The sequence below is a fragment of the Lysobacter sp. TAF61 genome (genome assembly GCF_052113485.1).
GTDB lineage: Bacteria > Pseudomonadota > Gammaproteobacteria > Xanthomonadales > Xanthomonadaceae > Lysobacter_J.
This window is the reverse complement of record NZ_JBFRDH010000001.1, coordinates 343,495-574,180: the sequence shown is the minus strand read 5'-3', so window position 1 is coordinate 574,180 and position 230,686 is coordinate 343,495. Positions and strand designations below refer to the sequence as shown.

Below are 230,686 nucleotides of genomic sequence, written 5' to 3'. Positions count from 1 at the left end.
CGAACTGGTTGACCTGCGCGTGGGCGCCGAGGAGTTGCGCGCAGCGATCAAGGGCCTGGCTCCGGCGTTGCGCCAGGCCATTGACGAAGCCGCCGCGCGCATCGCCCTGTTCCACGAGGCCGGCATGAGCGAGGCCTACGCGGTCGACACCGCGCCCGGCGTGCGTTGCGAGCGCGTGCTGCGACCGATCCGTCGCGTCGGCCTGTATGTACCGGCGGGGTCCGCGCCGCTGCCTTCGACCGCCCTGATGCTCGGCGTTCCCGCGCGCCTGGCCGGCTGCCCCGAAGTCGTGCTGTGCACGCCTCCGCGGCGCGACGGCAGCGCCGATCCGGCGGTGTTGTACGCGGCGCAGCGCTGCGGCATCGATCGCATCTTCAAGATCGGTGGCGCGCAGGCGATCGCGGCAATGGCCTGCGGCACCGACGCGGTGCCGCGATGCGACAAGCTGTTCGGTCCGGGCAACGCCTATGTCACCGAGGCCAAGCGGCAAGTCGCGATGGCCGCGGACGGTCCGGCCATCGACATGCCGGCCGGTCCCTCCGAAGTACTGGTGATCGCCGATGGCGGCGCCAACCCGGCCTTCGTTGCCGCCGACCTGCTCTCGCAGGCCGAGCACGGCCCGGATTCGCAGGTGGTCCTGCTGAGTGACAGCGACGCGATGCTCGATGCGGTCGCCATCCAGCTGCAGCTCCAGCTGGAGTCGCTGCCGCGCGCGGCGATTGCGCGCGAGGCGCTCGATGCGTCCTGTGCGATCCGGGTCGACTCGATCGACCAGGCCATGCAGGTCAGCAACGACTACGCGCCCGAGCACCTGATCCTGGCGCTGCGCGAGGCACGCCGGTGGCTGCCGCGGGTGCAGGCGGCAGGCTCCGTGTTTCTCGGCGACTGGGCCCCCGAAGCGCTGGGCGACTATTGCAGTGGCACCAATCACGTCCTGCCGACCAGCGGCGCGGCGCGTTTCAGCGGCGGTCTCAACGTCGCCAGTTTCCAGATCGCGATCACGGTGCAGGAAGTGCAACCCGATGGCATAGCGGCCATTGGCCCGTGCGCGGTGGAGCTGGCACGCGCCGAGGGGCTCGATGCGCACCTGCGGGCGGTCGCACTGCGGCTGCAGGCGGTGGCGGCATGAGTGCGGCGGCGCAGCAGGACGTGGCATCGGCCACTGACCCCCAGGCGCTGGTGCGCGAAGACCTGCGCGATTTCGCCGGCTATCGCTCCGCGCGCAGCGAGAGTCTGCAGGGTCGGATCTGGCTCAACGCCAACGAATCGCCGTGGCGCAACGATGCCGACGGTGACGGCACGCTGCGGCGTTACCCGGATCCGCAGCCGCAGGCGTTGCGAAATGCACTGGCGGACTTGTACGGCTGCGCGCCGGAGCAACTGCTTGCCGGCCGCGGCAGCGACGAAGGCATCGACCTGCTGGTGCGGGCGGTATGCCGGCCCGGTGGCGACGCCATACTCATCAGCACGCCGACCTTCGGCATGTATGCGGTCAGTGCCCGGTTGCACGGCACGCGCGTGGTCGATGTGCCGCTGCGCGAGGATGCGCAGGGCTGGCAGTGCGACTTCGCCGCTGTGGCCACGGCGGTTCGACGCGATGGCGTGAAGCTGGTGTTCCTGTGCTCACCCGGAAACCCCACTGGCGCGCTCATGCCCCTCTCCGCAATCGCCGCCCTGGCGCGTCAACTCGACGGCCAGGCGCTGGTCGTCGTCGACGAGGCCTATCAGGAGTACGCCAACGGCCCATCGGCGATCACCCTGCTGCCCGCCCATCGAAATGTCGTGGTGCTGCGCACGCTGTCGAAGGCGCACGCGCTGGCGGCGGCGCGCATCGGCAGCGTGATCGCCGACCCGGAACTGATCGAGGTGCTGCGCCGCTGCCAGGCGCCATACCCGCTGCCGGTGGCGTGCGTGGAGCAGGCGCTGCAGGCATTGGCGCCGGCGGCACGCGCGGCGACGGGCGAACACATCGCCACCGTCCTCGGCGAGCGCGAGAGCCTGCGGTCGGCACTGGCCGCAGCGCCGGGCGTGCGCCGCGCCTATGCCTCCAGCGCCAACTTCGTCCTGGTGCGCTTCGACGACGCCCAGGCGGCGTTCGACCGGTTGCTGTCCGCCGGCGTGGTGGTTCGCGACATGCGCGCGGCACCCGGCCTGGGCGACGCACTGCGCATCAGCATCGGCACGCCGGAGCAGAATCGCCAGGTGATCGCCTTGCTGGCGGGGGGCGCCGCATGAGTGGCGCGCCCATCCTCTTCGTCGACCGCGACGGCACCCTGATCGAAGAGCCGGACGACTTCCAGATCGACCGGTTCGAGAAGCTGCGCTTCGTCGCCGGTGTGATCCCGGCCATGCTGCGGCTGCGCGACGCGGGCTACCAGTTCGTGATGGTGACCAACCAGGACGGCCTCGGCAGCGAGGCCTTCCCGCGCGCCGATTTCGACGGCCCGCACGGTCTGATGATGCAGGTGTTCGAAAGCCAGGGAATCCGTTTCCGCGACGTGCTCATCGACACCAGCCTGCCGGCCGACAACGCGCCCACGCGCAAGCCGGGCGTCGGCCTGGCGCTGCCGTACCTGCGCGATCGCGGCATCGACTGGTCGCGCTCGGCGATGGTCGGCGACCGCGACACCGACAACGCCTTTGCGCGCAACCTGGGCATCCGCGCCTTCCAGCTGCGCACCGTGCAGTTCGGTGGCGAGTGGGACTGGGGTTCCATCGCCCACGCCCTGGCGGACGCCCCGCGCACCGCGCGCGTCACCCGCGCCACCCGCGAAACCCGGATCGAAGTCGCACTCGACCTCGACCGTAGCGCCGAGCCGGCCGTGACCACCGGCCTGGGCTTCTTCGACCACATGCTCGAGCAGATCGGCAAGCACGGCGGCTTCGCCCTGGAGCTGCGCTGCGAGGGCGATCTCCACATCGACGAGCACCACACCGTCGAGGACAGCGCGCTGGCACTTGGCCAGGCACTGCGCGAGGCGCTCGGCGACAAACGCGGCATCGGCCGTTACGGTTTCACGCTGCCGATGGACGAGAGCCTCGCCAGCGCCGCGCTGGATTTTTCCGGGCGGCCGTACTTCGTCTTCGACGGAGCATTCGCTCGGGAACACGTGGGTGGCCTGCCGACCGAGCTGGTGCCGCATTTCTTCCGCTCGCTGTGCGAAGGCGCCGGGCTCAATCTCAACCTGCGCGTGCAGGGCGACAACGACCACCACAAGGTCGAGGCCTGCTTCAAGGCCGTCGCGCGCGCACTGCGCCAGGCGATCCGGCGTGAAGGCCACGAGCTGCCAAGCACCAAGGGCAGCCTGTAGCACGCGCCGACGCCATGAACGTAACCGGAGAAGAACTGCAGTGACCGAAGTGGTGCTCATCGACTGGGGTGGGGGGAACATCGGCTCGGTGCGTTACGCGCTTGAGAGGTTGGGTGCGCGCGCGGTACTCAGTGCCGACGCCGACACCATCGCCAATGCGCGACGCGTGATCCTCCCCGGGGTCGGCGCGGCGCCGCCGGCGATGGCGCGGCTGCGCGAGCTCGGGCTGGTCGAGCCGATCCGTCGGCTGCGGCAACCGCTGCTCGGGATCTGCCTGGGCATGCAGCTGCTGTACGAGTCCTCCGACGAGGGCGACGTCGAATGCCTGGGGCTGCTGCCCGGCCGCATCAGCCGCATGACATCCGGACCGGGAGTACGCGTGCCACATATGGGATGGAACCAGTTGCAGCCAATCAACGGTGCAGTGAGCGGCCTTCTGGACGGCATCGACGCCGGCGCGCACGCTTACTTCGTCCACAGCTACGCTGCGCCGTTGGGCGAGGACACGCTTGCCAGCAGCGACCACGGCGGTGGCTTCACCGCGGTCGTCGGCCGCGGCCGCTGCTTGGGTGCGCAGTTCCACCCGGAGCGCTCTGCGGCGGTCGGCCAGCGATTGCTGGCGAACTTCCTGGCGATGGAGGCGGCATGAGCGCCGATCCATTGCAGTCATCGGTGCCCGGCATGGACTTCGACCTGTATCCGGCAATCGACGTGCGCGAGGGCCACATGGTGCGGCTGCACCAGGGCGACTACGGGCGCGAGACCCGCTACGAGGAGCGTCCGCTGGACGTGGCGATGCGGCACGCGCGCCTGGGCGCGCACTGGCTGCACCTGGTCGACCTCGACGCCGCCCGCCATGGCGGCTACACGCTGCTGCCGCTGTTGCGCGTGCTGGCACGCACGAGCTGGCTGCGCGTGCAGACCGGCGGTGGCGTGCGCAGCGAAGAGGACGTGGCGACAATCCTGGCAGCGGGCGCCGACCGGGTCGTGATCGGCTCGCTCGCGGTGCGCGAGCCCGAGCGCGTGCTTGCCTGGGTCGAGCGCTTCGGTGCGGAGCACATCACCGTCGCCCTTGATGCGCGCCAGGACGGCAATGGCGACTGGCAGTTGCCGGTCGCCGGCTGGACCGAGAACAGCACGGCGCGGCTGGAGGACCTGGTCAGGCGCTTCGCCGATGGCGGTGTCCGCCACCTGCTGTGCACCGATATTTCCCGCGACGGCACGCTCGGCGGTCCCAACCTGGATCTCTACCGGCTGATCGTTGCGCTTGCGCCGGAACTGTACGTGCAGGCGTCGGGCGGCATCCGCGACATCGCCGACATCCTCGCCGCGCGCGCCGCCGGCTGCAGCGGCGCGGTACTGGGCAAGGCGCTGATCGAGCGGCGCTTCGCCCTGGATGACGCACTCGACCGGGTGCGCCGATGCTGAGCCGTCGCATCGTGCCGTGCCTGGACGTCCGCGACGGGCGTGTGGTCAAGGGCGTGCGTTTCCGCGATCACGTCGACATGGGCGACATCGTCGAACTGGCGTTGCGCTATCGCGACGAAGGCGCCGACGAGCTGGTGTTCTACGACATCACCGCCAGCCCCGAGGGACGCAGCGTCGACCGCGCCTGGGTCGAACGGGTCGCCCGCCAGATCGACATTCCGTTCTGCGTCGCCGGCGGCATCCGTTCGGTCGACGATGCGCGCACCGCACTGCACGCCGGCGCCGACAAGGTCTCGATCAACACGCCAGCGCTGGAGCGGCCGGCGCTGATCGGCGAGATTGCCGATGCATTCGGCCAGCAGTGCGTCGTGGTCGGCATCGACAGCCTGCGCGACGAAGATGGCCAGTGGCGCGTGCGCCAGTACAGCGGCGATCCATCCCGGACCAGGGCATTGCCGCAACGCACGCTCGACTGGGTCGACGAGGCGCAGCAGCGCGGCGCCGGCGAGATCGTCCTCAACTGCATGGGCAGCGACGGTGTTCGCGAGGGCTATGACATCGAGCAGTTGCAGGCCGTGCGCGCGCGTTGCCAGGTGCCGCTGGTGGCCTCGGGCGGGGCGGGCGCGATCGACCATTTCGCCGAGGTTTTCCACGAAGCCGATGTCGATGCCGCGCTGGCCGCCAGCGTGTTCCATTCCGGTGCGGTTGCCATTCCACTGCTCAAACGGCATCTGCGTGAGCAGGGCATCGAGGTGCGCAATGACTACCGCTGAAGCCGCCACGTCGCTCAATGCGCCGTTCGACGAATTGGCCTGGGAGAAGCAGGACGGCCTGCTGCCGGCAGTGGTGCAGGACGCCGATACCCTGGCCGTGCTGATGCTGGGCTACATGAACCGCGAAGCGCTGCAGGCCACGCTCGACAGCGGCCATGTCACCTTCTTCAGCCGCAGCCGCCAGCGGCTGTGGACCAAGGGCGAGAGCTCCGGACATTTCCTCGAGCTGGTCACGGTGGAGACCGACTGCGATGCCGATACCCTGCTGGTGCAGGCGCGGCCGCGGGGGCCCACTTGCCACCTGGGACGCGCCAGCTGCTTCGCCCAGGCTCCGGCGCGCGCCTCGTTCCTTGGCGAGCTCGACGAGCTGATTGCCGCCCGCGACCGCGACCGTCCGGCTGGCAGCTACACCACGGCGTTGTTCGAGGGTGGCATGCGCCGGATCGCGCAGAAGGTGGGCGAGGAGGGTGTGGAGACCGCACTGGCCGCGGTGGCGCAGCCGGACGAGGAACTGCTGGGCGAAGCCGCCGATCTGCTCTACCACCTGATGGTGCTGTTGCGGGCGCGCGGGCTGGGCCTGTCGCAGGTGGAGGCGCTGTTGCGGCAGCGTCATCGCGGCTGATCGTTCACGGCCGCGAGCGCGGTGCTTCCGGTCGTCACGGGCAGGTCCGATAATCGTCTCGCCAATCACGGTTCCGCCACCGTGACCGTCCGGGAAAGCCACATGCTGCGATTGTCCGTCTGCTCCATTTTCCTCTGCCTGCTGGCTGCCACCTGCGCCGATGCGCACGCGCAGACCGCGCAACTGACCGGCACCGTCTATGACGACGGCAACGGCAACCAGCATCGCGATGCCTCCGAGCGCGGGATTGCGGGCATCAAGGTCTCCAACGGCAGCGACCTGGCCGTTACCGATGCCAAGGGGCGCTATGCGCTGCCGGCGCGCGAGAACGCCACCGTGTTCGTGATCAAGCCACCCGGCTACGCCACCGCAACCGGCGCCAATGGCCTGCCACTGTTCTGGCACCACGTCTTTCCGGCCGGCTCGCCGACCCTGCGTTATGGCGGCATCGCGGCAACGTCGTCGGACGGCTCCGCGGACATGGACTTTCCGCTGCGCCGGCAGTCCAAGGCCGGTGGCGAGCTGAAGATGCTGGTGTTCGGCGATCCGCAGCCCAAGAGCCAGGCCGATGTCGGCTACTACGAGCGCGACATCGTCGCCCCGCTGGTGGGCAAGCACGACGTGCGCCTGGGCCTGAGCCTGGGCGACATCGTCAATGACGACATCAGTCTCTACCCGGCGATGAACCGCGTCACCTCGAAGCTGGGCGTGCCCTGGCTGCACGTGCCCGGCAACCACGACCTCGATGTCGACGCCACGCGCGACGAAGACGCGCTGCTGTCGTTCCGCAACGTCTTCGGACCCGACAGCTACGCCTGGGAGGAGCCGCAGGCCAGCTTCATCGTCCTCGACGACGTGGTTTATCTGCCGGGCCAGCAACCGGCCTATATCGGCGGCCTGCGCGAGGACCAGTTCGCCTTCGTGCAGTCGTACCTGGCGACCCTGCCCAAGGACCGGCGCGTGGTCATCGCGGTGCACATCCCGTTCTTCGAGCCGTATCCCGGCGTGGAGAGTTTCCGCCGCGCCGATCGCGACCGCCTGTTCGCGATGCTCAAGGACCACACCCAGGTCCTGTTGCTGAGCGCGCACACGCACAACCAGCGCCACTACCGTCACGACGCCGCGACCGGCTGGCATGGCGCGCAGCCACTGCACGAGTACAACGCTGGCGCGGCCTGTGGCGCGTTCTGGTCGGGCGTCAAGGATGCGCAGGGTATTCCCGACACCACCATGAGCGACGGCACCCCGAATGGCTATGCCTGGCTGACCTTCAAGCCCGACGGCGCGTATTCGTTGCGCTACCAGGTCGCGCGCGCACCGGCCGACTATGCGATGGCGCTGTACGCGCCCAAGGTGCTGAGGCTCGGCGCCTGGGCCGCCAACGGCGTGTACGCGAATGTCTTCATGGGCGATGCCGACAGCCGCGTCGAATACCGCATCGATGACGGCGCGTGGAAGCCGATGCGGCGCGTATCGCAGCCCGACCCCAACCTGCTCGCCGAGAACCTGGCCGACGACAAGGCCGACCAGCTGCGCGGTTACGACCGTTCGCCAGAAGCCGTTCCCTCCACGCACCTGTGGCGCGGCGTGCTGCCGACCGATGTCGGCGCCGGCGAACACCGGGTCCAGGTGCGCGTGTTCGACCGCTGGCGCGGAGCGTTGACGTCGGAAACGCGTTACCGCCTCGACCAGGCCCGGGAATGACCGCAGTGGCCGCGCAACTGCCGACCGACCTGCAGATCGAGTTGTTCCGCGATGCGGCGGCATGGGAGAAATGGCTCGTCGCCCACGCCGAAGGGCGGATGCAGGCGGGCGGCTTGCGCGAAGTCGAAGCGGCGCGTGCCGACGGGCGATGGCAGGCGGCCTATCACGCCGCCAGCGGCATGGAGGTGCCGCCGGAACTGGCGGCGGCGCTGGCGGGCAACGCCCGGGCGCGGCGGTTCTTCGAGCAGCTCGACGGCACCAACCGCTACGCGTTCTGCTGGCGCGTGCATACGGCCAAGAAGCCGGAAACGCGGATCGCGCGGGCGGAGAAGTTCGTCGAGATGCTGGCCCGGGACGACGGTAGTACTTCCGGGATGACGGCTGTACTTCAGGCCAGCTCGATCTGATCGAAGCGTTCCACACGGGCATGGCCGTGCGCGGCTTCGCCCAGTCGCGGCTGCGGGTAATCCTCGCGACGGTCGACCAGGACGGTCTGCAGCCCCGCTTCGCGCGCGGCATCGAGCTCTTCGACCACGTCCGACAGGAACACGATGTCTGCGGCGGCGATGCCGACGGCATCGACGATGTTGCGGTAGCTCTGCGCGTCGCGCTTGCCACCCATCTCGGTGTCGAACCAGCCCGAGAACAGTGTCGTCAGGTCACCGGCATCGCTGTGGCCGAAGAACAGCCGCTGCGCCGGCACGCTGCCGGAGGAATACACATACAGCGGCAACCCGTCGGCGTGCCAGCTGCGCAGTGCCGGTGCGGCGTCGGGATAGATGTGCGCGGTGAAGTCGGCGCTGTTGTAGCCGTCAGCCCAGATCATCCCCTGAAGGGCCTTGAGCGCGGTGTGCTTGCGGTCCTCGTCGATCCAGCCCTGCAGCACCTCGACGATCATGGCGTCGTCGCACATGCCGCCATTCTCGGTGGCCACGGCATCGAGCCATTTGCGCACCGCCGGCTCCTTGCCGCGCGCGGCGACGAAGCGGGGCAGGGCGCGGCGCGCATACGGGAACAGCACGTCCTTGACGAAGGAGATGCTGCTGGTGGTGCCCTCGATGTCGGTAAGGATGGCGCGAGTGGTCCTGGTCGCCATCAGCCCGCCTGTCCCTTCTCATAGCGCGGGAAGCGCTGGGCAATGTCGGTGCCCGTGAAATGGCCGACCCAGCCATCGGGCTCGGTGAAGAAGCGGATCGCGATGAAGCTCGGCTCCGGGCCCATGTCGAACCAGTGGCGCGTGCTGTCGGGGACGGCGATCAGGTCGCCCTGTTCGCACTTGATCTCATAGACCTGCTCGTCGACGTGCAGGGTGAACAAGCCGGAACCGGCGACGAAGAAGCGCACCTCGTCTTCCTTGTGGAAGTGCTCGTCGAGGAACTTGGCGCGCATGGTCTCGCGCTGCGGGTTGTCCGGGGCGATGCTGACCACGTCGACGGACTTGAAACCGCGTTCGCTGACGAGGCGATCGATGTCGGCGCGGTACGCCTCCATGATCTTTTCCGGCGCATCGCCCGGTGCGACCGGTGCCGACGCCTGCCATTGTTCGAAGGCAACCCCGATCCGCTGCAGTTCGCGCGCAATGTCGCCCTGGTCGGTGGTCGACAGGGTCGGGTTGGCGGTGTCGGTTTCGGAAAAAATGCGCAGGCGGCTCATCGCTGCAATCTCCTGATTTCAAGCTCGCAGCCGAGCAGGAATTCGAATGCTTCCAGGTGGCGACGGGCCTCGGGCATGTCCTTGCCCCAGGCATACAGGCCGTGGCCGTCGATCAGGTAGCCCCACATCGACTTGCGGTCGAGCAGGCAATCGACCTGCGCGGCCAGCGTGTGCATGTCCTGGCTGTTGGGCAGGACCGGCAACTCGACGCTGATCTCGTGGGTGGTGTTGCCGCTGAAAGCCTTCAGTAGCTCGTAGCCTTCCAGGTGCACATGGCCCTGGCCCGAATACAGACGCGACGCCACCGTCTGCACCTTGGAGTGGGTGTGCAGGACGCAGCCGATCTCGGCAAAGCGCTTGTACAGCTGGGTGTGCAGCAGGGTCTCGGCAGAGGACTTGTTATCGGTCGCGACCGGGTTGCCATCGAGGTCGACGACCATGATGTCGGCTTCGGTCAGGCGGCCCTTGTCGCGTCCGGAGACGGTGATGGCGATGTGCTGGTCGTCCATGCGGCGCGAGAAATTGCTGCTGGTCGCCGGCGTCCAGCCCAGCTGCGACAGCTCGCGCACGTTGACGATGATCTCCCCGGCGCAATGCGCCAGGCGCTGGGGGTCGTAGGGCAGTGGGGTGCTCATGGTGAAATTGTAGCGAAACCCGGGGCAATTCCGTGTTGCGGTCGCTGGCGTCACGCCGGTCCGCGGTTACGGGCGCATACTCGCGCCCGGAGGTGCCCCATGAACGCATGCGACCCGTCACGACGTGGATTCCTTGCCCGCCTGGCCGCTCTGACCCTGTCCGCGCTGGCCGTGGGCACGGCGGCAGGTCAGGCGCCGCCCAAGCCTGCGGCCAAGCCGGCCGCGCTGCCCAAGCTGCCGTTGACCAGTCCGCAGGCCCAGGCCCTGGGCTATTCCGAGAATGCCGCCAGCGTGAAGCATCCGTTATTCAAGCCCGGCAGCGACTGCGCGAACTGCAACTTCTACAAGGGCGCGGCCGGGCAGGCCTACGGCCCGTGCCTGATGTTCCCGCAGAACACGGTGTCGGCGAAGGGCTGGTGTTCGGCCTGGGCGAAGAAGACCGGCTGAGTCAGATTTAAGACTTTTCTTATGGAGCTGTGATACGCGTGCGGGTCCACTTGCCGTTTCAGGCGTCGGTGGGTCCCGCATGCAAACTGCAATAAGCAAATTCGGGTTCGCGGGCATGTTGCTCACGCTTCTCGGCATCCTCCTGCTGGGTGGCTGCGATGTCCGCAGCGTCGACATCGGGCAGACACCCGGGGAGGGTGGCGAGGCTTCAGCGGCGCCCCCGGGCATCTCGCAGATGGGTGGGGAGTGGGTGGTGATCACCGCCGGCACCGGCAAGAGCGGCGAGAAGGTTGCCAGCTCCTGGTACCTGCTGCGCTTCCGCGAAGACGGCACGGTCAAGCTGCTGTGGGTGACGCCGGGTCACTACGCCCGCGAGCGGGTGAGCTACTCCCAGGAAGACGACGTGGTCACCTTGCACGGCGCAGTGGACGCCCCACAGGTCAACGGCGTGCCCTTCCGGCTCGGCGACGACGGGACCCTGCGTGCCAGCATCCCCGGCACAGGCGGCGGCGGGCAGCTTTCGTTCACCCATCGCGGGATTGCCTGGCCCTACGTCCACTGGGTGCTGATCTTCGCCGGCCTGGCTGCGGCGTTCATGATGTGGCGGCAATGGAAATGGTTCACGCCGATCGTCTGCGGCCTGGGCATCGTGGTGATGAGCTTCTACTGGATCAACGAATCCGGCGTCACCTCGGTGTTCCGCTGGGTCAAGCTCTACACCCTGGTGGTGTCGATCTGGTTCTTCTGGTTCGTGCGCTACACGCCATTGCACAAGTACAAGTGGATGCGCTTCCTGGTGGCCGCGATCCTGGCGGTGAATATCCTGGAGGCGGTCGAGGTGGACTTCACCTCGGGCTACCTGCCCAACCTCCTCAACGGTGCGGCCGGCATCCTCAACATCCTGGCGATCACCCGCTGGAACGCCATCGGCCCCAACCGCACCGCCGTGCGTGACCTGGTGTGGCCCGGCCAGGCGGTGCTGTGGATCATCGCCTACGACATCTGGAACGTGACGTTCTCGTACCTCAACTTCAACGAGTACACCTCCAACAGCATGGCGCTGAACCTGGTGCCGACGCTGATCGCGCTGTGGATCCCGGGCGTCTGGGTGGCGGCCCGCGGTACGACGCTGGGTTTCTTCTACCTGTACCTCTTCACTTTCAGCGTGTTCGTGATGGAGAAGGGGTTCGTGCCGATTCCGATCAACGAAACGTCCGCCTTGGTCGTCGCCAGCGCCAGTTTCGCCATCAACCTGGTGTTGTGCATGCTGGTGTGGAACTGGAAGCTGTTCCAGCGCGGTCCGGCATGGCTGAATTTCGGTCAATACCGCCATGCCGAGCACATTGGCGGCGAGCTCGACTCGATCCATGTCGGCCTGGATACGATTCCGGCAATGGCGGACTATCCGCCGGTGAAGCACGAGGCGGACAAGGCCAAAGCGCAGGTGTCTTCTGCCAGCTAGCAACAAGGACGCAGGGGGTCTGGCCGCGTCAGCGCGGCCAGACTTCGCGGTCGGACCTGACCAGCCCGCAGCGAGCCTGCAACGGAGCGCGCGCAATCAGCGCCGCGGTGCGCTGCCACCCATCATTGAGCCGGCCAATCCGATCAGGTCGGAGAAGTCCGTATCGCCATCGCCGTCGCGATCGAGCACCGCGCCAAGCAGGCCGCCGCCCATACCACCCTGTTGGGTGATCGTCTGATGCTCCTGGCCCAGCGCTTGCTCCAGCGACTGAGGTGAGGCAGGCAGTTGCGCCGCAAGCGTATTGCCGCCGTTGGAGAACATCTGCTTGGCCAGGTAGGCCATCACGATCGGTGCGAGGACCTTCAGCAGCGTTCCGGCCTGGCTGCTGCCGAGCCCGGTTGCGGCTCCCAGTCCCTGCGCCGCGCCCTCCTGGCGCGCACCGAAGATGTGGCCGAGGATCTGCCCGCCCTGGCTGGCGCCGCCACCGCCCATCACCGCGCCGAGCACGCTGCCAATGTCGAGGCTGGCGTGATCGCGTTCGAGTGCGCCGTACAGCGCCTGTGCGCCCTGGGGCTGTCCGGCATTGCGTCCGAGCGCGCCGAGCAGCAGCGGCAATGCCGCCGACACCGCGCCGGTAGCCTGCGACGGCGAGAGTCCGAGTTGTTGTCCGATCTGCGCCAGCGGCTGTCCCTGCAACTGGTTGAGAAGATCGTCGGTCAACGAAGTGGTCATTTCTGTCAGTCCCTTGGGTGGGACTGCGATGCTAGCGCCGCGCCGTTCAGTGGCCGTGACGGTAATCCGTCATCCCCGCGTTCGCGGGGATGACGATGCGACTTCAGCCCGCTTCCATCGGCTCATTGCTGCGCTGCGCCGCGGCCGCCGTTTCCAGACCCAGCGCTTTCGCCACGCCAGCGCCGTACGCCGGGTCGGCCTTGGTGCAGTTGCCGATGTGGCGCAGCTTGATGAACTCCGGCGCGTCGCCCATTGCGCGGGCCGTGTTGTCGAACAACACCTGTTGCTGTTCGCGGTTCATCAACCGGAACAGGTCGCCAGGCTGCTTGAAATAATCGGCATCGTCCTCGCGGAAGTTCCAGAAGTCTGCGTTGCCATTGATCTTCAGCGGCGGTTCGCGGTATTCGGGCTGCTCCTGCCACTGCTGGTAACTGTTGGGCTCGTAGTGCAGGGTGCCGCCGTAGTTGCCATCCACGCGCATCGCGCCATCGCGGTGGTTGCTGTGCACCGGGCAGCGGGCGGCGTTGACCGGGATCTGGTGATGGTTGACGCCGAGCCGGTAGCGCTGCGCATCGGAATAGGCGAACAGGCGCGCCTGCAGCATCTTGTCCGGCGAGACACTGATGCCGGGCACCAGATTGTTGGGCGCGAACGCGCTCTGCTCGACGTCGGCGAAGAAGTTCTCCGGATTGCGGTTGAGCTCCATCACGCCCACTTCGATCAGCGGGTAATCCTTCTTCGGCCAGACCTTGGTCAGGTCGAACGGGTGGTACGGCACGTTCTCCGCGTCGGCCTCCGGCATCACCTGGATGAACATCCGCCATTTCGGGAATTCGCTGCGTTCGATCGCGTCGAACAGGTCGCGCTGATGGCTTTCGCGGTCGTGGCCGACGAGGTCGGCCGCTTCGGCGTCCGTCAGGTTCTTGATGCCCTGCTGGGTCTTGAGATGAAACTTGACCCAGAAGCGCTCGTTGGCGGCATTGATGAAGCTGTAGGTGTGCGAACCGAACCCGTGCATGTGGCGGTAGCTGGCCGGGATTCCGCGGTCGCTCATGACGATGGTGACCTGGTGCAGCGCCTCTGGCAGGCTGGTCCAGAAGTCCCAGTTGTTGCGGGCGCTGCGCAGGTTGGTCTTCGGGTCGCGCTTGACGGCCTTGTTGAGGTCCGGGAACTTGCGCGGGTCGCGCAGGAAGAACACCGGCGTGTTGTTGCCCACCAGGTCCCAGTTGCCTTCCTCGGTGTAGAACTTCAGGGCGAAGCCGCGGATGTCGCGCTCGGCGTCGGCGGCGCCACGCTCGCCGGCCACCGTGGTGAAGCGGGCAAACATCTCGGTCTGCTTGCCGACGGCGCTGAAGATCTTCGCGCGCGTGTATTTGCTGATGTCGTTGGTGACGGTGAAGGTGCCGAAGGCGCCGGAGCCCTTGGCGTGCATGCGCCGCTCGGGAATGATCTCGCGATTGAGGTTGGCGAGCTTCTCGATCAGCCAGACATCCTGCATCAGCACCGGGCCGCGCGGACCTGCGGTCATGCTGTTCTGGTTGTCGACAACCGGTGCGCCGAAGGCGGTGGTCAGCGGGGTCTTGTCGAGCTTGTCGGGCTTGTCGGTGGGGTTGTTGCTCATGGCGCGTTCCTTCGTTGGCGATGTGGCTACGAGGCTATGCAGGAATGACGATCAATGAAAATCGTTTCTGGCGAATGACTCGATAGGGGGAGGCTATCGGCGCGCGCGACGTGTCTACGCGAGCGGGCTTTGCGGCGCCGCTACGAGAGTAATAACCGTTCAGACGTTCACGCGGCGTCTACATTCCGCCGCGGTTGCAGCTTGACTCGTTACGTCAAGGATTTGAGCCGGTAGAGCGCTTCCAGTGCCTGCTTTGGTGTCAGCTCATCAGGATCCAGCGAGACGAGCGCATCGAGTGCGGCCGAGGAAGGCGAGAACAGGCCGAACTGCTGTGGCGCATCGAGGGCGACGGCTGTCAGCGACGGCGTCGGCGTATCGCGGCTTTGTTGTTCGAGCTCGGCCAGCCGTCCGCGTGCCTGCTGCACGACGGCCTTTGGCAGGCCGGCAAGCGCAGCCACCTGCAGGCCAAAGCTGCGGTCGGCAGGACCGTCCTTGACGGCATGCATGAACACCAGCTGGTCGCCGTGCTCCACCGCGTCGAGATGGACGTTGGCGATGCCGCTGCCTGGTTCGGCCAGCGTGGTCAGTTCGAAGTAGTGGGTGGCAAACAGCGTGTAGGCGCGGTTGTTGTGCGCCAGATGGCGCGCGCAGGCCTCTGCCAGCGCGAGGCCGTCGTAGGTCGACGTGCCGCGCCCGATCTCGTCCATCAGCACCAGCGACTGCGCGGTGGCGTGGTGGAGGATGTAGCTGGTCTCGCTCATCTCGACCATGAAGGTCGACTGGCCGCGGGCGAGGTCGTCGCCGGCGCCTATGCGGGTGAGGATGCGATCGATCGGGCCGATGGTCGCGCGCGACGCCGGCACGAAGCTGCCGGTGTGGGCGAGCAGCACGATCAGCGCGTTCTGCCGCATGTAGGTCGATTTACCGCCCATGTTCGGGCCGGTGATGACCAGCATCCGGCGGTCCTCGCCCAGGATCAGGTCGTTGGGCTCGAACGGGTCGCTGCGTACCGCCTCGACCACCGGGTGGCGGCCGCGCTCGATGTGCAGGCCGGGCTCGTCGCCAAGCGTCGGTGCGACCCAGTCCAGCGTCTGCGCGCGTTCGGCGAAACTGCACAGCACGTCGAGTTCGGCCAGCGCGGCAGCGCAGCGTCGCAGCGGTTCGAGGCGGGCATTGAGTACGTCGAGCAGCTGTTCGTAGAGCAGGCGCTCGCGGCTGAGCGAACGTTCGCGTGCCGACAGCACTTTGTCCTCGAACTGCTTGAGTTCCTCGGTGATGTAGCGCTCGGCGCCGGTCAGCGTCTGCCGGCGCGTGTAGTGGGTCGGCGCCTTGTCGGACTGGCCCTTGCTGATCTCGATGTAATAACCGTGGACGCGGTTGTAGCCGACCTTCAGCGTGGCGATGCCGCTGCTGGCGCGTTCGCGCGCCTCCAGGTCGATCAGGAACTGGTCGGCGTGCGTGGACAGCGTGCGCAGTTCATCAAGCTGCGCGTCGTAGCCGTCGGCAAACACGCCACCATCGCGGGCAAGCACCGGCGGCTGCGTCACGATCGCCGACTGCAGCAGGTGCGCGTGTTCGTCGTGCTCGCCAAGCTCGGCCGCCAGTGCGGCCAGGTGCGGCGAATCCAGCGGCGCCAGCTCGGCGCGCACCTCGGGCAGCATCCCCAGGCCATCGCGCAGGGTCGACAGGTCGCGCGGACGGGCACTGCGCAGGGCGATGCGCGAGAGGATGCGTTCGAGGTCGCCAAGGGCACGGAACCGCTCGCGCAGGGAATCGCCGGCGCGTGCATCGACCAGCGTCGCAACCGCCTGCTGCCGCAGCCGCAGCGGCGTGCGTTCGCGCAACGGCCGGTGCAGCCAGCGGCGCAGCAGGCGGCCGCCCATCGGCGTGATGGTGGAGTCGAGTACGCCCAGCAGCGTGTGGCGATGGTCGCCGTCGACGCGGCTGTCGATTTCGAGATGGCGGCGGGTCGCGGCGTTCATCGCGATCGCGCCATCACCGGACTCGACCGCGATCGAAGTCAGGTGCGGCAGGCGCTGCTTCTGGGTTTCCTCGACATAGCCGAGCAGGGCCGCTGCGGCGGCGATCGACAACGGCTTGTCCTCCAGGCCGAAGCCGGACAGGTCGTGAAGGTTGAAGAAGCGCAGCAGTTGGCGGCGGCCGCTGTCGGCGTCGAACAACCACGGCGCGCGCCGGCGCAGGCCGGTGCGCTCGGCGACGAAGGGCGCCCAGCCGTCTTCGTCGGCGATCAGCGTTTCGGCAGGTTCCAGGCGCGCCAGTTCGGCCTCGAGGGCGTCTTCGCTGGCGACTTCGTTGACCATGAAGCGGCCGCCGGCAAGGTCGGCCCAGGCCAGCCCGTAGCCGCTCTTGGCGCGGGCAATGGTCAGCAGCAGCGTGTCGCGGCGCTCGTTGAGCAGCGCCTCGTCGGTGACCGTGCCGGGGGTGACGATGCGCACCACCTTGCGCTCGACGATGCCCTTGGCCAGCGCCGGGTCGCCGATCTGCTCGCAGATCGCCACCGATTCGCCCAGCGCCACCAGCCGCGCCAGGTAGCCCTCGGCAGCGTGGTGCGGAACGCCGGCCATCGGGATCGGCTGGCCGCCGGACTGGCCGCGCTGGGTCAGGGTGATGTCGAGCAGGCGCGCGGCCTTGCGCGCGTCATCGAAGAACAGCTCGTAGAAGTCGCCCATGCGGAAGAACAGCAGCACGTCCGGATGCTCCGCCTTGGCGGCGAAAAACTGCTTCATCAGGGGGGTGTGCTCGGGCGGCCGTTCGGCTGAACTCATGGATCGCGGGTCTTTCGTGCTTGGGGAAGGGCCGGCGACGGGGCCGGCGGACAGGGCGCTAGGCTAACAGCCGGTGGGGATTTGCGGGCCCCGTTGCCTGCGGGGGGATTCCGTGCTCGGTCCGGCGCACCCTGCTGCACTGCCACATGGGGCCTGTCGGCGACATGTTACGGTTTCGTTCGCCGTTCGCTGCCGTTTTCCCATCGGGACCGTGTTGCGTTGGATGGGGTGTCGCCGGTCGCGCGGGACGTGCCGAAAAGGGGGCGCGTGCATTGGCTGTTGGTTCGGACGCCGTACATCCAATCACTCGAGGGGAGGGGACGCGATGGATTCGTGCAAGCCGGTTTTTTCCGTGGGCGCAACAAAAGCAGGCACCCGAAAGCTGCTGGCGCTGGCGATCGCGACAACGCTCGCGGTGCCAGTCTGGTCGGTCCAGGCGCAACAGGCCGCCGCCGCTCCCGTCGTGCAGGGCGGCGAACTGAAAAAGGATGAAGAGCCCACCAACCTGGCGGGACTGACCGTCACCGCGCAGAAGCGCGAAGAGGCGCTGCAGGACGTTCCGATCGCGATCACCGCGTTGCCCGAGCAGCTGCTGCAGGACACCGGCGTTCGCGACGTCAAGGACGTGCAGATCCTCGTCCCCGGGCTGACCGTGACCAGCACCCAGAGCGAGGCGCAGACCACCGCGCGCATCCGCGGCATCGGCACGGTTGGCGACAACGCCGGCCTGGAATCCTCGGTCGGCGTGGTCATCGATGGCGTGTACCGCCCGCGCAACGGCGTCGGCTTCGGCGACCTGGGCGAGATCGAACGCATCGAAGTGCTCAAGGGCCCACAGGGCACGGTGTTCGGCAAGAACACCTCGGCCGGCGTGATCAACGTGATCACCAAGCGCCCGCATTACCTCACCCAGGTCGAGGGTGAACTGACGGTGGGCAACTACAACGCGATCGGTGTTGCCGGTTCGCTCAATGCCCCGATCAGCGACAACGCCGCATTTCGTGTCTACGCGGCCAAGCGCAAGCGCGACGGCTTCACCGACGTGCGTACCGGCGCCGGCCCGCGTGCCGAGACCGAGGACGGGGACCAGAACTTCCACACCCTGCGCGGCCAGTTGCTGCTGGAACCGACCGACAACCTCGACATCAATTTCATCGCCGACTTCACCAGTCGCGAGGAGAACTGCTGCGTCGGCGTGACCACCGTGCGCGGCGCCACCGGCGACATCGTCAACGCCCTGTCGCCGGACGAGGGCGTGGCGCCGGTGGCCGATCCGTTCGCGCGGGTGGCCTGGAGCAACCGCAGCACCAAGCAGGACATCAAGGACAAGGGCGTCGCGGCCGAGGTCAACTGGATCACGCCGTGGTTCGACGGCGCGACGCTGACCTCGATCACCGCCTGGCGCAAGTGGGACTCCATCAATGGCCTGGACTTCGATTTCAGCAGCGCCGACATCCTCTACCGCAACGGCGAGGAGGATGAGTCGCTGACCGGCTTCGAGACCTTCACCCAGGAGTTCCGCCTGACCGGCTCCAGCGACAGCATCGACTGGATGGTCGGGCTGTTCTATTCGGACGAGGACCTGGACCGCAACGAGACCTACCGCATCGGCAACGCCTACGAGCCGTACCTGTCGGTGGCGCTGCTGTCGATGATCAACCCGGCGCTGGGACGCAGCCCGACCGCGCCGCTGTTCCTTTCGCAGGCGAGCGGTCGTCCGGCCGGCACCGTGTTCGCCGGCTTCGGCGCCGATGACGTCTACAAGCAGAACGCGAAGAGCCTGGCGTTTTTCACCAACAACACCTGGCACGCCACCGACGCGCTCGACCTGACCCTGGGCCTGCGCTACACCAGCGAGAACAAGGAACTCGATTCGGCCTATAGCAATCCCAACGGCAGCCCGGGCTGCTCGGCGATGCTCGGCCCGGGTGGGCAGCAACGCGTGGCTGCGGCGCTGCTGGCGCGCGGCGTGCCGGCCGCGGCGTTGCCGGCGGTGATCCCGCAGGTGATCGGCTTCTCCTGCCTGCCGTGGGCGAACCCGCTGCACAACGGCCGTGTGACCCACCAGGAGCGCGACGAGAAGGAATGGTCCGGCACGCTCAAGGCCGCCTACCGCTGGGACGAACACGTGATGGGCTATGCCTCGGCCGCGCGCGGCTACAAGGCAGGCGGCTTCAACCTCGACCGCGTGCAGTCCAACACCGGCCTGTCCAGTGGCGGCTCGGGCATTGTTCCGGTCAACGACACCTCGTTCCCGGGTGAGTTCGTCGACAGCTACGAGCTCGGCGCCAAGACCACCTGGGCCGAAGGCAACCTGCTGGCCAACGCAACGCTGTTCCACCAGACCTACGAGGACTTCCAGCTCAACAGTTTCCTCGGCACCAGTTTCGTCGTGCGCTCGATCCCCGAAGTCGTGTCCAAGGGCATCGACACCGAGCTGCTGTGGCAGGCCACGCGCGGTCTGATGGTGCAGGGCGGCGTGACCTACGCCGACACCCGCTACGGCGACAGCATTCCCGGCGGCGACTTCGTCGCACCGACCGGCGCGCTGTACAAGCTGCCAGGCAGTCGCGTGAGTTTTGCCCCGTACTGGTCGACCTCGGCCTCGGTGACCTACGACTATCCGTTTGCCGGCGACCTGGTGGCGCGCTTCAACCTCGGCGCCAAGTACATGTCCGACTACAACACCGGTTCGGACCTGGACGTCGAAAAGGTCCAGGACGGCTTCACCGTCGTCAATGCACGGGTCGCCCTGGGCAAGCAGAACCGCAACTGGATGGTCGAGCTGTGGGCGCTGAACCTCACCGACGAGGAGTACGCCCAGGTCGGCTTCGACGCCCCGCTGCAGAACGTGTCGCCGGCGCCGAACAATCCGTTCAACTCGTTCAATGCCTTCCTCGGCGCGCCGCGGACGTACGGCATGACCTTGCGGATCCTGTACTGATTGGAGTGATCCCTCTCCCGCACGACGGGAGAGGGGCTTCGACTCCGGCTATCATGCGCGGCATGAAGAACGACGTCTCCGATGCCGCCCTGCATCGCCTCGCCGAGCAGGTGGGCGAAGCGGCCCGCAACCACCGCCAGACCCTGGTCACCGCCGAAAGCTGCACCGGTGGCTGGATCGCCAAGATGCTCACCGACATTCCCGGTTCCTCGACCTGGTTCGAGGCGGGCATGGCGGCCTACAGCTACGAGGCCAAGCAGGCCTTGCTTGGCGTGCGGCCGCAGACGCTCGAGCAGCATGGCGCGGTCAGCCGCGACACCGTGATCGAAATGGTTTCCGGAGCGCTGGTGCATTCCGGCGCGACGCTGGCCGTGGCCGTGACCGGCATCGCCGGACCCGGCGGCGGCACCGAGGACAAGCCGGTCGGCACGGTGTGGATCGCCTGGAAGCGACGCGGTGGCTATCCGACCGCGGTGACCTTCCACTTCGATGGCGACCGCGACGCCGTGCGCCGCCAGAGCGTGGCGGCGGCCCTGCACGGTTTGGCCGAGCTGATGGCCTGACAGGCCGTCCCGCGCCGGGGGCTTGACGGCGGGAAAAGTCCGTTAGTAGTATTGCTACTAATGGACATCACCGACACCCAGCGCACCATCCTCGCCCTGATCGCGCAGCGGATCGAAGCCGAGGGCGTGCCGCCCTCGCAGACCGAGATCGCCCGCGCCATGGGTTTCAGCAGCGTGCGCGCGGCCCAGTACCACCTCGAGGCGCTGGAACAGGCCGGCGCGATCCAGCGCATGCCGGGGCGGGCACGTGGCATCCGCCTGGTGGCGCCGGTTGAGGACATGGCCGAGACGGTCGCGGTGGAGGCGGTCGATCCCGCTGGCGCGGTCTCCGACGACGCCCTGCGCCTGCCGGTGCTGGGGCAGGTCGCCGCCGGCCGGCCGATCGGCGCCGATATCGGTTCCGACCAGGTCGTCCTGCTCGACCGCGTCTTCTTCTCGCCGACCCCGGACTACCTGCTCAAGGTCAAGGGCGACTCGATGCGCGACGAAGGCATCTTCAACGGCGACCTGATCGGCGTGCACCGCACCCACGACGCCCGCTCCGGGCAGATCGTGGTCGCCCGCATCGACGACGAGATCACCGTCAAGCTGCTCAAGATCGGCAAGGACCGCATCCGCCTGCTGCCGCGCAATCCCGACTACGCCCCCATCGAGGTCGAGCCGGACCAGGATTTCGCCATCGAGGGCCTGTACTGCGGGCTGGTGAGGCCGAATCGATGAATTCGTTGATGGCTCTCGACGGGATGTTCCAACGCCACCGTGCGGCGTTCGCCCACGGCCGGTTCCGGCCTGCGCCAATGCGCAGCGGCGGCCGGATCCAACAGATTTGAAATCCAGGCGCGGGAGTCTCAGTCCGTGCGACCTGCCAAGCCTAGATTGTCGCCAACACGTTCGCCCTCAGCACGCCAACACGACCTCAAGCAACACGACCTCAAGGAATCCACGATGGACGAGAACAAGAAGCGCGCCCTTTCGGCCGCCCTGGGCCAGATCGAGAAGCAGTTCGGCAAGGGCTCGGTGATGCGCATGGGCGACCGCGTGGCGGAGCCGGCCGAGGTCATCGGCACCGGTTCGCTGTTGCTCGACATCGCCCTCGGCATCGGTGGCCTGCCCAAGGGCCGCGTCGTCGAGATCTACGGTCCGGAGTCCTCGGGCAAGACCACGCTGACCCTGCAGACCATTGCCGAGTGCCAGAAGCTGGGCGGCACGGCGGCCTTCGTGGATGCCGAGCACGCGCTCGACCCGACCTACGCCTCCAAGCTCGGCGTCAACGTGGACGACCTGCTGGTCAGCCAGCCCGACACCGGTGAGCAGGCGCTGGAAATCGCCGACATGCTGGTGCGCTCGGGTGCGGTCGACATGGTCGTGATCGACTCGGTTGCAGCGCTGACCCCGCGTGCCGAAATCGAAGGCGAGATGGGCGACCAGCTGCCGGGCCTGCAGGCCCGCCTGATGAGCCAGGCGCTGCGCAAGTTGACCGGCAACATCAAGCGTTCCAACTGCATGGTGATCTTCATCAACCAGCTGCGCATGAAGATCGGCGTGATGATGCCGGGCCAGAGCCCGGAAACCACCACCGGCGGCAACGCACTCAAGTTCTATGCCTCGGTGCGCCTGGACATCCGCCGCATCGGCGCGATCAAGAAGGGTGACGAGATCATCGGCAACCAGACCCGCATCAAGGTGGTCAAGAACAAGCTGGCGCCTCCGTTCAAGCAGGTCCTCACCGAGATCCTGTACGGCGAGGGCATCTCGCGCGAAGGCGAGCTGATCGACATGGGCGTGGACGCCAAGCTGGTCGAGAAGTCCGGCGCCTGGTACAGCGCGTACGACGAGCGCATCGGCCAGGGCAAGGAGAACGCCCGCCAGTACCTCAAGGACAACCCGGAGATCGCCAAGCGCCTGGAGGCGGCACTGCGCGAGAAGTTCGTGCCGGCGGACGCGCGCCGTGACGAAGGCGACGACACCGCCACCGCCGAAGAATGAGCTAGCGCCCGGTAGCGTCGATGCAAGGCGACTGGCCACACGATGATGCGCCGGCCGGCGTTGCCGGAGGCGAGGACCGCGACGGGTCCGGCGAAGCTTCCGGGCCCGCCCGCCGCCGCGGCCGGCCGCAGCAGACTCCGCTGCAACGCGCGCTGGGCCTGCTGGCCCGGCGCGAACACTCGCGAAAGGAACTGAGCCGCAAGCTGACCGCTCGCGGACTCGATGCGGCCGATGTCGAGAAGGCGGTAGGCCGTCTGGCTGGCGAGGGCTGGCAGGACGACAAGCGTTTTGCCGAGAGCCTGGTGCGCAGCCGCGCCGGCAGCGGTTATGGCCCGGTCCGGATCCGGGCCGAACTGGCCACCCATGGTCTCGACCGCGAGGCGATTGCCCGCGCCATGGAGACCTACGAGGGCGACTGGGCCGAGAACGCCCGCGACCTTGCCCAACGCCGCTTCGGGTCGACCCTGGCGGAGGAGCTGAACCTGCAGCGCAAGGCCGCCGATCTGTTGCTGCGCCGGGGCTTCGACGGCGCCAGCATCCGCGCCGCGATCCGCTTCGACCCCGACGACTGACCGCGGGCCGCATCGCCGTTGCGGCCCCGAACCAGGCAAGGCCGCAGAGCGGATCCGGCACCGTGGACGGGCCCTGGCGCCTTTGCGCAGAGCCGCCGCCGTCCTGATAACCTAACCGGCTTTCGGGTCCTGGGTTGCCTGCTCCTGTCGACGTCCCCATCGTGAGGGGCATGGGCCGGTCCGCCCAGTCCGGTCCCGTCACCGACATTCGCGCGCAGGCATGAACAACCCCCGTCACATCAGCACCAGCGAAATCCGCAGCGATTTCCTCGAATTCTTCCGTGGCAAGGGCCACACGATCGTGCCGTCGGCGCCCCTGGTGCCCGCCAACGATCCGACGTTGCTGTTCACGAACTCGGGCATGGTCCAGTTCAAGAACGTCTTCCTCGGCAGCGAGAAGCCCGGCTACGTGCGCGCGGCCGACGTGCAGCGCTGCCTGCGTGCCGGCGGCAAGCACAACGACCTCGACCAGGTCGGCTACACCGCGCGCCATCACACCTTCTTCGAGATGCTGGGCAACTGGTCCTTCGGCGACTACTTCAAGGAAGACGCGATCGCGTGGGCCTGGGAGCTGCTGACCAGGGTCTGGAAGCTGCCGGCCGAGCGCCTGCTGGTCACGGTCTATCACTCCGATGACGAGGCGTATTCCATCTGGAACCAGAAGATGGGCATCCCGGCCGAGCGCATCATCCGCATCGGCGACAACAAGGGTGCGCCGTACGCGTCGGACAATTTCTGGCAGATGGCCGACACCGGCCCCTGCGGTCCGTGCACCGAGATCTTCTTCGACCACGGCGACCACATCGCCGGTGGCCCGCCGGGTTCGCCCGACGAGGACGGCGACCGTTTCATCGAGATCTGGAACCTGGTGTTCATGCAGTTCGACCGCCAGCCCGACGGCACCCTGGTGCCGCTGCCGGCGCCGTGCGTCGACACCGGCATGGGCCTTGAGCGCCTGGCCGCCGTGCTGCAGGGCGTGCATGGCAACTACGAGATCGACCTGTTCCGCCACCTGATTGCCAAGGCCGCCGAATTCACCTCGACCGCGGACCTGGGCAACAAGTCGCTGCGCGTGATCGCCGATCACATCCGCGCCTGCTCGTTCCTGATCGTCGACGGCGTGCTGCCGAGCAACGAAGGCCGCGGTTACGTGCTGCGCCGGATCATCCGTCGCGCCCTGCGCCACGGCTGGATGCTCGGCCAGAAGGGTCCGTTCTTCAGCCGCATGGTCGCGCCGCTGGTCGAGGTGATGGGCGATGCCTATCCGGAGCTGGTCGCCAAGCGCGAGTTCGTCGAACGTGCATTGCTGGCCGAAGAAGAGCGCTTCGCCGAGACGCTCGATTCGGGCATGCGCATCTTCGATGAAGTGGCCGCACGCTCCACGGGCGTGATCCCCGGCGCGGATGCGTTCCGTCTCTATGACACCTACGGTTTTCCGGTCGACCTGACTGCCGACATCGCGCGCGAGCGCGGGCTGACGGTGGACATGGACGGCTTCGACCTGTCGATGGAAGAACAGCGCCGCAAGGCGCGCGAGGCCGGCAAGTTCGGCAACGCCACCACGATGCCGGCCGAGCTGGCCGCACAGCTCACGCCGACCCGCTTCCTGGGCTACGACGAACTCGACGCAGAGGGCCTGGAAGTGCTGGCCCTGCTCAAGGATGGACGCCCGGTCGAACAGATCGGTGCGGGCGACGACGCCGTGGTGATCCTCGACCGCACACCTTTCTACGCCGAAAGCGGCGGCCAGGTGGGCGACACCGGCGAGCTCGACGCCGGCGCCGCGCGCTTCGTCGCGCGCGATACGCAGAAGTTCGCCGGCCAGTTCCACGGCCACGTCGGCAACCTTGCCAGCGGCTCGATCAAGCGCGGTGATCGCGTCCGCGCCAGTGTCGATGGCTCGCGTCGCGCCGCCACCGTGCTCAACCATTCGGCCACGCACCTGCTGCATTCGGCATTGCGCAGCGTGCTCGGCGATCACGTCACCCAGAAGGGTTCGCTGGTCGCGCCCGACCGCCTGCGTTTCGACTTCGCCCACTTCGCGCCGGTCAGTGCCAGCGAGCTGGCCGAGATCGAGCGTCGCGTGAATGCAGAAGTGCGTCGCAACCACGCCGCCGAAGTCCGTCACATGGGCATGCAGGAAGCGCTGGATTTCGGCGCGATGGCGCTGTTCGGCGAGAAGTACGGCGACGAAGTGCGCGTACTGCGCATGGGCGATACCTCGACCGAACTGTGCGGCGGCACGCATGTATCGCGCACCGGCGACATCGGCCTGTTCAAGATCGTCTCCGAAGGCGGCGTCTCCGCCGGTGTGCGCCGCATCGAGGCGCTGACCGGGCAGGGCGCACTGGACTTCGTCGCCGAGGAAGAGCGTCGCCTCGACGAAGCCGCCCGCCTGCTTGGCGGCAACGCGGCTGACGTCGCCGACAAGCTTCGTGGCCTGCTCGACCGGCAGAAGAAGCTCGAGCGCGAACTCGAATCGATCAAGGCCAAGGCCGCCTCTGGCGCCACCTCGGACCTGGGCGCGTCAGCGACGCTGGTCGGTTCGGTCAAGGTCGTGGCCACCCGTCTGGACGGCTTCGACGCCAAGGCGCTGCGCGACGCGGTCGATCGCCTCAAGCAGCAGCTGGGCGACAGCGTGATCGTCCTGGCCGGCGCCAGCGACGGCAAGGCGGCCCTGGTCGCCGGCGTCAATGGCGCGGCCGCAGGCAAGGTCAAGGCCGGGGAACTCCTGGCCCATGTGGCCAGTCAGATCAACGGCAAGGGCGGTGGTCGCGCCGACATGGCCCAGGGCGGAGGCGATGACGGTCCGGCACTGGTCCAGGCGCTGGCAGGTGTCGCTGGCTGGGTCGAAGGCAAGCTTAACTGAACGAGAAACATGACCTTCTGCGGTTGCGGTCACGTTTGACCGGCCGCTAATATGGTTCACGTTTGTGTACAAAACTGGAGGCGCTCCCGGGAGCGCCCATTTGCCGGCGGTGGACCTGCCGGCCATAGGAGATGTTAGATGCTGATCCTGACGCGTCGCGTCGGTGAGACCCTGATGATCGGCGACTCGGTGACCGTCACCGTGCTCGGCGTCAAGGGCAACCAGGTGCGGATCGGAATTACCGCACCGAAAGATGTCGCTGTGCACCGCGAAGAGATCTACCAGCGTATCCAGCGCGGCGAAGAGCCCGCTGATGACGCAGGCAAGAACACCGACGCCTGACACAAATTGTTTGCCGTGCGCGGGGCGAGCCGTTATGCTTTGCGCCCGCGCCGACTTGAGTTTTGTCGCGGAGACTTGCCCGAGTGGCCGAAGGGGCTCCCCTGCTAAGGGAGTATGGGGTCAAAAGCTCCATCGAGGGTTCGAATCCCTCAGTCTCCGCCAGTTCTACCGGCGAGGCCCGGGTTCCGCAGTAGTGCATGCACTCCTGAAAACGCCTCGACATGGTTGGCACCATGCGATGCCCGGAACCGCGGAATTCGCCAATCACGAAACACCTTCGGGAGTTTCGTGGACCTGAAGACCCTCGCAATACGCGAGGCCATCGACAGGGAAATGTTCGAAAAATGTTTGACGAATCGAAATCGACCCGTCATAATTTTTCAACTCAGCGCCCGTAGCTCAGCTGGATAGAGCACCAGGCTACGAACTTGGTGGTCGGGAGTTCGAATCTCTCCGGGCGCGCCACACAAGAAAGCGAAGGGCCGATGGGAAACCATCGGCCCTTTTGCTTTGTAGCAACGTGCGGCCGATGGGAAACCATCGGCCCTTTTGCTTTGTAGCAGCGTGCGGCCGATGGGAAACCATCGGCCCTTTTGCTTTTACCTCACGCGTACTGCCGCGCCGGCACTGCGGCGCCGAGGTGGTAGTAGTCGCGGTACCAGTCGACGAAATTCGCCACGCCTTCCTCGACCGTGACCTGTGGCGAATAGCCCATGTCGTCGGCCAGATCGCTGCAGTCGGCTTCCGTTGCCGGCACGTCGCCGGCCTGGAGCGGCAGCATCTGCAAGGTCGCCTTGCGGCCCAGGCATTGCTCGAGCACTTGGATATAACGCAGCAGCTCCACGCTCTGGCGGCTGCCAATGTTGTAGAGGCGATACGGCGCGACGCCGCTGCTGGCCGGGTCGGGCGTATCGCCGCGCCAGCTGTCGTCACGCGTGGGCACGCGATCGAGCGCGCGCACCACGCCGGCAACGATATCGTCGATGTAGGTGAAGCTGCGCTTGTGCCGGCCGTGGTTGAACACCGGTACCGGTTCGCCGGCGAGGATCGCCTTGGTGAAGAGGAACAGCGCCATGTCCGGCCGGCCCCACGGACCGTAGACCGTGAAGAAGCGCAGGCCCGTGCTCGGGATCCCGTACAGATGCGCATAGCTGTGCGCCATCTGCTCGTTGGCCTTCTTGGTCGCCGCGTACAGCGTCAGCGGATGCTCGGTGGGCTGATGCTCGGAGAAGGGCATCGCCGTGTTGGCGCCGTACACCGAGCTGGTCGAAGCGAACACCAGATGCTCGCTGCCATGGCGGCGGCAGCCCTCGAGCACGTGCAGGAAGCCGCTGACGTTGCTGCTGACGTACACGTGCGGGTTTTCCGCCGCGTAGCGCACGCCGGCCTGTGCGGCCAGGTGCACCACCCGCTGCGGGCGATGGCGCTCGAACGCGGCTTCCACCGCGTCGCGGTCGGCCAGGTCGGCGTGCAGGTGGGTGTAGCGCGGATGGCTGAGGAAACGCGCCAGCCGCGCCTTCTTCAGGCCGACGTCGTAATAGCTGTTGAGATTGTCGAAACCCACCACTTCATCACCACGACGCAACAGTTCCAACGCGACATGCGAGCCGATGAATCCGGCCGTGCCGGTGACGAGGACCTTCATCGCAGTGAATCTCCGCAAAGTGGAATGAAATGGTTGAAAGGATTGCCGCGCGCGGGCATCACAGCCTGCCGTCGACCGCGTCGCGGGGCAGCACGTACTTGACGTCGTAGATCACCGACACCGGCTTGCCCAGGGCCTTCACGCCCTGCGCGCCGAGTGCGGCGAACTGGTGGTGGGCCACGGCCACGATCACCGCGTCGTACTGGCCCGCTGCGGGTTCGGCGATCGGGGTGATGCCGTACTCGGCGCTGGCTTCGCCGGCATCCACCCACGGGTCATGGACATCGACGTCGGCGTTGTAGCCGTGCAGCGCATGCAGGATGTCGACCACGCGCGTGTTGCGCAGGTCCGGGCAGTTTTCCTTGAAGGCCAGGCCGAGGATCAGGATCCGCGCTTGCACCGGGTTGATGCCCTTGCGCACCATCAGGCGCACGACTTCGCTGGCGATGTAGGAGCCCATGCCGTCGTTGGTGCGGCGGCCTGCCAGGATCACGTCCGGGTGGTGGCCGATCTCCTGCGCCTTGTGGGTGAGGTAGTAGGGATCCACGCCGATGCAGTGGCCGCCGACCAGGCCCGGCCGGAACGGCAGGAAGTTCCACTTGGTGCCGGCCGCCTGCAGGACTTCCAGGGTGTCGATGCCAAGCTTGTTGAACAGGATCGCCAGGTCGTTGATCAGGGCGATGTTGAGATCGCGCTGGGTGTTCTCGATGACCTTGGCCGCCTCGGCGACCTTGAGCGAACTGGCCTTGTGCGTACCGGCCTCGATGATCGAACCGTAGAGGCGATCGACGAAGTCGGCGGCCTCCGGTGTCGAGCCGGAGGTGATCTTGAGGATCGACGTGAGGCGGTGGTCCTTGTCGCCGGGGTTGATCCGCTCCGGGCTGTAGCCAACGAAGAAGTCGCGGTTGAACACCAGGCCCGACGAGCGTTCCAGGATCGGCACGCACACTTCCTCGGTGCATCCGGGGTAGACGGTGGATTCGTACACGACCACGTCGCCGCGCTTGAGCACCTTGCCCAGGCTTTCGCTGGCACGGGCGAGCGGGCCAAGGTTGGGACGCTTGGCGGCATCGATCGGCGTGGGCACGGTGACGATGTAGACGTTGCACGCGCGCAGGTCAGCCAGGTCGCTGCTGCAACGCAGGCGGCGCGCCGCGGCCAGTTCGGCCTGGTCGACCTCCAGGGTGTTGTCGCGCCCCTGCCGCAGCTCGTCGACGCGGGCGGCATTGATGTCGAAGCCGACAGTGTCGAAGTACTTCGCGAACGCGACCGCCAGCGGCAGGCCGACGTAACCCAGCCCGACCACGCCGACCCTGACGGTCTGCAGCGACGGCGGCGCGAAACTCGCGGTGGCGCCGTGCGCGACGGTGCTGCCGTCCGCGCCGCGTCCTTCGCGAGTGCCGGCGTGGACGTGCCGGCCTTCGAAATCGGTGGTGTCCATGGCGCTCAGCCGCGCTGGCGGCGACGCGCGCCGCGCGTGGGCGTGGACGGATGGCAGCTCTGGCGTGCGCGCATGTTGGCCCCGGTAGGAGGCGACGCCACGGTGGCGACATCCGGCCTCGCTGCAGAGAACGCGTCGGGGCGCCAGAACAGGACGCCATCGATCGCGGCGGTGCCGGTCGGTGCCGGTCGGTGTCGGTTCGCGGCTGTCGTGGCCTCGTCGCGACCCCTGCTGCGTTGAGGGTAGTCGTGATCCACGAGGCAGCTGGCGCCAGGCCGGGGCAGGGGGAATCGATGACACTCATTGCGCCAGTGCGCCCGCTGGGGGTACCGGTGGCCATCGGCGGGGCCATGCCCGAGGCGCCGGACCTGCGTCCTTCGCGCGCGCGTTCCTGCGTGGTGGCGCTGGCCGAGCTGGAAACGTGGCAGTCCTGGCACGACGAGGCATGGGCGCTGCTGGACCCGGCCGAACGGTCGCGGGTGCTGCACCGTCGCCACGCTTCCGACCGCGAAGCGCTGACCATTGCCTACGCCTTGCATCGCGTGGTGCTGGCCGGCGTGCTCGGCATCGCACCGGCGCAGGTGCCGCTGGCGCGCGACGAACGCGGCTGCCCGTGCCTGCCAGGCCTGTCGCTGCACACCAGCCTCAGCCATGCCGAGGGCGTTGCCGCTTTTGCGGTCTGCGCCATGGGGCCGGTCGGCATCGACATCGAACCTTCGCAGCGCGCCAGCGAATTGCCGCAGGTGTCCACCAGCGTCTGCCATGAGGTCGAAGCCCGCCAGCTTGCCGGCATGCGCGAGCCGGCCTATGGCCGCGAACTGCTCGCGTTGTGGGTGCGCAAGGAAGCGCTGCTCAAAGCCGAAGGCATCGGCCTGGAGCGGGAAATGACCAGTTTCGTCGCCGCCGACGGTGCGGTCGTGCCGTTGACGCATCCGGCTGCCGACCGTTCCGGTGGACCGGTGCGCCTGTCGATGCTCGAGATCGGTGCGCGCTGGACCGCGGCCGTGGCCGCTCCGGTGGATGCGGTGATCGAGGGCGTCTGGTTGCGTCCGCTGGGTGGCCGGGTGGTCGCCGAGCCGGCGTTGTACGTGTCGTGAGTTCGTCGTTGGGGGGATAGGCAACGACGGCCGGGTCGATGGCGAGCGCCATCGTGACGAGACCCGCCCACCCCTCGACGCAATGCAACGGTTCCCGCGCCATCACTGAGCAAGGGAGCCCCCACGCAGCGTGTGCGTCAACTGCATGCAGCCCGCATCGAACGGGTATTGCATGCCCCCCGCGGGAGTGCGGTTCCATGGTATTCGCAAAGTCTAGTCGCAAGAATCGAGCGCTCACGCTCATCTGGGTGCTGGAACTGTTGCTGGTGATGGCGGCGGTCGCGGGCGCAGCATGGCTGCGTTTCATGAACGACCCGGAAGGTCACCAGATCTTTTCCGAGAACCTCGCCATCAGGGCATTCATGGTGGCCCTGTTCGTGACCACCTCGATGGCCGCGCTGGGCCTGTACGAAGTGCACGTGCGCCTGAACCGGTTCGAGTTCGCGCTGCGGTTGCTGGTGTCGTTCGCGATCGGCGGCATTGGCCTGATGGTGCTGTACTACCTGGTGCCGGCGGCCTACATCGGACGCGGCGTGATCGTGATTGCGCTGATCCTGGCCATGGCCGGAATGGCGCTGCTGCGCCTTGGCATCCTGCAGGTGTTCGCCGGCGACCTGTTCCGGCGGCGGGTGCTGGTGCTCGGCGCCGGCCACAACGCCGACCTCATCAACAGCCGCATGCGCCGCAACAGCGACCGTCGCGCCTTCACCCTGGTCGGATTCGTGCCGATCGCGGGACAGGAGATGGCGGTGCCGGCGGGCCTGCATGTGTCGGCCGACGGCGGACTGGCCGAGCTGACGCACCGGTTGCAGATCAGCGAAGTCGTAGTGGCGCCGGACGAGCGTCGCGGCGGCCTGCCGATGGAGGACATGCTGGCCTGCGTGCAGCGCGGCGTGGCCATGACCGACCTGTCGACGTTCTTCGAGCGCGAGGCCGGCATCGTCACCACCAACCTGGTCGACCCGTCGTGGCTGGTGTTCTCCGGCGGCTTCGATCATTCGACGTCGCGGTGCATGAACAAACGCTTCTTCGACGTGCTGGCTGCCGCCATGCTGTTGATCGTGACGTGGCCGTTCATGGCGCTGGTGGCGCTGTGCATCCGCCTGGAGTCGAGCGGTCCGATCCTGTACCAGCAGACCCGGATCGGCGAGGGCGGGCGACCGTTCGAGCTGATCAAGTTCCGCAGCATGCGCGTCGATGCCGAAGTTGACGGCGTCGCCCGCTGGGCGCAGACCGGCGACGATCGCACCACGCGGGTGGGGCGTTTCATCCGCCTGACCCGGCTCGACGAACTGCCGCAGTTGTTCAACATCCTGCGCGGCGAGATGAGCATCGTCGGGCCCCGGCCGGAGCGGCCGCAGTTCGTCGACATGCTCAGCCGCGAGATCCGCTACTACGCCGTGCGCCACTGCGTGAAGCCGGGCCTGACCGGGTGGGCGCAGTTGCGCTACCCGTACGGCGCATCGGTGCGCGATGCCGAAGAGAAGCTCAAGTTCGACCTGTTCTACGTCAAGAACCATGGCCTCGCCTTCGACCTGATCATCCTGCTGCAGACGGTCGAAGTGGTGCTGTTCCAGCGCGGAGCGCGCTGAGGTCGAGCGAAGGCAGGAGGCGGCCGCCGGCTCGCAGGCGGCTGCCGGCGGGGAACCCTACTGGGCCTCGTCGGGTTGCTCTTCTTCCTGCACCGGGCGTGGCGTGGCTGCCTGGAGCCGGTTGGGTGGGGCGCTGCTCCAGTCGACGAGATGGCCGTCCTCGAAGCGCACCCAGGACGAGCCGTAGTTCCAGATGTCGTCCTGGACCAGCACCGGCGCTCCCTCGAGCGCGAAGACCGCGCCTTCTTCCATGCCCAGTTCCAGCCTGGGTTGCTGCGGGTCGTAGGCCGGTTCGGATTCCTGCGCGTGCAGGCCGTTTTCGACCTTCTGTTCGAACCGGGTCTCCGACCAGTGCAGCGCGACCATCACCACGATCAGCACCAGGATGGTCACGATCGCCAGCGTCGGCGTGGTCCGGTTGGGCGAAAGGCGACCGCTTGCGATGCGGCTGGCAGGGGTGGTGACGCGCGCCGCGGAAGCGGCTGTTTCGTGGTTGCTGCGGCCAGGCGCCTGTGTCTGCGATGAATGCGTCTGCGATGAATGCGTCTGTGCCGGGTGCGCCTGGGCCGCGTGTGCAGGGTGCACCGTGTGCAGGCCACTGGCCTTGGGCGCGGCGCCCGGCAGGCGGCCGTGGATGCGGTGGAAGCGGATCGCCTTGGAGTAGAGCGCCGTCAGCTCGGTCAGGGCGTCGTGGTCTTCGCTCGTTGCACTGCCTTCGCCGTGGCGGTCAGGGTGCAGTTCGGCCACGCGCACCCGGTAGGCACGCTTGAGGTCCTCGAGGCTGCAGCCTGGCTCCAGCCCGAGCTGGAAGTACAGAAGCGAGAAGTCCTGACTCATGGCCCCCCCTGATTCGGCGCATCGTAGCGCGTACCGGAGCCGTGCGCACAAGCTGGGGCATGGAAGGCCGCTTTGCCGCCTGTACTGCGTTGGAACAGACAAGCGGCAGTGTGCATGCGTCCTGCCTCGCGACATTCGCGGCAAATATTCCGGTCCATTCCCTTGCAATGACTTCAGTGCTGACCGCCATTGCGGCGCGAGCACGTTATCCCTCAGTGGATATCGGGGGATAGAACATGCGTAACACGGGTGCGGGCACGCTGGACGAAGCGCGGGATACGTGTGGCAGCACCGCGCAAGCCGACCTGTCGCTGCTGTTGCCGGCATTGATCGAAGTCCCGGCCGATCGCCCCCGCGGACGCGACCCCACTGACACGCGTGTGCACGCGCAGCAGCTCCTGCCGGCGACTCTACGCACCGCGCTGCAGCTGCTGGCCGACGACCACGGGCAATCGCTGGCGGTCGCCATGCTGGCCGGCTGGGCGGTCGCGCTGTACCGGTTGTCGAACCAGACCGGGCTGGCGGTCGCGGCCGCATTCTCGGTCGATGCCGCGGCACTGCCGGTTCGCTTCGAACTCGACCCGGCTGCATCGACCGCGGACCTGCTGGCCGCCACCGCAGAGCAGCTGTCGCTCGCAGCCAAGGCGCGCGACCAGGGTGAGACCACGGCCGGCTGGCAGATTGGCTTCGCCAGCGGCGACGGCGCGATGGCAGGTGTCGAGCTGGGCCTTCGCATGCGCGACAACGGCGGCATCCTGGAGATCGCGCTGGAAGGCGATGCCGCGCTGTACGACGAAGCCACGCTGCAGCGTTACCTTGGCTACACACGCAACCTGCTGATCGCCGCGACCGCAACACCGGAAGTTGCAACCGGTCGCCTGGCCATGATCGATGCCGACGAGCGCGCCGACCTGCTCGACGGTTGCAACGACACGTACGTCGATTACCCGCTTGACTGCAGCCTGCATGCGCTGATCGAAGCGCAGGTCGCGCGCAGCCCCGATGCCCCTGCGGTGATCGCGAAGGACCGTACGCTGACCTTTGCCCAGCTCAACCGCGAAGCCAATCGCCTGGCGTGCCACCTGCGCGCGCAGGGCGTGGGCCCGGACGACCGCGTCGGCATCTGCATCGAACGCGGCTGGGCGATGGTGGTCGGCTTGCTCGCCATCCTCAAGGCCGGTGGCGCCTATGTGCCGCTGGATCCGGCTTACCCGCACGATCGTCTCGTCCACATGCTTGGCGACAGCGCGCCGAAGGTGCTGCTGACGCAGGCGACGCTGCTGCCGCTGCTGCAGACGCTGGAAGTGCGCTGCCCGGTGCTGGACCTCACCGTCGAACAGCCGGCCTGGGCCGGTGAAGCCGATACCGATGTCGCGGCGCAGGCGCTCGGACTGACCGCGCGGCACCTGGCGTACATGATCTACACCTCCGGTTCGACTGGCCTGCCGAAGGGAGCGATGAACGAGCATCGCGGCATCGTCAATCGCCTGCTGTGGATGCAGGACGCCTACGGGCTCGGTGCGCACGACACGGTCCTGCAGAAGACGCCCTTCAGCTTCGACGTGTCGGTGTGGGAATTCTTCTGGCCGCTGCTGACCGGCGCGCGCCTGGTGATGGCGCGCCCTGACGGCCACAAGGATCCGGCCTATCTGGCATCGGTGATCTGCGAGCATGGCGTGACCACGCTGCACTTCGTACCGTCGATGCTGCATGCGTTCCTCGAGGACGATGCCGCACCCTCCTGCGCGGGCGTGCTCAAGCGCGTCATGTGCAGCGGCGAGGCGTTGCCGGTCGCTCTGGCGGAGCGCTTCCACCAGCGCCTGCCGGGCGTCGAACTGCACAACCTCTATGGCCCGACCGAAGCTGCAGTCGATGTCACCGCATGGACCAGCGCACCGGGCAAGGCGACGTTGAGCGTGCCGATCGGCAAGCCGATCGCCAACACCCGCATGTACGTGCTCGACCCGTGCCTGCAACCGGTGCCGCAGGGCGTGACCGGCGAGCTCTACATTGGCGGCGTGCAGGTCGGTCGCGGTTACCTCAATCGCGACGAGCTCACGGCCGAGCGCTTCGTGGTCGACCCGTTCGCAGGCGATCGGCAGGCGCGCATGTACCGCACCGGCGACCTTGGCCGGTGGCTGCCGGACGGCAACATCGAGTACCAGGGCCGCAACGATTTCCAGGTCAAGATTCGTGGTTTCCGCATCGAGCTGGGCGAGATCGAGGCGCGGCTGATGGAGCATCCGCAGGTCAGTGCCGGCGTCGTGCTGGCGCGCCCCGATGGCGATGGCGACCTGCGCCTGGTGGCCTACTACGTGACCCAGCCGGTCGATGCGGCGATCGGCGTGGAAGCGCTGCGCGCACACCTGGGCCTGCAGCTGCCCGAACACATGATCCCGGCGCATTTCGTCCGCCTGCCGGCGCTGCCGGTGACACCCAACGGCAAGCTCGATCGGCGCGCGCTGCCCGAGCCGGGTTCGGAACGGCCGGAACTGGCCGTGGCATTCGAACCGGCGCAGGGTGCGATCGAGCAGATGATCTGCGCGGCGTACGCGTCGGTGCTGGGCATCGAGCAGGTCGGCCGCAACGACAACTTCTTCGACCTGGGCGGCAACTCGCTGCTGGCGATGCGGCTGCTCGAGCGCGTCCGCCGCGAGCGCGAGGCGACGGCAGGCGAGGGCGCATCGAACACGCCGCTGTCGGCGCTGGATTTCTTCCGTCACCCGACACCGTCGGCACTGGCATCGCTCCTGCAGGGCGGGGCGCAGACGACCATCCCGGCGTCGCGCTTCGGCCGCGCGCCGCGCGAGGGCGCCGCCCGCAACGAAGCCATTGCCATCGTCGCCATGGCCGGCCGCTTCCCCGGTGCCGGCGACGTCGAGGCGTTCTGGCGGAATCTGTGCGAAGGCCGCGACAGCATCACCTACTTCAAGCCCGACGAGCTCGATCCGGCCGTCACCGCCAGCGAGCGCAGCGATCCGGGCTACGTCGCCGCGCGTGGCGTCATTGAAGGCCTGGAGAACTTCGACGCCGCCTTCTTCGGCATCAGTCCGCGCGAAGCCGAGCTGATGGATCCGCAGCAGCGCATCTTCCTGGAGCTGAGCTGGGAATGCCTGGAACGCGCCGGCTACGCGCCCGATGCCACGCCCGGACCGGTCGGCGTGTTCGCCGGCATGAACAACGGCACCTACTTCCAGCGCCATCTCGCGCATCGTCCCGACCTGATCGCCAAGCTCGGCGACTTCCAGGTCATGGTCAACAACGAGAAGGACTACATCGCCACCCACGTCGCCCACAAGCTCAACCTGACCGGGCCGGCGGTGAGCACGCATACCGCGTGTTCGACCTCGCTGGTGGCGATCTGCCAGGCCGTGGACAGTCTGCGCGCCGGGCATTGCGACATGGCCCTGGCGGGCGCGGCGTCGGCGACGTGTCCGCCGCGCAGCGGCTACCGCCACATCGAAGGCGCGATGCTCTCGCGCGATGGCCACACCCGCACCTTCGACCGCGAGGCCACCGGCACGGTGTTCAGCGATGGCGCGACGGTGGTGCTGCTCAAGCGCCTGGACGACGCGCTCGCCGATGGCGACCCGGTCTATGCCGTGATCCGCGGCGCCGCCGTCAACAACGACGGTGGCCACAAGGCCAGCTTCACCGCGCCCAGCAGCGAAGGGCAGGCTGCGGTGATCGCGATGGCGCACGCCGACGCGGGCGTCGACCCGCGCAGCATCGGCTATGTCGAGGCGCACGGTACCGGCACGCCGCTGGGCGATCCGATCGAGGTCGAGGGGCTGACGCGCGCGTTCCGTCGCAGCACCGCCGACACTGGCTTCTGCCGGATCGGCTCGGTCAAGAGCAACGTCGGCCACCTGGTCATCGCTGCTGGCGGTGCGGGCGTGATCAAGACGGCGCTGTCGCTGTGGGAGCAGCGCATCCCGGCGTCGCTGCACTACCAGCAGGCCAATGCATCGATCGATTTCGCCACGACTCCTTTCATCGTCAACGACCGCCTCAGCGACTGGCCCGCGGGCAATGCGCCGCGGCGCGCCGGCGTGAGCTCGTTCGGCGTGGGCGGAACCAACGCCCATGTCGTGATCGAAGAAGCGCCCGCGCGCGACGAATCCGAGCGGGGGCAGGGCCCACAGTTGCTGGTGCTGTCGGCGCGGACCCCGGCGGCGCTGGCGCGTTCGGCCGAGCGCCTGGCAGACCATCTGGCGGCGCAACCGCAGGCCAACCTGGCCGACGTCGCCTGGACCCTGGCGGTGGGCCGCAAGGCCTTCGCACACCGTGTGTGCGTGGTGGCTGACGACGTCGCCGCCGCCGTGGATGCACTGCGCACGAACGAGCTGACCGCCGCGGCGACACGCAGCCGGCCGGCGCGTTCGAGCGAGGTCGTCTTCATGTTCCCGGGGCAGGGCTCGCAGTACGCCGGCATGGGCCGTGGCCTGTACGCCAGCGAGCCGGCGTTCCGCGCCGCCTTCGACGAGTGTGCCGACCTGCTGCGCGCCGAACTCGGCTTCGATCTGCGCGAACGCGTCTTCGCCGGCAGTGCCGAGGACCTGCAGCCGACGGCCACGATGCAACCAGCCACCTTCGCCATCGAGTACGCGCTGGCGCGGATGTGGATGAGCCACGGCGTGATGCCGGCGGCGATGATCGGCCACAGCGTCGGCGAGTTCGTCGCCGCCGCGCTGGCCGGGGTGTTCACGCTTGCCGATGCACTGCGCCTGGTCGCCCGCCGCGGCGCGCTGATGCAGGCGCAGCCGACCGGCACCATGATGTCGGTTCGCCTGGCGCTGGACGCACTGCTGCCGCGACTGCCGGATGATCTTTCGCTGGCGGCCGAGAACGCGCCCGGTGCCTGTGTCGTGTCCGGTCCGGACGACGCGATCGCGCGGTTCCAGGGGCAACTGGAGTCCGACGGCGTGGCGTGCCGGGTGCTGCATACCTCGCACGCCTTCCACTCCTCGATGATGGACGACGTGGTCGCGCCGTTCCGCGCGGAAGTGGCGGCGGTGGTGCGCAGTGCACCGGCCGTGCCGCTGATGTCGACGGCAAGCGCGCAGTGGCTCGATGACGAGACGGCCATGTCCGCCGAGTACTGGGCACAGCACCTGCGCGAGCCGGTCCGTTTCGCCGCCGCGCTCGAGCGACTGGTCGATGAGCGCCCGCGCGTGCTGCTGGAAGTCGGCCCGCGGACCACGCTGGCCACCCTGGCGCGGCAACACCCGGGCGTGCAGCGCCAACCGGCCGTCGCAGTCTCCACGCTCACCGATTCGCCGGACGCCGAGGAGGCGTGCATCCGCAACGCCGCCGGGCAGCTCTGGTGCCGCGGCGCCGCCATCGACCCGGCCACGTTCGACCGCCGCCAGCAGCGCCGCCGCGTGCTGCTGCCGACCTATCCCTTCGAGCGGCAACGTTTCTGGGTGGAAGCGCCATCGGCGATCGCCAATGTCGTTCCGCACCCTGCACTGAACATCACCACGGATCTGGAGATTCCCATGCCGCACCTCGTCGCGTCCCCCACCACCCAGGACGTCGGCTCGCCTGCCCAGAGCGCCGTAGCCGCCGATCGTCGGCCGGCGCTGATCGGCCGGCTGCGCGATGTCTTCGAGGACGTGGTCGGTTTCGATCTGTCCGATGCCGACAGTGAAGCCAACTTCATGGAGCTCGGCCTGGACAGCCTGATGCTGACCCAGGTGGCGACGCAGTTGCAGCGGACCTTCGCGGTCAGCGTCACCTTCCGCCAGCTGATGGGCGAGTTCTCGAGCCTGGAGCGGTTGTCGAAGATGCTCGACGAGCGTCTGCCGCCGGAGGCGCCGCCGGCGCCTGTCGCCGCGCCGGCGCCGGTTGCGAGCGCAGCGGTGGCGCAGGCCGCCGTGGCAGTGGCAGCGCCGCAGGTCATGGCGATGCCGGCGCAGGCATTGCTTGGCGCAGCCCAGGGCGACTTTGCCCGTACCCTGATCGCGCAGCAGATGCAGCTGATGCAGCAACAGCTGGCGTTGCTGACGGGGGTGCCGGTCGCCGTTGCCGCGCCTGCAACGGTTGCGGTGGCCCCGGCTGCCGCCGCAGTCGCTGCCGCTCCAGTCGCCGCTGCTCCAATGTCCGCCGCCCCGGCCGCACCGTCTGCCGCCACCGACGCGACTGCCGACCCCGAAGCGGCCGCGCTCGCCCACACCAAGTACGACGTGCAGAAGGCGTTTGGCGCGATCGCCCGCATCCACAACGCGCGCCAGGATTTCAACGATCACCAGCGCAAGCGCCTGGCCGAGTTCATCGCGCGCTACCTGGCGCGCAGCCCGAAGTCGAAGGCATACACCCAGCAGCACCGTGCCCACATGGCCGATCCGCGCGTGGTCAACGGGTTCCGGCCGGCGCTGAAGGAGATCATCTACCAGATCGTGATCGGGCGTTCCAAGGGTTCGCACCTGTTCGACATCGACGGCAACGAGTACATCGACGCCACCAACGGCTTCGGCATGAGCATGTTCGGCTGGCAGCCGGACTTCGTGCTCGATGCGATCCGCCAGCAGCTGGACCTGGGCTACGAGATCGGCCCGCAGCATCCGCTGTCGGGCGAGGTGGCCAGGCTGATCTGCGATTTCACCGGCCACGACCGCGCCGCGCTGTGCAACACCGGTTCGGAAGCCGTGCTCGGCGCGATCCGCATCGCCCGCACCATCACCGGCCGCAGCACCATCGTCACCTTCAACGGCTCGTATCACGGCATCAACGACGAAGTGATCGTGCGCGGCACCAAGAAGCTGCGCGCGGTGCCGGCCGCGCCCGGCATCCTGGCCAACACCGCCGAGAACGTGCTGGTGCTCGACTACGGCACGCCCGAATCGCTGGAGATCATCCGCAGCCGTGCCCACGAACTGGCCGCGGTGCTGGTGGAGCCGGTGCAGAGCCGTCGTCCGGATTTCCAGCCGGTGGAGTTCCTGCGCGAGGTCCGCAAGATCACCGAAGACGCCGGTGCCGCGTTGATCTTCGACGAAGTCATCACCGGATTCCGCAGCCATCCGGCTGGCGCGCAGGCGCTGTTCGGCATCAAGGCGGACCTTGCGACCTACGGCAAGGTCATCGGTGGCGGCTACCCGCTCGGCGTGGTCGCCGGCAGGCGCGAGTTCATGGACGCCCTCGACGGCGGCCACTGGCAGTACGGCGACGATTCGGTGCCCACCGTCGGCGTCACGTACTTCGCCGGCACGTTCGTCCGCCACCCGCTGGCGCTGGCTGCGGCCAAGGCAGTGCTGGAGCACATGAAGGAAGTCGGGCCGGCATTGCAGGAGCAGCTCACTGCGCGCACGACCGCGTATGTCGATGAGCTCAATGCATTCCTGGAGGAGGTCGGCGCGCCGATCAGCATCAAGCGCTTCGCCTCGCTGTGGCGCACGCAGTTCCTCGAAGACCACCCGATGCAGGAACTGCTGTTTGCGATGCTGCGCAGCCGCGGGGTCCACATCGTCGACAACTTCCCTTGCTTCCTGACCACCGCGCACAGCGAAGCCGATGTCCAGGCGATGCTGAAGGCCTACAAGGAGTCGGTGCTGGAACTGGTGGAAGCGCAGCTGCTGCCGGGCCGCCTCGGGCCGCCGCCGGTGGTGATGGATCCGAACCGTCCGCCGGTGCCAGGCGCGCGGCTCGGTCGCGAACCGGACGGACGCCCGGCCTGGTTCGTGCCCAACGAAAGCGAACCGGGCAAGTACCGCAAAGTGGGAGCATGAGCATGGCGGCCATCGTGCAGACTCCGCCCAGCGATACGGTCGACTACGATCCGTTCGCTGACGGCGTACTCGATCGCGTCGTACCCACCACCGAACCGCAACGCGAAGTCTGGCTTGCCGCCCAGCTCGGCGACGACGCCACGCTCGCGTTCAACGAGTCGGTGTCGCTGCATCTGCGCGGCCGCCTCGATCGTGCCGCGCTGCACGCCGCCCTGGGCGATCTGCTGCAACGCCACGACGCACTGCGCTCCAACTTCGGCCCCGATGGCGAAACGCTGTGCGTGCGCGAAGTGGCGCAACTGCCGCTGCCCGTCATCGACCTGTCGGCGCTGGCGCCGCCAGCCCGCGATGCGGCGCGCCTGGAGCGGCAGCGCCTCGCGGTGGAAACCGGATTCGAGCTGGCCCACGGCGAGCTGTTCCGCGCCGAACTGCTGTGCCTGGGAGAAGACGACCACGTCCTGCTGCTGACCGCGCACCACATCGTCTGCGACGGCTGGTCGTGGTGGCTGATCGTGCAGGACCTGGGCCAGCTGTACGGCAGCCGTTGTGGCGCCCCGGTCGCGCCGATCGCGCCGGCGGTAGCGTTCTCCGAATACGCGCTGGCGCAGGCGATCCACCCCGACAGCGCGACCGCTGCCGGCGACGAGGCCTACTGGCTGTCGCGCTTTGCCAGCGGCGCACCCGTGCTCGACCTGCCCACCGATCGGCCGCGTCCGGTCCGGCGCAGCTTCGCCTCGCGCCGCGAGGACCACCTGCTGGACCCGGAACTGGTCGCCGCGGTGCGCCGCATGGGCGCACGCCGTGGCGTCAGCCTGTTCGCGACCCTGCTGGCCGGCTTCGCCTGCGTGCTCTCACGCCTGGCCGGGCAGGACGAGGTCGTGGTCGGCATCCCGGCGGCCGGGCAATCGGTCGACGGCAACGACCAGCTGGTCGGCCACTGCGTCAACCTGCTGCCGCTTCGCTTCGGCATCGAGGCCAAGGATGCCTTCGGCAAGGTCCTCGATGACGCCCAGTCGACCCTGCTCGACGCCATCGACCACCAGCGCTACACGTTCGGCACGCTGCTGAGCAAACTGCGGATCGAGCGCGACCCGGGGCGCCTGCCGCTGTGCAGCGTGATGTTCAACATCGACCAGGCGCTGGAACGCGAGACCGCCGGCTTCCCGGGCCTGACCCTGGAATTCAGCAACAACGCGCGCAGTTTCGAGAACTTCGAAATCTTCATCAATGCCGTGCAGACCCAGGGCGGAATGCGCCTGGAGTGCCAGTACAACAGCGACCTGTTCGACGCCGACACCGTCGGCCGCTGGCTGGCCGCCTACGAATCGCTGCTGCGCGACGCCGTGGCCCGGCCCGATGCCGATGCCAGCGCGCTGTCGGTGGTCAACGCCGCCGCCTACGCCGAGCTCAATGCGCTGCAACCGGAGCCCAGTGCATTCGACCGGCAGTGCCGGATGCATGAGTACTTCGAGCGGCAGTGCGATCTCACCCCCGGCCGCACCGCACTGATCTTCAACGGGCGCGCGGTCTGCTACGCCGAACTGGAGGACCGCTCCAACCGCATCGCCCAGCTGCTGCGCAGTCGCGGCGTGCGGCGTGGCTCGCTGGTCGGGCTGGTGCTCGATCGCGGTGTCGACATGCTGGCCGGCCTGCTCGGCACGCTCAAGGCCGGCGCCGGTTACGTGCCGCTGGATCCGCACTTCCCGGCCGAACGCCTGACCTACATGGCCGGCGATGCCGGCCTGGCGGCGCTGCTCACGCAGCAGGCCCATGCCGGCAATTTCGACCTGCGCGGCAGGCCTGTACTTGCGCTCGATGCGCTCGAAGACGAACTGGAAAGCCTGCCGGGTGAGCGCCTGGGTCGTGACGCGATGGCGGCCGAGCCGGAATCGATCGCGTACGTGATCTACACCTCCGGCTCGACCGGGCGGCCCAAGGGCGTGCAGGTGCCGCACCGTGCGGTCAGCAACTTCCTGGCCAGCATGCAGCGCGAGCCCGGCATCGTCGACAGCGACCGGCTGGTCGCGGTGACGACGCTGTCGTTCGACATCGCCGTGCTCGAACTGCTGCTGCCGTTGAGCGTCGGCGCGCAGGTGGTGCTGGCCGACCGCGACACCGCCACCGACGGCGTTGCACTGGCGCAACTGGTGCGCAGCAGCGGGGCGACGATCATGCAGGCCACGCCGGCCTCCTGGCGCCTGCTGCTGGACGCGGACTGGAAAGGCGACACGAACTTCAAGATCCTCTGCGGCGGCGAAGCCCTGCCGGCCGACCTGGCCGCGCAGCTGCTGCAGCGCTGCGGTTCGCTGTGGAATGTCTACGGCCCGACCGAGACGACGGTGTGGTCGACCTGCGCCCACGTCGTCGCATCGGCGCAGGGCAAGCCGGCCGACATCCACATCGGCCGCCCGATCGCCAACACCCAGGTCTGGATCCTCGACCCGCAGGGCGGCCTGTGCCCGCTCGGTGTGCCCGGTGAAATCTGGATCGGTGGCGATGGCGTCACCCTGGGTTATCTCAATCGCGCCGAACTGACCTCCGAGCGCTTCATCGACGATCCCTTCGCCAAGACCCCTGGCGCGAAGCTGTATCGCACCGGTGACCGCGGTCGCTGGCGCCAGGACGGCGTGCTCGAACACATGGGCCGCCTGGATTTCCAGGTCAAGGTCCGTGGCTACCGCATCGAACTGGGTGAGATCGAAGCACTGCTGGCGACCCATGCGGGTGTGGCGCGCGTGGTCGTTGCCGCGCGCGAGGACCGCCCCGGCGACGTGCGCCTGGTTGCCTATGTCGTCGCCGCCGAAGGGCACGCTGCCGAAGGGCACGCTGCCGAAGGGCACGCGGTCGACGAGGCACAACTGCTGTCGCACCTGCGCGGCTCGTTGCCCGATTACATGATCCCGCAGCACCTGATGCTGCTCGATGCGATTCCGCTGTTGCCCAACGGCAAGATCGACCGCAAGTCATTGCCGGTGCCCGACATGAGCGCGCGCGCCGCCGGGGAGCGCATCGCACCGCGCAACCCGCTCGAACGCACCATCGCCGAGGCCATGGCCAAGGTGCTGGGCGTGGCCGAGCTCGGCGTCGACGACGATTTCTTCTCGCTCGGCGGCCACTCGCTGCTGGCGGCGCAGCTGACTTCGCGACTCAACAAGGAACTGGGCATCGCGCTGTCGCTGCGGGCGCTGTTCGACGGCCCGACGGTGGCGAAGCTGGCGCGCCTGGTCGACGCCTACCAGCGCGAGCACGGCGGCGAAGGCGCGATCGTGCGCGAGCCAATCGTGCACCTGGCCGACCAGTCGCACGGCCCGATGTCGGTGATGCAGGAACGCCTGTACCTGCTGGAGCAGTTCAACCCGGGCCAGATCACCTACAACACGCCGTCGGCGCACCGCCTGCGTGGTCCGCTCGATACCGAGGCGTTCCAGCGCGCCGTGCAGGCGATGCTGCAGCGGCAGTCGGCGCTGCGCACGTCCATCGAGCTGGTCGATGGCGAACCGATGCAGGTCGTGCACGATCATGTCGCGCTGGACATCCGCGAGGTCGAGGACCTGAGCCACTTCGGCGACGACGTCCGCGACGGCGAAGTCTCGAAGCGCCTCGATACGCTGATCAAGCAGCCGTTCCGGCTCGACCAGGCGCCGTTGATCGCCTCGCGCCTGTTCCGGTTGGGCGCGGAGGAACACGTGTGGTTCTTCATGCCGCACCATCTGATCTGGGACGGCTGGTCGTTCGACCTGATGTACACCGAAATGTCCGAGCTGTACCAGGCGCAGGTCGAGAACCGCGCACCGGTGCTGCCCGAACTCAGCGTGACCTACCTCGACTACTCGGTCTGGCACCGGCAGTGGCTGCAGGGCAGCGAGTACGCGAAGCAGCTGGCGTTCTGGCGCGACCGCCTCGGCGGCGCGGGGCAGGGCGTGGAGGCATTGCCGACCGACCTGCCGCGGCGACCGGGCATGTCCGGTCGCGGCGTCACGCGACGCGTCAATGTCTCGCGCGCCACCACCGAGACCCTGCACGCCGCCGCGCTGAAGCTCGATGCGACGCTGTTCATGGTGCTGCTGACCGCGTACTTCACCCTGGTCAGCCGCACATCAGGACTGCGCGAGCTGATCGTCGGCACACCGGTGCGCGGCCGCAACAGCGCCGAAGTGGAACCGCTGATGGGCTACTTCACCAGCCTGCTGCCGCTGCGGGTGGAGCTGGATGCATCGATGACGTTCGCCCAGGCGCTGGCCCGGGTGAAGGACATGGTGCTCGACAGCTTCGGCCATCCGGACGTGCGCCTGGAGGACCTGGTGCGCGAGTTGAGCATGCGCAGCCGCGAAGGTGGCGCGGTGCTGTACCACGCGCTGTTCTCGTTCCAGGACATCCGCAAGCGCGTGACCCACTGGGGGCCGCTGGAGCACGGGCGCTTCCCGGTGTTCCAGACCGGCGCCACCCAGGACCTGGGCATGTGGCTGGTGGAGCAGGACGAAGGCCTGTCGGGCGGATTCATGCACAACGCCGACATCTTCCACGCCGAAACCGCCGACCTGCTCTATAGCCGCTACCTGCAACTTCTCGAGCGCATCGGCCGCGATCCGGCGATGACCCTGGAAGCGCTGACCACGTTCGACGACGGCCAGCCGCTGCTGTTCGGCCGGCCAGCCGCGGAGGCCGCGGTCGATGCGCCTGCCGCGCAGGAACCACCGGCCGGGGCGGTCGCATTGACTGCTGCGGCCAACGATGAAGACCTCGATCCGCTGGCCGCGCGCCTGCTCGAGATCTGGCGCGACCTGCTGCGCAACCCGCGCATCGTCGCCGACGACGACTTCTTCACCCTCGGCGGCCATTCGCTGCAGGCAGTGCAGATGTTCCACCGCTTCAACCACGAGACCGGCATCAACCTGCCGCTTGCGACGCTGTTGAGCGCGCGCACGGTGCGCGCGCTGGCACTGGCCTACCGCCATGCCGGCGCCCATGCCGAAGGCGAGGAGAACGCATCCGCGCGCCCGGACCCGTGGGCGCCGCTGGTGCCGATCCGTACGCACGGCGATGGCCTGCCGTTCTTCCTGGTGCATGCCGTCGGCGGCAACGTCCTCAACTATCGCGCCCTGGCGGAGGCGTTGCCGGAAGGGTTCCCGATCCATGGCCTGCAGGCGCTCGGGCTCGACGGCCGGACGGCGCCGCTGGAGAACATCCAGGCCATGGCCGAGCGCTATGTGCGCGAGATCCGTCAGCTGCAACCGCACGGTCCGTATCATCTGGCCGGCGGCTCGATGGGCGGCATGATCGCCTATGAGATGGCGCAGCAACTGGTCGCCGCCGGAGAACGGGTCGGGCTGCTCGCACTCATCGATACCTCCGCCGAGTTCGGCAGCCGCTACCGCGAGAGTGTGCGCAATGGACTGGTCGCGCGCGTGCGCCGCTTGCGCCAGCGCATGCAGGGGCAATCGTTCGGTGAACGCATCGCCACGATCAGCGATGCGGTCAATCGTCGCATCCAGGCCCGGCAGTTGCGCCAGCACGCCGAGCAGGCACGCCTCAGCGGTGCTCCGCTTCCGCACGACATCCGCTACGCCGAGCTCGAGGCGGTGCACACCCGCGCCTACGTCAACTATGCGGTGCAGGCCTATCCGGCTGCCGTGGTGCTGTTCCGCGCCAACGAACAGCCCGCGCACCTGCGCGACAAACCGGCGCTGGGCTGGGAGTCGCTGGTCGACTCGATCCGCATCATCGCCATTCCCGGCTCGCACCGCGGCCTGGTCGAAGCGCCGGCGCTGGCGCGGGCGCTGGGCGCCACCATCGTCCGTGCCCAGGCTGGCGCCACGGAAGATCTCGCTGCACTGGCGCTGTCCGGCCTGGACGATCCCGGCAACGACGAGTCGGTGACCGACACCGCCGCCATAGACGCAGCCGACCCGCGCTGCGCCTACCTTCGTGGCCTGTGGAAGGAACTGCTGGGCACGGAGGTCAGCCATGCGGACAACTTCTTCGACCTGGGTGGAAACTCGATGCTCGCGGTGCAGATGTCCAGCCGCGTCGCCAAGGAGACCGGCGTGCGAATCCAGCTGATGCGACTGGCGACGCAGAGCCTGGCGCAGATCGCCGCCGAGCTGCCGGCTTCGGCCGGCAGCCAGGAGGAAAGCGGCGTCGCCTCGCGAATGGCGCGCCAGGTCAAGCGTCTGTTGCGCACGGGGATCGTCGAGTGACCGGCATGAACGCAATCGCCATCGACGAAGCCGCAGCGGTGAGCAGCGGCCCCGTGTTGTTCGGCGGCGCCGACCGCCGCCTGTTCGGGTTGCTGCATGCACATGCCGCGCAGGATGCCGGGCGCGGCTCGATGCTGTTGTGCGCGCCGTTGCTGCAGGAAGGCATCCGCACGCATCGCGCGCTGTGGTCGGTGGCCGAATCGGTGGCCGCTACGGGCGCAACCGCGCTGTGCTTCGACTGGTATGGCAGCGGCGATTCCGCCGGCGCCGATCCCGAGCTCGGTCTGGCCGGACTGTTCGACGACCTCGACGCCGCGCGGCGGCTGTTGTCCGGGCGCAGTGGTGGCGATCGCATCACCTGGCTGGCGTTGCGCAGTGCCGCGTTGCCGCTGCTGTCCTATCTGCCGACGCTGGTGCAGCCGGTGGACGTGGTGTTGTGGGATCCGCAGCTGGTCGGCGCCGATGTGGTCGACTCCTGGCGTCGCCAGCATCACGCCCAGCTGTACGACAGCGGCCGCTACGCCCATGCGCGGCATGAACCCGATCCCGACGACCTGCTGGGTTTCCGCGTCGATGCGCAGACGCTGGCGACGTGGTCATCCTTCGACGTCACGGCCACGCCCTTGCCACGCGGCAGCCGCGTGCGCCTGGCGCAGTGGCAGGCTTGCGATGCAACCGCACGCTTCATCCGGACCCAGCAGGAAAATGCAGTCGAGGTCGACGTGATCGAACTGGAACCGTCCGAGCAACCTGCCTGGGAAGAGCCCCGGCAGTTTGGCAGCCAGGCCTACCCGCGCCGCAGTGTCGCGCAGCTGGGACAGCGCCTGGCCGCAGGGGTGGCGCGATGAACCTGCAAGTAAAGATCACAGGTGACAACGTCGAACCGCTCGACACCGGCGAGCGCGTGGTGCAGTTCGGCAATGGCCTGGTCGGTGTGATCAGCCACGTGGGCAAGGCGGTTAAACCGCGCGTGGGCGTGCTGCTGCTCAATGCCGGCATCACCCGCCATGTCGGCCCGTTCCGCGGCCATGTCGAACTTGCCCGCAGGCTCGCGGCGCAGGGCATTCCGGTATTGCGCTTCGACCAGTCCGGGCTCGGCGACAGCGCCTTGCCGGGGCAGGCGACCAGCGACCGCCGCCGTCGCGAGGTCGATGCGGCGATGCGCGTGCTCGCCGAGAACACCGGCGTCTACCGCTTCGTGCTGTGCGGCCTGTGCTCGGGTGCCGATGACGCCTTCCACGTGGCGGCGGCCGATCCACGCGTCGCCGGCACCATCCTGATCGACGGTCTGGCCTATCCGACCGTGGGCTTCTGGCTGCGCCACGTGCTGCCGCGCCTGCTGCATCCGGGCAAGGTGTTGCGCTACCTGCGCTCGCGCGGCAGCGGTGCGCCATCGCTGGCGGATTACCGGGATTTTCCGTCGCGTCCGGATGCGGTGCGGATGCTGTCTACGATGGTCGCGCGCGATGCGCGCCTGCTGTTCGTCTTCACTGGCGGCGCCTACCCGTACTTCAACCATCGCGCGCAGCTTGCCGCCTGCCTTGGCAGTGCCGCGGCGTCCACCCAGGTCAGCCTGGAGTTCTGGCGCGAGTACGACCACACCTTCTACCTGCGCAAGCATCGCCGCGTGCTGATCGAACGCATCGCTGGCTGGATGCAGTCGCAGTTCGGGCCGGCGGGACAGTGACGGCAATGGCCAGCGAATCTCCCGGCATCGGCAAGCATTACCTGCGTTATTCCTCGGCCAACATCCTGGTGCTGCTGGCCGGGCTGGTGTCGTTCCCGATCATGACCCGGCTGCTGGACAACACCCAGTACGGCATCCTCGGTTACTACGACACCTGGGTATTGATGGCGGTGGCGATCGCCAAGCTCGGTGCCCAGCATTCGATCCTGCGCTTCTACCCGCACGGCGGTGACAGCACCGCGGTGCGCGCGTTCGCGACCAACCTGTTCTACCTGCCATTGCTGGTGTCGCTGGTGCTGTGGGTGCTCACCGGAACCGGAATCGTCGTCACCGACTGGTTCGTCGGCGCGACCCAGTCGCCGGTGTTCTGGATGGCGATGCTGATGATCCCGGCCATGGTCTACAGCAGCCTGGTGGAGACCGTGCTGCGCGCCACCGAGCGCTCGCGGACGGTGATGTTCACCCGCATCGCCTGGCGCTATCTGCAGCTGCTGCTGATGGTCGGAGCGGTCGTGGCGATCCAGCACACCGCGCTGGTCGCCTATGCCGGCAAGCTGGTGTCTGCGCTGCTGGGCATCGCCTTCTACGTGTTCTGGGCCCACCGCAATCTGGGATTCTCGCGGCAGGCCCTGGATCCAGGCTCGCTGAAGCAATCGATGGCGTTCGGCATGCCGCTGGTGGCGACCGAGATGCTGTCGGTGGCGCTGGTTTCGGTAGACCGGCTGATGCTCAAGGGGCTGTCGGGCGACTTCGCGGTGGTCGGCATCTACAGCATCGGTGCAGGCCTGGCGATGCAGGTCCACATGTTCATGAACCTCACCGTGTTCGAGTCGTTCACGCCGATGGCGAACCGGCTGTTCGTCACCGAGAACGCGGCGGCGGTGCGCGCCCTGAAGCTCAAGATGCTGCTGCCGATGACCTACGCCGCGGTCGGCATCTCCATTGCGCTGCTGTGCCTGGGCACCGACGTCATCATCGCCCTGAGCGGCGCCGGCAAGGCCGCCTCCGGGCCGGTGTTTGCAGTCATTGGCGCGACCAATGCCGTGCTGCCGGTGATGCTGGTATGCGGTTACGGTCTCATGCTCGAGAAGCGCACCCGCACGGTGTTCGCCCTGGGATGCACGACCGTGCTGCTCAACACCGCCCTCAACTTCGTCCTGATCCCCAGGTACGGGTTCATGGGCGCGTCGTACGCGACGGTGGCCAGCTCCTTTGTCGCCGGCATCGGCCACTGCATGCTGGTGTCGCCGACACTGCGCCAGCTGCCGGACCGGCGCACGCTGGCGGTGGCGGGCGTCGCCGCGGTGGTCGCCGCGATCTGCGCATGGGGTTCGTTGCACCTGGGGCTGCGGCCTGGATGGCAACGCCTGATCGGCGCCGGCCTGCTGATCGGTGGCCCTTACCTGGCGACGCTGCTGCTGCTCGATCCGCGCCTGCGCGCGATGCTGCCGATGGGGCGCAAGGCGCCGCAGGGCACTGGCGAATCGCTGGCGGGGTAACCGGGCCGCGGCTTACCCGTAACGTGCGCGCTGCTTGCGCAGGGCAACGAAGATTCCGGCGGTCAGCAGCGAGGCAATCACGATCGAGCCGATGGTCTTGGCCGAAGCCTGTGGCGGCGCGACCGTGTCGGGGCCGATCGGTTCCGGCGCGGGGCCGGTGGACGGTTGCGGCGTCGCTGCGCCGCCGCCTGCCGCTGCCGGGGCCGCGGTCTTGCCGCCCTGGACCTCGATGGCGCCGATATCGGCGGCCGCGCCCGACGGGCGTGTGTGGTGCAGGTAGTCGACACCTGCATCGGTCGACTGTGACGCGCCGTCGATCAGCGGGCTTCCCGCCAGCGGCACCGCATCGAAGCCGGCCATGTCCATGCCGGTCAGGCGCGGATTGCGCCCGCACAGGTTGCCCTTGAAGCACTGGTCGTCCTTGACGTTCCAGAAGGCATTCCCGGAGAAGTTCACGATCGCCTTGCTCTCGTCGGCGTAGTGGCCGCAGGTCAGTTCGCCGCTCTTGTCTTCGCCGTTGGCGAGGAAGTCGGGCTGGCCGACCAGGGCGTTGTCGAGAATGTCCACGCGCGAGGACTCATCGCCGCCGGACGTGAGGATCAGGCAATCGCCTTCGCCGGTGATGGTGTTGTGGCGGACGATGGCCTTCTGGTTGCGGCCGATGCCGATCGAAAGCGCATTGCCCATGGCCCGGCACATGTCGCTCCAGGTCATGTCGAACTTGTCGTGGAAGTAGCCGCACTGCCCGATGATCACCGAGTTCTCGATCAGCGCGTTGCCGGCGGTCTTGATCTGGTTGCCGGCGTTGGCCGCCGCATACGTGCGCCGCACCACCACGGTCGCGGTCTTGGACCCGTCGGTGTAGAGCAGGTCGAGGCCGTCGGAGGTGTTGTGGTGGATGCGCGAGTCCTCGACCAGCCAGTGGCCGTCGGTCCGCGCCGTGCCCAGCCCGTCGCCGTAGCCGCCGTTCTCCTGCGCCCAGCACGCATAGGGTTCGCCGGTCTTCCAGCGCTCGGCGCAGCCGTTCCAGGCGATCTCGACGTTGCGCAGGATGATGTCGCCGGAGTTGGAGCTCTCATCCTCGCCGACATCGCCGTCCCAGCCGGCCCAGCCGTTGGCGATGATGCGTACCCGTTCGACCGTCCAGTCGGTCAGCGCGCCGGCCATGATGCCGCGACCGGACAGGCCGTGGATGTTGAGGTCATGCAGCCAGACGTTGCGCGAGTGCTTGGCGTACAGGCCCACCGACGCCCAGTCGCCGTAGGGCGACTTGTCGCGTTCGCAGCGGACGTTGTCGTCGGTGTGGAATTCCACACAGTCGCTGCGATCGGTGATCTCCAGGCAGCCGACCTCGACGTTGTCGGTCTTCTGCAGGTTCAGGACGATGTCCAGTCGCTGCGTGCCCCACAGCTTGGGCGGGGCCTTGCAGCCGGTGTCGTAGCCCTGGCCGAGGATGCGCGTCTTCGCATCGGGGCTGCGACCACTGGGCGGCGCGGCCGGATAGCAGTCGTACGGGGCTTCTTCATAGCAGCGTGAACTGTCGTCGCCGGCACTGGGGGCGCCCCAGCCGATCATGTAGTCGCCGGACCCGATGATCAGCGTGTCGCCGCCTTCGATGCGTGGGCGGTCGTTGGTCGGCAATGCGTAGAAGGGATGCTTCCAGGCGCAATCGAGCTTGCTGCCGCTGCCGGGGTAGGGCGCGTCGGCGCGGCCGTTGCATTGCTTGTCGTCGCCGCCGTCGGTGCGGACGTAGTAGGTCGTGGCCGCCGCGGCCTGGCCCCACCCGGCGAGCAGCGACAGCAGGATCAGAAGCCAGCGGAGCCGGAGCGGAAGAGGGCGCGGTTGAGCGGGCATGATGGTTCCCGGAGCGGGGGCAGGGATGCGCGAGAGGCGAACAGCCGGTACACCCCTGACAACGGACTTCGCGGCCGGCGCCGGCCTGTGGTCGCGCCGTTTGCGCGTTCATGCAAGACTCTGGCGCCATGCACCTGATCCTGCTCTCGCCGATCACCTGGGGCCTGCTGCTGGCGGCGGTGCTGCTGTTGGGCTGGTCACGGATGGGCACCGCGCTGCGTGCGATCGGCGTTGTCCTGGTCATGGCGGTGCTGGTGCTGTGCATGCCGCTGGGCGGCAATGCCCTGCTGGGCCATGTCGAATCGCAACTGCCCGACGATGCGCGCTGCCAGGCGCCAGGTACACCTATTGTCGTGCTCGCCGGCGGCCTCGACGATGAGCCGCGTGCCGACGACGACTATGCCGCCCTCACCCTGGCCAGCTGGCGGCGTCTGTTTGGCGCGGTTTCGCTGTGGCGATCAAGCCCGGGTACCCCGCTGGTGATCGCCGGTGGCGGCCCGTTCCGGATCAAGGAGTCCGCGGTGCTCGCCAGTCTGGCGCGCGACTGGGGCGTGCCATCGACCGTGCTGCGCACCGAATCGGATTCGACGACCACCTGGGAAAGTGCGATGGCCCTGCGCGGCACCTTACCCGCGCGCATCCGCCTGGTCAGCTCGGCCGAGCACCTGCCGCGGGCACTGCTGTCGTTCCGCGCCGCCGGCTTCCAGCCGTGCGTGGAAGCCAGCGATTCGTCTTACATGCCGGCCGGTGGCATCGGCTACTTCCTGCCGCAGACATCCGGCGTCGAGAAGTCGCAGACGGCCCTGTACGAGATGGCCGGCATGGTGAGCTATCGCATGCGCGAGCGGACCGCGGCGCCGGTGACTGCCTCGCGATAGTCGAGGCAGGGCCCGGCACATGCCGGGCTCCCTGCATGTTGGCTGGCAGTGCGCCAGCCCGTGATCAGAACGACAGGCGCACGCCGCCGAGGTACTCGGTGACACCTTCGGACAGGGTCACCGAGGTGGTCGCAGCCCAGCGGTCGGTGAAGTGGTACTCCAGGCCGAGGTCAGCGTAGACGTTGCCATCGAGCTCGAACGAGCCCAGCGACTCCCGGACGTCGCCCAGGTCCTGGTAGCCCAGGTAGGCATGGCCGACCAGCTTCGGCGCGATGCGACCGCGCAGGCCGCTGCTGACACGGAAGCCGGCGACATCGTCGCTGACGCGGTTCGGAGCGTTCTTGATCTGGAACTGCCCGACGCTGAGGTTGGCATCCTTCTCGACATAGGCGGCCTGGGTGACCCAGTCGAGGTTCTCGCTCAGCCCGGTGGCGAAGCCGCCGCCGAGGGACCACTCGTTGACGTCATTGTGGCCGCCGAAGTGGTTGATCTTCTGCTCGCGGTAGCTGCCGGTGACGAAGAAGCCTGCACCCACTTCGAACGAACCCGCCAGGCCGATGCCCTTGTAGTTCGCTTGGGGTGCGTCGTTGTAGATGTAGTCGAGTTCGACGTTGGAGTAGCCGAGGCCGTTGGCTTCGGTGGCGTTGGCGGAAACCGACGCGCAAGCAAGTGCAATGAACAGCAAGGTCTTCTTCATCAAGGACATCCAGAGTGTGGGAAACCAACGGGTCCAGGCGGACCCGGCAGCCCTGTGGGGGCGGTGGATTCAACCACTCTGGTGCTGACTGCCACATCAGAACTGTCTGATTCTCGAAGTGGAGCAGCCTCAATCCGCTGCCGCGTGCCGGATCTGCTGCAGCAGCCACGCCAGGCCGGGGTCGGCATCGAATCGCCTGTGCCAGGAGAGGAAGGCCGTTGTCGAGGCAAAAGGCAGTGGCGGTTCGTGCACGCTCAATTCGAACAACTCGGCGAATGTAGTGCCCATGCGCCGGGGCAGGTTGCAGATGAAGCCGGTCCTGGCCGCGATGATCGGCATCGCGAGGAAGTGCTGGACCACCGCGCCGATGGACCTTTGCAAGCCCCGCTGCGCGAGCATCTGGTCGACGACGGTGCCACGCCGGTCCGCTGTCCGGATGACGACGTGCGGCCTGTCGAGGAAGAGTTCGAGCGGGAAGCGGCGTTTGCCGAGCTTCTCCCGTTTCCAGATCAGCGTGGCCACGTTCACCTCGGCCACGGCCTCGCTGCACACGCCTGAACTCCGGATGGCCTGGGCGTCGATGACGGCGTCGATCTCGCCCGATTCCAGCAGCGGCTGGCCCTGTTCCGCATCCGGGACGGGAACCAGCCGGATCAGGATGCCCGGCGCCTCGCGCCTGATCGCCTCGAGCAACTGTGGTGCGATCGAGAACTCGACCAGATCGCCGCAGCCGATCGCGAACTCACGCCGCGCCAGCGCAGGCGCGAACGGCTCCGATTCCTGCAGCGCAACGCCCAGCTTCGCCAGCGCGTCCGTGACCGGGCCGATCAGGGTTTGCGCGCGTGAGGTCGGCACCAGCCCGTTCCTGCTCTGCACGAACAGTTCGTCGCCAAGCGCATCGCGAAGGCGTCTGAGCGCATGGCTGACTGCCGGCTGCGTCAATGCGAGGCGATCGCTCGCGCGGGTCACGCTTCGTGTCTCCCACAGGCGCAGGAACACCGCAAGCAGGTTCAGATCGAAGTTGTCGACATTCAGTTTACGCATGCGATGGATTCGGACATTTCATTTTACTTGTGAGCCCTGGCGTTGAGAGATTCAGTCCTGCCCAGCTCAGCATCAGGCGAGGAGACATCGATGACAGGAAGCAGTGCAGTACAGGCCGGCGCGGCCAACGCGGCAAACGCGGTTTCGTTGGGGTGGTTCTGCCCGACGCTCGGAGACACCAGCGCGTTCGGCGATCCTGCCATGACCATCCCGCAGTCGCTCGAGCACTTCGAGCGGGTCACGATAGCGGCGGAGGACGCCGGCTTCGACTACATCCTCGTCCCGGTCACGCCGTTCTGCTGGGACGCGTGGATGGTTGCATCGTTCCTGCTGGCAAGGACAAAACGCATCAAGACATTGGTCGCGATCAAGCCCGGGTACATTCATCCGGTCGCGCAGGCAAAGATGGTCGCCGCGCTGGATCAACTGTCCAACGGACGCGTGCTGCTCAACCTCATCGCCGGCATCAGCGAGAAGGATGCGCGGGCGGAAGGACAGTTCGAATCCAAGGAAGAGCGCTACGCGCAACTGGAGGAAGAAGTCGTCCTCATGAAGCGGCTGTGGACCGAGGAAAGCGTCGCCTTCGACGGTCGCTTCCATCGCGTTGCCGGGCCGCGGATCACGCCCGGCCCCGCGCAGCAACCGCATCCGCCGTTCTTCCTCGGCGGCGGTTCCGAGCAGGCCGCCGAGATCTCGGCCCGGCATTCGAGCGAGCACCTGTTCTGGGGTGATTTCCCCGAGCGCATCGGCGAGGAGATCATGCAGATGAGGGCGCGTGCCGCCAGGTACGGTCGCGAGGACGAGATCCGCTTCTCGATGCGGCTGCAGATCATCTGCCGCGAGACCGAGAAGGACGCCTGGGCAGCCGCGGACAACCTGATTGCGGGCGTCGGTGAAGAAGGCAAGGCGCTGGTCAAGGCGCTGGAGGGTTCCAGCGGCTCGGTGGCCAACCAGCGCCAGCGGGAGCTGTCGAAGACGGTGGGTCGCAAGATGACGCCGCACCTGTGGACCGGCATCACCGAGGTCCGTCCCGGCGCGGGCGTGGCGGTGGTGGGCGATCCCTCGCAGGTGGCAAGGCAACTGCAGGATTTCATCGACGTCGGTTGCAGCGGATTCTGCCTGTCGGGCTACCCGCATCACGAGGAAGCCGAGCGCTTCGGTCGCCTGGTGATGCCGCTGTTGACCGCTCGCGGCTGATCGCCCCAGGAGACCGACATGACCTCCTCCGACTCCAGCTTCGATTCAACCTTCGACTCCAGGGAATTCCGTCGCGCGCTTGGGGCGTTCACCACGGGTGTCACGATCGTGACCACGCGCGGCCCGGCAGGCAACGACTGCGGCCTGACCGCCAACAGCTTCAACTCGGTATCGATGGATCCACCGCTGGTGCTGTGGAGCCTGGACAAGACGTCCACCAGCCTCGATGCATTCTCCGGCGCCGGCCACTTCGCGGTGCATATCCTGGCCGCGGACCAGGAGTCGACCTCCAACCGGTTTGCGCGCAGCGGCGTCGACAAGTTCGAAGGCATGGATCTGGCGCGCGGTCACGGTGATGTGCCCCTGCTCGACGGCTGCTCGGCCAGGTTCGAGTGCCGGGTTGCCTACAGGTACGACGGCGGCGACCACATCATCTTCGTCGGCGAGGTCGTGGCCTTCGACACCTTCCACCGGCCGCCGCTGATATTTCACGGCGGCAATTACGGCTTGCTGCTGAAGAAGTCCGATGAAGCGGCCGGCGCCGGTGCGGGCATTGGCAACGACTGGCTGGGTTTCCTGCTTGGTCGTGCCTTCTACCAGCTGCTGATGCCGATCAAGAAGAGCCTCGGCGAGCACGGCCTGCGCGACCTCGACTACACCATCCTCACGGTGCTCAGCATGGGCGAGGGGAGGACGATCGACGATCTCGGCAAGCTGGTGGCCATGACCGGTTACCAGATGGGCGAGGCCGACATCGCCGAACTCATCGAGCGCGACCTGGTGAGCGTCGTGAGCACGGACGGAGGTGGCGAGGCGGTGGTGTGCTTCACCGACGACGGCCGCCGCTACGCGATGGAGTTGCTTGCATTCGGCAAGTCGGCCGAGGGCGATGCCGTGCGCGACCTCGACCATCGCGAGGCCCAGGTGCTGAAGATGCTGCTCCGGCGCGTGATCGGCTCCACCGCGGGCGGGCTCCCCGACTGCTGGCGCAAGGACCGGTTCTGGCGAGATGACAACATCTGGCGCGAGGAGATCGCTGTGGCTGAAGGAAGCAGCTGACACCCGGACCGGCACACAGGCGACATTTTCCAAGGATGGAACGACATGCGTACTTCGGGCAATCTGGCGCTCATGCGTCGCGCAACGTTGTCGATGGCCGTGGTGATCGCCCTGCTCGATCTCCCCCTCGCCCATGCCATCGATTTCCAGAACGGCGAACTTGAGGGCAGCTTCGACACCACGGTTTCCTATGGTGCTTCGGTGCGCGGCCATGGGCGAGATCCGCAGCTGGCAGGCAAGGCGACGATCAATCCGCTGATCGGGCGGCAGAACGTCACGCTGGGGGCGTCGTCATTTCCTGGCAGCCCCGCGCAGGTGGCCGCGCCTGGCAGTTTTTCTGTGAACCGCGACGACGGCAACGGCAAGTACGACAGGGGCGACCTGATCTCCAGCGCGCTCAAGGTCACCTCCGAACTGAGTCTGGAGTGGCGTGGATGGGGCGCGTTCACGCGCGCCACCTGGCTCCACGATTTCCAGAACGACGACCGCCAGGACCTGACCCGTATCGCGCGCAGCCGCGTCGGCGAGCGCTTCCGCGTCCTCGATGGTTTCGTCTACAGGGACTTCGGCTACGGCGAGGGCAAGACGGCCAGCGTGCGCGTGGGACGCCAGGTCGTGAGCTGGGGCGAGAGCACCTTCATCAGTAACGGCATCAACGTGATCAACCCGGTCGACCTGTCGGCGTTGCGCGTGGCCGGCGCTGAGCTGAAGGAAGCATTCCTGCCGGTGCAGTCGCTGTGGGCGTCGTTCCAGGTGACCGACAATCTCTCGATCGAAGGTGTCGTGCTGGGCGAGTTCGAGGAAATCGAGGTCGATCCGTCCGGGACGTATTTCAGCAGCAACGACTTCGCCTCTCCCGGTGGCACCTACGCGATGCTCGGGACGGGCACGGTGCCGCAGCCGGTCGACAATCCCGAGCTGTATTCCCGGGTCTGCAACGGCACTGCCGATGGCTGGGCGCAGAGCGATCGCGTCGGCGCCTACGCGGACACGTTGCGCGCCCGGTTGCCGGCGGGCACGTCCGACGCGGTGATCCGCCAGCAGGCACTGGCGCTGGTTGGTACCGGTTGCGCGGCCTCTTACCGGCGCGGGCCCAACAACAATGCCAGCGACAACGGCCAGTTCGGCGCCGCCACACGCTGGCTGGTGCCGGAACTGGGCGATACCGAATTCGGCTTCTATTACCTGCGTTACCACAGCCGGTTGCCGCTGATCTCCGGTTACGCCGCCAGCGCGGCGCCCGCCACCACGCCCGGTTCGCGCGGGTTCGGCGCGCCGGTGCGCGGCGCCAGCGTCATCGTCGAATATCCCGAGGGCATCGATCTGTATGGCCTGAGCTGGAACAGCAACCTGCCGCTGGGCGTTGCGTTCCAGGGCGAGGCGAGCTACCGGCCGAACCTGCCGCTGCAGTACGACGACGTCGAGCTGCTGCTGGCCACGCTGTCGCCGCTGACACCGCCCGGCAGCCCGGTTCCGCCTGCGGCGCGGTTCGTCAGCCAGCTCGGGCAGTTCTCCGCGGGGCAGTACGTCCGCGGCTGGGGGAGGTATGAGGCCAGCCAGCTGCAGTCGACATTCACCAAGGTATTCGGCGAAGTGTTCGGCGCCGACCAGATCGCGCTGGTCGGCGAGATCGGCGCAACGCTGATCAACAACCTGCCGGACCGGTCGCGCCTGCGCTTCGAAGGGGAGGGCACCGACACCGGCGGTGGCTGCGCCATTGCCGACGTCGGCACGTTCGGTTCGCCGGATCCGCGAACCGGAAGCACGCCACTGATTCCAGGCACGGGCCTGTCCACGCCCGGTTGCCTGCGCAATGCACAGACCTTGCCCGGCGCCGGACTGCCCACGGATTTCTCGTGGGGATACCGCGTCGCCGCGCGCGCCGACTTCAACTCGGTGCTGGGCGGTCCGGTCAACCTGGGGCCGCGCATCGGCCTCAACCACGACGTCCAGGGCACCACGCCCGGGCCAGGCGGCAACTTCCTGGAGGGGCGCATGTCGCTGACCGTGGGCATGGAAGCCAACTACCTCAACCGCTGGGTCCTCGACATCAGCTACACCGCCTTCGGTGGCGCCGAACCCTACAACCAGACTTCCGATCGCGACTTCGCGTCGGCCAGCGTGAAGTACTCATTCTGATGGGAGACACCGCGATGAGCATCAATCTTCGGAAGTCGAGCGCACTTTGCGCGGCATTTGTCGGGGGCGGCCTGCTGGTGCTGGGCGCGGCCTTTGCCGCGACGCCCATGGGGGCCGAACAAGGCGCGAACGCAGACGGTTCCATACCGCCGTGGACCGGTGGCCTGGCCAAGCCTCAACCCGGCTATCAGCCACGCCGCCACCATCCCGATCCGTTCGCCTCCGAGAAACCGGTCCTGCAGATCACCGCGGCCAACGCCGACAAATACCAGGACCGGTTGTCGCCGGGCTTGCGGGCGATGCTGGCGCGCTACAGGAGTTATCGGGTCGACGTCTACCCGAGCCACCGCACGGCCGCGTTTCCGCAGTGGGTATACGACGCAACGGCGAAGAATGCTGCTGCCTGCAAGCGGGTCGGTGACAGCGCCGGTGTGCAGGGCTGCACCGGCGGCGGCATTCCCTTTCGCGCGCCCAGCACCGGCGCCGAGGCGGTCTGGAATCACAAGCTCAAGTACCGCGGCTTCTCCTCGCAGATCTTCGACAACCAGGCTCCGGTCACGGCCGGCGGCACTTACAACCTGGTGCGCATCCGCGAGGACCTCCTGGTGCCGTACGACAAGCAGGGAAGCACCTCGGACACCATCAACAACGTCGGTTCGTACTTCAAGCAGGAAGTCCTCGGGCCGGCGCGCCTGGCCGGGCAGGTGATCCTGGTGCACGACTCCATCAACGATGCGGTCTCGCCGCGCCAGGCCTGGGTCTACAACCCGGGCCAGCGCCGCGTGCGGCGCGCGCCCAACATCGCCTACGACAACCCGGCGACGGCATCCGACGGCCTGCGCACCAACGACATGTACGACATGTTCAACGGTGCAATGGACCGGTACGACTGGAAGCTGGTCGGCAAGAAGGAAATGTACGTGCCCTACAACGCCTACCGGGCCAAGCTGAGCAAGCTCGACGAACTGGTGCGGCCGGGCCATTTCAATCCCGACAAGCTCCGCTACGAGCTGCACCGGGTCTGGGTCGTGGAAGCCACGCTGAAGCCGGGAATGCGCCATATCAATCCGCGACGCACGTTCTACCTGGACGAGGACAGCTGGCAGATCCTGCAGGTGGACCATTACGACGGTGCGGGAAAGATCTGGCGTTACTCGGAGGCGCTGCCGATCCAGTACTACGAGGTGCCGCTGTTCTGGACCGGTGCGGACGTGCACTACGACCTGAAGTCCGGACGCTACAACGCCGTGTTCCTCGACAACGAAGACCGACCTCGTGACTTCACGCACCAGACCAGCCCGGCTGCCTATTCGCCCCAGAACCTCCGCGCTTCTGGCGTGCGCTGACAACAGGAACCTGCATGTCGCATCCGTGTCCGCGCCTGCGCGCGCCGTTGCTGGTGCTCGTCGGAGCGCTTGCCCTGCCCACCGGCGCGACCGGTCCGTTGTCCGATCCGGCCTTTCTTCCTGCCGACGTCACAAGGCATGGCGAGGGTGCGCTCCTGCTGGATGCCGGCCTCGTCGGCCACGCCTATGTCGCGGTAGGTGAGCGCGGGCTGGTACTGCTGTCTGGCGACGGGCAGGCCTGGCGACAGGCCGTGCGGGTTCCGACCCGCAGCACGCTCGTCGCGATCGCTTCGGTCGGTGACTCGGTGTGGGCTGCGGGCCATGACGGGGTGATCGTGCACTCCAGCAATGCCGGCCGAAGCTGGGTCCGCCAACGTGCGGCGCCCTGGACGGCGGACGACGCCGATCCTGCCCACGGCACGCCGGTGCTGGACCTGTTGTTCGTCGACGCCCGCCACGGATTCGCAATCGGCGCCTATTCGCTGCTGCTGGAAACGCACGATGGCGGCAGGACCTGGGTGACGCAGACGCTGCCGGGCGGTGGCGACGATACGCAGGCCGCACAGCCGGTGGTCTTGGCGGTACCGACGGCACCCGCAACCGCCGACTGGGTCTTCAGCGACGACCAGCTCGAGCTGGGCGACGAGAGTGACCCGCACCTCAACGCAATCGCCCGTACCGGCTCAGGTGGCCTGGTGATCGTGGGCGAACGTGGCAGCGTCTACCGCTCCCGCGATGACGGCGCCACATGGGTGCGCGGCAAGCTGCCGTACAACGGCTCGATGTTCGGCGTGATCGGCTGGTCAGGTGAGCATGTGCTTGCCTTTGGCATGCGCGGGAAAGTGTTCGAATCCCGCGACCTGGGCACAAGCTGGACGGCGGTCGAGTCCGGTGTCGCCACGGCACTGATGGGCGCAGTCGCACTGCCCGAGGGCGGCGCGGTGCTGGTCGGCGCCGATGGTGTGGTGCTGCGGCGCGATCGCGGCGACGCCGGCTTCCGTCGACTGACACACACCGTCAGGACCGGCGAAACGCCGACGCTGGCCGCAGCGCTGCCGGTTGCCGGCAATGCGGTCCTCGTCTTCGGCGACCGCGGCGTCGGCCGTGTGGCAATGACGGTCCCGGCGCCATGACCGGCAAGCGCAGGGGCGACAGCATGCATGACAACCATACCCCGCACGGCCGCTTCAGCCGGCTTGCCGAACAGTGCGTCTTCGGTGCCCGCCCGCTGATCCTGCTGGCTTTCGCCGCCATCACGCTGGCGATGCTGTACTTCGCCAGCCAGCTGAAGGTGGATGCCGGGTTCAAGAAGCAGGTCCCGCTGCAGCACGAGTACATGCGCACGTTCCTCGAATACGAGGGCGAGTTCGGCGCGGCCAACCGTGTCCTGGTCGCGGTGATGGCGAAGGACGGCAGGATGTTCACGCCGGACTTCTTCAGCACGCTCGAAGGCGTGACCGCCGACGTGATGGCCATGGAAGCCACCGATGACGCGCGCGTGCGATCGCTCTACACGCCCAACGTGCGCTTCGTCGAAGTGGTGGAGGACGGCTTTGCCGGCGGCAACGTGGTACCCGATACCTTCGATGGGACGACCGCCACGGCGGAGCAGTTCCAGGTCATCCGCGACAATATCCTCAAGGCGGGCATCCTCGGCCGCCTGGTGGCCAGGGACTGGTCGGGGGCCATGGTCTGGGCGGACCTGGTTGCGGAGGATTCCGGCCCGGGACTGGACTACCAGGCAGTCGCCGGGCAACTGGAGGCGATCCGCAGCAAGTACGAGAAGGCAGGCGTCACGGTCCACATCATCGGTTTCGCCAAGGTCGTGGGCGATATCGCCGACGGTGCGCGCTCGGTGATCAAGTTCTTCGCTGTCACGGTCGGGCTGACCTGGCTGCTGCTGTTCCTGTATTCCACGTCGGTCAAGCTCGCCTCACTCACCGTGGCCTGCGCCCTGGTCGCCACCGTCTGGATGCTGGGTGCGTTGCGCCTGTTCGGCTTTGGCATGGATCCGATGAACATGCTGACGCCGTTCCTGATCTTCGCCATCGCGGTCAGCCACGGCGAGCAGATGATCAACCGCTTCCGTGGCGAGCTGTTCTTCGGCGGCCTGGAAGACGGCACCACCGATGAATTGCGCTGCCGCCGCGGCGTGCCGGCGGAGCAGGCCGCGCGACGTGCATTCCGGGCGCTGCTGGTCCCCGGTGCGGTGGCGCTGGCCGCCGGCTGTATCGGCTTCGCCGCGATCCTGGTGATCCCGATCCGGATCATTCATGAGCTGGCGATCACGGCAACGGTCGGGGTCGCGATCATCGTGTTGACCGACCTGGTGCTGTTGCCGGTGCTGCTCAGCCACACCCGCCTGGGCAACCTGGAGCGCAAGCGCGAGTACCGGCTGCGCCAGCTGACCCGCTTCGATCGGGTCTGGGCACTGCTGGCGCGGCTGAGTCGTCCGCTGCCCGCAGCGGTGGTGATCGTGCTGGGCGTGGCGATCTGGTTCGCGGCCGAAAAGCGCGGCGACGAGGTGAAGATCGGCGATTCCGAGCCGGGTGTGGCCGAGCTGAGACCGCAGGCGCGCTATAACCAGGATGCGCGGCTCATCGCCGACAGGTTCGCGCTGAGCATCGACATCCTCAACGTCATCGCCGAAGCGCGGCCGAATGCCTGCACGCTCAGTTTCAAGGCCATGGACCTGATCGACCGCTTCGCCTGGCACATGGGCACGGTGGACGGCGTGGAGCAGGTGATCGCCCTGCCGATGGCGGCCAAGATCGTCAACGCCGGCTGGCACGACAGTTCGGTGCGCTGGCGCGTGCTGCCGCGCGACCCCGACAGCCTGCGCGTGGCGACACAGGGATTCGAAACCGATTCCGGCCTGCTCAACGCCGACTGTTCGGCCATGCCGGTATCGATATTCCTGAGCGACCACCGCGCCGAGACCATCGACCGCGTCATCGCGGCCGTGCGCGGGTTTCGCGAGCGCAACGGTGCCGCTGCCGGCAGCGACGTGAACCTGCGCGAGAAGCTGGCAGCCGACGCCAGGGCCGCCGAGGCGCGAGGGCAGGCGTTCAGCAGCGACGAGGTCAATCTTCGTCTTGGCACCGGCCATATCGGCGTTGCCGCGGCGGTCAACGATACCGTGCGCGCGGTCGAGCACCGCATCCTGTACCTGCTGTATGCGGCGGTATTCCTGATGTGCCTGGTGTCGTTCCGCAGCGCACGCTCGGCACTGTGCATCGTGTTGCCGCTGGTGCTGGTGACCGAACTGGGCCACGCACTGATGGTGCAGCTGGGCATCGGCATGAAGATCAACACCCTGACGGTGGTGGCGCTGGGCGTGGGCATCGGCGTGGACTACGCGATCTACCTGTTTGCTCGCATGGCGGAGGCGATGCGCGGCGGCAAGACCGTCGGCGAGGCCTACTTCGTGGCGCTCAAGACCACCGGAGTGGCGATCTTCTACACCGCGTTGACGCTGGCGCTCGGAGTGGCGCTGTGGATCTTCTCCGACCTGAAGTTCCAGGCCGACATGGGGGTGATGCTGACCTTCATGTTCGTCGTCAACATGGTCGCGGCGATCGTGTTCCTGCCGGCGCTGTGCCGGTGGCTGCTCAGGCCGCTGGAGCGCGACGACCGGGGGGAACCTGCGCAGCCGGCCCGTTGACGGCTGCGCCATTCAGTCCGACGCGATGTCTCAGTCCAGTGTGGTGTCGGCCTTGCCGAGGAACGCACGCATCAGCAGGCGCTGCACGCGGGTTCCATAAGGCGGATGGAACAACTGCGTCGGAAAGAAGCGGTGACGCTTGAACACGGTCCTGGCGTGGGAGAGCTCGCGGAACCCTTCGACGCCGCGATAGGTGCCCATGCCCGAGTTGCCGATTCCGCCAAAAGGGGCGTCGTGGTTCATCACGTGCCAGCCCCAGTCGTTGATGGTGACGCCGCCAGAGTGGGTCCGCTGCAGCAACCGTTGGCGCGCCTGCGGATCGTGGCTGAAGCAGTACAGGGCCAGGGGGCGTGGACCGGCGTTGATGTGGTCGATGGCTTCATCGAGGTGGTCGTAGGCAACGACCGGTAGGATCGGCCCGAAGATTTCCTCGCTCATCAGCCGCATGTCCGGCCGGACGCCAGTCACGATGTGCATCGGCATCTGCCGGCCCCGGTCGCCGTCGTCGTCGCCGCAGACGGTGATCCGCGCGCCTCGGGCGCGAGCATCCTCGAGCAGCGAGAGAATCCGCGCGTGCTGGCGTTCGCTGGCGACACTGGTGTAGTCGTCATTGCCCGCGGTGCGGCTGCCGAACATCGAGACGAACGCGTCTCTTGCGGCGCCGACGAAGGCCTCGACGCGCTCGCGCGGCACCAGCGCATAGTCCGGCGATACGCAGATCTGGCCGCAGTTGGTCGCCTTGCCATGGGTGATGCGCGCCGCGGCGTCTGCCAGCGGGTAGTCGCGCATGACCACGGCCGGCGATTTGCCGCCCAGTTCCAGGGTCACCGGCGTCAGGTTCGCCGCCGCGGTGCGCATGACCGTCCGCCCCACCGCAGGCGAACCGGTGAAGACGATATGGTCCAAGGGTAGCGACGTGAACTCGTTCGGGTCGAGGAGTTCCTCACCGACCATGGCGACCTGGCTTTCGTCGAATGCCGCGGCCAGCATTTCCTGCAGCACCGCGTTGGTGTGGGGCGTCGCTTCGGGCATCTTGATCATCACGCGGTTGCCAGCAGCCAGCGCCATGGCCAATGGACCCAGCGACAGGTAGAGCGGGAAATTCCACGGTGTGATCACCCCGACGACGCCCTTGGGCTGGTAGTGCACCCGCAGGCTGTTGGTCAGGAACAGCAGTTCGGTCGAACGGCGACAGGGCTTCATCCACCGCCGCAGGCGCGAGAGCGCGTGGTTGATCTCGAGCGTGGTGCCGAGGATGTCCAGCATCTTGGACTCGGCCGGGGAACGCGAGCCGAAATCGCGGCTCATCGCCGTTGCGAGCACGTCCTGGTAGCGCAGCAGCTGGCGCTTCAGCGCCAGCAGGTGGTGACGGCGCTCGGCAATGCCCGGGTAGGGGTGGGCCGCGAATGCCGCTCGCTGGCGATCGAAAAGGCTGGCGAGTCGGCAGGCCGGCGTTGTCGAATGACGGTCATGGCGATCGTACATGAGAGGCCGCCTTTGCCTACTGCGCAGGCAGGTTTTGGTCGAACCGGTCGGTGTTGGCGGAGCTGAGGGTCCAGGGTTGCGCCGACAGGCACCAGAGTTCGACCTGCGGCCGGACCCAGGAAGGATCGTTGAGCGTGCCAGCCTTGATCACGGCCATCCCCGGCATCGAATCGAGCACGGTGTGGATTGGCGAACCGCAGCGCCGGCAGAAATGCCGCCGTACCGGCAGGCCGCTGTCGCCGACGTCGTCGAACGTGGCCAGCGAGTTTCCCTCCAGCCGCAGCGTCGCCATGGGGACCACCACGTTCACCGAGAACGCGCTGCCGGACTGTTTCTGGCAATGGGTGCAGTGGCAGGTCGCCACCACTGCCACCGGACCATCGCTTTCGTAGCGAACGCTTTCGCACAGGCATGCGCCCTTGATCATCTGCATTTTCCGGTTCCTCTCGTTGGAAGGGTTGGAGTTGGGGTTCAGGTACTCGACAGCACGTGCGCGTAGCGGCGGCGCAGGTCCACCTTCTGGACCTTGCCGGTGGCGCCGAGCGGCAGGCTGTCGACGAAGATCACCTCGTCGGGCAGCCACCAACGGGCGACCCGGTCGGCCAGGAACTGGAGAATCGCTGCCTTGTCGATTTCCTGGCCCGGCTGCTTCACCGCGCACAACACCGGTCGTTCGTCCCATTTCGGATGGCGGACGCCGATCACCGCCGCCAGGGCGATGGCGGGGTGGCCCATGGCGGCGTTCTCCAGCTCGATCGAACTGATCCATTCGCCGCCTGACTTGATCACGTCCTTGACCCGGTCGGTGATCTGGACGAAGCCGTCCGCATCGATCGTGGCGATGTCGCCGGTGGCGAACCAGCCATCGCGCAGCAGGGGCGTGTCGGACCTGAAGTACGCGGATGCGACCCAGGGGCCGCGCACCAACAGTTCACCGGCGGCCTTGCCGTCGCGAGGCAACGCGTCGCCCTCGCCGTCGACGATCTTCAGCTCGACCCCGAACACGCAGCGCCCCTGTTTGCTGCGCAGCGCGTACTCCCGGTCCGCGCTCATGCCGGCGTGCTTTGCCAGTGGCACGCCTTGCGTGCCCAGCGGACTGGTCTCGGTCATGCCCCAGCAATGGCGAACTTCGACATCGAACGATTCGGCGAACGTGCGGATGAGCGACTCCGGCATCGCCGAACCGCCGACCGCGGAGCGGCGCATGGTGGTCGGACGCACGCCGTTGCTCTGCATGTACTGGGCCAGGCCGAGCCAGATCGTCGGTACTCCGGCGCTGCAGGTCACCTGTTCACGTTCGATCAGCGCGAACAGGCTCGCGCCGTCCAGGTGCGGGCCGGGCAGCACCAGCTTGCAGCCGTTCATCGGGGCGGCGTAGGGAATGCCCCATGCATTGACGTGGAACATCGGCACGACCGGCATCACGCAGTCCCGCGCCGACAACGACAGCGAGTCGGGCAGGCCCAGGGCGAAGCTGTGCAGCAGGGTCGACCGGTGCGAATACAGGACGCCCTTGGGCAGGTCGGTCGTGCCGGAGGTGAAGCACAGCGCGCTGGCCGTGCGTTCGTCGAACACGGGCCACTCGAACGCATCGTCGTGCGCATCGAGCAGCGCTTCGTAGCACAGCAGGTTGGGCAGGCTCGAATGCGCAGGCATGCTGGCCACCGGCCCCATCAGTACGAACGCGCCGATGGCGGGGCATTGCGCGGCCACTTTCTCCAGCAGCGGCAGGAAACTGCTGTCGAACAGCACGATGCTGTCCTCGGCGAGGTTGAGGATGTACGCCAGCTGTTCCGGGTGCAGTCGCGGATTGCAGGTATGCAGGACCGCGCCGCTGCCGGAGACGGCGAAGTAGGCCTCGAGGTGGCGATGGTTGTTCCAGGCGAGCGTCGCCACCCGGGAGCCATGGCCCATGCCGAGGCCTGCCAATGCCCTGGCGAGGCGGCGGGCGCGCGCGGCCAGATCGCGATAGGTGTAGCGCAGGACCGTGCCGTCGATTTCGCGCGACACCACTTCGACGTCGGCGAACTGGCGCTGCGCATGCTCGAGAAGGCCACTGATCAGCAGCGGACGGTCCATCATCAAACCAAGCATTCGTGTCTTCCTGGGGGAAAGGGGGCGATGTGGGCAGGCGATCGCGATCAGCGACTGGCGTTCGTCGCGGCGGCTGCGTTCGGCGGGAGCTCGATTGCGGCCTCCCATGCGGCGGCGTTGTCGAGCGTCCGGCGATAGCCGCGGACGCCGCTGCGGAACAACACGATCGCCACCACGCCCGAGGCCACGAAGATGGCCAGCATCGAGAACTTGATCGCCTTGGGGTCGTCCAGGACGTAGTCGGTGAGTGCGCCGACCGCGACTGGCCCCAGGCCGGCGCCGATCAGGTTCAATCCACCGGTGTACAGCGCTGTCAGCTGTGCGCGGATGCGGCCGGGCGCGATCTGCGCGATGGCCGCAGGGCCGGCGCCGAAGAGGAAGAACGAAAAGCCGGCGCTCAAGACCAGGAAAATCACTGCGAGGTCCGCGCCTGGCGCCAGCACCATCGCGCTGGCCACCGTGGTCAGGCCAATGGCAGCGGTCAGTGCCACGCGCAGGTAACCGTGGGCGATTCCCTTCCTGCGCCAACGGTCGCCCAGCCATGTGCCGAACAGGGCGCCGGCGGGCCCGGTAATCGCCAGTGCCAGGCCGAATACCTTGCCGATCTGCGGGTAGGTCCAGCCGAACTCGCGCACGAAGAAAGTCGGAGCCCAACCGGCCCACGCGTAGACGCCGGTGTAGAAGAATCCGGCGCCGACGAACAGCGAAACGACGGTCCGTGCGTTGGCGCCGAGGTAGGTCAGGACCGCCGCAACGGGTACTTCGGGCGCAGTGGCTGTCGCCACCGGGTTCGCCCCGCGCTTGCGTTTCCTCGGTTCGGGAATGGTGAGCATGACCGCGGCGACGATGACGCCGGGAAGCCCGACGGCGATGAACGTGGCCCGCCACGGTTCGATGGCTCCGAGCAGTGGCAGCACCGGCTGCGACGCGGTGTAGGCGGCCAGCAGCAGGCCACCGGCGATCAGGCCGATGCCGGAGCCCAGCGGTCCGGCCGCTCCGAACACGCCCATGGCGCGCCCGCGCTCGCTGCCGGAGAACAGGTCCGCCAGCAGCGACACCGCGCCCGGCAGCAGTACCGCCTCGCCGACGGCGACGGCGATGCGTGCCAGCAGCAGGTGCCAGTATTCGCCGGCGAGTCCGCCCGCGGCCGTGGCCACGCTCCAGATCGCGATTCCGATGGCGATGATCCAGCGCCGATCGCCACGATCGATGACGCGCGCAATCGGCAGGCCGGCCACTGCGTAGAAGGCGGCGAACGTGAAGCCGTGCAGCAGGCCGATCAGTGTGTCGTTGACGCCCAGCGATTGCTGGATCGGATCGACCAGCAAGGTGAGGATCTGCCGGTCCATGATCGAGAAGATGTAGGCCACCAGCAGCACCCCGACCGCGTACCACGCACGGCCGCTGCTGATGCTTGTGTCATTGCCGCGGCCGCTTGCCGCCTCGGCGGTGCAGGTCACGCGATGCAGTGGCTCGTGGGGCTAGGCGAAGCCGCCTTGGCGGTGTCTGCGTTCGCAAAGCGGGGAATGCTGGCCAAGGGTTGGTCCTGACAGGAGGTCAGGATCGAATCTCGCAGCCCGTCTGCGCCTGCGTAAAATGAATTGTGCGAATCCTGGCCATGCGCCGAAGTAATGCCGGATGGCGCTGCGGCGCCGGCTATGCCGCCGGTTGCCTGGCCACCGGCTGGGTCGGCGTCGGGATGCTGGTCCCTGACGACGACGATGCATGGGCGCGGTCAGCCGAAGGTGCCAGCAGACGCCCGTAGCGATCGAGCAACTGCGCGCCGATCGCGTCCCAGCCGTAGCGTTGCTCGGCGAGTTGCCGCGCCGCCGCAGCCATGCGCGCGACCTTGTCCGGCGAGTCCATCAGCGTCACCACGGCGGCGGCGAAACTGCCCGCGTCGTCGGCGAACAGCGCGCTCTCGTCGTGGCGCAGGGCGATGCCCTCGCTGCCGATGGTCGTGGTCACGATCGCCTTGCCCAGCGCCATCGCCTCGAGCACCTTCAGCCGCGTGCCGCTGCCGGCGCGCAATGGCACGACATAGACCGCGGCCTCGTGCACGTGCGGACGCAGGTCATCGACGAAGCCGGCCAGCCGGACGTTTGTCGCGACAGGTTCGGGCACCTGGAAGCCATCGGCCTTTCCGACCAGGACGAACTGCGCGTCCGGACGTGCCGCGAGGATCTTGGGGAACACCGATTGCAGGAACCAGTCGACGCCATCGCGATTGGGAAACCAGCCCATCTGGCCGACGAACACCAGACGCCGCGGATCGGGCGCATCGGCTGCAGGCCGGTTGTTGTCGAGGTCGACGCCGTTGGCGATGACTTCGACGTCACAACCTGGCGCCAGCTCGCGCAGCGACTGCGCGTCCGGATCCGAGCAGGCGAGGATCGCATCGGCGCGCAGGCACGCGGCGCGCTCGAAGGCGCGAAGCGGCGCCACCTGCGTCGACAGGAACGCGCGCGCGGCCAGGCCCGGTTCGATCTGCGCACGCTTGGCCAGCAGATGGTGTTCGACATTGTGGGCGTTGAGGGCGACCGGCACGCCAGCCGGCACGCAGTCGGCGTGCGCCATCAATGGCAGCATGTCGAAGTGGACCAGGTCGGCATCGCGTGACAGTTCGGCCAGGCGCCGGCGAAGCGCTGGCGAGTCGTACTTGGCGGCCAGGAATGGCGATCGTGTCAGCGTTCCGCGCAACAGGGCGGCTGCCAGCGCCGGGCGCGAATGTTCGCTGGCGATCGGGAAGGTCTCCAGCCGCGCCAGCACGTCGCGCAGTGGGCCGGCCTCGTCGAGCGTGTCGTCGCGGCGCAGGAAGCTGAGCAGGGTGACCTCGTGCCGGGAAGCCAGTGCCTTGAGCAGGTGCCAGGCGCGCAGCTGGTGACCCTCGCGCGGAGGGTAGGGCAGGCGGCTGGTCAGGGCGAGGATGCGTGCCATGGCGCGTCGGTGAGTGCGGCTCAGTGCTTGCGCCACAGGCGCGACGGACCCGCCAGCGAGGCGGGGAGCGACAGCAGCGCGGCCAGGTTGAGCATCACGAAACCGCTCGCCGCAGGCAGCAGCGGCAAGCGCGCCGCCAGCTTCGGCAGGCCCAGGCCGATCATCGCGCCTGCATAGCCCAGCAACTGCGCGTAGAACGCCCAACGGTAGAACGGTGACGGCGCCAGCGCCGACGAGACCAGTGCCAGCAACAGCGCCCACGGCACCAGCAGGCGCAGGAACTTGTGCGAGAACCAGGCGAAGAACACCGGGTTGGAAAACGGGTTCATCAAGGACGGCATGCGCGCCAGCAACTGCCAGTTGCCGGCCAGGGTGCGCAGCTTGCGGTGGAACTCCTCGTCGGCACTGGTGCTGGCGTGGTCGTGCGCGATCGAGCTGCGCGACATCCAGACCTGGTGCCCGGACCACAGCACCTGCAGCGGCATCCACATGTCATCGAGCACGGTGCCGGCGGGGATCGGCCGGAACAGGTCGCGACGGATGGCGTGGATGGCGCCGGTGACGCCGTGCAGCCAGCCCAGCCGCGCCTCGTCGCAGCGCAGGCGCTTCTCCATGCGCCAGTACAGGCCGACGCCCTCGGTGGCTCCGCCGCGGTGGGCGGCGGCGATCACCAGGTCGCCGGTCACCGCGCCAACCGCCGGATCGGCGAACGGCGCCACCAGCGCACGCAGCGCACGCGGTGCGAAGCGCTGGCGGACGTCGGTGAAGGCCACCAGTTCGGTTTCGACATTGCGCATGGCGGCATTGATCGCCGCGGCCTTGCCGACGTTGCGCGGCAGCGCCAGCACGCGCACGCGCGGGTCGCCGATGGCGGCAGCGTCGGCGGTGCCATCGCGGCTGCCGTCGCTGACCACCAGCACCTGCAGACGCTGCGCCGGGTAGTCCTGGGCGAGGATGTCGTCGATGCGCGCGGCGATCCGCAGCTCTTCGTCGTAGGCCGCCACGATGACCGTCAGGGCCGGGCAGATCCGCGATTCGAAGGGCACCTGTCCATAGCGCTGCGACAGCAGCGCGACCAGCAACGGGTAGCCGGCGTAGGCATAGGCGACCACGCCGATGCTCAGCCAGAAGACGCTTTCGGCAGTGATCGCCCCTGCCGTCATAGCAGTCGCTCGCGCAGGCGCTGGTAGCCCTGGTTGCCGAGCACGCGCTTGGGCAGGGAGAGTGCCGCGTGACGCGCCTGCAGCAGCCGCGGCGCCAGGCCGTGCCAGCGTACGAGCGCGGCGAAGTCCTGCATGCCCATGGCGCGGGTGATGGCCAGGCGTTGCAGGCAGCGGTCGCCGCGGGCGCGAAGGTTGGGTCCGGGCACGGAGCCGAGCAGGTGCCGGTATCCCAGGCCGTGCGCGGCCTGCAGCTCGCGTTCGCCGCCGCGTCCGCCCGGCAGCGCGATGGCATCGACCGGACGCCGGCTCAGTGCCTGCAGGCGGCAGCGGCTGTCGTCCAGTTCCGACATCAGCGCGGTGGTGTCGAGATCCTCGAGGAAGGCGTGGCTGCAACCGTGCGAGCCGATGCCCATTCCGGCCGCCGCCAACTGGCGGACCTCGTCGGCGGACAGCATCCCGGTTGCGCCGATATAGCCGGTGGTGATGAAGAATTCGGCTTTCATGCCGCGCTCGACCAGCAGTGGCAGCGCCACTTCGACGTTGGTTACATCACCGTCGTCGAAACTGATCACCACCGCGCGATCGCCGCGCTGCTGCATCGCCTCGTCGAGCAGCAGGCAGCGGTAGCCCTGCGCCTGGATCCAGTCGAGCTGGCGCGCGAACCGGTCCGGCGCGACGCTGTACACCGGGTCGAAGCGCCCACGCGAATCGGCGTCGACGTGCAGGCCGTGGTACATCAGGATCGGCAGTCTTGCCGGTCCGTTGGCGGCGCTTGTGGTCACGTCGTCACCCTGGTTGCATGCTGCTGTCGCGGAACGGTTCGGCCGGCTGGCGGCAGCCGCGCAGCCAGCCCAGCAGGCCGCTGGTTTCGCTGAAGAACAGCGCCCTGGACAGGCGCCCGGACGGTGCCAGGAAACGCTCGTCGTGGACGTTGAACCGCATCAGCCGGTAAGGATCCGCGCCGGGGCGGTTGATGCCCTCGATGGAGGTGGTTGCGGTCTCGAAGCCGGCTTCGCGCACCAGCCGCACATCGCGTTCGCCGAAGTCGGCGCTGCCGCCATTGGGGTACGCGAAGTGCCGCGGCGGCATGCCCAGTTCGGAGGTGATGCTGGCATGGGCCAGGCCGATCTCCTCGCGCGCGGCGGTTTCGTCGAGCCGGCTGAGGATGGCGTGGCTGCAGGTGTGGCCGCCGATCTCGATGCCGTTGACGTAGAGCTTGCGGACATCGTCCCAGTCGAGCATCTCGCGGTTCTCGTGCGGGATCGGGCGCGGTCGCGCCTGCTCGCACAGATGATCGACCCAGGCCTCCAGTTCGGCCGGCTCGAGTTCCTTCAGGCGCGCCGGCAGCAGGGCGTAGAGGCGATAGCGGTCGTCGGCCTCGGCGAGGTCGAAATGGCCCAGGCCCAGTCCACCGAGATCGACCTGGTCGCGGCTGCGCGACTCGATCGCGTGGGCCAGGCGGTAGGCCCAGATCGGCTCGCCGCCAATGTGGCCGGTGGCGACGTAGACCACGGCAGGCACATGGCCGAGGCTGGCGTCGATCAGGCCGAGGTTGTCGTGGTAGCCGTCGTCGAAGGTGAGGGCATAGCGCACCCGCTGCGACGCCGCCGGCGAGAGATCGCGTAGCCCTTCGCCCAGGCCCACCAGTGCCTGCTGGCCGCGCAGCCAGCGGATGATCTGGCGCAGGTGGGCGCGCGACATGCTCAGCGGGTAGGGATCGTGCTCATCGCGCAGTCGATGCAGCATGAGGATCACCAGCCCGGCGCCGCTGACGTGGCGGTACAGCCAGTCCACGCCGCTGTAGTGGCTGCACACGGCGAGCAGGTAACGCAGCCAGGAGCGAATCGGAACCGTCATCGCGGGATGTCCTCGGCGGGCAGGTGGCGTGCCTTGACCACGAGCGCCACGTAGGTCCAGAAGTAGGCGACCACCGGGTAGTAGGTGAAGCGGTCGCCGAACAGGTTGCTGATGATCATCGAGATCCAGGCGCCTAGCAGGCCCAGCGCGAGTGCGTATTGCCAGGTGCCGGAGCGCGAGCGCGTGAGCCCGCGCCAGGCCGTGTACAGCAACGACAGCAGCACGCCCAGCAGCATCACCGCACCGATCACGCCGCCTTCGCTGAGGGTGCGGATGTAGAGGTTGTGCGTGTCCTTGCCGTACGGATTGATCTCGCGGTGGTGGAAGGTGTGGAAGCCCGTTCCCGTCACCGGGTGGCGCAGGAAGTTGGCCCACGCGACCTTCCAGTATTCGATGCGCATCTCGGTGCTTTCATCGCGCTGGCCTTCCTCGACCGTGGTGCTGTCGAATCGCTCCACCACCGACGATGGCAACAGGCCCGGCAGGATCGCGGCGGCCAGTACCAGTGGCAGGATCAGCTTCCAGCGGCCGCGCCATACCAGGATCACCGCCACCATGCCGACGATCAGGCTGATGTAGGCGGTACGCGAATAGGCATACAGCACGCCCAGGACCATGCAGGCGATGCCGCCGGCCAGCACCAGCTTCCACTTGCGCGGCAGCCGGCAGGCCAGCAGCAGCGCGAACAGCACGACGGCGACGGTCACGCAGAAGGCGGCGAACTCGTTGGCGCCGAGCAGCGAGAAGGTGCCGCTGATGCGCAGGTCGTCGGTGTAGTGATCGTGGAACACGCTCTGGTGCTGCACCCAGACCACCTTGGCGATGTAGGGCAGCGGCACCAGCATCACCAGCACGATCATCCGCAGTCCCTGCCAGTCGCGCACGCTCATCTGCACCAGGTACAGCATGAACACCGCGATGAGGTGGTCCTTGAGCTGGTTGAAGTGGGTCTCGGTGTCGCTGACGTACTGATAGCCGATCGACAGCGAGAACACGGCGTAGGCGGCGTAGGCCATCACCCAGAAGTTGATCGGCTCGCCGTGCGCCAGGCGTCCGCGGATCATGAACGCCGTTGCCAGCGACAGCACGAACATGACGTTGAGGAAGTTCACGCCGCCGCCGATGTTGGGCAGGTAGCCGGTGGTGATGTTCTGCAGCGGCAACAGGACCAGGAACAGGTACAGCGGGTAGTTGCGCGGTGCACGCGTTGTCTCGGCCGCGCGCGCGATGGCGGCCGCGGCGGGTGCGCTGCCACGGCCGGCCGGTCCGCGGACGATGGCGGCCCGGCCACCCGGAATGTTCTGCCGCAGGGCGCGGGCGGCAAGCGGGAAGCGCGGTTGCGCCGCGTCGCCGCTGCCGCTTCCGCTGGCGTCTGTCGGCGTCGCAGCGCCAGCACCGGCGCGGCGGTTGATCGCGTCAGGACGCACGGCAGTCATGCGTCGTCTCCAGCAGGCGGCAGTACAGGTCCAGATAGCGCGCGGCCATGGCCTGCGCCGAGTGGTGCGCGTCGACGTATTCGCGCGCGGCAAGGTCGCGCCGGCCACGCAGCGTCAACGCTTCGACCAGGGCGGCCTGCAACGCGGCGACATCGCCGGCGGGCACCAGCCTGCCGTGGTCGGAGTGCGCGAGCAGGCGCGGGATGTCGCCCACTGCGCTGGCCAGCACGGGTACTTCGCAGGCCATCGCTTCGAGCACGACCAGCGGCATGCCCTCGTTGAGAGAAGGCAGCACCAGGCAGTCGCTCATGGCGTAGATCGCGGCCATGTCGTCGCGCTTGCCGAGGATATGCAGCTGCCGGCCTTCGAACAGGCCCAGCTGCTGCGCCTGTTCCTGCAGGGCCTCGCGCTCGGGGCCGTCGCCGACCAGCACCAGCACCGCATCCCGGGAGGCCGTGGCCACCGGCGCGAACGCCTGCAGCAGCATCGCCAGGTTCTTCTCGCTGGAAAGGCGCGCGACGGCGGCGAAGACATGCGCGCCTGCCGCGATCCCGAGACGGTCGCGCAGCACCGCCGCGCCGGCGCCGTCGGCGTGCGTGGCCTCGATGCCGTTGTCGATCTGGTGGATCCGCGAACGCGGTACGCCTGCGCGCAGGAGCCGTTCGACCTGCTCTGCGGCGACCACCACCAGCGCATCGAAGCGGCGCAGCAGCGCCAGCTCCAGGCGGGTGTATAGCCGCAACGACGAGGAGCCTTCGACCCAGCCGTGCAGCGTTGCCACCAGCCGCGCAGGTTGCCGGCGCGTGGCCAGCCAGGCGTAGAAGGCGCTCTTGTAGTCGTGACTGTGCACCACGGCCGCGCCGGTCATGGCGATCTGTGCCGACAGTGCGTTGACCGTTGCCGTGTCGATGCGGCCACGGCACGGCAGCAGCACCGATTCCTGCCCGCGCGCCAGGGCGAGGGCATGCAGGGCCTGCTCGCGCATGCGGTAGTTGTTGATGCTGAGCAGGCGGCTGTGCACGCCATGGCTGGCCAGGCCGTCGTTCAATGCCAGCACCATGCGGTCGGCGCCGTACAGGCCGGCACTTGAGCGCAGCTGCAGCGTGGACAGCGCGGCCGCGTTCATGCCGACCTCTGCGTGCGCTGGTTCAGCAGGCGCCGGTAGAGCTGGTCGAATGAGTTGATCATCGCGTCGAGCGAGAATTCGCGCTCGACGCGGCTTCGCGCCGCCATGCCCATGCGCTGGCCAAGCTGCGGCGAACGCACCAGGGCCTGCATCGCCGCGGCCAGCGAGATCGGATCCCGCGGCGGTACCAGCAAGCCGCTGGTCTCGTGCTGGACCAGGTGGAGGTTGCCGCCGACGGCCGTGGCGATGACCGGCAGCCCGCAGGCCATGGCCTCGAGGATGGCGTTGGACATGCCTTCGCTCGACGATGCCAGGATCAGCGCGTCCATGGCCGGCAGGATCGCCTCGACGTCCTCGCGGAAACTCAGCAGCACCACGGCATCGGCAACGCCAAGGGCCTGCATCCGCTCCTGGACCGGCGCCAGCAGCGGGCCATCGCCGACGAGCAGCAAGCGCGCCTGCGGATTGCCGCGGTGGAGCTGGGCGAAGGCGTCGATCAGGTCGACATGGCGCTTGACCGCCGTCAACCGTGCCACGCAGCCGAACACCACCGCGTGCTGCTCCAGTCCAAGCGCCCGCCGCGCGTCCTGACGCGCCTGTGCGGTTGCCGGGTGGAAACGGCGGGTGTCGACCCCGTTCGGGATCCAGGTCATCTGCAGCGAGTCGAGCCGCTCGCCCTGGGCCAGGCCCGACAGGATCTGCCGCGCCGGCGCCACCACCGAGTTGAAGCGGACGTTGAGGTGGCGGAACACCTGCTGCAGGCGCTCGCTCTTCTTGAAGCCCATGTCGCGACGATTGGAGATGTACACCGTGCCGGCGTTGCGGGGCATCAGGGCGTTGAGCAGATCGGCCTTCTCGTGCTGCGACTGCACGATGTCGAAATGCTCGGCGCGCAGCAGCGCACGCAGCGCCAACCATGCACGCAGGCCGGTGCGATCGTAGACCGCATGCACCGGCAGCGATTGCAGGCGCACGCCCGCCAGGCGCGTGGAGACCTGGCCGGGCAGGGGCATGTGGTCGGCATGCAGTTGCACCAGGGTGACGCGGTACTGGTCGCGCGGCAGGCGCGTGGCCAGGTTCTGCAGGAAACGCTCGCTGCCGCCCGGCGCCAACACCGGGGTGTCGGTCAGCAGCAGCAGGCGGATTCGCCGGTCCTGACGACCGGCGATCGCCGCTTCAGCGGGTATAGCGAACGCTGAAGATGGCGGCATTCTCGTCATAGCTGGCTTCTGCAAGGTTGCTGTCGCGCTCCTGGTGGCGCAGGTCGAAGGACACGCTCCAGTTGCCGGTCAGCAACTTGGTCAGTCCCAGATAGATGGCGAAGTCGTCGTCGTCGCGATCGAACGAGTCGAAGCTGCGGTAGCCGCGAGACAGCAGGAGGTTGGTGTACAGGGTCGGCTGGAAGCGGTAGGTCATGCCCACGCCGACGCCGTAGCTGCCTTCGCTCTCCATGGTCGGGTCGACGTAGTCGTTGTTCTCGTAGTACGGGCGGACCTCGAAGTCCCAGCGCTCGCCGGTGAAGCGGTAGCCAAGCTCGAATCGACGCTGCTGGTAGACGTCGGGGATGACGTTGAGTTCGTCGGTCTGTTCGCCGATGGGCGGCCCGCCGATGCCTTCCGAGCGCGCGATCAGGTCCAGCGCGGCATCGGAGAACTGGTAATAGAAGCCGGCATTGAGCGTGCTTCGCGGCGTCGGGCGCCAGTTGGTGACCAGGCGCAACAGCGGCGAGCTGTCCTTGCTGTTGAAGCTGGTCAGTTCCACCCACGAATAGCCCAGGACGACCTCGAAGTCGATGTTGGCCAGGGTGCGGTTGTAGGTGCCGAAGATGTCGTCGCGCCGGTAGTTGGCGTTTAGGCTGGTGTCGTCGTAGTCGACCTGGCTGGCCTCGGCGGTAAGGCGCAGGCGCGTGGTCGGCCCCGGGCGCTGCACCAGGCTGGCAGACGCCGCGTAGCGGTCGCCATTGAACTCGGTGGTCTGCTCGGCGTAGTAGTTGTTGTAGCGCACGGCCAGCTCGCCGCCGGTGACCGATCCGGGCCGGATGTTGAAGTTGGCGCCGGTGACGAAGACGTTGACCTGCTGCTGGTTGTCCGGCGAGTTCGACACCAGAATGTCGATCGGCTCGTAGCTGGCGTAGTCCTCGGCGATGAACTTCAGCCGGTCCTGCCAGGTGGTCCAGGCGAACTGTCCGGCCAGCGAGGTGCGCAGGTCGTTGTCGTATTGGCCACTGGTGTAATACAGGTACTCCAGCGCACCGCGCGCGGTCAGCGTCGTATTGCGGCCGACTTCGTCGACATTGAAGTCGAGGGTGGTGCCAAGCGTGGTTTCGGAGTCGGGGTCGGTTTCGACCAGGGCGACGTTGTCGCTGTACTCCGCGTATCCCCCCAGGGAATAGTCGACCTTTATCGCCTGCGCGCAGGGCGCGGCTGCGAGCAGGGCGACGAACAGCGTCGTCCGGCGCAGCCGGTGTGCCGTCCGTGGAAATCCTTCGCTGGCCATTCGCGCTCCTTCATACGCCTTCATTGAAGACGACACCTGCGAACTTGCTCGGGTCGAAGTTGCCGGCTGCCAGCGAGATCGCGGCCGCGGTGTCGCGGCCATAACCGGCCACCAGGATCACCACGTCGGCGATGTCGGCCAGGATGCGGGCGTCGGGCGTGCCGCGCACGGGCGGGCCGTCCAGGAACACGTAGCAGTTGGGGTGGCGGCTGCGGATCGAGTCCAGCAACAGGCGCATGCGCGAGGACGAGAAGTGCTCGGCGCCCACTTCGCGCGGTGTCCCGGCCGGGATCAGGCGCAGGCCGGTGACGCCGGTGTCGTAGACGACGTCGTTGAACTCGGCATCCGGGTTCTCGAGGTAGTCGACCAGGCCGCCCTGCGGAATCTCGATCTTCATCGTGCGGTGCTGCGATGGATGGCGCAGGTCGCAGTCGACGAGCATCGCGCTCTTGGTTTCGTCGAAGGCCATCGCCGTGGCGAGGTTGCGGGCCACGAAGCTGCCGCCGCTGCCGGCGCTGACCGGCGCGACCAGGGCCACGAAGCTGCCGTCGACCGCGGCGAGCAGGCGCGTGCGCAGCTCGCGGAAGGCATCGACCTCGGGGCGCGCGACCGCGCCGCGGTGGATGATGGCGCGCTCTTCCAGCTGCGTCGGCGTCAGTGCGGTGACACCGGCCACCGGCGAGATCGAACGCTGGAGATCGCGCTCGTGCTGGACATCGTCGAGTTCAATGATGGGCTGCGGCGCTGCATTCATGGGGATTGCACCATCTTCAGGATCAGGACCAGGCCATAGAGCATCGGCACCAGCAGGAAGATCATTGCGGCGATGATGAAACGGCGGTTTCCTTGCCGGCGCGCCGGAGCGGTCTGGTAGCGCGGCACCGCGCCCAGCACCGGCAGCGCGGCCAGGCTTTCGACCTGGTGCGGCGAGCGCACGCGCGGATCGAGGCGGACGAAACCGAGCAGCAGGATCAGCGGCGCCAGCGTGGCGGCGCCCAGGCCGGCACTGGCGACGTGGGTCAGGCGCAGGCCGACGCCACGCAGCGGGTAACTGGCCGGCTCCTGGATGCGGAAGCTCAGGCCGCGCTGCTCGGCATCGAGTCCCATCGAAACGCGCGCGTTCTCGCGGCGCCTGAGCAGGTCCTGGTAGAGATCGCGGTTGACTTCGTAGTCACGCGACAGCTCGGCGAGCGTGCTTTCCGAGGCGGCGATGTGGCGGCTGCGTGCCAGTTCCTGGTCGAGCAGCGACTGGCTCGTGGCGATGCGCGAACTGACGGCGGCGCTCTGCCGGCGGTTCTCGGAGAGCTTGCTCTTGAGCTCGCCGTAGAGCGGGTTGAACGAGGCCGGTCCGTCCAGCGTCTTGGGCGCGCCGCTCTTCTGCGCGGCCTGGCGAGCGTCCTCGCGATGCACCTCGTCCTCGAGATCGCGCAGCTGGTGTTCGACCCGGACCACGTCGGGGTGCTGTTCGGTGAAGCTCATCAGCAGCCGGTCCTTCTCGTTCTGCAGTTCCGCCATGCGCGCCATCAGCTGGCCGGAGCGGGTCTGCACGACGCTGATCTCGTTCTCGCCGTTGAGTTGCGCGTTCAGGGCCTCGCCCTGCGAGCTGAGGTCCATCAGCTCCATGCGCGAGCTGTCGACCATGCGGCGCAGTTCGCCGATGCGCGAGTTGACGTCGCCGTCGATGCCCTGGCGCGCGTCGGGATTGGACTTGCGGTACTCCTCGAGCTTGGATTCGGCGTCGGTGAGCTTCTTGTGGTACTGGCGAACCTGCGAATCGATGAACTCGTAGGCCTCGCGGCTCTCGCGTTCCTTGGTCGCCAGGCTCTCCTTGATGATCAGCTCGGCAAAGCGCTTGGTGACGTCGTGGGCGCGGCCGGCATCGGTGTCGGTGTAGGACACGCGAATCAGGTTCTCGCGAGGGTTGGAGATGATCGTACGGTTGGTGATCTGCTCGATCAGCTGCTCGCGCACCAGCGGCGACGGGTGGCTCTTGAGCCAGCCGCCGGTATCGAGGACCTCGTCCATCACCTTGCGGCTGAAGGCGACCTCGCGGGTGATGCCGGCACGGCTGGAGACGCCGGTCGGAACCGCGCGGCCTTCCATCAGCGGTTTGATGATGTTGCTTTCCTCGACCAGGATCGTGGTCTGCGAGTTGTACTTCTTCGGCAGCAGCAGGCCTGCCGCGAGGGCGGCCAGTGCGATGCCGGTGAAGATGCTCGCCAGCAGCACCGGATGGCGCCGGCATTCCTCGATCGCCACCGGGCCCAGCGTGGCCACCATCGACGGCCGCGACTCCGGTACGGAAAGTTCCATGGATCCGTTCATAGCGTGCGTTCCGGAACGGTGATGACGTCGCCGGGGGCGACCTTGAAGTTGGTGGTCAGGTCGCCGTCCTCGAGGATGTGGTCGAGGCGGACGGCGTAGCTGCGCGTGCCTTCGCCGCTCTTGCGGTAGAGGTCGGACTTGGCCGGCGCGGCGAACTCGGTGACGCCACCGGCGGCCAGAACGGCATCGAGGACGGTCATGCCCTGGCGATACGGAATCGAGATCGGCTGGCGCACGGCGCCGGTGACGCGAACGCGCGACAGGTACTCGTGGCTGCGCAGGTCGGTCAGGATCACCGCCACCTGCGGGTCGCGGACGAAAACGGCCAGGCGGGTCTGGATGTCCTTGGCGACTTGATCCGGGGTGCGGCCGCCGGCGGCGACATCGCCGATCAACGGTACCGAGATCTTGCCGTCCGGACGCACCGGCACGGTGATGCCCAGCTCCGGGTTGCGCCAGACCGACACCTGGACGATGTCGTCGATGCCGATCTGATAGGAGTCGACCGAGTTCTCGCTGCTGGGCGGTGGCGCGGTAGCGCTTCCACCGGAGGAAGCGCACGCCGACAGCAACAGCACCAAGGCAACGGTCTGGAAGTTTTGGAACAAGCGCATGGCTGTGAGCCCCCCTTGCATTCGTGTCATTCCAACGGCGGGAAGGGCGCGATCCGGCCATCAGCAACCTTGCCCGATCGGGTGGAAGGCGGGTCGCAGTGCAGGGACTGCAGGAACAATCGGGCTGCCGGTAATGCCGGTGTTCTGCGTTCCTTGGATCAGGACGAGAAAAAACCGACGTCTGGGGAGCACCTGCCGGCATCGCGGCGCAGGGTGCTGGTTTCCTGCGCACAGGCCACCGAAGCTGGGCATCCACCATGCGAATCCTTGTCTGCGGCGGCGCCGGCTATATCGGCAGCCATACCTGCGTGGCCCTGGCCGGACGCGGCCACCAGGTCGTGATCGCCGACAGCGGGGTGAACAGCTCCTCGCGTGTGATGCAGCGATTGCAGCGGCTGGTCGGTGCGCCGCTGTCGATGCACCGCGTCGACGTGCGCGACCGGCGCGCGATGGCGGCGCTGTTTGCCACCTACCGCTTCGACGCCGTGCTGCATTTCGCCGCGTTGAAGGCAGTGGGCGACTCGTGCCGGCGCCCGCTGGATTATTTCGACAACAACATCGGCGGCACCATCGCGCTGCTGCAGGTGATGCAGGAAGCGGGCGTGCGCCGGCTGGTGTTCAGTTCCTCCGCCACCGTCTATGGCGATCCCAGCCAGGTGCCGGTGCGCGAGGACGCCGCCCTGCAGGCGACCAACCCCTACGGCCGCACCAAGCTGGTCGCCGAGCAACTGATCGAGGACCTGTGCGGCTCGGACCCGCACTTCCGCGCCGCCAACCTGCGTTACTTCAATCCGGTCGGTGCGCATCCGTCGGGGCTGATTGGCGAAGACCCGTGCGGCGAACCCAACAACCTGATGCCCTACATCTGCCAGGTCGCCGTCGGCCAGCGTGACCGGCTGCAGGTCTTCGGCAGCGACTACCCGACCGTCGACGGCACCGGCGTGCGCGACTACATCCACGTCGTCGACCTGGCGCGCGCGCATGTCGATGCGCTCGAGTACATGGTCGGCGCCGATCGCGGCTTCACCGTCAACCTGGGAACCGGTCGCGGTATCAGCGTGCTCGAGCTGGTCCATGCCTTCGAACGCGCCAGCGGACGGCGCATCCCCTACGATGTTGTCGCGCGGCGTCCTGGCGACTCGGCCGAAGTCTTCGCTGATCCCTCGCTTGCCCATGCGTTGCTGGGATGGCGCGCCGAACATGACGTCGACGCCATGTGCCGCGATGCCTGGCACTGGCAGGCGCAGAACCCGCAGGGCTACCGTTCGCCGCTGCGGCGCGCGACCACGCCTCGCGTGCAGCGCCCGCGTGCCGTCGTCGCCCGACTGGCCGGGGCCTGATCGGCCAGCGTTGCCCGTCGGACTCCCCTGTCGCAGCACCTGTCGCGGCACCTGCCCGCGGCAGCTCAGCGTGACCCGACTGCCGTGCCTGGCACGACGGGCGGACTTCCCTCCGCCAGCGCCTGCTGCAGACCGTCGCGCAACTGTTCGGATTCGCCGAGCGAATTCCAGACCGGTTCGCGTCCGAAGCGCACGAAGTAGGTCGACAGGAAGCGCCGGTTATCGGCCGGCAGCGTGGCGAACAGGTCCGGTTCGAAATTGCCGCCACTGGCAGGAGCGGGGTACCCCATCGCCCACAACACGGTGGGATAGACATTGAAATGGCTGGCCTTGTCGCGGTTGCCATTGGCGGCGGCGCGCAGCGGTGCCTCGACGCCGGCTTTTCGGGTAATGGCGACCAGCGGCACGCGGCCCTCGCCGGCGGAGGCCGGGCCGATCGTGCAGTGCGTCTGCGCACCGGAGCTGCCGTCTTCGTGGAAGTTCTGCCCGTGGTCGGAGGTGTAGAGCACCAGGGTGTCGTCCAGCGGCGCGTCGGCCAGCATCTCGCGGAAGAACTCGCGGGTATTCCAGGCCACGCAGTTGCGGTAGCTGTTGACCTGGCGCCAGCGCGCCTCGCTGTTGGCGCCGTCCGCCCGGGGCTGGCTGGCGATCTTGGGATCGACTTCGTTGCTGAAGTAGGTGCGTTCCATCGTCGGCGAGTACAGCGTCCGGTCGGCGGGGTACTTGCCCTCGTACGGGAAGTGGCAGCCGACCTTGTTGACGTAGATGAAGCTCGGCTGCGATCGCTTCAGCATCTCGTTGAGCCTGCGTCCGGCCTGGATGTCCTTCTGGTCCAGCGGCACCGAGGCGTCGAGTTGCACGAACTCGTCGATCTCGGCGCGCTCGCGTTCGTCCATGAAGTTGTGCAGCCGGCCGCCCTGGCGCTGGGCGTCGATGTAGATGGTCCGGTAACCGGCCTGGCTGGCATAGCGCCAGAACGAGGGGTTGACGTCGAGATCGCGCAGATAGCTGTCGCGGGTGACGCCGTAGCGGACGCTGGCGTTGGAGGTCGAGGAACAGTTGGCGGCCGAGGCGGCGATGCCGAAGTTGAACAGTGCCGGTCCGAGCGGGCGCAGTCCGGTCTCCACGCCGTCGTCGACGTTGATGTCGATGTAGTCGCCGCGCACGCTCTCGTCCATCACCAGCACGACATGGCGGAATGGCCGTTTGCCCGGGTGCGCCAATGCGACTTCCTCGCGCGCGGGCGTTGCCGGTTCCAGCACTTTCTCGGCAGCGAGTACGAACGCGAACGCCGCCGGGTTGTATTGCCCCGGGAAACCGTTGGAGCCTTCGCCGCCGCGCAGGTACACGATCGCGGCGATGGCCAGGATCGGGGCGAGCTGCATCAGGCCGGGATTGCGCAGGGGCCAGGCCAGCGGCGCCGGCAGCCACGTGGGTGAGGGCAGGACCGGCGGCAGGTTGAGGGCCACCACGCCCAGCAGCGACCACAGCACGGCCAGGACCAGCTCGGTGTCGTGGAAACCGACCAGGTTGTCGGCGAAGCCGACCAGGCCCAGCAACTGCTCGAAATCCGACAGGCCCAGGTGGCGGGAAACGATCAGCGCGTGGCTCAGGCTCATCGTGCTGGCGAGGAAGAAGGCGATGCTCCAGCCCACCCGGGTCACGGTGCGCGCGTGGAACGCCAGGGCCAGCATCGACACCAGGCAGATCAGCCAGATCGCGGCGAAGACCAGCAACCCCGGCTTGAGGCCGATGTGGCCCACCCGTTCGATCAGCATTCGATTGCTGCCGAGCAGGTAGACCACGATCAGCACCAGCTTGAGTGCGATCCATGCCCAGGTCCGGTCAGGACCGGCTGCCACCTGCTTGACCATTGCCGACCCTCGCTTGGCTGTCCGCCGGACGCTGCCTGCGCAGGCGACCGGTCCGGCCCGGGCCCAGGTCAGTGCCCTGTGTGCGTCGGGTCTCGACTGATGAAACGCAGGCCGACGCCGGGTTCGGTCGCGATCCATTGCGGCGCTGCAGCATCGTCGCCGAGCTTGTGCCGCAACTTGCCGACGAGAATGCGCAGGTAGTGGGTGTCGTGCTGGTGGGTCGGCCCCCACAGTTCGCGCAGCAGTTGCGGCTGGGTGACGACACGGCCGGCATGCTGCAGCAGCAGGGCCAGCAGTGCGTATTCCTTGCGCGTCAGCGCCACCGGCTGGCCCTGCAGGTGCACTTCGCGTCGCGACAGATCGATGTGCAGGCGGCCGTCGTCGTACAGCGGCTGGGCGCCGGCGGGCGCGGCGTGCGAACGCAGCAGGGCGCGCACGCGCGCCATCAGTTCCTGCACGCCAAAGGGTTTGGTGACGTAGTCGTTGGCGCCGGCATCGAGCGCGGCGACCTTCTCGTCTTCGCCGGCGCGCACCGTCAGCAGGATGACCGGCACGGTCGACCACTGGCGCAGCTCACGCAGCACCTCATGGCCATCGCGATCGGGCAGGCCCAGGTCCAGGATCACCAGGTCGGCGCCGTGCGTCGCCAGCGCCTCCAGGCCGCCCTGTCCGGTCTCCGCGCTTTCGACGGCATGGCCTTGCGCGCGCAGGCTGATGTCGAGGAACTTGCGGATCTGCGGCTCGTCATCGATGACGAGGATGCGGGCGGGCGGGGCGCTGGTATCGGGCTTGGATTCGCTCATGGGCGGTCAATGCGGTTCCATCCTTGGAAGCGTAATCCGGATTGTCGTGCCGCGCCCGTCGGAGCCGGGCAAGGCCTCCACGCTGCCGCCGTGCGCGCCGATCATGCCCTGGCAGATCGCCAGCCCCAGGCCCGTGCCCTGGCGGCCGCGGTCGCCGCGCTCGACGCTGTAGAACATGTCGAAGATGCGCTTGCGCTCGTCCTCCGGGATGCCCGGCCCGCGGTCGCGCACGTCGATGCGCAGCTGGCCGTCTTCCACCGACTGCGCGCGGACCGTGATCGCCGCGCCCGGCGGCGAGAACTTCGCTGCGTTCTCGAGCACGTTGAACAGCGCCTGCTCGACCAGCGCCGGGTGCACCCAGATCGGGCGCAGGCCGGGCTCTATCGATACCTCGAAGTGTGCGCCGGGCTCGTAACGCTGCAACCGGCTGACCGCCGAGCCGATCAGTTCGTCCACGCCGATCCAGTCGCGATTGAGCGTCAGGCCGCCGTGGCCGAGGCGGGTCATGTCGAGCAGGTTCTGGATATAGCGGTCCAGGCGCTCGCCTTCGATGCGGATCGTCTCGAGCAGGCTGTGCCGGTCCTGCGCGCTCATCGCATCGGCATAGTGGTCCAGGCTGCTGGCCGAGCCGATGATGGATGCCAGCGGCGAACGCAGGTCGTGCGAGACCGACGACAGCAGCGCCGAGCGCAGGCGTTCGGTCTCGTTGCTGATGCGCGAGTTCTCCAGGTCGGCGACCAGCCGGGTGCGCACCACGGCCTGGGCGATGTCCTCGGCCATGGCCTCGGCGAGGCGGCGTTGTTCGATGCCGAGGCGATGCAGCTGCGCGGGAAAGCGCAGGCCGACGACGCCGGTCTCGCGTTCGCCCAGCTCCAGCGGCAGGAACCACCAGTCCGAGCCGGCGAGGGTGTCGGTGTAGCGGCCCGAGGCCTGGCGCTGCTTCACCGCCCAGTCGGCGGCGGCACGGTCCTTTTCTCCCAGCAGTTCCGCATGCAGGCGCTGATCGCCGGCCTCCAGCACCACCTCGGCGTCGAGCGCGCGCCGCAGGGCGTCGCGGCCGGCGCGCAACACCTGGCCGAGGTCGGCCGCAGTCGCGAGCTGCCGGCCCAGTGTCTGCAGTTCGGTGGTCTGTGCATTGGTCGCGCGCAGCGCCACGACCTGCATCCGCAGTTTCGACGCAAGCCGGCCGGCGACCAGCGCCGCGATCAGGAACAGCACGACGGTGATCACGCCCTGGCTTGCGCTGATGCGCAGCGTGTAGCGCGGATCGATGAAGAAGAAGTTGTACGCCAGGAAACACAGCACCGCGGCGATGACGGCCGCGGCCATGCGCGTGCGCGAGGCCACCAGCACGACGGCGACGATGAAGATGAGCGAGAGGTCGTCCAGCCCGATCCAGCGTTCGGCCACCCAGGCCAGTGCGGTGGCGAGCGCGGCGGAAGTCACGGCCAGGGCGGTATCGCTGCGCGTCAGGTAACCGCCGGGCCGGCGCCAGGAGCGGCGTGCCCGCGCCCGTGCTTCGGGTGTGCTGACGATGGTCAGCTCGTAATGCGCGCCGCGCTGGATAAGCTGTTGCGTCAGGGTACGGTTGAACATCCGTGCGACCGGGCGTTCTCGGGTGCGGCCGAGCACGATCGTGCTGGCGCCCGAGCGCGCGGCCTGGTCGAGCAGGGCGTCGACGATGCTGTTGCCGTGCAGCACCAGGGCGTCGCCGCCGAGGCGGCGGGCGAGGGCGAAGGCGCGGTCGAGTTCGAGCTGCTGCGCTTCGTTCGCGGCATCGGCGCCCTGCACGGTCACCACGGTCCACGGTGCGTCGCGCCGCTCGGCGATGCGGCGGGCCACGCGAACGAGGTATTCGGACTGGCCGCGGCCGTCGATGGCGACCATCACGCCACGGCGCAGGGTGACGCCGGCCAGGCCGCGCGCGGTCTGGGCTTCGCGCAGGTCGCTGTCGACGCGGTCGGCGGCGGTCTGCATCGCCAGTTCGCGCAGGGCGGTGAGGTTGCTCGGTGAGAAGAATGCCTGCAGGGCGTGCGCGGCCTGTTCGGGGACGTAGACCTTGCCTTGTTGCAGGCGTTCAATGAGTTCGCGCGGTGGCAGGTCGACCAGGACGATGTCGCGCAGGCGGTCGAACACGGCGTCGGGCACGGTTTCGCTGACGCGTACGCCGGTGATGCGGTGGACGACGTCGTTGAGGCTTTCCAGGTGCTGGATATTGATCGTGGTGAAGACGTCTATGCCGGCGTCGAGCAGTTCGATCACGTCCTGCCAGCGCCGTTCGTGGCGGCTGCCGGGGACGTTGCGGTGGGCGAGTTCGTCGACCAGGGCGAGTCTGGGTTTGCGGGCGAGGAGGGCGTCGAGGTCGAGTTCCTCAAGGGTCCGGGCGGTGCCTTGGGCAGTGGGGTAGTCGATGCGTTTGCGTGGCAGTACTTCGAGGCCTTCGACCAGTGCGGCGGTTTCGGCGCGGCCGTGGGTTTCGACCAGGCCGACGACGACGTCGAGGCCGCGGCGCTGCAGTTCGCGGCCGCGGCTGAGCATGGTGTAGGTCTTGCCGACGCCGGGTGCGGCGCCGAGGAAGATGGTCAGGCGACCGGCGCCCTGGCGTTGCAGTTCGCCGATGAGTGCGTCTGCCTGGGCGCTTCTGGTGTCGGTCATGGGGGCATTGTGCCTTTGTCGCCGGTGGGTGGTGTGTGGTTCCGCTGAATTCGCTGGGCCCCTTGCTGCCGCTGGTTTCGGGGTGGCGCTGCGGACAACGCTTCATCGTTTCATTGGGGTGAGGGCAGCTTCTAGCGCAGGGCGTCCAGCGCAAGGTTCAGTTGCAGCACATTGATCCGCGGCTGACCCAGCATTCCGAACTGCGGCTCCTCGGTGTTCGCTGCGACCATCGCGGCCACGTCCGCCTCGCTCATGCCTCGCGCTCTGGCCACTCGTGCGATCTGCACCTGTGCGCCGATCGGCGACAGGTGTGGGTCGAGTCCGCCGCCGGACTGGGTGACCAGCTCGCCCGGTACCTGCGCCGGCGCTATAGCTTCGCGCTTGGCGACCTGTTGGGTCAGTTCGTCGATGCGCTTGCGCAGGTCCGGGTTGCTGCGGGCCATGTTGCTGCCGGCGGCGGCCATCGGGTCGTAGTTGGCCGCAGACGGGCGGGGCTGGAAGTAGCGGGCGTCGGCGAAGGGTTGGGCCACCAGGTTCGAGCCTCGCGCCTTGCCATCGATGGTGACGATGCTGCCGGTGGCCTGGTGTGGGAACAGCAGGCCGCCCAGTGCGGTGCCGGCCAGCGAGTACAGCAGGCCGAAGCCGAGCAGGATCACGACGGTGAAGACGAGCGCCGCGCGCAGCGAGCCGCGGTCTTCCAGCACGGTGGCCTGCGTGGTTGGGGAAACGTTGATTGCGGTTGTCACGGTTGCCATGTCAGAACCCCACTGCCACGAGGGCGAGATCGATGAGCTTGATGCCGGCGAACGGCAGCAGCACGCCGCCCAGGCCGTACACCAGCATGTTCCGGCGCAGCAGCGAGACCGCGCTGGCCGGCTTGAAACGCACGCCGGCCAGGGCCAGCGGAATCAGCGCCGGGATGATGATCGCGTTGAAGATCAGCGCCGCCAGCACTGCGTGGGTCGGGCTCGACAGGTGCATCACGTTGAGCGCGGCCATCTGCGGGATCGCGGCTGCGAACAGTGCCGGCAGGATCGCGAAGTACTTCGACACGTCGTTGGCAAGCGAGAACGTGGTCAACGCGCCGCGGGTGATCAACTGCTGCTTGCCGACCTCCACCACGGCCAGCAGCTTGGCCGGATCCGAGTCCAGGTCGACCATGTTGCCGGCCTCCTTGGCCGCCTGCGTGCCCGAGTTCATCGCCAGGCCGACGTCGGCCTGGGCCAGCGCCGGTGCGTCGTTGGTGCCGTCGCCAACCATCGCCACCAGGCGTCCGCCGGCCTGTTCGGCGCGGATGCGGGCGAGCTTGTCTTCCGGCCGTGCTTCGGCGATGTAGTCGTCGACGCCGGCTTCGGCCGCGATCGCCGCGGCAGTGAGCGGGTTGTCGCCGGTGATCATCACCGTGCGCACGCCCATCGCACGCAGCTTCGCGAAGCGTTCCTTGACGCCGTGCTTGACCACGTCCGACAACTCGATCACGCCGAGGATGTGGCGGCCCTCGGCCACCACCAGCGGCGTGGCGCCGCCGCGGGCCACCTGCTCGATGCGCGCCGCCAGCTCCGGCACGACCTGGCCGCCGAGCGCCTGCACGTGCTTGCCGATGGAATCGCCGGCGCCCTTGCGGATCACGCGGTCGTTGCCGCCTTCGACCGCCAGGTCGACGCCGGACATGCGCGTGTGTGCAGTGAACTGCACGTAGTTGGCGCGCTCAGGTTCGGCCACGGTGCTCTTGAGTTCGCGTGCCAGGCGCACGATCGACTTGCCTTCAGGCGTGGGGTCGGCCAGCGACGACAGCAGCGCGGCATCGCGCAACTGGCCCAGGTCGACGCCGGCGAGCGGATGGAACACGGTGGCCTGGCGATCGCCGTGGGTGATCGTGCCGGTCTTGTCGAGCAGCAGCACGTCGACATCGCCGGCCACTTCCACCGCCTTGCCCGACTTCGCCAGCACGTTGGCCGACAACGCGCGGTTCATGCCGGCGATGCCGATCGCCGGCAACAGGCCGCCGATGGTGGTCGGGATCAGGCACACCAGCAGTGCGATCAGCAGCAGCGGGTCGAGCTTCGCACCGACGAAGCCGGCCAGCGCGGGCAGGGTGGCGACGACGATCAGGAACGTCAGCGTCATCGCTGCCAGCAGCATCGTCAGCGCGATCTCGTTGGGCGTCTTCTGGCGGTTGGCGCCTTCGACCAGCGCGATCATGCGGTCGAGGAAGCTCTGGCCCGGTTCGGCGCTGACCTCGACGATGATCTCGTCCGACAGCACCTTGGTGCCGCCGATGACGCCGGAACGGTCGGTGCCGGCCTCGCGCAGCACCGGCGCCGATTCGCCGGTGACGGCCGCCTCGTTGATGGTCGCCACGCCGACCACGATCTCGCCGTCGGCCGGAACGAACTCGCCGGCGGAGACGATCACGCGGTCGCCCGGCCGCAGCGATGCGGCGGAGACGCGGTTCTCGGCGCCGTGCTTGCCCGTGCCCGTGGCAGGGTCCAGGCGGCGCGCCACCAGGTCGCGGCGTGCGGCCCGCAGCGACGCGGCCTGGCCGCGACCGCGCGCTTCGGCCACCGCTTCGGCGAAGTTGGCGAACAGCACGGTGACGAACAGGATCAGCGTCACCGCGATGCCGAAGGCGAGGTTGCCGGGCACCGCCACGGTGATCAGCGCCGACAGGATCGTGCCAAGCAGCACGATCGCCATTACCGGGCTCTTGAGGGCCTGCCGCGGCGACAGCTTGCGGAAGGAATCGATCAGCGAGGTGCGCAGGGCGGCGCCGTCGAAGCCTGCCGCTTTGCGACGGGCCGTGCCGAGATGGGATTGCATGGTGTCATTCACGTTCATAACCTCACGGGCCCGCCGGGGCAGCGCTGTAAAGGGTCAGGTGCTCGGCGATGGGACCCATCACCAGGGCGGGCATGAATTGCAGGACGGTCAGGATCACGATGACCGCGACCAGGGTCAGGGCGAAGGTCGGCGTCTCCACGTGCAGCGTGCCGCTGCTTTCCGGTGCGACGCGCTTCCTCGCGAGCAGGCCGGCGACGGCGAGCGGGATGATCAGCGCCGGGTAGCGGCCCAGGGCCAGCACGACCGCGCAGCTCAGGTTCCACCAGTACGTGGCGTCGCCGAGTCCTTCGAAACCCGAGCCGTTGTTGGCGAACGCCGAGGTGTACTCGTAGAACACCTGGCTGATGCCGTGGAAGCCCGGATTGGAATTGCCGGTGATCGACGGGAACACCAGGGTCACCGCGGTGAAGCCGAGCACCACCAGCGGCTGCAGCAGGATCAGCAGCGCCAGCAGTCGCACTTCCGGCGCCTCGATCTTGCGACCGAACAACTCCGGCGTGCGCCCGGTCATCAGGCCGGCGAGGAACACGCTCAGCATCAGGTACACCAGGAACTGCTGCAGGCCGCAGCCGATTCCGCCCCAGATCGCGTTGATCAGCATGTCGACCAGGGTCACGCCGCCGGTCAGCGGCGCCAGCGAGTCGTGCATCGCGTTGACCGAACCGTTGCTGGTCTGCGTGGTCACTGCCGCCCACAGCGCCGAGGTGTCGGCGCCGAAGCGCATTTCCTTGCCTTCCATCAGGGCGATGTCGGAAGCGGTGGTGGAATGTGCCTCCGACCACATCGCAAGGCCCGTGGAGGCAGCCGACATCAGCAGCATGCTGCCGAACACCATCGCGGTGAAGCGGCGACGTCCGACCAGCGCGCCAACCATGAAGGTCACCGCGACCGGGATCAGGATGATCGCCAGCATCTCGAGCAGGTTCGACAACGGCGTCGGGTTCTCCAGCGGCACCGCGCTGTTGGGGCCATACCAGCCGCCGCCATTGGTGCCCAGCTGCTTGATCGCGACCATCGGCGCGACCGGCCCGACCGGGATCTTCTGCTGCTTCATCTCGACGCTCGCATCGACCGGCGTGATGTCCGGGCCAGCCTGCAGCGTGGAAGGCACGCCCTGCCACGTCAGCAGCATCGCCCAAACCAGGCACAGCGGCAGCATGAAGCGCAGCGTCGCGCGGGTGACGTCGACCCAGTAGTTGCCAAGGTCGCGGTCAGCGCCTTCCTGATCGCCCGAAGCGCCGGCGATTACGTCCTTTCCAGGCAAGCGCGCAAGCGCCTGGCGACCACCGAACAGTCCGCGCAGCGTCGCCACCACGATCGCCAGGCCCATCATCGGCGTGGCCACCTGCAGGCTGACAATGCCGACCATCTGCGACAGGTAACTCAGCTGCGCCTGGCCGGAGTAGTGCTGCTGGTTGGTGTTGGTCAGGAACGACACCATCGTGTGCAGCGCGGTGTCCCAGCGCATGTTGGGGATGTCGTCGGGGTTGAGCGGCAGCCAGGCCTGGGTCATGAACTGCACCCAGACCACCAGGCCGACGACCAGGTTGCTGATCGCAAAGGCCTTGGCGTAGCCATGCCAACTCATGCCGCGCTCGGGGTTGGTGCCCAGCGCCTTGTAGATCACGCGTTCGACGGGACCGGCCACGCGGTCGACCCAGCAGCGGTCGCCGCGCATGACGCGGGCGAGGTAGTGTCCGAGCGGCCAGCCGAGGCCGATCGCCAGCACCAGTACAAGAAGTGTCTCGTTCATCGTTGTGCTCTCGGGCAATACCTTAGAAATCTTCGGGTCGAAGAACCACGTACAGCAGGTAGGCCGAGGCGACGATCACCGCGACACCGCATACAAGGGCAAGCCAGCCGGGCATGTCGTATCTCCTTAGAAGGACGCCTGCAGGGCCGCTTCGATGCGGTTGCCTGCGAGGTCTTTGCCGAAAATGTCTTCGGCGTTGGAATCGGTCGCGTGCGCGGTGACGCGCAGCTCCAGCGGGGCTTTCACCGCCCACACCGCGCTGAGCTGACCGTGCAGGTAGCTGTCGGCCGCGGTGCTGTAGCCGTCGAGGTAGTAGTAGCCGAGCGCGCCCTCGAGGCGGAATGTGTCGTTGACCGGGAACCTGGCGCCGAGCTGCGTGTAAAGGCCGTCCTCTTCGCCGCCGAGTGCTTCGGTCGAGTAACCCAGCGACAGCCAGTAGTTGTTGTCGTAGGTCAGCGTGCCGTTGAGTTCGGTCCAGTTGAGGTCGACGGTGGTTGCCGGGTACTGGTAGCGCAGCAGGTTGACGTCGACGGCCCACTTGCCTGACAGGGCGCCGCCCCAGCCGACGGTGAAGTCGAGCTCGCTGCTGGCGTGGGTGTCGGGGGCGAACTCGACGTTGGAGCCCCACACCGAACCGTAGAAGCCCGAATCGCTGGCCAGCTTGAACCCGGCCTGGACGGCCGGGTCGCCCTGGGTCTGGGTGGTGCCGCGCCAGACGTAGTCGCTGGTCAGTGCGGCGTTGCCGGACAGCGTCGCGGCGTGGGCCTGGCTGCCAAGGGCAAGCAGGCCGATACCCGCGCAGGCGGCGAACAGCAACGGCACGGAAGCTTCGCGCGCGCGGATGAAATGGGAGGACATTGCAGATACCCAATGAACGAACGAGGCCCGTTTGGCCACGGCGTCATTGTTGGTATCGGGGGCGTAAAGCCTCTATTCCGCGTCCGGGGACGGGCGTAAATTCGCCGTAAACAATCGCGATCAGCCCAGCAGTTTCTCCACCACCACCCGCGGCTGCTTCATCCACGCGTAGTGGTCCGCGGGCGCACCCAGCGTGGTGGCATCGAGCACGTCGACCTGTGCAGGCGAGTGCCGCAGCTTCGACAGCAGGAAGCGCAAGGACGACTCCGGTCCGAGCCAGTCGCTGTCCATCACCACGCCATGGACGTCGACTTCCACCGCGCCCATCAACGCATCCAGGTCGAAGTCGAGCCAGCGCGCGGCATAACGGCCGCTCAGGCCGGTCAGGCTCCAGTCGCGTATCAGCCCGCGGGCTTCCTGGCCGCCGAAACCGATGCGACGACCGGGCAGGGCGCCATTGCGATCGGCCAGCCACGCCAGGAAGCGGTAGACGAACGGCAGGAACCACTTCGTCCGCAGCGGGAACGCGCGCCAGTACGGCGCGCCGCTGGCGACCAGCCATAACTTCTGAGCGGTCGCCGGCGACAGGCCAAGCCGGCAGCAGGCCAGCTGCCCACCGAGGCTGTGGCCGCCGATGATGCGCGGGACGTCCGGCGCATGCTGTGCAACCAGCGCTTCGCTGGTCGGAATATCGCCGCACAGCAGTTCGCGATACCCCCAGTCGCTGTCGCGGCCGGCGCGCAGGTTGCTGGAACCGCCGCCGCGCCATTCGTGCAGGAACACGGCCACGCCGCGCGCCGCCAGCGCCTCGGCGAAGGGCAGGTAGTGCTTCGATGCCACGCCCAATGCCGGCAGCCACAGCAGGCTCGCCTGCGGGTTGGCGGGAATTCGCGCCAGCAACGTCCAGCGATGGCCGTCCTCGGCCCGGGCGTCGATTTCGATCGGTTGCGCGGCGATGGATTCATTCATGGCGGGCGGCACCGAAATGGTCGAGCACGAGGATGTCGCTGTTGCCGGGGCGATAGCCACGCAGCAGGGCCCGGTGGACGTACTCGGCCGCCGCGGCGCAGCTTTCGCCCAGGTCGTGCCCGAGGCACAGGTTGGCGGCGACCGCCGAGGCCAGCGTGCAGCCGGTGCCGTGCGCTTCCAGTTGCAGGCGCGGATGGGCCATTGAGCGCACCGCGCCATCACCGCCGGAATACAGGTCGATCACGTCGCCATTGCCGGGCAGATGGCCGCCCTTGAGCAGCACCGCGCGGGCGCCCAGGCGGTGCAGTTGCTCGATGGCCGCGTGCATTGCCGCGACGTCGTCGATTGGTTGGCCGAGCAGCAGTTCCGCCTCGGGCAGATTCGGCGTGATCAGCGAGGCCAACGGGATCAGCCGGGTTCGCAGCGCGTCCAGCGCGCTGGTCTCCAGCAGTCGCGCGCCGGAGGTCGACACCATCACCGGGTCCAGGACGACCTGCGCGGGCCGGTAGTGTTCGAGTGCATCGGCCACCGCGTCGATCACCCTGGCATTGGCGAGCATGCCGAGCTTGACCGCGCCGATGGCGAAATCGTCGAAGCAGGCATCGATCTGCGCGCGCAGGAAGCCGGTGTCGGGGACCTCGACCGCGGTGACGCCACGCGTGTGCTGCGCGGTCAGCGCGGCGATCGCGCTGAGCCCGTGCACGCGATGGGCAGCGAAGGTCTTCAGGTCGGCCTGGATGCCGGCGCCGCCGCCGGAATCGGAGCCGGCGATGGTCAGGGCGCAGAGGGGGCGGGAAGCGGAGTTCATGCCGACAGTGTGCCTGTCCGCATGTGTTCGACGCGATCCCCCTCTCCTGGCCGCTTCGCGGCCTGTCCCTCTCCCGCAAGGGGAGAGGGGGCCTTCCGCTATGCCGTCAGAGCACTTCCGACGCGTAGTCCGCCAGTCGTGACCGCTCGCCGCGACGCAGGGTGATGTGCGCGCTGTGGTCCCAGTTCTTGAAGCGATCCACCGCGTAGGTCAGGCCGGAGGTGGTCTCGGTGAGGTAGGGCGTGTCGATCTGCTCGACGTTGCCCAGGCAGACGATCTTGGTGCCGGGGCCGGCACGGGTGATCAGCGTCTTCATCTGCTTGGGCGTGAGGTTCTGCGCCTCGTCGAGGATCAGCCAGCGGCTGAGGAACGTGCGGCCGCGCATGAAGTTCATCGAGCGGATCTTGATGCGACTGGCGAGCAGGTCGTTGGTCGCCGCGCGGCCCCAGCTGCCGCCGTCCTGGTTGTGGGTCAGCACTTCCAGGTTGTCGGTCAGCGCGCCCATCCACGGCGTCATCTTTTCCTCTTCGGTGCCGGGCAGGAAGCCGATGTCCTCGCCGACGCTGACGGTGGCGCGGGTCATGATGATCTCGCGGTAGCGCTGCTGGTCCATCGTCTGCGCCAGGCCCGCCGCCAGTGCCAGCAGCGTCTTGCCGGTGCCGGCGGTGCCGAGCAGGGTGACGAAGTCGATCTCGGGGTCCATCAGCGCATTGAGGGCGAAGTTCTGCTCGCGGTTGCGCGCGGTGATGCCCCACACCGCATGCTGGCTGTGACGGAAGTCGTCGACGATCTGCAGCACGACCTTGCTGTCGGTGAGGCGCGCGACCTTCATCTGCGACTCGTCGTCGCCGGGCAGGTACAGGAACTGGTTCGGATGCCAGTTGTCGTCCTCGGGGTTGTCGCGGTTGCGCGAGATCTCGTAGAAGGTGCGGCCCTTCTCGGTCCACGAGCGCAGGTCCTTGCCGAAGCGCTGCCAGAAGTCTTCCGGCAGCGCGGTGGCGCCGGTGTAGAGCAGGCTGAAATCGTCGAGGGCGCGGTCGTTCTCGTAGTCTTCCGACACGATCCCGGCGATCGAGGCCTTGATGCGCAGGTTGATGTCCTTGGACACGAACACCACCGGCACGCCGGGGTCGCTCTCTTTCAGCGACAGGATCGAGCCGAGGATGTGGTTGTCCGGGATCACCGCGCCGAAGCGCTTGCCCGAATCGAAGTCGCGGGTCTGGAAACGCAGCTTGCCGATGCTCTGCTCGCCGCGCAGCTGCAGGCCCTGCGGACGGCTGAGGGTGATGCCGGAGGAGATCTTGTCGGTGCCTTCGGCCTGGATCAGCTCATTGAGGAAGCGGCTGACCTGGCGGGCGTTGCGACTGGCTTCGGAGGTGCCTTTTTTGGCGTTGTCGAGCTCCTCGATGACCTGCATCGGCAGGAAGACATCGTGTTCCTCGAACTTGAACAGCGCGGTCGGGTCGTGCATGAGCACATTGGTGTCGAGCACGTAGATCCGCTTGCTTCTGGTCATCGAATGCTCCGATGCGGGTTGAACATGGTGAACGGCCGGGTGGATCGATGTGGCGTGGAGCGGTGAAGCGTTGCAGACGTCGGACACGGCGACGCTGCCGTGGCCCGCGGGGCGGGACGGCAGCGTGGGTGGAGGGCGGAGGGGGTCACTGCGTTGCGGCAGCCTTGAGTGCGTCGAGGACGGCTTGGGCATGGCCGGGAACTTTCACCGGTCGCCATGACTGGGCGATGACGCCGTTGGGGTCGGCAGTGAAATCAATCAGGAACGTGCTGCGCTCGATGCCCAGCACCTTGCGCCCGTACATGTTCTTGAGCTTGATCACGCCGAAGGCGTTGCACAGGGTTTCGTCGGGGTCGCTGACCAGGTCGAACTTGAACCCCTGTTTCGCGCAGAAGTTCTGGTGCGAGCGGATCGAGTCGCGGGAGACACCGAGCACGGTCGCGCCAAGCTTCTTGAACCTGGGCAGCAGGGCGTTGAAGTCGATGCCTTCGGTGGTGCAGCCGGGCGTGCTGTCCTTCGGATAGAAGTACAGCACCAGCCACTGGCCGGCGAAGTCCTTCAGATGCGCGGTCTGGCCGCTGGACAGCGCCAGGGGCAGTTCGGAGACGTCTTTCGCAATCCTGTCGCCGGTGTCGGGCATTTCGCCTTTTCGTTCCATGCTGCTTTGTCGTGACGCTACCACGGAATTCCTAGAACTTCATCGGGTCCATGATCGCGTCGAGATTGAGGTGGTCGCAGAACTCGAGGAAGTCGTCGCGCAGGGCCGCGATGTGCATGCTGGAGGGCACGCCTATCGTGATCTGCGCCGAGAACATCTCCGCGCCGGTCTGCATGGCGCGGTAGCGCGAGCTGTGCAGGCTTTCGATGGTGATGCCCTGGCGGTCGAAGAAGTCGGCCAGCTGGAACAGGATTCCGGCCTTGTCGGCGGCCACGACCTCGACCACGTATGGCAGCAGGTTGGACTGCACCTGCTTGGCGCCGGTGCGGTACCAGACCAGCTTGAGGCCTTCCTCGCGCTCCAGCCGGGTCAGCATGGCCTCCAGCTTGGCCACCGCGTCCCAGGAACCCACGGCCAGCACGGTCACCGACACGTCGCGGCCGACCGTGGCCAGGCGTGCATCGACCAGGTTGCAGCCGGAATCGGCGATCCGGCGAGTCACCGACAACAGTGGCGTCTCCGGATGCGTCGTGTAGGCGTTGATCAGGAGGTGGTTTTCGTTCGGCGACGGCCGGGCAGCGGAATCGGTCAAGGCGGCGCCTGCTTGGGGAGCAACGTGCTCAGATACTGAATGGCGGCCCGTGAGCGGGCTGTGGTTGCCGGGCAGCATACTTGCCCGCGCTTTCGGCCCGCAAGTAACATCCCGTGCGATCATCCCGGCCGATCAGGGCATCCGATCGGCCAGACCAGCCAATGGCTGGAACGCGGTCCGGATGGCGGCCAGGCCATTGATCCAGGGCCCGCACATGGCGTGCGGGGTTCAACGCAACACGTGCACCGAGTACTTCCAACTTGCGACTTTCCGGCAGCATCACCGCGCTGGCGACGCCTTTCACCGCGTCCGGCGAAATCGACTTCGACGCCTGGCAGCGATTGCTCGACCAGCAGCTCGAGGGCGGCACCCAGGGCATCGTCGTCGCCGGTTCCACCGGCGAGGCGGCGGCGTTGTTCGACGCCGAATACGACGCATTGCTGCGCAGCGCGGTCGAGCGCGTCGCCGGCGCGATCCCGGTCCTGGCCGGTACCGGCCTGTCCAATACCGCCAAAACCATCGAGCTGACCCGCCGCGTCGCCGCGCTGGGCGCCGACGCCGCGCTGGTCGTGACGCCGCCGTACGTGCGTCCGACCCAAGCCGGCCTGGTCGCCCACTACCGCGCCATTGCCGGCGACGACGCACTGCCGCTCGTGCTCTACAACGTGCCGGGCCGCACCGGCGGCGACCTGCTGCCGGAGACGGTGGCGGAGCTGGCGCCGCACGCGAACATCATCGGCATCAAGGAAGCGCGCAGCGAACCGGAACGCATGGCGGCACTGCTTGCGTTCAAGGGCGAAGGCTTCGCCGTGCTCAGCGGCGACGACCCGACCGCGTGCCGCGCCATGCTGGCCGGCGCCGATGGCGTGATCTCGGTCGCCTCCAACGTGCTTCCGCGCGCATTCCGTCGCCTCGCGGACCTGGCCCGTGGCGGTCGCCACGACGAAGCCCAGGCACTGGATGCGCGCATGCTCGCCGCCTACGACTTCCTCGGTGTCGAGCCCAATCCCATTCCCGTGAAAGCGCTGCTGCAGCGCCAGGGCATCGGCCACGGCTTGCGCCTTCCGCTGCTGCCGCTTTCGCCCACCCATGCCGCCTCCACCGCGACGATCGATGCGCTCGTCCGCGAACTCGAACACGCCTGCCGCGATTCCCTCGCGGCCTGACCCTGCAGGAGATTTACATGCTTTCCAATCGTTCGATGTCCCGCGCCGCCGTCGCCGCCCTGGTGCTGGTCGGTGTTGCCGCCGGTTCCGGCTGCAGCTGGTTCCGCAAGGGCAATGACCTGTACGCGCAGGCGCCGGAAATGCGCCCGCTGGAAGTGCCGCCGGACCTCGACGCGCCGCGCACCGACACCGCCGTCAACGTGCCGACGCCTGCCACGGCGCTGGGCAACAAGAACGCCGGCGTGGGTTTCACCGTACCCGGCACGCGCGACGACGTGTTCGCCAAGGTCGGTACCGCGCTGGGCGCCGTCGAAGGCGTGACCATCACCAGCAGCGCCCAGGCCATGGGCGTCTACGACGTCAACTACGAAGGCAGCAACTTCCTCGTGCGCGTGGCCGGTGCCGATGTCGGCGCCTATGTCGCCGCAGTCGACCCGCGCGGCGTGCCGGCCACGGGCGACGCCCCGAAGAAGCTGATCGAGACCCTGCGCACGGCCATGGTCGGCCGCTGAGTCAGGCTTGGCGTCAACAAAAAACGGGCGCCACTGGCGCCCGTTTTTTCATGTCCTGGCGGCAGCCTGCGGCCCCGCAGTTTCCCGCAACGCCCCGCCTCAGCGCTCCAGCAGATCCAGCTTCCCCGGCTTGCCTTCCCAGTCCTTGGCATCGGCCAGGCCGTCCTTGCGCGTGGTGATCACCGGCCAGGCCTTGGCCAGCTCGGCGTTGAGCGCGACAAATGCCTCCTGGCCGGCCGGCACATCGTCCTCGGGATAGATCGCATTGATCGGGCATTCCGGCTCGCACAGGGTGCAGTCGATGCACTCGTCCGGGTCGATCACCAGGAAGTTCGGGCCCTCATGGAAGCAGTCGACCGGGCACACCTCGACGCAGTCGGTGTACTTGCACTTGATGCAGTTCTCGGTGACGACGAAGGGCATGGCGATGATTCCGTGAAAATGAAGGCCCCAGACGGGCATCGTGCATTGTAGCGATTCGAGCGCGCCGCCCGTAGCCCGGCCGATCAAACCCAACCGCATGGCCTTCTCCCGACGAAGACCGGGCAACGAAGTGCCGAAGCGTCGTCCGCCGGGCCGGGGATTGCGCAGCAGCGGGCCATGGATGGCCCGCGCCCCGCATCGGACAAGGATGTCCGACTAAGGGGCTGCGCAATCCCCGGCCCGGCGGACGGCGCCTCTCCGACAGCCAAAGCGCCAGCCAAAGCGCCGCCCAAAGCGCCGCCCAAAGCGCCGCCCGAAGCTCCGCTCAAAGCGCCGCCCAACGCCCAAAGCCGCCCAAAGAAAAAGCCCGCGCATCGCTGCACGGGCTTTCGGAATTGGTACACCCTACGGGATTCGAACCCGTGTTGATGCCTTGAGAGGGCACCGTCCTAGGCCTCTAGACGAAGGGTGCAGGTAAAGCGGGCTGTGGAACGGTAACCCCCACGCCAGGCTCTCAACGCAGCGCGGCTTGCTAGTATATGCGGCGCCGCTGCCCCGGGCAATGGCCTCCCACACCTAAAATGGACTGCGGCAACGCCCGCTCGATGGAATCCGACAACCAAATCCAACTCAGGCTGCAAACCATTCCGCGCGACCAGCACAACGTCTCGCGCCGGGATATCAGCCCCAATGCCCTGCGCGTGCTGTATCGCCTGCGCGAAGGCGGCTTCGATGCCTACCTCGTCGGCGGCGCCGTCCGCGACCTTCTGATCGGCGGCCACCCCAAGGATTTCGACGTTGCCACCAACGCGACCCCGGAAGAGGTCAAGGGCCTGTTCCGCAACTGCCGCCTGATTGGCCGACGCTTCCGCCTGGCGCATGTGGTCTACGGCCGCGAGATCATCGAAGTGGCGACGTTCCGCGCCAACACCGATGACGGCAGCGGCGACCGCGAACTGCACGAAGGCGGGCGCCTGCTGCGCGACAACGTCTACGGCACCATCGAGGACGACGCCGTCCGCCGCGACTTCACCGCCAACGCGCTGTACTACGCCATCGAGGACTTCTCGGTGCGCGATTACGTCGGTGGCTTCGAGGACGTGCGCAACCGCCTGATGCGCCTGATCGGCGACCCCGAGACACGCTATCGCGAAGACCCTGTGCGGATGCTGCGCGCGGTGCGCCTGGCGGCCAAACTCGACTTCGAGATCGAACCGGCCACGGCCGCGCCGATTCCGGTTCTGGCGCCGCTGCTGCGCGAGTCCGCACCGGCGCGACTGTTCGAGGAATGCCTGAAGATGTTCCTGTCGGGCAATGCGGTGAAGAGTTTCCTCGGCCTGGAGCGCCACGGCCTGCTGCCGGCGCTGCTGCCGGAGACCGCCGCCGCACTGAAGTCCAACCGCAGCGGCGCGTTGCGCAAGATGGTGCTGGAAGGCCTGAAGAACACCGATGCGCGCGTCGCCACCGACGAACCGGTCTCGCCCGCGTTCCTGTTCGCGCTGCTTTTGTGGCCGGCCTATTGCCGCGCCCTGATGGCATTGCAGGCGCAGGGCGTGCACACCGCCGAGGCGCAGCGCCGAGCGGCCGACCGCGTCACCGTGCACCAGCTCGAGACCATCGCGTTGCCGCGTCGCTTCTCGCTGCCGATGCAGGAGATCTGGCTGCTGCAGTCGCGCTTCTCGATGCGCCAGCGCAAGCGCGTGTTCCGCACCCTTGCGCACCCGCGTTTCCGCGCCGCGTTCGACTTCCTCGGCCTGCGCCTGACCGCGTCGGACGAGCATGCCGACGACGTCGCCTTCTGGCGCGAGGCGCAGGAGAACCCGGGCGACGCCGTGGCAATCGCAGAGCTTGAAACCGAACGCGCCGCCCAGGCCGATGACGAGGAAGCGCCGCGCAAGCGTCGCCGCCGTCGCCGCAAGCCTGCCGCCAGCGCCGAATGAGGCGGGCAGGTTCGAACGCCCGGCAATGAGTCAATGAGCGTGATCGCATTCGTCGGCCTGGGCAGCAACCTGGGCGACAGCGCCGCGTGCCTGCGCGCGGCCCTGGTCGCGCTGGGTACGATCGACGCCACCCGCGTGGTGGAGGCCTCGCGTCTCTACCGCACGCCGGCATGGGGCGTGACCGCGCAACCGGATTTCCTCAACGCCGTGGCGATGCTGGAAACCGCGCGCACGCCGCAGCAGCTGCTGGCCGAGCTGCTCGCGATCGAGCGCGAGGCCGGGCGCAACCGCCTGGCCGACGGCAGCGACCGCTGGGGCCCGCGCACGCTCGACCTGGACCTGCTGCTGTACGGCGATGCCGTGGTTGACGAGCCCGGCCTGCGCGTCCCGCACCCGCACCTGCACGAGCGCGCCTTTGCGCTGGTGCCGCTGCTGGAAATCGCAGCCGATGCGGTCATCCCCGGCGTCGGCCCGGCGCGCGATGCGCTGGCGAAGATGGAACCGGGAGAGGTCGAGGCGGTAACGTATGCGGATTCCGACCGCGATCGCCTGTAGCCGCCCCCTGGCCGGCTACAGCCCGCACCCATAACCCGCGCGACAACTGGTACCCCACGCCATGTACAGCGGAACCCCCAACAACAAGCCCTGGACCGTGCCGGCCCTGGCCGACGCCAAGCGCGACGGCCGCCGGCTGGTGATGCTGACCTGCTACGACGCCGGTTTCGCCCGCACCATGGACGCCGCCGGCGTCGACCTGGTGCTGGTCGGCGATTCGCTCGGCATGGTCGTGCAGGGCCACGGCAGCACGCTGCCGGTGACCACGGACGACATCGTCTACCACACCGCCTGCGTCGCCCGCGGCCTCGAAAAGGCGCTGCTGATCGCCGACCTGCCGTTCCAGGCCGACGCCACGCCCGAGCGCGCGCTCGACGCCTCGATGCGGTTCCTTCAGGCCGGCGCGGCGATGGTCAAGCTGGAGGGCGCCGGGCACAAGCTCGACGTCATCCGCTTCCTGGTCGAGCGCGAGATCCCGGTCTGCGCGCACCTGGGCCTGACCCCGCAATCGGTGCTGCGCCTGGGCGGCTACAAGGTCCAGGGCCGCGACGAGGCTGCCGCCGCGCGCCTGCGCGCCGACGCGCGCGCCGTGGCCGAAGCCGGCGCCAGCCTGCTGGTGCTCGAGTGCGTGCCGACGCCGGTCGCCGCGGCGATCACCGCCGACCTGTCCATTCCCACCATCGGCATTGGCGCCGGCCCGCAATGCGATGGCCAGGTGCTGGTGCTGCACGATCTGCTTGGCGTGAACTCCGGCCATCGCCGGCCGCGCTTCGTCAAGGATTTCCTCGCCGAGGGCGGCTCGGTAGCGGGCGCTGTCCAATCATTCGCCCAGGCCGTTCGCGACGGCAGCTTCCCGGATGCTGAACACTCCTATGCCTGACCGCCGCACCCCTGTTACCGCTGGCGCGCACTCCGCAAACCTCCGCAAGAAGGCCACGATCGAGACCATCACCGGGCTGGCCGCGCTGCGCGCGCGGGTGGCGCAGTGGCGCCGCGACGGCCTGCGCGTGGCCCTGGTGCCGACCATGGGCAACCTGCACGAAGGCCATTTCTCGCTGATCAGGCTGGCGCGCAGCCACGCCGACCGCGTGGTCGCCAGCGTTTTCGTCAACCCGACCCAGTTCGGCCCGAACGAGGATTTCGCCCAGTACCCGCGCACGCCCGAGGCCGATGCGCTGGGCCTGGGCGCCGCAGGTTGCGATGCGATGTGGTTGCCAACGGTAGAGACGATGTACCCCTATGGCGCCCAGGCGACCGTGCGCGTGCAGGTGCCCGGCATCACCACGACACTGGAAGGCGCGTTCCGCCCGGGACACTTCGATGGCGTCGCCACCGTGGTCGCGCGCCTGTTCAACCAGGTCCAGCCGGACGTGGCCGTGTTCGGACGCAAGGACTATCAGCAGCTGGCGGTGATCCGCTACATGGTCCGCGACCTGGCGTTCGCAATCGAACTGGTGGGCGCCGACATCGTCCGCGAGGACAACGGCCTGGCGATGAGTTCGCGCAACCAGTACCTGTCGGCGGAAGAGCGCGTGCAGGCGGCGGCGATCCATCGCTGCCTGCAGGCGATGCGCGATGCCGTCGCCACCGGCACGCCGCGTGCGACCGTCGAGGCCGAGGCCAGCCAGCGCCTGCAGGCGGACGGTTTCGTCCCTGACTACGCCGTGGTGCGGCGCCCGGACCTGAGCGAGCCGGCGGACGGCGAGGACGGCCCGCGTGTGGCCCTTATCGCAGCACGGCTGGGCCGGACGCGGCTGATCGACAATCTGGAGTGGTGAAGCGGGACTGGTGAGACGGGAGTGGGGAATGAACGGCGGGGGCTCTTTGGGGGCTCCGCTGCTGGAACGTAGCGTTCCCGTTTCCCGGTCCACATTCCCGATTCCCGCGAAGCCAAGGAGATGTTGCACTGCGCCATGCGCTGCTAGACTTGTGGCCTGACGCGTCCGCATGCCCGCGGCCGGAGCCACACACATGCAACTGAACGTACTCAAGGCCAAGATCCACCGCGCCACCGTGACCCACGCCGAGCTTCACTACGAAGGTTCGTGCGCGATCGACGGGCGCCTGCTCGACATCTCGGGTATCCGCGAGTACGAGCAGATCCACATCTACAACGTCAACAACGGCCAGCGCTTCGTCACCTACGCCATCCGCGGCGAAGAGGGCAGCGGCGTGATCTCGGTCAACGGTGCCGCCGCCCACTGCGCGCAGCCCGGCGACCTGGTGATCATCTGCGCCTACGGCGTCTGTGACGAGGCCGAGGCGGCCAAGTACAAGCCGACCCTGGTCTACGTCGACCGCCACAACGCGCTGACGCACACCAACCGTTCGATGCCGGCACAGGCAGCCTGACCTGCCCATGGATGCCGATGCCCGTCTGAGCCGCCTTCGCGCCCAGGCAGGGCGCGTCATCCAGACCCCGCTGAAGGACCTCGTCGCCGCCGATCCGGCGCGCGCGCAGGACTTCGTCGTCCGCGTCGGTCCGGTCTACGCCAATTTCGCCCGCCAGCACTACGACCGCGATGCCCTGGCGTCGCTGTTCGAACTGGCCGAGCAGGCCGGCGTGCGGCAGAAGCTGCGCGCCCTGTTCGACGGCGAGAAGATCAATCTGACCGAAGGCCGCAGCGTGCTGCACACCGCGCTGCGCGGCGACGTCTCGTCGGCGCCGGTGGCCCGCGCCGCGCACGTGCAGGCACTGGAGGCGCGCGCCCGCATGCGTGCGCTGGTCGATTCGCTTGCAGCCAGCGACGTCACCGACATCGTCAGCGTCGGCATTGGCGGTTCCGATCTTGGTCCGCGCCTGGCGGTCGATGCGCTCAGGGGCGCCAGGCCGGGGCGCTTGCGCGTCCACTTCCTTTCCAACGTCGACGGCCATGCCGCGCAACGCGTGCTGGCTGGCCTGGACCCGCGCCGCACCGCCGCGGTGCTGATCTCCAAGACTTTCGGTACCCAGGAGACGCTGCTCAACGGCGCGATCCTGCGCGACTGGCTCGGCGGCACCGAGCGCCTGTACGCCGTCTCGGCGAACGTCGAACGCGCCGCCGAAGCGTTTGCCATTCCGCCCGAACGCATCCTGCCGATGTGGGACTGGGTGGGCGGTCGTTATTCGCTGTGGTCCGCCGTCGGTTTCCCGATCGCGCTGGCGATCGGCATGGACGCGTTCGAGGCGATGCTCGATGGCGCCTCGCAGATGGACGCGCACGTGTTGAACACGCCGCTGCCGCAGAACCTGGCGGCATGGCACGCACTCACGGCGATCTGGAACCGCAATGGCCTGGGCTATTCCACCCAGGCCGTGCTGGCCTACGACGAGCGCCTGAAGCTGCTGTCCAATTACCTCCAGCAATTGGTGATGGAAAGCCTGGGCAAATCGGTGCGCACCGACGGCTCGGCGGTCAGCGTCGACACCGTGCCGGTGTGGTGGGGCGGCGCCGGCACCGACACCCAGCACAGCTTTTTCCAGGCGCTGCACCAGGGCACCTCGATCGTGCCTGCGGACTTCATCGGCGTGGTCCATTCCGATGCGCCATATCCGGACAACCACCGCGCGCTGCAGGCCAACCTGCTGGCGCAGACCGAAGCCTTCGCCAACGGCCAGGCCAGCGACGATCCGCACCGCGCCTATGCCGGTGGCCGTCCCAGCACGATGATCCTGCTCGATGCGCTGACGCCGCAGTCGTTCGGTGCGCTGCTGGCGCTGTACGAGCACAGCGTGTACCTGCAGTCGGTGATCTGGGGCATCAACGCCTTCGACCAGTTCGGCGTGGAGCTGGGCAAGCAGGTCGCGAGCCGCTTGCTGCCGGCGCTGGCGGGAGACGCGCGGGCGGATGATCCGGTCACGCGGGAATTGCTGGCGCAGCTGCGCTGAGTGTCCTTCGACTTCGGCGCTGCGCGCCTACGCTCAGGACGAACGGTAAGAAGTATCTACGCTCAGGACGAACGGTAAGAACTACGCTCAGGACGAACGGTGAGAAGTATCCCGTTCGCCATGAGCGTAGTGATGACGGGTTCCCCGTACGAACGGTGGGTCGTATCCCCGTTCGCCCTGAGCGTAGCTCCGCAGGAGCGGAGTCGAAGGGTGATCGGGCCGACACACTCTCAGGCGGCGTGATGCCGCCGCAGCGCCCACTCGATATGCTCGCGCACCATCGGACTGGCTGAGTCGCGCCGCGCCTTCAGCGCCGCGATCACTTCGGGGCTGGTGCGCGCGTTGCCCAGCGCCACCGCGATATTGCGCAACCAGCGCTCATGCCCGCTGCGGCGGATCGCGGTGCCTTCGGTGCGCTGCAGGAATTCGCCTTCGTCCCAGGCAAACAACTGCACCAGCGTTGCCTTGTCGAGATCGTTGCGGGCGCGGAAATCGGCTTCGTCGGTGCGCTGGGCGAACTTGTTCCAGGGGCAGATCAACTGGCAGTCATCGCAGCCGAAGATGCGGTTGCCGATCGGAGGGCGCAGTTCCTCGGGAATCGCGCCTTCATGCTCGATCGTCAGATAGGCGATGCAGCGGCGCGCATCCAGCCGGTACGGCGCGATGATCGCCTGGGTCGGGCAGATGTCGATGCACTTGCGGCAAGTGCCGCAGTGCGCGCTCGCCGGCAGGTCGATCGGCAGCGGCAGGTCGACGTAGATCTCGCCGAGGAAGAAGAACGAGCCACCGTCCTTGTCGATCAGGCAGGTGTGCTTGCCGATCCAGCCCAGGCCGGCGTTGCGGGCGAGCGCTCGCTCGAGCACGGGCGCGGAGTCGACGAAGACGCGGTGGCCGAACGGCCCGACCTCCTCGGCGATGCGGTCGGCCAGGCGTTGCAGGCGCTGGCGCATCAGCTTGTGGTAGTCGCGCCCCAGCGCATAGCGGGCGACGTAGGCGCGCTCGCTGTCGTCCAGCGTGGCCCAGGCTTCGTCGCTGTCGCGGCCGTAGTCGAGGCCAACCGAAATCACCCGCACGGTACCCGGATGCAGTTCGTCCGGACGCGCGCGCAGCTCGCCGTGGCGCGCCATCCAGTCCATCGAGCCGTACAGGCCCTGCGCCAGCCAGTCGCGAAGGTGCGCTTCGTCCTGGGCCAGTTCGATGTCGGTGATGCCGCAGCGCTGGAAACCGAACTCGCGCGCCAGCAGGCGCACGCGCTGGGCCAGCGCGGCGTAGTCGGGCGTCGCGACGGGTGGGGCGGGCGGCTGGGAGGCAGGGGGGTTCACGATGCACAAGTATAGAATCCCGTGATGCCACACGACGCAGTGCCGCTTTCAGACGCGTTCGCCGCCGACTCGCTCTACGACGCCGCGTCGCTGCGCGTGGTCGAGGCGCGCGCGGCGCAGGCGCTTGGCGAGGGCTTCGGGCTGATGAGTCGTGCCGGCCAGGCGGCCTGGCGCGAGTTGCTGGCGCACTGGCCGCAGGCACAGCGGGTGCTCGTCGCCTGTGGGCCGGGCAACAACGGTGGCGACGGTTACGTGCTGGCGCGGCATGCACGCCAGGCCGGGCGCCAGGTCGTGGTGGTGCACCTGCCCGGGCACGAACCGCGCAGCGAGCTGGCGCGACGCGCGGCCCAGGACTACTTCGCAGTCGGCGGCGCGGTCGAACGGTTCGAAGGCTCGCTGCCGCCGGCCGATGTGATCGTCGATGCGGTGTTCGGCATCGGCCTTTCGCGCGAACCGGACCAGGCCACGCAGGCGCTGATCGCGCAGATCAACGCGCACCATGCACCGGTGCTGGCGCTCGACGTGGCCAGCGGCGTCGACGCCGACCGCGGTTGCGTGATGGGCGCGGCCGTCATTGCCACGCGCACGATCGAGTTCATCGCCGGCAAGGCAGGCCTGCGCACCGGTGCGGCGCTCGATCACGCCGGCGTGCTGTCGCTGGCGAATCTGGACATTCCACGCGACTGGTTCGATGGCTGCCCGGTGCATGCGCAACGCTTGACGCCGGTCGCGCTCGCGCATTGGCTGGCGCCGCGCCGGCGCGACAGCCACAAGGGCAGCAACGGTCGCGTGCTGTGCATCGGCGGCGAGCTTGGAAGCGGCGGCGCGATCGTGCTGTGCGCGCAGGCGGCATTGCGCAGCGGCGCCGGACTGGTGGAAGTCGCAACGCGCGCGCAGCATGTCGCCGCGCTGCTGGCGCGGCTGCCCGAAGCGATGGTGAACGAGGTCGTCGATGCGCAGTCGCTGCAGCCGGCACTGGACCGCGCCGGCTCGATTGCGCTGGGCCCGGGCCTCGGCCAGAACGAGTGGGGGCGCGGCTTGTACGAGCGCGCCGTCGCCAGCGCGAAACCGCTGCTGCTCGACGCCGATGCCCTCAACCTGCTGGCAACGCATCCGTTCGCGCTGCCGGCCGATGCGGTGCTGACGCCGCATCCGGGTGAAGCCGCGCGCCTGCTGGGCATCACCACCGCGCAGGTCCAGCGTGATCGCTTCGCCGCCGCCAAGGCGCTGTGCGAACGCTATGCGTGCGTGGCCGTGCTCAAGGGCGCAGGCACCATTGTCGCGGCCGCGCACGAAACACCGCGCCTGATTGCGGCGGGAAATCCGGGCATGGCAGTCGGCGGCATGGGCGACGTGCTCAGTGGCGTGATCGCCGCGCTGCGCGCGCAAGGGCTTGCTGCGTTCGAAGCGGCGAGCGCGGGTGCGTTGTTGCATGCTGCTGCGGGTGATGCAGCCGCGCACGAAGGCGGCGAACGTGGACTGTTGCCGAGCGACCTGATGCCGTGGCTTCGCCACTTCGTCAATCCGGAGCGTTGATGTGAGTTCAGAAGCGATGAATGAAATCTGGTTGGCCGATGCCGAAGCGACCGACGCACTCGGTGCGCAGCTTGCACGCACGCGCCCAGCCGATGCCGTTGTGCATCTGCACGGTGATCTGGGCGCAGGAAAATCAACGCTCGCTCGCGCGTTGCTGCGCGCACTGGGTGTGCGCGGTGCGATTCGCAGTCCGACGTACACGCTTGTCGAACGCTATCCGCTCGCCGATGGTGGCGAAGCGTGGCATCTCGATCTGTATCGCATCGCCGATGCGGGCGAACTCGAATTCCTCGGTCTCGATGGCGCGGAAGTCCGCTTGTGGCTGGTCGAATGGCCCGAGCGCGGCGTCGGAGCGCTGCCAGCGGCCGACCTGACCGTGGACTTGGCCATGCAGGGCGGCGGGCGACGGGCCCGGCTGCTGGCGGGGACGGCGGCCGGTGAGGCCTGGCTCGGCCGACTGGCCGGGCTGGCCGGGCCGGCCCGGCCGGCCCCAGGGCAGGGAGTTGCGCCCGACTCCTGAACGGTTTTGCAGGAAAGTCCGGCAGGTCATGGATTCGTAAGGGAAAAGTGCTTGCAAATTCATTGGCGCGGTGGTTGACTACCGGCCATGCGCGTAAAGGCCGCCACCGTCCAGAAGTTTCTGCTCGGCCTAGCGCTGCTCGCCGCCCTCGCCTGGAATCTGGCGCATGCCAGTGAAATCAAAGGCTTGGAACTGAGCGCCGGGGCCACCGGCACCCGAGCCGAGATCGCCCTCGACGGCGCCGGCGAATTCAAGGTCATCAGCCTCAAGGGACCCGACCGCCTGGTCGTGGATCTTCCCGCCTCCTCGCTGGCGCGCGATTTCCACTTGCCCACTAGCGCAGGCGTGGTCAAGTCGGTGCGCACTGGCCAGCCGGCTCCCGGCACTTCGCGCATCGTGTTCGACCTGTCGCAGCCGGTGACGGTCCTCAAGCCGCGCATCGAGCAGGGCGCCAACGGTCCGCGCCTGGTGCTGGAATGGCCGGGCGATGGCGCCGAGCCGATCGAAGGCATCGCCACGGTTGCCGCGCCGACGGCGCCGCCACTGGCGCAGGTGCCGGCTCCGGCCCCCTCGGCCGCCCCGCCGGTAGCGGGCCCCGCGTCCACGCCGTCGGGAACGACGCCGGCGATGGCAAGCGCAGCCACGACGCCCCAGCAGACGCCTTCGCCAGGTGAGGTCAGTGCCGCGTCGTCGGAAGCCACGACGCGCCTGATCTCGGCCATCGTCGCCGGTCACGGCGGCACGACGGCAGCGACGGCGCCCGCCACTAGTGCTGCAAGGATTCCCGGATCGACCGCCGCCTCGGCGCCGGTGCCGGCTCCGGCCGCCTCGTCCGCCGCGCCGCTGCCGACCACTGTCGCCACCGGCGTGCCGACCCGCATCGCCACCGGCCAGCCGACGCTGATGCCCGGCGCGACGGTTGCTGCTGCGGCTGCGCCGTCCGCAACCCCGTCCGCAACGCCGCCCGCGCCCGCAGAGGCGCCGGTCAAGACCATGAAGGACGTGATGCGTGGCCGCGGCATGCGGCCGCTGGTGATCGCCATCGACGCCGGCCACGGCGGCCAGGACCCTGGCGCGCTCGGCCCGTCGGGCAAGCGCGAAAAGGACGTCACCCTGGCCATCGCCCGCGAGCTGGCGCGGCAGATCAATGCCACGCCGGGCCTGAAGTCGTACCTGGTCCGGGACAGCGACGTGTTCGTGCCGCTGCCGCGGCGCGCGCAGCTGGCGCGCCAGGCCAAGGCCGACATGTTCATCTCGATCCACGCCGATGCCGCCGAGAACCGCGCCGCCAAGGGCTCGTCGGTGTACGTGCTATCGCTCAAGGGCGCGTCCTCGCAGCGTGCGCGCTGGCTGGCCGACAAGGAAAACGCCTCCGACATGATCGGCGGCGTGCGCCTGGAACAGACCAGCAACACCCTGGCCTCGGTGCTGCTGGACCTGACCCAGAGCGGCCACATGAAGGCGTCGGAAGACGCCGCCGGGCACGTCCTGGACGGCCTCAAGCGCGTTGGCAGCAACCACAAGCCCAATATCGAGCGCGCCAACTTCGCCGTGCTGCGGACTTCCGACATGCCGGCGATGCTGGTGGAGACCGCCTTCATCTCCAATCCGGATGAGGAGCGCCGGCTGACCGACCCGGCGCACCAGCGCAACCTCGCGCGCGCCGTGCTCGACGGGGTCAACACCTATTTCACCCGCCAGCCGCCGCCGGGCACGATGTACGCCGCGCGCGCCGATGCGACGTATGTGACCTCCGACGTCGGAGCCGGTGGCGGCAGTCCGTAGGGCCATCAGCAAGGCCGGGCGGGCCGGGCTTTGGGCGAAGAGTGCCTCGCGCCCTCGGAACGGGGTCTGCGTCGGCTATCATCTGCATCGTTTCCTCCGACGACGCAGGACTGCGTCGCCCAGGCCGTGACGATCCGCCAACTCCCCGACACCCTCATCAACCAGATCGCGGCCGGCGAGGTCATCGAGCGCCCGGCGTCCGTGGTCAAGGAACTGGTCGAGAATGCCCTCGATGCAGGCGCGCGCCGCATCGACATCGACCTGGAAGAGGGCGGCGTACGCCTGATCCGCATCCGCGACGATGGCGGCGGCATCGCCGCCGACGAGCTGCCGCTGGCGATCCAGCGCCACGCCACCAGCAAGATCGCCTCGCTCGACGACCTTGAAGGCGTCGCCACGCTGGGCTTTCGCGGTGAGGCATTGCCGTCGATCGCCTCGGTCAGCCGTTTCGCCTTGACCTCGCGCCGTGTCGGCAACGACCACGCGGCGACGCTGGACGTCGAAGGTGGCCGCATCGGCGCGGTCGTGCCCAGGCCGCACCCGCAGGGCACCACGGTCGAGGTGCGCGACCTGTTCTTCAACGTGCCGGCGCGACGCAAATTCCTGAAGGCCGAACGCACCGAGCTTGGCCACATCGAGGAGTGGCTGCGGCAGCTGGCGCTGGCACGCCCGGATGTGGAGCTGCGCGTCTCGCACAACGGCAAGCCGTCGCGACGCTGGAAGGGCGAGGGTGACCTGCTGTCGGAAGTGCGCCTGCACGAGGCGCTCGGCGAGGAGTTCGCACGCAACGCGTTGCGCGTGGACCATTCCGGTGGCGCGCACAGCGAGGGCTCGGGTCAGGGCCTGCGCCTGCACGGCTGGATCGCACAGCCGGCCTACAACCGCGCCAGCGGCGACCAGCAGTACCTCTACGTCAACGGCCGCGCCGTGCGCGACCGCAGCATCGCCCATGCGATCAAGCAGGCCTACGCCGACGTCCTGTTCCATGGGCGCCAGCCGGCCTACGTGCTGTTCCTCGAACTCGACCCGCGCCGGGTCGATGTGAACGTGCATCCGGCCAAGCACGAAGTCCGCTTCCGCGATGCGCGCCTGATCCACGACTTCGTCTATCGCACGCTGCAAAGTGCGCTGGCGCACACGCGCGCCGGTACGGTCCCGGGCGCGGCGGCCGACGCCGCGGGCGTTGCAACCTCAAGCTTGGGCGACGCCAACGCATTTTCCGCATCGGGCATGCACGGGTCTGCGCCGCAGGCGTTGTGGCGGCAGGAGCAGTCGCCGCTGCCGATGCAGGTCGCCGAGGCGCGCTCGGGCTATGCCGCGCTCTATGGCGCGCCGCAGCCGGCAATGGCCGCAGCCTCGCCGATGGCCATGCCGATGCCGCAAGGCGGCGACGCGACCTTGCCGCCGCTGGGCTACGCCATCGCACAGCTGCACGGCATCTACGTGCTGGCCGAAACGGCCGAAGGGCTCATCGTCGTCGACATGCATGCCGCGCACGAGCGCATCGGTTACGAGAAGCTCAAGAGCGCGCACGACGGCGAAGGGTTGCGCACGCAGCCGCTGCTGGTGCCGGCGACGCTGGCGGTGTCCGAGCGCGAGGCCGAGGTCGCCGAACGCGAGGGCGAGACGCTGGCCGCGCTTGGTTTCGAAGTGACCCGCAGCGGCCCGCAATCGCTGACGCTTCGAAGCGTGCCGGCGCTGCTCGCCCATGGCGATGTCGAAGCGCTGCTGCGCGACGTCCTCGCCGACCTGCGCGAACACGGCGAATCGCGCCGCGTCGGCGCAGCCCGCGACGAACTGCTGGCGACGATGGCCTGCCATGGCGCGGTGCGCGCCAATCGCCGGCTGTCGCTGCCGGAAATGAACGCCCTGCTGCGCGAGATGGAAGCCACCGAGCGCTCGGGGCAGTGCAACCATGGCCGCCCGACCTGGGCGCGCTTCACCCTTCCCGAAATCGATCGCTGGTTCCTGCGAGGACGCTGAATGTCGGTAATTGCGAGTGGCACCCGATGCGCGCTGATCGTGGCCGTCCTGGTCGCGGCGAGCGCGTGCAGCAAGCCCGCCGGAGATGCCGGCAAGGCGACGCAGGACCAGGCCACGCAGGTGGCGTTCGCGCGCGACCTGGAGTTGTGGCGCGGCCAGCGCGTGGCCAACCTGACCAAGCCTGACGGCTGGACCAGCGTCGTCGGCCTGCACTGGATCGATCCGGGCCCGCACTACTTCGGCGCGTCTGCCGGCAACGGCATCCAGTTGTCGGTGGGGCCGCCGCACCTGGGCATGATCGATCTCAACAACGGCCGCCTGCGTTTCGTGCCGGAGAAGGGCCTGGCGCTCACCCTCGACGGCCAGCCGCTGCAGGGCGCCGCCGAGTTGCGCGCCGACGATTCGCCGACCGGTCCGAGCGTGATTGGTTTCGACGAAGGCAAGGGCCTGGTCACGGTGATCAAGCGCGGCGACCGCTACGCTCTGCGCGTCAAGCACGCCGATGCCCCCAGCCGTACCGGTTTCCAGGGCCTGACCTACTGGCCGGCGAGCACCGACTGGAAGGTCCAGGCGCATTTTGTCGCCCACCCGGCCGGCAAGACGCTGCCCATCGCCAGCATCATCGGCACCACCGACGAGGTGCCCAATCCGGGCGCGTTCGAGTTCGAACGCGACGGCAAGCAGTACCGCATCGAAGCGCTCGACGAAGGCGATGACACCCTGTTCCTGGTCTTCGCCGATCGCACCAGCGGCCATGGCAGTTACCCCGCCGGGCGTTTCCTCGATGCGCCCAAGCCCGGCGTCGAGGCGCGCGTGGTGCTGGATTTCAACCAGGCGTACAACCCGCCGTGCGCGTTCACCGCGTTCGCGACCTGTCCGCTGCCGCCGCCGGAAAACCGGCTCGACCTGGCCATCAATGCCGGCGAGAAGACCTACGCACACGCGACACCCTGAGCTTTCCCGCTGCACTTTCCCGACACCCCCAACCACGCGCCCAAAAGCCGAAGGACACCGTTCCGATGCGTCGCCTGAAGATGTTCTGCCTGACCGTGCTGGCCGCTGCCGGACTGGCCTCGGTGGCGTTCGCCGTGGAGAAGGTCGCGACGCCGGCGAAGGCGCCCAACGCGCCGGTCGCACCGGTCGCCGTGGCCAAGGCGCCGCCGCTGCCGCTGCTGTGGAAGGTGTCCGACGGCGACAACGCGGTGTATCTGCTCGGTTCCTTCCATCTGCTCAAGGACGATGACTACCCGCTGTCGCCCGACATCGACAGCGCCTTCGCCGCGTCCGACAAAGTCGTGTTCGAAGTCCCGCCCGAGCAGATGCAGGATCCGGCGATGGCGCAGAAATTCCTGATCGCCGCCGGTTACAGCGACGGTCGCACGCTCAGCCAGGTGCTGCCGGCGGCGATGCGGGAGAAGTTCAACCGGATCCTGGCCCAGAGCGGCGCTTCGATCGCGCAGTTCGACGGTTACGAGCCATGGTTCGTGAACCTCTCGCTGATGCTGGGCGTGTCGCAGCAGCTCGGCTTCAGCCCTTCGCGTGGCCTGGACATGTACCTGATGCAGCGCGCCGCCGCGGCGAACAAGCCGACCGCGGCCCTGGAAACCATCGAAACCCAGTTGCAGGTTCTCGATGCATCGCCGATGGACGAACAGATTGCCTCGTTGAAGGAGTTCCTCGACAAGCCGCAGGAAATGACGGGGCAGCTCGACGACATCCATTCGGCCTGGCGCGAGGGCGACGTTGCCCGCCTCGACAAGCTCACCGGCGAGGAGATGCGCGACAAGACCCCGCAGACCTATCGGATGGTCAACGTCGAGCGCAACCAGGCCTGGTTGCCGCAGATCCAGGGCATGCTCGACGGCGTGAAGAAGGGCGACACGCTGGTTGTGGTCGGCGCCATGCACCTGCTCGGCGACGACGGCGTGATCGGCATGCTGCGCGGCAAGGGTTACACGGTAGAGCGCGTGTGCTCGGCGTGCAGCCAGCAGCAGTTGTCGGCGCAGTAACCTGACTGCAGCTGGGCTCGCGCCTACCGCAGCGGCGGCAGCAGCACGATGCAGTCGACCGGGCACGCCGGCACGCACAGTTCGCAGCCGGTGCACAGCGGTTCGATCACCGTGTGCATGTGCTTGGACGCGCCGATGATCGCGTCGACCGGACAGGCCTGGATGCACTTGGTGCAACCGATGCAATCGGCTTCCACGACCACCGCAACCTGCGCCGGCTTGTGCTCGCCGCGCGCGCGGTCGTAGGGCCTGGCGTCCACTCCGAGCAATCGTGCCAGCGCGCGTGCGCCGGCATCGCCGCCGGGCGGACAACGGTCGACATCGGCCTGGCGCGCGGCCATCGCCTCGGCATAGGGCCGGCAGCCGGCAAAACCGCATTGGCCGCACTGGGTCTGCGGCAGGATGCGGTCGATGCGTTCGGTCAGGTCGACGGCCATCTTTGTGCGCGGGTCACAGGTTCGCGAGTCACTCGCGGGCGCCGGCGTGCCGGCGCCACGGGAGGCGTCAGCGGACCGGCATGCCCGGCTCGGCGCCACCATCGGCATCGAGCAGGAACAGCGAGCCGCCGTCGAATCCGGCCGACAGGATCATGCCTTCGCTGATGCCAAAGCGCATCTTGCGCGGCGCCAGGTTGGCGATGAACACCACGCTGCGGCCGACCAGGGTTTCCGGCTCGCCGTAGGAACCGCGGATGCCGGAGAAGATCTGGCGCTTGCCCAGATCGCCGGCGTCGAGCTCGAAGCGCAGCAGCTTGTCGGAGCCTTCGACGAACTCGCACGCCAGCACCTTGCCCACGCGCAGGTCGAGCCTGGCGAAGTCGTCGATGCCGATGGTTGCGCCGGCAGCGGCGGGTGCAGCAGCCGCGGCCTTCTCGACCTTTACCGGTGCGGCGGTCGACCTGGTCGCGGTGTCTGCGGCGGGCTGGGCCGGTTCGGGCTTCAGCGATTCCGTGGATGCGTCAATCATGTGTTCGATGTGCTTGGGGTCGATACGGGTGAACAGCGGCGTGTAGCTGCCGATGCGGTGGGCCAGCAACGGCGATTCCAGGTCGCTCCAACGGGCGACAGGCGCCGCCAGGAACGCCTCTGCCTGCGCAGTCACGCGCGGCAGTACCGGCCTGAGCGCGGCGTTGAGCACGCGGAACAGGTTCAGGCCCTGCGTGCAGACCGATTGCAGCTGCGCATCGGCGCCGTCCTGCTTGGCCAGCACCCACGGCTTGTGTTCGTCGATGTACTTGTTGGCCTCGTCGGCCAGCGCCATGGTCAGGCGCACCGCAGTAGCGGCCTCGTTGCGCGCGTAGGCCTCCGCGATCGGCGCCAGCTGCGTGACGAAGCGCGCGTACATCGCCGGATCGGGCAGGGCAGCGGCAAGCTGGCCGTCGAAGCGCTTCTCGATGAAGCCGGCGCAGCGGCTGGCGAGGTTGACGAACTTGCCGACGACGTCGGCATTCACGCGCGCGGTGAAGTCGGCCAGGTTGAGGTCGAGGTCATCGACGCCGCCGCTGGTCTTGGTCGCGTAGTAGTAGCGCAGCGCCTCGGGGTCGAGGCCGGCCTCAAGGTAGGTCCGCGCCATCACGAAGGTGCCGCGCGACTTCGACATCTTGGCGCCGTCGACGGTCAGGTAGCCGTTGACGTGCAGGCGGGTCGGTTCGCGGAAGCCGGCGCCGTGCAGCACCGCCGGCCAGAACAGGCCGTGGAAGTTGACGATGTCCTTGCCGATGAAGTGATGCAGCTCGGCCTTGCTGTCGCGGCTGAGGTACGACCAGAAGTCCAGGCCCTCGCGCTCGCACAGCGCCTGGAAGCTCGACAGGTAGCCGATCGGCGCATCGATCCAGACGTACAGGTACTTGCCCGGGTGGCCGGGGATCTGGAAGCCGAAGTAGGGGGCATCGCGGGAGATGTCCCACGCGCGCAGGCCGCCCTCGGCGTCCAGCCACTCCTGCAGCTTGGCCTTCACGCCGGGCACGGCGACGTCGCCGGACAGCCACTGGCGCAGGAACGCGTCGAACTGGCCCACCTCGAAGAAGAAGTGCTCGGACTCGCGCAGTTCCGGCGTGGCGCCACTGACCACCGAGCGCGGTTCCTTCAGCTCGCTGGGTGAGTAGGTGGCGCCGCAGTTCTCGCAGTTGTCGCCGTACTGGTCGGGCGTGCCGCAGTTGGGGCAGATGCCCTTGACGTAGCGGTCGGGCAGGAACATGCCCTTGACCGGGTCGTAGAGCTGCGCGACCGAGCGGCGGCTGATGTGGCCGTTGTTGTCGAGCTTGGTGTAGATCGCTTCGGTGAGGACGCGATTGCGCTCGGAATTGGTCGAGTCGTAATGGTCGAAGGCGACGCCGAAGTCGGCGAAGTCGCGCTCGTGGCTGGCCTGCATGCCGGCGATGAAGGCTTCGGGAGACTGCCCGGCCTTCTCGGCGGCGAGCATGATCGGCGTGCCGTGGGTGTCGTCGGCGCAGACATACCAGGCGGTGTGCCCGGCCATTCGCTGCGCGCGGCACCAGATGTCGGCCTGGGTATAGCCGACCAGATGACCGAGGTGCAGGTGCCCGTTGGCGTAGGGCAGGGCGCAGGAAACGACGAACTCGCGGGACATGGGGGGCCGGGACGCGTAAAGAGCGGGGGATTATCGCATGCGCGCTTCCCCCGCTCCCTGGCCGCGTGCGGCCTGTCCCTCCCCACGCGGGGGAGGGCAGAAACGGCTTACTGCTTGCGCATCCAGGTCTGGGTGCGGCCGAGCAGCGAGAAGCCCATGAAGCCGCGCACCTCGAGCTTCTTGCCGCCTTCGATCGGAGTGACCTTGACCGAATAGATCTTGCCGCTGGCCGGGTCGAGGATCTGACCACCCTCCCAGGTCTCGCCGTCCTGCTTGATACCCCACAGGATCACCATGCCCTTGACCGGCTTGTCCTTGCGGTCGCCCGAGCACTTGTCGCAGACCGGGTTGGGGCCGCGGTCGGACTGCAGGACCTCGGTCACGCGGCCGGCAAGGCTGCCGTCCTTGGCCTGGTAGATCTCGACGATGGACTTGGGCTTCTGGGTCTTGTCATCGATGGTGGTCCACTGGCCGACCGGCGTCGGCGTCTGTGCGGCCGCGGCAGTCGACAGCAGGCTCAACGGCAGGGCAGCCAGGAACAGCAGGGCAAGCAACTTCGTACGCATGAGTCCCCTCCCAGGGATGTTTCGGTTCACTCGGTTTCGGACCGCACCGGGATGCGGTTGCGGACCTTTATACCGCATCCGTTGGCGTATGGATGGGCCCTGGTCGAGGCTTTGGCAATGCCCTGGCCGGGCGGCATTTGCATGGCTGTTGACGCGCTCCAGCGCGGTTGGCGGCGGTTTTGCGGGACCTCGGGAATGGCGCCTGGAAATAGCACGTAACATGACGGCCCCAGCAATACCGCATCGAAGAAGGATCAAGGTCGCTGTCGTGAGTGAGTCCCTGCAAACCCAGATTGCCGCCCTCCGCCTGCCCGATACCGACGTGACGCTGGGCGAAACCGGCGCGCGTATCCGCGCCGTCGATGCCGATGGTCGGGTCGTGGTCGAGATCGTCGCCGGATTCCCCTGCGTTGCGCTGCAGCCGTGGCTGCAGGCGCAGGTCGCCACCCTGGTCGCGGCCGAAGGCCGGGAGCTGGCGCGGCTGGAGCTGCATTCGCGCATCGTTTCGCATGCGGTCCAGCCCAACGTCACGCCGATGCCGAGCGTGCGCAACCTGATCGCGATCGGCTCGGGCAAGGGCGGCGTCGGCAAGTCCACCACCGCCGTCAACCTGGCGCTGGCGCTGGCCGCCGAGGGCGCCCGCGTCGGCGTGCTCGATGCCGACATCTACGGGCCCAGCATCCCGACCATGCTTGGCCTGTCCGGACGCCCGGACAGCCCCGACGGAAAGACCATCGAGCCGATGCGCGCGCACGGCGTGGAGGCGATGTCGATCGGCCTGCTGGTCGAGCAGGACACGCCGATGATCTGGCGCGGGCCGATGGCGACCTCGGCGCTGACGCAATTGCTGAACGAAACGCGCTGGGGCGAACTCGACTACCTGATTGTCGACCTGCCGCCCGGCACCGGCGACATCCAGCTGACGCTGGCGCAGAAGATCCCCGTGGCCGGTGCGGTCATCGTCACCACGCCGCAGGACGTGGCCACGCTGGATGCGCGCAAGGCATTGAAGATGTTCGAGAAGGTGCAGGTGCCGGTGCTGGGCCTGGTCGAGAACATGGCCGTGCACGTGTGCTCCAACTGCGGCCATGCCGAACACGTCTTCGGCGAGGGCGGCGGCCAGCGCATGGCCGCGCAGTACGGCGTGCCGCTGCTGGGCAGCCTGCCGCTGGAAATCGCCATCCGCGAGCAGGGCGATGCCGGCGTGCCGGTGGTGACCGCGGCCCCGGACAGCGCCGCCGCGCGCGCCTACCGGATCACCGCCCGGCGGATCGCCATCGAGCTGGCGCGCCGCCCGCAGGTGGCCACGCCGCTCTCGGTGTCGCTGCTGTAGGTGCCGGTTCCTGGTTCATGGTGCCCGGTTCCCCATTCCGGCTCCGGCTGACACAATCCCCGTTCCCATTGCCTCCGAACACTCCATGAGCATCAAGTCCGACCGTTGGATCCGTCGCATGGCCGAGCAGCACGGCATGATCGAGCCGTTCGAGCCGGGCCAGGTCAAGACCGCCGCCGACGGCCACCGCATCGTCAGCTACGGCACGTCGAGCTACGGCTACGACGTGCGCTGCTCGCGCGAGTTCAAGGTGTTCACCAACATCAACTCGACGATCGTCGATCCCAAGCATTTCGACAGCGGCAGCTTCGTCGACATCGAGAGCGACGTCTGCATCATCCCGCCGAACTCGTTCGCGCTGGCACGCACGGTGGAGTACTTCCGCATTCCGCGCGACACGCTGGTGGTGTGCCTGGGCAAGAGCACCTATGCCCGCTGCGGCATCATCGTCAACGTCACGCCGCTGGAGCCGGAGTGGGAAGGCCACGTGACGCTGGAATTCAGCAACACCACACCGCTGCCGGCGCGCATCTACGCCAACGAAGGCGTGGCGCAGATGCTGTTCTTCCAGTCCGACGAAGTCTGCGAGACCTCGTACAAGGATCGCGGCGGCAAGTACCAGGGCCAGGTCGGCGTAACGCTGCCGCGCACTTGAGCATCAAGCCCCTCTCCCGCTTGCAGGAGAGGGGTTGGGGTGAGGGCAGCCTCGCGCCTCAGCGCCTGACGTAGGTGACGAAAAACCCCTGCAGGTCCCCATTCTCGGTGTAGCCCACCACGCTGGCCACCTGGTAGCCGTTGGCGTTGAACGCCCGGTGCGCCTGGTTGAGCTCGCTCGCCGAACCGCTCTTGCGCGCGCCCAGGTCGACATCGACATAGAGGCTGACGGTCTGCTGGCCGGCCTGCACCGCTTCGGCGGCCTTCTTGTCGTAGTGGGACTGGCCGGCGGCCAGCGCCAGGGCAGGGGCCAGCAGGCACGCGGCCAAAGCGGCCGCGATCACGATCTTGCGCATCGGGTGTCCTTCAGTGGGTCGTGCCCGCGGCGAGGCGGGCATCGTGTTCGACGGTCAACGCGGTGGCGATCGCCAGGCGCAAGGCCTGGCTCACCACCGCTGGCGGCAGGCTGGGCGCGCCGGGGTGGCGCGCCGCCTGCGCGGGAGCATACGGAATGTGGATGAAGCCGCCGCGGACGCCGTGCACATTTCGCAAAGCGTGCATCAGCCCGTAGAACACGTGGTTGCAGACAAACGTGCCAGCGGTCTGCGAGATCTCGGCCGGGATGCCGGCTTCGCGCAGTGCCGCCAGAGTTGCCTTGATCGGCAGGCTGCTGAAGTAGGCGGCGGGGCCGCCGGCGATGACCGCTTCGTCGATCGGCTGCGCACCGGCGTTGTCGGCGATGCGGGCGTCGTCGACGTTGATGGCAACGCGCTCCAGGCCGATCTGCGCCCGCCCGCCGGCCTGTCCCACGCAGATCACCAGCGCCGGCGCGGTCTTGTCCAGCGCATCGCGCAGTGCCTGCAACGACACGCCGAACTCCACCGGCAGGCAACGCGCGACGACGCGGTGGCCAAGGATCTGCTCGCCATCGAGGGCGGCCACGGCCTCCCAGCTCGGGTTGCTGTCCTCGCCAGCGAACGGGGCGAAACCGGTGAGCAGGATGGTGGGGAGTGTCTGGTTCATCTGCATCGTCATTTGAACGCCAGCCAGTACATCAGCACCAGGTTGACCACCATCAACGGTACCGCCGTCGCGACCTGCGCCCGGATCACCGCATTGGGATCGTCCAGTTCCAGCAGCGCCGCCGGCACCAGGTTGAAGTTGGCCGCCATGGGCGTCAGCAGCGTGCCGCAGTAACCGGTCAGCATGCCCAGCGCGCCCAGGATGGCAGGCGCGGCGCCGTGCTGCTGGATCAGCAGCGGCAGGCCGATGCCGGCGGTCATCACCGGGAAGGCGGCGAAAGCATTGCCCATGATCATCGTGAACAGCACCATGCCCAGCCCGTAGGCAAGCACGCAGGCCAGGCGACTGTCGGCGGGGATCAGCGCCGACACAATCGACGCCACCGCCTCGCCGACGCCACTGGCGGCGAACACGCCGCCCAGGGTCGCCAGCACCAGCGGCAGCAGCGCCGCCCAGCCCATCGTGTCGAGCAGGCGGCGGCCTTCGCTGGCGGCGCGGATCGGCCGCTCGCGCGTGACCACGATCGCGGCCAGCGCCGACAGCACGCAGGCCAGGGCCAGGCCGATCAGGGTGATGCTGCCTTCGCCGAACAAGGGCGTGCCGAACACCACCACATATTTGCCGAACAGCACGATCAGCACGGTGATCGCCGGGATCAGCAGCGCCGGCACGAACAGGCGATGGCCCAGCCGTAGCGCCGAGGCCTTGCGTTCGGCTTCCGGGGCCTCGGCGATGTGCTCGCGGCGCATGCGCGTGGCCAGCAGCGCCAGCGTGATCACCGCTGCCCCGGCCAGTTGCGAGGGCAGGGCGTTGCCGGCCTTGCTCGCCGCCAGCACCAGCTTGCCGGTGGCGAACAGCACGCCCAGCAGCGACCAGAATGCCGCGTGTGCATGGCGGCCCTCGCGCAGGTTGCAGCCGCCGGCGAAGAACAGGAACAGCGCCAGCAGGATGTAGAAATGCTCAATCGACAGCATCGCTGCGCTCCACGCGGTCGGCGGCGGCTGTCATGCGCCGGGCCAGGCCGCGCTGGAAGAACACGATGCGCACGGCGTGGATGACGAACGCGGCGACCGCGGTCGGGATGGCCCACAGCGCGATCTGCAGCGGCTCCAGGGTGATGCCGTGCTCGGCGTAGAAGCCCTGGATCAGCAGCACTGCGCCGAATGCCAGGAAGACGTCCTCGCCGAAGAAGCGGCCGACGTTGTCGGTGGCCGCGGCCAGGGCGTGCACGCGCTGGATCTCCTCGCGCGGCAGCGCGCCCAGCGCCTGCACGCCGGGCGTGCGGTTGGCGGCCGATTCCGACATCGGCGCCAGCAGCGGGCGCACGGTCTGGGCATGGCCGGCGATGTCGATCAGGCCGAGCGAACTCAGGCCCTGGCGGGCGGCAAGGTAGACAATCAGCAGCCGCGCCAGGGTCAGGCCGCGCCAGCGCGCGATCCACTGCAGCGCGTGCTCGCGCAAGCCTGCGCGTTCGAGCAGGCCGATGGTCGGCAGCGTCATCGCGAACATCAGCAGGGCGCGGTTGGAGACGAAGCTGTCGCCGAGCAGGGCCAGCAGCTCCGGCATCGACTTGCCTGCGGCCAGGCCGCTGACCAGTCCGGCGCTGACCACGACGATCACCGGATTGGCACGCAGCACGAAGCCGACGACCACCCAGGCGACGCCAAGCAGCGGCCAGTAGTTCATGCGGTCGCCATCGCCGCGATGACCACCCCGTCGGCCTCGAGTGCATCGCGCACCGCCCGGGCGAACAGGGCGGCATCGCTTCGATCGCCGTGCAGGCAAAGCGTATCGGCCCGCAGCGCGACGATGCTGCCGTCGTCGGCGACGACTTCGCCGCGGCTGGCCAGGCGCCGCACCTGGGCGATCGCGGCATCGAGCGATTCGATCACCGCGCCGTCGCTGCCGCGTGGCAGCAGGCGGCCACGCCGGTCGTAGCCGCGTTCGGCGAATACCTCGTGGGCGACGCGCAGACCGTGCGCGGCGCCGGCATCGGCCAGTGCCGAACCCGACAGCGCGAACAACACCAGCGACGGATCGATCTCGCGCACGGTCGCGGCGATCGCATCGGCCACCCCGCGATCGTCGGCGGCGACGTTGTAGAGCGCGCCATGCGGCTTGACGTGCACCAGCCGCACGCCTTCGGCAGTGGCGATGGCGGCCAGGCGCTCGATCTGGGCGCGCACGCTGCGGGCGATCTCCGCCGTGGGCACCGACAGCGCCCGCCGGCCGAAATGCTCGCGGTCCTCGAACGAGGGATGCGCCCCGGCGGCGACACCGTGCGCGCGGCACAACAGCAGTGTTGCGCGCATCGTGGCCTCATCGCCGGCGTGACCGCCGCAGGCGATGCTGGCCGAACTCACCAGCGGCACGATCGCCGCATCGTCGCCGCAGCCTTCGCCCAGATCGCAGTTGAAGTCGATGTGCTTGCTCACGTCATGGCCGGATCGCGGCTTCAGCCGCGCTTGAACAGCATGCCCAGCCCGACCACGATCAGGATGGCCGGCCACCAGGTCATCAACATGCGGCCCAGGCTCATGTCGGTGTAGCCAAGGTTGTTGAGCAGGAAAAGGGTGCCGATAACGACCAGCACCAGCGCGCCGATGACATTGGATTTCATGGGGTTCCGAAAGGCAGGAGTTGAAGGGTTCAGACCGCGGGCACGCGCGCGTCGATCATCACACCAATTCTGGCGACCCGCGCACGCGCCGCGCAAGCCAGGCGGTGGGCGGTGGAGGCATCAACGGCGGCGAAATGCAGAGTCTGTCCCGGAATGCACTGCGCCAGCCGCGGCAGGTCGGCGGCGATGACATGGCCCAGCCGCGGGTAGCCGCCGACCGTCTGGGCGTCGGCCAGCAGGATGATCGGCTGACCATCGGGCGGCAGCTGGATCGTACCGGGGGCCACCGGCTCGGAGATGCCATCGGCCTGCGTCGAGGGCAGCGCCTCGCCCTGCAGGCGCAGGCCCTGGCGATTGCTGCTGGCGCTGACCTTCCAGCCGCGCCTGGCCAGTGGCGCCGACCAGGGATGCGCGGACGGCTGATAGCGGATGGGCGCACGCGGGTCTTCGTCGTGGCCGGGATCGATCCACCAGCGCACGCTTTGCATGCGTTCGCACTGCGACGGCGGCGTGGCGCCGAGCGGTAGCCAGTCGCCATTGTGCAGGGCGCGACCGTCGAGGCCGCCGAAGCCACCGCGCAGGTCGGTGCTGCGGCTGCCGAGGATCACTGGCACGTCGATGCCACCGCTGATCGCCAGCCATGCGCGGGCGCCGCCACGGATCGCATCGATCTCGAGCGTGCCCGCGGGCAGCAGCACCGGTCGGCCGCACGGGACCGGCTCGCCGTTCCAGTGCGCCGTCACCGCGGCGCCGATCAGCGCGATGCGCAGTGGCGCATGCAGCTGCAGGGTCGGGCCATGCAGGGTCATCTCCAGCACTGCGGCATCGGCAGGGTTGCCCACCAGGCGATTGCCCAGGCGCGCCGCATCGCCATCGAGTGCACCGGCATGGGCGACGCCGAGGTGGCGCCAGCCGACGCGGCCGAGGTCCTGGACGGTGGTCAGCAGGCCAGCGCGCGTCACCCGCAGGCCGTTTTGCAGTTCCTTCATTCGCCGTAGTCCGCGAAGCAGTCGGCGTCGATCGCGACGAACTTCACGCGATCACCGGGCAGCAGCAGCGACGGTGTCGCACGCGTCGGATCGAACAGCACCCGTGGCGTGCGGCCCAGCAGGCGCCAGCCGCCGGGACTCTCTCGCGGATAGATTCCTGTCTGCGCACCGCCGATGGCGACGCTGCCCGCGGCGACGCGCGCGCGCGGCGTGGCCAGGCGCGGCAGCGCCAGTGCCGGATCAAGACCGGCCAGGTAGGGAAACCCGGGCGCGAAACCGATCATCGCCACGGTGTAATCGCCGTCGACGTGGCGCGCGATCAGTTGCTCCTGAGTCAGCCCCAGTTCGGTCGCGGCGGCGGCAAGGTCGGGACCGAACTCGCCGCCATAGGCGACCGGGATCTCCACGGTGCGCGACTGCGCAGGCATCGCGATCGCCGCGTAGTCGCCGCTGTCGTTGCTGCCAAGCAGGGCCAGCAACTCGGCGTGGACGTGCGCCGGGTCGACATGGGGGTCGAAGAACACGCCCAGGCTGGCGAACGCCGGGACCAGGTCGCGCAGCCAGTGCGGCTTGTTTGCCTGCAGTCGCGCGGCAAGCGCGTGGACCTGGAGGTTGAGCCGGGCATCGATGCGGTCGCCGAAGCGCAGCAGCCAGGCATCGTCCGCCAGCGCTTCGATGTCGCAGCCCGGTGGCGTGCTCACTGCGGCAGGGCGCCCTGCAACTGCTGTATCCGCGTCACCAGCGCTTCGGGCGTGTAGGCCTGGGCACTGGCCGTGCCCCACACCGGCCGCGGCCAGGCGATGTCGTCGTGGAAGCGGGCGATGACATGGATGTGCAGCTGCGGCACCACATTGCCCAGCGCGGCGACGTTGATCTTCTGCGGCTTGAACTCGACCTGCAGGGCACGGCTGGCGGCGCTGATCTCGCGCATCAGCACGGCCTGCTGCGCTTCATCCAGATCGATCAGCTCCACTGCGTCGGCCACGCGCGGGATCAGGATCAGCCAGGGATGGTTGGCGTCGTCCATCAGCCGCAGTTCGCTCAGGCCCAGGTGGGCGACCGGATGGGTGTCCTCGGCCAGTTGCGCATGCAGCTGCCAGCCGCCGGTGTTCGCAGAGCGATTCATCGCAGGTTCTCCGCCAGGAAATCGAGGGTGCGGTGCCAGGCCAGTTCGGCGCTGACTGCATGGTAGGCGTGGTTGTCGACGTCGCGGTTGAAAGCATGTCCCGCGCCAAGGTAGACGTGCACGGTCGCGCCGGGATGCTTGCTGCGATGAAGGTCGATCACGTCGGAGGGGATGCTGCTGTCGTTCTCGCCGAAGTGGAACATCATCCGCGCGCGCAGCGGTTCGTCGAGGAATGGAACCGTGCGCGCACCGTAGTACGACACCGCCGGCAATCCGAGGCGGGTGTTGGCCAGGTACGCCAGGCTGCCACCCCAGCAGAAGCCGACCACGCCAACGCGCAGACCTTCCCGATGCAGTTCGTCGACCGCCTCGCTGATGATGTCGACCGCGCGCTCGAACCCCACTTCATTGCGCAGTGCGGCACCGCGTTGCGTCCCGGCTTCGTCGTAATCCAGCTCGACCCCCGGGGCCACCGGGTCGTACAGCGCGGGCGCCAGGGCGACGAAACCGGCCGCGGCGAAGCGTTCGGTGACGCTGCGGATGTGGGCGTTGGCGCCGAAGATTTCCTGCAGGACGATCACGGCACCCTTCGAGGGGCCGGTCGGCTCGGCGCGCCAGGCCCGGACGGGGCCATGCGGGGTGTCCAGATCGATCCAGTGGGCCATGGGGAGAGGTCCATTCAGTTGGCGGGAGTGACCGGCGTGTTCAGTTTCGCGGCGCAATTCGCCATTGGGGGCGGTTGATTCTAGCGCCGGCGCTATAATCCGCAGCCATCGTGTCGTCCACCCTGTCTTCCCGGGCGCAGCGAGGGACCTGCTGTAGCCGCCGAGCGCGTGGCCAGCAGGTCGCTCGCTGCGCTTGGCGCGACTGCATTTTTTTCGATCAGCCCGGTTCGCTTAATGTCCCTAGCCAATCCCAAAGTCGGTTTCGTCAGCCTCGGTTGCCCCAAGGCGCTGGTCGACTCCGAACGCATCCTCACCCAGTTGCGCGTGGAGGGCTACGACATCGTCCAGACCTACGACGATGCCGACGTGGTGGTGGTCAACACCTGCGGCTTCATCGATTCGGCCGTGACCGAATCGCTGGATGCGATCGGCGAAGCGATCGCCGAAAACGGCAAGGTCATCGTCACCGGCTGCCTGGGCAAGAAGCCCGAGCAGATCCGCCAGGCGCACCCGGGCGTGCTGTCGATCAGCGGCCCGCAGGACTACGGCAGCGTGATGAGCGCGGTGCATGCGGCGCTTCCGCCCAAGCACGATCCGTTCCTCAACCTGGTGCCGGACACCGGCATCAAGCTCACGCCCAGGCACTACGCCTACCTCAAGATTTCCGAAGGCTGCAATCACCGCTGCAGTTTCTGCATCATCCCGTCGATGCGCGGCGACCTCGTCAGCCGCCCGGTCGACCAGGTGCTGCGCGAGGCCGAGAAGCTGGCGATGGGCGGCGTCAAGGAACTGCTGGTGATCTCGCAGGACACGTCCGCCTACGGCGTCGACGTCAAGTACGCGCAGCACGAATGGCGCGGCAAGTCGTACCAGACGCGGATGAAGGCGCTGTGCGAAGGCCTCAGCGAGCTGGGCATCTGGACGCGCCTGCACTACGTTTACCCGTATCCGCATGTCGACGACATCATCCCGATGATGGCCGAGACCGGCGCCAACGGCATGCGCAAACTGCTGCCGTACCTGGACATCCCGTTCCAGCACGCCAGCCCGCGCGTGCTCAAGCTGATGAAGCGCCCGGGCGCCGTCGACAAGACGCTCGAGCGGATCCAGCGCTGGCGCGCGATCGCGCCCGACATCACCATCCGCTCGACCTTCATCGTTGGCTTCCCGGGCGAGACCGAGGCCGAGTTCGAAGAGCTGCTGGATTTCCTCGACGAGGCCCAGCTCGACCGCGTCGGTGCGTTCGCCTATTCGCCAGTCGATGGCGCCAGCGCCAACGCGCTGCCCGATCCGGTCGCCGAAGAGGTCAAGGCCGAGCGCCTGGCGCGCTTCATGGAGCGGCAGGCGGAAATCTCCGCGGCCAAGCTCGAGGCCAAGGTCGGCACCACCCAGCGTTGCCTGGTCGATGCGCTCGACGGCGAACTGGCGATCGCACGCTCGATGGCCGATGCGCCGGAGATCGATGGCCTGGTGCAGATCCAGAACGGCTTCATGGCCGGCCTCAAGCCCGGCGAGTTCGTCGACGTCGAGATCATGGGCAGCGACGAGCACGACCTGTTCGGTGAAGTCGCGTTCGAGGACTGAACCACCGGCGGCCCGGCCGTGTCAGGGCTTCGCACAAACAACAACGGCCACCCAAGGGTGGCCGTTGCCGTATCCGCCGATGTTGCCGGCGGTTCGATCAGAAGCGGAACTCGCCGCCGATCGTGAGCGTGTCGACGCGCTGGGTATCGCCGAAGAACGGCACCTCGCGCGTGTCCCAGTAGCCGGTCACGGCGAAGCTCTTGTTGACGTTGAAGCCCATGCCCAGGCCGGCGTACGGGTTCTGGTCCTCGTCGCGGACCTGGATGCCGAAACCGGCGTCCGTGAACTCGCTTTCGATGCGCTCCATGCCGGCACGGCCGGCGATGTAGTAGCCGCCCGCGAACTCGTGCTTCAGGCGCAGGCCCAGGCCGGTGGCGTTCATCTCGACCGAAGCGCCGTCGCCGCTGTCCTTGCCGAGCGAGCCGTAATGGGCCTCGACGCCAATCAGCGAATTGAAGCTGTAACCGAGCCAGCCGTTCATCGCGGTGTCGACTGCGGAGTCGCCATCGACATACAGCGTGGAATTGCCCACCTCACCGCGCACGTAGACTCCCGACCCCTCGGCAGCCGACGCGGCAGTGCAAGCACCGGCCATGGCCAGAGCCAGGACCAGGACATTGAACTTCCTCATTCTTGAAACTCCCCTGTTGGAATGACCCCACCGGAGTGCAAGCACCGGAGGGCGAGGGGGAGGTTGAGAGATTGTTAAAACTGCGTCAACGCGAATTTGTCGCGGTTGCGTCAGGCGTCGCCGTAGTCCACTTCGACGATGACGAAGCGGGCGGCGCCGCCTGGCAGCATCGCTTCGAACTCGTCGTCCACGCGTTTCTTGAGCATGGCCCGCGCCAATGGCGAGTCGATGCTGATCCATCCGGCGCGCGCGTCGGTCTCGTCCGGGCCGACGATGCGATAGCGCTGGCTTTCGCCGCTGGCGATGTTCTCCACTTCCACACGCGCCCCGAAGAACACCGCCTCCGGATCGGTCGGCACGGTGTCGACGACGCGCAGCGATGGCAGGCGCTTGCTGAGGTAGCGCACGCGGCGGTCGATCTCGCCGAGCTGCTTCTTGCGATAGGTGTACTCGGCGTTCTCGGAGCGATCGCCCTCGGCGGCGGCCGCGGCCAGCGCCTTCACCACCTCCGGCCGCTTCACGCGCCAGAGCTCGTCGAGTTCCGTCTTCAGGCGATCGTGCCCGCCGCGGGTGATCAGGGCGGTACTTTTTTCGGCAGGGGGACGCCAGCGCGACACGGGTTGCCTCAGCGCCGGCTCTTGCCGCCGAAAATACCGCCCAGCAAACCGCGCAGGATCTGCTGGCCAATCTGGTTGCCGACTGTGCGCGCGGTCTGCTTTGCCATCGTTTCGACCATGCCCTGGCGGCGCTTGGTGCCGAACACGGCGTCCTTGACCGACTGGCTGAAACCACCGCCTTCCTCGGCGTCGTCCTGCTCGCGCGTGCGTGCCGGCGGCGCCTTGGCCTGCTCGGCCGCAGCCGTGGCCTTCTGCGCCAATGCCTCGGCGGCCGAGTCGCGGTCGATGCGGGTGTCGTACTTGCCGCCGACCGGACTGCCGGCGCGGACCTGGGCGCGCTCGGCTTCGGTGATCGCGCCCATGCGGCAACGCGGCGGAGCCACCAGGGTCTTTTCCACCGGCATCGGTACGCCTTTCTCCTGCAGGGTCGATACCAGCGCTTCGCCGGTGCCCAGCTGCGAGATCGTTTCGGCCACGTCCAGCGCCGGATTGGCGACGAACGTCTGCGCCGCGGTCTTCACCGCCTTCTGGTCGCGCGGCGTGAAAGCGCGCAGCGCATGCTGCACGCGATTGCCGAGCTGGCCGAGGATGTTGTCGGGCACGTCGTCGGGGAACTGCGAACAGAAATACACGCCCACGCCCTTGGAGCGGATCAGGCGCACCACCTGCTCGACGCGCTGCTGCAATGCCGGCGGGGCGTCGTCGAACAACAGGTGCGCCTCGTCGAACACGAACACCAGCTTGGGCTTGTCGAGGTCGCCGACTTCGGGCAGGTTCTCGAACAGCTCCGACAGCAGCCACAGCAGGAAGCTCGAATACAGCCGCGGCTTGAGCACCAGCTGGTCGGACGCGAGGATGTTGATCACGCCGCGACCGTCGGTATGCGTGCGCATCAGGTCGGCCAGTTCCAGCGCCGGCTCGCCGAAGAACATCTCGCCGCCTTCCTGCTCCAGGCGCAACAGCGAGCGCTGGATCGCGCCGATCGACTGCGCGCTGACCAGGCCGTAGCTGGTGGAGATGTCCTTGCGCTCGGCCGCGACCAGGCCGAGCAGGGCGCGCAGGTCCTCCAGGTCGAGCAGCAGCAGGCCGCGGTCGTCGGCCAGCTTGAATACGATGTCGAGCACGCCCGACTGGGTGTCGTTGAGTTCCAGCACGCGCGCCAGCAGGGTCGGACCCATCTCGCTGACGGTGGTGCGAACCGGGTGGCCGAGCTTGCCGAACAGATCCCAGAACACGACCGGGCTGGCCTGGCTGGCGTAATCGCCAATGCCTATCTCGGCTACCCGCGCCTGCAGTTTGTCGTTGCTCGCCCCGGCCAACGCCAGGCCGGCCACGTCGCCCTTCACGTCGGCCAGGAACACCGGCACGCCCAACCGCGAGAAGCCCTCGGCCAGGGTCATCAGGGTCACCGTCTTGCCCGTGCCGGTGGCGCCGGCGACCAGCCCATGGCGATTGCCGAACTTCGGCAGCAGGTAGACCTGGCCGTGGCTCTCGGGCAGGGAGGTGGGCGTGGTGACAGCCTTGCCGATGAGGATCGTGCCTGGGGTCGGGTCCATGTCCGGGTCCGTGCTCGGGGTCAGTGGGGAAGTGCGGTCGATTCTATGCGGGGTCGCTGAATGCTGCTTGGCGCGCATCGGCCCGCCGGAATGTTCGCAAGGACCCGTTATCGGCAACGCAGCGGTCGGCAACTGCCACGCATATCCCCATTCACGCGCTTCCCCGGAAACAGCGCTTGCCCCTGTTCGCACGGCAACGCTACCCTCCCAGTCCCCCGCCTTTTCAGTTGTCGTCCATGCCCGTACTGGTTCGTCCCTCCGTCGCGCTGATCGCGCTCGGTCTCGCCGCACTCGCGCCCAGCGCGCATGCCCTCTCCAAGCGCGACCAGGCGGCAGTGGAGGTCCTCGATCAGCGCATGGCGGCCGCCGAGGCCCGCTACCGCGAGGGCATCGTCAAGGTCGGCAACACCGACCCGGCCGGCCGGACCGAGGTCGATGCCGCGCTGGAGGACATGGAAGACGTGATGGCGGCCTGCGTGAAGCAGAAGGGCTGCTCGCCGACCACCATGCTCACCGCCTACAAGCGCCTGCTCAAGCAGAACGCCGACCTGGCCGCGGGCGACGACGTGCCCGAGGACAACGAGGACGAGGGCGCCGGCAGCATCACCGCCGACGTGCCCGAGGCCGCGCGCGCGGCGGCGCTGCTCAGCGCCGACGGCGAGCGCTTCGTCAAGATGGTGCAGTACAACCCGGCCGTGCAGGCCGGCATCCGCCGCTGGCTGACCGACATGCGCGGCGCGCTGATCGACACCCACGAGAACTACCAGTACCTGCGCCAGTCGATGTGGCCGCAGTTCGAGCGTGCCGGCCTGCCCGAGGCACTGCTGTTCGGCGTGATGGCCAAGGAGTCCAACGGCCGCGTGCATGCGACCTCGCGCGCCGGCGCCGCCGGGCCGATGCAGTTCATGTACGGCACCGGCCGCCGCTTCGGCCTGGGCGACGACGGTACCGGTTTCGACACGCGCTATGACGCGCGCGCCTCGGCACAGGCCGCGGCGTCCTACTTCAACGAGCGCCTGGGCGAACTCAATCGCAGCATCGAGCTGTCGCTGGCGGCCTACAACGGCGGCGAAGGGCGCGCGCTGCGCGTCTACAGCAATTCCGGCGGCCGCAACTTCTGGGACGAGTCGGTCTACAACCAGTTCCCGGCCGAAACCCGCGACTACGTGCCGATGGTGATCGCCGCGGCCTGGCTGTTCCTGCATCCCAAGGAATACGGCCTGAGCTTCCCCAAGGTCGACGCGCGTGCGGCCGGCCTGCGCCTGAACAAGCCCAGTTCGATCTACGAGCTGACCATCTGCCTGGGCAGCAGCGGCTCGCGCGACGGCTACATGCGCGCGCTGCGCAACCTCAACCCGCGATACGAGGCCGACCGCTACCTGCCTGCCGGCACCACGCTCAATGCGACCACGAAGATCGTCAGCCTGTACAACCGCTGGTGCGTGCAGGGCCAGCGCGCCGACCTGGCGCACACGCTGGTGACCAGCGATGCCAGTTCGGCGATCGTGCGCACCGGCCCGGTGACGCCGGTGCTGCCGACCGATGCGGTGTACGAGGCCGAAAGTGCCGGAGCCGGAAGTGCCGGCGTTGCCGTCGCGCCGGTCAGGACCGCGCCGAAGAAGGCATCCAAGCCCGGTTCCTACACGGTCAAGCGCGGCGAAACGCTGACCGCGATCGCGCAGAAGTTCCAGTGCGATACCGGCGACCTGGCCAAGGCCAACAAGCTCAAGGCGCCGCGTTACGCGATCAAGCCGGGGCAGAAGATCAAGCTGGACGGCTGCGAGGGCTGAAACGTTCCGTCGTTCCCGCGAAGGCGGGGACCCAGCGTCTTCAACGACGCCAGAAGCAACGTCCCTGGGTTCCCGCCTTCGCGGGAATGACGGGACCAGGGGCGCGGGAATGAAGGACGCTTGTTACGCCGCGTCGACGCGACGCGCCAGCACTTCACCCAGGCGCACCGGCGACTCGCCCTTCAATGACGGATCCAGCGCCGCCACGCCCGGCGGCAGCAGCACGATCACGGTCGAGCCGTAGTTGAAGCGCGCCATCTCGGCGAAGCGCTCAAGGGTGATGTCGGCGCCGCGGTAGTCCTTGACCGTCACCACGTCGCCATAGCGCGGGATCTCCACGCCGCTCCACACCGTCTCCACGCCCGAGACCAGCAGCGCGCCGACCATGACCATCGCCATCGGGCCGAAGTCGGTGTCGAAGTGGCAGACCAGGCGCTCGTTGCGTGCGAACAGGCGCGGCACGTTCTGCACCGCCGCCGGGCCGACACTGAAGAGCCGGCCGGGCACGTGCACGGTTTCGCGCAGCTTGCCGCCCCACGGCATGTGCACGCGGTGGTAGTCCTTGGGCGACAGGTAGACGGTTGCGAACAGGCCATCGTTGAACGGCTCGGCGGCGTCTTCGTCACCGAGCAGCTCGGCGGCGGTGAACGACTGGCCCTTGGCCTGGAAGATGCGGCCATTCTCGATCGGGCCGCACTGGCTGATGCGGCCGTCGGCCGGCATCACCAGCGTGCGCGGATCGGCATCGGCGATGCGCGCGCCGGGCTTGAGTGCGCGGGTGAAAAACGCGTTGAACGTCGGGTAGGCCTGCGGGTCCGACTCGGCCGCCTCGGCCAGGTTGACGCCGAACCTGCGCGTGACCGTGTCGATCAGCCACTGCTTGAGCCACGGCGAATCGGAATACGCCAGGCTGCGCGCCATCGACGACAGCAGTCGATGCGGCAGGACGTAGGTGAGGGCGGTGAACAGGCTCATGGCTTTGCTCCGGCCGCGGCCTGCGTCAGCGCGGTCATGTCCGCGGCGATCGCCTTCGGGTCGAGCGGTGGCTGGACGATGCCGGCCATGCGGCCCTGCGGGTCGAGGACCGCCATCGAGGCGCTGTGGTCGACACTGTACTGGTCGGCCGGGGCGCCTTCGGGTGCCGGCACCTTGGCGAAGACCATGCTCAGCGACTTGGCAAAGCGCTCCAGCGCCGGCACGTCGGCGGTGGCGGCGAGAGTGTCGCGGTGGAAGGCATGGGCGTACTCGCCGATGCGGTCCGGGCTGTCGCGCTCGGGATCGACCGAGACGAACAGCACGCGCGGACGGGTCGCTTCCGGCAGTGCGGCCCATTGCTTCTGCGCGCGCGCCATTTCCGCCAGGGTCGTCGGGCAGACGTCCGGACAGTGGGTGAAGCCCAGGAACACCAGCGTCCAGTGGCCCTTGAGCTCGCCGGGCACCAGCGCGGTGCCATCGGACTGGCGCAGGGAGAACGACGGCAGCTCGCGCGCCGGCTCGAACAGGCGCACGGCCTGGGTCTGCGGCCACCTGGAATGGGTGACCGGGCCGAAATGGCGTTGCGCGGCCCACAGCCCGAGGGCGGCGGCGACGGCGGCAATCAGGATCAGGACGGTGGTGCGATTGAACATGTCGCCTCTTGAACGGCAGGCCCGGCTGGGCGCGCGGGCATGATACCGGGCGTGCGTGCCGCATGGGCCGGGCCGCACGGATTGGCGGGCCCGGGTGGCCGGTATGAATCGCCGATATAATCGCCGACCCCTATGCAAGGCCTCGCCATGACCGGCTCCGCCCCCCTCACGCCCGTGCAGCTCCAGTCGGCGACGTTCGAACAGGTCTCGATCATCGACCTGATCCGTTTCGGCGGCAGCCGCTTCAACGAGGCCGGCCTGACCTTCGGCCACAGCTACGACAACGCCCTGGACGAGGCCACGCAGCTGGTGCTGCATGCGCTGCACCTGCCGCACGACCTCAGCCCGGTCTACGGCACCTCGCGCGTCACCGCTGACGAGAAGGCCAGGGTGCTGGCGCTGTTCGAGCGCCGCATCAACGAGCGCGTCCCCGCCGCCTACCTGGCCGGAGAGGCCTGGTTTGCCGGGCTCAGCTTCAAGAGCGACCGCCGCGCACTGGTGCCGCGTTCGCCGATCGCCGAGCTGATCACCACCGGCTTCGAGCCGTGGCTGGGTGGCCGCGAGATCGAGCGTGTGCTCGACCTGTGCACCGGCTCGGGCTGCATCGCCATCGCCACCGGCCACTACCACCCGTACTGGCAGGTCGACGGCGCCGACATCAACGACGACGCGCTGTCGCTGGCGCACGAGAACAAGGCGCGCCTGCACGCCGACAACGTCACCCTGCGCAAGTCGGACCTGTTCAAGGGCCTGCAGGGCGAGGTCTACGATCTGATCGTGACCAATCCGCCGTACGTCACCAACGACGAAACCGATGCCCTGCCGCACGAGTATTCGCACGAGCCCGACCTGGGCCTGCGTGCCGGCGACGACGGCCTCGACCTCGCGCTGAAGATCCTGCGCGACGCCCCCGACCACCTCAGCGAGAACGGCCTGCTGATCTGCGAAGTCGGCGAAGCCGAGCAGGCGCTGGCGGCGCTGCTGCCGGAACTGCCGATGGCCTGGGTCGAGTTCAAGGTCGGCCAGATGGGCATCTTCGTGGTTGAGCGCGCCGACATGGTCGAGCACCACGCCAGGATCAAGGCGCTGGCGGACGCGCGCGGCTGACGGGTTTGTTGCTGGTTCCGGCAGCAACCTTTTCCGATTGCTAGAGTGCACCGGTCCATACACCAGGATCCCCCGTGTCCAGCAACACCTTCGGCAAGCTGCTCTCGGTAACCACCTTCGGCGAAAGCCACGGCCCGGCGATCGGCTGCGTCGTGGACGGCTGCCCGCCCGGCATCGCGATCGCGCCGGACGACTTCCGCCACGACCTCGAGCGCCGCGCCACCGGCCGCACCCGCCACACCTCGCAACGGCACGAGGCCGACGAGGTCGAGATCCTCAGTGGCGTCTACGAGGGCGTCACCACCGGCACCCCGATCGCGCTGCTGATCCGCAACACCGACCAGCGCAGCAAGGACTACGCGAAGATTTCCGAGCAGTTCCGCCCGGGCCACGCCGACTACACCTATTGGCAGAAGTACGGCATCCGCGACCCGCGCGGCGGTGGCCGCTCCTCGGCGCGCGAGACCACCATGCGCGTGGCCGCGGCCGTGATCGCGAAGAAGTGGCTGGCCGATCGCCACGGCGTGAACGTGCAGGGCTACCTGTCGCAGATCGGCGAGATCGTCCCGCACGGTTTCGACCTGTCCGCGGTCGAGGGCAACCCGTTCTTCTGGCCGGACACCCGCCAGGTCACCGAGCTGGAGTTGTACATGGACGCGCTGCGCAAGTCCGGCGATTCGGTCGGCGCGCGCGTGGACGTGATCGCCACCGGCGTGCCGCCGGGCTGGGGCGAACCGATCTACGGCAAGCTCGATGGCGAACTGGCCAGCGCGCTGATGAGCATCAACGCGGTCAAGGGCGTGGAGATCGGCGACGGCTTCGGCGTGGTCGCGCAGAAGGGCAGCGAGCATCGCGACCACATGACGCCCGGCGGATTTGCGTCCAACCACGCCGGCGGCATCCTCGGCGGCATCAGCAGCGGCCAGCCGCTACGCTGCTCGGTGGCCTTCAAGCCGACCTCGAGCCTGCGCCTGCCGGTCGACAGCCTCGATGTCCATGGCAACGTCGTCGAAGTGGTCACTACCGGCCGCCACGATCCCTGCGTCGGCATTCGCGCCACGCCCATCTGCGAAGCGATGGTGGCGCTGGTGCTGATGGACCAGGCGCTGCGCCATCGCGCCCAGTGCGGCGACGTCGAGCTGCCGGCAGCACGTATCCCGGGCCAGGTGGGCTGAGAAATGCGATCGCGGGTGTGGGTCTCGCAACCGCTGTTCGCCGACATCGTCGGGCGCCTGCACGAGCACTTCGACGTGGTCGCGACGGAGCACGTCGGCAAGCATTCGCCGCAGCAGATTGCCGCGGCGCTGGCCGATTGCGATGGCGCGCTGGTCACCCTCAACGATCCCATCGCCGCGGCCGAAATCGCCGGCGCCCCACGCCTGCGCGCCATCGCCAATGTTGGCGTCGGCTACAACAATCTGGACGTGCCCGCGCTGACCCGCGCCGGCATCGTCGTGACCAACACCCCCGACGTCCTCACCGAAACCACCGCCGACTTCGGCTTCGCGCTGATGATGGCCGCGGCCCGGCGCATCACCGAAGCCGAGCGCTGGCTTCGCGAGGGGCAGTGGCGGCAGTGGAGCTTCGAGACCCTGCTCGGCGGCGACCTGCACGGCTCGACGCTGGCAATCCTCGGCATGGGCCGGATCGGGCAGGGCATCGCCCGCCGCGCCGCCGGCTTCGACATGCGCGTGCTGTACCACAATCGCAGTCGCCTCCCGGAAACGGTCGAGCGCGAATGCCGTGCGCAGTACGTCGATCTCGACATGCTGCTGGCGCAGGCCGATCACCTGGTCCTGGTGCTGCCGTATTCGCCGCAGGCGCACCACCTGATCGATGCCGCGGCGCTGGCGAAGATGAAGCCGACTGCGACCCTCACCAACATCGCCCGCGGCGGCCTGGTCGACGAGGACGCCCTGGCCGAGGCGCTGGCCGGCGCAAGGCTGGCCGCAGCGGGCCTGGACGTCTACGAAGGCGAGCCAGCGGTGAATCCACGCCTGCTGGCGCTGCGCAACGTCGTGCTGACCCCGCATATCGCCAGCGGCAGTCTGGCCACGCGCCGGGCCATGGTCAGCCTGGCCGTGGACAATCTGATCGCCGCACTGGGCTTCGGGCCCGATGCCGGCCGCCCGCCGACCCCGGTCAACGCCGGCCAGCTCAAACGCTGAGCCCCTCATCCGGCCTGGCGGCCACCTTCTCCCGCAAGCGGGAGAAGGGAGCTTCAGTAGTCGATAATGGCCTCACCCCACCCGCCGGATCGAATCCGGCTGCTCCCACCAACCAGGACCACAAGGAACCAATGAACGCCAAGAACTCCTGCAACGTTGCCATCGTCGGTGCTACCGGCGCGGTCGGCGAGACCATGCTCAAGATCCTCGCCGAGCGTCAGTTCCCCATCGGCAAATTGCACGTGCTGGCCAGCGAACGCTCGGCCGGCGAGAAGATCGAGTTCGGCGCGAAGAAACTGGTGGTGGAAGACCTGGCCAAATTCGACCCAACCGGCGTCGACATCGCGCTGTTCTCCGCCGGTGGCAGCATCTCCAAGGAGTACGCGCCGAAGTTCGCCGCCGCCGGCGCGGTGGTGATCGACAACTCCTCGGCGTTCCGTTACGACGACGACGTGCCGCTGGTGGTGTCGGAGGTCAATCCGGAGCAGGTGAAGAACCGTCCGCGCGGCATCATCGCCAACCCGAACTGCTCGACCATGCAGATGCTCGTTGCGCTGGCGCCGATCCACCGCAAGGCCGGCATCGAGCGGATCAACGTGGCGACCTACCAGTCGGTGTCGGGCGGCGGACGCTCCGCGCTGGAAGAGCTCGGCCGCCAGACCGGCGCGCTGCTGAACTTCCAGGACCCGCAGCCCGAACGCTTCCCGGTGCAGATCGCCTTCAACCTGATCCCGCACATCGACGACTTCCAGGACAACGGCTACACCAAGGAAGAGATGAAGCTGGTCTGGGAGACGCGCAAGATCCTCGGCGACGACAGCATCCAGGTGAACCCGACCGCGGTGCGCGTGCCGGTGTTCTACGGCCACTCCGAGGCGGTGAACGTCGAGACCCGCGAGAAAATCACGGCCGCGCAGGTCCGCGAGATGCTGCTGACCGCGCCGGGCGTGGAAGTGGTCGACGAGCCCAGGGCCGGCGGCTACCCGACCCCGGTGACCCACGCGTCGGGCAACGACCCGGTCTATGTCGGCCGCATCCGCGACGACTTCTCGCACCCGCGCGCGGTCAATCTGTGGATCGTCTCGGACAACATCCGCAAGGGTGCGGCACTGAACGCGGTCCAGCTGGCCGAGCTGGTCTGGGCCGAGCGGGACTGAGCAGGGGCGGGGGCGGCGTGGCCGCTCCCGAACCGCCCGCGGCCCTCAATCCGTCGTCGCGATCCCACTCGGCGACGGTTTCAATTGCCCCTGACCCCGGCGAAGGCTAGAGTCGCCGCCGGGGGAAGGCATCGGGATCTGAAGTGAAACAACGTCAAGTGAAACAACAGGCCAGGCGCGGTTCGCGCACGGTCCTGGCATTGGCGCTGGCGCTTGCCAGCGGCGCCGCGTCCGCGTTGGGGCTCGGCCAGATCGAAGTGAAGTCGCGGATCGGGCAGCCGTTCCTCGCTGAAATTCCCATCGTTTCCAACGATCCGTCGGAACTGGAGAACCTCCAGGCCGAGCTGGCATCGCCATTGGTGTTCGCCCGCATCGGGCTGCAACCGCCGTCCGGCGTGGTCGCCGAACTGCGCTTCTCGTCGGCGCTCGACTCCAGCGGCCGCCCGGTCATCCGCGTCACCAGCGACCAGCCCGTCAACGATTCGCTGCTGACCTTCCTGGTCTCGGTCGACTGGGGCCAGGGCCGTCTGGTGCGCGAGTACTCGGCGCTGCTGGACACGCCGCGCACGGTCTCGGCGCCGCTGCAGCCGCAGATCGAAGAAACCGTGGTGTCTGCGCCCAATACCGTCGAGCGCGAGCCGGAGCTGGCCACCGCACCCGACGCTCCCGCCGGAGCCGAGGCACTCGCCGACGCCTTGGCCGCCGAAGCCAATCGCGACAGCGATGCCGACGCCGACGCCATCGCGCCGACGCCGCAGCCGCAGCCGGTCGCGCAACCCATTCCCCAGCCCGCCCCAGCCGCACAGCCCCAGCAGGTTGCCAGCGTGACCCCGGCACCGGCGCCTGCCGGCGATCTCGCCGGGCAGTATTCCGTGCGTCGCGGCGACACCCTGTCGCAGATCGCCGGCCGCGTGCAGGGCGAGGGATTCACCCTCGACCAGGCGATGATCGCGCTGCTGCGTTCCAATCCCGAGGCCTTCATCGACGGCAACGTCAACCGCCTCAAGGCCGGTGCGGTGCTCGCAGTGCCGGCCAGTGAACAGCTGGCCAGCGTCGATGCGGCGCAGGCGCGACAACTGGTCAGCAGCCAGGTCCGGCAGTGGCGCGATGCGCGCCGCGCGGTGCCGCAGCCGGCGCTCCAGGCCGGCGTTGCCGCTGCCGCCGCCGCCGCGCCGGTGGCAAACCCGGCAGCTGCTGCGGCCAATCCGCGCAGCGCCGATGCACGTCTGGAAATCGTCCCGCCTGGTGCCAGCAGCGCTACCCAGGCGGGGACACAATCCGGCATCAACGCCGGTGGTGAGGGCGACATGCTGCGTCAGGAACTGCAACAGAACACCGAAACGCTTGCCGCGCGCGAGGCCGAGCTGCAGGAGCTCAAGGGCCGTGTCGCCGAACTCGAACAGCTGCAGCACAAGCAACAGCAGCTGATCCAGATGAAAGACAGCGAACTGGCCGCCGCGCAGCAACGCCTGGCGCACAGCAACCAGCAGGCACAGGCGCTGCAGACCGGCTCGGCGCTGCCGTGGCTGATCGGTGGCGGCGTGCTGCTGCTGGTGGTCGCCGGTGGTTGGTTCTGGCGCCGCCGTCCGGCCAAGCCGGTGTTCCGCGCGCCGCTGCCGGGTGACGCCGCGACCGCGCCTGCGAGCACGCCATCGATCGCCGATTCCTTTGACGAGTCGTCGTTCCCGGCCCAGCGTGCACCGGTCCAGGCCGAAGCGGACCTGCGCGTCGACGAAGCAGCCGACGAACCTGCCGTGCCCGTGCTCGAGCTGCAATGGGCTTCCGCCCCGCCAGCGTCGCCGGCTCCGGCTCCGGCTCCGGCTGCCAGCGCCAAGGCGCCGGCCTGGCACGTGGCGTCGGCCGACACCAAGGGTCGCGTCGAACCTTCGCTGGCGACGCAGCCGGGCCAGGAGCGCCTGGAGCTGGCCCGCGCCTACCTCGACCTGGGCGACCGCGAAAGCGCCCGCCAGCTGCTGGCCGAGGTTGTGATCAACGGTGACCTGGCCGCCCGCCAGCGCGCCTCGCGGATGCTGCAGGACCTGGACTGACTTACTGGACTGACACGTGTTGGACAGCGCAACCGCCGCCGACGCCCCCCCGTCGCGGCGCCATGCCCTAGGCGTCGAGTACGACGGCAGCGGGTTCTCGGGCTGGCAACGGCTGAGCAAGCATGGCGAGCCGGAGCGGGAGGGCGAACAAACCCTGCAGGCCGCACTCGAGCAGGCGCTGTCGTTCGTCGCCGGCCATCCGGTCGAGGTGGTCTGCGCCGGTCGCACCGATGCCGGCGTGCATGCGAGCTGCCAGGTCGTCCACTTCGACAGCAGGGTCGTGCGTGATCCGCGCGGCTGGATGCTCGGCGTCACCAGTCGCCTGCCGCCGCAGATCTGCGTGCGCTGGGCGCAGCCGATGGCGGACGATTTCCATGCGCGTTTTTCCGCGCGCGCGCGCCGCTACCGCTATCGCATCCTCAACCGTCCGGTCCGTCCGGCGCTGGGCCGTCAGTACCTGAGCTGGGAACGGCGCCCGCTCGACGCCGCCGCGATGAACCGCGCCGCGCAGGCGCTGCTCGGCGAAAACGACTTCTCCGCATTCCGCACGGTGCACTGCCAGGCGCCGCACGCGATGCGCGACCTGCAGGCAATCAGCGTGCGCCGCGACGGCGACATCGTCGAGGTCGAAGTGCAGGCCAACGCCTTCCTTCACCACATGGTCCGCAACATCGTCGGCAGCCTGTTGATGGTCGGCAGTGGCGAGCAGCCCGAGGCGTGGATCGGCCAGCTGCTGGCCGGTCGCGACCGCACCGTGGCCGGTCCGACCGCGCCGTCGGCGGGGCTGGTGTTCCTGGGCCCGCGCTATCCGGCGCAGTGGGGACTGCCGGCCGAGGTCACGCTGTGAGCGCAGGCCACACCCACATCAAGTTCTGCGGCATGACCCGCGCCGAGGACGTGCGCGCTGCCTGCGAGCTGGGCGTGGACGCCATCGGGATGGTGTTCGCGCAGCGCAGCCCGCGCCGGCTGGAGGCCGGGCAGGCCGCGGTGCTCAGGGCGGACGTTGCCGCGGGCATCGAGGCGGTCGCGTTGTTCATGGACAACAGCGAAGACGAAGTGGCCGCGGTCATCGCGCAGGTGCGTCCCAGCCTGCTGCAGTTCCACGGCAGCGAAGACGAGGGCTTCTGCAGCAGTTTCGGCCTGCCGTACCTGAAGGCGATCGCCATGGGCGATGCAGGCGGGCAGGGCGTCGACTGGTCGGCGCGCTACCCGGGCGCGAGCGCGCTGCTGCTCGACAGCCATGCCCTTGGCGGCGCCGGTGGCAGCGGCCACACCTTCGACTGGTCGCGCATCCCGGCGCAACTGGGCAAACCGTTCCTGCTGGCCGGCGGCATCCATCCGGGCAACGTGTTCGACGCGGTGCGCAGCGTGCGGCCGTGGGGCGTGGATGTATCGAGTGGCATCGAGCGCGCACCGGGCATCAAGGACGCCACGCGCATGCGCCGCTTCGTCGAGGAAGTGCGGCGAGCGGATCTGACGGGCTGAGTCGCGCGGCCAGAACCACGCCGCCAGAGCTACGCCGCCAGAGCTACGCCGCCAGAGCTACGCCGCCAGAGCTACGCGGCCAGCTCGGCGCGCAGCCACTTCGCCAGTCGCCCCACGCGCGGATCGTTGTTGCGCCTGGGCGCGCACAGCGCCCAGCACCCCTGCGTGGCCACGAAGCCCCAGGGCGCCAGCAAGCGGCCCGCTTCAATGTCTTCGGCCACCAGCGGCTCCGGCGTGATCGCAACGCCCAGTCCCGCCTGCGCGGCTTCGAGCAGGTAGTACAAGTGCTCGAACCCGGTGCCCAGGCGCAGCGCGGTCGGGTCCAGGCCCATCCGCTCGGCCCAGTCGCGCCCGGCCTGCGGACGCGATGTCGTATGCAGCAGGGGCAAGTCGACCAGCGCCGTTGCCGGCGCCGACAGCAGGCGCTCATGGCCCTCCAGGCGCGGGCCCAGCACCGGGCCGATGCGCTCGGGCGCCAGCTCATGCACCTGCCATTCCGGTGGCCACGGTGCCTGCGCGATCAGCAGTGCGGCGTCGAGTCCGCTCATCTGCGCATCCGGAACGGTCTCGCTCGCCGACAGGTGCAATTTCAGATCGGGCAGTTCGCGCTGCAGCCGTTCCAGCCGCGGAATCATCCAGCGCGCCAGCACGCTGCCGGGGCAGCCGAGCACCAGCGGCGCCTGTTGCGGCTTGCGGCGCAGTTCCGCCCATGCCCCGCGCAGCGGTTCGAACGCCGCTTCCGCGGCTTCGTGCAGGCGCCGACCGGCCGAGGTCAGCGCCAGGCCGCGGCCCTGGCGCACGAACAGCGTGGTGCCCAGCGTCTCCTCCAGCGCCCGCAGGTGGCGGCTGACCGCGCCATGGGTGACGTGCAGCTCATCGGCGGCGCGGCTGACGCTGTCGAGCCGGGCCACGGCCTCGAAGGCGCGCAGGGCATTGAGCGGGGGCAGGTCACGGCTCATGACGTGTGAGTTTTTCTGACAGGTTGTGCCGATTTTATAGGTTTTTACCGCTGCTGCGCTGCGATAAGGTGTCAGGACCAATGGTGCAGGCCCAGCTTGCTGGTGGCGCCCCCTCCCCAGTCGCCAGCAAGCTGGATTCCCTGCCTTCCACACCGGCTCGAAGGAACTGACATGAGCGTCGACATGCGCGGCGTGGACTTCCACGCCTACCCGGACGCCTCCGGCCACTTCGGCCGCTACGGCGGCCGCTTCGTCGCCGAGACCCTGATCGGACCGCTCGAGGAACTGGCGGCGGCCTACGACGCCGCCCGCGTCGATCCGGCCTTCATCGCCGAGTTCGATCGCGACCTGGCCCACTACGTCGGCCGGCCCAGCCCGATCTACCACGCCCAGCGGCTGAGCGAGGAAGTCGGCGGCGCGCGCATCGTGCTCAAGCGCGAAGACCTGAACCACACCGGCGCGCACAAGATCAACAACACCATTGGCCAGGCGCTGCTCGCCAGCCGCATGGGCAAGACCCGGATCATCGCCGAGACCGGCGCCGGCCAGCACGGCGTGGCCAGCGCCACCGTGGCCGCGCGCCTGGGCCTGGAATGCGTGGTCTACATGGGCGCCACCGACATCGAGCGGCAGAAGATCAACGTCTACCGGATGCGCCTGCTCGGGGCGACGGTGGTACCGGTGACCAGCGGCTCGGCCACGCTGAAGGACGCGCTCAACGAAGCCATGCGCGACTGGGTCACCAACGTCCGCGACACGTTCTACATTATCGGCACGGTTGCTGGCCCCGACCCGTACCCGCGCATGGTGCGTGACTTCAATGCCATCGTCGGCCGTGAAGCGCGTGCGCAGATGCTGGCCGAGTACGGTCAATTGCCCGATGCAGTGACCGCCTGCGTTGGCGGTGGCAGCAACGCCATCGGCATCTTCCACGCCTTCCTCAATGATCGCGACGTGCGCCTTGTAGGCGCCGAAGCGGCAGGCGAGGGCATTGAGACGGGCCATCATGCCGCTTCGCTGGCCGCCGGTCGTCCCGGCGTGCTGCACGGCAACCGCACCTATGTGCTGTGCGACGACGACGGCCAGATCATCGAAACCCATTCGGTCTCGGCGGGACTGGATTACCCGGGTGTCGGTCCGGAGCACGCATTCCTCAAGGACGCAGGGCGCGCCGAATATGTCGGCGTCAGTGACGACGAGGCCTTGACCGCGTTCCATCAACTCGCGCGCTGCGAAGGCATCCTGCCGGCGCTGGAATCCAGCCATGCGATCGCGCAGGCGATCAAGCTGGCGCGGGAGCTGCCGAAAGGCGCAATCGTGTTATGCAACCTGTCCGGTCGTGGCGACAAGGACGTGCATACGATCGCCGCGCGCGAAGGCATCTCCATTGGATGAGCGCATCTTGGACGAGAGCATGAATCGCATCGACACCCGCTTCGCCGCCCTGAAGGCGCAACGCCGCAAGGCGCTGATCCCTTTCATCACCGCCGGTGATCCCTCGCTCGAGGCCACCGTGCCGGTGATGCACACGCTGGTCGAGGCGGGTGCCGATGTGATCGAGCTCGGCGTGCCGTTCTCCGACCCGATGGCCGACGGGCCGACCATCCAGCGCAGTTCAGAGCGCGCATTGGCGCGCGGTGCCGGGCGCTCGTTCGTGTTCGACTGCGTGCGCCGTTTCCGCGAGCAGGATCGCGATACGCCGGTCGTGCTGATGGGCTACCTCAACCCGGTCGAGATCCCCGGCGCCGACCGTTTTGCTGGGGAGGCAGTGGCGGCCGGCGTCGACGGCGTGCTGCTGGTAGACCTTCCGCCGGAAGAGTCCGGGGAGTTCCGTGCCGCGTTCTCGAAGCACGGCCTGGCGCTGATCCTGCTGGCCTCGCCGACGACCACCGACGCCCGCATGGCCGTGCTGTGCGAGCAGGCGCAGGGATACCTCTACTACGTCAGCTTCGCCGGCGTGACCGGCGCCGACCGGCTCGACACCGGGGCCGCCGGCACGCGCCTGCACGAGATCCGCAGCCACAGCCGCGTCCCGGTCGTGGCCGGTTTCGGCATCAAGGACGCGGCCAGCGCGGCGGCGATGGGCGTGGAGGCCGAGGGTGTCGTCGTCGGCAGCGCACTGGTGGCGGCGCTGGCCGAAGCGGGCGATCCGACTGTCCAGGCCCGGACTTTCCTCACACCGTTGCGAGCTGCCCTCGACGCCCTGCCGGCCTGAGCACCCCACTGCGCTAAACTGGCCCGCTCGGCCGGACCCCACTCCGGCACTCACCAAGCCTGAACGGGGAACACCCAACGCATGTCCTGGCTCAAGAAACTCATGCCTTCGGGCATCCGCACCGAGACGGGCGCTTCCAAGCGCCGCAGCGTGCCGGAAGGTCTGTGGGAAAAGTGCGACCGCTGCGGCGCCGTGCTCTACCGCCCCGAACTCGAGGAAAACCTCGAGGTCTGCCCGAAGTGCGGCTTCCACATGGCGATCCGGGCGCGGGTGCGCCTGACCGCGCTGCTCGACGCCGGCAGCACCACCGAGATCGCGGCCGAACTCGGCCCGGTCGACGTGCTCAAGTTCAAGGACCAGAAGAAGTACGCCGACCGCATCAAGGCCGCGCAGAAGTCCACCGGCGAGCGCGATGCGCTGATCGCCATGAGCGGCACCCTCAAGCAGCGCCCGCTGGTCGCCTGCGCCTTCGATTTCGCCTTCATGGGCGGCTCGATGGGCTCGGTGGTCGGTGAGCGTTTTGCCCGCGGCGCCGAAACCGCCGTGGACCTGGGCTGCCCGATGGTCTGCTTCACCGCCACCGGCGGCGCGCGCATGCAGGAAAGCCTGTTCTCGCTGATGCAGATGGCCAAGACCTCGGCCGCGCTCGGCCGCATGCGCGCCAGGGGCCTGCCTTTCATTTCCGTAATGACCCACCCGACCACCGGTGGCGTGTCGGCGTCGTTCGCGATGCTGGGCGATCTCAACCTCGCCGAGCCGGAGGCCCTGATCGGCTTCGCCGGCCCGCGCGTGATCGAGCAGACCGTGCGCGAGACCCTGCCGGAAGGCTTCCAGCGCTCGGAGTTCCTGCTCGAGCACGGCGCCATCGACCAGATCTGCGACCGCCGCGAAATGCGCGACCGCCTGGCCACGCTGTTCGCGTTGATGATGAAACAACCGCAACCGGTGGACGAAGAGGTGGGTTCTTGAGCCGCAAGTACTTCGGTACCGACGGCATCCGCGGACGCGTCGGCGAGGGCCCGATCTCGGCCGACTTCGTGATGCGCCTGGGCAATGCCTATGGTCACGCGCTGCCACGCCGCGACTGGCGCAACCCGGTGGTGATCATCGGCAAGGACACGCGCATCTCGAACTACATGTTCGAGGCCGCGCTCGAAGCCGGGCTGGTTGCCGCCGGCGTCGACGTGCAGCTGATGGGCCCGATGCCGACCCCGGCCGTCGCCCACCTGACCCATTCGATGCGCGCCGATGGCGGCATCGTGATCTCCGCTTCGCACAACCCGCACCACGACAATGGCATCAAGTTCTTCTCCGCCGAAGGCGAGAAGCTCGACGACGCCACCGAGCTGGCGATCGAAGCCGCGCTCGAGCAGCCGTTCCGCACGGTGCCGTCGGAACAGCTCGGCAAGGCCGTGCGCACGCGTGACGCGCTCGGTCGCTACATTGAAGCGTGCAAGGGCTCGGTGCCGAAGGGCTTCGACCTGGGTGGCATGCGCATCGCCATGGACTGCGCCAACGGCGCGACCTATCAGCTCGGGCCGCTGGTGCTGCGTGAGCTTGGCGCGCGTGTGGATCCGATCGGCGTTGACCCCAACGGCATCAACATCAACGACGGCGTCGGCTCGACCCATCCGGAAACGCTGGCGGCGCACGTCAAGGCCACCGATGCCGACCTCGGCATCGCCTTCGACGGCGATGGCGACCGGGTGCTGTTCGTCGACGGCGAAGGCGTCGTCCGCGACGGCGACGACCTGATCTACGTGCTGGCCTGCGACTGGCAGCAGACCGGACGCCTGAAGGGGCCGGTCGTCGGCACCCTGATGACCAATTACGCGCTCGAGCGCGCGCTGGCCGAGCGTGGCATCGGCTTCATCCGCGCCAAGGTCGGCGACCGCTACGTCCACCAGCAACTGCATGCCAACAGTGCCGTCCTCGGCGGCGAGGCCTCGGGCCACCTGTTGTGCCTGGACCGCACCAGCACGGGCGATGGCATCGTCAGCGCGCTGCAGGTGCTGGAAGTGCTCAAGCGCCGCGGCATCAGCCTGGCGCAGGCGCTCGACGGCTTCAGCAAGCTGCCGCAGAAGACGGTCAACGTGCGTTTCCAGGGCGGCGCCAAGCCGGCGGAAGCGCCCTCGGTGCAGGCTGCGCTGGCACAGGCGGTGGCTGCCGTCGAAGGTCGCGGCCGTGCCTTCCTGCGTCCGTCCGGCACCGAGCCGGTAGTGCGCGTGACGGTCGAAGCCGATGACGCGACGCTGATGCAGAACACGCTCGACCGCCTCGCCGAAGCCGTGCGCGCTGCGGCCTGATCGCAGCGCTGCGTGAAAACGAACATCTCCACCATGAACATCGATCCTGACAGGGACGCCCCGTGAACCGCATTCCAACCCTCGACATCCGCCGCTTCAGCGATCCGGCCAATGCCGGCGACCGTGACGCCTTCGTGGCCGAACTTGGCGCGGCCTATCGCGAGTGGGGCTTCGCCGGAATCCGCGGCCACGGCATCCCGGCCAGCCAGATCGACGCGTCCTACGACGTGTTCAAGCGTTTCTTCGACCTGCCCGAAGCGGTGAAGCTGAAGTACCACGTCGCCGGCAGCGGCGGCGCCCGCGGCTACACGCCGTTCGGCGTGGAGACGGCGAAGGATTCCAAGCACTTCGACCTCAAGGAGTTCTGGCACGTCGGCCGCGAGATCCCGCGCGACTCGAAGTACGCGGACGTGATGCCGCCGAACCTGTGGCCGGAGGAAATCCCGGAATTCCGCGAGCAGGCCTACGGCCTGTACGAGTCGCTCGATCGCCTAGGCTCGCGCGTGCTCAGCGCGCTGGCCCTGCATATCGGCCTGCCGGAGTCCTACTTCGCCGACAAGACCAACTCCGGCAATTCGATCCTGCGACCGATCCATTACCCGCCGATCACGACCGATGACATCCCCAACGAGCGCGCCGGCGCGCACGAGGACATCAACCTGATCACGCTGCTGGTCGGCGCCAGCTCCGAGGGTCTTGAAGTGCGTTCGCACCAGGGCGAGTGGGTGCCGTTCACGGCCGACGCCGACACCATCGTGGTCAACATCGGCGACATGCTGCAGCGCCTGACCAACCACGTGTACCCGTCGACGACGCACCGCGTGGTCAACCCGCCGGGCGCGAAGGCGCGCCAGCCGCGTTACTCCACGCCGTTCTTCCTGCACCCGAACCCGGACTTCCTGATCGACGTGCTGCCGTCGTGCGTGAGCGCCGCGAATCCGAGCCGCTACCCGGAAGCGATCACCGCCCACGGCTACCTCGAAGAGCGCCTGCGCGAAATCAAGTTGAAGTGACGTTTCGGCCCGCGCGCAAAGCGCGCGGCCTTGCCAGAACGTCATCCCGGCGAAAGGCAACATCGAAGGCGAAATTGGGTCCCGGCGTCCGCCCGGGACGACGGTGAGGGGTCTTACACGGGCGGCGGGACCACGATCCCCGCCCCCTCGAGCGCCTCGCGCCAGGCGGCCAGCTTCACAGCAGGCGCAATCGACGCATTCGCCGGACTGGTCGACGGCAACCGAATGCACTGCAGCCCCAGCGCAACCGGTTCCACGCCGGCAAGACGCCGAAACCCGCTTTCGGCCTTGGCGCCATTGAACAGCACCGTCCCGACCCCACGATGCCCTTCGAAGAACGCAACGAAGTCGTTCGCCTGCGCCGTGTCGTCGCGAATAGCCGAATCCAGGCTGCCGTCGCGTTCGCAACGATCGAACACGTCCCACAGTGCAATGCCGGATTGCTTCAGAAGCAACAATCGCTGCGCATAGGGCAGGGCAGGTGCCGCGCCAACCAGCTCGCCCATGATCGGCCAGAAGCGGTTGTGCGGATGTGCGTAGTACTGATGCGCCTGCAACGACGCGGCTCCCGGCATGCTGCCGAGAATCAGCACGCGCGCATCCTTTGCACTGACCGGGGGAAAGCCTTTCAGAAGGCGTGGACTGGCGGTGGGAGACATGGCCATGGGTCGATTCTCGCCGACGTGAGGTAAACTTTGCGCCCTTCGTTCAGCGTGCTTGCCGCAGCTGGACCCAGCCAGGAATCAAGGAGTGGCCATGCGCCGCAGAATCGTCGCCGGAAACTGGAAGCTGCATGGCGATCGCCGCTTCGCGCTGGAGCTGCTCGATGCGCTGGTCGCGCAGCCGGCCCCGGCCGGGGTCGAGCAGCTGATCCTGCCGCCACTGCCGTACCTGGCCGGCCTGATTGCCCGTTACGGCGACAAGGGCCTGACCTTCGGCGCCCAGGACGTCAGCGTCAACCAGAAGGGTGCCTACACCGGTGAGGTCTCGGCCGGGATGCTCAAGGACGTCGGCGCCCTGTACGGCCTGGTCGGGCACTCCGAGCGTCGTCAGTACCACGGCGAATCCAGCGAGCTGGTCGCGCGCAAGTTCCTCGCCTGCAAGGCTGCCGGCCTGATCCCGATCCTGTGCGTGGGCGAGAGCCTGCGCGAGCGCGAGGACGGCCAGACGCAATGGCGGATCCAGGAGCAGCTCGAGCCGGTGTTCAAGCTCGGCGGCGCCGATGCGCTGGACGGCGCGATCCTCGCCTACGAGCCGGTCTGGGCCATCGGAACCGGCAAGACCGCGACGCCAGAACAGGCACAGGCCGTCCACGCATTCATCCGTAGCGAAATCTCCGCACACGATGCTAGAATTGCTGGCTCGCTACCGATCCTGTACGGCGGAAGCGTGAAGGCCGACAATGCCGCCGCGCTGTTTTCGCAGCCGGACGTCGATGGCGGCCTGGTTGGCGGGGCCTCACTGGTCGCGGCCGACTTCCACGCCATCGCAGTTGCGGCGGCACCCTGACGAAACGCGGACCCGGTCCATCGTGACCAGTCCCGGATCGTTCCCACGGTTTCAGTGAACTAGCAGAATCCAACGATGCTGTTGTTACTCAACGTCATCTACGTGCTGATCGCGATCGCGATGGTTGCGCTGATCCTGATGCAGCGCGGCGCAGGTGCGCAGGCCGGCTCCGGTTTCGGTGGCGGCGCCTCGGCGACCGTGTTCGGCGCGCGCGGCTCGGCCAGCTTCCTGACCAAGGCCACCAAATGGCTGGCGATCTCGTTCTTCGCGATCAGCCTGTTCATGGCATGGCAGGCGATGCACCGGGCGACTGGCGCCGCGGCCCCGGCCCAGCAGGGCGGCGTGATGGCCGGGCAGGTCCCGTCGGCTCCGTCGGCTCCGGCCAGCAACAATTCGGCAGTGCCGTCGGCCCCCGTGGCCCAGCCGGCACCCGCCAGCAGCGTCCCGCAGGCTCCGGCCGCGCCGGGCGCGACCACCCCGGCACCGGCTCCGGCCTCGCAGGCTCCGGCCGCGACCCAGTCGCCCGAGCCGGCCAAGCCGCAGCCCGCCACTGGCGGTTGAGCAGAACGGCTGGTCGGAAGGGGTAACATTGATTTTCATCGGCCCGGCACGGAACGCCGGGTACGGTCAGCGATGACCGGCAACGACCGGGCCTGCATGGGCGCGGTTGCGTCAGGACGACAAAGGTTTGATTGCCCAGGTGGCGGAATTGGTAGACGCACTACCTTGAGGTGGTAGCGACGTAAGTCGTGGGGGTTCGAGTCCCCCCTTGGGCACCACACCGATTCAACTCGTTCCAGATCTGAACGTTCAAAGACGTCAAAAAAACACGTACTGCAGCAAACAGCACCACCGACGCGGGTGCGGCGCGCACGGCGGGCCGGAATCTCGCGCGGGGATGACCAGGCGGCAACACGCCGAGCCAAGGTCGCAATGGCGGCCGAGCTAAACGAAGCGAGAGAACAACTAGTGCTGGCCGAATACCTGCCGACCCTGCTGTTCCTGATCGTCGCCGGAGGTATCGGCGTCGCCCTGCTGGTGGTGGGCCAACTGCTCGGCCCCCAGCGCCCGACCCTCGAAAAACTCTCGCCGTACGAGTGCGGATTCGAGGCGTTCGAAAGTGCGCGCATGCAGTTCGACGTGCGCTACTACCTGATCGCGATCCAGTTCATCATCTTTGACCTGGAAATCATCTTCATCGTGCCCTGGGCCACCGTGTTCCGCGAACTCGGTGTCATCGGCCTGATCGAGATGGGCATCTTCGCCGGCATGCTCTTGCTCGGCTTCGTCTACGTCTGGAAGAAGGGAGCACTCGAATGGGAGTGATCCAGAATGTTTCCGAGCTGATGCACAACCCGCTGCCCGAAGGGCGGCTGGACGACATCCTGCGCCCGGAAGGTGACAACCCGCTGCTGCAGAACGGCTTTGTCACCACCTCGTTCGACGCGCTGTGGAACTGGGCACGCACCGGCTCGATGTGGCCGATGACGTTCGGCCTGGCCTGCTGTGCGGTCGAGATGATGCACGCCGGCGCCGCGCGCCTGGACCTGGACCGTTACGGCGTGGTGTTCCGCCCGTCGCCGCGCCAGTCCGACGTGATGATCGTCGCCGGCACCCTGGTCAACAAGATGGCCCCGGCGCTGCGCAAGGTCTACGACCAGATGCCCGGCCCGAAGTGGGTGATCTCGATGGGCAGCTGCGCCAATGGCGGCGGCTACTACCACTATTCGTATTCGGTCGTTCGCGGTTGCGATCGCATCGTGCCGGTCGATGTCTACGTGCCGGGCTGCCCGCCGACGGCCGAAGCGCTGATCTACGGCATCCTGCAGCTGCAGAAGAAGATCCGCCGCGGCACCAACTTCGGCGAAAACATCCAGGGCGTGCGCTGACATGACAGAGACTGTGCAAGCCTTTGTCGATCGCCTCGCTTCCCGTTTCGACGGTGCGCTCGTTGTCGTCGCCGAACCGCGGGGCGAAGTCACCATCGACATCGCCGCCGCACAGTGGCTGGCGACGGCCTTCGCGCTGCGCGACGAGTTCGGATTCGAACAGCTCGTCGACGTCAGCGGCGTCGACTACCTCAGCTACGGCAGCGACGAGTGGGACACCGACGTTTCGTCGGAAGGTTTCTCGCGTGGCGTCGAAGGCAAGAGCGCCGGCCGCTTCGCCTGGGGCGAGCAGGTCAACGGCGCCGCCGCTTCGCCGGAGCGCCGCTTCGCCGCGGTCGCGCACCTGCTGTCGTACCAGCACAACCGCCGCGTGCGCCTGCGCACGTTCGCCGAGAACGACGATCTGCCGGTGGTGGATTCGCTGACCTCGGTGTGGGCGGGCAGCAACTGGTTCGAGCGCGAGGCGTTCGACCTGTATGGCATCGTCTTCGAAGGCCATCCGGACCTGCGCCGCATCCTGACCGACTACGGTTTCGTCGGTCATCCGTTCCGCAAGGACTTCCCGCTGATCGGCAATGTCGAAGTGCGCTACGACGCCGACAAGAAGCGCGTGGTCTATGAGCCCGTGTCGATCGAGCCGCGAGTCGGCGTGCCGCGCGTGATCCGCGACGATGCCCGCTACCAGACCGCTGCCGGCGAAGCCGCGCAGGGCGCGGAGGTGAAGAAGTGAGCACCATCCCGTCCAGCATGACCGCCTCCAGCACCTCCGGCCTCAACAACGCCGAGATCCGTAACTACACCCTGAACTTCGGCCCGCAGCATCCGGCCGCGCACGGCGTGCTGCGCCTGATCCTGGAAATGGACGGCGAAGTGATCCAGCGTGCCGATCCGCACGTGGGCCTGCTCCACCGCGGTACCGAGAAGCTGGCCGAGTCCAAGCCGTTCAACCAGTCGATCGGCTACATGGACCGTCTCGACTACGTGTCGATGATGTGCAACGAGCACGCCTACGTGCGCGCGATCGAGACCCTGATGGGGATCGAGGCGCCCGAGCGCGCCCAGTACATCCGCACCATGTTCGACGAGATCACCCGCATCCTGAACCACCTCATGTGGATCGGTTCAAATGCGCTCGACCTGGGCGCGATGGCGGTGTTCCTGTACGCATTCCGCGAACGCGAAGAGCTGATGGACTGCTACGAGGCAGTCTCCGGCGCGCGCATGCATGCAACTTACTACCGTCCGGGCGGCGTCTATCGCGACCTGCCGGACCGCATGCCCAAGTACAAGGAATCGCCGTGGCGCAAGGGCGCCAAGCTCAAGCGTTTCAACGAGTGGCGTGAAGGCTCGCTGCTGGATTACCTGGAAGCGTTCACCGCCGACTTCCCGGCGCGCGTCGACGAGTACGAGACGCTGCTGACCGAGAACCGCATCTGGAAGCAGCGCACCGTCGGCATCGGCGTGGTCTCGCCCGAGCAGGCCCTGGCCTGGGGCATGACCGGCGCGATGATCCGTGGTTCGGGCATTGCCTGGGACCTGCGCAAGAAGCAGCCGTACGCCAAGTACGACGTCATGGATTTCGACATCCCCGTCGGCACCAACGGCGACTGCTACGACCGCTACCTGGTGCGCGTGGCCGAGATGCGCCAGTCCAACCGCATCGTCCAGCAGTGCGTGAAGTGGCTCAAGGCCAACCCCGGCCCGGTGATCACCGAGAACTTCAAGGTCGCGCCTCCCTCCCGCGAGGAGATGAAGGACGACATGGAAGCGCTGATCCACCACTTCAAGCTGTTCTCCGAAGGCTACTGCGTGCCGGCCGGCGAGACCTACTGCGCGGTCGAGGCGCCCAAGGGCGAGTTCGGCTGCTACCTGGTTTCCGACGGCGCCAACAAGCCGTTCCGCGTGAAGTTGCGTGCGCCGGGTTTCGCGCACCTGTCTTCGATGGACGAAATCGTGAAGGGCCACATGCTGGCCGACGTCGTGGCGATGATCGGTACCTACGATCTCGTGTTCGGCGAGGTCGACCGCTAAGCGCGGCGGCCGTTGAGGATCTGAACAGATGAAGGCAACCGGAAACTTCGAGGCCACCCAGCACGTCGACCCGATGGTCGCGTTGTCGGACAAGACCCGCGCCCATATCGACCACTGGCTGGCCAAGTTCCCGCCGGACCGCAAGCGTTCGGCCGTGCTCCAGGGCCTGCATGCGGCGCAGGAACAGAACGACGGCTGGCTCAGTGACGAGCTGATCGCTGCGGTGGCCAAGTATCTCGAGCTGCCGGTGGTGTGGGCCTACGAGGTCGCCAGCTTCTATTCGATGTTCGAGACGCAGAAGGTCGGCCACAACAACGTCGCCTTCTGCACCAACATCAGCTGCTGGCTCAATGGCGCCGAAGATCTCGTGCGCCATGCCGAGAAGAAGCTGGGCTGCAAGCTGGGCGAGTCGACCGCCGACGGCCGCATCTTCCTCAAGCGCGAGGAAGAGTGCCTGGCTGCGTGCTGCGGGGCGCCGGTGGTGGTCATCAACGGGCATTACCACGAGAAGCTGGACACCGCCAAGGTGGACGAGCTGCTCGACGGTCTGAAGTGAGGCTTAGGACGACCCATGGCGCACTCGCACCACGACTACTCGCAGGGCTACGGTCCGGTCGGCCCGGTTCCGCAGGAGCACAACGTCGTCTACACGACGCTGCACTACGACACCCCGTGGTCGTATGAGAACTACCTCAAGACCGGTGGCTACGCCGCCCTGCGCAAGATACTGACCGAGAAGATGGAACCGTCCGCGGTCATCGACATGGTCAAGGCTTCGGGCCTGCGCGGTCGCGGCGGCGCCGGTTTCCCGACCGGCCTGAAGTGGAGCTTCATGCCCAAGGGCAGCGGCACCCAGAAGTACATCCTGTGCAACTCGGACGAGTCCGAGCCCGGCACGGCGAAGGATCGCGACATCCTGCGCTTCAATCCGCATTCGGTGGTCGAGGGCATGGCGATCGCCTGCTACGCGACCGGTTCGACGGTGGCCTACAACTACCTGCGTGGCGAGTTCCATCACGAGCCGTTCGAGCATTTCGAGCAGGCGCTGAAGGAAGCCTACGAGAACGGCTGGCTGGGCAAGAACGTGCTCGGCAGCGGCGTCGACATCGACATCTACGGCGCCCTCGGCGCCGGCGCCTACATCTGCGGCGAAGAAACCGCGCTGATGGAATCGCTGGAAGGCAAGAAGGGCCAGCCGCGCTACAAGCCGCCGTTCCCGGCCAATTTCGGCCTGTTCGGCAAGCCGACCACGATCAACAACACCGAGACCTACGCCTCGGTGCCGGCGATCATCCGCAACGGCGCCGAGTGGTTCCTCAACCTGGGCAAGCCGAACAACGGCGGGCCGAAGGTATTCTCGGTATCGGGCCACGTCGCCCGTCCGGGCAATTACGAAATCCGCCTGGGCACGTCGTTCGCCGACCTGCTGCAGATGGCCGGCGGCATGCGCGCCGGCCACCAGTTGAAGGCAGTGATCCCGGGTGGTTCCTCGATGCCGGTGCTGCCGGGCGAGACCATGATGGGCCTGACGATGGACTACGACTCGATCCAGAAGGCCGGTTCCGGCCTGGGTTCGGGTGCGGTGATCGTGATGGACGAGACCGCCTGCATGGTCCGCGCCTGCCAGCGCATCGCGCGTTTCTACTTCAAGGAAAGCTGCGGCCAGTGCACGCCGTGCCGCGAAGGCACCGGCTGGATGTACCGCATGCTGACCCGCATCGTCGACAAGCAGGCCACCCTGGAGGACCTGCAGATGCTGCGCGCCGCCGCCGGCCAGATCGAAGGCCACACCATCTGCGCCTTCGGCGAAGCCGCGGCGTGGCCGGTGCAGGGGTTCCTGCGCCACTACTGGAACGAGTTCGAGTACGCGATCGTGAACAAGCGCTTCCTGGTCGATGACCAGCTCGCAGGCACCGTCGTCGAGCAGGTGGCCGCATGAGCGCGCAACCGGTGAATCCAAACGTGCCGCCCGATCATGTCTCGATCGAGATCGACGGCGTTGCCATGGTCGCGCCGAAGGGCTCGATGATCATCCAGGCCGCCGACAAGGCCGGCATCCCGATCCCGCGCTTCTGCTACCACGACAAGCTGGCGATCGCGGCGAACTGCCGCATGTGCCTGGTCGAAGTGGAGAAGATGCCCAAGCCGGCGCCGGCCTGCGCCACGCCGGTCATGGACGGCATGAAGGTCACCACGCGCAGCGAAAAGGCGTTGAAGTCGCAGCGCAACGTGATGGAGTTCCTGCTGATCAACCATCCGCTCGACTGCCCGATCTGCGATCAGGGCGGCGAGTGCGAACTGCAGGACCTGTCGCTGGGCTATGGCCGTTCGGTCAGCCGCTTCTCCGAGCGCAAGCGCGTGGTGCCCGACGAGGACATGGGTCCGCTGGTCGCCACCGAGATGACCCGCTGCATCCAGTGCACACGTTGCGTCCGCTTCACCGCGGAAATCGCCGGCACGTATGAGCTGGGCGGCATGTACCGCGGCGAGAACCTGCAGATCGGCACGTTCGACGGCAAGCCGCTGACGACCGAACTGTCGGGCAACGTCATCGACGTCTGCCCGGTCGGCGCGCTGACCAACAAGGTGTTCCAGTTCAAGGCGCGCCCGTGGGAACTGACCGCGCGCGAGTCGCTGGGCTACCACGACGCGCTGGGCAGCAATCTCTTCCTGCACGTGCGTCGCGGCGAAGTGCTGCGCACCGTGCCGCGCGACAACGAAGCGGTCAACGAATGCTGGCTGTCGGACCGCGACCGCTACTCGCACCAGGGCCTGTACGCGCAGGACCGCGCGACCTCGCCGATGGTCAAGGAAAATGGTGAGTGGCGTGACGCCTCGTGGGAAGAAGCGCTGGCCAAGGCCGCCAAGATCCTGCGCGACAACGGCGCCGACGGCCTGGGCATCCTTGCCCATCCGTCGACCTCGAACGAAGAGGGCGTGCTGCTTGCGCGCCTGGCCGAAGCGCTGGGCACCGGCAACATCGACCACCGCATCGGCCAGCACGATTTGAGCGATGCCGCCATCGCTTCGCCGTTCGCGACGCCAGTGAACGACATCGACCATGCCGACCTGATCGTCATCGTCGGTTCCAACCTGCGCCACGAACTGCCGCTGGTCCACCAGCGCGTGCGCAAGGCCTGGAACCGCGGCGCCAAGGTGCACGTGGTCAACCCGGTCGATTTCGATTTCACCTTCGACATCGCCGGCAAGCACATCGTGGCTCCGTCGCAGATTGCCGCCACGCTGTCCGACACGGCGCTGACCGACGTTGCCAAGAACGCCACGCGCGCCGTGGTGATCGTCGGTGCACTGGCCGAAAACGGCGCCCACGCAGCGGCGATCCGCAAAGCTGCCATCGCGTTCGCTGCCAGCACCGGCGCCGCGCTCAACCGCATCCCGCAGGGCGCCAATGCCGTCGGCCTGTCCGACTACGGCGTGCTGCCGATCGCGCGCGATGCGCAGGCGATGCTGGCCGACCCGCGCACGGCCTACATCCTCTACGGGATCGAGCCGGGCCTGGACTTCGCCGACACCGCGACCGCGCTGAAGGCGCTCAACCCGGCCCAGGTCGTGGCGTTCAGCACCTTCGCGTGCCGTTCGACCCGCGCTGTCGCCGACGTGATCCTGCCCATTGGCCTGTTGCCCGAAATCGACGCCACCCTGACCAATCTCGATGGTCGCCAGCAGGTCGCCATGGCCGGCGCCAAGCTGCCGGGCCAGGCCCGTCCGGGCTGGCGCGTGCTGCGCGCCCTCGGCGGCGAACTCGAAGCCAAGGGCTTTGGCTTCACCGACCTGGTCGGCCTGCGCGCGAGCATGAAGATGCGCGACACGCAGGTCGTCGCCGGCAAGGCGCCGTCCACCTCAGGCGAAGGCCTCGAAGTCGCCGCCAGCATCGCCATCTACCGCAGCGATGCGGTGGTCCGCCGCGCCGCGGCGCTGCAGTCGCACCCGCTCAACGTGGAGCCCAAGGCCGTGCTCAATCCGCACGACGCCTCCGCCCTCGGCCTGGCCGACGGCGTGGTCGCCAAGTTCAACACCGCAGCCGGCACCGCCACGCTGCCCGTGGCCGTGAGCGACAAGGTCGCCCGCGGCACGGTCTGGGTCGAAAGCGGACACGGCGCGACCGCGCCGATGTCGGGTCGCGTGCAGGCGGGGAGGGCATAACGATGTTCGACCCGTTCCGCGACTGGCTGCTCTCGTTCGGCAACATCGGTGCCGTTCTCTGGATCGTCCTGAAGATCCTGGTGATCGCCATGCCGGTGATCATCACCGTGGCGTTCTACGTGGTCTGGGAGCGCAAGCTCATCGGCTGGATGCATGTCCGCCACGGACCCATGTACGTGGGCCGCGGCATCCTCCAGGCGTTCGCCGACGTCTTCAAGCTGCTGTTCAAGGAAGTGATCCAGCCGACCAAGGCCGAGCCCTTCCTGTTCAAGTTCGCTCCGCTGATCGCGCTGGCCCCGGCCTTCGCAGCCTGGGCGGTGGTGCCGTTCGACTACCAGGTGGTGCTGTCGAATGCCAACGCCGGCCTGCTGTACCTGCTGGCGATGACCTCGCTGGGCGTGTACGGCATCATCCTCGCCGGCTGGGCCTCGAACTCGAAATACGCCTTCCTCGGCGCCATGCGCGCCGCTGCGCAGGTGGTCTCGTACGAAATCGCCATGGGCTTTGCCATGGTCGGCGTGATGGTCGGCGCCGGCAGCCTCAACCTCACCGACATCGTGATGGCGCAGGCCGGCAATGCCGGCGCGCTGGAATGGTTCTGGGTGCCGATGTTCCCGCTGTTCGTCGTCTACTTCATCTCCGGCGTGGCTGAAACCAACCGCGCGCCGTTCGACGTGGTCGAAGGCGAGTCGGAAATTGTCGCCGGCCACATGGTGGAGTACTCGGGTTCGGCGTTCGCGCTGTTCTTCCTGGCCGAATACGCCAACATGATCCTGATCAGCTTCCTGGTCTCGATCTTCTTCGTCGGCGGCTGGCTCAGCCCGCTGCAGGGCCTGGGCATTCCGTTCCTGTCGGTCAACGGCTGGTGGTGGTTGCTGGCCAAGGTGTTCTTCTTCGCCAGCTGCTTCATCTGGTTCCGTGCGTCGTTCCCGCGCTACCGCTACGACCAGATCATGCGCCTGGGCTGGAAGGTCTTCATCCCGCTCACCATCGCCTGGATCTGCGTGGTCGCGTTGATGGCGTACTTCAAAATCTTCGAGCCGGGCGTGTAAGGAACAGGCATGAATCGCATCCGGACTTCAAAAGTTGTTTCCTATTTCAAGAGCCTGCTGCTGATCGAGCTCGTGCAGGGGCTTGCCCTTACCGGCAAGTACCTGTTCAAGCCGAAGTACACGCTGATGTACCCGATGGAGAAGACGCCGCAGTCGCCGCGCTTCCGCGGCGTGCATGCGCTGCGCCGTTATCCCAACGGTGAAGAGCGCTGCATCGCCTGCAAGCTGTGCGAGGCCGTTTGCCCGGCGCTGGCGATCACCATCGACTCGGAGAAGCGCGAGGACGGCACCCGCCGCACCACGCGCTACGACATCGACCTGTTCAAGTGCATCTTCTGCGGGTTCTGCGAAGAGTCCTGCCCGGTCGACTCGATCGTGGAAACGCACATCCACGAGTACCACTTCGACAAGCGCGGACAGAACATCGTCACCAAGCAGCAGCTGCTGGCCATCGGCGACCGTCTCGAAGCCGAGATCGCCGAGCGCCGCGCTGCCGACGCACCTTTCCGCTGAGGCCCCGAAGCATGGATCTCGCCCAGTTCTCCTTTTTCGTATTCGCCGCCGTAGCCACCGCGGCCGCGGTCGGCGTCATCAGCGTGCGCAACCCGGTGCACGCAGTGCTGCTGCTGGTGCTGACCTTCTTCTCGGTCGCCTGCACCTGGATCATCGCCGGCGCCGAGTTCCTCGGCGTGGCCCTGATCCTGGTCTACGTCGGCGCGGTGATGGTGCTGCTGCTGTTCGTGGTGATGATGCTCGACATCGACGTCGCCCCGCTGCGTGAGGGCTACGTGCGCTACCTGCCGGTCGGCCTGGTGGTCGCGGTAGTCATGCTGGCCGAGATGCTCACCCTGATCGGGGTCAAGGCCAAGGTCGCCACGGCCTTCACCGCCGATGCCACGACCGGCGGCAACACCGCCTGGCTGGCCCGCGCACTGTTCACCCAGTTCCTGCTGCCATTCGAACTGGCTGCGGTGATCCTGACCGTGGCGGTGATCGCCGCGGTCACGCTGACCCTGCGCCGCCGCCCCGGCGCCAAGCACCAGAGCCCGTCGGCCCAGGCCCGCGTGCGCGCCGGCGACCGCCTGCGCATGGTCAAGATGGATGCGGTGCGGCCGGTTCCGGCTGCCGTGGAAGCCCCCGCAGAGGAGAGCAAGCCGTGAGTGAATTCTTCGGCGCCGGCCTCGCGCTCGGCCACTATCTCGCCCTTGGCGCGGTGCTGTTCTGCATCAGCGTCGCCGGCATCTTCCTCAACCGCAAGAACGTGATCATGTTGCTGATGTCGCTGGAGCTGCTGCTGCTGGCGGTGAACATCAACTTCGTCGCGTTCTCGCGCGAACTGGCCGATCCGGCCGGCCAGGTGTTCGTGTTCTTCATCCTGACCGTGGCCGCGGCCGAAGCCGCCATCGGCCTGGCCATCCTGGTCACGCTGTTCCGCAACCGGCGCACGATCAACGTCGCCGAAATCGATTCGATGAAGGGCTGACGCGGTGGACAACGTTATCGTGGGTCACGCACTCGTGGAGCATGCAATCTCCAAGACGGTCCTGCTGGCGATCGTGCTGGCGCCGCTGCTGGGCGCAATCATCGCCGGTCTGTTCCGCCGCCAGGTCGGTCGCGCCGGCGCGCACTGGGTCACCATCCTTGGCGTGGCCATCAGCTGCCTGCTGTCGATGCAGGTGCTGTGGCAGCTGGCCGGGCAGGGCGCCGCACCGTTCAATGAAAACGTCTACACCTGGTTCCAGGTCGGCGGCTTCGACGCGCACATCGGCTTCATGGTCGACAAGCTGACGGCGATGATGATGGTGGTGGTCACCTTCGTCTCGCTGCTGGTGCACATCTACACCATCGGCTACATGGCCGAGGACGACGGCTACCAGCGCTTCTTCAGCTACATCTCGCTGTTCACCTTCTCGATGTTGATGCTCGTGATGAGCAACAACTTCCTGCAGCTGTTCTTCGGCTGGGAAGCGGTGGGCCTGGTTTCGTACCTGCTGATCGGCTTCTGGTTCAAGCGCCCGACCGCGGTGTTCGCCAACCTCAAGGCGTTCCTGGTCAACCGCGTCGGCGACTTCGGCTTCCTGCTCGGCATCGCCGGCATCCTGTACGCCTTCGGCACGCTCGACTACGCGACCGTGTTCGCCAAGGCCGGCGAGCCGGCACTGGCGACGGCGCAGATGCAGCACGCCTGGCCGGCCCTCGCACAGGCAGGCAGCTGGCTGTCGCCGATGGCGGGCTGGTCGCTGATGACGGTGATCTGCATCTGCCTGTTCATCGGTGCGATGGGCAAGTCGGCGCAGGTGCCGCTGCACGTGTGGCTGCCTGATTCGATGGAAGGCCCGACCCCGATCTCCGCGCTGATCCATGCCGCGACGATGGTCACCGCCGGCATCTTCATGGTCGCGCGCATGTCGCCGCTGTTCGAGCTGTCGCACACCGCGCTCAACTTCGTGCTGTTCATCGGTGCGACGACCGCCTTCTGGACCGGCCTGATCGGCATCGTCCAGAACGACATCAAGCGCGTGGTCGCGTACTCGACCCTGTCGCAGCTGGGCTACATGACCGTCGCCCTGGGCGTGTCGGCCTACAGCGCCGGCGTCTACCACCTGATGACCCACGCCTTCTTCAAGGCCCTGCTGTTCCTCGGTGCCGGCTCGGTGATCATCGGCATGCACCACGAGCAGGACATGCGTCGCATGGGTGGCCTGAAGAAGTACATGCCGATCACCTACTGGACGATGCTGATCGGCACGCTGGCGCTGGTCGGCACGCCGTTCTTCAGCGGCTTCTACTCGAAGGACACGATCATCGAGGCGGCTGCGCATCACGCCCACGAGGCGAACAACTGGATCGCCACGTACGCGTACTGGGCGGTGCTGCTGGGCGCCTTCGTGACGGCGTTCTACAGCTTCCGCCTGCTGTACCTGACCTTCCACGGCAAGGAGCGTTTCCACGATCCGGTGCCCGACCATTACGTCGCCCCGGAAGCGGATTCGTCCGAGCACGAGGACGCGCTCGCCGAGCAGCACGGCCACGACGGCCATGCCAAGCACGACGACCACGGCCACGGCCACGACGACCACGCCCACACCCCGCACGAGTCGCCGTGGGTGGTGACGCTGCCGCTGATCCTGCTGGCGATCCCGTCGGTCCTGATCGGTTTCTTCAGCGTCGGCCCGATGCTGTTCGGCACCGACGTGACGGGCCACCACAAGCAGCTGCCGTTCTTCCTCGGCGCGATCGACGTGCCCGCAGCGCATGACGTCATCGGCAAGCTGGCCGAAGAGTTCCACGGTCCGGTGGCGTTCGCGCTGCACGGCTTCATGGCGCCCGCCTTCTGGCTGGCCTTCTCCGGCTTCGTGCTCGCCACGGTCATGTACTGGTGGAAGCCGGAACTGCCTGCCAAGGCACGCAAGGCATTCGCCTGGCCGGTGCGCGTGCTCGAAGAGAAATACGGCTTCGACAAGCTGTGGATCGACGGTTTCGCCGGTGGCGGCCTTGGCCTGGGCAAGGCATCGCGGGCGATCGATACCTATGTCATTGACGGCGCCGCCGTGAACGGCAGCGCACGCGTCGTCGACCTGGTTGCACGCCTGACCCGCCGGCTGCAGTCCGGTTACCTCTACCACTATGCCTTCGCGATGATCATCGGCCTGATTGCACTCCTGGCCGTTCTGATTCGTTACTGGCGCTAATCCGACAAGGACCCGACGTGAGCTCCGAGCCCTTGCAGAGCACTTCCTTCCTGCTCAGCCTGTTGATCTGGCTGCCGATCCTCGGCGGCTTCGCCACCCTGGCGTTCGGCAACGAGCGCGCCAATGCGGCGCGCTGGTTCGCCACCGCCGTGGCGCTGGTCACCATGGCCGTGAACATCCCCTTGTTCACCGCGTTCGACATGACCACCCCGGCCATGCAGTTCGTCGAGAGCAAGACCTGGATCGCCGCCTACGACATCCGTTACCACCTCGGCGTGGACGGCATCTCGGCGGCGCTGATCGGCCTGACCACGCTGACCACGCTGCTGGCGATGGTCGGCGCCTGGACCTCCATCGACAAGCGCGTCAGCCAGTACTACGCCGCCTTCCTGATCCTGGAAGGCCTGATGATCGGCGTGTTCTCGGCGCTGGACGCGATGCTGTTCTATGTCTTCTTCGAAGGCATGCTGATCCCGATGTTCATCATCATCGGCGTCTGGGGCGGCCCGCGCCGCGTGTACGCGTCGATCAAGTTCTTCCTGTACACCTTCCTCGGCTCGCTGTTCATGCTGGTCGGCCTGATCTACCTGTACCTCAAGGGCGGTAGCTGGCAGCTGTCGGACATGTACTCGCTGTCGCTCAACGCGACCGAGCAGATGTGGTTGTTCTTCGGGTTCCTGATCGCCTTCGCGGTCAAGGTGCCGATGTTCCCGGTCCACACCTGGTTGCCCGATGCGCACGTCGAGGCGCCGACCGCCGGTTCGGTGATCCTGGCCGCGATCATGCTGAAGATCGGTGGCTACGGTTTCATCCGTTTCGTCCTGCCGATCGTGCCCGATGCCGGCGCCGAGTGGGCGTGGCTGGTGATCGCGCTGAGCCTGATCGCGGTGGTCTATGTCGGCCTGGTCGCGCTGGCGCAGGACGACATGAAGAAGCTGATCGCCTATTCGTCGGTCTCGCACATGGGCTTTGTCACCCTGGGCATCTTCATCGCCTTCGCCCTGGTCCGCGAGGCCGGCAACACCGATGGCGCACGCCTGGGCCTGCAGGGCGCCATGGTGCAGATGATCAGCCACGGCTTCGTCTCCGGCGCGATGTTCAGTTGCGTCGGCGTGCTCTACGACCGCATGCACACCCGAATGATCAAGGACTACGGCGGCGTCGCCAACGTGATGCCGTGGTTCGCGGCGTTCATCGTGCTGTTCGCGATGGCCAACTCCGGCCTGCCGGGCACGTCGGGCTTCGTTGGCGAGTTCATGGTCATCCTGGCTTCGTTCCAGCAGCACCCGCTGATCGGTTTCGTCGCCGCGACCACGCTCATCATTGGTGCGGCATACACGTTGTGGCTGGTCAAACGCACCATCTGGGGCGAGGTGGGCAACGCCCATGTCGCCGAGCTGGAGGACATCAATGCGCGTGAGGCCTTCGTGCTCGGTGTGTTCGCTGCCGGCGTGCTGGCGCTGGGCCTGTGGCCGAAGCCGCTGACGGACCTGATGGAACCCGCTATTGCGAATCTGGCGATGCAGATCGCCTCGTCGAAGCTTTGAGGTTGTAGCGCATGATCATGCCTGTACGCACCGCCGCCGACCTGATGCCGCTGCTCCCGGAGCTGGTGGTGATCCTCGGCGCGTTCGCGCTGCTGATGCTCGACCTGTTCCTCGACGAGCGCCGCCGCGTCATCAGCCATGTCTTCGCCATCGCCGTGCTGGCGGTCGCCACCGCGCTGATCTCGTTCGGCGTAGGCGACCATGGCACCTTCCTCAGCGGCATGTTCGTGCGCGACACGGCGGCCGACGTGATGAAGATCACCATCGGCATCGTCGGCATCCTGGCCATGATCTACACCTGGCCGTACCTGCGCGAACGCGGCCTGTACAAGGGCGAAGTGTCGGTGCTGATGCTGTTCGCCACCGCCGGCATGATGTTCCTGGTGTCGTCGGGCAGCCTGGTGATGGTCTACCTCGGCCTGGAAATGCTGGCGCTGTGCTCCTACGCGCTGGTCGCGATCGACCGCGACAGCCCGCTGGCCTCGGAAGCGGCGATCAAGTACTTCGTTCTCGGCGCGCTCGCTTCGGGCCTGCTGCTGTACGGCCTGTCGCTGATCTACGGCGCCACCGGCTCGCTGCAGCTCGACCAGATCGCGACGGTTGCGCAGGCGAAGATCGCCGACGGTTCCTCGCTGATGCTGATCACCGGCGTGGTGTTCGTCGTCGCCGGCATCGCCTTCAAGTTCGGCGCGGCACCGTTCCACATGTGGCTGCCGGACGTCTACCACGGTGCGCCGACGCCGATCACGCTGTTCATTGGCTCGGCCCCCAAGCTGGCCGCGTTCGGCATGACCTACCGGCTGCTTGAAGTCGGTGCGGCACCGTTCGAAGACCAGTGGCGCCTGCTGCTGGCCGGTATCGCGGTGCTGTCGCTGGCGATCGGCAACCTCAGCGCGATGGTGCAGAGCAACCTCAAGCGGCTGCTGGCGTACTCGACGGTCTCGCACGTGGGCTTCCTGTTCGTCGGCCTGGCCGGCGGCGGTCGCGAAGGTTTCTCCGCCGCGCTGTTCTATGCGATCAGCTACGCGATCATGTCGGCGGCAGCCTTCGGCGCGATCGTGGTGCTGTCGCGCCAGGGTTTCGAAGCCGACCGCATCGACGACTACAAGGGCCTCAACGCCCGCAGCCCGTGGATGGCCGGACTGGTGCTGTGCGTGATGGCCTCGCTGGCCGGCGTGCCGCCGTTCCTTGGTTTCTGGGCCAAGCTCGCCGTGCTGCGCGCCGCGCTGCAGGGCGACATGCTGTGGTTGACCCTCGTCGGCGTGGTGTTCGCGGTGATCGGCGCGTTCTACTACCTGCGCGTGATCAAGGTGATGTACTTCGACGAGCCGGAAGGCGAGCCGATGGAGCCCAGCAGCGACCGTCCGTTGCGCATCGTGTTCGGCGTCAACGCACTGGCGTTGCTTGCGCTGGGCTTGGCGTGGAGCCCGATCATGGAGTGGTGCCAGCGCGCGTTCGCGGGCTGATTGCGGCGTGTACTTGCAGGTCCTGAACAGAAACTCCTGAATTGGGCTTGCGAAGAATCATCTGAGACGTTAAGATTGTCGTTCTGGTGCGGGGTGGAGCAGTCTGGCAGCTCGTCGGGCTCATAACCCGAAGGTCGCAGGTTCAAATCCTGCCCCCGCTACCAATATTTTCTCAGGAATAGACGAGCATCCTGGGAGAACAATGAGGTCGGTACTCCATGCGGAGTTCCGGCCTTTTTTGTTTGGCAGGTCGATGAGCGCTGGTGACTTGCCGAGGTTCGCGAATGGTCGTGGACGTTCTTTCAGGCGTGGTGGCTAAGTCGCGTGCGCGCACTAGGGGTGGCTATTCGCCGCCGAACGCAAGGACAAGGACATCCTGCGCGAGCTGGCTAAGTGAGGGAATGGCGCTGGCTCGCACTCGATGTGATCCTGGCTGTCCATGACTATCAACTCGCCGAGCACGGCGGACCGGATGGGGTGAGGGATCTGGGCGCTATCGAGTCCGCGCTCGCCCGCCCCGCCCAGCTGCTGAACTACGCGACCCCCGATGCCGCCGACCTCGCGGCGTGCTACTGCTTCGGACTGGCCAAGAACCACGGCTTCGAGGACGGCAACAAGCGCACAGCATGGATCGCGCTCCGAGTGTTCCTGGCCGACAACGGCTTTGCCTTCACGTTCGACCCGCACGAGGCCGTCGAAGTTGTGAAGGCGGTCTCTGCGAGCGTCATTGACGAGGTGGCACTGGCCGGATGGATCCGGGCCCAGGTCGAGGACATCGACGAGCCGTCCTAGCGCGGCTCGTCCATAACTCGGCCGAAGGGAATGCATGCCGGTTCCGTCAGCATGGAGTCTGCCTCCACTGCCACATTCTTCCGGGAAGATTGACGAGCATTCCGGGAAACAACGATCAAGCCGGTGCCTCAGTGATGAGCCGCCGGCTTTTTTGTTTTTGTGCTTTGGCGAAGGCGTCTTCGCTGCCCGGCGATTGAGACGTTTCTGATGGTTGCCGCTGACCCCGGTTGCTCTCATGGCTGCGGGCGCGAAATGCGATCAGCGCAGGGGTGACGTTGGCAAAGCAACTTCAGGAGGCGCTGGCGCCTGCCTTGGCAAGCGAACGTACACTGGCCCGATCGGCGCTGCTGGCCGCGATGATGTCGCTGGCGCTGCTGCCTCGCGATTGCCTTGCAGTCTGCAACTTCACGCTCGGCGGGTTCGGTGTGGTGAATTTTTCGACCCCGGCTTCGGTGGCGGTCCCACGCGACACGCCCAACGGCACGGTGATCGGCCACTACGAATTCAACGGTCCAGCCGCCTTTTCGATGGTCTGCACGGGCGACCTCTACGGCCTGGTCAATTTTGCAGGGCCGACACCGGCGGTGGGGCGGGTGCTGATGCCCATCGGCACCACCGGGTTGTCCTGGCAATGGTCGATCTTCGGTAGGGGGGAATTCGAGCAGTCGTTCGGTTCGAATTTTCTGGCCGGAGTCGTTTCCTCGTCGGGCGGCCGCCTGCAGATCCTGGAGCTCGTCAAGACCGGGGCGGTCACCGCCGGCACCGTCGTCCCTGCCGGCGAACTGGGTCGGCGCCGCTACGGGTCGCGGGACGTCTGGTCGTTGCGGCTGGGCAACCCGATCACGGTGACCACGCCCTCGTGCTCGACCGCGGACGTCGCCGTCGCGATGGGCAGCTACCGGCGCTCGGACCTGTCAGGGATTGGCAGCACCACCCGCCAGGTGTCCTTTACGGTGAATCTGGTGTGTCCTGGCGGCATCAACCGGATCCGCTACCGGGTGGATCCACTGACCGCGGTGGTCAATGCGGCGCAATCGGTGGTTGCGCTCGATGCGCAGTCCACCGCCACCGGCGTCGGCCTGCAGCTGCTCAACGGCAGCGGCAGCGGCCCGCTGCCGCTGTCCTCGTACCAGTCATTCAGTGGTTTCAGCGGGGCCGGCAACAACGCGATCCCGCTGAGGGCCCGCTACTACCAGACGGCTGCGACCGTCGGAGGCGGATCGGCGAGCGCCTCGATCACCTTCACCCTGAGTTATGAGTAGCGGCAGTGGCGGGCGAGGCGAGGGGCGCACCGATACCGGTGCTGCTCGTTCAGGAGGCCCGGCGACAGGGTTTGCACCATCCCGGGGCAACCCGGTATCATGTGCGGCCTAGCGGTTTGGTGACCGGTCCTTCGGGATGCTGGCCCAACCCCCGCTACCAGCTTCGGCCAGGGCCCCGTGCCCTCGGACCACCCGGAATCGGGCGGTCCCAAGGCCAAAGGCCGGGCTTTGTGGCCGCGCCCAGCGCGACCACGCCGACATCCAGCTGTACGGACAAGGGGCCCGCAAGGGCCCTTTTTCGTTGTTCGTGGCTCGGTTCGTGGCTCGTGGTTCGCTGCTCTGAGTTCTTGGCCGCACGTGCTTGTCGCAAGACCGGATCAACGTTGCATGTAATTCAGTCCCTGGATCGGCTGGCAGTCGTTTTGGCCGGTCCCTGGATCGCTTATCGCGGGAGTCGTACGCGTGTCTGATAAAGCTGTCGAAATCGCCAGGCTGCTCACCCCGACCGTCCAGTCGCTGGGGGTCGAGCTGCTCGGTGCCGAATACCTGCCGGCTCCCGGCAGCGCGGTGCTGCGTCTGTACATCGACGTGCCTGCGGGTCAGGAGACGGACGCGGACGGTCAGCCGCGCTCGGTCACGATCGAGGATTGCGAGGCGGTGAGTCGCGAGGTGTCCGCGCAGCTCGACGTCGAGGATCCGATCAGCGGGATGTACACGCTGGAAGTATCGTCGCCGGGCATCGATCGGCCGCTGTTCACGCTCGAGCATTACCAGCGCTTCATCGGCGAGACCGCGAAGGTCGGCCTGAAGCTGCCGCAGGACGGGCGTCGCCGCCTGACCGGGAAGATTGCCCGCGTCGAAGGCGATACCGTGGTGTTTCACATCGAGTCGGCCGACGCGAACGAATTCGCGGTTGCGGTCGGCAACATCGACAAGGCGCGTCTGGTCCCGGATTGGGCCGCCTTGGGATTCGCTCCGGTCAAGCCCGGAAAAGACAAGCCTGCACAGGACGCGCCCGCAAAGCGCCGTCCTGTGAAGCGCAAGAAGTAAATCAACCTAGGTCACCACCCAATTGCCGGCGGCGCGTCAGCGCCAACGTGCGGAGTAACGAGATGAGCAAGGAACTGTTGCTGGTCGTGGATGCAGTCGCCAACGAGAAAGGCGTGCCGCGCGAAGTCATCTTCGAGGCCATCGAGGCCGCGTTGGCTTCGGCCGCGAAGAAGCGCTATCACGATGAAGACGTGCTCGTGCGCGTGTCGATCGACCAGAAGGACGGCGCCTACGAAACCTACCGCCGCATGGAAGTCGTCGCCGACGACGTCGTCATGGAATCGCCGGACCGCCAGATCCGCCTGATGGATGCGATCGACGAAGTCGAGGGCGTCGAGGTTGGCGACTACATCGAAGAGCAGATCGAGAACCCGGAGTTCGGCCGCATCGCCGCCCAGGCCGCCAAGCAGGTCATTGTCCAGCGCGTGCGCGAGGCCGAGCGCCAGCAGGTCGTCGACGGCTGGAAGGATCGTGTCGGCGAGCTGGTCACCGGCGTGGTCAAGCGCGTGGAGCGCGGCAACATCTACGTCGACCTCGGCGGCAATGCCGAAGCGATCATTCCGAAGGACAAGGGCATCCCGCGCGACGTCCTGCGTACCGGCGACCGCGTCCGCGGTTACCTGTTCGACGTGCGCAGCGAGCCGCGTGGCCCGCAGCTGTTCATCAGCCGCGCCGCCCCGGAGTTCATGATCGAGCTGTTCAAGCTCGAAGTGCCGGAAGTCGGCCAGGGCCTGGTCTCGATCCGCGCCTGCGCACGCGATCCGGGCGACCGCGCCAAGATCGCCGTGCTTGCCCACGACAACCGCACAGATCCGATCGGCGCCTGCATCGGCATGCGCGGTTCGCGCGTGCAGGCCGTGAGCAACGAGCTCAACGGCGAGCGCGTCGACATCGTGCTGTGGTCCGACAACCCGGCCCAGTTCGTCATCAACGCGATGGCGCCTGCCGAAGTGCAGTCGATCATCGTCGATGAAGAGAAGCATTCGATGGACCTGGCCGTGGCCGAGGACCGTCTGGCCCAGGCGATCGGCAAGGGCGGGCAGAACGTGCGCCTGGCCAGCCGCCTGTCGGGCTGGCAGCTCAACGTGATGACCCAGGACCAGGTGACCGCCAAGTCCGAGGCCGAGCAGACCGCCGCCAAGTCGCTGTTCCAGGAAAAGCTCGAGGTCGACGAAGAGATCGCCGGCATCCTGGTCTCGGAAGGCTTCAGCACGGTCGAGGAAATCGCCTACGTCCCGGTCGGCGAGCTGCTCGCCGTCGAGGGCTTCGACGAGGACATCGTCGAGGAGCTGCGCTCGCGTGCCCGCGACGCGCTGCTCAACGAAGCACTGGCCGCCGAGGAAGAGCTCGACGAGCACCAGCCGGCTGCCGATCTGCTGGAGCTGGAAGGAATGGACGAGGCCACCGCCTACGCGCTTGCCGCGCGCGGCGTGGTGACCCGTGATGACCTGGCCGACATGGCGACTGACGAGCTGACCGATATCGAAGGTATCGACGAAGCCCGTGCTGCCGCCCTGATCATGGAAGCGCGCAAGCACTGGTTTGAATGAATACCGCGTAGTTCTGCCTGCAGATTTGGCTAAATGCCACGGCCTGGTGCCGCAGGTCTAGAATGTCGCCCACACGCGCGGGACTCGTCCCGCGCCACGAGGACACGGAATCCGAATGTCGCAGCAAACCACCATCCGCAAGCTGGCCGAACTGGTGAACACGCCGGTCGAGAAGTTGCTGGAGCAGCTGGCCGAGGCCGGCATGACTTTCAGCGGCCCCGACCAGGTCGTGACCAGTATCGAGAAAGTCAAGCTGCTCGGCTTCCTCAAGCGCGCCCATGGCAAGACCGAAAAGGTCGAAGCCAGCGACGACGCGGCGAAGAAGATCACCCTCAACCGCAGCCGCAAGCAGGAAATCACTGTTGGCGGTGGCAAGAACAAGACCACGGTCGACGTGGTCGTGCGCAAGAAGGTCACGCTGGTCAAGCCAGTCGACGGCCAGTCGCCAGGCGACGAGCGCGCCGAGATCCTGCGCAAGCTGGAGGAATCCAAGCAGCGCAATCTTGCCGAGCAGGAAAAGCTGGCCGCCGACGACAAGCGCCGTGCCGACGCCATCGCCGCGACCCGTCGCGAAGCGGAGGAAGCCGCGCGCCTGAAGGCCGAGGAAGAGCAGAAGGCGAAGCTCGCTGACGCCAGCGTCCTCGTCGCCGACGAGGATGCACCGGCTGCCGTGCGCAAGCCGCCGAGCACGCATGGTCACGGCCATCCGCCGGCCAAGCCTGCCGCACCGCGCGCCGCCGAGCCCGCCCGTGGCGCCCCGGCGCACAAGACCCGCGGCTCGCACGCGATGGTCGCCGGTGTCGAGGACGACGACCGCACCAACCGTTTCGCCGGCCAGATGCACCTCAGTGCTTCCGACCGCGCGCGCCGCACCACCAATGCACGTGGCAAGTCCAAGCCGCAGCGTCGCCAGACCGAGCAGAGCCGTTCCGGTAGCGGCTTCACCCGCCCGACCGCGCCGATCGTTCGCGACGTCGCCATCGGCGAGACCATCACCGTGGCCGACCTCGCGCAGAAGATGGCGCTCAAGGGCGGCGACGTGGTCAAGGCGCTGTTCAAGATGGGCGTCATGGCGACGATCAACATGTCGATCGACCACGACACCGCCGCGCTGGTGACCGAGGAACTCGGCCACAACGTGGTCAAGGCCGATGCCGGTTCCGCCGAGGACGCACTGCTGGCCCACGTCGAAGAGACGCAGGGCGACCGCGTCGCGCGTCCGCCGGTGGTCACCATCATGGGTCACGTCGACCATGGCAAGACCTCGCTGCTCGATTACATCCGCCGCACCAAGGTCGCTTCCGGCGAAGCCGGTGGCATCACCCAGCACATCGGCGCGTACCACGTCGAGACCGACAAGGGCGTCATCAGCTTCCTCGACACCCCGGGCCACGCCGCCTTCACCTCGATGCGCGCGCGCGGCGCCAAGCTGACCGACATCGTGGTGCTGGTCGTGGCTGCCGACGACGGCGTCATGCCGCAGACCAAGGAAGCCGTGCAGCACGCCAAGGCTGCCGGCGTCCCGCTGATCGTGGCGATCAACAAGATCGACAAGTCCGACGCCGATCCGCTGCGCGTCAAGAACGAACTGCTCAGCGAAGGCGTCGTTGCCGAAGACTTCGGCGGCGAAACCCAGATGGTCGAGCTGTCGGCGAAGACCGGCCTGGGCGTCGACAACCTGCTCGATGCCATCTCGATCCAGGCAGAAGTGCTCGAGCTGCGTGCAGTAGCCAGCGGCCGCGCCACCGGCGTGGTGATCGAATCCTCGCTCGACAAGGGCCGCGGCCCGGTCGCGACGGTGCTGGTCCAGCAGGGCGAACTGAAGAAGGGCGACTACCTCGTCTGCGGCGTGCAGTACGGCCGCGTGCGTGCGCTGTTCGACGAAACCGGTTCGCAGGTTCCGTCGGCCGGTCCGTCGATCCCGGTGCAGGTGCTCGGCCTGTCGGGCGTGCCCGATGCCGGCGACGACTTCGTCGTGGTCGAGGACGAGCGCCTGGCCAAGGACGTGGCCCAGCAGCGTGACGCCAAGCGTCGCGAGTCGCGCCTGGTCGCCGCCGCGGGCAACCGCATGGAAGACATCATGGCGCAGATGGGCAAGGGCGAGGGCCAGCTGAGCCTCAACCTGGTCATCAAGGCCGACGTGCAGGGTTCGGTCGAGGCACTGCGTCAGTCGCTGATCGCGCTGTCCAACGACCAGATCCGCATCAACGTGATCAGCTCCGGCGTGGGCGGCATCACCGAGTCCGACGCCAATGCCGCGGCCACCGCCAAGGCCACCGTGATCGGCTTCAACGTGCGTGCCGATGCTTCGGCCCGCAAGGTGATCGAGTCCTACGGCGTCGACCTGCGTTACTTCTCGATCATCTATGACGTGATCGACCAGGTGAAGCAGGTGGCCTCGGGCATCCTCGGCGTCGAGATCCGCGAAGAGATCATCGGCACCGCAGAGGTCCGCGACGTGTTCCGCAGCTCGAAGTTCGGCGCGGTTGCCGGCTGCATGGTGGTCGAGGGCGTGGTCAAGCGCCACAAGCCGATCCGCGTGCTGCGCGACAACGCCGTGGTCTTCGAGGGTGAGCTGGAATCGCTGCGCCGCTTCAAGGAGAACGTCGACGAGGTGCGCAACGGCACCGAGTGCGGCATCGGCGTGAAGGCGTACAACGACGTCAAGCCGGGCGACCAGATCGAGTGCTTCGAGCGCATCGAAGTCCAGCGCACGCTGTAACTGACATGCCGACCAAGTCGTTCCATCGCACCGATCGTGTTTCCGCCCAGCTCCGCAGGGAGCTGGGTACGATCGTGCACCAGGCCGTGCGCGAGCACGGCCTGCCGTCGGTCAGCGTGTCCGATGTCGAGATCACCCGTGACCTGGCCCACGCCAAGGTCTTCGTCACCGCGTTGCAGCAGGAGCGTTCGCACGAGGCCGTCAAGGCGCTCAAGGAACTCGCCCCGCAATTGCGTTTCCAGCTGGGCCGCGCGGTGAAGATGCGGCACGTGCCGGAGCTGCACTTCCACTACGACGATTCGGTCGACCGTGGGGAGCGCATCGACAACCTGCTTCGTGATGAGGCCGGCCCCGCGCCGGCGGATGACGACAGCGAGAGCTGAGAGCCTTGAGCCCCCCTCTGCCGCCAGCGGGAGAGGGGTTGGGGTGAGGGCAAGCGCGAATGCTCCCCTCATCCGCCCTCTGGGCACCTTCTCCCGGTAGCGGGAGAAGGGGATGAGCCCCCCCCAGTTGCAGCCGTCCCGCATCCGCGGGAACTTACGCGTACTTGCGCGACCGCGACCCGCACGATCCCCGGACCCGATGAGCAGAAAGCCCCGTACCGTGTTCCGTGCGCTCGACGGCATCGTCCTGCTGGACAAGCCGCAGGGCCTGAGCTCGAACCAGGCGCTGCAGCAGGTCCGCCACCTGTTCCGCGCCGACAAGGGCGGCCATACCGGTAGCCTCGATCCGCTCGCAACCGGCCTGTTGCCGATCTGCTTCGGCGAGGCGACCAAGATCGCCGGTCTGCTGCTGGGTTCCAGCAAGGCCTACGAAACCATCGCCGTGCTCGGCGTCACCACCGACAGCGACGATGCCGATGGCGCGCCGCTGCTGCAGCGCCCGGTACCTGACATCGACGACGACGCCATCGAAGCGGCACTGGCCCCGCTGCGCGGGCACATCCGCCAGCGCGCACCGATCTATTCCGCGCTCAAGCAGGGCGGCGAGCCGCTGTACGCCAAGGCACGCCGCGGCGAAACCATCGAGGCGCCCGAGCGCGACGTCGTGGTGCACCGCTTCGACCTGCTCGGCCGCGAGCAGGGACCTGATGGCGTGCGCCTGCGCCTGCATGTCGAATGCGGCTCCGGCACCTACGTGCGCAGCCTGGTGCGCGACCTCGGCGAGGCGCTGGGCTGCGGCGCCCATGTCGCCATCCTGCGCCGGCTCTGGGTCGATCCGTTCAGCCAGCCGCGGATGTTCACGCTTGAATCGCTGCGCGAGCTGGCCGCCCAGGGCGAGCCCGTGCTCGACGCCTGCCTGCTGCCGATCGAGGCCGGCCTGAGCTCTTTCCCGCGGGCCGCGATCGATGCCGAGGCGGCGCTGCGGTTCGGCCACGGCCAGACCATCGACTGCGAGGTGGGCGAGGACGGCCTGGTCGCGGTCTACTCATTGTCCGGGCGCTGCCTGGGCCTGGCCCAGCGCGAAGGCGGCAAGCTCGCGCCGCAGCGCCTGTTCCGCTGGGCCGCGGCGGCGACGCGCGAGCCTGAACAGCCGGTGGCGCCTTCCGCCTGAATGGCTGAAGGCTTGTCGCTTGTCACAATTCAGGTCGCAATCGCCGGGGCGGGCTGATACAATTTCGCCGCTTTTCAAGCACTTCAGCATTCCCTTCAGCACCATTCCAGAAAACGGCGGGCCAAGCGGTGCTTTGGCGCGGATTGTCCGCGACCGATTCGCTTCTGCAGGCCACGCATCTACGAGGCAATACAACGATGTCCATCGACACCAGCAAGGTTATTGAAGACAACAAGCGCGGCGCCAACGACACCGGTTCGCCGGAAGTCCAGGTCGCCCTGCTGACCGCACGCATCGAGCAGCTCACCGGCCACTTCAAGGTCCACAAGCAGGACCACCACAGCCGCCGCGGTCTGCTCCAGATGGTCAACCGCCGCCGCAGCCTGCTCGACTACCTCAAGCGCAAGGACAACGAGCGCTACAAGGCACTGATCGAGAAGCTCGGCCTGCGTCGCTAAGCACTACCCACCGCGGCGCAGCAATGCGCCGCGGTTTGTTTTTGGGCTTCGAAGTTTTTTGAGGCCAGGCTTCAACAGCCGCCGCAACATCCGCAAGACCAAGAATCCCAGGCCGCTCGTCGGCCGACCGGAGCGGGGCAGGGGCCTCGTCCGGACCGCATCGAAACGATAGGAACCCAACGTGGCAAAAATCACCAAGACCTTTCAGTACGGCAACCATCAGGTAACGCTGGAAACCGGCGAGATCGCCCGCCAGGCCGGCGGCGCCGTCCTCGTGAAGATGGATGACACCGTACTGCTGGTCACCGCCGTGGCTGCCAAGAGCGCGCGCGAAGGCCAGGACTTCTTCCCGCTGACCGTGGACTACCAGGAGAAGTTCTACGCTGGTGGCCGCATCCCGGGTGGCTTCTTCAAGCGTGAGGGCCGCGCGACCGAGAAGGAGACGCTGATCTCCCGCCTCATCGACCGCCCGATCCGTCCGCTGTTCCCGGAAGACTTCCGCAACGAAGTCCAGATCATCGCCACCGTGATGTCGATGAACCCGGAAATCGACGGCGACATCCCGGCGCTGATCGGCGCTTCGGCTGCGATGGCCCTCACCGGCGCGCCGTTCGACGGCCCGATCGGCGCTGCCAAGGTCGGCTACAAGAACGGCCAGTACCTGCTGAACCCGACCGTGTCCGAGCTGGCCGACTCCGAGCTGGAGCTCGTCGTCGCCGGCACCTCGAACGCGGTGCTGATGGTCGAGTCCGAAGCCAAGGTGCTGTCGGAAGACGTGATGCTGGGCGCGGTGATGTTCGGTCATCGCGAGATGCAGAAAGTCATCAACATCATCAACGAACTGGTCGTCGAAGCCGGCACCAAGTCGTGGGACTGGAAGGCTCCGGCCAAGAACGACGCCCTTATCGGCGCGCTCAAGGAAGCCGTTGGCACCCAGCTCGAGCAGGCCTTCCAGGTCCGCGACAAGCTGCAGCGCCGCGACGCCATCGGCGCGATCAAGAAGGACGTGCTGCAGTCGCTGGCCGGCCGCGCCGAAGCCGACGGCTGGAGCACGGGCGAGCTGTCGAAGGAATTCGGCGAGCTCGAGTACCAGACCATGCGCAACTCGGTGCTCAGCACCAAGGTCCGCATCGACGGTCGCGCGCTCGACACCGTCCGCCCGATCGCCTCCAAGGTGAGCGTGCTGCCGCGTACCCACGGCTCCTCGCTGTTCACCCGCGGTGAGACCCAGGCGATCGTCATTGCCACCCTGGGCACCACGCGTGACGGCCAGATCATCGACGCCGTCTCGGGCGAGTACAAGGAACACTTCCTGTTCCATTACAACTTCCCCCCGTTCTCGGTGGGTGAAGCCGGCCGCATGATGGGCCCGAAGCGTCGCGAAATCGGCCACGGCCGCCTCGCCAAGCGCGGCGTGCTGGCTGTCATGCCGTCGATGGAAGAGTTCCCGTACACCATCCGCATCGTCTCGGAGATCACCGAGTCGAATGGCTCCTCGTCGATGGCGTCGGTCTGCGGTTCCTCGCTGGCGCTGATGGACGCGGGCGTGCCGATCAAGGCACCGGTCGCCGGCATCGCGATGGGCCTGGTGAAGGAAGGCGACAACTTCGTCGTCCTGAGCGACATCCTCGGTGACGAAGACCACCTGGGCGACATGGACTTCAAGGTGGCCGGTACCTCGGAAGGTATCTCGGCGCTGCAGATGGACATCAAGATCCAGGGCATCACCGAAGAAATCATGAAGGCCGCACTGGCCCAGGCCAAGGCCGGCCGCCTGCACATCCTCGGCGAGATGGCCAACGCCATCACCACGCCGCGCGGTGAGCTGAGCGAGTTCGCCCCGCGCCTGCTGACGATGAAGATCCACCCGGACAAGATCCGCGAAGTGATCGGCAAGGGCGGCTCGACCATCCAGGCCATCACCAAGGAGACCGGCACCCAGATCGACATTCAGGACGACGGCACGATTGTGATTGCCTCGGTCAATGCCGCCGCCGCCCAGGCTGCGAAGGCACGCATCGAGCAGATCACGTCCGACGTCGAGCCGGGCCGCATCTACGAAGGCAAGGTCGCCAAGATCATGGACTTCGGTGCATTCGTGACGATCCTCCCGGGCAAGGACGGCCTCGTCCACGTCTCGCAGATCTCCAGCGAGCGCGTCGAGAAGGTCTCCGACAAGCTCAAGGAAGGCGACGTGGTGAAGGTCAAGGTGCTGGAAGTCGACAAGCAGGGCCGCATCCGCCTGTCGATCAAGGCCGTTGAGGAAGGCGAGGGCGTGCCGGCTGAGTAAGCCGCGCATCTGCATCGCTGGAATCTGAAAAAGCGGGCTTCGGCCCGCTTTTTCTTTGCGTCCATCCCCGCCACCGCGTCATCCCGGTGAACGCCGGGATCGACCTCGAACCTGCACTTGTCGCAATAGACGTCAGGCCACGAACCGCAGCGTCGTGGTCGTGCCGTGCCCTTCATCGGACGCAATGTCGAGCTTCCAGCCCAGGTGCTCGCACAGGCGCGAGATCAGGTCCAGGCCGATGCCGCCACCGTGGCGTTCGCCGCCACCGCGGGCGACCTTGGCGTAGATCGCGCTGATTTCTTCCGGCGTCATGCCATGGCCCGGATCGTCGATGATGACCGTCGCCGGCGCCTCCAGGCGCACGGAGATCTCGCCGCGATCGCTGTGTTCGATTGCATTGCGCAGCAGGTTGCCGATTGCGGCCTGGACAATCGGGAGCGGGGCGAGGATCTCGCAGGGCAACATCGACGAGACCGTCAAGGCCAGGTCCTTGTCGCGGGTCAGATGGCGATGGTCCTCGACGATCTCGGGCAGCAGCTGGTCCAGGGCGACGCGGTCGCTGACACGGGCCAGGCGCGCAGGATCCTTGGCCAGTACCAGCAGCAGCGAGATCAACTGCTCGACATCGCGGGCGGTTCGCTGGATGCGGTTGAGCTGGCCGCGCGTGCCGGCGGGAACGTCGGCCTGCTGCAGTGCGATCTCGCTGGCGCCGGCGATCACTGCGATCGGCGTGCGCAGCTCGTGGCTGGCGCTGTCGATGAAGGTGCGCTCACGCTCGACGAAGCGGTCGTTGCGCTGCAGGTAATCGTTGAGCGCATCGGCGATCACGACCAGTTCGCCACTGGCGCTCGCGGGCACGTCGATCCGCTGCCCGGGCTGGTCCGGTTGCAGGCGGGCGATGTCCTGGGCGAGGTTGCTCAGCGGTCGCACCAGCCGATTGACGCTCCAGGCGATGGCGATGCCCAGCAGCAGGATCATGGTGATCGCCGAACCGACCACGGTCAGCGACATGTCGAACTCGCGCTGCTCCAGGTCGGTGATGTCCAGTGCAAGGGCAATGGGCCGCCCCTCCACTTCGCGTATCAGCACGACGCGTTCGATGCCGTTGATCATGACGTCGTCGTGCACCCCGGGCTCCAGGCCGCGCAGCGTCGGCGGGATGTCGGCGGGGTTTCGGCCGTCGAACAGGGCGATGTTGGACGTGTCGACCCAGCGGTAGTCCGGGTCCCTGCGGCTGAGCTCGCGGATGTGGTCGAGCTCGGCGTCGAGCAGTCCCTGCCAGACCAACTGCTCTGCGTGCTCGTTGACCAGGAAGCCGTGCAGGATGATGGCGACGGTCAGCACGACCACGTAGCCGAGCAGTCCCAGCAGTATCCGCCGGCGCAGTCCGGAACGTGGCGTGCTCATGGGGCGCAATCCGCGCCGTCATCTTCCGCGTCTGAAGGCGTCGCGCCTTTGAGGGCGATGCGGTAGCCCACGCGCGGAAGCGTCTGGATCAGCTTGACGTCGAACGGGCCGTCGACACTGCGGCGCAATTCGTAGATATGCGAGCGCAGCATGTCGCCGTCGGGCGGGTCGTCGCCCCACAGCGCATGCTCGAGACGATCGCGCGTGACTGCGGCAGGGCTGGCCTGCATCAGCACTTCCAGCAGCTTGCGGCAGGCCGGGTACAGGTGCAGCGCCTGGCCGTTGCGGGTGACATCGAGGGTGGTGAGGTCCAGGCGCAGGTCGCCGACCTGCAGCACACGGCTGCGGCCGCGCCCGCTGGCGCGCGCCACGAGCGCCTCCAGGCGCACTTCAAGTTCTGGCAGGTCGAAGGGCTTGGTGAGGTAGTCGTCGGCGCCTGCGCGGAAGCCGGCGATCTTGTCGGGCAGCTCGTCGCGCGCGGTGAGCATCAGCACCGGCATGTTGCGGCCGGCATCGCGCAGGCGGCTGAGCACTTCACGGCCGTCCATGCGCGGCAGCATCCAGTCCAGGACGATCGCGTCGAAGTCCTGGGTGATCGCCAGGTGCAGCCCGGTGGGACCGTCTGGGGCCGCGTCCAGGGTGTAGCCGCGCGCCTCGAAATAGTCGAAGAGGTTGGCGACCAGATTTCGATTGTCTTCCACCACCAGCACGCGCATAGGCAATCGTCCCAATTGGTTCCACAAAGGCAGCAGGCGCGCAACGCGCCCAGCCGATCAGTTTCTCTTGGCCCCGGTCTGAATTATGTCGGAATGCTCCGGCAAATGTGCCGCGGCGCGCGTGGAGGAGGCGCCGGCCAAAAGTGCCGCCCTTCGCTGTCGCCATTTTCGCTGCGTCCGACGCTGAACGGATGCCTGCGAAAACAGTGTGAGTTGCAGTCCCTCCGACCGCTTTCCGACAACCAGGTCTAGATCATTTCCGGATCCGATATCGGGGTATTTCCCGACAATCGACCACTACCTGGCCTGATGAACAATTCCCCTTCGATGAAATCCAGTGCCGCCGGCGGCACTGCCACGTGGCTGCCGCCTCGTTGGCCCGCTCCGGTGCACAGCCGGACCCTAGGTACGACCTTTTTCGTAGCCCACGCCTGGATCCCCCTGGTCGCGTTCGTGGCCTTGGTCGTGTGGTCGATGGCGCTGGGCGGCGACCAGTGGATGGCCGATCGCCTCTACGCCTGGGAAGGCAACGGCTGGAGCCTTCGCCACGCCTTCCTGACCGAACGGGTTGTGCACCAGTTCGGACGCACCCTGAGCACCGCCGCATGGCTGGCCGCGCTATTGGCATGGCTGGTGGCGCGCGCGCGCCCTCAATGGGCCCACCTGCGCCGGCCGCTGGCCTATCTGCTGGTCTCGGTGACAGTGTCGACCGCGATGGTGGCGTGGGTGAAGTCCTGGTCGAACATGGACTGCCCCTGGGATCTGGTGCGTTACGGCGGTGCCCGCGAATACGTGGGCCTGCTGGGCATGCGGCCGCTGGGCCTGGCCCGCGGTGCCTGCTTCCCGGCCGGCCATGCCAGCGGCGGCTATGCCTGGCTGGCCCTCTACTTCTTCCTTGGTGCGGTGCGCCCGAACCTGCGCTGGTTGGGCCTGGCCATTGGCCTGGGCGTCGGACTGGTGTTCGGCATCTCGCAGCAACTGCGCGGCGCGCACTTCTTCTCGCATGACCTGTGGACCATCGCGATCTGCTGGGCATCCGCCCTGGGCCTGCATCTGTGGTTCCAGCGCCGTTCCATGGAGGCTGCCGCGCCCGTGGCCGCCTTGCCGAGGGTTACTCGATGAATACCGTTGCCGGTCGCAGCCCGCAGTTGCTGGCCTCCATTGCACGACTGTCGCGGCAGTTCGCTGCCTGGAGACCCGAAATCTCGGTGGAGATGCTGGCGCTGTCGGCAGCGGTTTTCTTCACCCTGTTCTGCAACACCGCGTTCTTCCGCGAAGTGATCGCCCTGGGTGCGCTGCATGGACTGCGTGGCGTCGGCACCGGCGCCAGCCTGGTGGTGATGATCGGCGCACTGAACATGCTGCTGCTGTGCGTGCTGCTGAACCGCTGGACCGCGAAACCGGTGCTGATGGTGCTGCTACTGGTGACCGCGGCGGCATCGCATTTCATGAGCCAGTACACGGTGTACCTGGACGCCGACATGCTGCGCAACATCCTGCACACCGATGGCAAGGAGTCGGGCGAGCTGATGACGCTGGGCATGGTGCCCAGCCTGATGGTGCTGGGCGTGCTGCCGTCGCTGCTGCTGTGGCGCGTGCGCCTGCGGCGGCGTCCGCTCGGCCGCGCGGTGCTGGTGCGCCTGGGCTGCATCGTGCTGGCCGGCGTGGTTGCCTCGGGCGCGGCGCTGGCCTCGTTCCAGGACCTGTCGGCGCTGATGCGCAACCACCGCGAGGTGCGCCACCTGATCACGCCCGGCAACTACATCGTCTCGCTGGTGAGGGTGATGCGCGACGACCAGGCCGGGCGCAATCGCCCGCGCACGCCGGTGGGCACCACCGCCAAGGTCGTCGGTCGTCCTGCCGATGCCAGGCCGCGGCTGCTCGTGCTGGTGGTGGGCGAAACCGTGCGCGCGCAGAACTGGGGTCTCAACGGCTATGCCCGTGACACCACGCCGCAGTTGCGCCACATCGCGCCGGTCAACTTCAGCAACATGACCTCGTGCGGTTCGGCGACCGAGGTTTCGGTGCCGTGCATGTTCTCGCCGTACGGGCGCGCGCATTACGACAAGGACAAGATCAACCATTCCCAGACGCTGCTGCACGTGCTCGAGCACGCCGGCATCGGCACGCTGTGGCGCGACAACCAGACCGGCTGCAAGGGCGTGTGCGAAGGCCTGGCGTTCGAGTCGTACGAGCATGCCAGCGACCCGCAGAGCTGCAATGCGGAAGGCTGCATGGACGAGGTGATGCTCAAGGGCCTGAGCGAGGCCGTTGCCAGCAAGCCCGGCGACATGGTCGTGGTGCTGCACCAGCTGGGCAACCACGGTCCGAGCTACTACAAGCGCTACCCGGCATCGATGCGGCGGTTCACGCCGACCTGCGAAACCGGGGAGCTGGGCAAGTGCAGCCGCGATGAGATCGTCAACGCCTACGACAACGCGATCCTGCACACGGACGACTTCCTGGCGCGGACGATCCGCATGCTGGCCGAGCAGACCGGGCGCGACACGGCGATGATCTACCTGTCCGACCACGGTGAATCGCTGGGCGAGAACGGCCTGTACCTGCATGGCGTTCCGTATGCGATCGCGCCCGATACGCAAACCCGGGTGCCGATGGTGATGTGGCTGTCGCCGGGCATGGCTGCCTCGCGTGGCATCGACCAGGGCTGCCTCAAGCGCGAAAGCACCGCGCCGGTGAGCCAGGACAACCTGTTCCACTCGGTGCTGGGCCTGATGCAGGTCAGCACGCCCGAGTACGACCCCAGGCTCGACCTCTTCCACGGCTGCACCGCGCGCGGCTGACAGGTGACGTTGCCGGCGCCACGCCGGCAATGCGTTGTCTGATGGGTCGGCCGCGGAGGCAACCGCAACGTGCATGGCAAGTTCGGCCATGCATGGCAAGTGTCGCCAGTGGGCGACCGCTTGGCAGGTGCAGGTAGGCATCGTGGACGGCATCCTCTCGGCAAGCTTGAGGAGTGCCTGATGCTGATCTTGAGAATTCTGGCCGGCTGCCTGCTGGCAGGGTGCGCGCTGCTGCCGACGCAGGCCGCCGAACTCGGCGTGCTGGCGCCGGTGATGGCCGGCGACAAACCCCAATTCAGGGACGCCGCGAACGGCAAGCCCGCGCCGGTGGTGACCCGCGTGGTCGATGGCGATCTGTACGCGCAGCTGCAGCGCGAAGCCCGTGATGGCTTCGTCGCGACCGTGCTCGCGATTGATGAAGGCGCCCAGCGCGCCGCCGGTGCGCGCGAACTCCGGCCGAGCTGGCTGTACCTGTCGGCCGAGGACGGCGGATTCGCCCGCCAGGGATTCTGGCTGCAGGAGAACGGCAGGCAGCGCTTCGTCGACGAGCCCTATGTCGATCTGGTCGTCGACGAGGACAGCGTCGCCAACGGCGACTTCGAGGAAATCTTCGCCCACGAAATGGGCCATGTGTTCCTGCGCCGGCTTGTGCCGGACCTGCCGCCGGGCTACTCGCGCACGCCGCACGCGAGCATGAGCATCACCGATTATTCCACCGCGTTCGATGAAGGCTTCGCCACGCATTTCCAGGGGCTGGCGCGGCGTATGACCGCAAACCCGAAGCTGCGCGAGCAGGAACTCGGCCTGGCCTCGAAGCCATTCCTGGGCTACTGGATGAGCAATCTCGACCGCGCCGGACGCGTCGTGGGCGTGCGGCGCAACTGGTTCGTGCAGGCGCAACTGCTGCCGCCAGGCGACGACGCCACTGCGCTTGCGCGACGCGACCTGAGCACGGCCTTCGACAGTGCGCGCCTGCGTGACGGCCAGCAGATGCTGTCATCGGAGGGCGTGGTCGCCACGATCTTCTATCGCTGGCTGGTGCCAGGGCCGGACGACCGCGACGCCGTCGTGCAGCGCTATTGGCGTCTGTTTGCGTCGTTTGCGCGGCGCGACGGCCGCCACCTGCGCCACGACTCGCCGGTGCTGCTCGACCTGGTCGATCGCTACTGCGTCGATGCTGTGGACGACTGCAAACGCGTGCAGGCGGTGGTGCTCGATACCACCTACGGCGCCACCACCGGCCGCGGGCTGCCGGCGCTGACCGAATCGCTGGCGACGAACGGTCGCCTGGGCGACATGGAGTCCTTTGTCGGCGGCCTCAAGCAGGCGCGCACTCAGATGGCGCAGCTGCAGGAGCAGGTGGCGAAGGATCCGGCGAAGCTGCGTGCGGGGCTGGGGCCGGACCTGTGGCTGATGGTCCCCGGACAGCACCTGGGGTGGCGCGCGGAGAGCGACGTGGTCGCCGTGAATCTCAACACGGCCGAACTGGAATCGCTGCAGTTGCTGCCGGGGGTGGATCGCGCCGCGGCCGAGCGCGCATTGGATAGCCGTCGCAAGGTCGGCGTGTTCATTGACCTCGCCGATTTCGTCCGCCGCGCTGGTATCGACGACGCCAACGTCGCGAAACTGAGACAGGCAGCCGAGGCCGCGCGCAAGGCCGGACCCAACGAGCGCGCCTAGCGCTCAAGCCGGTGTCTACACCTGTTGCGCCGCGAACAGGTCGCTCTGCACGTCGGTGTCGTCGCGATCGGCGAAGCCTGACAGGCCGACGCCGACCAGCCGGTACTTCGTCCGCGCCGGCAGCGCCACCCGTGCGCGCAGGTCGCAGGCGATGCGCGCCAGTTCCTGCTGTGACGCGGGCGGTTCGGCCGCGGTCAGGCTGCGGGTGAGGATGCGGAAGTCCGACGTCTTGAGCTTGAGCACCACCGTGCGCGCGATGCGCGAGTCGTCGCGGGCGAGCTCGCGCTGGTAACCCTCCCAGGTCTTGCTCGCCAGGCGCTCGATGTGCGGTTGCAGTTCGTCCAGCGGCAGGTCGCGTTCGAAGGTGTCCTCCGAGGAGATCTGCAGGGTGGGGCGCTCGGGTTGCACGGGGTTGTCGTCGATGCCGAACGACAACTCATGCAGGCGCCGGCCCCAGCGGCCGAAATGCTTTTCCAGTTCGGCCGCGCCGAGCGTGCGCAGGTCGGAGACGGTGGCGATGCCCAGTTCGGCCAGGCGCTGTTCGCTGACCTTGCCCACGCCGGGCAGGCGGCCGACCGGCAGCGGCGCGAGGAAGGCCTCGACCTGGTGCGGCCGGACCACGAACAGGCCGTCGGGCTTGCGCCAGTCGGAGGCGATCTTGGCCACGAACTTGTTCGGCGCCACGCCGGCCGACGCGGTCAGCTGCGTCTCCTCGCGGATCGCCGAGCGGATGGCTTCGGCGGTCGCGGTGGCCGTGGCCAGCCCGGTGCGGGTGGTGGTGACGTCCAGGTAGGCCTCGTCCAGCGACAGCGGCTCGATCAGCTCGGTGTGGCGGGCGAAGATCTCGCGCACCTGCCGCGACACGGCCTTGTAGCGGACGAAATCCGGCGGCACGAACACCGCCTGCGGGCACAGGCGCTCGGCGCGCACCGCCGGCATGGCCGAGCGCACCCCGAACCTGCGCGCCTCGTAGCTGGCCGCACAGACCACCGAGCGCGCACCGCGCCAGGCCACGACCACCGGCAGCCCGCGCAGGGACGGGTCGTCGCGCTGCTCGACCGACGCATAGAACGCGTCCATGTCGACGTGGAGGATCTTGCGGGTCGGGGCAGGCAAGTCGGGCAAGGCGGGCAACGCGGGTGCGCGGACGGCCGCGGTCGGTCGGCCTGTTAGTGAAAATACTAACGCCGCGAGGCGCCATTGAACAGCCGCCCGGCTATCGTAGGAGCACGGTCGCCAGCCAGCTGGCGCTACAGCGGGTCCAGGAAGGCATTCGGCTGCAGATGAGCGCGCAACGTTGAGCACCTACCAGCTTCAATCGGTTTTCAGTCCCGCCTCGGTCGCCGTGGTCGGCGGCAGCACGCGCGAGCAGTCGGCCGGTCGGGCGGTGCTGCGCAACCTGGTCGAGGGCGGTTTCGCCGGCCAGATCGGCCTGGTCAATCCGAACTTCGATGCGATCGAGGGCGTCGCCGCGGTGTCGCGGATCCAGGACCTGGCGTGGACGCCGGAGCTGGTGGTGATCGCCGCGCCACACTCGCTGGTGCCGCGATTTGCCAGCGCCGCCGCGGCCAAGGGCGCATCGGCCGCGGTCGTGCTCAACACCGGCATGGGCCAGGGCGCCCAGTCGCCGGCGGCGGAACTGGCCAGCGCCGCGCGCGCCAAAGGCCTGCGCATCGTCGGTCCCAACTCGCTGGGCATCCTCGCGCCGCACGCCCGGCTCAATGCCAGCTTTGCCGCGCATGCCGCGCTGCCGGGCGACCTCGCGGTGATTTCGCAATCCGCCGCCATTGCCGCCGCGCTGGTGGAATGGGGCGCGCGCCGCTCGCTCGGATTTTCCGCGGTCGCCTCGCTGGGCGACGCGCTCGATGTCGACTTCGCCGACCTGCTCGATTACTTCGCCCGCGACCGCTACACGCGGGCGATCCTGCTGTACGTCGAATCGATCCGCGATGCGCGCAAGTTCCTCTCGGCGGCACGCGCGGCGGCGCGGCTGAAGCCGGTGGTGGTGGTGAAATCGGACCGCCATGCGCGGCGCGCCGCTCCCGTCGGCACGCATTCTGCGGCGCTGGCCACGCCCGATGGCGTCTACGCCGCCGCCTTCCATCGCGCCGGCATGCTGCGCGTGAGCGCGCTGGATGAACTGTTCGCCGCTGCCGAAACGCTGGGGCGCATGCACACGTTTCCGGGCCGCCGCCTGGCGATCTTCGCCAATGGCCGCGGCACCGGCATGCTGGCCGCCGACCGCCTGGTCGACATGGGCGGCACGCTGGCCGGGTTGTCGGATGCGACCGTGCAGCAACTCGATGCGGTGGCCTCGTCGGTGTGGCCGCGCAACAACCCGGTCGACATCAACGGCGACGCCGACCACGCCGCCTACGCCGGGGCCGTCAGCGCGCTTTTGGCCGACGACGGCAACGATGCGGTGCTGGCACTGAACGTCCCGACGGCGCTGATCGGAGCCGACAGCCGTGCGCAGGCGCTGGCCGAAGCGAAAACGCTGGCGATGAAGGCGGGCAGCCGCAAGCCGGTGTTCGCGGTCTGGCTGGGCAAGGATGACAGCGCTGCCGCCCGGCTCAATGCGGCGCGGATCCCCACCTATGCGACAGAAGCCGATGCCGTGCGCGGCTTCATGTACCTGGTGCGCCATCGCGAAGCGCAGCAGGCGCTGATGGAAACGCCGCCGAGCATGCCCGACGACCTGGTGGTCGACACGGCGACCGCGCGTTCGGTGGTCGAGGCAGCCATGGCAGCGGGCCGGAACTGGCTCGACCCGATCGAAGTCGCGCGCGTGCTGGTGGCGTATGGAATCGACATCACCCCGACCACGGCCGCGCGCGATGCCGACGAAGCCGTGCGCATCGCCGCGCCGCTGCTGGCAGACGGGACGCCGGTCGCGGTCAAGATCCTGTCGCCCGACATCAGCCACAAGTCGGATGTAGACGGCGTGCGCCTGAACCTGTTCACCGCCCAGGCCGTGCACGAGGCTGCCGCGGCGATCCTGCAGCGTGCGCGCGAGGCGCGCCCGGGCGCGCGCATCGATGGCGTCACGATCCAGCCGATGGTGGTGCGGCCGCGGGCGCGCGAACTGATCATCGGCATGGTCGATGACGAGACCTTCGGGCCGGTGATCGTCTTCGGCCGCGGCGGCACCGCGGTGGAGGTGATCGACGACAAGGCGCTGGCGTTGCCACCCCTGGACCTGCGCCTGGCCCACGAGATGATCGGCCGCACCCGCGTGTCCCGCATCCTCAAGGCCTATCGCGACGTGCCGGCCGCCGACGAGCGCGCGGTGGCGATGACGCTGGTGAAGCTGGCGCAGCTGGTTGCCGACATCCCCGAGATCCGCGAGGTCGACATCAACCCGTTGCTGGTCGATCGCGACGGCATCATTGCGGTGGATGCGCGAATCGGCGTGTCAGCCTCGCGCATCGTGCACAAGGGCCCGGGCCATCCGCGCTTCGCGATCAGGCCGTATCCGAAGGAATGGGAGCGCACGCTCGAGCTGTCCGATGGCAGCGCCGCGTTCCTGCGGCCGGTGCGGCCGGAAGACGATGAACTCTTTCGCCGCTTCTTCACCAAGGTCACCGACGAAGACCTGCGCCTGCGCTTTTTCCAGACCATCCGCCATTTCAGCCACGAGTTCATCGCCCAGCTGACCCAGCTCGACTACGCGCGTTCGATTGCGCTGGTGGCGATTGATCCGGACGACGGCGAGATGCTAGGCGCGGTGCGCCTGCACGCCGATGCCAACTACGACCACGGCGAGTACGGGATCCTGGTGCGCTCCGACCTCAAGGGGCAGGGGCTGGGCTGGCGATTGATGCAGACGATCATCGAGTACGCACGCTGGCTGGGCCTGCGCTCGATCGAGGGCGAAGTGCTGCAGGAGAACCGGACGATGCTGGACATGTGCCGGCGCCTGGGGTTCAACACCACCGTCAATCCGGACGATCCGACCGTGGTGACGGTGTCGCTTCCGATCGTGCAAGGCGGATGAGGGCTTTCAGATCACACCAGCCCCGTGGCGTAGAACGTGCCGATCACCACGAACACCGCCGCGGTCTTGATCAGCGTGAGCGCGAAGATGTCCTTGTAGGCCTGGCGGTGCGACAGGCCCGTCACCGCCAGCAGGGTGATCACCGCGCCGTTGTGCGGCAGCGTGTCCATGCCGCCCGACGCCATCGCCGCGACCCGGTGCAGCACGTCCATCGGAATGCCTGCCGCGTTCGCGTTGGCGATGAAGGTTTCGGCCATCGCCGCCAGGGCGATGCTCATGCCGCCCGAGGCAGAGCCGGTGATGCCGGCCAGCGCGGTCACGGTGATGGCTTCGTTGACCAGCGGGTTGGGGATCGCCGCCAGTGCGTTGGCCACCACAAGGAAGCCGGGCAGGGCAGCGATCACCGCGCCGAAACCGTACTCGGATGCGGTGTTCATCGCCGCCAGCAATGCGCCGCCGATGGCCGACTTGCTGCCCTCGGCAAAGCTGGCCATCACCGGCCTCCAGGCGAAGGCGAGCACAGCGAGGATGCCGACCAGCAGCGCACCCTGCACGGCCCAGATCGCCGCGATCTTCGACACTTCCTGCACCACCGGCGCGGCGCTGCCGATCACCGCCGGGTCGAAGCTGTGCGCCTCGCCGTAGAAACTCGGGATGGCGATGGTCAGCACTTTGTTGACGACGCCGACCAGCACCAGCGGCAGGATCGCGATCAGCGGATGGGCGAGGGTGCCGCCGGCGAACGGCGCCGGTTCGTTGACCAGCTCGTCGCCGTAGCCCTCACCGGCGGCCAGTGCAGAGCGCCGGCGCCAATCGAGGTAGGCCAGGCCGACGGCGAGAATGAAGAGGCCGCCGATCGTGCCCAGCCACGGCGCCGCCCAGGTGTTGGTGCCGAAGAACGTGGTCGGGATGATGTTCTGGATCTGCGGCGTGCCCGGCAGCGCATCCATGGTGAAGGTGAAGGCGCCCAGCGCGATCGTGCCGGGGATCAGGCGCTTGGGGATGTCGCTCTGGCGGAACAGTTCCGCGGCGAAGGGGTACACCGCGAACACCACCACGAACAGCGACACGCCGCCGTAGGTCAGCAGCGCGCACACCACCACGATCGACAGCATCGCCCTGCCGGCACCGAACAGGCGGATCGTCGCGGCCACTATCGCCTTGGAGAAACCCGACAGTTCGATCAGCTTGCCGAACACCGCGCCGAGCAGGAACACCGGGAAGTACAGCTTCAGGAAGCCGACCATCTTGTCCATGAACAGACCGGTGAACATCGGCGCGACCAGCGACGGGTCCGTCAACAGCACCGCGCCGAGCGCCGCCACCGGAGCGAACAGGATCACGCTGTAGCCGCGGTAGGCCACGAACATCAGGAAGCACAGTGCGGCCAGCACGATCAGAAATGCCATTCCCCGTTCCTTGTCGAAGCGTGTGGATCGCCTGCTTGCCGTCATTCCCGCGCAGGCTGGAACCCAGTGTCGTTGCCTTGGAAGCGTCAAGTCGCTGGGTCCCCGCCTACGCGGGGACGACGGCATGCCTGCAGCCCGTGTAGGCATGCAGTCTCCGCAATGGCCCGATGGGCCGGCATTGTCCGAAGGTACAGCAGCGCGGCACCGCCCCCGGTCCTAGGCTTGCCAGCATGACGGGGGAGGGACTCGTCGTTCATTTCGCTGCCGGCGCACCGCCGGTCCGCGGCCAACGATTTGGGACTGGGGAGACAGCGTCACCATGAATCGCAGCGACAACAAGACCCGAAGCAGCCTGAGCATCGCCATTGCCTTCGCCCTGCTGGCGCCCGCCGCCTTCGCCCAGGAAACGACGAGCGCAGCACCGGCCAGCGAAGCGCAGGCCACCACGCTTGGCGGCGTCACCGTCACCGCCCGCAAGCGCGAAGAAACGCTGCAGGAAGTCCCGGTTGCGGTCACCGCATTCACCGCCGACGCCCTCGACAAGCTCAACATCGAGGACCTCAGCGACCTCGATGCACAGGTGCCCAACCTGACCATCTATGCCGCACGCGGCTCCAGCAGCACGGTCACCGCCTACATCCGCGGCGTCGGCCAGTCCGATCCGCTGTGGGGCGTCGACCCGGGCGTGGGCATGTACATGGACGATGTCTACATTGCCCGACCGCAGGGCGCGCTGCTGGACGTGTTCGACGTCGAGCGCATCGAAGTGCTGCGCGGCCCGCAGGGCACGTTGTATGGCAAGAACACGATTGGTGGTGCGATCAAGTACATCTCGCGCGGCCTGCCGGTCGCGCCGGAAGGCCAGGTCTCGGTCACCGTCGGCAACTACAACCAGCTCGACGTGAAGGCCTCGCTGGGCGCATCGGTCGGCGACGGCGCACTGCGCGGGCGCCTGGCGATGGGCAGCTTCAACCGCGATGGCTTCGGCGACAACCTGTTCAGTGGCCAGGAAGTCAGCGACAAGGAAGTGCTGGCGCTGCGCGGCCAGTTGGGCGCCTACATCAGCGACGACCTCAACATCCAGTTCGCCTACGACTGGATGGATGACCAGTCCGGCGTGCGCGGCGCCAAGATGCTGGCCCCGAACCGGTTTGCCCCGGGCTTCGCGCCGCTGGACAGCCGCTACGACATCCGCAGCGGCATGCCCAACGTCAACGACACCTCGATGAAGGGCGCCTCGGCAACGGTCAACTGGCGCATCAACGAGGATTGGGGTTTCAAGTACATCCTCGCCAAGCGCGAGTCCGACACCGAGACCAACATCGACTTCGACACGTTGCCCAACAAGGTTGCCGACGTGAAGGCGTTCTACGCCGACGAGCAGATCACCAACGAGCTGCAGGTCAACTACGATGCGGGCGGCCGCTCGCGCGGCGTGATCGGCTTCTATTCCTTCGACGGCGAGGCCGGCGGCCAGGTCCTCAACAACTTCTTCAATCTGTCGTTCGGCGACACTCATGGCACGGTCTACACCGATGCGCTGGCGCTCTACGCGGACTGGACGTTCGACCTGACCGACAAGCTCAAGCTCGACCTGGGCGCGCGCTACACCGACGAGAAGAAGCACGCGGTGGTGCTCAACCGCTGCTACACCAACGCGACGTTCACCGTGCTGGCGGCGCGCTGCGCGGCCAACAACCCGACGCCGATCGCGGCCAACTTCGACAAGCGCATCGGCTTCGACAACACGTCGCCGAAGATCTCGCTCGACTACCAGATCACCCCGGACATCATGGTCTACGGGCTGGCCTCGCGCGGTTTCAAGTCGGGTGGTTTCAACATCCGTGCCCAGGCCACCGCCGTGCCGCGTTCGGCTGAGCCGTTCAATGACGAGTCGGTCGACAGCTACGAGATCGGCAGCAAGATGTCGTTCCTGGAGCAGACGCTGTTCCTGAACCTGGCGGCGTTCCACAACGAGTACAAGGACATCCAGCTGTCGGTGTTCACGTCCTACGACAGCAATGGAGACGGCACCAACGATGCGTTCTTCGGCGATTTCACCAATGCCGGCAAGGGCACCGTGCAGGGTGTGGAAGTCGAGTACCAGTGGCTGCCGACGCACAACTGGTTGATCAGCGGCAACCTGGCCTGGCTCGACGCGAAGTACGACGAGTTCATGTACGCCGGGGTCAACATTGCCGACGAGCAGGAGTTCACCAACGCGCCTGATTTCTCTGGTGCGGTCAATCTGGAGTACCGGACCGATCTGTCCAACGGTGGAAATCTGTCGGCGCGGGTGGGCTACAGCTATCAGAGCGAGGTGGTCGCCACCACCGAGATCGTCCGCACCGGTGCGCTGCCGATCACGCAGGACGGTTACGGGCTGGTCAATGCCGGCGTGATCTGGCGCATCGACGATGCGTGGTCGCTGTCGCTGCAGGGCACCAATCTGGCCGACAAGGAGTACCGCACCACCGGTTACAACCTCAACGCCGCTCTGGGCGTGCTGACCGGGTTCTACGGTGCGCCGCGCCAGTACACGTTGTCGGCGCGGTACGACTTCTGATGGTTTGAAGGCGGCGTTCGTGGTCTGTGGCTGGCTCCGGCGTGGCGTTGTCCGCTACGCCGGGGATTGCTCCGCCCCGCGGACGCCATCCTGGCTTTACGCGGGGCGTGGGCCATCCATAGCCCACTGCTCCGCAATCCCCGGCGCAGCGGACAACGCTCCGGCGCGTTGACGCCCCGTCTTCGTTGATGCAAGAAAAGCCCGTAAACCTCGGCGAAGGCCCAGGATCCATTGGGGAGTGCCGATACGGACAGTGTCTCTAGGGACTCCACGCTCGGCTATCCTCCAGTAATGCACCTTCCCGCCGCCCCATGCTGAGCTTCGCCGCGGTCGCCCTGGCCAGCGTCGCCTGGCTGGCACTGATGTTCGGCACCGCGCTCTACGCAGAGCGCCGCCCGACGGTGCTGGCGCGCCACTGGGGCCATGTTTACGCGCTGTCACTGGCGGTGCACTGCACCTCGTGGACGTTCTACGGGACCGTGACCCAGGCCGCTCGCTACGGTTGGCCGCTGCCGCCGACCTTCCTCGGCGCGATCGTGCTGTATGCGATCGCGGTCGCCTTCATGGTCCGGCTGGTGCAGCTGGCGCGGGAAACCAACGCGACTTCGCTGGCCGATCTGATCGCCACGCGTCTGGGCAAAGACGCCTGGCTTGCGGCCACGGTCACCCTGGTCGCCGCGCTCGGACTGATTCCCTACATCGCCCTGCAGTTGAAGGCGGTGGCGATGAGTTTTGCCATGCTGACCACGCACAGTGCCGAGGTCGGGCTGGCGCCGGCCTGGCAGGACAGTGCGCTGTACGTCGCGCTGGCGATGGCGTTGTTCGCGATGCTGTTCGGCACGCGTCGCGCCAGTGCCGCCGAGCACAACCGCGGGCTGGTGCTGGCGATGGCGTTCGAGTCGGTGTTCAAGCTGGCGGCGATGCTGGCGCTGGGGCTGTTCGTCTGGTGGGGGCTGGGCGATCTTCCCGAGACGGCGGCCATGGCGCCGCCGCCGCGGTCGGCCGACGGATTCGCACCGCTGGTGCTTCTGGGCGCGCTGGCGATGTTCATCCTGCCGCACCAGTTCCATGTCGGCGTGGTCGAGTGCCGCGACGAGCGCGACGTGCGCACGGCTCGCTGGCAGTTTCCGCTGTACCTGGTACTGATCGCGCTGCCAGTGCTGCCGCTGGCCAAGGCCGGGCAGGCGCTGCTGGGTGGCAGCGGCGTGCCGTCCGATCTGTACGTGCTGGCGCTGCCGCTGGCGCAGGGTCATGAGGGCCTGGCGCTGTTCGCTTTCCTCGGTGGCCTGAGCGCGGCCACCGGCATGGTCGTGGTCAGCACGCTCACCTTGAGCCTGATGATCGGCAACCACTGGTTCGCGCCGGGGTTGCTGCGCGGTGCGTGGTCGCGCAACGACGGCAGCGACCTGCGCGGCCGCGTGCTGGCGCTGCGCCGGGCCGGCATCGTCGTGATCATGCTGTTGGCCTGGGCTTACAGCCGCCTGATCGCCGGCAACGATGCGCTCGCCGATGTTGGCGCGGTGTCGTTCTCGGCGCTGGCGACACTGGTGCCGGCGCTGTGCTTCGCGGTCTGGCGGCCGCAGACGCCGGCGCGAGCGGCGGTGATCGGCATCGCCGCGGGCTTTGCCGCCTGGGCCTGGGTGCAGTTGCTGCCAATGACGATGGAAGTGCGTGGCGTGACTGCGCCCTGGCTGGAAAGCGGACCGTTCGGCCTGCATTGGCTGGCGCCCGATGCCCTGTTCGGCCTGACCGGCTGGAGCCGCCTGGGTCGCGCCGTCGGCGCCAGCCTGTTCGTCGGCACCCTGGCCACCGTGCTGGCGGCGCTGTGGCGCCGCGAGACGCCGCATCGCGCCCACCGCGGCCTTGACGTCAAGACATTGCGCGATGCCGGCCTGCGCTTCCTGCCGCGCGAACGCGTGCTGCAACTGCTGCAGGGCGTGCCGGCGGGCGAGCCGGTGGCCGCGCCGATCGAAGCCGGGATCGAACGCGAACTTGCGGCGGTATTGGGGTCCGCGTCGGCACGCGTGCTGCTCGATGCTGCGCGACGCGCCGCCAGTGGTCGCGAACTCGACACCGTGGCCGCGATCGTCGGCGAGGCATCGGCCGACCTGCGCTTCAACCAGCGCGTGCTCGAGGCGGCACTGCAGAACATGAGCCAGGGCATCAGCGTGGTCGATGCCCAACTGCGACTGGTCGCCTGGAACCGGCGCTACGTCGAGCTGTTCGGATTCCCGCCGGAGCTGCTGCAGGTCGGTCGTCCGATCGCCGAGCTGTCGCGCTGGGCCCTGCAGCGGATGCCGCCCCAGGGCGACCTCGAACGCGCCCTGGAACGACGCCTGGGCTTCATGCGCGCCGGCACCGCGCACCTGTCCGAACGCGTACTGCACGACGGCAGCATCATCGAGATCCGCGGCAACCCGATGCCCGGCGGCGGCTTCGTCGCGACCTTCACCGACGTGACCGCATTCCGTCGCGCCGAGGCCGGCCTGATCATGGCCAACGAGACGCTGGAACAGCGCGTTGCCGAACGCACCACCGACCTCGAGGTCGCCAAGCGCGAGGCCGAGCGCGCCAACGAGGCCAAGAGCCGCTTCCTCGCCGCGATCGGCCATGACCTGATGCAGCCGCTGCATGCGGCGCAGTTGTTCACCGATGCGCTGTCGCAACAGCTGCTCGAGCCGCGCCAGCGCGAAACGGTGGCGCAGATCGGCGGCGCCCTGGATTCCACCAGCGACCTGCTCACCGGCCTGCTCGACATGTCGCGACTGGAGGCGGGCGGGCTGGTGCCGCAGCCGCGTCCGTTCCCGCTGGCGGAGGTGCTGGAGCCGCTGGCGTCGGAGTTCGGCGCCATTTCGGCGGCGCGCGGCCTTGAATTCCGCTTTGTCGCCAGCACCGCGTGGGCGCATACCGACCCGCAGTTGCTGCGCCGCGTGCTGCAGAACTTCCTCGCCAACGCCGTGCGCTACACCCAGCGCGGTGGCGTCGTGCTGGGCGTGCGCCATGACGGCGACGGCCTGCGCATCGAAGTGCACGACAGCGGGCCCGGCATTGCCGCCGGTCAGCAGGCTGTGATTTTCGAAGAGTTCCGTCGCGGCCAGGATGCCCCGGGGCAGGGCCTGGGCCTTGGCCTGTCGATCGCCGAGCGCATCGCGCAGTTGCTCGACGCACCGCTGGGCCTGCGCAGCCAGATAGATCGCGGCACGGTGTTCGCGGTGCGGGTGCGGCGCGCGCCCAGGCCGCTGCCGATGTCGCTGTCATCCTTGCCCGACGAAAATCCCGGCGTGCGCGTGCTGGTGGTCGACAACGACCCGCAGGCGATGTCGGCGCTGGCGGCCGTGCTTGCTGGCTGGGGCTTCGACGTGGTCACCGCGCGCGACTCGGACGAGGCCGAGGCGGCGTTGTCGCGCGCGCCTGCGGCGTTGTGGCTGTTCGACTACCACCTCGACGATGGCGATACCGGCGTCGCCCTGGCCGCGCGCCTGGAGCTGCGTTTCGGCGCGCGGCCGACGCTGATCCTCAGCGCCGACCGTGGCGAGGTGGTGCGGCGGGCGGTCGAGGAAGCGGGGCTGTCGCTGCTGGCCAAGCCGGTGAAGCCACTGGCGCTGAAGTCAGCGCTCGATCGTGCGCTCGCGGCGCGCGAAGTGGCGCTGTCGTAGCGTCCGATCAGGCGATCTGCCGCGCCGGATCCGACAGCTCCAGCTCGCGCAGCACCACGCTGGCCTGGGTGCGGTTGCGCACGCCAAGGCGCTCGAAGATCGCCGACAGATGCGCCTTGACCGTCCGCTCCTGCACATCCAGCCGGTCGGCGATCTGTTTGTTGAGCAGGCCCTGCGCGACCAGCGTCAGCACCCGGAACTGCTGCGGCGACAGGCTTGCCAGGCGCGCGGCCAGGTCGGCGTCGCCGCTGTCGCTTTGCGTGCGCGCGACCGCGGCGCGCAGCGATGCCGGCAGCCACTGCTCGCAGGCGAAGACGGCGCGGATCGCATCGCGCAGTTCGTCGAGTCCGGCACTCTTGGGCAGGTAGCCGGCGGCGCCGTGATCCAGTGCGCGCCGGACCACGCGCGGGTCGTCGTTGGCCGAGACCACCACCACCGCCACGCCCGGGTGCTGGGCGCGGATCGCGGCCAGTCCGGCCAGGCCGTGGTTGCCGGGCATGTGCAGGTCGAGCAGTACCAGGTCCACGCCCGAATCGGCATCGATCGCGGCATCGAGTGCGGCCAGCACGGCATCGAGATGGCCGGCTTCCAGGATCACCGCACCGCTGACGGCCTCCATGGCCGCCTGCCGCAGGGCGGCGCGGAACAGCGGATGGTCGTCGGCGATCAGCAGGGTCGGCATTGGCCCTAGCCTAGCAAGTGGCCGCACCGGCAGGGCGGCAACGGCGTGGTACGAAAGTACGATGGGCGGCGCGGCTGGCCTTGCTAGGCTGCGGCAATGAACCTGCGACCCGTCCGAACTGCCCTTGCCGGCGCCACGCTCGTCCTGGCCGCCTGCACCACCACCACGCCGCGCAGCAAGACGGAGGCCGCGCCGATGTTCTTCGCAGTGCGCACGACCGAACATCGCGGTGACGACGACCTGCTCAGCGCCGGCCTTGGCCTGGCCGGCCTGCGCGCGATGACCCCGCCCGCGTTCGCCGACGCCGCACATCCCGGCGCGGGCGAACTGCGCCGGCGTGCGTTGTGGAACAACTGGCGCGGCATCGCCGATCTCGCCCCCGGTGGCGGATACGGCGAGCTCTACGGCAGCACCGCCAGCGTGCCGGGGCGCGAGTACAGCGCCCTGGCCACGGTGGCGGGCGCGACCCAGCCGCACCGCGTGCTGGTGCAGGTGCCCGATGCGTTCGATGTCGGCAAGCGCTGTGTCGTGGTCACCGCGTCGTCGGGTTCGCGCGGCATCTACGGCGCGATCGCCGTCGCCGGTGCCTGGGGCCTGCCGAAAGGCTGCGCGGTGGCCTACACCGACAAGGGCGCGGGCACCGACTATTTCGACCTGGACGCGGGGCAGGGCGTCCGCGCCGACGGCACTGTCGGCGCGCGCGGCGATGGCCTGGCGTTCGAGCCGGTTTCGAACGCTTCTTCCGGCGTGGCCTTCAAGCACGCCCACTCGCGCGACAATCCCGAGGCCGACTGGGGCCGGCACGTGAAGCAGGCCGCGCAGTTCGCGCTGCAGTCGCTCGACAGCGCGTTCCCGCAGGCGGCGCCCTTCACCTTCGACAACACCCGCGTCATCGCGGTCGGCATCTCCAACGGCGGCGGCGCCGTGCTGCGCGCGGCCGAGCTCGACGGCGACTGGCTCGACGCGGTAGTGGCTGGCGAACCCAATGTCTACGTCGACGGCGCCGGAAGTCGCGCCCTCTACGACTACACCACCGAAGCCGCGCTGCTGATGCCGTGTGCGTTGCTGCACCTGCAGAACCTGCCGCAGCCGCCGCTGACCGCGCAGGTCGCGCCGCTGTGGACGCAACGCTGCGTCGCATTGAAGGCGGCCGGGCTGATCGAGGGCAACGACACCGCGGCGCAGGCGAAATCCGCGTACGACGCGCTCAAGGCCCATGGCTGGAGCGACGAGGCCCTGCACGCCGGGGCGCTCTCGGTCGGCTTCGACCTGTGGCGCGCCGTCGCGGTGACCTATGCCTCGGCCTACGGTCGATACGGCGTCGGCGAGTTGCCTTGCGGCAATCGCTACAGCGCGATCAATCCGGACGTCAGCCCACGCGCTGCCAGCGCGAGCGAGCGCGCAGCCTGGTGGTCCGATGCCAGCGGCATTCCGCCCGGCGCCGGTGTCAACATCCTCGAGCAGAACCCGGCCGCGCCGCTGACGACGTTGCAATGCCTGCGCGCCCTGTGGACCGGCGACGACGCCGACGCGCAGCGCGTGCGCAAGGGCATCGCCGAAACCCGCGCCGGACTGCCGCGCAAGGGCCTGCCGGTGGTGGTCATCCACGGCAGCGACGACGGCCTGATCCCGCCCGCCTTCACCAGTGCCCCGTACGTGAAGCAGGCGCAGGCGGCCGGCCGCGACGTGCGCTACTGGCAAGTGCGCAACGCCCAGCACTTCGACGGCTTCCTCGGCCTGCCCGATTACGGCGCACGCTACGTGCCGCTGCTGCCGTACGTGTACTCGGCGCTGGACCGGGTCAATGCGGCCCTGGACGGCAGTGGCACGCTGCCGGGCGACGCGGTCATCGCAACCACGCCGCGGGCCGGCAAGCCGCTGCAGGCGTCGAACCTGGCCATGCCGCGCTGACTTCGTCTGCCTCTTGCTCCCTTAACACCCAATTTGGCACGCTGGCAGGCCTTGATGGATCCGGAGCGCCGCATGCCGCGCCACTTTTCGATGCTGCGCGAGTTCCACCTCGCCGACTGGTTCACGCTCGCCAATGCCTTCTGCGGCACCGGCGCGATCTTCGCCGCGATGCGTTTCCTGCAGGAGGGCGGGGTACGTGACCTGCTGATCGGCATGGCGCTGATCCCGCTGGCCTTCATCTTCGATGCGCTCGATGGCCGTGTCGCCCGCTGGCGCAATTCGGCCTCGACCCTCGGGCGCGAGCTCGACTCGCTGGCCGACGTGATCTCCTTCGGCGTCGCGCCGGCGGCGCTGGCCTACGCCTGTGGCCTGCAGGGTGGCTGGGACTGGGCCGTGCTGAGCTACTTCGTCGGTTGCGGCGTCAGCCGGTTGGCGCGCTACAACGTCACCGCCGAGCAGCTGTCCGGTGGCGGCGACAAGGTCAAGTTCTTCGAGGGCACGCCGATCCCGACCAGCCTGGCGCTGGTGGTGGTGCTGGCAGTGGCCGCGTGGCAGGGCGCGATCGGCGCCAATCTGTGGCTGGGCATGATCAAGCTCGGACCCTGGCAGTTCCATCCGCTGGTGCTGATGTTCGCGTTGTCCGGCTCGTTGATGATCAGCAAGACGCTGAAGATTCCCAAGCCCTGAGCAGCGCCCGTCGCGGCTCCGCAACATGGCCGCTGCTAACATGGCCCGCATCAAGCGGAGGCTGCGATGAAGCAGGACGATTTCGAAGCGTTGACGCGACAGTACTGGAACGCGTGGAGCGACAGCCTGCGTTCGGCGGCGGCGCCTGCGGCGACGGCCGTGCCGGGCATGCCCGGCATGCCCGGCTGGACCGAAGCGATGAACTGGTGGACGCAGCTCGCCAAGGGCGGCGTGCCCCAGGGCGACGAAGCCGTCTCGCGCTTCAGCTCGCAGGCGCAGGGATGGTTTGCGCAGATGCAGAAGCTGGCGGCGCAGTTCAGCGGCAGGCAGGCCACAGCCGCCGACATCACCGCTGCCTGGAAGCAGGCGCTCGGCGGAGATGGCGCCAATCCGTTCGCGCACATGCTCGGCATGATGCCCGGCAGCGCCAGCACCGATCCGTCGCAGTGGTTCGAGCAGGCCGCTCCGTGGTTGCAGCAGTGGCAGCGCGATGGACGCTCCTGGCTGGGCCTGCCGGCGTTCGGTTTTGCCCGCGAGCACCAGGAGCGATGGCAGCACCTGATGCAGGCGCAAGTGGATCTGCAACAGCAGAGCCAGACCTACCAGACCCTGCTGGCCGAAGCCGGCCAGGATGCCTTCGTCCGTTTCGAGCGCAAGCTTGGCGAGCGCAGTGTGCCCGGTCGCCAGCTCGAGTCGGTGCGCGCATTGTTCGACCTGTGGATCGACGCGGCCGAAGAGGCCTACGCGGAGGTCGCGCTGTCGCCGCGCTTCCGCGATGCCTACGCTGCATTCGTCAATGCGCAGATGACCCTGCGCGGCCACCAGCAGCGGGAAATCGAGCAGGTGTGCGCGCAACTGGGCATGCCGACCCGGACCGAACTGGATTCGGCGCATCGCAAGATCGTCCAGCTCGAACGCGAACTGCGACGCCTGCGCGACGCGGTCGAAGCCAGTGCGGCGCGAGCGGGCCGCAGCGAAGCGGCGGCACCGCGACAGGCAGCGCAACCGGCACCGAGGCCGGCACCGATGCCTGCGCCGAAGGCGCGCAAGGCGCCGGCCAAGGCTGCTGCGAAGGCCACCGCCAAGACCACCGCCAAGGCCACCGCCAAGGCAAAGGGGAAGCGCTGAGATGGATGGATTCGGCAACGGCCCACTCGGCTTCACGCCGCAGTCGCTGGCAGAAGAATCGCTGCGCTTCCAGGCCAAGCTCCGTGCCGGCCTGGATACCCTGCATCAGGTCCACGACATCGACTACGGCGCGACCGCGCGCGAGGAAGTCTGGCGCGACGGCAAGGTGGTGCTGTACCGCTTCCGCGGCCACACGCTGCCCAACGGCCGGGCGCCCACGGCCAAGGTGCCGCTGCTGATCGTCTACGCCCTGGTCAACCGTCCCTACATGGTCGATCTGCAGGCGGACAAGTCGCTGGTGCGCGGCCTGCTCGAGCGCGGCGAGGACGTCTTCGTGCTCGACTGGGGTTACCCCGACCGTTCCGACCGCTATCTGGAGCTGGAGGACTACATCCAGCGCTACATCGGCGGCGCCATCGATCACCTGCGCGCCGAGTACCGCCTCGACGCGGTCAACCTGCTCGGGATCTGCCAGGGCGGTGCGTTCTCGCTGTGCCATGCCGCGCTCAACCCGCACAAGGTGCGCAACCTGATCACCATGGTCACGCCGGTCGACTTCCACACCAGCGACAACATGCTGGGCAACTGGACGCGCGGGCTGGATGTGGACCTCTTCGTCGATACCCTCGGCAACGTCCCGGCCGACGTGATGAACTGGTGCTACCTCACGCTCAAGCCCTGGCGCCTGTTCGTGCAGAAGTACGTCGGCCTGGTCGACGTGCTCGACGACCAGAAGGCGCTGGAAGACTTCCTGCGCATGGAAAAGTGGATCTTCGATTCGCCCGACCAGGCCGGCGAGGCGTTCCGCCAGTTCGTCAAGCAGTTCTACCAGGGCAACGGTTTCGTCAAGGGCGGCATCGACATCGGCGGCCGTCCGGTCGACCTGCGCAGCGTCGACATGCCGGTGCTCAACATCTATGCCGAGCAGGACCATCTTGTCCCGCCGGCATCGTCGAAGGCGCTCGCCGACCTGGTCGGAACCGGTGACTACAGCGAGCTGTCGTTCAAGGGCGGCCACATCGGCATCTATGTCTCCAGTCGTGCGCAGCGCGAAGTGCCGTCGGCGATCCACGAGTGGCTGGGTGCGCGCTCGCGCTGAGATGCGCGCGCCTGCGGTTGCCCGGTTTTTGTAGAAAGGCGCACGGATCGACAGACCGCGTCATCGCCCTCATGGCACAGTCAGGCACCTCTCCTGACACTGCACCGATGCCCAAGTTCGCACTGCTTTTCTGCCTCGCGCTGCTCACTGCCTGCGCATCCAATCCGCCGTCGCCGGCCAGCACGCCTGCGGCGCAACTGCAGGACTCGACCAAGTTCGAGCCCGACATCGTCGCCTTCGAGCAGGCCGACAGCGTCGTCCGGCGCAGGCCCGGTGGCGTGGTGTTCGTCGGCAGTTCCTCGATCCGCCTGTGGGACACCCTGGGCGACGATTTCCCCGGCGCGGCCCCGATCAACCGCGGCTTCGGCGGCTCGCGCCTGCGCGACACGACCTTCTATGCGCAACGCATCATCACCCCGTACCAGCCGCGCGCCGTGGTCGTCTACGCCGGCGACAACGACCTTGCCGAAGGCCGCACGCCGCAGCAGGTGCGCGACGACTTCGCCGCGCTGGTCGCGCAGGTGCACAGCCAGTTGCCGCAGGTGCGGATCGCGTTCGTCTCGATCAAGCCCAGCCCGGCGCGGCAGGCCCTGCTGGGCCAGATGCGCCAGGCCAATGCGCTGATCCGCGATTACACGCGGCAGGCCAAGGGCGTGGACTTCCTCGACATCGCCACGCCGATGCTCGGCGCCGATGGCCAGCCGCGCGGCGAGCTGTTCCTGGATGACCAGCTGCACATGAACCGCAGCGGCTACGCCATCTGGACCGACGTGGTCGGTCGCTGGCTGGATACGCTGTAATGGCGGCATGACCCGTCGCCTGCGCCCGCTGATCCGCCCAGTCCTGCTAGCCGGCCTTCTAGCCGGCAGCGCCGCGGCGCTGGCGCTGGCGCAGGCGCCCGCGCCCGCGCCCGCTGCACAGCAGGCACCGAAGGCAGCGAAGGCGCAGCAGGAGATCGACCAGCTGATCACCGCGCTTGGGGGCTCGGGCTGCCAGTTCCAGCGCAACGGCAGCTGGTACCCGGCGAGCGAGGCGCAGTCGCACCTGCGGCGGAAATACGACTACCTGCGCAAGCGCGACCTGGTCGCCAGCGCCGAACAGTTCATCGAACGGGCCGGCAGCGCCAGCAGCATGAGCGGCAAGCCCTACCAGGTGCGCTGCCCGGGTCAGCCGGTCGTGACCTCCTCGACCTGGTTGACCACGCGGTTGGCCGCAATTCGTCACGCTACGCCCTGACATCCGGCGCTAGACTGGCAGCGCCGCCGCCTGGGAAGCGCCGTCATGAATGCCACCCGCAGACTATGCCGCTCACGTCACGACCGGATGATCGCCGGAGTCATCGGCGGAATCTCGCGCCGGTACGGCTGGAACTCGACCCTGTTGCGTGCCCTCTACGTGCTGGGTTCGATCGTCTCCGCCGCATTTCCGGGCCTGCTGGTGTACCTGGTCCTGTGGCTTCTGATTCCGGAAGGCGACTGCCCGGAAGCGGAGTGACGCCCAGCCCATGAGCCTGCGCCTGTTTCCGGGTGACGTGCTGTTCACCCAGCGACTGCTCAGGGCGCAAACGCTGTATGGCGGACGGCTGGATGGGCGCTGGGGGCCGCTGACGGAAGCGGCGTCTGCCGAATTCGAACGCCGCGCGGCGCTGATCCGCGAGCAGACGCGAACGTTCGACGCACGCAGCGAAGCGCAACTGGCCGGCCTGCTGCTGCCGGCGCAGCGGCTGGCGCGCACCAGCCTGGCGCGCATGCTCGATGCCGGTTCGCGCCCGCGCCTGCTGTCGGGCACACGCGGTTACGCCGAACAGAACGCCTTGTTTCGTCGTGGTCGTTACGGCAACCCCGGGCCGGTGGTGACTAACGCCCGCGGTGGCCAGAGCATGCACAACTTCGGCACGGCCTGGGATATCGGCCTGTTCGACGCGCAGGGACGCTACCTCCAGGCCGTTACTGCATACGACGAGGCTGCCCGGGTCGGCCTGGTCGCCGGGCTGGAGTGGGGTGGCGACAGCACGCGCTTCGTCGATCGCCCGCACTACCAGTTGCGCCTGGGCTGGCCCGTGGCCGAAGTACGGCGCAGGTTCGAAGCGGGGCGAGCGTACCTTCCTGCCGATGACCAGACCGGGGCATGAGCTGCGCTAGGCTTCACCCATGTCGACGTCACTGACCCGCGCGCTGGTCGCGCTGGGCGCGCTCTGGACGCTGCCCAACACGCTCATCGGCCTGACCCTTGGCATCGCCGGGCTGGCGTTCGGCGCGCATGTGCACTGGCGCCGGCGCGAGCTGGCGCTGGTGTTCCACAAATGGCCGTGGGGGCCGGGCGGGGCGATCACGTTCGGCAACGTGATCCTGCATACCGGCGACAGCCTCGACTCGCCCTGCGTGACCTATGCCCACCGCGCCGGTCATGGCGACGAACCGTCGATCGTGCTGGCAGACCACGAGCGCGCGCACGTTTATCAGTACCTCGCGCTCGGCCCGCTGTTCCTCCCGCTGTACCTGGTGTTTGGCGGCATCAGCGTGCGCAACCGTTTCGAGCGCGCGGCCGATCGCTACGCGCGCACCGGCAGGGGATGGTGGCCGTGGGCAGGCTGACGGGCGCATGGCGCGCTCAGAGCACCCTCAGAGCACGGTATCGATGCCCTGCACGAGCCTGCGCGCCAGCCGCTCCTGCCTGAACTGCTCCAGCCACCACTCCAGTGCACGACCCTGGTGATCGCCGCGCCAGGCGACGTACAACGTGTTCGGTTCGCGCGGGTCGTCGGTCTTCCTTTCCACCAGTTCGCCGCGCTTGAGCAGGCCGGCGATGCGCTGCCGCGGCAACCACCCCACGCCGAGGCCTTCGTGCTGCGCCTGGATCTTGGCGCGCATGCTCGGCACCGCCAGCGATGACTGTCCGCCGAGCAGGCCGTAGCCGCGCGCATCCACCCGGCGCGACGTGTCGGCGACCACGACCGAGCGGTGTTCGAGCACCGTCTCGCGCGACAACGGCTCGCGCGCCCTGGCCAGCGGGTGCCGTGGCGACACCGCGAACACCCACTCCATGACGCCCAGTTCGAACCAGCGCAAACCGGGGATCACCGGCGGTTCGTTGGTCGCGCCAACGACCAGATCCGCGCGGCCATCGCGCAATGCGTCCCAGGTGCCGCCGAGCACCTCGTGGGTGATGCGCACGGTCACGCCGGACTGCAGCTTGTCGAAGCTGCGGATCACCGGCAGCAGCGTCTCGAATTCGAGGATCTCGTCGGTCACGATCCACAACCGGTCTTCCCAACCGCCCGCGACCTGTTTCACGCGTCGCGTCAGTCGCGACACGTCGAGCATCAGGCGCGCGGCTTCATGCGCCAGCAACTGCCCGGCGGGCGTGAGCTGCAGGCGGTAGCGGCGGCGATCGAAGAGCAGGGCATCGAAGCGCTCCTCGAGCTGGCGCGCGGCGTGCGAAACGGTTGACGGCGCCTTGCCCAGGCGCGCGGCCGCACGCGACAGGCTGCCGCTGTCGCGGATGGCTTCCAGCAAGGCCAATTCATCCGGAGACAACATGTTCGATCCCTTCGAAAGCGGCTTACTCGAACGCCACCTGGTTGCCTTCGTTGCGCCAGCCTTCGAAGCCACCGGCCAGCGGCCGCACGCGCTTGAAGCCGTGCTTGTTGAGTTCGCGCGCCAGTACCGCCGCCGACGCCTCGTTGGGGCAGTCGCAATACACGACCACCTCGTCGCGTGGCGTCAGCGCGGCCTCACCGAGCGTGCGCACGAAGATCGCGCCCGGGATCCAGCCCGACGCATTGCGCAGGGGTTCCGGGCGTACGTCGAGGATCAGCGGCGAGGCGCCCTGGTCGATCAGCTGGCGCAGCTCGAGTGGCGTGATCCGCGCCATGCGCAGCTGGCGCAGGAACATCTGCCGCCGCCACAGCTTCCAGCCGACGAATGCCACGATCAGGATGGCGATGGCCGGCAGCGCGAACCGGCCCAGGTCTTCCAGGCGTTCGAGCACGCTGTTCACTGCCTCATGGAATATCGCGCCCAGCGCCACGGCAAGCCCGGACCAGAGCAGAGCGCCGATGCCGTCGTACAGCAGGAAGCGGCCGGTTCGCGTTCCGGTTTCGCCGGCCAGCGTGGTGGCGACGGCGGCGAATCCCGGAATGAACTTGGCCACGATCAACGACGGCGCACCCCAGCGCGAGTAGACGCCGCGGGTCATCAGCACGCACGAGTCGGGCGACAACGACAACCGGCACATCAGCCGCAGCAGTTTCGCGCCCAGGCGTCGACCGCCGATGAACCACAGCCAGTCGGCCATCACCGCGGCCACCGAGGCGACCACCACGATCGGCCACACGCTGTCGCCGCGATCCACCGCCAGGGCCGCGGTCAGGATGATCGGCGGATAGGCCGGAACCGGTATGCCACCCTGATCCAGGAACACGCTGACGAATACGACCAGCAGGCCGTAGACGGTGATCAGGTGCAGCAGGGTGTCCATGACAGGGGGAGCCGAGGGTCAATGTCGCCATGGTAGGCGCGCGGCCCGGCCGGGGATAGCGCGCCGGGTGCACTAGTGCGTTCCTGCCGCCGCACCAGTGCCGGCGGCCGGCCTCACTCGAAGTCCAGGCGTCCCCGCGTCCGGCCGAGGCGGACCCCGTCCGGGCCGAAGCTCTGCTCGACGAAGGTGATGCCGGTGTCGTCGACCAGGGCCACGCTGCTGCAGCGCGTGCCGTAGTTGGGTCCGCGCACGAACGGTGGTGACAGCCGGCGTTCCAGCTCCAGGCCGACCCCGGTGTCTGGCAGGGCCTGATCGGGTGCCGGGGTGGTGTCGGCCAGCGCCTCGAACAGCGGCGCCAGCGCGGCATCGTCGGTGGCCTGCGACAGCGGCGACTGCAGCCAGGCGTCGAGCGCCGCCACGGCGTGGCCGCTCTTGGGCCAGCGCGCGTCGAAGGCGCCGTTGGACATGGCGTGCAGGCCCGGCGTCACGTCGTGCTGTTCAAAGCCAGGGTGGTTGCTGGCGAAGCCGAGCGTGCTGCCGTCCCAGGCCAGGAGGTTGAAGCGGCCGTATTCAGCCGCGTCCCCGGCGAGGCCGGAGAGGAAATGCCCGCTGCGATCGCTTGCCGAGACGAATCCCCGCACCAGTGCACCGCGCGAGCGCGGCATCGCGCCCTCGGCGAGGCCGGCGCGCACATTGGTCACGGCCGCCATGCGCCCGCGCCTGGACACCATCAGCCAGCTGCCGCCAGCGCGCAGGTCGCGGCCGCCGTAGAGGTCCGGGTCGGCGGGGTCGAGCCCGGCCGGGGCCGCCGCGCGGTCATGCGCCTCATCGCGGTTGGCGATCAGTGCCAGTCGATAGCGGGGGTGAGCGCGCCAGGCGACGGCGATCAGGCACATGACGGCAACTCGGGGGACGGATTCATCAAGGTGGGCGGCTCGGGGCGGTGCTGCGGAGCAGGGCGCTGTAGGGAAAGTCCTACACAAGAAGACGATGCCGGCCGACTGCGTTTTGGCACCGCTGGGCGGACCCTACGACGATGACACAGGAACCGTCCACTGCGCAGGACGGCCGCCCGCTCCCAACCGCCGGCTCCCAACCGCCGGCTCCCAACCGCCGGCTCCCAACCGCCCGCTCCCAACTGTCCGCTCCAACCGCCGGGAGGTGACCCATGTACCGAGTCGAACTATCGCGACAGGATGGCAGCATCCTCGCCCAGCAGATCGCAGAAGCTGCGGTCGACTACTCCAGTGCCGAAGCGGCGCTGGCGGCGGTGTTGCCCCAGGCCAAGCGCTGCGCCGAGACCATGAGCCAGGCGCTGTGGCTGCGCATCTACGACGACCGCGCCCGGGTGGTCTTTGGCACCCTGCTGATGTGAGCCCGCCGCGGCCCACCGGCGAAACGTAACCGGTTTCAACGGATCGGCCTGTCACTGCATCCAACGATGCAAGCCGCGAGAATCCCGACCGGATCGTGGCGTCCCCCTGACAGGAACCCGATATGAAGGCAGCCGCATCGTTGTTGTTGATCTGCGTCGGATCCACCGGCGTCGCCATTGCTGCTGACGGCGATGCCCGATGCCACGCCGGCGCCTATGCGCTCGATGATGGCCACACCGTCGTCATCGCGGCGATCAGCGATTCGCCAGACCTGCGTTGGCGCGCGCTCGACGGCCGCAGCGGCCTGCTCAAGGCCGACGCCAGCGGGCAGTGGAACAGCAGCCTGGGCTGGACCGGCCGATCCGACGGCATCAAGGTTGCGTTCGGCAACTGCAATGAAGGCCGCATCACCTTCAATGGCCACCCCGGCCAGCGCCAGCAGTTCGACATCACCGAAACGACATTCGAAGGCAACGGCGTGAAGTTGCGCGGCCGCCTGGTGCTGCCGCGCGGCGACCAGCCCGTCCCCATCGCCATCGAAGTACACGGTTCCGAAAGCAACTCGGCCGTGCAGGGCTTGTACACGCAGTATCTGTACCCGGCCGACGGCATCGGCGTGTTCGTCTACGACAAGCGCGGCACCGGCGAATCGACCGGCACCTACACCCAGAACTTCCACCTGCTGGCCGACGATGCGCGCGCGGCGCTGAAGGAAGCGCGGCGCCTGGCCGGTAAGCGCGTGAAGCGCATCGGCTACGACGGCGGCAGCCAGGGCGGCTGGGTTGCGCCACTGGCGGCCAGTGGCAGCGATCCGGATTTCGTCGTCGTGCGTTTTGGCCTGGCCGACAGCCCGCTGGCCGAGGACCGCGACCAGGTGACGCTGGACCTGCGCAATGCTGGATACGGCGATGACGTCCTGGGCAAGGCGCGCGAGGTGACCGACGTCACCGGCGCCATTGTCGCCTCGCGCGGTACACGCGGTTGGGACCAGCTGGATGCGGTGCGCGGCAAGTACGGCGCGCAGCCGTGGTGGCCGGCGATGAAGGGCGAGTTCACCGGGCTGGTGGTCACGCTCACGCGCGACAAGGCGGCCGCGCTGGCACCGGTGCTGGAGCAGGAAACCAGTTGGGAATACGACCCGATGCCAACGCTGCGCAATCTGCGCGTGCCGTTGCTCTGGGTGCTGGCAGGCGAGGATCTGGAAGCACCGCCGAAGCAGACGCGCGAACGCCTGCTCCAGCTGGCGCATGACGGCCGTGCGGTCAGCGTCGTCGAGTTCCCGGCCACCGATCACGGCATCATCGAGTTTGAGACCGCGACCGACGGCAGCCGCACTTCCACGCGGTATGCCGATGGTTATTTCCGTATCGTCAACGACTGGATCAGGACCGGCGCATTCAACAATGCGCCCTACGGCACCGCCAGGATCCTGGCGGTGCCCAAGGCGAGCGCTTCGCTACGCAGCGCTTCGCGTCAACCGTAAGCCGATCCCGGAATCGACGATGGCGAACGTGTCGTCGTCGAGCCGGTCAACCGGCCCGCCATCGTTGAGATGGTACGAGCGCAGGCTTTCGACGCGGCGTCCGAGTCCATCGGCGCCGCGCGTGTCGATGAAAGTACGCCGCACATGGATGGTGTAGCGGTTTCCTGCATCGTCATAGGCGTGGAACGTGTCAATCGTCATGGCAATGCTCCCCTTGGGCCGGCCGGAAGAGTGGGGTGCGACGGTCTCGCAGGCTGCGACGTCTCCGGCGGCAACATCCATGCCATGGGGCCCGTCGTGACCGTGTGAGCGCCGAATATGGGGAGGGGGCGGGCGCAATCTGGGGAGCGTTCCCGATGTTGCCGAGGGGGGCATTGCCTACGCTGGCATCGCAGTCCGGATCTCGGGCTGCGCAGAAGCGGCAAGCACCACCGCGCACCCCGAGGATCACGCCATGTCCAGCTTCCTGATCGAATTCGTCGCCTCCACCGGTCTGTTCGCGCCGCTGAACGCGCGCGCCACCGCTGCCCGTGCCACGTCGCGCCTGCACGAGTGGCACGACGCTGCGGTTCCGGCCGGGGCCATCCACCACGTCCATCGCCAGCGCGATTTCGGCGTCGGTTACGGCAACAGCTCCGGCTACGCGAGCGAGCGCCACTACACCAGCGACTGGATGCCCAGCCGCTTTGGATTCGTCTGAGTCCGTCCAGCCATCGCCAGGAGTCCGGTCATGCCCCGTTACCTGATCGAACGCGCGTTCGCCGCCGACCTCGCCATCCCGATGAGCGAGGAGGGCGTCCGGGATTGCGCGCGGATAGCCAGCATCAACGGTGACAGCGGCGTGAGCTGGCTGCACTCCTACGTGAGCGCAGACCGCCGCCGCACGTTCTGCATCTACGACGCGCCGTCGCCGGAGGCGATCCGGCAGGCGGCCCGGCGCAACGGCCTGCCGGTGGCCAGCATCATCGAGATCTGCGACCTGTCGCCGTTCTTCTACTTCTGAGGGGATAATCGGGCCGCGCCCCCCCGGAGCCCCCAGGTGGAGTTGATCGAACGGAACCATGCGTTGCAGCAGCTGCAAGGCGCACTGCAGGTCGCCGGGCAGGGTGCCGGTCGTACCGCGCTGGTGTGCGGCGAAGCCGGCATCGGCAAGACCTCGCTGCTTACGCAACTGGTCGCAGGCCATGCCGCCGGACGCGTGTTGTGGGGCGGCTGCGAAGCCTTGTTTTCACCGCGCCCGCTCGGGCCGCTGTACGACATGGCCAGCGCGATGGGGTCCAGGCTGCAGGCGCTGCTGGGTCTGGAAGGGCGCCGCCCGGAACTGTTCAGCTGCTTCCTGTCCGAACTGCAGGAATCCAGCGATCCCACCATCGTCGTGCTCGAAGACCTGCACTGGGCCGATGCGGCGACGCTCGACCTGGTCAAGTTCCTCGCCCGTCGCATCCAGCGCGTGCGCGCGCTGCTCGTGCTGAGCTATCGCGACGACGAACTGGGCGACCGCCATCCGCTGAAACTCGTGCTCGGCGACCTGCCCGCGGACGCGGTGGTGCGGGTGCCGCTGTTGCCGTTGTCGGAAGCGGGCGTGGCGGAGCTGGCGCGGCAGTCGAGCCACGCCGCCGACGGCATCTACGCCACCACCGGCGGAAATCCGTTCTTCGTCACCGAAGCATTGCGCGCCGAAGGCCTGCCGGTGAGCGTGCGCGATGCGGTGCTGGCGCGTGCCGCACGCCAGCCGCCTGCGGTACGTGCGCTGCTCGACCTCGCCGCGATCGTTCCGGCGCGCATCGAGGTCGCTGTCGTCGAAGCGGTACTGGCGCCCGCGCCCGAGGACGTGTCGGCGGCACTGGCGTCGGGTCTGCTGACGGCAGCTGGCCACGCCTACGCCTTTCGCCACGAACTGGCGCGGATCGCGATCGAACAGGCGCTGTCGGCGCCGATGGCCGCGGCCCTGCACGCAAAGGTGCTGGCGCACCTGGAACAACGCGACCGCGGCGTGGCGATGTCGCGCCTGGTGCACCACGCATCCGGCGCAGGCGATGCCGACGCGGTGCTCAAGTACGCGCTGCATGCCGGCAACGAGGCGGCGGCCCATGGTGCGCACCGCGAGGCAGCCGCGCTGTATGGCACGGCGCTCAAGCACGCGGCGGCACTGGAGCCGGTCACGCGGGCGCGCCTGCTCGGGGACCTGTCGTACCAGTGCTACCTCATCGACAAGAACGAAGAGGCCATCGCGCGACGGCAGGAGGCGCTGGCGATCTGGCGCGAGATCGGCGACGTCCGCCAGGAAGGGCTCACGTTGCGCTGGTTGTCGCGGCTGAACTGGTTCGGCGGACGCAAACAGGAGGCGGAGGAGTATGCCAACGAGGCCGTGCAACTGCTGCAGGACCTGCCGGACGACGAAGCGTACGCCTGGGCGCTGAGCAACCGCTCGCAGCTTTACATGCTGTCCGGGCACACCGGCGAATCGGTCGAGTGGGGGTTGCGCGCGATCGAGCTGGCGACGCGGATCGGCAGCAACGAAGTGCTCGCGCACGCCCTCAACAACGTCGGCACCGCCCGCTACGCCGACGGCGACGCCGACGGCCGGGCGATGATCGAACGCAGCCTGCAGATATCCCTGGACAACAACTACGAAGAGCACGTCGCCCGCTGCCACGCCAACTTCATCAGCACCGCGGTGAAGTTGCGCGACTATGCCCTGGCCGGGCAGCAGATCGACGCGGCCACCCGCTTCTTTGCCGCGCGCGACCTGGACTCGTGGTCGAACTACATCCGGGCGTGGCAGGCCCGGCTCGATTTCGAGCGCGGCCACTGGGACGCCGCCGCGTCCGAAGCCTCAAGCCTGGTCAGGGCGCACGGCGTCGCCCCGATCACCCGGATCTGCGCGCTGGCGGTGCTGGCGCGGCTGCGTCTGCGTCGCGGCGATCCTGGCGCGGGCGAACTGCTGGACGAAGCGACGGCATTGGCGCTGCAGTCCGGCGAACTGCAGCGCCTGGCGCCGGTTGCCGCCGCGCACGCGGAAGATGCCTGGCTGCGCGGCGAGGTCGGCGGCGTCGCCGGGTTCATCGTGCAGGCCCATGACATGGCCGAGCAGCGCGGCGATGAGCGCTCGCTCGGCGAGTTGCGTTACTGGTGCCTGCGCCTGGGCATCGCCGGTGGCGGTGCCGGCGGCACCGAGCCCGCGTACGCATTGCAGATCGGCGGCGACTGGAAAGAGGCGGCCGCCACCTGGGAGCAACTGGGGTGCCCCTACGAGCAGGCGCTGGCGCTGCTGGAGGGCGACGAGGGTGCGATGCGCGAGGCCTTGGCGCTGTTCGAAGCCCTCGGCGCCAGTGTCGCGGTCAAGCGCTGTCGCGATCACCTGCGCGATGCCGGCGTGCGCGGCTTGTCGCGTGGCCCGCGCGCGACCACCAGCGCCAACCCGGCCGGCCTCACCGCGCGCGAACTGCAGATCCTCAGCCTGCTCGCCGATGGCCTGAGCAATGCCGACATCGCCCGGCGACTGGTGCGCTCGGAGAAGACCGTGGACCACCACATCTCGGCGATCCTGCGCAAACTCGACGTGCGCTCACGCAGCGAGGCTGCGGCGGTTGCGCGACGCACCGGAGTGATCTCGACGCGGGACTAGGCGGACGGGTTCAACGCCTGCGGTTGCGGCCTGCGCTGCGCGCGCGACGTGCGCATCCAGTCCAGCGCCAGGATCGCGCCCCAGGCGTACAGCGTGACCAGCACGAACAGCGAGAAGCGCACGATGAACTCGCCGTAGACATCGTCGCCGGTGCTGTCCTGGACGGCGGGGCCGACCAGGATCAGCATCGTCACGAACACGTTGACCCAGTACGACGGCGGGTGGCGATTGGCGACTACGCCATACAGCCGGCTACCGATATGGATGCCGAACAGCAGCATCCACAGGCAGAACATCCACAGGTTCGGCAGCAGCTTCAGTGCGAACCAGAACGCGAGCGCGTAGACACCGGCCAGGAACGTGGAGCCAATCAGCTCGCGTCCGGCCGCGCGCGCGCTGACGGTGGAGCCCTGCTGGGCCAGCATCACCGACTTCATGATCGTCGGCATGTACATGCCGGGATTGGTGAAGGCCAGCATGACCGGCGGCAGCACGATCAGCACGGTGCGCAGCGCGAGCCAGGCCGCGCGCTCGGGATCGGCCGTCGGCGGCTGCGGCTTGGGGCCGGCAGGCCTGGGCTCGGGAAACAGCGGCTGCACCAGCCATTGGCAGGCGACGGCCACGGCGATGCCGATCATCAGCGAGTTCACCACCGCGCTGGCAAGCGCGTAGTCCATCAGGCCCGCCGCCGGGATCATGGTCAGGCCGACCGACAGCAGCGTGCCGACCAGGCCCTTGCCCTTGCCGACGCTGAGGTAGGTGCTCATGTAGAGGCCGGCGGCGATGATCAGCACGGCCGAGGTGGGGTAGTTGCGCAGCAGCGGATTGAGCACCAGGCCGATGCCAAGGGTGATGCCGACCAGGGCCAGCAGCCCGAGCAGGCCCTTGGGCCCCGGTGGCGGGCCCGGCGTCGCGGTCAGGATCACCGCGAACAGCGGCGCCATGAACGGCAACGGCATGGCCAGGCCGTAGGCGAACGCGACCGACAGCGCCACCACTGAGGCGAGCCGGAAGGTACGCCTGGCGGCAGGCGCGATCACTCCGTCAGCTCCGGTCAGTACGCATAGGTCAGCCAGCTGGCGACGCGGATGTAGATCTTGCCGAGCAGCTTGAGGATGCCCGCGCCTTCACCGTAGGCGATCACCGACGCCTGCCCGCCGATGCGCAACCTGGCGCGATCCTCCGGATCCTCGCCAGGGTCGATGCTGATGAACACCGGGAAGCGTTGCGACTGCCGCAGCCAGTCGCGGTCGTTGTCGATCGACGGCAGGTCGCCGGCATTGGGCGTGCGCCCGGCGCTGACGCCCAGGCCGACGCTGCGCACCTTGCCCTTGAAGACGCGGCCGGGGAACACGTCGAAGACGATGTCGACCGGTGTGCCGGCCTTCATGTGGCCGAGGTTGTTCTCGGTGTACTCGGCGTTGACCCAGATATCGCGCACGCCAACCAGGGTCAGCACCGGGCTGCCGGTGCCGGCAAATTGCCCCACTTCGGTGCGCAGGTCGGTGATGACGCCGTCGGTGGAGGCCTGGACCACGGTGTTGCGCATGTCGAGCTCTGCCTTGTCGACGGCCGTCAGGGCCGTGGCGAGCAGGGTGTTCTTGTCGAGGTCGTCGCCGCCCATCGATTCGATGGCGCGGCGGATATCCGCCTGCGCGGCCACGACCATGGCCTTGGCCTGCTCGAGGCTGGCGTCGGCCATTTCCTGCCGGCGCAGGGAGATCGTGCCCGGATCGGCTTCGCGCAAGCGCCGCAGCCGCGTCGCGTCCTGCCGTGCCTTGAGTTCGTTCGCGCGTGCGGCGTCGAGGTTGGCGCGTGCGGCATCGACCGCGGCGCCGCCGGCGCCGACCTGCTTGCGCGCGTTCTCCAGGTCCGAGCGCGCCTTGGCCAGCGCGATGCGGTACTGCGACTGGTCGATCTCGAACAGCGTCTGCCCGTACTTCACGGTCTGGTTGTTGGCGACGGCGACCTTGGTCACTTCGCCGGCCACCTTCGGCGCGACACCCACGATGTAGCCCTCGATGCGCGCCTGCGAGGTATAGGGCGTGAAGCGGTCGGCGAACAGGTACAGCAACAGCGTGAGCACGATGGCGGCCGCCACCCAGCGTCCGCCCTTGCGCACGGTTTTCCCGGCCTGTTCCTGTGCGGCCTTGTCGCCACCTGGCGGCGTGGCGCCGCTCGCGGTCTTGTCGTCGTTGCCTGCGCTCATTTCGGTTTCCCGGTGTCGCTGTCGCTGGCCTGCCCATCGGGGCTGGCAGGGAGGGGCGCTTCGAGCAGGCCGCCCCAGTTGGTCCTGTTCTTCATGGTTTCGCGCGTGGCCTCGGGCAGCACTTGCTCAGGCGACATCTCGGTCCAGCCGCCGCCGGCAGCCTTGTACAGCGTGATCACGGCGCTGATGTGGGCGCTGTCGTTGAGAAGCTCGCGCTCGGTCTGGGTGAACATCACGCGCTGCGCGTCGAGGACGCGTTCGAAATCGGCATAGCCTTCCTGGTACTGCGTGTTGGCCAGGTCCAGCGAGCGTTCCGACGCGCGCGCCGCGCCACCCAGCGGCGCCTTCTGCTCGGCGGTCTTGACCACGGTGATGGCGGCATCGTCGATCTCGCGCGCCGCCAGCAGCGCCGTGTTCTGGAACAGCTCGATCGTCTGTTGCAGCCGCACGTCCTGCAGCCGCACGTTGCTGCGGATGCGGCCGTAGTCGAGGATGTTCCAGCTGATGGCGGGGCCAGCGGCAATGCTGCGCACCGTCGGGCTGCCGCCCAGCGAGGTGGTCGACCAGCCGACGCTGCCAAGCAGGGTGATGGCCGGGAAGTAATCGGCCTTGGCGATGCCGATCTGCGCCGACTGCGCCGCGACCTGCCAGGCCGCCGTGCGCAGGTCGCGCCGGCGCAGCAGCAGCGTCGCGGGCAACTCGTGCAGCACCGCGCCGTTGACGATCGGCAGCGGACGCACGACCGAATCCAGCTCCGGCACGTCGCCCGGCTTGCGGCCGAGCACGGCGGCAATCGCATTGCGGAGCCTGACCAGTTGACCTTCCAGGTCGGGGATGGTCGCCAGCGTGCCCAGGTACTGGGCCTTGGCCTGTTGCAGGTCGAGTTCCGATTCCTGGCCGCTGCTGAACAACTGCTGGGTGATCTCCAGGCTGCGCTTCTGGATCGCCGTGTTCTTGCGCGCGATGTCGATCCTGAGCACGGTGGTGCGATAGGCGTAGTAGAGGTCGGCGACCTGCGCGCTCAACAGCACCTGCACGTCCTGCTGGTTGGTGACCGAGGCGAAGAAGCCGGCTTCGGCCGACTCGATGCCGCGTCGGAACCGTCCCCAGAAGTCCAGCTCCCATGCCAGGTCGAAGCCGGCGCTGTACGCGCCGTAGTTGTCGTGGATGTCAGGCCCGGAGCCACCGCTGCTGCGGTTGTCGATGTACGCGGCCGAGCCTTTGAGCTGCTGCAGCTGCGGGTACATGTTGCTGCTGGCGATACCGAGCACCGCGCGGCTTTCCATGATGCGCAGGCCGGCGATGCGTAGCGAGAGGTTGTTCCTGCGCGCGGTGTCGATCAGCGAGTTGAGCACGGGATCATTGAAGGCGTGCCACCAGAACTGCAGGTCGACCTCGCGCTCCTCTTCGGGGCCGGCCACCTGGCCATACAGATCGGTTTGCCAGTCGTTGAGCCAGGCGACGTCGGGCTCCTCGTAGTCGGGCCCGAGGGTCGTGCAGGCGACCAGGAACAGCGCCGATGCAAGGACGGCGGTGCTGCCCAGGCATCGTGCTGCGCGCTTGCCCATGGTGCCCCGCCTGTCCGTGCGTGCGTGGCCGCGGCTAATCGGCGACTTCCCTGGGGGCAGGGTCGGCGGCCGTTACCGGCACCACCGCTTCCGGCCTGCGCGAATCGACCCACTCCATGAACAACGTGTAGGCCACTGCCAGCAGCACCGCGCCGACAAACAGGCCGATGATGCCGCCAGTGACCATGCCGCCGATCGCGCCGATCAGGATGACCAGCATCGGTGCATCCACGCCACGGCCCAGCAGCAACGGCTTGAGCACGTTGTCGGCCATGCCGGCGATCAGGAAGTAGATCGTGAAGATGATCTTCATCGTATTGGACGAACCCGTGTCGGCCCACCACAGGTAACCGATGGCAGGCAGCGAGATGATCAGCGCCGGCAGCTGCAGGATTCCCAGCAGCATGGTGATGGCGGCAAACACGCCGGCCGCCGGGATGCCGGCCAGCAGGAAGCCCATGCCCAGCAGCAGCGCCTGGATGAAGGCCACGCCAACCACGCCGGTGGCCACCGAGCGCACGGTCGCCACGCTCAGGTGGAGCAGACTCGCGCCCCGCTCGGGCGTGGTCAGGCGCGCGAGGATGCGCTCGGTGACGCGGCTGCCGCCCTCGGCGTAGACCATCATGATGCCGGCGACGGCTATCGCGGCCAGGAACAGCAGGACCGCGCCGGCCGCACCGGCCGCCACAGCCAGCGCCTTGCGCGAATAGCCGCGGATGATCTCGGCGTTCTTCTGCAGGTAGGCGGGCAGGTTGCTCGCTGCTTCGCTCCACGCCGTGTGCAGGCGTTCGCCTATGACCGGCCATTCGGCGACCTTCGGGTCCGGCGCCGGTATCGCGAACGTGCCCTTCTCGAATTGCTGGTGGACATCGCTGATCTGGGTGGCGAAGGAACTGCCCAGGATTACCAGCGGTACGCCCAGCAGCAACAGCAGGGCCAGCACCAGTACCGTCGCCGACAAGCCACGCTTGCCGCCCAGCTTGCGCACCAGCCACAGGTACAGGGGGTAGATGGAGATGGCAAGGATCACGCCCAGCATCACCAGGTTGGCGAACGGCGCGAAGATGCGCACGCACACGTACGCCAGGAACGCGATGAGGCCGACCTTGATCAGCGTCTCTGTCAGATCGCTGGTGAAGATCTTGCGCAGCGTCTGCTGGTCGACGTTCGACGGGACGGTATTGACCGGGACTGTGTTCACGTGGAAATCCTCCTTGACGTCGACCGGACTCCCGCGTGGAGTCGGACGCCTGCGGTTGTGTGGGAATGGATCCTTCCGTCCCCGGTTGTCCGTTGCTTCGGCGCTACTCAGTTCAGGCGCCGGTAGATCCTGACGACCACTTCTTCAGCCACCAGCATCACGACGATCACGACGATCAGCACGATCAGGCCGTGCCAGCGCCCATCGAAGCGAACGTCGGTCCCGAACGCGAACGAGATCGCCTCGAGGATCACGAACTTCGAACCGAACAGGATCAGCCATGCCGAGAACCAGCGCATGAACGTCATGAAGCCGCCGGGCCGTGCCTTGAAATACGCCGCGACGTAGTGCTCCAGGGCGATTGTCAGTTTCAACAGGATCTGCAGGACCAGTGCCACCATCAGCGACACGGTGAACGACTCGATGTGGACCTTCTCCGAGAACTCGTTGAAGAGGTTCAACACCACCAGGTCGATCAGGATCGCGCTGTAATAGCGTACGAAGAGCCGTTGCTTGGTCGAGGGGACCTCGGCCTGCAGCGGCATGAAGGAGTCCGCGGTCGTCATCGATTCCCCTGATGTGGTGGTCGGCTGGTGACGGGGCGGGCGCCCATTCCGGTAACGATGCCAATGCGCTTGTTAAGACAACGTCAGCGGGCACTGCCAAAGCCTCTGGCCGCCCTCCCGTTCGTCGTGGGCGTTGTCGCAACGCGCCGAAGTCAAAGGACCTCGCGGGCGATCAAGCCGCCAGCCGATGCTCGTAGTAGGGGCGCTCCCGGTCTTCCAGGATCGCGTACATCGCCGCGAGGTCGTTCGGGTCCGGGTTGAGCCAAGCGTCGATGTTGCGCGGCTTGATCGGGATGATGCAGCGGTCGTGGCCGACCGCGGCGATCTCGGCGGGCGGCTCGTCGGTGATGGCGGCAAACGACAGCAACTGGGCCCCGTGCGATCCAGTCCACTTCGACCACAGGCAGGCCACCAGCATGTCCTGCTCCGGCTCAGGGCGGAACTCCAGGACGACGTTCTCGTCCGTCTCGCCAGGTTTCAGCTCGCGGTGCTCGACGGCGTGGCGGCTGACGTTCTCGTAGAACGCGTTGACCACGACGATGCCATGGGAGAAACCGAACAGGTCCTTCCAGAACCCTTCGAGGTTGTCGCGTCTCGCGTTGTAGGTGCCCGGGAATCGCTGGTCGAAGTTGGCCGGCTTGCCCTGCGGCCGGCACTGGTAGCGCATCGGCTTGATCACGAGCGCGCCGTTCTCCCAGACCATGACCGGCGCGTAGTGACCGGGGAAGATGCGCGAATCATCTGCGGCCAGCGCACTGCGGTGCAGGTCGGCCAGCTTGCCGCGTATCCACTCGATCTTGTCGGTGGCAATGCGCTTGTCTTCGAGCGCCTTCCTGGTGGTCTTGTCGAGCAGGATGCGTTCGGCATCGAACAGGCGCTTGCGCTGCTTGAACAGCTCCTGCTCGAAGCGGCCGGTCTGGTCGCGGTCGAACTCGTTGATGAGTTCCTTGATCTCGTGCTGCAGGTCGGTGAGCGGCTCGGCGAACGCAGCGTCCATCGCCTTGGGGATTTTCTGCTTTCCGCTCTGGCCGCGCTCCCAGTACAGGCGGACGAAATCCTGGATGCTGATCGTGGCGCCAAAGACCTTGGCGAACTTGCGGTAGTCGGCCCAGATCTGGGCGGAGTAGCACATGGCCGATGGCCCCCTGTCGCTGTGACCGTCGCCGGAATATACGCCCGGACGCGTGGCGGCGGTGACAGGGGCGGCTACTGGTTATGCGGTGCTGGCACCGGCGCGCCCTTCAATGAGGAGCTGGCGTTGCGTGTGTTCCCTCGTTGCGTTGCGTAGTCCCGCGGCTTTGCGCGAACTCCGGGAAGGTCTCCTCTATCGGCGCTTCATCCGGCAAGATGTAGAACACCCCGCCTCGGGCGAACGTCGGACGGATGACCTGCTCGTAAAACGCGGGCGAGACGTTGATGCAGCCATGAGTGATGCGATTGTCGTCCGGCGAAGGCGATTCGAGGCGTTCGACGCGTTTCTCGGCCGGGACGCCAGTAGCGGTGGGGTGGATGGAGACCGCGGAATCGTAGTCCACCCACAGCACGCGCCCGGCGTCGATTGACGGACCGAAACCGCCCACAAAGCGACCAGCAGGTGTCGTGCGATCCCGGCCCGGAATCTCGCGAAGGGCGAGACCGGCGACGCCGGGGGCCGTATGGTCGCCGATCGCCGAACCAAAGAGCCCGGGTGCCGCGCCGCGAAGCCGGCCGTCGCCACCGAACACCAGTATCTGTGCGGCGGCCTTGTCGATGACCGCGAATGGATAGCCTACGCTGTCCTTGGCTGCGACAACCCAGCCCGCGAGCTCGATCACCGAGCTGGACACTTCTTGGCCTGGTGGAAGCTGGTCGACTTCGGCGGTCGGTTGCGCGGCGACTTCCTCTGCGCTGGCCGCGCCGAAGCTTGCGAACGCCAGCGCCAGCGCCAGCGCGCAATGAATGGCACGGTTCGCAGGATGTTTGCACGTACGGATGGGGCGATTCCTTGGAATGAAGATTGGTGAGGATTAGGAGACCGGTGGCCAGCAAAGGCCACCGGGTCCCGGTTCAGGCCGTTCGTCGCGAATGGTGCAAGAGCGACTAACCGCGCGGCGGGCGGCCCGGCTTCGTTTCGAGCTGCTGGACGCGGCCTTCCAATTGATCCAGCCGTTGGTTGGCCTGCTGCGCGGACTGATTGGCAGATTCGGCGCTCTGGGCCGCGCTCTGCACCTTCGTGTCGAGTTGATCGAGGCGTGAGTTGACTCGCGCAAAGTCGTCGTCATAGGTGGCGCAGGCGGCAAGGCCCAGGGTGGCGACGAGCGCCACGCCGACCGTACGCGCAATCGCTATATGTTGCTTGGTCACAAACATACCAATCCTCCTTCTCTGGGGTGTCGGAAACATAGCGCCTTCTCACCGGAGTCATGGCGCGTCTGCAGTTGACGTTGGAATACGTAGATGGAATGTGAAGATGTGGCAACCAGTGAGTTCCGGCATCAGTCTGCACGAGACTTTAATAATCCGGCCGTTTTGCACCGACTGATCTTCAGAAACTGCTCAGACTCCTCCCCATTCATCGGCAAGGAAACGCCATGGGGCTACGTGCAATCTGCATATCGAGCCGCTGCAATGGACCAACCCTCGCGAACCGCTTGAGCAGTTGTGGGCGCGGCGGAGTGGAACTGCCTTCCAGTCGTGGCCAAGTAGAAACTCGCAGCGGGGTGGATATCCGCTACGGTGGGCACACTCTGGGGATTGTTGGCGCAGAAGTCGTCGTTTGTATTTTTTGTATCAACGACTTGCGGGCATGCCGGAAGTGGGACTCGGACGCACGGATCTATTTGCCAGATAAACAACAGCCAAATCAATGGCTTGCACGTGTCGCGTGCAGGGTAGTTAGGTCACTAGCCGGGAGTGAAGTTAGGTCACTTTGCTGGAGGCGCAACATGCGTACGGCGTCAGTGCATCGCCGAGGTCGCGAGCATGCGGAGGGGGCGCTGGAGCGGCCGGCCGCATCCGATGGACCTACCGCCATGGGCGCCTACGTATTGAACCGAACCGACCGCTTCTGGACGGACGGGCGGTTCGGATATGTCCATTACAGGCGATCTGCATCGACTATTGCTTGTGCGAACGCCCTCGGGTCTTCTTGCGGCGGGTTGTGGCCAATCCCGCCCGTGAGGAGGCGATGCACGTACTTGCCGGTAAAACGCTTCGCATAGGTTTCTGGAAGCGGATGCGGCGCACCATTGGCGTCGCCTTCCAAGGTGACCGTGGGGACGGTGATCGGGGGGAACTGGGCCAGCCGTTGTTCATACACGTCGTACTTGGCCTCGCCTTGCGCCAATCCCAGGCGCCAGCGATAGTTGTGCACCACGATCGCGACGTGATCGGGGTTCTCTAGGGATACGGCGCTACGGTCGAAGGTGGCGTCGTCGAACGCCCACTTCGGCGACGCCAGTTGCCAGATCAACTTGGCGAAATCGTGGCGATACTTTTCATATCCCGCCTGCCCGCGCGCAGTGGCGAAGTAGTATTGGTACCACCACTGCAGCTCCGCTTTCGGTGGGAGCGGCGCCTTAGCGGCCTCTTGGCTCCCGATCAGATATCCGCTTACTGAAACGAGGGCCTTGACTCGTTCGGGCCAAAGCACCGCCACGATGCCTGCGGAGCGCGCGCCCCAGTCGTAACCGGCGAGCGTCGCCTTCTTGATGTTGAGGGCGTCCATCAACGCGATCACATCTGACGCCAACGCCACGGGTTGACCATTGCGTGGCGTGTCGGCAGAAAGAAAGCGTGTCGTTCCGTAGCCGCGCCCGTGAGGCACGATCACACGATAGCCTTCTTCCACCAGCAACGGGATGACCTCCGCGTAGCTGTTGATGTCGTAGGGCCAGCCGTGAAGCAGAATCACGACCGGGCCACTAGCGGGACCGGCATCCACGAAGCCGACGCTCAACACGCCCGCATCCACCTGCTTCAACGCCAAAGGGGGCGATCCCGAATGCCTACTCAGCGATTGATCGACTCCACTTTGGGCGTCCGCGAGCATCGATGCACCTGTCATAACTGCCATAAGCAGCGCCGAAGCAACACGACGTACGTGCCGGCGAGGCTGACCTTGGCCTGCTGGAATGGGCGTTCCCATGAGTGGTCCTATTGTGGCTCGAGTTGTAACGACGCGTGCGCCCGCGGCGCAGAGTGGCGGTTAGCGCGTTTGTCGCCGGAATCAGCGCTTCTGATACGGGTGGAATATGTAGTTCTTGTCTGCCACCTTTACGTGACATGCATGACCGCAGTCTGAAACGCCCGTTGGATCGACAGTCATCGTGTCCGTGGCGGCGGTGTAGTTGAAGAGCGCATACCCCCACCCTCCGCTCTTCGGGAACCGTTTGCTGTCCTTTTCCATGAGGAAGGCTTGCGTGAAGACGTCGGGGACATCCACATCAAACGGGGCGTCGGTGCTCTTCTTTGGCTTCCACTGAAGCTTCGCGATCTTGGCGCCATCGGGGAAGGGCTGACCATTGCCTGGTATGCCGGACTTGTATGCCTTGATCATGATCGGGTTCGCAACGATCACTTTCAGCACATCGGTCTTGGCAGAAGAGACCACGGCCCAGTCTTCGTAACCCTTGAAGTCGGCGAACGCGACTCCGCTAGGTGATACGAGAGCGTACTTATCTTGCGCGCCTACAGCCGCGCCGGTAATGACAATGAGTGCAGCAGCGGCTGTCGCCATCCAGATTTTGGTCTTGCGATTCATGGTGATCCTTTGAGGTCAGCGTCCGGCCGGCTTACCCGGCGAAATGAACTTCACGGTCTGCGAGGTTAGGAGGCCACCTTCTGGATCGACCGCCTCGATAAGCACTTTGTGTTCTCCGCGCGGCAAGTTGACCAGAATGATTGTGTCGCTCTGGCCGTAGTCGGCCCACGCCCACGGGAGGTCGTCGACGGTGATATGCAGGTGGCCTATGCGGGGCGAGACGACCTTCGAATGCGGTCCGCCGACTGGAAGGATTCGCAGATTTTCTACGCGGTATGGGATGTAGGCGACGCCGGTGGCGAGAGGGCCTGGAAGGGGCTGCCCCACAATCAGCTTGACTGCAGCTTCATTCTCTATAGGCACCACTAGCGAGGTTGGGTTCTGTGCGAACGCATTTGCCACGATCAGGAGCCCGGCCGCGGTTCCCGCGAGGGCTGCTTTGGTCAAAGTGTTCATTCCGTACTCCGTGGTTCAGGTCCGTTCGAGCACGACGGACTTCACGTCCATGGTGATAGGCGCAAAACTCTGGTCCGCAACGCCTTTCGCATCGTGCAGGTAGACACGCCTACGAGTGGGAAAGACGAAGCCGTCGAAAGTCTTGTGGTCGTCGCTGTAGTGCGCGACCGGGGGGTTGCCGGTGACGTCTGGTGAATAGTCCATGCGCCTCTGCATGAACGCATCGTCAAAGTAGAAGACCTGTTCGGGGTTGTGGTTGGCATTCGATTCCGGAAACGTCACTGCCAGGCGCCGCCAGGTTTCCTTGCCCTCTGTCCACGGGTCAATCTCCCGGGCGCTAACGCCAGGTCGGGCGAAGACGAACGGCGCTGTCAGGTAGTTCCAGACTGCAGCACTGGTGAAGTAGGCTACCTGGACGGCATCCCACGGAGTTGTCATGGGGTCGAATGGCAACGGGAAGGAGCCGCGGGGGAGCAGACGTTCCTCGATGATTCCGCCATCACTGGCCGTTAGTGCTACACGCTCCGGCTCTACGTCCAGCACCGATGTCTGGCCGGCGGCAGTGAATGGGGTGAACCTGATGTGTTGATGGTGCGGGTCGAGCATGACGGTTTGGTTGGAGTAGACATCGGGCCAACCTCTGGCTGCCCAGAAGGGACCACCCAAGGACAACTCGGCCGTGATCTTTTTGAGCGCGACCCACTCTTCAAGGTCGCCATGAGCATCGAGAACCGCTCTGAGCAGCTTGTCCATCATCGTGTCCTTCAGGGAGATATTCGGAGCCATCTGAAAAATCTGGGCGCAGCAACCCCCGACCACGTGGCGAAATCCACGTGCGCAATCGTCCGAATCGGAAACTTGGGGGAGTGCTAAGCAAACGCGAACGTCGATCAACTGGGGACGGCACGTCCGCAGCAAACGGTTGGGGTTCGTCGAGGTGCGCCTACTCCGTAGACGCCACGGCGTGGATAGACCGAGAGGACAGCGTGATGGTCGGCCTACTGCCTTTTGTGGATTCCGGCGATTCGCCGGCTGCGAGACAATCTCTACTGCTCGCTCTCAATCTTCTACGCCTCGGAGTGACGGGCTGCAAGCCCTCTACGGATGCAGCTGGGAACCCCCGGACTTCGAATGCGGACGGCGCCGATCCCGGCACGGCACCAGCTCCGCATCCCGGCCCGTAGCTCGCGACAAATCTCCAGCGCAGCTGCATCGCGATTCCGGGCTATCGACTGCCTGGCGCGCGCAGCCGCGTCATGGCAATGGGTGTTCCCGAAGTATTTGGGTCAGCTCGCGCTCGTCCGCGAGGGCTTCAAGCTGAAGCTCCCGGATTCGATTCGCGATTGTCAGCAACACTGGGCCTGCCTTGGCGTTGATCGCAGCACCTAGTTCCTCGAGCGTGGTCCCGCTTGGGCGATGGACGCCACGCGACTTTCCCGTGATCCAGTCAGGTGTCTTTTTCTCGAGACGAGCCGTGCGAACGAACACGTTGCCGAGGTAAGCACGGAAGGTCGCTTCGCCATACATCTTCGAGCCTTCGAATGCATGCCACCGCAGTAGGTAGACGGCGAGAGTTCTTTCGAGAAGATCTTCCCCCCGGACGTCTGCCATCGACAGCCGATCTAGGTGGTACTGCAGCTTCGGAGGCGCGCCGGAGGTCTCCTTGGCTACCCGTTCAAGCCATGCAGCGCACGCCCTGGTGGCGGGGGCATCAATAAGACCTCGCTCGTTCAACCCCCACCTGGCTACTGCCCTCCATTCGTTGAAGACCTGCCGTGTTGGCCAGACCGAAACAGGACAGCGTTGGCGACGAAGACGGAGTGCGTGCATCGAGCACATGGAGTGGAAGCTGCGTGGCTGACGCTCGCAGCCGAGGACCGAGCAGCTCTTGGCTGCATAGACATGGGCGCGCGGTGCATCGGGGTAGAACTTGAGGGGAGTAGTCATGGAATCCTTGGGCAGGGTAGGGCCTCCCCCGGGGACGGAGACCTGTAATGGAAGAAGGCAGATGCCCGCATGACTGCCGAGGGCGACAGAAGGGATCGCCCACAGTGGGGTGTGCCAGGCTTAGTTGAATGTGCGTATGGACGGTCGACCCTGCAGGGCAGCGCTCTGGGGGATGTCGCGTCGACCAGCGGCGGTGGTGCATCCCTGCCGTACCCCGCTGGTTACCGCGACGGTCTGCTGAGGGCCGTCCGTCTTAGGTAGGGATCGGTCCGATGAAGTCCCCGTCCTGAAGGAGCACATTGCGCGCTCCTGTGGTCTACCTAGGGGGAAGCTTCAGTGCTTCGCCTTCATCTATAAGAGGTTCAGATTCGGAGAGCTTGCTGCGAAGCAGCTGAGCGAGGAACTATTTCTCTGTCAATAGTCCCCAGTGCGATTGCATTGCCGCTCTACGCTCTCAGGTGGACTCGCCTTCGCTGCAAAACTCCTCGATCTCATCCATCGACATGTGGTCGAAGATGTCGAAGTCCGGGGGTGACGTGGCATTGATTTCCCCGTCTTCCTCCTCGCCCTCATCTTCCAGGCCGGCGTGAACACTGCCGGCACCGCGGTCGTCCATGTCGAACTCAGAGAACGCGGCCTCGTCAAGCGCAAGAAGGAAGGGATGAATCTCGTTGCGAATCTCTAGAGGCTGGTGATTGGTTGACGCTCGCTGACCCTTCTTCCGTGGGCGGCCCGGCTTCCCCTTCACCTTCGCCGTTACCTTATCGGGATCGGGTAGGGCTGAGCGCGACATCCGGAGTTCCGGCGTCGTGCAATGGGCACGCCATCTGGGGTCTCCCGCGTAGTGGTCGGTCCTCTTGGCGATCTCGCTGGCCCGGCGCTGGCGCTGTCGTGGATCGAGCTTGTGCTCATCCACGAAGACTCTTCCATAGGCCCGCTCAAGCAGGCGAGAGCGCTTCTGCGGCGAAAGCTCGGTCGAGTCCTCCTTCTCGAAAATCTCGCGCGCCCGGAGATGGCGCCGATCCCAGAGGCCCTCAAGCTTCGCCTCGTAGGCGGCCGTCAGGAGCACCCCGAGGGGTACCTGCCGCGGTCCTACGGCCTCCCGGTGCCGCACGGAGCGGTCGAAGTACAGGTCTGCAGACTTTGCGTGCTCGGCCAACGTAGCCTTAGCTCTGGGTGGCAGCGAAAGGGCGTGCTCGTCTTGATCCCCAATGCTGGCGAGTTCAGAGCGGGGCAGCACCGTCTGTAGTGCCGCATTGGAGCACTTCTTCTCCTTCGCAGCGCGCGAGACGTACTTCTCGACCTCTGATGTGGCAGGGCCGAGACCCGCGTAGTGCCGGAGCGTGGCATCGCTGAAGTAGCCGAAGCGAACTTGCCCAAGCGCATCGGCACCGTAGTTGTTCGGACGTGGTTCGACCGTCCCGGCCGCCGCCTGCTCACGGACTGTGGTTTCAAGGCGGGCGCGGGCCTGCTTGCCCAAGGCGCCTGTAGCCTGGAAGTCAGCCTCAGGCTTGCACAAGGCTGCCGCTCGGGCTTGGGGAAGGCCCCACCCGCGTAGGCGGACGTAGGCAGTTTCGGTGATCGTACTGGTGCGGGAGGACATTGGAAGGAGCGAGGGCAGGTCAGCGTGGCGCAGTGTCCAACGATGCGAGTCGATCACGTACGGACTTTACCGACGCAGCGTACCAGCGTCCCCCCGCTCGCGTCAGGATGCCTCGCTCGTTGAGGGCGGCGGCTTGCTTCGCCATCGAGAGCCCCTCCAGAGGCAGGAGGTAGGGGCGCACCGTCAGGGCGAAAGCCTCTGCTTTCGCGATCTGGGCCGAGTTCGAGGCGAGGTTGCCCTTGCTGGCGCGACGCAGTGCTGCTGCTCCGTTCGGATTGCCCAGTCGCCGGCCCCCTCCGTCCGCCGCATTCAGGGCCGCGAGCGCTTCACGCTTCGCCGCGAGCGCTGCCACGGTGCGCGCCTTGATCTTCTGACGTTCCTCCTTCGACACGGCTGCCTTGATCGCTCTCACGAGGTCCGAGTCATGGAGTCCGTCCGCACCTGCGAACTCAACACCAGACTTCTCAAGTGCTGCCAGGATCGCGTGCCCCTCACCGAACCGATCGAGCCGCGCAGCAATCAGCGTCGCCCGCGTGAGCTTCGCGAAGGCCATGGCGCGCCCGAGAGCGGGGCGGTTGGCATCGCCGCGGCTACCGATCTCCTCGAAGGAGTCCAGAAGAATCCCTCCGGTAGCAGCAACGGCCGCTTCGCAGGCTGATCTCTGAGCCTCAAGGCCGAGGCCAGATTGACCCTGCGCAGCGGTGGACACGCGGAAGTAGGCGACGAAGCGTGGAGGCATTTACGAACCGGCGCAATGGACGTTAGGCCGGATCATATACCCAACCCCGCCATGTCGCGCTCCGAACGTCAGGCAGAAGGAGGCACGTAGTGGGGTACCCCCCCGGGGGGAAATGCACGGATGGGTTCTGTTGAACCGCCCGGACAAATTTTCGCCGGAAACGGCGGCGGCTCGTAGCTACTCCGGCCGATTGTCGCGACCGCGCGGGATACCAGCGAATCCTCGCACTATCCAACCGATGGCCCACACGCAGGCCCAAAAGATCGCAAGGCCAACAGCCAGGCCGATGAGCGAATCGGTCCATCGCGCTCGTTTCAGTGTCGATGCTTCGGAGTCGATCTCTGCCGCGTCGGCGGCGGTGAGCCGGAACCGCTGCTCGAGGGCAAGCTTGTAGGCATCTGCCTTGTCGTCGTACCGATCAACGACGCTGATGCGCTTATCGGTCTTCGTCACGGCGAACATGCGCTGCCCGTAATCACCGTAGGGCATCGTCGGGATGCAAAGCCGAATAGACGGCTCAACTCCGTCGGGCGTAACGGCGTTGGCATACACGGTCACATCGTCGAGGTCGCATGATTCCGTTTTCACGAACGGCGCATCGGGGGAGTCGGCCACGTAGCTTCGAGTGACGTAAGGCTCGAACACGACAGCCAGCCCCACGACGATCAGTGTGGCAACGATGGATAGCAACAGCGCGATTCGTCGCGCCCCTTCGAACACGTTGATCTTCACGAGGTGCCCCTTAGTCCGTCGCATCAGCGACTCCCCCTGGGCGAGTCTGGTTGAATCGCCGGCGTCGTCAAGCCCGGTCTTCACGTCCCCTTGATTTCGCTCGAGATCGCCCCCACAGCCACATGACGGCCGCAGGCGCAAGCCGGAGCTTGGCGGGGGATTGATCAGTGCGCCGAAAGTTATCCACAGGAAAAACACAATATTTCGTGGTGTCTCATCAGCTGAGACGCAACATCTTGTGTGTCAAGGCTTGCAGGCGATACTGAACGAGCTATACTGGTGACACGGACTGTTCCAAAAAGAAAGCCCCGCATTGGCGTGCGGGGCTTCTCGGAACTCACAGCGATAGGAGGTGGAGCCGAACTCGAAGGGAAATCTCAGCCGCAACGGGCCGGTGGATCGCCTTCTACAGCTGCTGTCTTGGCAGACGCGGAAGTATAGGCGCAGTTCCTTACGTTCGCAAAGCAACCGCGAAGGTCATCCACTCTGGCATCCCTCCTACCCGGACGCGTCGCGCATGACGCACGACGGGGGTTCGTTGCGGCTTCATCGACAACGCACTGGTGACAGCCATGACTGTGAAGAAGACCACTCTCTACCGTAGCGCGAAGTCGGGCGAGTTCATAACTCGCGCCTTCGCCGAGCGCCATCCGTCGACCACGGTGAAAGAACGCATCGTCGTTCCGAAGCCGTCGGCGACGAAGCCTCGTCGCGGGAAGTGAGCAAGCCCGGGGTGGCCGATAGTCCACCTCTCCCCTTGATCGTTAGTTGCACAAGGAAGACTGCCCCGTATGACCGCCGTCCTTAAGTTCACTCCCCCGATCTCCAAGCCCCGTCTCTCCGACCGTACGGCCGCCCAGTTCATGCGGCTGCCCGCGCTCGACCAGATGCGGATTCTTCACGACCAGAAGTACCCCAAACAGGCCCCGCAGGTCTTCAGGCAACCCTTCTATCAGGTTGCTCGACATGGCATCCGCGAGATCCTCGAGCACGGCGCAGAGGGCCTCCACGCGGCGCGCGGGCAGCTGCAGGGCATCGGTCATGCGCCGCGTCGAATGCATTGCATGCGTGTGATCGAGACGTTCTGGTCATCCGAACACTCCAAGCGTGGTCTCCGCCTGGGTATCCAGAAGCGATTCCGTGCCGAGCTTGGAGGCGTGGAGTTGCGCCTGTCGCCGGACCTCTTCGCTTACGAGGGTGATGAGGAACGCTTCATCTACTTCAACTTCAAGGCGGAGCAGCTCGATCCGGAGGTCGCGCGTATGACGCTTGAGATTGCCCACTGGCTTCTGGAGCAGAACGGAGTCGAGGTCAAGCCTCAGCAGCTCGAGTTCATCGACCTCTTCACTGGCGTGTTGCACCCTGGGAAGAAGAGGCGTGCACGGACCATCAAGTTGCTCACCGACAACGCCAAGCTGATCGAGAGCATGTGGCCTACGATCGACCCCTGACGCGGGGGCGCTTCACGCGCAGCGCCCCTCGTCAGAGGG

At 67.5% G+C, this 230,686-nt stretch carries 196 protein-coding genes, 5 tRNA genes and 1 pseudogene (1 of these 202 cut by a window edge); 114 read left to right on the top strand and 88 right to left on the bottom strand.

What is annotated here, in order from left to right; translation table 11 throughout:
- The 9 genes from hisD to AB4Y64_RS02510 form a co-directional block, all read left to right on the top strand.
- Positions 1–1,129, top strand: partial view of a histidinol dehydrogenase gene (gene hisD, locus AB4Y64_RS02550; protein WP_441815216.1) — the 3' portion only. It extends 173 nt beyond the left edge of the window; 1,129 of the gene's 1,302 nt are visible here — the last part of the coding sequence; its start codon lies beyond the left edge, outside the window; the stop codon is at positions 1,127–1,129.
- Entirely contained in the window at positions 1,126–2,235 is a 1,110-nt protein-coding gene (gene hisC / locus AB4Y64_RS02545; protein ID WP_441814871.1) for a histidinol-phosphate transaminase, read from the top strand. Before hisD ends, hisC begins: the two co-directional genes overlap by 4 nt.
- Positions 2,232–3,311, top strand: coding sequence for a bifunctional histidinol-phosphatase/imidazoleglycerol-phosphate dehydratase HisB (gene hisB / locus AB4Y64_RS02540; RefSeq protein ID WP_441814870.1), 1,080 nt, complete (start codon positions 2,232–2,234; stop codon positions 3,309–3,311). The genes hisC and hisB overlap by 4 nt, the downstream gene beginning before the upstream one ends.
- A 40-nt stretch (positions 3,312–3,351) precedes the next feature.
- A complete protein-coding gene (gene hisH / locus AB4Y64_RS02535) occupies positions 3,352–3,960 on the top strand; it encodes an imidazole glycerol phosphate synthase subunit HisH (protein WP_441814869.1) in 609 nt (202 codons plus the stop codon).
- Positions 3,961–3,992: 32 nt separating this feature from the next.
- Positions 3,993–4,739, top strand: a complete 747-nt coding sequence (hisA, locus tag AB4Y64_RS02530; RefSeq protein ID WP_441815215.1) for a 1-(5-phosphoribosyl)-5-[(5-phosphoribosylamino)methylideneamino]imidazole-4-carboxamide isomerase — start codon at positions 3,993–3,995, stop codon at positions 4,737–4,739.
- The gene (gene hisF / locus AB4Y64_RS02525; RefSeq protein ID WP_441814868.1) at positions 4,733–5,512 is read left to right on the top strand and encodes an imidazole glycerol phosphate synthase subunit HisF; all 780 of its coding nucleotides are present in this window, start codon (positions 4,733–4,735) and stop codon (positions 5,510–5,512) included. The genes hisA and hisF overlap by 7 nt, the downstream gene beginning before the upstream one ends.
- The gene (gene hisIE, locus AB4Y64_RS02520; protein ID WP_441814867.1) at positions 5,499–6,134 is read left to right on the top strand and encodes a bifunctional phosphoribosyl-AMP cyclohydrolase/phosphoribosyl-ATP diphosphatase HisIE; all 636 of its coding nucleotides are present in this window, start codon (positions 5,499–5,501) and stop codon (positions 6,132–6,134) included. The genes hisF and hisIE overlap by 14 nt, the downstream gene beginning before the upstream one ends.
- Before the next feature lie 102 nt (positions 6,135–6,236).
- A complete protein-coding gene (locus AB4Y64_RS02515) occupies positions 6,237–7,838 on the top strand; it encodes a calcineurin-like phosphoesterase C-terminal domain-containing protein (protein ID WP_441814866.1) in 1,602 nt (533 codons plus the stop codon).
- A 5-nt stretch (positions 7,839–7,843) separates the two neighbouring features.
- Entirely contained in the window at positions 7,844–8,245 is a 402-nt protein-coding gene (locus AB4Y64_RS02510) for a YdeI/OmpD-associated family protein (protein WP_441814865.1), read from the top strand.
- Here AB4Y64_RS02510 and mtnC read toward each other — a convergent pair.
- The 3 genes from mtnC to AB4Y64_RS02495 are packed head-to-tail and all read right to left on the bottom strand — an operon-like array spanning position 8,227 to position 10,126.
- The gene (mtnC, locus tag AB4Y64_RS02505) at positions 8,227–8,934 is read right to left on the bottom strand and encodes an acireductone synthase (protein WP_441814864.1); all 708 of its coding nucleotides are present in this window, start codon (positions 8,932–8,934) and stop codon (positions 8,227–8,229) included. The genes AB4Y64_RS02510 and mtnC overlap by 19 nt on opposite strands.
- Positions 8,934–9,491 carry a 1,2-dihydroxy-3-keto-5-methylthiopentene dioxygenase gene (locus tag AB4Y64_RS02500; protein WP_441814863.1) on the bottom strand — a complete coding sequence of 186 codons (558 nt, stop codon included), beginning with the start codon at positions 9,489–9,491 and terminating at the stop codon, positions 8,934–8,936. Before AB4Y64_RS02500 ends, mtnC begins: the two co-directional genes overlap by 1 nt.
- Positions 9,488–10,126: a methylthioribulose 1-phosphate dehydratase gene (locus AB4Y64_RS02495; protein WP_441814862.1), complete on the bottom strand. Its 639-nt coding sequence runs from the start codon at positions 10,124–10,126 to the stop codon at positions 9,488–9,490. The genes AB4Y64_RS02500 and AB4Y64_RS02495 overlap by 4 nt, the downstream gene beginning before the upstream one ends.
- A gap of 99 nt (positions 10,127–10,225) precedes the next feature.
- Between AB4Y64_RS02495 and AB4Y64_RS02490 the strand changes: the two genes are divergently transcribed.
- Positions 10,226–10,573 (top strand): high-potential iron-sulfur protein, encoded by a 348-nt coding sequence (locus AB4Y64_RS02490; RefSeq protein WP_441814861.1) that lies wholly within the window; start codon positions 10,226–10,228, stop codon positions 10,571–10,573.
- Between the two features lie 115 nt (positions 10,574–10,688).
- On the top strand, positions 10,689–12,035 hold the full coding sequence (locus tag AB4Y64_RS02485) for a DUF5692 family protein (RefSeq protein WP_441814860.1): 1,347 nt from the start codon (positions 10,689–10,691) through the stop codon (positions 12,033–12,035).
- A 96-nt stretch (positions 12,036–12,131) separates the two neighbouring features.
- On the opposite strand, the gene AB4Y64_RS02480 is transcribed toward AB4Y64_RS02485, so the two are convergent.
- From AB4Y64_RS02480 to mutS, 3 genes are all read right to left on the bottom strand, one after another.
- Positions 12,132–12,767, bottom strand: a complete 636-nt coding sequence (locus AB4Y64_RS02480) for a DUF937 domain-containing protein (protein WP_441814859.1) — start codon at positions 12,765–12,767, stop codon at positions 12,132–12,134.
- Positions 12,768–12,870: 103 nt separating this feature from the next.
- Positions 12,871–14,388, bottom strand: a complete 1,518-nt coding sequence (locus AB4Y64_RS02475; RefSeq protein ID WP_441814858.1) for a catalase — start codon at positions 14,386–14,388, stop codon at positions 12,871–12,873.
- 209 nt (positions 14,389–14,597) lie between these two features.
- Complete coding sequence (gene mutS, locus AB4Y64_RS02470) at positions 14,598–17,174, bottom strand: DNA mismatch repair protein MutS (protein WP_441814857.1); 2,577 nt, start codon at positions 17,172–17,174, stop codon at positions 14,598–14,600.
- 352 nt (positions 17,175–17,526) lie between these two features.
- On the opposite strand from mutS, the gene AB4Y64_RS02465 reads away from it, so the two are divergent.
- The 9 genes from AB4Y64_RS02465 (at position 17,527) to AB4Y64_RS02425 (ending at position 26,915) form a co-directional block, all read left to right on the top strand.
- Complete coding sequence (locus tag AB4Y64_RS02465) at positions 17,527–20,118, top strand: TonB-dependent receptor (RefSeq protein ID WP_441814856.1); 2,592 nt, start codon at positions 17,527–17,529, stop codon at positions 20,116–20,118.
- Positions 20,119–20,180: 62 nt separating this feature from the next.
- Positions 20,181–20,681, top strand: a complete 501-nt coding sequence (locus AB4Y64_RS02460) for a CinA family protein (protein WP_441814855.1) — start codon at positions 20,181–20,183, stop codon at positions 20,679–20,681.
- Positions 20,682–20,741: 60 nt separating this feature from the next.
- Positions 20,742–21,401, top strand: a complete 660-nt coding sequence (gene lexA / locus AB4Y64_RS02455; RefSeq protein ID WP_441814854.1) for a transcriptional repressor LexA — start codon at positions 20,742–20,744, stop codon at positions 21,399–21,401.
- Between the two features lie 225 nt (positions 21,402–21,626).
- Positions 21,627–22,667 (top strand): recombinase RecA, encoded by a 1,041-nt coding sequence (recA, locus tag AB4Y64_RS02450; protein WP_441814853.1) that lies wholly within the window; start codon positions 21,627–21,629, stop codon positions 22,665–22,667.
- A 20-nt stretch (positions 22,668–22,687) separates the two neighbouring features.
- Positions 22,688–23,239: a recombination regulator RecX gene (gene recX, locus AB4Y64_RS02445; protein ID WP_441814852.1), complete on the top strand. Its 552-nt coding sequence runs from the start codon at positions 22,688–22,690 to the stop codon at positions 23,237–23,239.
- A gap of 220 nt (positions 23,240–23,459) precedes the next feature.
- Positions 23,460–26,108, top strand: coding sequence for an alanine--tRNA ligase (alaS, locus tag AB4Y64_RS02440; RefSeq protein WP_441814851.1), 2,649 nt, complete (start codon positions 23,460–23,462; stop codon positions 26,106–26,108).
- 138 nt (positions 26,109–26,246) lie between these two features.
- Positions 26,247–26,450: a carbon storage regulator CsrA gene (gene csrA / locus AB4Y64_RS02435; protein ID WP_441814850.1), complete on the top strand. Its 204-nt coding sequence runs from the start codon at positions 26,247–26,249 to the stop codon at positions 26,448–26,450.
- Positions 26,451–26,519: 69 nt separating this feature from the next.
- A tRNA-Ser gene (locus AB4Y64_RS02430) sits at positions 26,520–26,612 on the top strand.
- Positions 26,613–26,838: 226 nt separating this feature from the next.
- Positions 26,839–26,915 (top strand) — tRNA-Arg (locus AB4Y64_RS02425).
- Positions 26,916–27,054: 139 nt separating this feature from the next.
- On the opposite strand, the gene AB4Y64_RS02420 is transcribed toward AB4Y64_RS02425, so the two are convergent.
- Together AB4Y64_RS02420 and tviB are read right to left on the bottom strand one after the other, a co-directional pair.
- On the bottom strand, positions 27,055–28,095 hold the full coding sequence (locus AB4Y64_RS02420; RefSeq protein WP_441814849.1) for an NAD-dependent epimerase: 1,041 nt from the start codon (positions 28,093–28,095) through the stop codon (positions 27,055–27,057).
- 58 nt (positions 28,096–28,153) lie between these two features.
- Entirely contained in the window at positions 28,154–29,422 is a 1,269-nt protein-coding gene (gene tviB / locus AB4Y64_RS02415) for a Vi polysaccharide biosynthesis UDP-N-acetylglucosamine C-6 dehydrogenase TviB (protein ID WP_441815214.1), read from the bottom strand.
- A 407-nt stretch (positions 29,423–29,829) separates the two neighbouring features.
- On the opposite strand from tviB, the gene AB4Y64_RS02410 reads away from it, so the two are divergent.
- Positions 29,830–30,633 carry a 4'-phosphopantetheinyl transferase family protein gene (locus AB4Y64_RS02410; protein WP_441814848.1) on the top strand — a complete coding sequence of 268 codons (804 nt, stop codon included), beginning with the start codon at positions 29,830–29,832 and terminating at the stop codon, positions 30,631–30,633.
- A 197-nt stretch (positions 30,634–30,830) separates the two neighbouring features.
- On the top strand, positions 30,831–32,225 hold the full coding sequence (locus AB4Y64_RS02405) for a TIGR03013 family XrtA/PEP-CTERM system glycosyltransferase (RefSeq protein ID WP_441814847.1): 1,395 nt from the start codon (positions 30,831–30,833) through the stop codon (positions 32,223–32,225).
- 57 nt (positions 32,226–32,282) lie between these two features.
- Here the strand turns inward: AB4Y64_RS02405 and AB4Y64_RS02400 are convergent, their stop codons facing one another.
- A complete protein-coding gene (locus AB4Y64_RS02400; protein WP_441814846.1) occupies positions 32,283–33,062 on the bottom strand; it encodes a hypothetical protein in 780 nt (259 codons plus the stop codon).
- Positions 33,063–33,298: 236 nt separating this feature from the next.
- Between AB4Y64_RS02400 and AB4Y64_RS02395 the strand changes: the two genes are divergently transcribed.
- Genes AB4Y64_RS02395 through AB4Y64_RS02375 form a run of 5 tightly spaced genes read left to right on the top strand, consistent with a single transcriptional unit; the run spans position 33,299 to position 50,172 of the window.
- Positions 33,299–40,789 (top strand): amino acid adenylation domain-containing protein, encoded by a 7,491-nt coding sequence (locus tag AB4Y64_RS02395; RefSeq protein ID WP_441814845.1) that lies wholly within the window; start codon positions 33,299–33,301, stop codon positions 40,787–40,789.
- A 2-nt stretch (positions 40,790–40,791) separates the two neighbouring features.
- Positions 40,792–46,986 carry an amino acid adenylation domain-containing protein gene (locus tag AB4Y64_RS02390; RefSeq protein ID WP_441814844.1) on the top strand — a complete coding sequence of 2,065 codons (6,195 nt, stop codon included), beginning with the start codon at positions 40,792–40,794 and terminating at the stop codon, positions 46,984–46,986.
- Between the two features lie 5 nt (positions 46,987–46,991).
- Entirely contained in the window at positions 46,992–47,834 is an 843-nt protein-coding gene (locus AB4Y64_RS02385) for a hypothetical protein (protein ID WP_441814843.1), read from the top strand.
- The gene (locus tag AB4Y64_RS02380; protein ID WP_441814842.1) at positions 47,831–48,673 is read left to right on the top strand and encodes an alpha/beta hydrolase; all 843 of its coding nucleotides are present in this window, start codon (positions 47,831–47,833) and stop codon (positions 48,671–48,673) included. The genes AB4Y64_RS02385 and AB4Y64_RS02380 overlap by 4 nt, the downstream gene beginning before the upstream one ends.
- 5 nt (positions 48,674–48,678) lie before the next feature.
- Positions 48,679–50,172: an oligosaccharide flippase family protein gene (locus AB4Y64_RS02375; protein WP_441814841.1), complete on the top strand. Its 1,494-nt coding sequence runs from the start codon at positions 48,679–48,681 to the stop codon at positions 50,170–50,172.
- A 12-nt stretch (positions 50,173–50,184) separates the two neighbouring features.
- Here the strand turns inward: AB4Y64_RS02375 and AB4Y64_RS02370 are convergent, their stop codons facing one another.
- Positions 50,185–52,026: a choice-of-anchor Q domain-containing protein gene (locus tag AB4Y64_RS02370; protein ID WP_441814840.1), complete on the bottom strand. Its 1,842-nt coding sequence runs from the start codon at positions 52,024–52,026 to the stop codon at positions 50,185–50,187.
- Between the two features lie 110 nt (positions 52,027–52,136).
- On the opposite strand from AB4Y64_RS02370, the gene AB4Y64_RS02365 reads away from it, so the two are divergent.
- Positions 52,137–52,904 (top strand): YdcF family protein, encoded by a 768-nt coding sequence (locus tag AB4Y64_RS02365; RefSeq protein WP_441814839.1) that lies wholly within the window; start codon positions 52,137–52,139, stop codon positions 52,902–52,904.
- Between the two features lie 64 nt (positions 52,905–52,968).
- Here AB4Y64_RS02365 and AB4Y64_RS02360 read toward each other — a convergent pair whose 3' ends face one another.
- Together AB4Y64_RS02360 and AB4Y64_RS02355 are read right to left on the bottom strand one after the other, a co-directional pair.
- Positions 52,969–53,601: a hypothetical protein gene (locus AB4Y64_RS02360; protein ID WP_441814838.1), complete on the bottom strand. Its 633-nt coding sequence runs from the start codon at positions 53,599–53,601 to the stop codon at positions 52,969–52,971.
- A gap of 129 nt (positions 53,602–53,730) precedes the next feature.
- The gene (locus tag AB4Y64_RS02355) at positions 53,731–54,645 is read right to left on the bottom strand and encodes a LysR family transcriptional regulator (RefSeq protein ID WP_441814837.1); all 915 of its coding nucleotides are present in this window, start codon (positions 54,643–54,645) and stop codon (positions 53,731–53,733) included.
- A gap of 90 nt (positions 54,646–54,735) precedes the next feature.
- Here AB4Y64_RS02355 and AB4Y64_RS02350 point away from each other — a divergent pair, with 90 nt between their 5' ends.
- The 6 genes from AB4Y64_RS02350 to AB4Y64_RS02325 are packed head-to-tail and all read left to right on the top strand — an operon-like array spanning position 54,736 to position 64,050.
- On the top strand, positions 54,736–55,842 hold the full coding sequence (locus AB4Y64_RS02350; protein WP_441814836.1) for an LLM class flavin-dependent oxidoreductase: 1,107 nt from the start codon (positions 54,736–54,738) through the stop codon (positions 55,840–55,842).
- Positions 55,843–55,860: 18 nt separating this feature from the next.
- Entirely contained in the window at positions 55,861–56,901 is a 1,041-nt protein-coding gene (locus AB4Y64_RS02345; protein WP_441814835.1) for a flavin reductase, read from the top strand.
- A 45-nt stretch (positions 56,902–56,946) separates the two neighbouring features.
- Entirely contained in the window at positions 56,947–59,040 is a 2,094-nt protein-coding gene (locus AB4Y64_RS02340; RefSeq protein ID WP_441814834.1) for a DUF1302 domain-containing protein, read from the top strand.
- A gap of 14 nt (positions 59,041–59,054) precedes the next feature.
- Positions 59,055–60,386, top strand: a complete 1,332-nt coding sequence (locus AB4Y64_RS02335) for a DUF1329 domain-containing protein (protein WP_441814833.1) — start codon at positions 59,055–59,057, stop codon at positions 60,384–60,386.
- A 14-nt stretch (positions 60,387–60,400) separates the two neighbouring features.
- Positions 60,401–61,519, top strand: coding sequence for a WD40/YVTN/BNR-like repeat-containing protein (locus AB4Y64_RS02330; protein ID WP_441814832.1), 1,119 nt, complete (start codon positions 60,401–60,403; stop codon positions 61,517–61,519).
- Positions 61,520–61,542: 23 nt separating this feature from the next.
- Positions 61,543–64,050, top strand: a complete 2,508-nt coding sequence (locus tag AB4Y64_RS02325) for an efflux RND transporter permease subunit (protein ID WP_441814831.1) — start codon at positions 61,543–61,545, stop codon at positions 64,048–64,050.
- A gap of 30 nt (positions 64,051–64,080) precedes the next feature.
- Here AB4Y64_RS02325 and AB4Y64_RS02320 read toward each other — a convergent pair whose 3' ends face one another.
- From AB4Y64_RS02320 to AB4Y64_RS02250, 15 genes are all read right to left on the bottom strand, one after another.
- A complete protein-coding gene (locus AB4Y64_RS02320; RefSeq protein WP_441814830.1) occupies positions 64,081–65,535 on the bottom strand; it encodes a coniferyl aldehyde dehydrogenase in 1,455 nt (484 codons plus the stop codon).
- 16 nt (positions 65,536–65,551) lie between these two features.
- Entirely contained in the window at positions 65,552–65,968 is a 417-nt protein-coding gene (locus AB4Y64_RS02315; RefSeq protein WP_441814829.1) for a GFA family protein, read from the bottom strand.
- 38 nt (positions 65,969–66,006) lie between these two features.
- Positions 66,007–67,629, bottom strand: a complete 1,623-nt coding sequence (locus AB4Y64_RS02310; protein ID WP_441814828.1) for a 3-(methylthio)propionyl-CoA ligase — start codon at positions 67,627–67,629, stop codon at positions 66,007–66,009.
- Positions 67,630–67,676: 47 nt separating this feature from the next.
- Positions 67,677–69,089 (bottom strand): MFS transporter, encoded by a 1,413-nt coding sequence (locus AB4Y64_RS02305; RefSeq protein ID WP_441814827.1) that lies wholly within the window; start codon positions 69,087–69,089, stop codon positions 67,677–67,679.
- A gap of 196 nt (positions 69,090–69,285) precedes the next feature.
- A complete protein-coding gene (locus AB4Y64_RS02300; RefSeq protein WP_441814826.1) occupies positions 69,286–70,566 on the bottom strand; it encodes a glycosyltransferase family 4 protein in 1,281 nt (426 codons plus the stop codon).
- A 20-nt stretch (positions 70,567–70,586) separates the two neighbouring features.
- Positions 70,587–71,729 carry a glycosyltransferase family 2 protein gene (locus tag AB4Y64_RS02295; RefSeq protein ID WP_441814825.1) on the bottom strand — a complete coding sequence of 381 codons (1,143 nt, stop codon included), beginning with the start codon at positions 71,727–71,729 and terminating at the stop codon, positions 70,587–70,589.
- Positions 71,726–72,511: a polysaccharide deacetylase family protein gene (locus AB4Y64_RS02290; protein WP_441814824.1), complete on the bottom strand. Its 786-nt coding sequence runs from the start codon at positions 72,509–72,511 to the stop codon at positions 71,726–71,728. Before AB4Y64_RS02290 ends, AB4Y64_RS02295 begins: the two co-directional genes overlap by 4 nt.
- A gap of 4 nt (positions 72,512–72,515) precedes the next feature.
- Positions 72,516–73,586 (bottom strand): polysaccharide deacetylase family protein, encoded by a 1,071-nt coding sequence (locus tag AB4Y64_RS02285; protein ID WP_441814823.1) that lies wholly within the window; start codon positions 73,584–73,586, stop codon positions 72,516–72,518.
- Positions 73,583–75,022, bottom strand: a complete 1,440-nt coding sequence (locus tag AB4Y64_RS02280) for an O-antigen ligase family protein (RefSeq protein ID WP_441814822.1) — start codon at positions 75,020–75,022, stop codon at positions 73,583–73,585. Before AB4Y64_RS02280 ends, AB4Y64_RS02285 begins: the two co-directional genes overlap by 4 nt.
- Positions 75,003–76,148, bottom strand: coding sequence for a glycosyltransferase (locus AB4Y64_RS02275; RefSeq protein ID WP_441814821.1), 1,146 nt, complete (start codon positions 76,146–76,148; stop codon positions 75,003–75,005). Before AB4Y64_RS02275 ends, AB4Y64_RS02280 begins: the two co-directional genes overlap by 20 nt.
- Positions 76,145–77,359 carry a glycosyltransferase gene (locus tag AB4Y64_RS02270; protein ID WP_441814820.1) on the bottom strand — a complete coding sequence of 405 codons (1,215 nt, stop codon included), beginning with the start codon at positions 77,357–77,359 and terminating at the stop codon, positions 76,145–76,147. The genes AB4Y64_RS02275 and AB4Y64_RS02270 overlap by 4 nt, the downstream gene beginning before the upstream one ends.
- Positions 77,325–78,644 carry an outer membrane beta-barrel protein gene (locus tag AB4Y64_RS02265; protein WP_441814819.1) on the bottom strand — a complete coding sequence of 440 codons (1,320 nt, stop codon included), beginning with the start codon at positions 78,642–78,644 and terminating at the stop codon, positions 77,325–77,327. Before AB4Y64_RS02265 ends, AB4Y64_RS02270 begins: the two co-directional genes overlap by 35 nt.
- A gap of 10 nt (positions 78,645–78,654) precedes the next feature.
- Positions 78,655–79,398 (bottom strand): polysaccharide biosynthesis protein, encoded by a 744-nt coding sequence (locus AB4Y64_RS02260; RefSeq protein WP_441814818.1) that lies wholly within the window; start codon positions 79,396–79,398, stop codon positions 78,655–78,657.
- Positions 79,395–80,957 carry an XrtA system polysaccharide chain length determinant gene (locus tag AB4Y64_RS02255; protein ID WP_441814817.1) on the bottom strand — a complete coding sequence of 521 codons (1,563 nt, stop codon included), beginning with the start codon at positions 80,955–80,957 and terminating at the stop codon, positions 79,395–79,397. The genes AB4Y64_RS02260 and AB4Y64_RS02255 overlap by 4 nt, the downstream gene beginning before the upstream one ends.
- Positions 80,958–80,965: 8 nt before the next feature.
- Entirely contained in the window at positions 80,966–81,583 is a 618-nt protein-coding gene (locus AB4Y64_RS02250) for an XrtA/PEP-CTERM system exopolysaccharide export protein (RefSeq protein WP_441814816.1), read from the bottom strand.
- 257 nt (positions 81,584–81,840) lie between these two features.
- On the opposite strand from AB4Y64_RS02250, the gene galE reads away from it, so the two are divergent.
- Positions 81,841–82,923, top strand: coding sequence for a UDP-glucose 4-epimerase GalE (galE, locus tag AB4Y64_RS02245; RefSeq protein ID WP_441814815.1), 1,083 nt, complete (start codon positions 81,841–81,843; stop codon positions 82,921–82,923).
- Positions 82,924–82,988: 65 nt separating this feature from the next.
- Here galE and AB4Y64_RS02240 read toward each other — a convergent pair whose 3' ends face one another.
- From AB4Y64_RS02240 to AB4Y64_RS02180, 13 genes are all read right to left on the bottom strand, one after another.
- Complete coding sequence (locus AB4Y64_RS02240) at positions 82,989–84,797, bottom strand: sulfatase-like hydrolase/transferase (protein ID WP_441814814.1); 1,809 nt, start codon at positions 84,795–84,797, stop codon at positions 82,989–82,991.
- Positions 84,798–84,865: 68 nt separating this feature from the next.
- Entirely contained in the window at positions 84,866–85,600 is a 735-nt protein-coding gene (locus tag AB4Y64_RS02235; protein ID WP_441814813.1) for a response regulator, read from the bottom strand.
- Positions 85,601–85,606: 6 nt separating this feature from the next.
- Positions 85,607–88,255, bottom strand: a complete 2,649-nt coding sequence (locus tag AB4Y64_RS02230; protein ID WP_441814812.1) for an ATP-binding protein — start codon at positions 88,253–88,255, stop codon at positions 85,607–85,609.
- Between the two features lie 131 nt (positions 88,256–88,386).
- Complete coding sequence (kdpC, locus tag AB4Y64_RS02225; protein ID WP_441814811.1) at positions 88,387–89,010, bottom strand: potassium-transporting ATPase subunit KdpC; 624 nt, start codon at positions 89,008–89,010, stop codon at positions 88,387–88,389.
- 1 nt (position 89,011) lies between these two features.
- On the bottom strand, positions 89,012–91,075 hold the full coding sequence (gene kdpB, locus AB4Y64_RS02220) for a potassium-transporting ATPase subunit KdpB (RefSeq protein ID WP_441814810.1): 2,064 nt from the start codon (positions 91,073–91,075) through the stop codon (positions 89,012–89,014).
- Positions 91,076–91,097: 22 nt separating this feature from the next.
- Positions 91,098–92,849, bottom strand: a complete 1,752-nt coding sequence (kdpA, locus tag AB4Y64_RS02215) for a potassium-transporting ATPase subunit KdpA (protein ID WP_441814809.1) — start codon at positions 92,847–92,849, stop codon at positions 91,098–91,100.
- Between the two features lie 22 nt (positions 92,850–92,871).
- Positions 92,872–92,964 (bottom strand): potassium-transporting ATPase subunit F, encoded by a 93-nt coding sequence (locus AB4Y64_RS02210; protein ID WP_158732366.1) that lies wholly within the window; start codon positions 92,962–92,964, stop codon positions 92,872–92,874.
- Between the two features lie 11 nt (positions 92,965–92,975).
- Positions 92,976–93,707, bottom strand: coding sequence for a TorF family putative porin (locus AB4Y64_RS02205; protein WP_441814808.1), 732 nt, complete (start codon positions 93,705–93,707; stop codon positions 92,976–92,978).
- 120 nt (positions 93,708–93,827) lie between these two features.
- On the bottom strand, positions 93,828–94,676 hold the full coding sequence (locus tag AB4Y64_RS02200) for an alpha/beta hydrolase family protein (protein ID WP_441814807.1): 849 nt from the start codon (positions 94,674–94,676) through the stop codon (positions 93,828–93,830).
- Positions 94,669–95,484 (bottom strand): bifunctional hydroxymethylpyrimidine kinase/phosphomethylpyrimidine kinase, encoded by an 816-nt coding sequence (gene thiD / locus AB4Y64_RS02195; RefSeq protein WP_441814806.1) that lies wholly within the window; start codon positions 95,482–95,484, stop codon positions 94,669–94,671. Before thiD ends, AB4Y64_RS02200 begins: the two co-directional genes overlap by 8 nt.
- Before the next feature lie 106 nt (positions 95,485–95,590).
- Positions 95,591–97,000, bottom strand: coding sequence for a PhoH family protein (locus AB4Y64_RS02190; protein ID WP_441814805.1), 1,410 nt, complete (start codon positions 96,998–97,000; stop codon positions 95,591–95,593).
- A gap of 145 nt (positions 97,001–97,145) precedes the next feature.
- Positions 97,146–97,640 carry a peroxiredoxin gene (locus AB4Y64_RS02185; RefSeq protein ID WP_441815213.1) on the bottom strand — a complete coding sequence of 165 codons (495 nt, stop codon included), beginning with the start codon at positions 97,638–97,640 and terminating at the stop codon, positions 97,146–97,148.
- 49 nt (positions 97,641–97,689) lie between these two features.
- Positions 97,690–98,250: a glycine cleavage system protein R gene (locus AB4Y64_RS02180; protein ID WP_158730621.1), complete on the bottom strand. Its 561-nt coding sequence runs from the start codon at positions 98,248–98,250 to the stop codon at positions 97,690–97,692.
- A 260-nt stretch (positions 98,251–98,510) separates the two neighbouring features.
- Here AB4Y64_RS02180 and dapA point away from each other — a divergent pair, with 260 nt between their 5' ends.
- Both dapA and AB4Y64_RS02170 read left to right on the top strand, forming a co-directional pair.
- Entirely contained in the window at positions 98,511–99,416 is a 906-nt protein-coding gene (gene dapA / locus AB4Y64_RS02175) for a 4-hydroxy-tetrahydrodipicolinate synthase (protein ID WP_441814804.1), read from the top strand.
- 17 nt (positions 99,417–99,433) lie between these two features.
- Complete coding sequence (locus tag AB4Y64_RS02170; RefSeq protein ID WP_441814803.1) at positions 99,434–99,928, top strand: hypothetical protein; 495 nt, start codon at positions 99,434–99,436, stop codon at positions 99,926–99,928.
- Positions 99,929–100,027: 99 nt separating this feature from the next.
- On the opposite strand, the gene fdxA is transcribed toward AB4Y64_RS02170, so the two are convergent.
- Positions 100,028–100,351 carry a ferredoxin FdxA gene (fdxA, locus tag AB4Y64_RS02165; protein WP_441814802.1) on the bottom strand — a complete coding sequence of 108 codons (324 nt, stop codon included), beginning with the start codon at positions 100,349–100,351 and terminating at the stop codon, positions 100,028–100,030.
- Between the two features lie 396 nt (positions 100,352–100,747).
- Positions 100,748–100,823: transfer RNA gene (locus tag AB4Y64_RS02160), tRNA-Glu, on the bottom strand.
- Positions 100,824–100,986: 163 nt separating this feature from the next.
- On the opposite strand from AB4Y64_RS02160, the pseudogene pcnB reads away from it, so the two are divergent.
- The 6 genes and pseudogenes from pcnB to pgi form a co-directional block, all read left to right on the top strand.
- A pseudogene (gene pcnB, locus AB4Y64_RS02155) lies at positions 100,987–102,291 on the top strand (polynucleotide adenylyltransferase PcnB); the annotation flags it as partial.
- A 33-nt stretch (positions 102,292–102,324) separates the two neighbouring features.
- Complete coding sequence (gene folK, locus AB4Y64_RS02150; protein ID WP_441814801.1) at positions 102,325–102,846, top strand: 2-amino-4-hydroxy-6-hydroxymethyldihydropteridine diphosphokinase; 522 nt, start codon at positions 102,325–102,327, stop codon at positions 102,844–102,846.
- A gap of 61 nt (positions 102,847–102,907) precedes the next feature.
- Positions 102,908–103,726, top strand: coding sequence for a 3-methyl-2-oxobutanoate hydroxymethyltransferase (panB, locus tag AB4Y64_RS02145; protein ID WP_441814800.1), 819 nt, complete (start codon positions 102,908–102,910; stop codon positions 103,724–103,726).
- Positions 103,719–104,624, top strand: a complete 906-nt coding sequence (gene panC / locus AB4Y64_RS02140) for a pantoate--beta-alanine ligase (RefSeq protein WP_441814799.1) — start codon at positions 103,719–103,721, stop codon at positions 104,622–104,624. The genes panB and panC overlap by 8 nt, the downstream gene beginning before the upstream one ends.
- A 193-nt stretch (positions 104,625–104,817) precedes the next feature.
- Entirely contained in the window at positions 104,818–105,198 is a 381-nt protein-coding gene (gene panD, locus AB4Y64_RS02135; RefSeq protein WP_158730628.1) for an aspartate 1-decarboxylase, read from the top strand.
- A gap of 7 nt (positions 105,199–105,205) precedes the next feature.
- Positions 105,206–106,714 carry a glucose-6-phosphate isomerase gene (pgi, locus tag AB4Y64_RS02130; RefSeq protein WP_441814798.1) on the top strand — a complete coding sequence of 503 codons (1,509 nt, stop codon included), beginning with the start codon at positions 105,206–105,208 and terminating at the stop codon, positions 106,712–106,714.
- Positions 106,715–106,944: 230 nt separating this feature from the next.
- Here the strand turns inward: pgi and queG are convergent, their stop codons facing one another.
- Complete coding sequence (gene queG / locus AB4Y64_RS02125; RefSeq protein ID WP_441814797.1) at positions 106,945–108,036, bottom strand: tRNA epoxyqueuosine(34) reductase QueG; 1,092 nt, start codon at positions 108,034–108,036, stop codon at positions 106,945–106,947.
- Between the two features lie 24 nt (positions 108,037–108,060).
- On the opposite strand from queG, the gene AB4Y64_RS02120 reads away from it, so the two are divergent.
- The 6 genes from AB4Y64_RS02120 to AB4Y64_RS02095 all read left to right on the top strand — a co-directional run bounded on the left by AB4Y64_RS02120 (position 108,061) and on the right by AB4Y64_RS02095 (position 115,869).
- On the top strand, positions 108,061–109,572 hold the full coding sequence (locus AB4Y64_RS02120; RefSeq protein ID WP_441814796.1) for an NAD(P)H-hydrate dehydratase: 1,512 nt from the start codon (positions 108,061–108,063) through the stop codon (positions 109,570–109,572).
- A gap of 16 nt (positions 109,573–109,588) precedes the next feature.
- Positions 109,589–110,092 carry a tRNA (adenosine(37)-N6)-threonylcarbamoyltransferase complex ATPase subunit type 1 TsaE gene (gene tsaE / locus AB4Y64_RS02115; RefSeq protein WP_441815212.1) on the top strand — a complete coding sequence of 168 codons (504 nt, stop codon included), beginning with the start codon at positions 109,589–109,591 and terminating at the stop codon, positions 110,090–110,092.
- Between the two features lie 87 nt (positions 110,093–110,179).
- On the top strand, positions 110,180–111,877 hold the full coding sequence (locus AB4Y64_RS02110) for an N-acetylmuramoyl-L-alanine amidase (protein ID WP_441814795.1): 1,698 nt from the start codon (positions 110,180–110,182) through the stop codon (positions 111,875–111,877).
- Positions 111,878–112,003: 126 nt separating this feature from the next.
- A complete protein-coding gene (mutL, locus tag AB4Y64_RS02105) occupies positions 112,004–113,860 on the top strand; it encodes a DNA mismatch repair endonuclease MutL (protein WP_441814794.1) in 1,857 nt (618 codons plus the stop codon).
- Positions 113,861–114,814 (top strand): DUF1684 domain-containing protein, encoded by a 954-nt coding sequence (locus AB4Y64_RS02100; protein WP_441814793.1) that lies wholly within the window; start codon positions 113,861–113,863, stop codon positions 114,812–114,814.
- A gap of 65 nt (positions 114,815–114,879) precedes the next feature.
- Positions 114,880–115,869: a TraB/GumN family protein gene (locus AB4Y64_RS02095; protein WP_441814792.1), complete on the top strand. Its 990-nt coding sequence runs from the start codon at positions 114,880–114,882 to the stop codon at positions 115,867–115,869.
- 23 nt (positions 115,870–115,892) lie between these two features.
- On the opposite strand, the gene rnfB is transcribed toward AB4Y64_RS02095, so the two are convergent.
- The 3 genes from rnfB to AB4Y64_RS02080 all read right to left on the bottom strand — a co-directional run bounded on the left by rnfB (position 115,893) and on the right by AB4Y64_RS02080 (position 119,024).
- The gene (gene rnfB, locus AB4Y64_RS02090) at positions 115,893–116,306 is read right to left on the bottom strand and encodes an Rnf electron transport complex subunit RnfB (protein ID WP_441814791.1); all 414 of its coding nucleotides are present in this window, start codon (positions 116,304–116,306) and stop codon (positions 115,893–115,895) included.
- A 67-nt stretch (positions 116,307–116,373) separates the two neighbouring features.
- Entirely contained in the window at positions 116,374–118,458 is a 2,085-nt protein-coding gene (gene metG / locus AB4Y64_RS02085; RefSeq protein ID WP_441814790.1) for a methionine--tRNA ligase, read from the bottom strand.
- A 107-nt stretch (positions 118,459–118,565) separates the two neighbouring features.
- Positions 118,566–119,024, bottom strand: a complete 459-nt coding sequence (locus AB4Y64_RS02080) for a DUF2147 domain-containing protein (protein ID WP_441814789.1) — start codon at positions 119,022–119,024, stop codon at positions 118,566–118,568.
- A 220-nt stretch (positions 119,025–119,244) separates the two neighbouring features.
- Between AB4Y64_RS02080 and apbC the strand changes: the two genes are divergently transcribed.
- Complete coding sequence (gene apbC / locus AB4Y64_RS02075; protein WP_441814788.1) at positions 119,245–120,357, top strand: iron-sulfur cluster carrier protein ApbC; 1,113 nt, start codon at positions 119,245–119,247, stop codon at positions 120,355–120,357.
- Between the two features lie 85 nt (positions 120,358–120,442).
- Positions 120,443–121,012, top strand: coding sequence for a dCTP deaminase (gene dcd, locus AB4Y64_RS02070; protein ID WP_158730638.1), 570 nt, complete (start codon positions 120,443–120,445; stop codon positions 121,010–121,012).
- Between the two features lie 58 nt (positions 121,013–121,070).
- Here dcd and AB4Y64_RS02065 read toward each other — a convergent pair whose 3' ends face one another.
- From AB4Y64_RS02065 to AB4Y64_RS02020, 10 genes are read right to left on the bottom strand one after another with little or no spacing between them, the layout of a single operon-like run.
- A complete protein-coding gene (locus AB4Y64_RS02065) occupies positions 121,071–121,367 on the bottom strand; it encodes a hypothetical protein (protein WP_441814787.1) in 297 nt (98 codons plus the stop codon).
- Between the two features lie 10 nt (positions 121,368–121,377).
- Entirely contained in the window at positions 121,378–122,034 is a 657-nt protein-coding gene (gene pcp, locus AB4Y64_RS02060; protein ID WP_441814786.1) for a pyroglutamyl-peptidase I, read from the bottom strand.
- Between the two features lie 8 nt (positions 122,035–122,042).
- Complete coding sequence (locus tag AB4Y64_RS02055) at positions 122,043–123,008, bottom strand: DUF979 domain-containing protein (RefSeq protein ID WP_441814785.1); 966 nt, start codon at positions 123,006–123,008, stop codon at positions 122,043–122,045.
- Positions 122,995–123,720, bottom strand: a complete 726-nt coding sequence (locus AB4Y64_RS02050; RefSeq protein WP_441814784.1) for a DUF969 domain-containing protein — start codon at positions 123,718–123,720, stop codon at positions 122,995–122,997. Before AB4Y64_RS02050 ends, AB4Y64_RS02055 begins: the two co-directional genes overlap by 14 nt.
- A complete protein-coding gene (locus tag AB4Y64_RS02045) occupies positions 123,717–124,469 on the bottom strand; it encodes a 5-oxoprolinase subunit PxpA (protein ID WP_441814783.1) in 753 nt (250 codons plus the stop codon). Before AB4Y64_RS02045 ends, AB4Y64_RS02050 begins: the two co-directional genes overlap by 4 nt.
- 20 nt (positions 124,470–124,489) lie before the next feature.
- Positions 124,490–124,654 carry a LiaI-LiaF-like domain-containing protein gene (locus tag AB4Y64_RS02040; RefSeq protein ID WP_200604882.1) on the bottom strand — a complete coding sequence of 55 codons (165 nt, stop codon included), beginning with the start codon at positions 124,652–124,654 and terminating at the stop codon, positions 124,490–124,492.
- Between the two features lie 29 nt (positions 124,655–124,683).
- Positions 124,684–125,643 (bottom strand): biotin-dependent carboxyltransferase family protein, encoded by a 960-nt coding sequence (locus AB4Y64_RS02035; protein WP_441814782.1) that lies wholly within the window; start codon positions 125,641–125,643, stop codon positions 124,684–124,686.
- On the bottom strand, positions 125,640–126,344 hold the full coding sequence (gene pxpB / locus AB4Y64_RS02030) for a 5-oxoprolinase subunit PxpB (RefSeq protein WP_441814781.1): 705 nt from the start codon (positions 126,342–126,344) through the stop codon (positions 125,640–125,642). Before pxpB ends, AB4Y64_RS02035 begins: the two co-directional genes overlap by 4 nt.
- Positions 126,341–126,769, bottom strand: coding sequence for an HIT domain-containing protein (locus tag AB4Y64_RS02025; protein ID WP_441814780.1), 429 nt, complete (start codon positions 126,767–126,769; stop codon positions 126,341–126,343). The genes pxpB and AB4Y64_RS02025 overlap by 4 nt, the downstream gene beginning before the upstream one ends.
- The gene (locus AB4Y64_RS02020; RefSeq protein ID WP_441814779.1) at positions 126,766–127,434 is read right to left on the bottom strand and encodes a dienelactone hydrolase family protein; all 669 of its coding nucleotides are present in this window, start codon (positions 127,432–127,434) and stop codon (positions 126,766–126,768) included. Before AB4Y64_RS02020 ends, AB4Y64_RS02025 begins: the two co-directional genes overlap by 4 nt.
- A 234-nt stretch (positions 127,435–127,668) precedes the next feature.
- Between AB4Y64_RS02020 and rimO the strand changes: the two genes are divergently transcribed.
- A complete protein-coding gene (rimO, locus tag AB4Y64_RS02015; protein ID WP_441814778.1) occupies positions 127,669–129,018 on the top strand; it encodes a 30S ribosomal protein S12 methylthiotransferase RimO in 1,350 nt (449 codons plus the stop codon).
- A gap of 97 nt (positions 129,019–129,115) precedes the next feature.
- On the opposite strand, the gene AB4Y64_RS02010 is transcribed toward rimO, so the two are convergent.
- The 3 genes from AB4Y64_RS02010 to AB4Y64_RS02000 all read right to left on the bottom strand — a co-directional run bounded on the left by AB4Y64_RS02010 (position 129,116) and on the right by AB4Y64_RS02000 (position 131,822).
- The gene (locus AB4Y64_RS02010; protein WP_441814777.1) at positions 129,116–129,649 is read right to left on the bottom strand and encodes an outer membrane beta-barrel protein; all 534 of its coding nucleotides are present in this window, start codon (positions 129,647–129,649) and stop codon (positions 129,116–129,118) included.
- Positions 129,650–129,759: 110 nt separating this feature from the next.
- Positions 129,760–130,266 carry a transcription elongation factor GreB gene (gene greB, locus AB4Y64_RS02005; RefSeq protein ID WP_441814776.1) on the bottom strand — a complete coding sequence of 169 codons (507 nt, stop codon included), beginning with the start codon at positions 130,264–130,266 and terminating at the stop codon, positions 129,760–129,762.
- A gap of 8 nt (positions 130,267–130,274) precedes the next feature.
- Positions 130,275–131,822 (bottom strand): helicase HerA-like domain-containing protein, encoded by a 1,548-nt coding sequence (locus tag AB4Y64_RS02000; RefSeq protein ID WP_441814775.1) that lies wholly within the window; start codon positions 131,820–131,822, stop codon positions 130,275–130,277.
- 236 nt (positions 131,823–132,058) lie between these two features.
- Here AB4Y64_RS02000 and AB4Y64_RS01995 point away from each other — a divergent pair, with 236 nt between their 5' ends.
- Complete coding sequence (locus AB4Y64_RS01995; protein WP_441814774.1) at positions 132,059–133,612, top strand: transglycosylase SLT domain-containing protein; 1,554 nt, start codon at positions 132,059–132,061, stop codon at positions 133,610–133,612.
- A gap of 123 nt (positions 133,613–133,735) precedes the next feature.
- Here AB4Y64_RS01995 and asd read toward each other — a convergent pair whose 3' ends face one another.
- Together asd and AB4Y64_RS01985 are read right to left on the bottom strand one after the other, a co-directional pair.
- Positions 133,736–134,587: an archaetidylserine decarboxylase gene (gene asd / locus AB4Y64_RS01990; protein ID WP_441814773.1), complete on the bottom strand. Its 852-nt coding sequence runs from the start codon at positions 134,585–134,587 to the stop codon at positions 133,736–133,738.
- A complete protein-coding gene (locus AB4Y64_RS01985) occupies positions 134,584–135,240 on the bottom strand; it encodes an SCO family protein (RefSeq protein WP_441814772.1) in 657 nt (218 codons plus the stop codon). The genes asd and AB4Y64_RS01985 overlap by 4 nt, the downstream gene beginning before the upstream one ends.
- A 147-nt stretch (positions 135,241–135,387) precedes the next feature.
- Between AB4Y64_RS01985 and prmB the strand changes: the two genes are divergently transcribed.
- The 7 genes from prmB to AB4Y64_RS01950 all read left to right on the top strand — a co-directional run bounded on the left by prmB (position 135,388) and on the right by AB4Y64_RS01950 (position 143,205).
- Positions 135,388–136,347, top strand: coding sequence for a 50S ribosomal protein L3 N(5)-glutamine methyltransferase (prmB, locus tag AB4Y64_RS01980; RefSeq protein ID WP_441814771.1), 960 nt, complete (start codon positions 135,388–135,390; stop codon positions 136,345–136,347).
- Positions 136,348–136,421: 74 nt separating this feature from the next.
- Entirely contained in the window at positions 136,422–137,522 is a 1,101-nt protein-coding gene (aroC, locus tag AB4Y64_RS01975; protein WP_441814770.1) for a chorismate synthase, read from the top strand.
- 3 nt (positions 137,523–137,525) lie between these two features.
- Positions 137,526–138,515 carry a 2-hydroxyacid dehydrogenase gene (locus AB4Y64_RS01970; RefSeq protein ID WP_441814769.1) on the top strand — a complete coding sequence of 330 codons (990 nt, stop codon included), beginning with the start codon at positions 137,526–137,528 and terminating at the stop codon, positions 138,513–138,515.
- A 131-nt stretch (positions 138,516–138,646) separates the two neighbouring features.
- Positions 138,647–139,672 carry an aspartate-semialdehyde dehydrogenase gene (locus AB4Y64_RS01965; protein WP_441814768.1) on the top strand — a complete coding sequence of 342 codons (1,026 nt, stop codon included), beginning with the start codon at positions 138,647–138,649 and terminating at the stop codon, positions 139,670–139,672.
- Between the two features lie 143 nt (positions 139,673–139,815).
- Positions 139,816–141,720 carry a type IV pilus assembly protein FimV gene (locus AB4Y64_RS01960; RefSeq protein ID WP_441814767.1) on the top strand — a complete coding sequence of 635 codons (1,905 nt, stop codon included), beginning with the start codon at positions 139,816–139,818 and terminating at the stop codon, positions 141,718–141,720.
- Between the two features lie 19 nt (positions 141,721–141,739).
- Positions 141,740–142,567 carry a tRNA pseudouridine(38-40) synthase TruA gene (truA, locus tag AB4Y64_RS01955; protein ID WP_441815211.1) on the top strand — a complete coding sequence of 276 codons (828 nt, stop codon included), beginning with the start codon at positions 141,740–141,742 and terminating at the stop codon, positions 142,565–142,567.
- On the top strand, positions 142,564–143,205 hold the full coding sequence (locus AB4Y64_RS01950; RefSeq protein ID WP_441814766.1) for a phosphoribosylanthranilate isomerase: 642 nt from the start codon (positions 142,564–142,566) through the stop codon (positions 143,203–143,205). Before truA ends, AB4Y64_RS01950 begins: the two co-directional genes overlap by 4 nt.
- 71 nt (positions 143,206–143,276) lie before the next feature.
- On the opposite strand, the gene AB4Y64_RS01945 is transcribed toward AB4Y64_RS01950, so the two are convergent.
- Complete coding sequence (locus tag AB4Y64_RS01945) at positions 143,277–144,164, bottom strand: LysR family transcriptional regulator (protein WP_441814765.1); 888 nt, start codon at positions 144,162–144,164, stop codon at positions 143,277–143,279.
- Positions 144,165–144,347: 183 nt separating this feature from the next.
- Here AB4Y64_RS01945 and trpB point away from each other — a divergent pair, with 183 nt between their 5' ends.
- The 5 genes from trpB to AB4Y64_RS01920 all read left to right on the top strand — a co-directional run bounded on the left by trpB (position 144,348) and on the right by AB4Y64_RS01920 (position 149,698).
- Positions 144,348–145,559, top strand: a complete 1,212-nt coding sequence (gene trpB, locus AB4Y64_RS01940; protein WP_441815210.1) for a tryptophan synthase subunit beta — start codon at positions 144,348–144,350, stop codon at positions 145,557–145,559.
- A 19-nt stretch (positions 145,560–145,578) separates the two neighbouring features.
- Positions 145,579–146,379: a tryptophan synthase subunit alpha gene (trpA, locus tag AB4Y64_RS01935; RefSeq protein WP_441814764.1), complete on the top strand. Its 801-nt coding sequence runs from the start codon at positions 145,579–145,581 to the stop codon at positions 146,377–146,379.
- Positions 146,380–146,460: 81 nt separating this feature from the next.
- Positions 146,461–147,348 carry an acetyl-CoA carboxylase, carboxyltransferase subunit beta gene (accD, locus tag AB4Y64_RS01930; protein WP_441814763.1) on the top strand — a complete coding sequence of 296 codons (888 nt, stop codon included), beginning with the start codon at positions 146,461–146,463 and terminating at the stop codon, positions 147,346–147,348.
- Positions 147,345–148,685, top strand: a complete 1,341-nt coding sequence (gene glmM, locus AB4Y64_RS01925; protein WP_441814762.1) for a phosphoglucosamine mutase — start codon at positions 147,345–147,347, stop codon at positions 148,683–148,685. The genes accD and glmM overlap by 4 nt, the downstream gene beginning before the upstream one ends.
- Before the next feature lie 62 nt (positions 148,686–148,747).
- The gene (locus AB4Y64_RS01920; protein WP_441814761.1) at positions 148,748–149,698 is read left to right on the top strand and encodes an isopenicillin N synthase family dioxygenase; all 951 of its coding nucleotides are present in this window, start codon (positions 148,748–148,750) and stop codon (positions 149,696–149,698) included.
- A 113-nt stretch (positions 149,699–149,811) separates the two neighbouring features.
- Here the strand turns inward: AB4Y64_RS01920 and AB4Y64_RS01915 are convergent, their stop codons facing one another.
- Positions 149,812–150,363, bottom strand: a complete 552-nt coding sequence (locus AB4Y64_RS01915; protein ID WP_441814760.1) for a DNA-deoxyinosine glycosylase — start codon at positions 150,361–150,363, stop codon at positions 149,812–149,814.
- Between the two features lie 91 nt (positions 150,364–150,454).
- Between AB4Y64_RS01915 and tpiA the strand changes: the two genes are divergently transcribed.
- The 27 genes from tpiA (at position 150,455) to pnp (ending at position 178,726) form a co-directional block, all read left to right on the top strand.
- Positions 150,455–151,207, top strand: coding sequence for a triose-phosphate isomerase (gene tpiA, locus AB4Y64_RS01910; protein WP_441814759.1), 753 nt, complete (start codon positions 150,455–150,457; stop codon positions 151,205–151,207).
- Positions 151,208–151,282: 75 nt separating this feature from the next.
- Entirely contained in the window at positions 151,283–151,768 is a 486-nt protein-coding gene (secG, locus tag AB4Y64_RS01905) for a preprotein translocase subunit SecG (protein WP_441814758.1), read from the top strand.
- A gap of 133 nt (positions 151,769–151,901) precedes the next feature.
- A tRNA-Leu gene (locus AB4Y64_RS01900) sits at positions 151,902–151,986 on the top strand.
- A gap of 190 nt (positions 151,987–152,176) precedes the next feature.
- Positions 152,177–152,533 carry an NADH-quinone oxidoreductase subunit A gene (locus AB4Y64_RS01895; RefSeq protein WP_200606334.1) on the top strand — a complete coding sequence of 119 codons (357 nt, stop codon included), beginning with the start codon at positions 152,177–152,179 and terminating at the stop codon, positions 152,531–152,533.
- Positions 152,524–153,096: a NuoB/complex I 20 kDa subunit family protein gene (locus tag AB4Y64_RS01890; protein ID WP_158730667.1), complete on the top strand. Its 573-nt coding sequence runs from the start codon at positions 152,524–152,526 to the stop codon at positions 153,094–153,096. Before AB4Y64_RS01895 ends, AB4Y64_RS01890 begins: the two co-directional genes overlap by 10 nt.
- 1 nt (position 153,097) lies before the next feature.
- A complete protein-coding gene (locus AB4Y64_RS01885; RefSeq protein ID WP_441814757.1) occupies positions 153,098–153,826 on the top strand; it encodes an NADH-quinone oxidoreductase subunit C in 729 nt (242 codons plus the stop codon).
- 17 nt (positions 153,827–153,843) lie between these two features.
- Positions 153,844–155,127, top strand: a complete 1,284-nt coding sequence (locus tag AB4Y64_RS01880; RefSeq protein ID WP_441815209.1) for an NADH-quinone oxidoreductase subunit D — start codon at positions 153,844–153,846, stop codon at positions 155,125–155,127.
- Between the two features lie 28 nt (positions 155,128–155,155).
- Positions 155,156–155,683: an NADH-quinone oxidoreductase subunit NuoE gene (nuoE, locus tag AB4Y64_RS01875; RefSeq protein ID WP_441814756.1), complete on the top strand. Its 528-nt coding sequence runs from the start codon at positions 155,156–155,158 to the stop codon at positions 155,681–155,683.
- A gap of 15 nt (positions 155,684–155,698) precedes the next feature.
- On the top strand, positions 155,699–157,066 hold the full coding sequence (nuoF, locus tag AB4Y64_RS01870) for an NADH-quinone oxidoreductase subunit NuoF (protein WP_441814755.1): 1,368 nt from the start codon (positions 155,699–155,701) through the stop codon (positions 157,064–157,066).
- Positions 157,063–159,291 carry an NADH-quinone oxidoreductase subunit NuoG gene (gene nuoG / locus AB4Y64_RS01865; RefSeq protein ID WP_441814754.1) on the top strand — a complete coding sequence of 743 codons (2,229 nt, stop codon included), beginning with the start codon at positions 157,063–157,065 and terminating at the stop codon, positions 159,289–159,291. The genes nuoF and nuoG overlap by 4 nt, the downstream gene beginning before the upstream one ends.
- 2 nt (positions 159,292–159,293) lie before the next feature.
- A complete protein-coding gene (gene nuoH, locus AB4Y64_RS01860; protein ID WP_441814753.1) occupies positions 159,294–160,343 on the top strand; it encodes an NADH-quinone oxidoreductase subunit NuoH in 1,050 nt (349 codons plus the stop codon).
- A gap of 9 nt (positions 160,344–160,352) precedes the next feature.
- Complete coding sequence (gene nuoI / locus AB4Y64_RS01855) at positions 160,353–160,856, top strand: NADH-quinone oxidoreductase subunit NuoI (RefSeq protein ID WP_441814752.1); 504 nt, start codon at positions 160,353–160,355, stop codon at positions 160,854–160,856.
- 11 nt (positions 160,857–160,867) lie between these two features.
- Positions 160,868–161,503: an NADH-quinone oxidoreductase subunit J gene (locus tag AB4Y64_RS01850; protein ID WP_441814751.1), complete on the top strand. Its 636-nt coding sequence runs from the start codon at positions 160,868–160,870 to the stop codon at positions 161,501–161,503.
- Positions 161,500–161,826, top strand: coding sequence for an NADH-quinone oxidoreductase subunit NuoK (nuoK, locus tag AB4Y64_RS01845; RefSeq protein WP_241919666.1), 327 nt, complete (start codon positions 161,500–161,502; stop codon positions 161,824–161,826). The genes AB4Y64_RS01850 and nuoK overlap by 4 nt, the downstream gene beginning before the upstream one ends.
- Before the next feature lie 34 nt (positions 161,827–161,860).
- Positions 161,861–164,035 carry an NADH-quinone oxidoreductase subunit L gene (gene nuoL, locus AB4Y64_RS01840; RefSeq protein ID WP_441815208.1) on the top strand — a complete coding sequence of 725 codons (2,175 nt, stop codon included), beginning with the start codon at positions 161,861–161,863 and terminating at the stop codon, positions 164,033–164,035.
- A 50-nt stretch (positions 164,036–164,085) separates the two neighbouring features.
- A complete protein-coding gene (locus tag AB4Y64_RS01835; protein ID WP_441815207.1) occupies positions 164,086–165,582 on the top strand; it encodes an NADH-quinone oxidoreductase subunit M in 1,497 nt (498 codons plus the stop codon).
- 11 nt (positions 165,583–165,593) lie between these two features.
- The gene (gene nuoN, locus AB4Y64_RS01830) at positions 165,594–167,048 is read left to right on the top strand and encodes an NADH-quinone oxidoreductase subunit NuoN (protein WP_441814750.1); all 1,455 of its coding nucleotides are present in this window, start codon (positions 165,594–165,596) and stop codon (positions 167,046–167,048) included.
- 87 nt (positions 167,049–167,135) lie between these two features.
- Positions 167,136–167,212 (top strand) — tRNA-Met (locus AB4Y64_RS01825).
- Positions 167,213–167,441: 229 nt separating this feature from the next.
- Positions 167,442–167,840, top strand: a complete 399-nt coding sequence (locus AB4Y64_RS01820) for a type II toxin-antitoxin system death-on-curing family toxin (protein WP_441814749.1) — start codon at positions 167,442–167,444, stop codon at positions 167,838–167,840.
- A 227-nt stretch (positions 167,841–168,067) separates the two neighbouring features.
- Positions 168,068–169,102 carry a fimbrial protein gene (locus AB4Y64_RS01815; RefSeq protein ID WP_441814748.1) on the top strand — a complete coding sequence of 345 codons (1,035 nt, stop codon included), beginning with the start codon at positions 168,068–168,070 and terminating at the stop codon, positions 169,100–169,102.
- Positions 169,103–169,564: 462 nt separating this feature from the next.
- A complete protein-coding gene (gene rimP, locus AB4Y64_RS01810) occupies positions 169,565–170,152 on the top strand; it encodes a ribosome maturation factor RimP (protein WP_441814747.1) in 588 nt (195 codons plus the stop codon).
- A 62-nt stretch (positions 170,153–170,214) separates the two neighbouring features.
- Positions 170,215–171,702: a transcription termination factor NusA gene (nusA, locus tag AB4Y64_RS01805; RefSeq protein ID WP_441814746.1), complete on the top strand. Its 1,488-nt coding sequence runs from the start codon at positions 170,215–170,217 to the stop codon at positions 171,700–171,702.
- Positions 171,703–171,817: 115 nt separating this feature from the next.
- Positions 171,818–174,424, top strand: coding sequence for a translation initiation factor IF-2 (infB, locus tag AB4Y64_RS01800; protein ID WP_441814745.1), 2,607 nt, complete (start codon positions 171,818–171,820; stop codon positions 174,422–174,424).
- Between the two features lie 5 nt (positions 174,425–174,429).
- Positions 174,430–174,807, top strand: coding sequence for a 30S ribosome-binding factor RbfA (gene rbfA, locus AB4Y64_RS01795; RefSeq protein WP_441814744.1), 378 nt, complete (start codon positions 174,430–174,432; stop codon positions 174,805–174,807).
- A gap of 199 nt (positions 174,808–175,006) precedes the next feature.
- The gene (gene truB / locus AB4Y64_RS01790) at positions 175,007–175,978 is read left to right on the top strand and encodes a tRNA pseudouridine(55) synthase TruB (protein ID WP_441814743.1); all 972 of its coding nucleotides are present in this window, start codon (positions 175,007–175,009) and stop codon (positions 175,976–175,978) included.
- 197 nt (positions 175,979–176,175) lie between these two features.
- On the top strand, positions 176,176–176,436 hold the full coding sequence (gene rpsO / locus AB4Y64_RS01785; protein ID WP_115858221.1) for a 30S ribosomal protein S15: 261 nt from the start codon (positions 176,176–176,178) through the stop codon (positions 176,434–176,436).
- 181 nt (positions 176,437–176,617) lie between these two features.
- On the top strand, positions 176,618–178,726 hold the full coding sequence (pnp, locus tag AB4Y64_RS01780; protein WP_441814742.1) for a polyribonucleotide nucleotidyltransferase: 2,109 nt from the start codon (positions 176,618–176,620) through the stop codon (positions 178,724–178,726).
- A gap of 132 nt (positions 178,727–178,858) precedes the next feature.
- Here pnp and AB4Y64_RS01775 read toward each other — a convergent pair whose 3' ends face one another.
- Together AB4Y64_RS01775 and AB4Y64_RS01770 are read right to left on the bottom strand one after the other, a co-directional pair.
- On the bottom strand, positions 178,859–180,133 hold the full coding sequence (locus tag AB4Y64_RS01775; protein WP_441814741.1) for a sensor histidine kinase: 1,275 nt from the start codon (positions 180,131–180,133) through the stop codon (positions 178,859–178,861).
- Positions 180,130–180,849: a response regulator transcription factor gene (locus AB4Y64_RS01770; protein ID WP_441814740.1), complete on the bottom strand. Its 720-nt coding sequence runs from the start codon at positions 180,847–180,849 to the stop codon at positions 180,130–180,132. The genes AB4Y64_RS01775 and AB4Y64_RS01770 overlap by 4 nt, the downstream gene beginning before the upstream one ends.
- A gap of 327 nt (positions 180,850–181,176) precedes the next feature.
- Between AB4Y64_RS01770 and AB4Y64_RS01765 the strand changes: the two genes are divergently transcribed.
- The 3 genes from AB4Y64_RS01765 to AB4Y64_RS01755 all read left to right on the top strand — a co-directional run bounded on the left by AB4Y64_RS01765 (position 181,177) and on the right by AB4Y64_RS01755 (position 185,333).
- Entirely contained in the window at positions 181,177–181,971 is a 795-nt protein-coding gene (locus tag AB4Y64_RS01765; protein WP_441814739.1) for a phosphatase PAP2 family protein, read from the top strand.
- Positions 181,968–183,653: a phosphoethanolamine transferase gene (locus AB4Y64_RS01760; protein WP_441814738.1), complete on the top strand. Its 1,686-nt coding sequence runs from the start codon at positions 181,968–181,970 to the stop codon at positions 183,651–183,653. Before AB4Y64_RS01765 ends, AB4Y64_RS01760 begins: the two co-directional genes overlap by 4 nt.
- Before the next feature lie 180 nt (positions 183,654–183,833).
- Positions 183,834–185,333 carry a ComEA family DNA-binding protein gene (locus AB4Y64_RS01755; protein ID WP_441814737.1) on the top strand — a complete coding sequence of 500 codons (1,500 nt, stop codon included), beginning with the start codon at positions 183,834–183,836 and terminating at the stop codon, positions 185,331–185,333.
- A gap of 15 nt (positions 185,334–185,348) precedes the next feature.
- Here AB4Y64_RS01755 and dinB read toward each other — a convergent pair whose 3' ends face one another.
- On the bottom strand, positions 185,349–186,449 hold the full coding sequence (gene dinB / locus AB4Y64_RS01750) for a DNA polymerase IV (protein WP_441815206.1): 1,101 nt from the start codon (positions 186,447–186,449) through the stop codon (positions 185,349–185,351).
- 181 nt (positions 186,450–186,630) lie between these two features.
- Between dinB and AB4Y64_RS01745 the strand changes: the two genes are divergently transcribed.
- Entirely contained in the window at positions 186,631–189,330 is a 2,700-nt protein-coding gene (locus tag AB4Y64_RS01745) for a bifunctional acetate--CoA ligase family protein/GNAT family N-acetyltransferase (protein ID WP_441814736.1), read from the top strand.
- An 11-nt stretch (positions 189,331–189,341) separates the two neighbouring features.
- Here the strand turns inward: AB4Y64_RS01745 and AB4Y64_RS01740 are convergent, their stop codons facing one another.
- The gene (locus AB4Y64_RS01740; RefSeq protein WP_441814735.1) at positions 189,342–190,739 is read right to left on the bottom strand and encodes a GntP family permease; all 1,398 of its coding nucleotides are present in this window, start codon (positions 190,737–190,739) and stop codon (positions 189,342–189,344) included.
- 319 nt (positions 190,740–191,058) lie between these two features.
- On the opposite strand from AB4Y64_RS01740, the gene AB4Y64_RS01735 reads away from it, so the two are divergent.
- Both AB4Y64_RS01735 and AB4Y64_RS01730 read left to right on the top strand, forming a co-directional pair.
- The gene (locus AB4Y64_RS01735; protein ID WP_441814734.1) at positions 191,059–193,305 is read left to right on the top strand and encodes a TonB-dependent receptor; all 2,247 of its coding nucleotides are present in this window, start codon (positions 191,059–191,061) and stop codon (positions 193,303–193,305) included.
- Between the two features lie 311 nt (positions 193,306–193,616).
- On the top strand, positions 193,617–196,961 hold the full coding sequence (locus AB4Y64_RS01730; RefSeq protein ID WP_441814733.1) for a hybrid sensor histidine kinase/response regulator: 3,345 nt from the start codon (positions 193,617–193,619) through the stop codon (positions 196,959–196,961).
- Between the two features lie 7 nt (positions 196,962–196,968).
- On the opposite strand, the gene AB4Y64_RS01725 is transcribed toward AB4Y64_RS01730, so the two are convergent.
- Complete coding sequence (locus tag AB4Y64_RS01725) at positions 196,969–197,643, bottom strand: response regulator (protein ID WP_441814732.1); 675 nt, start codon at positions 197,641–197,643, stop codon at positions 196,969–196,971.
- Between the two features lie 96 nt (positions 197,644–197,739).
- Here AB4Y64_RS01725 and AB4Y64_RS01720 point away from each other — a divergent pair, with 96 nt between their 5' ends.
- The 9 genes from AB4Y64_RS01720 (at position 197,740) to AB4Y64_RS01680 (ending at position 205,062) form a co-directional block, all read left to right on the top strand.
- Positions 197,740–199,554 carry a 3-hydroxybutyrate oligomer hydrolase family protein gene (locus AB4Y64_RS01720; protein WP_441814731.1) on the top strand — a complete coding sequence of 605 codons (1,815 nt, stop codon included), beginning with the start codon at positions 197,740–197,742 and terminating at the stop codon, positions 199,552–199,554.
- A 72-nt stretch (positions 199,555–199,626) separates the two neighbouring features.
- The gene (locus AB4Y64_RS01715; RefSeq protein ID WP_441814730.1) at positions 199,627–200,241 is read left to right on the top strand and encodes a CDP-alcohol phosphatidyltransferase family protein; all 615 of its coding nucleotides are present in this window, start codon (positions 199,627–199,629) and stop codon (positions 200,239–200,241) included.
- A 66-nt stretch (positions 200,242–200,307) separates the two neighbouring features.
- Positions 200,308–201,369 (top strand): class III poly(R)-hydroxyalkanoic acid synthase subunit PhaE, encoded by a 1,062-nt coding sequence (gene phaE, locus AB4Y64_RS01710; protein ID WP_441814729.1) that lies wholly within the window; start codon positions 200,308–200,310, stop codon positions 201,367–201,369.
- A gap of 1 nt (position 201,370) precedes the next feature.
- Positions 201,371–202,468 carry a class III poly(R)-hydroxyalkanoic acid synthase subunit PhaC gene (locus AB4Y64_RS01705; RefSeq protein WP_441814728.1) on the top strand — a complete coding sequence of 366 codons (1,098 nt, stop codon included), beginning with the start codon at positions 201,371–201,373 and terminating at the stop codon, positions 202,466–202,468.
- Positions 202,469–202,575: 107 nt separating this feature from the next.
- Positions 202,576–203,268, top strand: coding sequence for an SGNH/GDSL hydrolase family protein (locus tag AB4Y64_RS01700; protein WP_441814727.1), 693 nt, complete (start codon positions 202,576–202,578; stop codon positions 203,266–203,268).
- 7 nt (positions 203,269–203,275) lie between these two features.
- Positions 203,276–203,704: a DUF5329 domain-containing protein gene (locus AB4Y64_RS01695; RefSeq protein WP_441814726.1), complete on the top strand. Its 429-nt coding sequence runs from the start codon at positions 203,276–203,278 to the stop codon at positions 203,702–203,704.
- Between the two features lie 45 nt (positions 203,705–203,749).
- Complete coding sequence (locus AB4Y64_RS01690) at positions 203,750–203,962, top strand: PspC domain-containing protein (protein WP_441814725.1); 213 nt, start codon at positions 203,750–203,752, stop codon at positions 203,960–203,962.
- 10 nt (positions 203,963–203,972) lie between these two features.
- Positions 203,973–204,599, top strand: coding sequence for a M15 family metallopeptidase (locus tag AB4Y64_RS01685; RefSeq protein WP_441814724.1), 627 nt, complete (start codon positions 203,973–203,975; stop codon positions 204,597–204,599).
- Positions 204,600–204,618: 19 nt separating this feature from the next.
- Positions 204,619–205,062: a hypothetical protein gene (locus AB4Y64_RS01680; protein WP_441814723.1), complete on the top strand. Its 444-nt coding sequence runs from the start codon at positions 204,619–204,621 to the stop codon at positions 205,060–205,062.
- A gap of 27 nt (positions 205,063–205,089) precedes the next feature.
- Here AB4Y64_RS01680 and AB4Y64_RS01675 read toward each other — a convergent pair whose 3' ends face one another.
- The 3 genes from AB4Y64_RS01675 to AB4Y64_RS01665 form a co-directional block, all read right to left on the bottom strand.
- Positions 205,090–206,007 (bottom strand): LysR family transcriptional regulator, encoded by a 918-nt coding sequence (locus AB4Y64_RS01675; RefSeq protein ID WP_441814722.1) that lies wholly within the window; start codon positions 206,005–206,007, stop codon positions 205,090–205,092.
- Positions 206,008–206,029: 22 nt separating this feature from the next.
- The gene (locus AB4Y64_RS01670) at positions 206,030–206,947 is read right to left on the bottom strand and encodes a DedA family protein/thiosulfate sulfurtransferase GlpE (RefSeq protein ID WP_441814721.1); all 918 of its coding nucleotides are present in this window, start codon (positions 206,945–206,947) and stop codon (positions 206,030–206,032) included.
- A 113-nt stretch (positions 206,948–207,060) separates the two neighbouring features.
- Positions 207,061–207,843 carry an NRDE family protein gene (locus tag AB4Y64_RS01665; protein ID WP_441814720.1) on the bottom strand — a complete coding sequence of 261 codons (783 nt, stop codon included), beginning with the start codon at positions 207,841–207,843 and terminating at the stop codon, positions 207,061–207,063.
- Between the two features lie 272 nt (positions 207,844–208,115).
- Between AB4Y64_RS01665 and AB4Y64_RS01660 the strand changes: the two genes are divergently transcribed.
- Together AB4Y64_RS01660 and AB4Y64_RS01655 are read left to right on the top strand one after the other, a co-directional pair.
- A complete protein-coding gene (locus AB4Y64_RS01660) occupies positions 208,116–208,322 on the top strand; it encodes a hypothetical protein (protein ID WP_441814719.1) in 207 nt (68 codons plus the stop codon).
- Positions 208,323–208,444: 122 nt separating this feature from the next.
- Positions 208,445–209,806 carry an alpha/beta hydrolase family protein gene (locus AB4Y64_RS01655; protein ID WP_441814718.1) on the top strand — a complete coding sequence of 454 codons (1,362 nt, stop codon included), beginning with the start codon at positions 208,445–208,447 and terminating at the stop codon, positions 209,804–209,806.
- On the opposite strand, the gene AB4Y64_RS01650 is transcribed toward AB4Y64_RS01655, so the two are convergent.
- Complete coding sequence (locus tag AB4Y64_RS01650; RefSeq protein WP_441814717.1) at positions 209,780–210,007, bottom strand: hypothetical protein; 228 nt, start codon at positions 210,005–210,007, stop codon at positions 209,780–209,782. The genes AB4Y64_RS01655 and AB4Y64_RS01650 overlap by 27 nt on opposite strands.
- Positions 210,008–210,260: 253 nt before the next feature.
- Between AB4Y64_RS01650 and AB4Y64_RS01645 the strand changes: the two genes are divergently transcribed.
- Genes AB4Y64_RS01645 through AB4Y64_RS01635 form a run of 3 tightly spaced genes read left to right on the top strand, consistent with a single transcriptional unit; the run spans position 210,261 to position 213,434 of the window.
- Positions 210,261–210,506, top strand: a complete 246-nt coding sequence (locus tag AB4Y64_RS01645) for a hypothetical protein (protein ID WP_441814716.1) — start codon at positions 210,261–210,263, stop codon at positions 210,504–210,506.
- Positions 210,507–210,536: 30 nt separating this feature from the next.
- Positions 210,537–210,809, top strand: a complete 273-nt coding sequence (locus AB4Y64_RS01640) for a DUF4242 domain-containing protein (RefSeq protein WP_441814715.1) — start codon at positions 210,537–210,539, stop codon at positions 210,807–210,809.
- A gap of 36 nt (positions 210,810–210,845) precedes the next feature.
- Positions 210,846–213,434 (top strand): ATP-binding protein, encoded by a 2,589-nt coding sequence (locus AB4Y64_RS01635; protein ID WP_441814714.1) that lies wholly within the window; start codon positions 210,846–210,848, stop codon positions 213,432–213,434.
- Here the strand turns inward: AB4Y64_RS01635 and AB4Y64_RS01630 are convergent.
- The 16 genes from AB4Y64_RS01630 to AB4Y64_RS01555 all read right to left on the bottom strand — a co-directional run bounded on the left by AB4Y64_RS01630 (position 213,431) and on the right by AB4Y64_RS01555 (position 229,196).
- A complete protein-coding gene (locus AB4Y64_RS01630) occupies positions 213,431–214,474 on the bottom strand; it encodes a DUF2955 domain-containing protein (protein ID WP_441814713.1) in 1,044 nt (347 codons plus the stop codon). The two genes, AB4Y64_RS01635 and AB4Y64_RS01630, sit on opposite strands and share 4 nt — an antisense overlap.
- Before the next feature lie 14 nt (positions 214,475–214,488).
- The gene (locus AB4Y64_RS01625; protein WP_441814712.1) at positions 214,489–215,643 is read right to left on the bottom strand and encodes an HlyD family secretion protein; all 1,155 of its coding nucleotides are present in this window, start codon (positions 215,641–215,643) and stop codon (positions 214,489–214,491) included.
- Entirely contained in the window at positions 215,640–217,211 is a 1,572-nt protein-coding gene (locus AB4Y64_RS01620) for an efflux transporter outer membrane subunit (RefSeq protein ID WP_441814711.1), read from the bottom strand. The genes AB4Y64_RS01625 and AB4Y64_RS01620 overlap by 4 nt, the downstream gene beginning before the upstream one ends.
- A 34-nt stretch (positions 217,212–217,245) precedes the next feature.
- On the bottom strand, positions 217,246–218,412 hold the full coding sequence (locus tag AB4Y64_RS01615) for an AI-2E family transporter (protein ID WP_441814710.1): 1,167 nt from the start codon (positions 218,410–218,412) through the stop codon (positions 217,246–217,248).
- A gap of 107 nt (positions 218,413–218,519) precedes the next feature.
- Positions 218,520–218,978, bottom strand: a complete 459-nt coding sequence (locus AB4Y64_RS01610) for a hypothetical protein (protein ID WP_441814709.1) — start codon at positions 218,976–218,978, stop codon at positions 218,520–218,522.
- 172 nt (positions 218,979–219,150) lie between these two features.
- Positions 219,151–220,110: an SOS response-associated peptidase family protein gene (locus AB4Y64_RS01605; protein WP_441814708.1), complete on the bottom strand. Its 960-nt coding sequence runs from the start codon at positions 220,108–220,110 to the stop codon at positions 219,151–219,153.
- Positions 220,111–220,219: 109 nt separating this feature from the next.
- On the bottom strand, positions 220,220–220,900 hold the full coding sequence (locus tag AB4Y64_RS01600) for a hypothetical protein (RefSeq protein WP_441815205.1): 681 nt from the start codon (positions 220,898–220,900) through the stop codon (positions 220,220–220,222).
- Positions 220,901–221,057: 157 nt separating this feature from the next.
- The gene (locus AB4Y64_RS01595) at positions 221,058–221,327 is read right to left on the bottom strand and encodes a hypothetical protein (protein WP_441814707.1); all 270 of its coding nucleotides are present in this window, start codon (positions 221,325–221,327) and stop codon (positions 221,058–221,060) included.
- Positions 221,328–222,054: 727 nt separating this feature from the next.
- Positions 222,055–223,032, bottom strand: coding sequence for an alpha/beta fold hydrolase (locus AB4Y64_RS01590; protein ID WP_441814706.1), 978 nt, complete (start codon positions 223,030–223,032; stop codon positions 222,055–222,057).
- 153 nt (positions 223,033–223,185) lie between these two features.
- Complete coding sequence (locus tag AB4Y64_RS01585) at positions 223,186–223,719, bottom strand: cytochrome P460 family protein (protein ID WP_441814705.1); 534 nt, start codon at positions 223,717–223,719, stop codon at positions 223,186–223,188.
- Between the two features lie 15 nt (positions 223,720–223,734).
- Positions 223,735–224,175 (bottom strand): DUF6130 family protein, encoded by a 441-nt coding sequence (locus AB4Y64_RS01580; RefSeq protein WP_441814704.1) that lies wholly within the window; start codon positions 224,173–224,175, stop codon positions 223,735–223,737.
- A gap of 15 nt (positions 224,176–224,190) precedes the next feature.
- Positions 224,191–224,928, bottom strand: coding sequence for a hypothetical protein (locus AB4Y64_RS01575; protein WP_441814703.1), 738 nt, complete (start codon positions 224,926–224,928; stop codon positions 224,191–224,193).
- A 501-nt stretch (positions 224,929–225,429) separates the two neighbouring features.
- A complete protein-coding gene (locus tag AB4Y64_RS01570; RefSeq protein ID WP_441814702.1) occupies positions 225,430–226,122 on the bottom strand; it encodes a hypothetical protein in 693 nt (230 codons plus the stop codon).
- 454 nt (positions 226,123–226,576) lie between these two features.
- On the bottom strand, positions 226,577–227,602 hold the full coding sequence (locus tag AB4Y64_RS01565) for a hypothetical protein (protein ID WP_441814701.1): 1,026 nt from the start codon (positions 227,600–227,602) through the stop codon (positions 226,577–226,579).
- Positions 227,603–227,744: 142 nt separating this feature from the next.
- Complete coding sequence (locus AB4Y64_RS01560; protein ID WP_441814700.1) at positions 227,745–228,464, bottom strand: recombinase family protein; 720 nt, start codon at positions 228,462–228,464, stop codon at positions 227,745–227,747.
- 177 nt (positions 228,465–228,641) lie between these two features.
- Entirely contained in the window at positions 228,642–229,196 is a 555-nt protein-coding gene (locus tag AB4Y64_RS01555) for a hypothetical protein (RefSeq protein ID WP_441814699.1), read from the bottom strand.
- Between the two features lie 572 nt (positions 229,197–229,768).
- Between AB4Y64_RS01555 and AB4Y64_RS01550 the strand changes: the two genes are divergently transcribed.
- A complete protein-coding gene (locus tag AB4Y64_RS01550) occupies positions 229,769–229,918 on the top strand; it encodes a hypothetical protein (protein ID WP_441814698.1) in 150 nt (49 codons plus the stop codon).
- A 69-nt stretch (positions 229,919–229,987) separates the two neighbouring features.
- A complete protein-coding gene (locus AB4Y64_RS01545) occupies positions 229,988–230,647 on the top strand; it encodes a hypothetical protein (protein WP_441814697.1) in 660 nt (219 codons plus the stop codon).
- Positions 230,648–230,686 lie beyond the last annotated feature (39 nt).

Bases quoted from the DNA above. Each gene is read 5' to 3' on its own strand.
- hisC (WP_441814871.1), top strand. From the start codon at position 1,126: ATGAGTGCGGCGGCGCAGCAGGACGTGGCATCGGCCACTGACCCCCAG.
- hisB (WP_441814870.1), top strand. From the start codon at position 2,232: ATGAGTGGCGCGCCCATCCTCTTCGTCGACCGCGACGGCACCCTGATC.
- hisA (WP_441815215.1), top strand. From the start codon at position 3,993: ATGGACTTCGACCTGTATCCGGCAATCGACGTGCGCGAGGGCCACATG.
- hisF (WP_441814868.1), top strand. From the start codon at position 4,733: ATGCTGAGCCGTCGCATCGTGCCGTGCCTGGACGTCCGCGACGGGCGT.
- hisIE (WP_441814867.1), top strand. From the start codon at position 5,499: ATGACTACCGCTGAAGCCGCCACGTCGCTCAATGCGCCGTTCGACGAA.
- AB4Y64_RS02515 (WP_441814866.1), top strand. From the start codon at position 6,237: ATGCTGCGATTGTCCGTCTGCTCCATTTTCCTCTGCCTGCTGGCTGCC.
- mtnC (WP_441814864.1), bottom strand. From the start codon at position 8,934: ATGGCGACCAGGACCACTCGCGCCATCCTTACCGACATCGAGGGCACC.
- AB4Y64_RS02500 (WP_441814863.1), bottom strand. From the start codon at position 9,491: ATGAGCCGCCTGCGCATTTTTTCCGAAACCGACACCGCCAACCCGACC.
- AB4Y64_RS02495 (WP_441814862.1), bottom strand. From the start codon at position 10,126: ATGAGCACCCCACTGCCCTACGACCCCCAGCGCCTGGCGCATTGCGCC.
- AB4Y64_RS02490 (WP_441814861.1), top strand. From the start codon at position 10,226: ATGAACGCATGCGACCCGTCACGACGTGGATTCCTTGCCCGCCTGGCC.
- AB4Y64_RS02485 (WP_441814860.1), top strand. From the start codon at position 10,689: ATGTTGCTCACGCTTCTCGGCATCCTCCTGCTGGGTGGCTGCGATGTC.
- AB4Y64_RS02480 (WP_441814859.1), bottom strand. From the start codon at position 12,767: ATGACCACTTCGTTGACCGACGATCTTCTCAACCAGTTGCAGGGACAG.
- AB4Y64_RS02475 (WP_441814858.1), bottom strand. From the start codon at position 14,388: ATGAGCAACAACCCCACCGACAAGCCCGACAAGCTCGACAAGACCCCG.
- mutS (WP_441814857.1), bottom strand. From the start codon at position 17,174: ATGAGTTCAGCCGAACGGCCGCCCGAGCACACCCCCCTGATGAAGCAG.
- AB4Y64_RS02460 (WP_441814855.1), top strand. From the start codon at position 20,181: ATGAAGAACGACGTCTCCGATGCCGCCCTGCATCGCCTCGCCGAGCAG.
- lexA (WP_441814854.1), top strand. From the start codon at position 20,742: ATGGACATCACCGACACCCAGCGCACCATCCTCGCCCTGATCGCGCAG.
- recA (WP_441814853.1), top strand. From the start codon at position 21,627: ATGGACGAGAACAAGAAGCGCGCCCTTTCGGCCGCCCTGGGCCAGATC.
- recX (WP_441814852.1), top strand. From the start codon at position 22,688: ATGCAAGGCGACTGGCCACACGATGATGCGCCGGCCGGCGTTGCCGGA.
- alaS (WP_441814851.1), top strand. From the start codon at position 23,460: ATGAACAACCCCCGTCACATCAGCACCAGCGAAATCCGCAGCGATTTC.
- csrA (WP_441814850.1), top strand. From the start codon at position 26,247: ATGCTGATCCTGACGCGTCGCGTCGGTGAGACCCTGATGATCGGCGAC.
- AB4Y64_RS02420 (WP_441814849.1), bottom strand. From the start codon at position 28,095: ATGAAGGTCCTCGTCACCGGCACGGCCGGATTCATCGGCTCGCATGTC.
- AB4Y64_RS02410 (WP_441814848.1), top strand. From the start codon at position 29,830: ATGACACTCATTGCGCCAGTGCGCCCGCTGGGGGTACCGGTGGCCATC.
- AB4Y64_RS02405 (WP_441814847.1), top strand. From the start codon at position 30,831: ATGGTATTCGCAAAGTCTAGTCGCAAGAATCGAGCGCTCACGCTCATC.
- AB4Y64_RS02400 (WP_441814846.1), bottom strand. From the start codon at position 33,062: ATGAGTCAGGACTTCTCGCTTCTGTACTTCCAGCTCGGGCTGGAGCCA.
- AB4Y64_RS02395 (WP_441814845.1), top strand. From the start codon at position 33,299: ATGCGTAACACGGGTGCGGGCACGCTGGACGAAGCGCGGGATACGTGT.
- AB4Y64_RS02390 (WP_441814844.1), top strand. From the start codon at position 40,792: ATGGCGGCCATCGTGCAGACTCCGCCCAGCGATACGGTCGACTACGAT.
- AB4Y64_RS02385 (WP_441814843.1), top strand. From the start codon at position 46,992: ATGAACGCAATCGCCATCGACGAAGCCGCAGCGGTGAGCAGCGGCCCC.
- AB4Y64_RS02380 (WP_441814842.1), top strand. From the start codon at position 47,831: ATGAACCTGCAAGTAAAGATCACAGGTGACAACGTCGAACCGCTCGAC.
- AB4Y64_RS02375 (WP_441814841.1), top strand. From the start codon at position 48,679: ATGGCCAGCGAATCTCCCGGCATCGGCAAGCATTACCTGCGTTATTCC.
- AB4Y64_RS02370 (WP_441814840.1), bottom strand. From the start codon at position 52,026: ATGCCCGCTCAACCGCGCCCTCTTCCGCTCCGGCTCCGCTGGCTTCTG.
- AB4Y64_RS02365 (WP_441814839.1), top strand. From the start codon at position 52,137: ATGCAAGACTCTGGCGCCATGCACCTGATCCTGCTCTCGCCGATCACC.
- AB4Y64_RS02360 (WP_441814838.1), bottom strand. From the start codon at position 53,601: ATGAAGAAGACCTTGCTGTTCATTGCACTTGCTTGCGCGTCGGTTTCC.
- AB4Y64_RS02355 (WP_441814837.1), bottom strand. From the start codon at position 54,645: ATGCGTAAACTGAATGTCGACAACTTCGATCTGAACCTGCTTGCGGTG.
- AB4Y64_RS02350 (WP_441814836.1), top strand. From the start codon at position 54,736: ATGACAGGAAGCAGTGCAGTACAGGCCGGCGCGGCCAACGCGGCAAAC.
- AB4Y64_RS02345 (WP_441814835.1), top strand. From the start codon at position 55,861: ATGACCTCCTCCGACTCCAGCTTCGATTCAACCTTCGACTCCAGGGAA.
- AB4Y64_RS02340 (WP_441814834.1), top strand. From the start codon at position 56,947: ATGCGTACTTCGGGCAATCTGGCGCTCATGCGTCGCGCAACGTTGTCG.
- AB4Y64_RS02335 (WP_441814833.1), top strand. From the start codon at position 59,055: ATGAGCATCAATCTTCGGAAGTCGAGCGCACTTTGCGCGGCATTTGTC.
- AB4Y64_RS02330 (WP_441814832.1), top strand. From the start codon at position 60,401: ATGTCGCATCCGTGTCCGCGCCTGCGCGCGCCGTTGCTGGTGCTCGTC.
- AB4Y64_RS02325 (WP_441814831.1), top strand. From the start codon at position 61,543: ATGCATGACAACCATACCCCGCACGGCCGCTTCAGCCGGCTTGCCGAA.
- AB4Y64_RS02320 (WP_441814830.1), bottom strand. From the start codon at position 65,535: ATGTACGATCGCCATGACCGTCATTCGACAACGCCGGCCTGCCGACTC.
- AB4Y64_RS02315 (WP_441814829.1), bottom strand. From the start codon at position 65,968: ATGCAGATGATCAAGGGCGCATGCCTGTGCGAAAGCGTTCGCTACGAA.
- AB4Y64_RS02310 (WP_441814828.1), bottom strand. From the start codon at position 67,629: ATGCTTGGTTTGATGATGGACCGTCCGCTGCTGATCAGTGGCCTTCTC.
- AB4Y64_RS02300 (WP_441814826.1), bottom strand. From the start codon at position 70,566: ATGGCACGCATCCTCGCCCTGACCAGCCGCCTGCCCTACCCTCCGCGC.
- AB4Y64_RS02295 (WP_441814825.1), bottom strand. From the start codon at position 71,729: ATGACGGCAGGGGCGATCACTGCCGAAAGCGTCTTCTGGCTGAGCATC.
- AB4Y64_RS02285 (WP_441814823.1), bottom strand. From the start codon at position 73,586: ATGACGGTTCCGATTCGCTCCTGGCTGCGTTACCTGCTCGCCGTGTGC.
- AB4Y64_RS02280 (WP_441814822.1), bottom strand. From the start codon at position 75,022: ATGACTGCCGTGCGTCCTGACGCGATCAACCGCCGCGCCGGTGCTGGC.
- AB4Y64_RS02275 (WP_441814821.1), bottom strand. From the start codon at position 76,148: ATGAACGCGGCCGCGCTGTCCACGCTGCAGCTGCGCTCAAGTGCCGGC.
- AB4Y64_RS02270 (WP_441814820.1), bottom strand. From the start codon at position 77,359: ATGCCGCCATCTTCAGCGTTCGCTATACCCGCTGAAGCGGCGATCGCC.
- AB4Y64_RS02265 (WP_441814819.1), bottom strand. From the start codon at position 78,644: ATGGCCAGCGAAGGATTTCCACGGACGGCACACCGGCTGCGCCGGACG.
- AB4Y64_RS02260 (WP_441814818.1), bottom strand. From the start codon at position 79,398: ATGAATGCAGCGCCGCAGCCCATCATTGAACTCGACGATGTCCAGCAC.
- AB4Y64_RS02255 (WP_441814817.1), bottom strand. From the start codon at position 80,957: ATGGAACTTTCCGTACCGGAGTCGCGGCCGTCGATGGTGGCCACGCTG.
- AB4Y64_RS02250 (WP_441814816.1), bottom strand. From the start codon at position 81,583: ATGCGCTTGTTCCAAAACTTCCAGACCGTTGCCTTGGTGCTGTTGCTG.
- galE (WP_441814815.1), top strand. From the start codon at position 81,841: ATGCGAATCCTTGTCTGCGGCGGCGCCGGCTATATCGGCAGCCATACC.
- AB4Y64_RS02240 (WP_441814814.1), bottom strand. From the start codon at position 84,797: ATGGTCAAGCAGGTGGCAGCCGGTCCTGACCGGACCTGGGCATGGATC.
- AB4Y64_RS02235 (WP_441814813.1), bottom strand. From the start codon at position 85,600: ATGAGCGAATCCAAGCCCGATACCAGCGCCCCGCCCGCCCGCATCCTC.
- AB4Y64_RS02230 (WP_441814812.1), bottom strand. From the start codon at position 88,255: ATGACCGACACCAGAAGCGCCCAGGCAGACGCACTCATCGGCGAACTG.
- kdpC (WP_441814811.1), bottom strand. From the start codon at position 89,010: ATGGCAACCGTGACAACCGCAATCAACGTTTCCCCAACCACGCAGGCC.
- kdpB (WP_441814810.1), bottom strand. From the start codon at position 91,075: ATGCAATCCCATCTCGGCACGGCCCGTCGCAAAGCGGCAGGCTTCGAC.
- kdpA (WP_441814809.1), bottom strand. From the start codon at position 92,849: ATGAACGAGACACTTCTTGTACTGGTGCTGGCGATCGGCCTCGGCTGG.
- AB4Y64_RS02210 (WP_158732366.1), bottom strand. From the start codon at position 92,964: ATGCCCGGCTGGCTTGCCCTTGTATGCGGTGTCGCGGTGATCGTCGCC.
- AB4Y64_RS02205 (WP_441814808.1), bottom strand. From the start codon at position 93,707: ATGTCCTCCCATTTCATCCGCGCGCGCGAAGCTTCCGTGCCGTTGCTG.
- AB4Y64_RS02200 (WP_441814807.1), bottom strand. From the start codon at position 94,676: ATGAATGAATCCATCGCCGCGCAACCGATCGAAATCGACGCCCGGGCC.
- thiD (WP_441814806.1), bottom strand. From the start codon at position 95,484: ATGAACTCCGCTTCCCGCCCCCTCTGCGCCCTGACCATCGCCGGCTCC.
- AB4Y64_RS02190 (WP_441814805.1), bottom strand. From the start codon at position 97,000: ATGACCAGAAGCAAGCGGATCTACGTGCTCGACACCAATGTGCTCATG.
- AB4Y64_RS02185 (WP_441815213.1), bottom strand. From the start codon at position 97,640: ATGCCCGACACCGGCGACAGGATTGCGAAAGACGTCTCCGAACTGCCC.
- AB4Y64_RS02170 (WP_441814803.1), top strand. From the start codon at position 99,434: ATGCTTTCCAATCGTTCGATGTCCCGCGCCGCCGTCGCCGCCCTGGTG.
- fdxA (WP_441814802.1), bottom strand. From the start codon at position 100,351: ATGCCCTTCGTCGTCACCGAGAACTGCATCAAGTGCAAGTACACCGAC.
- folK (WP_441814801.1), top strand. From the start codon at position 102,325: ATGAGCGTGATCGCATTCGTCGGCCTGGGCAGCAACCTGGGCGACAGC.
- panB (WP_441814800.1), top strand. From the start codon at position 102,908: ATGTACAGCGGAACCCCCAACAACAAGCCCTGGACCGTGCCGGCCCTG.
- panC (WP_441814799.1), top strand. From the start codon at position 103,719: ATGCCTGACCGCCGCACCCCTGTTACCGCTGGCGCGCACTCCGCAAAC.
- panD (WP_158730628.1), top strand. From the start codon at position 104,818: ATGCAACTGAACGTACTCAAGGCCAAGATCCACCGCGCCACCGTGACC.
- pgi (WP_441814798.1), top strand. From the start codon at position 105,206: ATGGATGCCGATGCCCGTCTGAGCCGCCTTCGCGCCCAGGCAGGGCGC.
- AB4Y64_RS02120 (WP_441814796.1), top strand. From the start codon at position 108,061: ATGCCACACGACGCAGTGCCGCTTTCAGACGCGTTCGCCGCCGACTCG.
- tsaE (WP_441815212.1), top strand. From the start codon at position 109,589: ATGAATGAAATCTGGTTGGCCGATGCCGAAGCGACCGACGCACTCGGT.
- AB4Y64_RS02110 (WP_441814795.1), top strand. From the start codon at position 110,180: ATGCGCGTAAAGGCCGCCACCGTCCAGAAGTTTCTGCTCGGCCTAGCG.
- AB4Y64_RS02100 (WP_441814793.1), top strand. From the start codon at position 113,861: ATGTCGGTAATTGCGAGTGGCACCCGATGCGCGCTGATCGTGGCCGTC.
- AB4Y64_RS02095 (WP_441814792.1), top strand. From the start codon at position 114,880: ATGCGTCGCCTGAAGATGTTCTGCCTGACCGTGCTGGCCGCTGCCGGA.
- rnfB (WP_441814791.1), bottom strand. From the start codon at position 116,306: ATGGCCGTCGACCTGACCGAACGCATCGACCGCATCCTGCCGCAGACC.
- metG (WP_441814790.1), bottom strand. From the start codon at position 118,458: ATGTCCCGCGAGTTCGTCGTTTCCTGCGCCCTGCCCTACGCCAACGGG.
- AB4Y64_RS02080 (WP_441814789.1), bottom strand. From the start codon at position 119,024: ATGCGTACGAAGTTGCTTGCCCTGCTGTTCCTGGCTGCCCTGCCGTTG.
- apbC (WP_441814788.1), top strand. From the start codon at position 119,245: ATGACGGCCCCAGCAATACCGCATCGAAGAAGGATCAAGGTCGCTGTC.
- dcd (WP_158730638.1), top strand. From the start codon at position 120,443: ATGAGCATCAAGTCCGACCGTTGGATCCGTCGCATGGCCGAGCAGCAC.
- AB4Y64_RS02065 (WP_441814787.1), bottom strand. From the start codon at position 121,367: ATGCGCAAGATCGTGATCGCGGCCGCTTTGGCCGCGTGCCTGCTGGCC.
- pcp (WP_441814786.1), bottom strand. From the start codon at position 122,034: ATGAACCAGACACTCCCCACCATCCTGCTCACCGGTTTCGCCCCGTTC.
- AB4Y64_RS02055 (WP_441814785.1), bottom strand. From the start codon at position 123,008: ATGCTGTCGATTGAGCATTTCTACATCCTGCTGGCGCTGTTCCTGTTC.
- AB4Y64_RS02050 (WP_441814784.1), bottom strand. From the start codon at position 123,720: ATGAACTACTGGCCGCTGCTTGGCGTCGCCTGGGTGGTCGTCGGCTTC.
- AB4Y64_RS02040 (WP_200604882.1), bottom strand. From the start codon at position 124,654: ATGAAATCCAATGTCATCGGCGCGCTGGTGCTGGTCGTTATCGGCACC.
- AB4Y64_RS02035 (WP_441814782.1), bottom strand. From the start codon at position 125,643: ATGAAGGAACTGCAAAACGGCCTGCGGGTGACGCGCGCTGGCCTGCTG.
- AB4Y64_RS02025 (WP_441814780.1), bottom strand. From the start codon at position 126,769: ATGAATCGCTCTGCGAACACCGGCGGCTGGCAGCTGCATGCGCAACTG.
- AB4Y64_RS02020 (WP_441814779.1), bottom strand. From the start codon at position 127,434: ATGGCCCACTGGATCGATCTGGACACCCCGCATGGCCCCGTCCGGGCC.
- rimO (WP_441814778.1), top strand. From the start codon at position 127,669: ATGTCCCTAGCCAATCCCAAAGTCGGTTTCGTCAGCCTCGGTTGCCCC.
- AB4Y64_RS02010 (WP_441814777.1), bottom strand. From the start codon at position 129,649: ATGAGGAAGTTCAATGTCCTGGTCCTGGCTCTGGCCATGGCCGGTGCT.
- AB4Y64_RS02000 (WP_441814775.1), bottom strand. From the start codon at position 131,822: ATGGACCCGACCCCAGGCACGATCCTCATCGGCAAGGCTGTCACCACG.
- AB4Y64_RS01995 (WP_441814774.1), top strand. From the start codon at position 132,059: ATGCCCGTACTGGTTCGTCCCTCCGTCGCGCTGATCGCGCTCGGTCTC.
- asd (WP_441814773.1), bottom strand. From the start codon at position 134,587: ATGAGCCTGTTCACCGCCCTCACCTACGTCCTGCCGCATCGACTGCTG.
- AB4Y64_RS01985 (WP_441814772.1), bottom strand. From the start codon at position 135,240: ATGTTCAATCGCACCACCGTCCTGATCCTGATTGCCGCCGTCGCCGCC.
- prmB (WP_441814771.1), top strand. From the start codon at position 135,388: ATGACCGGCTCCGCCCCCCTCACGCCCGTGCAGCTCCAGTCGGCGACG.
- AB4Y64_RS01970 (WP_441814769.1), top strand. From the start codon at position 137,526: ATGCGATCGCGGGTGTGGGTCTCGCAACCGCTGTTCGCCGACATCGTC.
- AB4Y64_RS01965 (WP_441814768.1), top strand. From the start codon at position 138,647: ATGAACGCCAAGAACTCCTGCAACGTTGCCATCGTCGGTGCTACCGGC.
- AB4Y64_RS01945 (WP_441814765.1), bottom strand. From the start codon at position 144,164: ATGAGCCGTGACCTGCCCCCGCTCAATGCCCTGCGCGCCTTCGAGGCC.
- trpB (WP_441815210.1), top strand. From the start codon at position 144,348: ATGCGCGGCGTGGACTTCCACGCCTACCCGGACGCCTCCGGCCACTTC.
- trpA (WP_441814764.1), top strand. From the start codon at position 145,579: ATGAATCGCATCGACACCCGCTTCGCCGCCCTGAAGGCGCAACGCCGC.
- accD (WP_441814763.1), top strand. From the start codon at position 146,461: ATGTCCTGGCTCAAGAAACTCATGCCTTCGGGCATCCGCACCGAGACG.
- AB4Y64_RS01915 (WP_441814760.1), bottom strand. From the start codon at position 150,363: ATGGCCATGTCTCCCACCGCCAGTCCACGCCTTCTGAAAGGCTTTCCC.
- tpiA (WP_441814759.1), top strand. From the start codon at position 150,455: ATGCGCCGCAGAATCGTCGCCGGAAACTGGAAGCTGCATGGCGATCGC.
- secG (WP_441814758.1), top strand. From the start codon at position 151,283: ATGCTGTTGTTACTCAACGTCATCTACGTGCTGATCGCGATCGCGATG.
- AB4Y64_RS01890 (WP_158730667.1), top strand. From the start codon at position 152,524: ATGGGAGTGATCCAGAATGTTTCCGAGCTGATGCACAACCCGCTGCCC.
- AB4Y64_RS01885 (WP_441814757.1), top strand. From the start codon at position 153,098: ATGACAGAGACTGTGCAAGCCTTTGTCGATCGCCTCGCTTCCCGTTTC.
- AB4Y64_RS01880 (WP_441815209.1), top strand. From the start codon at position 153,844: ATGACCGCCTCCAGCACCTCCGGCCTCAACAACGCCGAGATCCGTAAC.
- nuoE (WP_441814756.1), top strand. From the start codon at position 155,156: ATGAAGGCAACCGGAAACTTCGAGGCCACCCAGCACGTCGACCCGATG.
- nuoF (WP_441814755.1), top strand. From the start codon at position 155,699: ATGGCGCACTCGCACCACGACTACTCGCAGGGCTACGGTCCGGTCGGC.
- nuoG (WP_441814754.1), top strand. From the start codon at position 157,063: ATGAGCGCGCAACCGGTGAATCCAAACGTGCCGCCCGATCATGTCTCG.
- nuoH (WP_441814753.1), top strand. From the start codon at position 159,294: ATGTTCGACCCGTTCCGCGACTGGCTGCTCTCGTTCGGCAACATCGGT.
- nuoI (WP_441814752.1), top strand. From the start codon at position 160,353: ATGAATCGCATCCGGACTTCAAAAGTTGTTTCCTATTTCAAGAGCCTG.
- AB4Y64_RS01850 (WP_441814751.1), top strand. From the start codon at position 160,868: ATGGATCTCGCCCAGTTCTCCTTTTTCGTATTCGCCGCCGTAGCCACC.
- nuoN (WP_441814750.1), top strand. From the start codon at position 165,594: ATGATCATGCCTGTACGCACCGCCGCCGACCTGATGCCGCTGCTCCCG.
- nusA (WP_441814746.1), top strand. From the start codon at position 170,215: ATGAGCAAGGAACTGTTGCTGGTCGTGGATGCAGTCGCCAACGAGAAA.
- infB (WP_441814745.1), top strand. From the start codon at position 171,818: ATGTCGCAGCAAACCACCATCCGCAAGCTGGCCGAACTGGTGAACACG.
- rbfA (WP_441814744.1), top strand. From the start codon at position 174,430: ATGCCGACCAAGTCGTTCCATCGCACCGATCGTGTTTCCGCCCAGCTC.
- truB (WP_441814743.1), top strand. From the start codon at position 175,007: ATGAGCAGAAAGCCCCGTACCGTGTTCCGTGCGCTCGACGGCATCGTC.
- rpsO (WP_115858221.1), top strand. From the start codon at position 176,176: ATGTCCATCGACACCAGCAAGGTTATTGAAGACAACAAGCGCGGCGCC.
- AB4Y64_RS01775 (WP_441814741.1), bottom strand. From the start codon at position 180,133: ATGAGCACGCCACGTTCCGGACTGCGCCGGCGGATACTGCTGGGACTG.
- AB4Y64_RS01770 (WP_441814740.1), bottom strand. From the start codon at position 180,849: ATGCGCGTGCTGGTGGTGGAAGACAATCGAAATCTGGTCGCCAACCTC.
- AB4Y64_RS01765 (WP_441814739.1), top strand. From the start codon at position 181,177: ATGAAATCCAGTGCCGCCGGCGGCACTGCCACGTGGCTGCCGCCTCGT.
- AB4Y64_RS01760 (WP_441814738.1), top strand. From the start codon at position 181,968: ATGAATACCGTTGCCGGTCGCAGCCCGCAGTTGCTGGCCTCCATTGCA.
- AB4Y64_RS01755 (WP_441814737.1), top strand. From the start codon at position 183,834: ATGCTGATCTTGAGAATTCTGGCCGGCTGCCTGCTGGCAGGGTGCGCG.
- AB4Y64_RS01740 (WP_441814735.1), bottom strand. From the start codon at position 190,739: ATGGCATTTCTGATCGTGCTGGCCGCACTGTGCTTCCTGATGTTCGTG.
- AB4Y64_RS01735 (WP_441814734.1), top strand. From the start codon at position 191,059: ATGAATCGCAGCGACAACAAGACCCGAAGCAGCCTGAGCATCGCCATT.
- AB4Y64_RS01730 (WP_441814733.1), top strand. From the start codon at position 193,617: ATGCTGAGCTTCGCCGCGGTCGCCCTGGCCAGCGTCGCCTGGCTGGCA.
- AB4Y64_RS01725 (WP_441814732.1), bottom strand. From the start codon at position 197,643: ATGCCGACCCTGCTGATCGCCGACGACCATCCGCTGTTCCGCGCCGCC.
- AB4Y64_RS01720 (WP_441814731.1), top strand. From the start codon at position 197,740: ATGAACCTGCGACCCGTCCGAACTGCCCTTGCCGGCGCCACGCTCGTC.
- AB4Y64_RS01715 (WP_441814730.1), top strand. From the start codon at position 199,627: ATGCCGCGCCACTTTTCGATGCTGCGCGAGTTCCACCTCGCCGACTGG.
- phaE (WP_441814729.1), top strand. From the start codon at position 200,308: ATGAAGCAGGACGATTTCGAAGCGTTGACGCGACAGTACTGGAACGCG.
- AB4Y64_RS01705 (WP_441814728.1), top strand. From the start codon at position 201,371: ATGGATGGATTCGGCAACGGCCCACTCGGCTTCACGCCGCAGTCGCTG.
- AB4Y64_RS01700 (WP_441814727.1), top strand. From the start codon at position 202,576: ATGCCCAAGTTCGCACTGCTTTTCTGCCTCGCGCTGCTCACTGCCTGC.
- AB4Y64_RS01695 (WP_441814726.1), top strand. From the start codon at position 203,276: ATGACCCGTCGCCTGCGCCCGCTGATCCGCCCAGTCCTGCTAGCCGGC.
- AB4Y64_RS01690 (WP_441814725.1), top strand. From the start codon at position 203,750: ATGAATGCCACCCGCAGACTATGCCGCTCACGTCACGACCGGATGATC.
- AB4Y64_RS01685 (WP_441814724.1), top strand. From the start codon at position 203,973: ATGAGCCTGCGCCTGTTTCCGGGTGACGTGCTGTTCACCCAGCGACTG.
- AB4Y64_RS01680 (WP_441814723.1), top strand. From the start codon at position 204,619: ATGTCGACGTCACTGACCCGCGCGCTGGTCGCGCTGGGCGCGCTCTGG.
- AB4Y64_RS01675 (WP_441814722.1), bottom strand. From the start codon at position 206,007: ATGTTGTCTCCGGATGAATTGGCCTTGCTGGAAGCCATCCGCGACAGC.
- AB4Y64_RS01670 (WP_441814721.1), bottom strand. From the start codon at position 206,947: ATGGACACCCTGCTGCACCTGATCACCGTCTACGGCCTGCTGGTCGTA.
- AB4Y64_RS01665 (WP_441814720.1), bottom strand. From the start codon at position 207,843: ATGTGCCTGATCGCCGTCGCCTGGCGCGCTCACCCCCGCTATCGACTG.
- AB4Y64_RS01660 (WP_441814719.1), top strand. From the start codon at position 208,116: ATGTACCGAGTCGAACTATCGCGACAGGATGGCAGCATCCTCGCCCAG.
- AB4Y64_RS01655 (WP_441814718.1), top strand. From the start codon at position 208,445: ATGAAGGCAGCCGCATCGTTGTTGTTGATCTGCGTCGGATCCACCGGC.
- AB4Y64_RS01650 (WP_441814717.1), bottom strand. From the start codon at position 210,007: ATGACGATTGACACGTTCCACGCCTATGACGATGCAGGAAACCGCTAC.
- AB4Y64_RS01645 (WP_441814716.1), top strand. From the start codon at position 210,261: ATGTCCAGCTTCCTGATCGAATTCGTCGCCTCCACCGGTCTGTTCGCG.
- AB4Y64_RS01640 (WP_441814715.1), top strand. From the start codon at position 210,537: ATGCCCCGTTACCTGATCGAACGCGCGTTCGCCGCCGACCTCGCCATC.
- AB4Y64_RS01625 (WP_441814712.1), bottom strand. From the start codon at position 215,643: ATGAGCGCAGGCAACGACGACAAGACCGCGAGCGGCGCCACGCCGCCA.
- AB4Y64_RS01620 (WP_441814711.1), bottom strand. From the start codon at position 217,211: ATGGGCAAGCGCGCAGCACGATGCCTGGGCAGCACCGCCGTCCTTGCA.
- AB4Y64_RS01610 (WP_441814709.1), bottom strand. From the start codon at position 218,978: ATGACGACCGCGGACTCCTTCATGCCGCTGCAGGCCGAGGTCCCCTCG.
- AB4Y64_RS01605 (WP_441814708.1), bottom strand. From the start codon at position 220,110: ATGTGCTACTCCGCCCAGATCTGGGCCGACTACCGCAAGTTCGCCAAG.
- AB4Y64_RS01595 (WP_441814707.1), bottom strand. From the start codon at position 221,327: ATGTTTGTGACCAAGCAACATATAGCGATTGCGCGTACGGTCGGCGTG.
- AB4Y64_RS01590 (WP_441814706.1), bottom strand. From the start codon at position 223,032: ATGGCAGTTATGACAGGTGCATCGATGCTCGCGGACGCCCAAAGTGGA.
- AB4Y64_RS01585 (WP_441814705.1), bottom strand. From the start codon at position 223,719: ATGAATCGCAAGACCAAAATCTGGATGGCGACAGCCGCTGCTGCACTC.
- AB4Y64_RS01580 (WP_441814704.1), bottom strand. From the start codon at position 224,175: ATGAACACTTTGACCAAAGCAGCCCTCGCGGGAACCGCGGCCGGGCTC.
- AB4Y64_RS01575 (WP_441814703.1), bottom strand. From the start codon at position 224,928: ATGGACAAGCTGCTCAGAGCGGTTCTCGATGCTCATGGCGACCTTGAA.
- AB4Y64_RS01570 (WP_441814702.1), bottom strand. From the start codon at position 226,122: ATGACTACTCCCCTCAAGTTCTACCCCGATGCACCGCGCGCCCATGTC.
- AB4Y64_RS01560 (WP_441814700.1), bottom strand. From the start codon at position 228,464: ATGCCTCCACGCTTCGTCGCCTACTTCCGCGTGTCCACCGCTGCGCAG.
- AB4Y64_RS01550 (WP_441814698.1), top strand. From the start codon at position 229,769: ATGACTGTGAAGAAGACCACTCTCTACCGTAGCGCGAAGTCGGGCGAG.
- AB4Y64_RS01545 (WP_441814697.1), top strand. From the start codon at position 229,988: ATGACCGCCGTCCTTAAGTTCACTCCCCCGATCTCCAAGCCCCGTCTC.